This is a genomic window from Halobacteriovorax sp. RZ-2, from assembly GCF_043196685.1.
Taxonomy (GTDB): domain Bacteria; phylum Bdellovibrionota; class Bacteriovoracia; order Bacteriovoracales; family Bacteriovoracaceae; genus Halobacteriovorax_A.
Map to the genome: position 1 here is coordinate 575,356 of NZ_JBEBMR010000001.1, position 230,686 is coordinate 806,041.

Consider the following 230,686-nt stretch of genomic DNA (forward strand, 5'->3'; position numbering starts at 1 on the left):
TAGAGCAAGAGTCGATTTAAGAACTCCACCCTTTGTCGTGAAAACACAAACCGAAGTAGGCTTTTCAAATTTCTTGAAATAACCAACTTGTTCGCCTATTTTTGGAAGTAAATTTACTGGCCAACCTTTTCTAAAGATTGCACCACTTCTGTACTTACGAGAGGCCGGAATTTGCCCGGCAGATTCTAGATCTTGTATCTCAAATTTTAAATTTGGGTCACCATATATATCGGCCACTTTTTTAAGTGGGTAGAAATTATCCATTATTAAGTCTCCTCCATAAGTACTTTACTTATAATTTTACGCATTTAGTGGAGGCTGTGTCAAAAAAATCATACTCTCAAATGAAGCTGTGATACTATTTCGATGTGGAAGCTTTAGCTCTAGACCATATTTACGATTTTGCAGGCCATAAAGCACAGATTCGTGAAATCGGCCCTCTTGATAAGAAGATGCTTCTTGAAGGTATCCATGAAATGGAACCTAAGTCCATCTATCACCGCTTCTTTGGTGCAAAGAAAGGTTTAACTGCTAAAGAGCTAATCAATCTCACCGAATACGATAAGAGATTTCACTATGCTATCGGTGTCGCAACAATCACAAGTCCCTCTCATCCAATGGGAGTTGCAAGATTTGATATTCAACGAGACAATCCAGCTATTGCAGAGTTTGCCATTACTATCATTGATAAATACCAAGGCATTGGTATTGGTAAGGAATTGCTAAGTTTATTAATTCTTGAGGCGAGGTCTCGAGGAGTAAAAATCCTAAAGGGAGAGATGCTTAGTACAAATACGCAAATGATAGGCTTGGCCCAATCCATGACAAAGACGCATGGATGTGAGCTCAAGTTATCACGAAGTGAGCAGGGAGTTCAGACCATAAGCCTGATCCTTCCCTCTTAATCACCTACTGGCGATTACGTCCTTTAAGAACTTCTTTTCCACCCATATATGCTCTTAATTTCTCAGGAACATAAATTGAACCATCTTCTTGTTGATGATTTTCAATGAAAGGAACAAGAATTCTTGGCGTTGCAACCATCGTGTTATTTAAAGTGAAAACGTGCTTAACATTTCCATCTGCATCTCTGTAGCGAGTATTTGTTCTTCTTGCTTGCCAGTCGTGAAGTGCAGAACATGAGTGTGTCTCACGGTACTTTTCTTCACTTGGTACCCAGCACTCAATATCGTACATTCTAAATTTTCCAGCACCCATATCACCTGTACATACTTCTAGGATTTGATATGGAAGCTCAAGTGCCTTACAGAATTCTTCTGCAGCTTCAAGAAGTGACTTATGCCATTTTTCAGATTCCGCTTCATCACCTTTACAGATAACGAATTGTTCTGTTTTTTGGAATTGGTGGACACGGATAAGACCTTTTACATCCTTACCGTAACTTCCCGCTTCCCCTCTAAAACATGGAGAGAAACCAGCGTATAGAATTGGCAGATCTGATTCATTGATAATCTCACCACCGTGAAGACTATTTAATTGAACTTCTGCTGTTCCTGAAAGATAGATATCATGCTCTGGAATATAGTAAGCGTCTTCTCTTCCAGTTGGAAAGTGACCTGTACCATAAAGAGCGTCTTCTCTTGCCATCGATGGTGATGAAACAAGTGTGAAGCCTTTTTCCGTTAGCATATCAAGAGCGAGGCGGTGCATGGCCATTTCTAGAAGAACCATATCATTTCTAAGAGAGTAAGAACGTGAACCACAAACTTTTGCGATATTCTTAAACTCTGCCCATTCGTTCATTTCTAAAATTTCAACGTGATGTCTTGGAGCAAATGAGAAGTTTGGCTTCTCACCTTCAACACGGCTTACAACGTTTTCACTATCGTCTTTTCCAACTGGTGCATCTTTAGATGGAACCATTGGAACAACGTACATAAGCGCCTTAAACTTTTCTTCAAGTTCACTAATTTCTGGATTCATTTCCTTAAGCTCGTTGGCAATTTCTTTACCTTCAGCAATAAGTTTTGGTCTTTCTTCGTTAGATGCTTTTGGGATTAATTTCGAGTGAGCATTTCTCTTCTCTTGTAAATCCTGTTGTTTCGTCTTTAATTCAGAGAGTTTAGAGTCAATTGAAAGAAGTTCATCTAGATCAAGCCCAATTCGCTTGTTCGCAATTACATCCTTCATTAAATCAACATTTTCTCTGATAAATTTGATATCTAACACTATGCACTCCAGTTTATTTTTATAGTTGTTAGAATAACCCAAAACCACTAAAATTGACACTCTAAATTGCTTTAAAATCAGGGAGTTACTCATGGCATCATGTCGTTATTGTGGAAAAGAAATTACTTGGATGAAAGATGGGCGTAAAAACGTTCCAGTAGAAGGTGACGGTGCCGTCCATAAGTGTGAAAATATGATTAATGCTCGCAAGAGTTTCCGTAAAATTACACCAACAGAAGTTGATCCAGAATTACTTAAGCAGTACGAGAATGCGATAAACGAGAAGGCCAAAAAATAATTGCCACTCCAATGAGTATCATCGCAAAACAGTAGAATTGCCCCACTGAAAAGAGGTTAAAGAAGAGCCCAATTTGTGGATCAGGAGTTCGAAAGAACTCAACAATAAAACGACCAATTCCATAGATGATAAGAAAAAGGCCAGAGTTTAAAGCTGGTCTTTTTAAATTCTTTTTCAAAATAAATAAAATAAGAAATAAGACTAACCCTTCCAAAAAGGCTTCGTAGAGCTGTGAAGGATGACGAGGATTAGAATCATATAATTTTGGAAAAATGACGGCCCAAGGAACGTCTGAAACTCTTCCCGCAAGCTCTCCATTAATAAAGTTAGCGATACGGCCAAACATAATACCTGGCCCAACAGTTGTTAGAACGATATCTGTTAGGGCAAAGAATTTTAGCCCATGCTTTCTAGCGTAGTAGTAAGTCCAAAGGCCCCCCCCAATCAGGGCACCGTGAAAGCTCATTCCTCCCTGCCAGAAGTAAAGAACGCGCTTTAAGTCCGCAGCATAATAACTAAAATTATAGAAGAAGATATAAAAGAGTTTCCCACCGGCCAGCATGACAAAGAAGCCAGAGAAGAGATAATTTAAATAATGATGAAAAGAGACACTTAGCTCTTCTCTTTTAATGAGATACTTTCCTAAATAGAGTGTCCAGAAATAACCGAAGAAGTAGGCCAGCCAATACCACGCAATCTTAACACCCAAAAAGTCGATAGCAATTGGATTAAGATTGTGGACATAGTATTGCATTAATTAACCATAAGATTTGTTATTAGCTTATTACATTCAATAGTTAAATTATCCATGTGTTTGTCTTCAATGGCAAATCGCTCCTTATCTTGTGAGAAGCGCTCTTGTTTTGATAGGTCCTTGCGGGCCTGATGAGTTGGAAAGTGCTTAATTTCCTCATACATCGAAAAGATAATTGGGTATTCTTCATTCTCAACAAAGTCCACGCGGTCAATAAGCATTCTTAAGCGAATACAGGCCTCACTTGCTTCACACTGTTTTTGGACAAAGGCACGTGCAATTGTAATTAGGCTGTCACGAACAAAGGCCTGTCTCTCTTTCTCTTTTGCTTCCATCTTGTCATGTTCGGCGATACGCTTTTTCGTCTCTTGCTTAAGCTTGATATAGAAGAAGCCTACTCCCATTGAAAGGATGAATACTAAAACTGATAAAATGATAAATGCGATATTATACTGTTGTTGAGTCATGGCCAATTTATACTGCGAAATCCTACATATGTGAAGGTTTTGGTGGATATGTTCCTTCTGGCGCTTCCTCATACCACTGCTTAACCTGTTGAATTATCGTGGCCTGATCTTGAGGAAGACTCCCTCCAATTGGATACATATTTGAGACGTGATTGATCCTAAGTAAAATTTCTCGAGAGGCCTCAATGCCAGATAAGATATCGTGCATCTCCCCTAGAATTTCCTTAGTTGTCAGCATTTCAAGGCCACGCTGTACCATTCGGTAATATGGGGTTCCTTCAACTGCCATTGTCGTAAGAAATGACAGATAATCTGGAGAGATTTTAGATAGAACACGTGATGTCTCTTTTACATGGGTCTCAGTATGCTTCTTGCCACCAAGTCCAAGCATGGCAATAACAGACAATTTCATCCCCGCATCCATAACTTTTTTGGAACCATCAATCATATCTTGGGCGCTATTTCCCTTAACTGTCATATGGAGGACTTTGTCACAACCAGATTCCATTCCAAGGTAAGCAATACCAAGGCCTGCTTCCTTTAAGTAGCAAAGTTCTTCTTGCGTCTTATCCAGCATATTTTGGGCCGTCGCATAGACTCCCACGCGAATATCTCCAAATTCCTCACGAATTGCCAAAAGGCTCTTATAAAGATCCTCAGTAGGGGCCCCAAGAGCATCCCCATCACATAAAAATACTTTAGAGGGGCGCATTTTAAAGCGTCGGTAATAGGCCGCCGCCTTCTTGATATCCTCAATTACCTCATCGGTGTTTCTCTCTTTATAAGTCTTAGAACGGTACATATTGCAATATGTACATTTATTATTGGAGCAACCAATGGTTTGTTGTATAAGGAGAGAACGCCCTTCAGAAGGAGGACGGAAAACAGGTTCGTGATATTTTATCGGAAAGTCATAAAACATGGCGCTACCTTAATTGATTTGGATTATATATGAAAGAATATATCATTGAATCATATGCAGAGAAATACCTAGTGACTCTAAATAATGAGACACAATTCAATATTCTTTGTGATTCTCACTCGATAGCTCACCATCTGGCCCTATCTCTAAACTTAGGAACAATGGAGACACCAATTGAAAGCCCTGAACTTTTCACATTAGTCGGAAATGTTCGCGGCGTAAAAACTTATACCCTATCTCTTGTTTCACCAAACCTAAGAGTTGATGAAGAAGCCGATATTAATGACTGTTGCCAGAGTGGATGCAGCGGTTGTCCTTATTTTAATGGATAATAATTTATGAAGAAATTTAGTGTAACGGCAAAGGCCTATTCAGATACAACGGCAGCAGACCTACTTGCAGAAAAATGTGCAAAAGCAGGAATTGAGCTATCAAAGATAAAAATTAAAAACCTTATGAAGCAAGGTGCTTGTTGGACAAAGTCTGCTAAGCCTGAGCGAATTCGTAAGGCCAAGTATGAAATCAAACGCGGTCAAACGATCAAGCTTTACGTTGATCCAAATATTGCAGAATTTGATATGAGCACTGTTGAGTGCATGCATGAGACTCACCACTATGGAGTTTACTTCAAGCCAGCAGGGCTTCTGTGCCAAGGGACAAAGTATGGTGATGAGTACACGATCATAAGAGAGATTCACAAACGCACTGGACGTGAACCATTTCTTATCCACCGCCTTGATAAAGAGACGGCCGGTCTAATGATGATTGCTTATACTAAGAAAGCTGCCCGTGCTTTTTCAGAACAGATTAAGAATCATAAAATTCAAAAAACATATCAGGCCGAGATTAAAGGAAAGCCGGAAAAGGCCAAGCGTCTTGAAAGTGTTATCGATGGTAAAAAGGCCATTTTAGAGTACGAAGTTAAGAAGTATCTTGAAAAGACGGCCCTTGTTGAAGTTAATCTCATCACAGGACGTAAGCACCAAATTAGAATTCAATTCACAGAACTAGGTTTTCCAGTAATGGGTGATCCTCGTTACGGGAAAGGAAATGTGAACGATACAGGCCTTGCCCTTATCGCATCTAAACTTGTTTTTGATGATCCATGGAGAAGTGGGAATCTTGTTACTATCGAATTACCTCAAGACAAGAGGCTATTCTAGTTAGGTTTCTTATAATCTTTTAGGTCGATATTTTTAACCTTAAGATTTAATTCTTTTGCAATTGATTTCTTAATCAGTTCATTCTTGTAGTCAACAATAGGATTCTTGCTACGACGATTAATTGGGAATAGGTATCTGTCTTTTTCAAAGAATGCGATTTCGATTTTTCCGGCTTTCATACGCCAAAACTTAACATAGAATAAACTTACGTGCATCTATTACTTAGTCTTGCGCTACGTGTTCAAATTCACTATGTAATTTCAGCTTATTGAACGTTGAATTCTAAATCAACTTTGTCGTGAATAACCTTATCTGCCACAGTGCCCAATAAAGTTGATCGATACTTAATGCCAAATTTTGTACGGTCGAAGCTAACTTTTCCCGTGGCATTCTTGCCGTCATAATTCATATTAAAAGTTAGAGGACGTGTTACCTTTTTGATCTTAAAGTCTGCCACAACCTTATATTTATTCTTTGCAATTTTTGTAATTGATTTCGTTACCATAGTCGCGATTGGGTATTTTTCAATTTCAAAGAAGTCACTTTGGCGAAGGTGATTTTGTAACTTATCCTTCCACTCACCTTCAAGATCACGAACATCAATTGTATTCATCTGAACAGTGAATGATCCTTTCACTGGCTCGCCCTTATCGTCGTGTTCGATTGTTCCTTTTAAGAATTTAACATGTCCCCAGTGCTGGCCACCAACTTTGCTTGCATGCCATTTTAGAAAACTCTTATCGGTATCAATATCCTTAGCGAATGCAAGAATTGAAAGTAAAATACAAAAACCGATAATTAATAATTTCATCTTCTTTCCTCCAACGATACCACAACGACAATAGTTGTAAGTATTCTAAGAGAAAACACGATGTGCCAATAATTAAGATTTGGTAAAGATTAGTTAAACCGGCAATAGAAAGGCATTCTCAAGATCAATAGCGAGCTTTACTTGTGAGCCAACACTCACCTTAGATGAGTCGGCCATTTGAAATCTTAGAACCTTGGCATTCATGGTTGCAACTTCAATGAAGTCATATTCGCCATGTCTAATAATTGCCTTCACTCGCCCTTTTAAGTGTCCACCTTCCTCAACTAATTTTAAAAATTTCGGACGAAAGGCCAAGTAGACAAATTGGTTATTTGTTTTGAGATTATCCATAACTTCAAATTGTCCAAAGTCATTTTTTACGACAACCTTGTCACCATTTCTCTCAACAATAGGTCCTGCAACGAGATTGATCATCCCACCAAAGCGAGCAGCATCAATTGACAGAGGCCTATCATAGAAGTCTTGTGGTTTTTGATAAGTCTGAAGTTTAGCGCCACTAAGATAAATAATACGATCACTTAATGAATACGCTTCTTTTAAATTATGAGTGACAAAAACTAATGAGATTTCATTCTCTTTAAAAATTTCAAAAATTTCATGGCATAGAGTTGCTTTAAGAAATTCATCGATATTTGAAAATGGCTCATCTAGTAAGAGTACATCTGGTGCAATGACCATTGAGCGAGCAAAGAGAAGTCTTTGTAATTGTCCGGCCGAGAGTTGATCGAGCTTTTTGTGATCCTTGTATTCTAGGCCAAAAATTTCAATCATATCACGAACGCGATTCGTATCAGTACTTGGATCGTGATCAAGTAAATGACTTTCAATATTTTCAAAAACCGTTAAGTCCCAGTTTAGGTTATCAACACCAGAGACCATTTCAATTTTAAGTCCCTCTGATTTTTCAACCTCACCACTTAATGGTGTTAACTTTCCAGTAAGGATATTGAATAAAGTCGTCTTCCCTGTTCCAGAAGGCCCAAGAAGAGTTAAGACCTCACCCTTTCTAAGATCGAAAGAGATCTTATCAAACTGACAAATTGATTTTTGATCAAAATTATAAGTTAAATTATTTACTGCTAAAACTTTCATTAACCCTAGACTCTCCTAAGTAGGACAATCTGTAAATACAGGGTTTGGAGAGAATTTAAGAAATCTTAATTCAAAAGAAATTATGTTGCCAACGATGAGTAAGCTGTAGCGCCCAGGAGACTTTATGAGCTTTGATAAGGAACTAATTACTGAATCATTTAGGAGAATTGAGCCTAATCTTAAAAACTTTACAAATGCCTTCTTTGACAATGTCATTATTCTCGAGCCAGGCATGCAAAAAGTTTTCGCTCACATGGACCGCGAACAATTGAAAGCGTCTTTTATCAGGGCCCTTAGTATCACGATCAATAACTTAAAAAATCCAGAGTATTTAAAATACTACCTCCAAGGACTGGGAGGAAATCAAATTAAGTACGAAGTATCTGAGACTTATTTTCCCATTTTTGAAGAAGCATTTATTCAAACCCTTATGCTCTTTCATATGAACACCTGGAATCCCAAATTAGAAAAAGCTTGGCGTGAGTGCTTCTACTATGTGGCCGAATATATTTCAGACGGAATGGTTGATGCAACCCTACGCAGGGAGTTTGAAGATTTTTTAGAGAACAAGGAACGAGTGGACTCCTTTAAAAAGGCCGCCTAATTACTTTCTCAATAGTTTCGACGTAATAATTAAGTAATCACTACCCTCTTTCCAAGACTCAGTGACCTCAACTTCATCTTCAGCGACAAAGTAAAAGCGTAGAGAAAAGCCATCTTCTTTAGAATAGATCGTTAACTCGTCATTATTGATCAGTCCAGAAACCTCTCCTTTATAGTAAAGAAGTGGGCCATTAACATCAAAGACAGAGTATGGATATTCAGCACTAAGGCCATTACAGTTGTAACCACCCTCTTGAATTTTAAATTTCTTCCCATCGTAGAATAAACGAAAATAAACTTCAGAGCATTCTTGAGTTGCCTTAGGAGTTTTTACAGCTCCAGTGCCTAGCCACTTACCGCCAATACTAGCGAAAGATAATTGAGTAAATAATAAGAGTGAGATTAATTTCATGGATTAATTATCTCTGGCGCTTGCCCTATAGTCAAAAACCAACAAGTTAAATATAATGGTTTCTATGAATAAACTTCTCATTGCTTCTTTTGCTATATTATTAAGTTCTTGTGGGGGCCCAAAGAAATTTCTAGGGCAGGAACAAGGAAGCCTCTATACTTCAGAGAACTTAAAGAGAAATCCAAGTGATGGCAAAGAAGTTACCCTTAAGGCCCGAATTCATAAGAAGCTAAAAAATAATTTCTACCTTGTTAAGGATGAGCACGGACTCATTCTCGTAAAGATTCGCTCAAGCCTACTTGGACTTGATACTGACTATAACTATCAAACCCTTTTTCTTATGAAGGGTGAAACTGATAATGAGTCAAAGCACTTCTATGTTGAGATAGAAGAGCTTGAGGTCTTTAGGCCTTAGTCGACATTTAGTCCTCTGAGCGACAAATATCGTCTCCGTAGCGACGACACACTCCACTAGAAGAACGAGTTTCGCAATAAGGAATGCAGACGGCGTTGATACCGCAGAAGTCCTCCCTATACCTACGACACTCACCATCCGATGACCTTGAGTCACAATGAGCAACACATTGCCACTGGCGATCTTGCGGAGGTCTGCCATCTTCACTACAGAAATAACGAGTCCCATCGATGACAACTGTTACCTCTGCATTAACACTGAGTCCTAGAAAGAATAGAAATGTAAAAAGAATGAGATTTTTCATATCACTATTAACTCACACCATCTTCATTTTGTTTAGACTGGCCGCACACAAAGTTATGAATGACACTTTAGCTCAGGCATTTTATATTGAGCGAAACAAAAGGAGATCACATGGTTTCAGATATTTTTGACCCAAGTGCTTGGAAAGAAGTCGAAGGCTTCGATTTCAAGGACATTACATACCACCGCGCCGTAGACCAAGGGACAGTTAGAATTGCATTTAACCGCCCTGAGTGTCGCAACGCATTTAGACCTCAAACTGTTGATGAGCTTTACCGCGCCCTAGACCACGCAAGAATGTGGAGTGATGTTGGTGTTGTTCTTATCACAGGTAACGGGCCATCACCAAAAGATGGTGGATGGGCATTCTGTTCAGGTGGAGACCAAAGAATTCGTGGAAAAGATGGATATAAGTATGTTGATGGTGATGGAACTCCTGATCCAGCAAAGCTTGGAAGACTACACATCCTTGAAGTGCAACGCTTAATTCGCTTTATGCCTAAAGTTGTTGTTGCTGTCGTTCCTGGTTGGGCAGTTGGTGGAGGACACTCTCTTCACGTTGTTTGTGATATGACAATTGCTTCAAAAGAGCATGCTATCTTTAAACAGACAGACCCAGATGTTGCTTCTTTTGACTCAGGTTACGGTTCAGCATATCTTGCACGCCAATGTGGCCAAAAACGTGCTCGTGAAATTTTCTTCTGTGGCTTCAACTACAGTGCCGAAGAAGCCTTCCAAATGGGCATGGTAAATAAAGTTGTTCCTCATGCAGACCTTGAAAAGGTGGCACTTGAGTGGGCAAAAGAGATGAACTCTAAATCTCCAACTGCAATGCGTATGCTTAAGTTTGGATTCAACCTTCTTGATGATGGCCTAGTTGGTCAGCAACTTTTTGCAGGTGAAGCAACGAGACTTGCTTATGGAACTCCTGAAGCACAAGAAGGCCGTGATGCTTTTGTTGAAAAGCGTGAAAAAGACTTCTCTCAATTTCCTTGGCATTACTAAAGATATAACGGGGGCCTCCATGCCCCCTCGTTCTCTCTACTTCCATGAGAAAATAATTGAGAAATATTCTTTCGTTGCATTTTGTCCGCGATCAAAAACTGTCACCCCTACTTGAAAATTTCCTTCAAGGTCGTACTTTCTATTAAACAAGCTCTCTTTAAGAACATTAGAAATAGTGAACTCATCAATGGTTACTCGGTCAATGATTTCTTCTTCATTTTCTTTGGAAAAGACAACCTGATAGAGAGTGTATTTATAAAATAACTTATCATCACTTACACAATTATCATCGGCATCTTTAAACTTGAATTTGGGTAATTGTTTTCTAAATAATGGTGAATAGTCGATCTGCTCGACCTCGACTTCATCAGGAGGGGTGAAGTCAAAGCGAATGGGACTTGTTTCGATAATAATTGATTTCCTATTTTTCTTATCAACAGACTGAAAATAGACCTGTACTTCTTCACATTCCTTATAACCCAACCTAAGCAACTCATGGCCATCAAGAAGTAATTGGTTGGTATTTTGTGGCAGCTTCTTCCACTCCACCTGAATATAGCTATTCTTTGAGTAGTAGCCATAATAAATATCATTAACTTCAGACTTATAAGGATACTTCCAATAGAAACGAAGTGGAGATACTTTAGAGCCCCATCCTGGAACAGGTGACTCTTGTAGAAAGTGATAAGGAAAAGCAACGGCATAACTATAGTTAACATCAATTAACTGCTTGGCCCCTTGATAACTTTCAAATAAATTAACTTCAAAGATTTCATATTGATTTTTTCCCGCCATCTGTGAAGATGTTATCTCGATTGAGTACTTCCCATTTATACACTTGGCCTGTTCAATATTTTCATTACTAAGATCAAGTAAACGCACAGAGTTTCCTTGAGAGCATCCTCCTTCAATTATATGATTCATACTATGCACATCAACACCCTTTGGTGCTAGTCGTATTTCATTAGAAGGTATATAGTCGAAAGAGGTTGAGAAATTATTCGTTTTATAGTCGATATAAAAATCATTACATTCTGCAAAGATTGTCGTCTCTCCCCCGAGATCATACTCATCAGGGAAAATAATAAAGACACCATCATCTTGTCTTAGTGGAATATTGTGAGCATCACGAAGTATATTTTCTGACTTTTTTGTATAGAGTCTCACATTGCCATTGGTATAAGTTCTTCCACAAGTTCCACTAATAACATGTCTTCCTCTAGCACTTTCATCATACTTGCCCCGAGGAGAGAAGAAGTGCGGAGAGGTCTCAACCGACTTATAATAATAAAAGAGCATTCGAAGATTTGAACGAAAATTCCCATTCAGGCCCTCGACAGGAACTTGATAGAGGAGACGTCCCGTTTTTTTTCGAGGTAATAAATCAAGTTTGTAACTAAAGTTACCACTACGACAATTAACAATATTTCCATCGATACTAACTCGTTCAAAGCCTTTACAACTTCCTGTTACCTCAAGGGAATCACCAGAGGCTCCAACAATTGACTCAGTTAAGAAGATCGAATGATCGTCATTTCTAAATTTGATCTTCTTAATAGTCATTTCAGAGCTATTTCCATACGCATCCACCTGATTGATAAATAGATGGGTCTCCATTGCTTCAGCGTTAATTTTTGAAAAGTAGATAGGAGTAAGAAATAGTCCATTTGAGCATGCCGCGGTTTTGACAAAGTCTTCAATATAACTTCCTCGTATAAAAACTGTTCCCTTAAGCTGACAACGGCCAGAAACATAAATGGTGCGACCATAGAAGTAGCCTTCCATTGGTGTATCAACAATAACTTTGCCAGGGCGGCGGGTGACGACACTTGGAATTGTCACGACAGCAGAGTATCCATCTTGAGTGACGAAGATATCCTGATGGCCCACAACATCGGCTTGAAAGAATAAAACTTTTCGATACTTCTCATTTTGACATTGTGTGGATAAATGTTGGTCGTTAATAAGATGATTTGAAAAGAAGCTAACGGGAATATCGTCTGTACACTCCCCTTCAATCACAACCCTTTGTCCATTTAGTCTTCTTGAGACAAGGTGTGCTGTTAAGTCCCCTTTGGCAACTTGAAGATTTGTTCCTACAGAGCTGATAGTACGACTGTGCTTTTGACAACCTTCGAGGACAAAGATGAAGATAAGAATGGTGTAAATATATTTATATTCCACACCATTCTTATCGAGATTAAGATATTTTTTCGCAGTTAAAATTGATTAAAAATTGCTGTTAAAACTAAAACGATAATTAAGTTAGCAAAAAAGATAATATCTCTAAGTCCAACAGATAGATTTAACGCTTTTACAATCTCACTCTTTGAAGGAGACTTGCCACTCCTCATTTGAAGTTGCTTAAAGAGTTTTGACTCCACCTTTCTTTTAAAATAGTCGTCTTTAAAGAATGCAACCCTTAGCCCAATAATAAGACAAACAAAGTATAGCCAAAGATTTGAAATCCCTAAATCCTTAGCAAAGAGATATGTGATGATCATTGGAATTTGAACAACAACTAAATAGACAAAGAGAGTTGAAATATTATTTTGTAAACCAATCGCTAGCATTACATAAGCCTCTTAATAACTTCTAAGAATAGAAGCCACGTCTTTTCAACTGATGAAATTGAAACTTGTTCATCTGGGGAGTGTGCTCCTGTAATCGTCGGTCCAAAGCTTATGATATCAACATCAGGCATGGCCTTTGAAAGAATTCCACATTCAAGACCAGCGTGAATTGAAGAAATTTTTGGGGCCTGACCTCTTAAGTCTTTAAAAGCTTCACCAGTAACTGAAAGAATTTTAGATTCTGGATTTGGCTTCCAACCAGGATACGCACCTTCAAGAATGGCATTAGAGTTAAGTGCATTTTGAGCAGAGATCATTTCTTGAGCAAAGCTATCTCTCGCATCTTCACTAGCACTACGAATAAGATTTGCCATGCTAAACTTACCAGCTTCAAGAGTGATCACACCTAAGTTAGTCGATGTTTCAACAACACCTTCAAAGTGCTCATCCCATGCTTTTACGCCGTGGTGACAATTAATAATTGCCGACAGCACAAGTTTTGAGTCTTCCAGCGAAAGGGCCCTTGCCTCTTCACTAATTGATGATAACTCAAACTTTAGCCCTGCTTCGGCTTCTTGGTTCTTTTCCCATAGAGATTCAAAATTTCCGCGAATCTTAAGAAGACTTTCTTCACTTGTATAAAAATCAACAAAGGCTTCACGAGCAATTGCATTTCTTAGAGATCCACCTTTAATCGAAACAAGTTGAATATCATCAACTCCAGCAAAGACTTCTGGAATCAGTTTATTTGCATTTAAGCGTCCACGATGAATATCAATTCCCGAGTGTCCACCCTTTAAACCTTTAATGGCAACTCTTTGATGGACACCATTTGCTTGCCCTTCACTGAATTCTTTTTCAAAGATCAGATCAACTCCACCGGCACATCCAATGATCAGTTCATCTTCCTCTTCAGTGTCGAGGTTTAGCATAATCTTTCCATCAAAGTGGTCACCCTTAAGACCAATTGCTCCGTGCATTCCAGCTTCTTCACAGGCCGTAAAAACACATTCTAATGGAGGGTGCGGTATATCCTTGCTTTCGAGAAGCCCCATTGCAAACGCACAACCGATACCGTTGTCGGCACCAAGAGTTGTTCCATTAGCACGGACCCAATCTCCATCGATAAATGTTGTGATAGGATCTTTTTTAAAGTCATGAGGGTTGCCTTCGTTCTTTTGTGCAACCATATCAAGGTGACCCTGAAGGATAACTGGCGCTGAATTTTCACCACCTAGTTGCCCTGGCTTCTTTATAATGACATTATTTACTTCATCACGATAAGTTTCTAAGCCTAAGCTCTTTCCAAATAAGAGAAGTAGAGTTTGTACAGCTTCTTCGTGATAACTAGGCCTTGGAGTATCTAGTAGTTTTTGAAAGTTAGACCAAACATATTTTGGACTTAATTGTTCGACACGTGATTGATTCATAAAATAACCTACTTGTTATGTTTTTAAACAATCTACTATGAAGATCAATTTTAGAAAAGCCCAAATGCTATGCGGCTTCTTCACCACCATCGTCCTCAGAATCAGGGAAATGAGGAAACTTAGGATGATTCTGCGCTTCTTCAATTAGATACTTATCGACAATATGAGGCCGCCAACTTAGGTAAACGCCATCAAATTTATCGAGGGTAAGGTTTTCGTCATAATGGGGGCTGCGCTTAATATCCATATGATAGATATCGATGCTGCCCTCTTTCTCAAAGTAATTTCTAAGATTTGCACCGCGAGAAAGATAGAGCTTTCGAACTGTTGACTCTTCTGCAGAGGATTCAATATTTAAAATGATATTATAGTGGCGGTAATCAACGGCAAGGTTAATCGAGTTACACTTTAGATCTGGTTTATAATCATATCTCTTACAATCACTTGTTCCTAAATTATGAATGAGCAGAACATTCTCAAAGATCGCCCCTCCATGCTTTTGAGCGGCACGAGCTCGTGACTTAGAAATCGTAATGGAAGCGGCCCCTTTATATCGCAAAAAGTCAAAATCAATCCCGGCCACAAAGCCAGGGCGAAGGACGTCATTTAACAATAGTGTAAAATCGCTTTCATCTGACATGGCCACCATATGTGAGAGCTTAGAAGTACTCACAGACAAGTAACGCTTTTGGCCGTAGATATTCTTAAGCTCAACAATGGCCTTTGTGCCAGCATAGACCTCAATCCAATTAACCTGCTTTCTCGTTTGCAGCGGGATATCACCAAAAATGCCAGAATCAGGCCCTCCCATTAGGACGTTACAACCTAATTCCTTCATGAGGCTTTTTGAAAAGTGCTGAACATAAGATTTATGGACATTGATATACTTCAAGAGTTCTTCTTTAAAGAAGATTTGTTCACACAACTTTTCTAATTCCAATTCGAATTCTTGCTTTTTCATAGTCAGCCTATCGACTGTCGAACGATATGCAGTGAGTTAAAAAAAGTTAATTTAGTCAGGCCTTCTAAAAGCTCATAACGACTAGTAAAACGGCCGAAAAGGTGGTAAAAATGCATGTATAAATCAAATACAAAAAACTGAATTTAACTCAAAAAGTCGAGGATCTATGTCTAATTTTCTAGAAGATTATCACGCACATGTTGAGGAAAGGGCCAAAGAAGGTATTCCTCCATTAGCACTAACAAAAGAACAAGCTACTGAAGTTGTTAAACTTCTTGAAGCTGCGCCAACTCAAGAGCTACTTGATCTACTAAAAGATCGTATCAACCCAGGTGTTGATCCAGCTGCTCAAGTAAAAGCAAGCTTCCTAGTTGGGATCACGAAAGGTGCACAAACTTGTTCACTTATTTCAAAAGAATATGCAGTTGAATTACTAGGAACAATGGTTGGTGGTTTCAACCTTCAAGGTCTAGTTGATATTGTTGCAGGAAATGATGAAGCTCTTGCAAAACTAGCTGCTAAAGAACTTAAGAATCTTCCTCTTGCAGTTAACGTTTTCGACGACGTTAAGAAACTTGCAGATGGTGGAAACGCAATTGCAAAAGAAATTATCGAGTCTTGGGCAAATGCTGAGTGGTTTACAAATAAGCCACAAATTGATGAATCAATCAAAACTGTCGTTTACAAAGTAGACGGTGAAATCAATACAGATGACTTCTCACCTGCTCCATTTGCATTCACAAGAGCGGATATCCCTCTTCACGCAAATGTTATGGGTGGAGCACTTTTCCCAGAAGGTCCAAAACAAATTTCAGACCTTAAAGAAAAGTTCAGTCTTCCTGTTACTTTCGTAGGTGACGTTGTAGGAACTGGTTCTTCAAGAAAGTCAGCTTGTAACTCTCTTCTATGGCACATTGGTGAAGATATTCCATTCGTACCTAACAAGAGACGTGGTGGTGTTATCATCGGTTCAACAATCGCTCCGATCTTCTTTAACACTGCAGAGGATTCAGGTGCTCTACCAATTCAAGGAATTGATGTAACAGCACTGACAACAGGAACTGTAATTGAAGTTCGTCCACTTGAAGGAAGAATCCTTGATGAAAAAGGTAGCGAGCTTGCAAAATACGACATCGCTCCAGAAACGATCCTAGATGAGTTTAGAGCTGGTGGTCGTGTTCCTCTAATCATCGGAAAAATGCTTACAGATAAAGCAAGAGCTGAACTTGGACAAGGAACTGCGAATGACTCAGGAATCTTTGCTAAGCCTCACACAACTCTTGCACACGAAGGTCAAGGTTACACTCTTGCACAAAAAATGGTTGGGAAAGCTTGTGGCGTAACTGGTATTCTTCCAGGAACTTCATGTCTTCCAAAAATGACGACTGTTGGTTCTCAAGATACGACAGGGCCAATGACAAGAGATGAGATGACTGAACTTGCATGTCTTAAGTTCAACGCTGATCTTGTTATGCAATCATTCTGTCACACAGCTGCTTATCCAAAGCCAAGTGATGTTATCACTCACGCGACTCTTCCAGACTATATCAGAAACAGAGAAGGTGTTGCTCTTAGACCAGGTGATGGTATTATCCACTCTTGGCTAAACCGTCTTCTAATCCCAGATACTGTTGGTACTGGTGGTGACTCTCACACTCGTTTCCCACTTGGAATCTCATTCCCAGCTGGTTCAGGGCTTGTTGCATTTGCTGCTGCTCTTGGTGTTATGCCACTTGATATGCCAGAGTCTGTTCTTGTTAAGTTTAAAGGAAAGTTACAACCAGGAATCACTCTACGTGACGTTGTTAACATGATCCCTTACCAAGCAATTCAAGATGGTCTACTAACTGTAGAAAAGAAAAATAAGAAGAATATCTTCGCAGGTCGTATCCTTGAAATGGAAGGTTTACCAGACCTTAAGCTTGAGCAAGCATTCGAACTTACAGATGCTACAGCTGAAAGAAGTGCTGCTGGTTCAACAATTAAACTAAGCCGCGAAACAGTTGTTGAGTACTTAAGCTCAAACGTTGCTCTTATGAAGTCAATGATCGCAAACGGTTTTGGTCACGTTGGAACACTTGAAAGACGTATTGCTGAAGTTCAAGACTGGATTGAAAATGGTGAGCTAATGGAAGCGGATACAAACGCTGAGTACGCTGCTGTTATCGAAATCGATCTAGATGAAATGAAAGAGCCAATCGTTGCTTGTCCAAACGATCCAGATGACGTTAAGAAAATGAGTGACGTTCAAGGTGATAAGATTGATGAAGTATTCATCGGTTCATGTATGACAAATATTGGTCACTTCAGAGCTGCTGCAACAGTTCTAGATGGTCAAGGTCAAGCTGATGCAAGACTATGGGTATGTCCTCCAACAAAGATGGATAAAGACCAACTGACAAAAGAAGGTTACTACTCGAAATTTGCTGCTGCTGGTGCAAGACTTGAAATGCCAGGTTGTTCACTATGTATGGGTAACCAAGCACGTGTTAAAGACGGTGTAACAGTATTCTCAACTTCGACTCGTAACTTCAATAATAGACTTGGTAAAGGTGCTCAGGTTTATCTAGGTTCAGCAGAACTTGCTGCAATCTGTGCGAAACTTGGATACATTCCAAAAGTTGATGAGTACCTATCAATGATGAAGCCACTAGAAGGTAAAGATGATTCAATCTATCGTTACCTAAACTTCGATCAGATGGAAAATTTCAGTATTGATGACAACGCGTGATCAAAATAGTCCAGTGGACTATTTTGGCGCGTAGTTGTATGTGATAAAAGGGAATCAAGCGTAGCGCGGATTTCCGATAAGTACAGGTAAAACAAAATACTGTGCTAAAACTACAAAAAAGAAAGGGAGCTTAATAGCTCCCTTTTTTTATTCGCAAAATTCTTTAATTACTTTCTTAACTCTCTTGATCTCAACTTTTCTTCCCGTGTACGGAGCAAACTCTCCATACCAACGATTATAGTGAAAGAACTTATCTCCATAATTGTAGCGAACCTTTTGCAGTTCTCCAGGGAAATTACTATCGACTGCATAAAGAGTATAACCTGTTCTTGTCTTCTTCATATCGACAACAAGCCAAGCGTGAGCATCGATTCCCTTAATCTGAAGTTTTTGATAAGTCACATCACCTTGATTAACAACGCGATCATAAAGCCCATCCATCATCTTTCTCATACCCTTTGCGCTTCGCTTAGGTGTTCCAAGTAAACCAATCACCCACTGCTGATTGATAAACCCATCAGTTTTTTGCCAGGCCTCAAGCTCATTTTGAATTAAGTGATCATTATCAATTGAGAACTCTCTTAAATTTCGATAACCAGGAATCTCAACGACACTACGACCTCGACGAATTGCTTTAATGATATTCTTCGCTTCATCTTCTGATGGTTTCGAATACTCTGGCCTAAAGATTCCAAGATAAAGAGCATTACGATGAAAGCGCGAGTGCCACCAACAAACACCACCATTAAGGAGGCCTCCGTAATTTTTAAAGCCCATGTGAGCACTTATCTTTGTCATCATCTGATTTCTAACAAAGTGCTTATTCTCTCTTTCTTTACAAAATTTCTGCTTAGTCGTTTGGGCCATGGCAGAATGTGCGCTAAATGTTGTTAATGCTATCAAAAGTGATAGATAAATAGATCTCATAGAATCGTCCCGTGTTTTTGTTCTAGATGAACTTGTATAACGCATTGCCACCAAGCTCAAGGGAGCCTATAAAATCTTCTGTAAAACCATGGGAGTTTTTCGTAATTACAACTACTTAGATTGATTGATCTGACAAATCTTCGCTTTCGGATTCATTTCGCAAAGAGCTTCCTTAAGCATCTGATTCTCTTCTTCAAGTTGTTTTGTGCGGGCCTCAAGGGAAGCAATACTTCTTCCTTGATCCTTTGAAATCGTAAATAGGCCCTTAACTGCTTCAATAAGTGGCGCTACTAATTTGGCATAAGCAACACTTAGATAGCCGCTTTCGTCTTTTGAGATGGCCTCAGGGAAAACCTTTTCGACATTTTGAGCAATGACACCAATATCTCTACCCTCTTTAAAATTCTTTTGTGGAAACTCATCCTTTCTCCACTCAAAATAAACACCATCAAGAAGAGAGATTTTATCGAGGATTGACATCTCACTTGAGATTGTTACGACCTTCTTTTTTAAACGCTCATCTGATGTTGAATCAAACGCAGCAGTACCACGAACAGAACCATTTACATCTAATGCAAAAGTTCCATCTGGAGTTGTTGTGAGAATCCCTACATTTCCTTCAGTTCCGTTAACATTAAGAACATCAGTAAGTGAAGCATCTCCAACAGAGAAATTAATATCACCAGCAAAGGCATGCATACGCATTCCATTAGCAGTCTCAGGTGCAGAGTGAAATAACATCACATCTGACCAAGAAGCATCTGGAAAGTCTGCGGCCCAGTCATAATTTGAATTTAAAAGAGCAAAGCCAGCTTCAGAACCATCTGCAAGGAATGTGAAGTTTACCTCTGATGAAATACCTGTATTGCTATCTTGAATTTTGGCCTCTGCATGAGAGTCGACAATATGAAGATCGGCCGCAGGTAAATTAGTTCCAATACCAACATTACCGCCAAGGTTTACATAGAGACCTTCATCAAGTCCTGAGTATGAAATATAGTTGGCACCAATTTGAAAGTTTTGAGTAGCAGTATGGTTTCCAAGATCATCACCTGGAGCAACTAAGTCCCCTGGCTCCCACTCTGAATAAGAGCTATTCCAAGTTAAAACCTGGCCGTTTGTAGGAGCAAGTGTCGAAACAGCACGAGATTGTAGTGTTGTATCACTTGCTGGTAGGTTATAAAGATTTGTCGCATCCAGAGATGGCAAGCTTCCATCAGACTCAAGACGAAGAAGTCCATCAGCAACATTTGTATTTGCAAGAGAAATATCTAAGTATGTCCCAACATCCATCACCGAAAAATCAGAACTAAAAGTTAGCCCCTTAAATTGAAGATCGTCTCCAACCTTTTGAGAGTATAGGCCAAAGTTTCCACCAGCATTACTTGCCGTATTAGATTCACCACCTGCAGAGATCCCAGTAAGCTGAGAACCATCAATGGCCGGTAGACGGCCAGAGCCATCAAGGCGAAGAAGTTCGTTAGCACCATTAGAAGTATTCACTCCAACTTGTACATCATTTACATTTTCAGTTATCGCAAGGTCACTTGTCACAGTTAGACCTTTTAACTCAAGGTCGCTTCCTGTTTTCTGTTTGAATAAAGTTGCGCCACCAGCGCTTGAAATTGTGTTAACTTCCCCACTACCACCAGCACTAATTGTTTGTGGTTCCCACTGTGAAGCTGTGTTATTCCACACAAGGGCCTGGCCATCAGTTGGTGCAGTCGAAGCAACTGCTCGTGATTGAATTGTGTTATCAGAAGTAATAATTCCTGTTAGCTGAGATCCATCAACTGCAGGAAGACGCCCAAAAGCATCAAGTCTTAAAAGTTGATTAGCTGTATTGGTCGTTGTTACATCAATTTGAACATCATTAGTATTACCAGTCAGTGTGATATCCGCGCCACCTGTTAGGCCTTTAAAAACAAGGTTAGTTCCAACCTTTGCTTGAAATAAACCTTCTCCACCGGCACTAGAAGCTGTATTGGCCTCTCCACCTGCTCCACCTGTCACAATTGTTGTCGGCTCCCACTGAGAACTTGTACTATTCCATAAAAGAGCTTGTCCATTTGCAGGAGCAACTGCAGATACTGTACGTGATTGAATGGCCGTTGCATCAGAGCTTCCACCAGCAATTCCTGTTAGAAGAGAACCATCGATAGCAGGAAGACGTCCTGAGGCATCAAGTCTTAGAAGTTGGTTTGCACCATTTGATGTATTAATTTGAAGATCAACAGTATTAGTACTACCTGAGATCGCAAAATCAGTTGAGCCTTGAAGACCTTTTAAGATTAAATCAACGCCTGACTTCTGTTTAAAAAGAGAAACTCCACCAGCACTTGAAATAGTATTATTTTCACCTGAGCCACCACCTGAAACGATTGTTTGAGGCTCCCATTGAGTAGTTGCATTATTCCAAACGAGTGCCTGTCCATCTGCTGGAGCAGTCGTTGAAATAGTTCTCGTTTGAAGAGTTGTTGCATCAGAACTAGCAGCTGCAAGAGTTTGCGGCTCCCACTCTGACACAGAGTTATTCCAAGTTAAGACCTGTCCATCTGTTGGCGCTGTTGATGAGATATCTCTCGTTTGTAAGCTTACAGCATCTCCTGAAGCAGAGGCCGCAATCCCTGTTAAAAGAGATCCATCCAATGCCGGAAGTCTTCCAAAAGAATCAAGACGTAGAATTTGTCCTGCTCCATTTGAAGTGTTAATTCCAATTTGAATATCATTAGCATTTCCAGTTAAGGAAATATCTGATGTATTTGTTAGTCCCTTAAAGACTAAATTTGATCCAACTTTATTTTGATAAATTGCTTCGCCACCAGCGCTTGAGGCCGTGTTGATTTCTCCACCGGCTCCACCAGCAGTGATTGTCGCTGGTTCCCACTGTTGACTAACATCATTCCAAAGAAGGGCCTGACCATTAGTTGGTGCAGCGGCCGATACGTCACGTGATTGTAAAGTTGAGTCTCCCCCACCGGCCGCAATTCCAGTAAGCAGAGAACCATCAATAGCAGGCAGGCGCCCACTTGCATCTAGCCTTAAAAGTTGATTTGCACCATTGGCCGTGTTGATTTGTAGATCAACTGTATTCGTACTTTCATTAACAACGAAGTCCGATGAACCTAAAATACCTCGCATCACAAAGTCCACACCAGACTTCTGTTTAAAAATCGAAGCACCAGCGGCCGTTGACATTGTGTTGGTCTCACCACTTCCACCACCTCCGCCAGAGATGCCTGTTAGTTGTGAACCATCGATAGCAGGAAGTCTTCCAAGAGAATCAAGTCTTAGAAGTTGGTTTGCACCATTACCTGTATTTATTTGAAGTCCAAGTGAATTTGAACCTTCAGTAATATTAATATCAGAAGATGGAGAAAGGCCTTTAAACTGAAGTTGGCTACCAACCTTTTGTTTAAAAATAGACGTTCCACCTGTTGAGTAAACTGTATTCGCTTCACCAGAGCCGCCTCCACCGCCGCTTGCGATAGTAGAAGGAACCCAAGAGGAGTTACTACTACTCCAAACAAGGGCCTGCCCATCTGTTGGTGAAATATTTGAAACTAAGCGGTTGTGAATAGAAGTTGCATTTGTTGATGAACCACCTTCGTCTGTTCCAATAACCCAATTTGTTCCATTGAATTTTAAGATTGAACCTGAGATGGCACCACTTGTGTCTGTATCGTATAGATCTTCAACCGTAAGGTTAACCGCACCTAGTTTACCATTTACAGAAGTTACACTTGAAGTTGGTTGATTGGCCGGGGCCCACTTTCTTGTGATGGCATTGTATTGAAGAATCTGTCCGTGAGATGCTCCAAGATCCGGAAGATCAACATTAATTGAAAATGTACTTGCACCACTTGCGCTCTCTAAAGTCATGGTAAGAATTTGATTAAGAGGTAGAAGTGTGTTGGAAAGAGCATCTGCAATGATCTCCCCTTCATTTTGTGAACCAATTGAAAAGTTAGAAGTCGCTCCACTCTTATCTGTGATGCGAATATTTTCAACCTTATGAAGACTCGAACCTACGATTCTAAGCTTATCACCTTGCACACTAATATTCTCAACCTGAACTTCACCGCGGCTATTATCGCGACGTTGAATTTCAGGCACACAACTAGAAATTAATAGCTGTAGGCATAAAATATGAATATAAGACTTTTTAAATATCTTCATCATTTCGCTTCTTTATCGACGATCTCAATTAAATTCGTATGAGAATTTTAATACAATTTAAAAATCGGCAAATAACGTACTGAAATGATAAGAGGTGGAGTAAAAAGATGGGGCATTGCTGCCCCAAAAAGACGGCATTCTAATAACTTATAATTTTATGATTTAGTACAAAGTCGTTCTTCAACGATAAGGTGAGAAATATCGTACTTCGCTAGTATCTTTTCACGGTAGTACTCACTCCCCTTTAGTTTGCAATTATAAATCATCACTTCACATGCATGAGCATTGGGAGCAATTCTCCATAAGTGAAGATCTGCGATCTCAATATCTTCATCATGTGAAAACAGCTTTCTGATTTCGTCTTCATCAAATAATTTTGAATTTCCATCAAGAAGTTCCCAAACTGTATCCTTAGCAAGCCCCCATGCCCACTTTAAAATGACGATGGCACCGAGAATACCAATAATTGGATCGGCCCAATTCCAACCAAAGTACTTTCCTGCAAAGAGAGCAGCAATGGCCATCACTGAAGTTAGAGCATCTGCGATGACGTGCAAAAGTGCCGAGCGGTGGTTGTGGTCATGAACATGGTTATGGCCATGACTGTGATCGTGACTGTGACCGTGATCATGTCCATGATGATGATCGTGAGAGTCCCACAAAAGAACCGCACTAAGTACGTTTACGATAAGACCAATAATGGCCACAAGAATGGCCGTTTCAAATTTAATCGCCATTGGGTTTAGAAAACGTCCAATCGACTCAACACCCATCACAATGGCAACAATTCCCAACATAAGAGCACTAGTGTAGCCTCCTAAAGGAATCATCTTTCCGGCACCAAAGCTTAGCTTTTCATTTATTTTTTCAGATCGTGCCAGACGATAAACGATAACAGTAATTCCAAGAGCTCCTACGTGAGAGCCCATATGCCAACCATCAGCGAGTAAGGCCATTGATCCGGTAAAGTATCCATAACCAATTTCGACAACCATGGTTACAAAAGTAAGAAGAATGACGAGCATCGTCTTCTTCTCATTTGATCCTAGTCGATCATCTTCTAGGACATAATTATGTGGTTCGATATGTTCTTTATGTTTCATCTCTATTTCCAATAAGTCTTAATTAAGTTTACTAATTCAATTGCAGCTTCATCTTGTGGTGTTTTTGGATCGAGTGGAGAAACCATAACGTGATTTTTCACATGCTCTTCTATTAGCTCACCTGTAAGTCCATTAAGTCCACCACGACAAGCGGCCAGTGTTTGTAGAATGCTATAGCAATCCTTATCTTCTTCAAGCGCGCGCTCAACCGCCTCAAGCTGTCCCTTGATACGTCTAATTCGCGTGATAATTTTCTTCTTATTTTGATGTATATGGGCCATCTTTAACCTCCGCTACCATACTATACCCCAGTATAGTTACTAAAGATAGTGTAAAGAAATCCACAGTAAAATCAAGTACTTAAAAAAGCATGTTAATCAAAGCTCTGTCTGAAATATGAACGAGGGAATTTTAGAAGCTCAAGCTTTGGGATATTAAAATCCCCTATTTTCGTATCATTAAGAGTTACGGCATAGAACTCATTCTTACCTTCTTTTCCAATAACGAAGACATTAATTTCTTGGCCATCCATGAAGAGCTTATGTTCACCAAATTTTCGATACTCTCCAAAAGAAGTTTTCTGGTCTTCTAAGGGAAGTGTTTCTGGCCCAAGAGGTAGACGAAAGCGGTAACAACTAACGAGGTTTCCTGCAACAATCATGGCATTGCCACGATTTAGTTTTGTTGTGGCCTTGTTAATGAAGTAATCCATAATATAAGCAATGAGATCAACATCTTTTAAATTAAGATCATAAATCTTTTGTTCATTACCTTCTAAACGAGACTGACGATTTAATACAACTTGCGAAATAAAGACGTTCCCGGATGGATGTAGAATACGAACAGTATTGCCATGGTCTTTTGAGATATCCCAGGCCCATTCAGTTGTTGGAAAAAGTGGTGTTAGCGTTACAGTTTTTGAATTCATATTTGGATCCTAATCACATTGTTCCAAGTAGTAAAGATCTTGGTAAGTTTCTCGCTTTCTTATTAAACGAGCGTTAGTGCCATCAACGAGCAACTCACATGCTCTAGGCCTTGAATTATAATTACTCGACATGGTAAAGCCGTACGCCCCGCAAGAGCGAATTGCGAGAAGCTCCCCTTCACAAAGCTCAAGTTCCCTTTCCTTTGCAAGGTAATCCCCTGTTTCACATACGGGACCAACAATATCAAAATTTTCTTTTGTTCCTTTGAGCGACTGATCTACCTTAATGACTTCTTGCCACGCCTGATAGAGCGCAGGCCTCATTAAGTCATTCATGGCCGCATCAACAATGGCAAAGTACTTACCTTCATTCTCTTTAATATACTCAAGCTTTGTTACAAGAATACCTGCATTTGCGGCAATGGCCCTACCTGGCTCAAAAATAAGTTCTAACTCAGGATAGTCTTCAAGACTCTTAATCACTTGGGCCAGATATTCACTTGGGTGTGGTGGAACTTCATCTCGATACTTGACCCCGAGTCCCCCACCTAAATCGATATGCTTAAGGGGTGTGCCATTCTTTCTTAAGGTATCAACTAATTGTTTTAGCCTTTCTAGTGCTTCTAAGAAAGGGCCGACATTCGTAAGCTGAGAACCGATATGACAATCAATTCCTTCAACATTGATATGTTCCAACGAGTGAGCAATCTCATAAACCTCTTGTGCCTTTTGAAATGAGATACCAAACTTATTTTCTTTTAGGCCAGTTGCAATATAAGGATGTGTCTTGGCATCCACATCAGGGTTAACTCTAATGGAAACAGGAGCCTTCTTATTTAACCTCTTTGCAACTTCATTAATTCTTCTAAGCTCAGCTACTGATTCAACATTTAAGCACTTAATACCTTTTTCAAGTGCAAACTCTATTTCATCATGAGATTTTCCAACCCCTGAAAATACGGTCTTTGATGCAAGTCCTCCAGCGGCCAAAACTCTTTCAAGCTCTCCCCGAGAAACGATATCAAAACCACTCCCCATGGCCGTGAGTTCTTTTAAAATATTAATATTGGAATTTGCTTTAACGGCGTAACAAATTAAATGACGATGCTCTTTTAATGGTTCTTGAAAGGCGAGAAAGTGTCTTTTAAATGTTTTTAAAGAATAAATATAAAGTGGTGTTCCATACTTTTTAACGAGATCAGAAACTTTATTTTCTTCTGCAAATAACTCATTGTCTCTATAGTTGAAAAAGTCCATTTTAATCCTTATTAACTTCCCTATTGATTAAGCTGCATTCATATAGCATTCCTAGCCCGCCATTGAATTTTATTTTTAAAAAGCCCGGCCCTTCTTCTCTTAACTTAAAACCATATTTTTCATGCATTTTAATCGAAGTCTTATTATTTGCATTAACAACATAGAAGGCCTTCGTTGAGATCTGGCCAATATGTCTTAGTCGCTCTCGAGTTAAAAGATCACCAATTCCAGAGCCCCGATATTCAGGCAGGACAGTAACCCCCATGAGATACCACCCAATAGGTGCTTTGTACTTGTAACGATTCACCATTTCCTGCGTGTATAAGATAGACCTACCATAGCCAACGATTTCTTCATCAACAATGGCGACGATTAAGTGAAAGCCTTTTAAATTTCCACCGCGGGCCAACTCCTTCTTTGTTCTTTCAAGGAAGAAAGAATAGTCGAGATTTGGATCAATATTATTTTCACTAATAATACGAGCGATTGCCTGGGCATCGTCGTACCTAGCATAACGTGTCTTTATCCCCTCAGGTACGGGCCTTGACTTGTGATCTGTAACAAAAGGACAGTAGGAATTATACTCTTTACTAGTCTTAGACAGAGTCTGCAATGTTTGAGGAATTAGCTTTTTAAACATAATTTAATCTATTATAGCGCATTCATAAAAGCGGTGAATAAATTAATTCAATTAATAAAGTTTTTATTTTAGATACTCTGCTTATGTGCTTTAATTGTGACAAATACATAATATTGACCAATGACCGATCGTTTTACTCATGAAAAAAATATTTCTAGGCATAGTGCTCATATTCATTACTACCCTAATCGTTCTTATCTTGAATTATAAGTGGGTCATTAAGAAGTCTCTGGCCATGGCCGGAGTGAGAATTGAACGTGTTGAAAAAATCAGTATCGGCCAATGGACTCTCCATAATCTAAAGTATCAGTTGGATGAGAAAAATGAACTGAAAGTTAACTCCGTTAATATAAGCTTCTTAGAAATTGATGTTAATGCTAAAAAACTTGATCGCTACATCCAGGCCCTTAATTCTAAAATAAAAGTAAAAGCAGTTGGTATTGAACTTCAGAAATTCAAACTTAAGAGTATGAGTTGTTTTGTTCATAAGAAAGAAGGAACAACAGTAGAGATAAGTCAGATACATATTCCAGATTTTGGTAGCAAGAATCGTGGTGTCCTAACACTAAATCTCGCCACACTTAAAGATGTCCACTTAAATTATAACAACCTTGATATTAACCACATCATTAAATACTTTGATGCTGGCCTAGGATTATCAGGCCTTATTGATCTTGAAGCAAAAGTGAATGGTGATATTACAACAAATGTATCAGGCAAGAACTTAGTCCTAACAGGCTTTAGGGTCGATGATGTTATAACGAACTTTCTCGATACTCGAAGTATTGGCCTTATCGATGCCGCGGCCGTTGTGGCCCTTGGCCCTATTGGACTTCTCTATACGAGTGCTGCAAGCCTAGGGCAAACAGTTGGTGGCTTTCGTGGTGGGGACACAAACCTGAAACAGATTAATGCAGCAGTGACACTTGCTGGAGACCTGGTTGTCTTTGATGATGTTGCTGTTGCAACACAAGAGCATTTAATTATTGCCCAAGGTGGGGCCAATATTGAAAAGCAAACCTTTAAGAACTTTATTGTTTCTGTTGTTGATGAGAAATATTGTCCTGAATTACAGCAAGTGATTAAGGGAACATTTACGAAACCAGAGATTTCAAAAACCAAGGCCTTCCTTGATACCGCTACGGCGCCTGTCTCAAGTGTGAAGAGTTCAACTTTTCAATTTGTTGGCGTTGAGAAATGTAAACCAATCTACAAAGGCGTGGTCAAGCATCCAGAGCTTGACTGAACCATTTCAGAAAAGACCTATTTTCAAAATGACACATTACACATAATGAGAAAAATCATGGAGGAAAGCAGACGCTTGATGTATATTTGATCCTAATTGTTAAAACTTAAACGAGGATAAGACTATTAGCGTTATATCTGTACTCATTTTTCTCTTTCTTTTTGGTATTGCCTCAATGGGCTATGTCTACGCTTACCGTGGAACTGAAAGATATGAGAGCTTAAACTTCTATCTACGTAAGGGTTGGCCAATTTTTGCACCTTTAAATTGTCTCCTCTATATGTTCACAAAGAAGAGAGCGGCAAAGCCAATTATGAATCTAGCGGACTTTCCAGAATTAAAACTTGTTCAAGAGAACTGGGAAACAATCCGCGATGAGGCCGTAAGCCTTAGAGAGAACGGCTACTTTGATAAGGTAAAGGACCCAACTTCAAGCGCATACTACGATATTGGTTTTAGAACTTTCTATAAGTATGGTTGGTCGAAATTCTACCTAACTTGGTATGGAACAACTCTTAAGTCAGCGAAAGAGTTATGCCCGAAAACAGTTGAACTTGTTTCAAAGGTTCCTGGGGTTAACGGTGCCATGTACTCAATTCTGCCAGTGGGATCAAAACTTACGAAGCACTTAGATCCTGTTGCCACTTCACTTCGTTACCACCTAGGTCTTAAAACGCCTAACGACGATCGTTGTTATATCAATATTGATGGTACCGATTATTCTTGGCGTGATGGAGAGGCCCTACTTTTTGATGAAACATACCTTCACTTTGCATTTAATAATTCTGAAAATGAAAGAATTATTCTTATGTTAGAAGTGGATCGCCCAACGAATATCGTAGGAAAAATTATCAATTTCATCTTTAAACAAATTATGAGAATCACTCTGGTTCCTAACGTTCCAGGTGATCAAAGAGGACTAGTAAATGCAATCTTTGGTGCAGTTACTCCAACTCTTCTTAAAGTAAGAACGCTTAAGCAAACGAATATTGTTCTTTATAAGATCATTAAGCACACTGTAAACTTAACACTACTTGCTCTCGCATTTGGTTTAATTTACTTAGTACTTACTTTTATTCAATCTCTATTTTGAAAAACTAGAAGCAACATATGCGGCGACGTACTCTTCAAAGTCTACGTCGTCGAATTTCTCAAAGTCCACCTGCCGCTGAATTGATGCATTCTTCTCTAGTGCCAACTCTTCTTGAAAAATATGATTTACATCTTTAGAAGCTAACTCCTTACGATGCTCAAGAGCAAGCTCTTTCATTGCTTGTATATGTCCCTTTTGTGAGACAAGATCAAATACCTTCTGAGATAAAGTATTTGCAGGATCAATTAACTTACGTTGCTCTTCAATGGCAGAGAGTAATTCTACCTTACGCTCACCATCTGAAATAGCATGAATGACTTCAGTCATTTGATTAAAGAATTTTGTTAGATATTCTTGGTAATTAATTTTTGAACCGTTAAGGCCAATTTCTAATCCAGCACTTCTTCCCTGTTTAACAATAAGCTGGTTATTATCTTCTATCTCATTATAGATTTCTCGATTGCACTTGTCGGCCTGCATGAATAGGCATGTCAAAAGAAATGCATCAAGGAAGTCTGCCTGAGTTTTAGTAATCCCATTTTTTGCAAATGGATTTAAATCGAGAAGCCTTACTTCAATATACTCAATTCCTTTGCTTCTTAAGCTAGCAAGAGCACTTTTCCCAGGAGGGGCAATTCTTTTTGGCCTAATAATTGAGTAGAACTCATTTTCGATTTGAAGAATATGAGTGCTGATTTGCTGTAGCTCACCTTTCTCATTTCTTAAACCAATCTTATCAAAGTCTGCAAAGTTCATCTGCAGCGCTTCTTCTAAACTATCACAATAGCTATCAAGACTATTATAACAAATGCGAATTCCACTTTGAGAAGCACCTGTATAACCTAGTCCTCCCATTCTTAAGCAAGTTCCCTCTTTTGAACCATAAGTCTTGCCATGAACTTCATCCTCATGAAGAACTTCGAGGTTATGCTTCTTACCATTAAGAAAAGACTCATGAACAGAAACAGAATTTCCAAATAAATAAAGCAGAACATTTGAGTAACTTCTAAAGTTACGACAAAGGTTGAGATATTCTTCATTGATAAATAGTTGCAAGGAAAGATCGCTACCACTTAATTCATGCCAATTCTGCCAAAACTCATCAGTCATGGAGAAGTTATAATGGAGGCCAGCAATGGCCTGCATCGATCTACCGTAGCGAAGCCCAAGCCCTGAACGATAAAGAGTCTTAAGTCGGCCAGAGTTACTCTCACCGTAGTATGCAAGTTTGATATCTTTATCTTCTGGTAAGATACAAGGCATTGATGATGGCCAAATGACTTCATTTGAATCTTGCTCTAATACATAGTGCTGAAGATTAGCAAGTGTGTTTAATGTTTCACGGTTAGACTTTGAAACAGGAGTGATAAACTCAAGAAGGCTCTCAGCAAAGTCAGTTGTAATCCATTTATGAAGAAGCTTTGAACCAAATTTTGGATCATGATCGGAGCTTGCAAGTTTGCCACTATCAACTTGTACACGAAGCCCTTCTTTTTCAATTCCCTTATTAACATTTAGAATTGAATCACTTCCGTATTTTGTTTGATAATTTTCAATTGCTTGCTTATTAATCTTAATCATAAATCGTCCTATATTTCGCATCTATAGTACGCTTTCAGTAATATGCAAGCAAGCTAATCTTAACCTAGTTAACATTCCCAATACTTATAGGAAGCTCATAATTTATCCCAAAGGCAAAGTCTTCATTCTTCGTTTGGCCAAGCATAAGCGCAAAATTAGAAGCGCTATCAGCATAGAAGTGAAATAGTGCAGGATAAAGGTTGAGACGGACTCTAAAGTCCTCTGAACTGTTCATGAGTAGTGACGCAGCCTGTCTGCCCATGGTTTCTAAAAAGTAGCCATAAACAAAGCGGCCCTTCTGCTCGAGAGGGTTTGTAAATGCCATTCCGGCCGTAATTGAATGAGAGAGGTCACCGTTATCATAAGTTAATCCCACCATATTCATCATCCCCATATAAAGAAGGGGCCTAAACTTATCAAAGTGAAGAAATTTCGGACGCATTATATAATTTAATCCAACGTTGAAAAAGTCTTCGTGTTCAACATCATAGACAGGCATGAAATGCCAAGTCGTCATCCCCATCTCATCGACCATAAAATTCATAAAGGGATCATTTAAACCTAAGAAGAATGCGGCCACATCAAAGAAGTAAAGATCTGCAATATGGTCAAGAGCCGATACTTCAGGCTGAGTTGTTTCATTGGCCTCATTTCCAAAGTGCATGGCAAAGGTTACAAAGAATGAGAAGGTCTTGGCCCATTTAATATCGTAGTAGTCAGAGTACTCCATGAGCTTCTTCGTCTCATAGGCGCCACCAAATGTATGAAGGAAAATATTTGGCAATACGCGATTACTTAAGAATTCTTCTTTTAGTAGTTTATCAAATCCACCATTCTTCTTAATCGAATGAATGGGATCTTTTACTTTATCCCAAACAATCTTATGCTTTTCAAAATAGTCCTTCTGATTAAACCAATAAGGGTTTTGAATAACGTCAAATGAACCATTGATATACAGCTGAATTGGAAACCATGGCCCGTCTTCTCTCTCATCAAAAACAAGATAATTAGAACTCTGAGCAAAGATTTGTGATGAGGTAAATAAAATTAATAAAAAAGAGATTAATTTTTTCATATTTTTTGTGAACTGGCTTAATTATCGCAATGTATTATTGGCCAGAACGTGGCCAAATTTATATAAGATCACATCGTGAAAAGTTTTATAATTACCCTATCTTTTACAATACTTACTCTGTGCATGCAAAGCACTTCTTTTGCACAAAAAAGGTATTTCTACCAAGACCGTGATCACACAAAAGAAGAGATCTATAAAGACGTTGGATTTGTTTTTGGAATCTCTCTCATTGCCTATCCCCTAACCCAGTGGGATACCGTAAGAAATGAAGGATCATGGGATACCTACCGTAAAAACTTCGGGAAAATCGTTTTTGATCGCGATGAACCATTTTGGAACTATATGGTCCACCCTTATACAGGTTCACAAATGTTTCTCTACTATCGTGCTCGAAATTATCGATATGCAGATGCCCTCGCACTAACTTTTGTCTCCAGTACTATTTTTGAATTTCTCATCGAAGTCTATACTGAACCTGCTTCAGTACAAGACCTCTATCAAACACCTGTGCTTGGAGCTGTTATGGGCTACGGCTTTGAGAAGCTATCAATGTCTCTACTAAATGGAGATAGCAAGGTTGGGCACTTCTTTGGCCACCTAATTAACCCAATGACTCTCTTTCCTTCAATTTTTGAAGGAACAGCATATGCAGTCATTGCACCAGACATAGACAAGAAATCAATTGGATATTACTTTCATGCAGAATTTTAAACTGATTCTCATATTTATGATCTCCCTTGCTTCTTTAAATGCAAGAAGTGCTTCTGGGCCATATGAATTCTACCTAAGAGCTGGCTTCACTCTACAGAACACTATTTTCAACGAATTAGATGACGACCAATTTGAGAACAAATACGATATCGAAGACCGAGAAGAATCAAAAGCTTTTGGTATTTATACGCAATTTTCATTTCGCCTAGAGAGAGTTGAAATTGGCCTTGAGTCCCATACAACTTTTGGACGTGCACGAGATCTTCGCTTTGCCTATGACAGTACTGTTTTAGAGGGGCGAGGTAATTTCAGATCTTTCAATATTACCCCGACAATTCGTATTAATAGCGATATCTATGAAGTTGATTTTTTACATCATATTGGTTTTAGAAGATTTAAGCTCTACGTGAAGTTTGGCCCTAGCTGGCTTCTAAACTCTCTTGATCTTGATGACTTTAATATCGATACAAATGGCAAAGAGCTTAAGCTAAACTATGACTCTTTTGGTGGCTCGCTTTCTATTGGTATCGAACAGGTTAAAGAAATATATCGCTTCCCATTCTTTGCAGAAGTTTCAGTAGCAGCCTATCGCTCTTACAAGACCACTTTAGTCGACCGAACGGATCGAACGAAAGTAGAAATCCTTAAAGAGCAGAGCGCGCGAGAAGATATTAATTCGTTTTCAATTTTTTACACAATAGGAGCATCTCTATTTTGAGCACGCAAGTAACAGATAAAGATATTGAACAAATCGAAGCCTTTTTAAAAAGAGAGGCCAGAGGTATTGTTGAGGTTTCAGCAAGAACAACTGATGGTAGACCTGCTTCGATCAAAGTGACTCCCGTTGTTGATAAAGTTCCTTTTCCAACGATCTATTGGTTAGTTGACCCTGTTGTTTATAAGGCCATTAGCCAAATCGAGGGACAAGGCTTTACCAAAGAGCTTCAGGCCATGATTGATGCTGATGAAGAACTAAAAGAAAAAGTGAAAGCAATTCATGAATCATATCGCGATGAAAGAGTGAACCTATTTAAAGAAATGAATCTTGAGTTACCAGATAATATGATGCCGATGATTACAGATACTGGAATCGGAGGCCTTAGAGACTTCTATCACTTAAGATGTCTTCATATGTTCTATGCTTTTCACCTAGTGCGCCCTCATGTCATTGGTGAGCTAGTTGATAAGAAATTACAACAAGCTTAGCGATTGGCCGTCACATGATGGTAAGTGAAGCCTAGACTCCACACAAGAGACACTCCAAGGTGGATATAGGCAGACCACTGTCTTAAAAGATCATTATCACTAACCTGAATTAAGTATCCAGATAAGCTCATCACTACAAAGAGTCCAATTAGGAAAATTCCCGAGGTGCGTGACTTCTTGTAGCCACTTAGAACTCTCTTATAAATATGATTTGAGAAGATTGTCCCAACAAAGAAAAGAAGAAAAGGTACAGATAAGATGTGAAGCTTTTGCATCCAAATTGAAAGAGGATGTGTTTCGATTCCCCAGTCACCTTCAATGGCCATAAAATACTTGGCCACAAAGTAAATTGTTCCTGTCACAACAATGAAGTAATTCGAGATAAATAGATTATTCTTTTCTGAAGGTGTCATAGCTTAGACTAGAGTATATCTTTTTGTAGATATAGCGACAACCACACTAAAAATTTTGTACTATTTGAAGAAAGAGTCGCTCCGGAAACAATATCAATTGAATCTGGCCTCTGTGATTTAAAGCGAGAAAGCCAGCTTGCCTTAACCTTGTACTCAGAAGGCTCTTCAAACTTAACAATGGCCAAGCTCTCAATATTATTCTTTACCACGTGAACGTGGAGAACCTGATTCTTTGTACGAACAGTATCAGTAAAGACAAAGTCATATGATGTCTTATTCTTACACTCTCTCTTATAGAAAGAATAAAAGCGACGAATATTTCGAGTTGGGTACTTTGACTTAATTGTTTCAAATTCTTTGTCAGTTAAGAACTTAGACTTCTCAACAAACGAGCAATCAGGATACTTCTTAGACAGAGTCTCCTTAATTCCTGCATGAACTTGAGTTTGTGCCAAAAACAAGAAAACAGTAAAGAGGAAAATCCCCTTTACTGCTTTAATATTGAATAGATTTGAAAATCTTAGTATTCCCATCCGATCCCGAAGTTTACTTCTTCTGATTCACCAGCATTAGATGCATTATTTAATTTTGTGAAATCAGCTTTGAAAGAAACCTTATCAAGTGGCTTATACATAATACCAGCAGTGATATGCTCTTTATCATTTGCTTTGTCAGCTACACCAACAGATGAATCAACATCATCTTGAGTGTTATAACTTTCGTATCTTACATATGGCATAATTGAATAAGTTTTACCATGAGTAAGATTGTAAGCTAGATCAACATAGTAACCTTGCATTACGTCAGCTACAACCGTAGAAGTCGCTGCTGAGAATTCTTTACCATCAAGTGTTGAGTAAACATATAATGCCTTCACCGATAGGCCTTTGTAATTATATGCTAAGTGAACATCGTAGATATTGTGCTCACCTTGAGCTACACCGTTAGTTGTCCCAACGTAGATTGATGTTCCTAGGTCTAGACCAAAGTCAAATCCGTAATCAACTCTAGCAACGTGTGACCAGTGACCAGCGTCAGCTTTAGCACCTTTTTGACGTCCACCACGTACACCACCTTCAGTGAAACCATCTGATTTAAGTGAGTTCATGATGTAGTACTTATACTCAAGGTTATTCCAAGTACCATAAACTCCTACACCGTTTTCACGCATAGTCGTTGGAATAATTGCATTTTCAAGTCTTGGACGCTTAACACCAATAAAACGAGTTGGCTCGTGCTCAGTGTTCACAATTCCAATTGGAGTAAGTAAAAGACCAGCTTTAAAGTTTAGTAGGTCTGAGTGTGCATAACGAATTTCAGCAAATTCAGTATAGATCTCATCAGCGTGCTCAATTTCGATTTCAGTCATGAATGACCACTTGTCACTAAACTGATAACCAACGTAAAGAACGTTTCTTAATGTATCCCACTGAGATTTACCTTCACTATTGTCAGTATAGATAATCTCACCGTAACCACCAAGGCTTACCTTAGACGATAGACCTTTTGATTGCATGCTTTGTACTTCTTTAGAAAGGATATCAATTCTTCTTTCTAGCTCTTGTGTTGTAGCAGCACTAACTGTCGTTGCTGCAATTAAAGCGATAAACAACTTTTTCATTTATTCTCCTATTGAACATTTTGTTTGAATTGCCAAACGGATGTTAATGAGAATTAAATAAAAGGTCAAGTCACTAAACTAGACAATATTTTTAGTTGTTTCTGTTAGCACTACGCTCTAAAAAGAAGACAAAGAAGAAGCCGATGACAACAAGCACAACAGCTAGAATATCTTCCTGTGACAGAGACGTTGGAAAGTAGAGACTCTCTGAAAGAACTTTTGTTTTTCCACGGATAACCACTGACTTTGTCACTTCTCTCCAAGGCCACACCTTAGATAAGGTACCAAGAAGAATCCCTACAAGAAAGGCCATCGTGCGCTCACGAAAGTTCTTCATAAAGAAGTTTAAAACTTTTGAGAAGCTTACAAGCCCCGTTAAACAACCAAGAGCAAAGACACCAATGATAACCAGTGCACCCTCTTGAAATGGATTCTTTAAAGCTCCCGTTACATATTCGTACTTCCCTAAAATAAGGAGAATGAAAGAGCCTGAGATTCCAGGAAGAATCATGGCCGTAATTCCAATAAGCCCACAGATATAGATAAACCATAGATCAGTTGGAGTTGTTACTGGCACAAGCTGAGTAATAGCAAAACCGATTGCAGCACCTAAGGCCACCATAACAAGTGCCAAAGGATTCTTACGATCCTTTAAGTCCCTAGCAATGACAATGATAGAAGCTGAAATCAACCCTAGAAATAGGCCCCATGTCGGTACCGGGTGATAATTAATCAGATAATGCATAAGCCTTGCAAGAGAAAGCATGGCCCCGAGAATTCCAATCCCTAGCGGAATGATGAATTTTAAATCAATCTTCTCTGAAACACTCTTTATATTAAAAGTTAGTGCATCCTTAATAAGAGCTTTATCAATGGCAGCAACTGTGGCCAGAAGCTTGTCATAGATTCCAGTGATAAATGCAATAGTTCCCCCAGAAACACCAGGGATTAAGTCGGCAATGCCCATAAGAAAGCCCTTGCAAAAAACAAGGGCCATATTTTTATTGATCATAATTGATTACTCTTTATTCTCTTGTGCTTCTTCTTTAGCAAATGGAGTATCTTCCCAGTCTACAGAGTGCTTACACTCAGGACATTGAAGCTGTTTCCCCCATCTCTTTGTTTCCTTAACGCCCATCACGCCAAATCCACATGCAGGACAATCCATAACTTTTGGCTCATTCCAAAGGGCCGTTTCACACTCTGGGTAATTCGTACAACCATAGAAGATTTTCCCGTAACGAGACTTCTTCTCTGCAAACTTTCCAACCTTACACTTTGGACAAGTTACATCAATTGTATATGGAAGAGTTGTTTCACACTTTGGATATTCTTCACAACGAACAAAGCGTCCATACTTACCTTTCTTAACCTCAAGACGCTTTCCACACTCAGGGCATGGGTCTCTAAACCAGTCTTTTGGAAGTATTTCAATTGTTCCATCAAGGTGCTTTTTAAAGTCATGAGTCGATGTACAATCTGGGTAGTTACGACAAGCAAGGAACTGACCATTACGTCCCCATTTAATAAGGTACTCACCGTCTTCACACTTATGGCAGTGAATTCCTGTTGGGATCTCCTGCTTCTTAAGGTTCTTCATTTCCTCTTTTGCTTTTTCAAGAGTCTTTTCAAAACCTTGCCAGAATTCCTTAAGGACTTTCTTCCATTTAATTTCACCGTCTTCAATTTTATCCAGAAGTTTTTCAACATTGGCCGTAAAGGCAACGTCCATCACATCTGGGAAAGATTCAATAAGCATCTTACAAACAACGGTACCAAGTTCAGTAGACATGAAACGGTTCTCGACCTTTTCGACATAACCACGATCTTGGATATTTGAAATAATTGAAGCATATGTCGATGGACGACCAATTCCCTTCTCTTCAAGAGTCTTTACAAGTGAAGCTTCATTGTAGCGTGGTGGTGGCGAAGTCCAGTGTTCCTGCTCAGCAGGTCCATTCTTTGCAGGCATTTGCTCACCAACTTCAATTACTGGTAACTCACCTGTTGCCTTTGGTGTGTCATTTTCATCCTCATCATCGTTTCCGCCACGACGTGAAGCTTTCTCTGCAGCAGCTTCCATGTAGACAGTTCTAAAACCAGGGAATTTAATGATCGATCCATTTGCCTTAAAGAAGTGACCTTCGCACTCGAAAGTTACCGCAGTTTGATCGATAATCGCCTGACTCATTTGAGAAGAAATAAACTTATTCCAAATAAGCTCGTATAGCTTCTGCTCATCTGGTTCTAAATCTCCTCTTAGTTGACTTGGAGTATATTCAAGAGATGTAGGTCTGATGGCCTCGTGGGCATCTTGAACCTTACTACTTCCCTTCTTCTTATATTCAATTGGTTCTGGTGATAAGAACTTCTCACCATATTGGCCCTTAACATATTCACGAAGAGCATTTAATGATTCTGGCTCAGTTCTAACAGAGTCCGTTCTCATATATGTGATTAGACCGACAGTTCCAAAGTCAGTTGTTGCAATCCCTTCATAAAGTTTTTGCGCAACCATCATTGTTCTCTTGGCCGTAAAACCTAGCTTATTAGCTGCTTCCTGTTGAAGCTTTGAAGTTGTAAAAGGAGGCGTTGGGTTTTGTTTTCTTTCACGTTTTTTAACGTCAATAACTTCAAACTCTTTCCCATTAACATCTTTTACAATTTGTTTTGTGAATTCTTCGTCTGTTAACTCAGTTTTCTTCTTGGCCTCTTCACCGTAGTACTTGAACTCAAAAAGAGTTCCATCTTTTTCCATTTCACCATGGATTGAAAACCACTGTTCAGGAACGAAGGCCTTAATTTCATCTTCTCTTTCAACAATGATTCTGAGGGCAACTGATTGTACACGTCCGGCAGAGATACCACGCTGAACCTTATCCCAAAGAATTGGTGAAATCTTATAACCCACAAGGCGGTCAAGTACACGACGTGTCTTTTGGGCATCATACATATTAACGTTTAGATCAACTGGATTTTCAACGGCATTCGTTACAGCATTCTTTGTAACGGCATTGAAGATAACTCGTCTGATCTTCTTGCGCTTGCCAATTTCTTCAGCAAGGTGAAATGCAATGGCCTCTCCTTCACGGTCCAAGTCGGGTGCGAGGAAGATTTCATTTGCATCTTTTGCTAATTCTTGAATTCTTTCGATCTTTGCTGCTTTACCAGCTATTGGAACGAGGTCAATTTCAAAGTTCTCTTTGATATCAACACCTAGTTTTGATTTTGGTAGGTCTTTAATGTGTCCATTTGAGGCAACAACTTGAAAACCACGGCCAAGATACTTTTTGATGGTTTTGGCCTTGGAAGGTGACTCCACAATTACTAGCTTGTAGTCTTTGTCTTTTACCGAAGAGGCTTTCTTCTTCGTCGTTTTTTTGGTCGTCTTTTTGGCCGCCTTCTTAGCTACTTTTTTCTTTGCAGTTTTTTTGGCAGCTTTTTTGGCAGTTTTCTTCTTTGTTGTTTTTTTTGCTGCTTTTTTCGAGGCCTTTTTAGAGGCAGCATTTGTTGCAGCTTCACTCACAACTTCTGATTGTGTCATGATGTTCACTATCTCCTATTATAAAAAACAAGGTGCGTTACAAGAACGCACCAAGGTTATCTTAACATATTTTTCGCTAGCATAGATTAATTTGAGTCACTATTCAATAGTTCTTCAATTTCTTCGATGTCATATGGAGTCAATCCGTAAGGGTTCTCCTTACTGTTCAGATCTTCATCCATATACTTAAGACCTTCTTGTGATTCGATTTCATTCATTGAAGGTAGTGCGTTAGGATCTTTGGCCTTCACACCTTTCTCAATTAAATTCAGGTCTTGACGCTCTAAGTAAGTATCTTCGTCAATCTTCTGCTCATTTAATTTTGTTTCAGCATCAATCAATTCTTTCTCAAGCTTCTCAAGTTCTTTAAGATCACGAGCTTGTTCTTTAATGATCGATTTCTCTCTTTCTTGGCGTTCAAGTTCTTCAAGTTCATCTTCTTCAAGGCGAATTTCATCAACCTGCTTTAAAAGATCCTCACCAAGATTATCTAAGTTCAGCTCAACATCAAGTTCCTCAAGAGCAAGGTTCTCTTGCTTTCCAAGATTCTTAGCGCGAGTGTTATTACGTAACTGCTCGGCCATCTTTGCTGTTGCCTCAGATTTAGTCAGGGCAATATCACCAAGCTCCATTCCTGAATTACTATAAGAAATAACGGCCGTAGCGAAATTATCTGTAACAGTAATGACTGTTGCCTCACCTTTTACATAAGTCGGTTGAGAACTAATTTGCTTTCCTGTTCCTCTATCCATAAATGAGTAAACTTCAAAAACATTTCCTAGCTCGACACCATCAACTCGACCACGATCGAGGTAAACAACACTTCCAAGTGCTAGTCCACGCTTTTGTTGTTTATATGAACCAATAATGGCCGCTTCAATACGACGAGGATTATAAGTTTTAAAGATCTTGGCAATCTTAGGTGTATAAACTGTAACTCTAGCACCGCGCTCAATCGTTTCCACAATTTCGTCAACCGATACTTCCCACTTATTATCTTCTAACTCTCTTATCGCCTTTACTTGTCCTAAGATTGTATAGCGTAGACCTTCTCGATCAGAAATACGATGAGAAACCTTTCCATCTGGTTGATAGATTGAGAATTTATCACCAGGCCTTACTTGCACACTCTTATCAAACTTAACGTAGACATTCTGATCGCGAAGAATAAGAACAGACTCGTCTTGCTTATCAGAGATATACCCTAAGTCTTGAAGATGATTAGTCGATAGAAATGTATTTAAATAGAAACCATGAGAAACCGTGATCTCTTGTCTTTCAATAGAAGAGATTCCATTCTTATCATATTGATTATCTGGCTCCTCAATAATGATACGAGAAATAGGCGGAGCATACTTCTTATAATCAGTATTAAGTTCGATCTCTGTCATTGATAGAACATCATCATATGAAGACTCAGTTAACGATTGAAAGAATGCACCCTTATTTACAAGAGTTCTTCTCTCTTTTAACCAGTCTGACTTAATATCATCACCGTATGCTGAAAAAGCACCAGAAGATGCTACTTTTACATTTTCAGAACGACGAACTTGACTCCCATCATCCTCAAAACTACCAAAGGCAACTTTTGGAAAAGAAGTTTCACTTCCTGTTGAGAAAACAAGAACTTGTCCCGGCTCAATTTCGTGAGGGTTTGTAATTTGTGGGTTCATTGACCAAATCTTAGAATAGTAGAATCCTGATCCAAAAAGATTTTGTGAAATCTTCCATAACCAATCACCTTCTTGAACAACATACTTATCGACTTTTGCCGATGTTGCGAGCTCATTCCACTCTTCTTCAGGTATTTTCTTTTCAACAAATTTTGCAAGATCAAGAAGCTCTTTCTCTTCTCTTCCCACATTGAAAAGGTTTTTATTGATCGTTACTTTTTGATCACTAGCACTCGACTGCTTGGCCTTCTCTGGCTCAACAATCTCTACATTAGTTGCTTGTGATTTTGTATCAACATCTTTTGCAAGAATATCAATCTCTTCAAGATTGTCGGCATTCTCTAAATTATTAGCATTAATCTTTTGGAGATTTTCATCAGTAAGGACCTCTTCACCAGGAAGGGTCTTCTTTTGATCGCTCTTGATAGAATTTAATTCATCAGCAAGAACTTCGTCTGATACATCCGTTTGTTGTGGCTGATCAGTCTCTTCCTCTAAAAGCATAAGAAGGTCTTTATCATCTAAGAGCTCTAGATCCTTAAGATCATCTTGCGCACGCACCTGTCCCATGCTCATGAGAAGAGATACGATACAAAATAATAAGCTTAGATTTTTCTTCTTCAAACTACGCCCTATGCTTCACCGAAGAAATCGTGAAGGATTGAATAATACTTCTCTTTCTTCTTTGCTAATTTTAATTTATCAGTACAAACAATAAGTCTTCCTAAACTTTTAATAACAAGACCTGAAAAAGCATGTTGTCTAAGAATCTCTTCATACAACTGCATTGCTAGATCAAATTCTTGTTGAGAAAAAAGCATTTCTGCTAAATAGAATTTTGCTCTTACTTTAATTTGATTATGTCTTGAACCTTCAAGATCTTTTAGAATTGTTAGAGATTGGTCTAAGCGGTTTTGTGCCATTAGGCCTTCGGCCTGCTTTAAAAGATTTAATTCTTTTTGTAGAAGAACATCGTCTGATTGCTCTTGCTTCTTTTGTGCAACCACTTCATTAGCAAAAACATCGACTGTTTCAGCAACACTACTACTCTTTGCACCTTGAAGATCATCAATCATACTAAGCTGTACTTGCTCAGCTGATGCCTTCCCGTCCTTGGCCTTGTATTGATCGGCCAGACTTGGGGCCTTAGTATCTTTTAAAAGCTTGTCGTACTTCTCAAGAAGTTGATCGTACTGGGCCTTAGGAACCATTTGTTGTTTAGCTTCGGCCTGCTGCGCTTCTTCGATTGGGTATCCTTCTTCATCAAAAAGAGTTTTTCTTTTCGACCACGAACAAGAAGTCGTTGCCAATGCTAAAATTAATACTGAAGTGAGTGGAAATCTCTTCCTGAAATCTTTCACTTGTAGTCCTCCATGACTTGATAAAAGAGTGGCCTTTAATAATATTTTAGGTTACAAAGCGTTTAAGTCAATGAAATTTCGTGGATAGGCAAAGACTGCCAAGCCAAATAACTAAATAAAAAACAAACTTGTCGAGTATTTTATGAGTGAGATATTTAAAACAATTGTAAGAGTACCAAAGAAAGAATCAGCATATTTCTACTTTCAACTTGAAGCAAATGAAGGCCTATGTTTCTACTCAACAATCGAAGGAGACAAGCACGAAGGTCATCGCGACATTATCGTTCAGGCACACCCTAGCCTAGAGCCAGAGGTTAAGTACTTACTTAATAAATTAGCTCAAGAAATCGAGCTACAATTTATTGACTAAATTTTGTACACCTAAGAGAAGATTTCAAATCCGACTAACTCAATCAAATTAAATGATATAACTCGCAAAATACCGTAAACCTAAAACGGAGAGAGATTATGTCACCAGCAATTAAAAAAGTTGCTAATACAACCTTGTGTGTATTGGCCTGCCTTCAAATGGCCTCTTGTAAAGTTGTTACAAACAAAGGTATCAACAATCACTTTAATGACTTCAAGCTAAGTCTTGAAAGCTCTGAAAAGTCGAATTTATCAGACTCAAAACTGATGATGGCCAACGAGCTACAAATTAAATCAGAACAAATTGCCAAGCTAATCAATAGTGCTCCAAAATTTGAAACTTGGACAGACTCAAAACAAACATACGGATCAAACGATCGTAGAAGAAGAGTGCGTACTGTTGAAAAATATAATGAAAGCAAAGAGAAAATTCGCAACTGGATGAAGCAAGTAAAAGATTTAACTCTTGATATTCACGCCATTACATTTGATGCTGGAAAAGATTCTTATCGTAAAGATGAAACAAAACGTCTCATCAACACACCAGAACAAATGGCACAAAACGAAGTCCTTGCACTCTACTCTCTTACTTATATGAGAAACTTAAGTGAAGGATACACAAAGCGTTCGATTGGATATATTGAAGAGATCTCTTCAGATAAGATGCAGCGTTTTACTGAAACTGATGAGGCATTTAAGCTTGAAGTTCTACAACAGCATATGGCCTATATCGGAATGATGAAGATCATCGATCAAGATGCTAAGAAAACTCTGACAAAGCTTAAGGCCATGAGAGATGCAAATATTCTGTCACCAGAGTTAAGTGAGAATATCAACAACCTTCTTAATACTGGAAAGAAAGAGAATGCTGAAAAGATAGAGAAATTCAAAGAATATAAGCAAGAAGCTCTCACTCAAGAACAAAGAGCTGAATTTGATAAGGCCCTAACAACTTACGAAAGTGTATTTGGTAAGAAGTCTCTTCTTTTTGATCCAGCTAACCCTGACCACCCTCTAATGCACTTATTTGTTATTGCTTCTAACCTATCGTGGGGATTAATCAATACAATGGTAGGAGCAGCTTTTATTGGGACAAAGGTAATCCTTGCACCAGTTAGTCGTGGAGTAAACCTTTTCATCAACTTTCTTGAGGCCGTAACTCCATACCGTTATATGAGAATGATTGAATTTGATCTACCACGCATCAGAATTGCAGCTTCAAAGATGCAAATCTATGCAGATGTATGTGGACTTGGAATTGTTCCAGGAAAGATGTCTGCAGGTCTTTTTGAACTAGACTTCTGCTCAGGTTACCGTTTTGCTTCAGGACACGAAGCAGGCCATGCTAAGCAATCAGCACTTCTTGGGCCTCTATACTTCCCAGCGGCGATTCTTTCATACGCTCTTGTTGGTGGACACGGTGGATTCATTGAAGCATGGGCAGATATTTGGTCAGCTCACTACCACTAAGAATTGGATAAACTAACTTAATGATTTTCAACATGAAAAACATATTTAAAAACTCTCTACTGGGCCACTCTAGGTCCATAGGGAGTTTTGCCCTTTCACTCGTGATTGCCCAAAGTATTTTGGCAATTCCATACCATCTGCCACGCTTAGATGAAAAGCTTCGCTATACAATAAATGAAACCTTTATTGAAAAAGATGTTATTCGAAATGATAACTACTTCATCTTCCTCGACCAAGACTTCGATGGAATTCCAGATGCTATGGATAATGATATTGATGGTGATGGTTTCGATAATATCACAGATGAATTCCCTGAAGATAAAACAAGATTTGGCTCTGATCTAAATAATAATGGCATTGTCGACTTCGTTGATTTTGAGTTCAGTGAGAATATTACTGAGAAAGAAAGAGCTAAGGCAAGTTCCCTACAGACGCAAATTTATGAAGATTATAATATCCTTATTATTCCTGCTGCAGAAATAAACCTAAAGCAAATCCGTCTTGTAAAAGAGCTACTCGACATAGGTTTTACAGAGACAACGAATCACTTAAAATTTGTTATTTTTGAAACAACACATCCAACGAGTTGGCTAACAAAAGGAAAGTATGATGAGGAATGGAAACAAATCGTCATCTACAAAAATCAATTAAAAAATGATGAAGAAATCAATTTGACTCTGACTCACGAGTTCTTTCACTTTGTTCAAAAAGAGAACCCAGAGCTATACCAAGACTTCATTAACTCTGTTGGTTGGTCTATAAATGACAGGTATTTCACATACCAGCATAATAATGATCACCATCATCCAGAAATTAACTTATCTGAAGCAAAACTTAGATTAACAAGTACAAATGAGTTAATGGCCTATGACAATTTCCCTTCGGAATACTCAACAGTATCTCCAGAAGAGATGTTTGCGGAAGTAGCGACAGCATACCTTTACCAAAGCAAATCGAGGGAAAGAGACTTCGCCAATAGGTTTACAAATTTTGAAGCATTTGCGAAAAGCCAGGCCTTTAAGATATTCAATGACCTATTCTCTATTTTTTAAAATCACTATTTAAAACAAAGCGCTCCCACTTATTCTTAATGAACCACTCAGTAACACTCTTAAACGGAGGAAGGTTTTCTCTCTTTCTAGCAGCATTAAGCTTTCTTAAATCTGGTCGATAATAAGTACCAATAACCTTTCCAGAACGTTCAATTACTTGAAACTCATTTGAAACCGGATTATAGCGATAAATATCATTCTTACTTCTAAAGGAAATAATATTATCATCACTTGAGCGTGCAAATTTCTCAGCATTTCTTAAATACTGTTTATCACTAACAAAGTTAAATTCATCACCGTGTTTTTTCGCGTGCCCAACAAGTAGGCCCTTATCTTTAAAACCGGTTGTTTTGAATCCCTTACGATGAATCATATGCTGAAAGAACATTGGATCAATCTCGACACCACGATCAAGAAGACTTGTCATCTCTTGTCTAATTTCACCTTTGATTCCTCTTTGGCTCATAATCTTTTGCGACTCGATTGCTCTTGTCACCTTAGCATCAAGGTCTTTACACTTCTTTCCAGCTGCAAAAACCTTCCAAGAAAAGCTAGAAGTTATAAGGAGTGAAAATATTAAAGCGCGCATGCTGCATACTCCACTGTAAGGTTCACGTAATTAGCAGATGAAAGAGAATTAACCTTCTCAAGGCCATCTTTATTCTTTGTTGTAAGAATTTTATTGATTAACTCACCCACTTTTTCTTTTCCTAGCTTCCCCGCACTCTTTAATTGGTCGAGAAGTTGTAAGAATTTTGCTGATGAAGTCACCCTCTTTGAAAGATCCGCTAGAGAAGTCATGGCATTACCTAGGCCGAGAGGGCCTCTCATAATGACATTGACGAGGACATTTGACCCGAGACTTCCCACAAGAGAGCAAACCAATTGAATTTGAGATTCAAGAGATAAGGCCCCTAAGGCCTCCCCAAGACTTGCTAATTTTTGATCGATTTGAGTAATGAATTCTTTTGTTGTCTCATATGTATCAACTGCACTATTCCAAAATTTCTTGGCCGACTTAACAGGAGACTTTATAAAATTCCAAATTCCACTTCCCACATCTTGAACAAGGCCACCAGTTTTTGCCCAAGCAGCACTTAAGGCCTTTTGCACACAACCGCTTGCTTGTGCCATAAGGTAATCCTTATTGAAGCGATCAACAGGTGCTTGTAGATCATCGATATTAACGATTTCTTCTAATTGATTATTACATTCAACAGCATGGGCCTTTGGGATAAAGAGGTCGATAAGGGTGTACTTTTTAAAACTTCCCTTTCTCATTTGATTTGCCACAAAGCCTTTCACGCTTTTAACAATCTTATACTTTTCAACCTTTGCGATATTTTCAAAATAGATAGACACAGGAGTCTTTCCAACTTTGAAATTTACGACCTCACCGGCCGCCAGTGGAATGAATTTGTTAAGCTTGCCTGCATCGGTCTCAAGGCCAAGCTTCACAAAGAATCTCTCAGAGCCTTTTACAAAAACTTGATTTGCTAAGAAGTGCTCAGAATAATTTTGATAGAAGCCATCAAAGTCTTGGTATTGGTATTCAGCAATTAGAGCTTTTGCTAACCCTTGAAAATCATTCGAACGATCTTGGTATTTGAAGTCAGTTGATGAATATGCACACAGGCCGTAAATAGTTAAAATTAGAAATAAAATTCCCCTCATTCAATTATTCTAACTTAAATTCATCTTTAAAAATTGAGGAAATATATTACCGCTACCTAACTGTCTAAAATTTATGACCCCCGTGTAAATACAACAAATTCACCCTAGTAAATTGCCTATCAAGATATAATGGCACAAACATAATTTTATTTAGGGAGATATTATGAGAGGAAGTAGATTTCTAAGAATATTAGCATGCCTAGTATTCGTCATTAATGCACAGGCGGAATGTCTAGTCGAAGACTTCTTAAGAGATGGGTTCTGCCCTGGTATGGGTGAAGACAGTGTCTTCCAGCCTCGTTACGAAGAAGATGGTATTATTAACCGTTATGGAGAATATACATTTGCTCCTTCTTATCAAACACTTCCTGTAGGCCTTACCAATAATGAGCTTGCATTAATTGGAGCAACTGCAGGTACGGCAATTCTTCTCTTTAATAACGATGAAGAACTTATGCAATTTGCCCAAGACAATCGCACAGAAGTTTCTGAAGAGATTGCTTTTTGGGGAGAGAAAGCCGGAAGTTACCCTATTCAACTTTCTGCTGCCGGTTACGCTCTAGGTGTTGTTATTCAAAATGACGAAATTAAAAGAATCTCTAAAGTCGCTCTTAAGGCAACAGTTCTTTCAGGACTAATTACAAGAGCAGCTAAGATGACTTTTAGTCGTGTAAGACCAAATAAAACAGAAGACAAGAATGATTTTACAGGCTTCAATTGGGATAACGAAAATGTTTCCTTTCCATCTGGGCACACAACGACGGCCTTTACATTTGCAACAGTTATTGCAGAACACTACAAAGATAAATCTAAATTTATTCCAGTACTTGCTTACACTGCCGCAGCTGTTGGTGGTTGGTCTCGTGTTCACGATCGTGCACACTGGGCAAGTGACGTAGTCGTCGGCGCTCTCGTTGGTCACTTAACTGGAAAGCTTATTTATGCAAGTGAATACAACCCAAATAGAAATGAGAAATGGGATATGTCGATTCACCCAGTAGTTGCACCAGACTACGTTGGTTTTCACTTTGAATTCCGTGGAAAGAAGAAAAAGGACACTTACGCGAAAGACTTTATGGCAAAGTGTAAGAAGTTCTATCAAGAAAATCCAGCAGGTGTTGATCCCGTTAGAGAGTGTACTCGTTTATATTTTAATAGCGTATTTGATAAGTAATAAAAAAGGCCCTTTAAAAGGGCCTTTATTTTTTTAGTAATTTAATTCAAAAACAAGTGGAAAGTGATCTGAGTATCCGGCCTTAGCTTTCTTAGTTGCTAAGTGATCATAACGATTCGGAGCTGTTTGCACTTTCTTCGTTTCAACCTTAAAGCCACGATCTCTCATCTCTTCGATATCTTCATCAAAAACACTTTGTGGTTGTGGTTGACGAATAAAGTCTGGAGCATAGATCTGATATGATTTTAGATCAAATCTAATAGGATGCTTCTCACCTAGCATTACTCTTGGAACGAAAACACGGTCTAAGTGATTCCATTGAGAGTTTCGTGCATAGTAGTAAGTCCCTGGAGGCATCGCTTTCACTTTCTTTGAATTAGACTTCTCAGAACGAAATACTTTTTCAACATCTACAATTGATCCATCTTTTAAGAGAACATCTCTCATCGGGTGCTTATTACCAGCTTTCTTTAGCTCAGGAATTGTATTGAAGTCACCTACAGCAAGTACAGATGCCTTCGCATTCTTTTTCATAATTTCGTCAATTCTGGACTTTAGAGTCGTCGCTGCCGTCACTCTTGCCTCGTCAGGGTTTCCTAGACTTGGCCAGTGATTAGCAAAAACATAAAGGTCATTCTTCCCTAGTTTAAATTGCACTTCAAAGATATTACGAGAAGGTCTCTTTTTTAGATAATCACTTTTAAGAACATGCTCTTTCTTTGAAACATATTTAAAATCTTTTGTTTCATTAAAAAGAACTGCTAGGTCAACTCCACGGTAGTCTGGTGAATTTGAAGTATAGAATTTCTTATAACCCAGAACTTTTGCAAGTTGTCCGATAACATTCTCATTTTCAATTTCAGAAACAACTAATAAATCAGGAAGCTTCTTTCTTTCTTTTAAAACGACATCTTTAATTTGTGCTAGTTTTAAATTTAACTTCTCTTGAGTCCAGTCGGCCGAGTAACACTCGTCACGACGATACTTTGAAGATACTTTCTTACAAGCTTCTTTCTTTCCCTTAGTGTTCTTTGGAAGGTAAGCCCAGTCGTTCTTTCCTTCATCTTTTTGTGTGTCGAATAGGTTTTCAACGTTATAAGACATCACTTCAAGTGTTGCTGCATAAGTCGTTGAAAATAATAAAAATAAAATTAGGGCCTTCATAAACTTCCTCAGCTAATTAATTAAAGAAAGGACTATAGATTTTCTTTAATCCAGTTCAGTACGTCATCATGGTGTGACTTAGTTTTCACCTTATCCATTACATATTTCAGACGACCGTCTTTGCCAATAATAAAAGTCGTTCTGATAACACCCATGTATTCTTTACCCATGAATTTCTTAAGTCCCCAAACTCCGTACTTATCCATAATCTTATGCTCAGGATCTGAGAGAAGGTCAAAATTTAGCTTTTGTTTATCGATGAATTTAACAAGACGTGCTGGTTCATCAGGAGATACCCCTAAAACCACTGTATCGGCCTTAGCAAACTCCTTCTTATAGTCACGAATACCACAGGCTTGAGTCGTACACCCAGGTGTCATGGCCTTAGGATAGAAGTAAAGAACAACGTTCTTCTCACCTTTGAAATCCTTTAGGCTAACTTTTTGTTCGTCTTGGTTAAGCATTGTAAATGCTGGCGCCATATTTCCTACTTTTGGAAAACTCATATCAACTCCTTTAAGCTTTTTTTATTTACCAGTTATCTCGTTTATGTCTTAAGTCTTTAATTCTTTCTTTATCATTCGTCATCAAGAAGAGGTTAACTCTCCTTTCTATTTCAAAATTGGTTTGAAATCCGATGCTTCCTTCTGATTGCACACGCTCGAGCAATTCTTTGGCCGCTTCATTATCTGGATCATTGGCCAAGGTAAAATTTAAATTATTAATTATATAATCATGGCCCGGCCAGAGAATAACCTGATCCTCGACTCTTTCATTAAGTGCCAGAATCGTATCAACAAATACTTCAAGGTTTCCGCCGTTCTTACAATTACCAATCCCTGCATTAAAGATCGTATCCATCGTGATAATTTCAACCTGCTTGCCCGATTCAAAAAGCAAAAAGCATAAGTGATCCATCGTATGCCCAGGAGTCTCAATCACTTCCAACTCTCCTAAAGAAGTTGGAATCTTTTCTCCATCAACAAGGATACGATCAACATTTTTGAAACTGTCTTTATGTCCCCAGACTTGAGCAGCGTGTTCTTTAACCAAGGCCTCAACTCCGGCCACGTGATCATAGTGGCCATGTGATAGCAGGACCACCGCCAATTGGCGTTCATTAGTGGCCAACCACTCATTGATTAATTCAGGATAGATAGGATCAACCACAGCAACTTCAGCATTGCCCATTTCGACAAAATAGTTATAGTTGCGTAAAGGTGAATCGGTATAAATTTGATGAACATTCATAGGCAAATACCTTTTTTTTTGACATGATATAAAGGTCATAACAAATATAGAAGTTAAAAAAAAGGAAGCACATGGTCAATCTTACGATGGCATCAAAAGTATTTATTTCTGTCCTTTGTATCAAGGGACTTGTTGAAGCATATCTAGATAAGAGAAATATTAAGCATATTGGAAAGAACTTTAATAAAGTTCCAGAAGAGTTCGCAGATAAAATCACTCTTGAGGACCACCAAAAAGCTGCTCGCTACACGATGGAGAAGCTTAATAAGGGCCAACTTTTCAACTTTATTGGCTATATCATTCTTGTGGTTTGGACACTTGGTGGAGGGCTAGATGCCTTAAATAAGTCAATCCTAGCTCTGGAGCTATCGCCACTGTTTACAGGAACAATATTTATTCTGGCCTTTAGTTTTATTAACTCAATCCTAAGCCTGCCAGAATCTCTTTATACAACTTTTGTTATTGAAGAAAAATACGGCTTTAACAAAACAACTTTCAAAACTTTCGTAACGGATATGATCAAGGGCTCACTTCTAGGGCTTATTATTGGAACTCCACTTATTTACGGAATCCTTTGGATCATGGAATCTCTGGGACAATATTGGTGGGCCTATGCTTGGGCATTCCTAAGCGCATTCCAACTACTTCTAATGTGGATCTACCCTACTTTTATTGCTCCAATCTTCAACAAGTTTACTGAGCTTGAGGAAGGCGAAGTTAAGGATCGTATTCTCGATCTTCTAAAGCGTGTGGACTTTGAAAGTAAGGGGCTATTCGTGATGGATGCTTCACGTAGAAGTGGTCACGGAAATGCTTACTTCACAGGCTTTGGAAAGAATAAGCGCATTGTCTTCTTTGACACTCTAATTAACACACTAAGCGCATCAGAAGTCGAGGCCGTTCTTGCTCACGAGCTTGGACACTTTAAGCGCAAGCATATTCTTAAGATGATGATCAAGGCCTTTGTTTTTAGCTTCATTGGACTATTTATCTTAGGACAGCTAATGCAAACATCTTGGTTCTTTGAGATGCATGGAGTCCATACAACGCAAACTTATATGGCACTAACACTTTTCCTATTAGTTAGTGGAATTTACACTTTCTTTATTACACCTATCTCATCATGGGCATCGAGAAAGTACGAATTTGAGGCAGATGAGTTTGCTTCGATTCACTCGGACCCACAAGAACTAATCAATGCTCTTGTGAAGATGTACAAGGATAATGCGAGTACCCTGACTCCAGATCCAATTTATAGCTCTTTCTATCACTCTCACCCACCAGCACTAACGAGAGTGAAGTTCTTAGAAACATTTATTAAGAAATAACAAATATTCAGGGTAAGTTTGGCACCGCCCAATCTTACCCTGCTTCTCCAGAAGCTAATCTCCTGTAAGAATCTCGTCTCAATCTTACATGTTTAAAAAAATTACAATCCCCGACCGATTCTCTTTGTCTAAGGCCCAAATCCTTTCTATTCTAAGCATAATTATATACGTGAGGGAATTTATGAAACTTGTACTAGCAATGGCCGTTATCGCATGTCTTGGATTTAGCATGAATGTATCTGCAACAGAGATCCTTAAAAGTATCCCAGTTGAAGACCAAGGTCCTGAAAAAGACGAAAAAGAGTCAAAAAAAGATAAAGACTCTAAGAAAACTAAAGAAGATAAGCTACTTCAAATAGCTAGTCGCTAATTCTCGACTTATTTTACAGATCTGGCCTTCTCAAGAATCTTTTCAATATTAGAGAAGTCTTTTACCACTTTCCTCATTTGAAGAAGATACTTCTTTGATTGTGGGCTTTGTTTGTGAATAGCGTGAATATATTTATTCAGCTCGCCCTCAAGTAATCTGGCCTCAGATACAAAAAGGGCGATAAGCTTCACCTGTGCTTCAAGCACATCCACTTCAGTCGAACTCTTTGCAAGATTTAAAATTTGAGTATGTGTAATATCACCAACTGGCTTTGCAGCAAGATCAAGATTATTCAAACTACCAGTACTTTCCTCAGAACTCTCTCCTAACTTTGATAAATCAACATCCTTAATCTGTTTAGTAATTGAGAACTCTAAAATATTAGATGGATTTTCATCATTAGAACTAGAAACCTTTGGCGCTTCAACAGAAGCTTTTGGCTTTTCAATATTGTCTTGATCTAATTTCTTGGCAGTTGACAAGATATCCCCCCGAATTAATCTTAATTTATTTATCGGTAAATTCTTGCCTTAACTTTAACCTGTTTTTAGTTAGATTTTATATAAAATTAGTCTTTTAACCTAGATCAACAAAGAGTTTTTCTTTTAGATTCTTTATAAAATTGAAAGGTATTGAATTCACATTTGGTGCTGACGAACTCTTAGCGACTTAGAAGTTTTCAAGAATTTTCTCTAATTTTGGTCCTTTAAACTTGGAAAATACTGATTCTTAAAATACTTAATTAAAAAGTGCCAACTTTGCGTGGAAGTTTGACACTGTCAAAACTCACTAAATACTATTTCTTTTTACGACAAAGTTCTTTTAGCTTTTTAACAATTTTGTTAGATTAGGCTCTCTCAAATTGACACTATTTCGGCCACATTTTAAGGAACCTCATGAATAAGCCTATTGCAATTATCGACTGCGCAATTTCAAAACCATCATATAACTGCATGAATCAAATGATTCAAAACTTTAATATCCCTACGACATATCACTGGGTATCTCAGTTTGGATGTAGTTCGCTTGATAAGATTGAAGAGGCCAGCGGCTATATTATCTTCGGCTCTGACTCAAATGTTTATCAAAGACTTGAGTGGCAGGTTGATCTCGCAAAACGCATGAAAGAAAAATTAGAAAAGAATATTCCTGTCATGGGGATCTGCTTTGGCCATCAGCTTATTGCCGATATTTTTGGCTCAAAGGTTGATATGGTAAAGCCTGATAATCAACTTTTTGAAGGAACGAGAAAGACGAAAGTTCTTGCTGACAAATTTGGTTTCAAAAAAGACGAAGAGTTTAGTCTCTTCATCACTCACCACTATGAGGTCAAGGAACTTCCAAAAGGCTTTATTCATCTTGCAACATCAAACGATTGTTTTCTTGATGGAATTGCTCACGAGACACTTCCCTTCTTTAGCTTCCAAGGTCACCCCGAAGCATCTCAGGACTTTGTCGATGGCCATATTGAAATGACTCTATCGGAGCAAGAACTAAAGGCCGGTTATGAAGGTGGCCGTAAAGTTATAAAGAACTTTATCGACTATGTTAACGGTCACTAAAAAATTAACTTCTTAACGAGATCTCTAAGATAATTAAAATAAGGAGTACGATACTTTTCAATCTCTTGATATTGCTCGTGTCGTGCACCTTCAATTTTAGTCACTGTAAAACTTGTATCCACTTCTGCCAAATACTTCTCAAGCTCAGGAACACTAATTAGCTTGTCCGCTGTTCCGTAAGAAATATACTTTTCAACCTTATCGTTGATAGGCTTTGAAAATACTTTCTTACTACAAGCAACCATTTCTAATAGAAGTTTTGTGTGAAGCTTTTGAAGATTAAAAGGATCATTTTTAAATTCCTCAATCACTTTATTTCGATGTGAAAGAGTATTTAAATCAACGAGTCCACCAAGTGGTATCGACATCTTAACAGAAGCTAATTTGTTAAAGATACTTCCCTTAATCTTATTAACGGCAACAGCAAATGGACCACCAACACCGACTGGTGGAGCATTGACGATTATTGCTCTTGGATAAGAGTCTTCTTTTAAATTATTTTGTGTAAAGCCACATGTTATAAGGGCCCCCATTGAGTGCCCATAGAGAATATAATCTTCCATTTTATAATTCTCTTTTAAATGCTTAAGGCAATCTTCAAGGTCTAGCATATATTGCTCAAATGGGTCGATATAAGCTTTCTCACCACCACTTCGCCCATGGCCACGTAGATCATATTGAAAGACATTAACATCAAAGCCAAAAATTTCTTGGAGGTATTTATGTCGACCTAAATGCTCCCCTATTCCATGAGTCGCTATTAGCCAGTACTTTGCCCCGTGCTCAACCACTTCAGTGTATAGCTTTACACCATCGCGCATAGGAATCGCTCTCTTAATTGGCTCCATATTTTACCCTTTGATTAATTTTTATTTAGCTTTTATAATTATACTTAAATTTAAGGAAAAGTAATGTTTTGTCCAAAATGTTTAAGTAATAGTCTACATCTAAAAGAAAAAGGCGTCATTCATATATTAGTAAATGGACGCCAAAAAGATACAGGTCGCTTCCTATTCAATTTAGAAAGACGTCCTGAGATCACTCAAAATATTTCCAATAAGATTCTTGAACATTTTAAGTGGATCGCAAGTTTCCAAAATACGAAACCAGTTGAGCACGTGAATATCATCACTGCTGATGCAAAATGCGATAATGGTTGTGCACTTCCTTTAGCTCAAAAATTCTCACTACTCGACCATCTTGTTTCAACGAGAGAAGTGAAGAATATGGTTCAAATACATGCAAAAGAATGTGGACTAGACGTCGAACTCGACATTTAAAAAGTAACCACCATGCTTTCTCATATTCACGCATCCCGTATCTAAAATTAAATACTGACCTTTAATCCCCATTAAAGACCCCTCAATAACAGGGCTCTTATCAAAACCAATTGACTTAACTTTTGTTGGGTATTCGATCACCGGATATTCAATATGAGTAACTTCCTCTTCAATATCATCGAGGCCAAAGCTATCGATAATGTCCGCAAAGTCATCATAAATTTGATCACGAAGCATTTCGAGATCTTCATCTGCGACTTCATTCATGAGCATTTTGCGCCAATTAGTTTTGTCAGAAAATGCCTTAGCAATCTCAACTTCAATCTCACCAGAAGTCTTACGATCGGGAACTTCTAAAATTGGTAGCGCATATGATGCGCCCTGATCGATCCAACGAGTAGGAATTTGAGTGTGTCTTGTAATTCCCACTTTCACATGACTAGAAACCGCAAGGTACACATAGTGAGGAATCATACAATTCTCTTCTCCCCACTTCGGTTCGCGACAAGTTCCTTTGTGATAGTGGCAAAGCTCTGGCTTAACAATACAAGTATCACATTGAGCAAGAGTGATCATTTCCTTATAAGAGTAGCCTTGAGAATAAGACTTCTTAATTAACTCTCCAGAATAAACTGAGTTAATCTGACCATCAAAGCTTAGCTTGATTTTCTTTCCTAAAAGATCATTCATATAAAGTAGCTCATCACCTAAAGGTAAGTGATAATGAGCTAAACCATCTTCAAGAGATGTTTTCATTTTGCGTATATTTCCGCTTAACATAATTCTATTTCTCCAAGAATGTTTTTAATTTTTGAATCACAGGCATTGGAATCTCATGCCCACCTTGAAATGGATGAAACTCATATTCATCAACTTTTTCAAGATAAGTCTTAAGCTTCTCACTCAAGAAAAACGGAAGAATTGGATCTGCACTTCCATGGGATTGAAAAATAGGAATATGCCTAAGATGCTTCGTGTTCTCCGCGATATGCCCTTCATCAAATAGAGTTGATGATAATAGGAATAAGCGCTTAATCAATTCTGGTTCTTTATAAGCAATCGCAAGACTCATCATAGACCCTTGAGAAAATCCTCCAAGATACACTTCATCACTATTCTTTTTAATTTCCTTAATGAGGTGAATAAGTCGATCACGCATATCTTCAATGCCATCAGGAACACTTTGTGAGAAGAAATCTTCAATTCGACCTTCCATCGATGCCTGCTGGAGCCCTACCATATCAATCGGAAACCATGCACTCCCCTTCATTCCCATACCAATATCAACTTTCATTGGGCCATCAACAAAGTACCAATTAAATTCATCCTTAGGATCTAAATACTGATATAGAGGAGCTAAATCTTGAAAGCTCGCTCCATAGCCATGAAGAACAATAATCGATTTCTTAGTGCTCCCCTCTTGAAATAAAATATCGAAGTCATTAATTCGTGTTACTCTCATTTCTTTGTCTCAACTTTTGATTTACGGTTTGGATAAACATGGCGACAAATTGGACACTCAAGCCCAAAACATGATCTCGCCTTACAATACTCGCGCCCATAGAAGATGATTTGCAAATGAAGTTTATTCCAAAGATCTCTTGGAAATAACTTCTTACAATCAGCTTCAGTCTGGTCAACATTCTTACCTTTAGTTAGGCCCCAACGCTGGGCAAGTCTGTGAATATGAGTATCGACTGGAAAGGCTGGAACATCAAAGGCCTGGGCCATAACAACTGAAGCTGTTTTGTGACCAACCCCAGGAAGCTTCTCAAGCTCCTCAAAGCTTGCGGGAACTTCCCCCTCATGTTCATTAACTAGAATGCGAGAAAGGTCATAAATGGCCTTCGACTTTCTAGGAGAAAGCCCACAAGGCTTAATAATCTCCTTGATCTCTTCTTGTGTTAATTTCATCATGTCACGTGCATTGTCGGCCTTTGTAAAAAGGGCCGGAGTTACTTGGTTAACTCGTTCATCAGTACACTGTGCTGACAAAAGAACTGCAATTAGTAATGTGAACTCATTCGTATGATCTAGCGGCGTAGGAGTTTCTGGATAAAGCTCCTCAAGCGCCTCAACAATATAGTCTGCTCTTTCTTGTTTTAACATCTTCTTTCCTTTATGGGTTCCAGCAGACTTTTACGTAAGCGTTGCGTTGTAAAATAATGCTATGTTTACGTAAAAGTCTGCTGGAACCTAAAAAATAGCAAATTATCCATGAAAATGCTAAAATAACGCGTAATGAGATACGTTTTCATCAAATTAATCCGCTTTTACCAACTGGCAATCTCTCCCTTTCTTGGGTCTAATTGTCGCTATACGCCAACATGCTCGCAATATGGTATCGAGGCCTTTAGCAAATTGCCTTTTCATATCGCCTTTTGGAAAACGACAAAGCGCGTTCTAAGCTGTCACCCATGGGCCAAGGGCGGATATGATCCCGTAACTCCAGACTGTTGTCATAAGGATGGACATAAATGAAGTACTTGGTTTTATTTTTATTTTCACTAGCAACTCTTGCTACAACTTCAATTGATAAATTAAAGAAAGAATTTTTAGATAAAGGTGACGAATTAAGCTATTTTTTAGAATGGGATAGCGGCAAATCAAGATCACTTGATACAAAGAATACATTCATTCCCGCTTCTATTTTCAAGATTTTTTCGGCCTACTATATCCTCGATAAACTAGGAACGGACTACCGATTTAAAACGACCATTGCCTCACGTGGACATATTTCAAATGGCATTCTCAAAGGAGATCTAATCCTAAGTACTTCAGGTGATCCATACTTTCTTACGGCCCAAGCATTTGATCTTGTGGATGCCGTAAAAGCCGCCGGAATAAAAAAGATTGAAGGGAAACTCGTTATTATCAACAACTTTGTCAACTTAAGCCGCATTGGTAACGTGGGCCTTGATGACCAGCCTTATAATCAAAGTATCTCGGGCCTTAATATTAACTTTAACCGCTTCAAGTCTATTGGCCGCGAGAATAAAGAAATTTTTCCTATTCACGATGGTTTCAAAGTAAACAAAGCAACTAAGAAACTAGGGCCAGGAGAAGGCTTTCGTCATCAGAGTAATAGTAAAAAAGAAGAATGGATCTATTCAAAAACAGATAACTACTTCCTAGAGGTTCCTTTAAGAAACTCACTACTTTTTAATGCCCACTACTTTAACAACCACCTAAAAACGGCAGGAATTGAAACTAGCGGTATTGCTTTTGAAAAGAAATTTACCAAGTCAAAAATTTTAAATTCAATTTACTCTGTTTCATCACTAGACATGGTGAAGTTATCTCTTGAGTACTCAAATAACCTCTTTATCGAAACCTTAGTTTTAAAGGCAACAAAGAAAGATAACCTGAAAGATGCTGCCCAGAAAATGGTTAAGGATTTAAAACTACCTGTGAAAGGTAACGTCACAAATAGCTCTGGCCTAAGCGTTGACATCGAAATGCTAGCACAGGACATCGTAAATTTTATCAACAAAAATGCTTATAAGAAATTTGGCAATCACTACTTTGTAAACCTACTTTCAATCACTGGTCACAGTGGCTCTCTTCACCGTAAGTACTTAACGAAAGCAGGGTTTGAGAAGTATCGTTACAAAACGGGGAGTCTTGATTACGTCTACAATATTTGCGGAAGAAGCTTTGAAGCAGACCCTGTAACATTTTGTATTATGATCAATAACCCTAAAAAACGTCAATTGCTGATGAGAGAGAATTCCCTAAAGAATGAGAAACTTCGTCAAGATGCTAAAGCATGGAGACGCTCTAAGGAGCGCTTTAGTGAGTTATTAATGTATGAGTTAAATTAAAACTTGAATACTTTACGACAACAAGGCATATCTTTTATTTTTATTAAAAGACTCATCATCATATCTTTTGAAATATGTGAGGTCTTCGTCATAATTACCCGGTGATCGTATTCTTGGTCATAATGTTCTGAAATAATAAGCTTATCTTTAAATTGGCTATTATTATCAAAGAAGAGATTTAAATAGGACTCAGTAACAATGGCAATATCACCCCTACCTTTAAGAATGCTGAGAATATTTCCCTCGTGCGAATTGGTATAAGTCAACTTTGCATTAAAGTCCTTTTTTATTTCATAATCGAGAAAGCCATAGTGATAGCCATCAAATAATAGTATCGTTTTCTTCTCTAGTTGCTTTAGGTAGCTTTGATTTCTATCTCTCTTTAATGCGATAAACTTTTCACCACCTAGTGAAAAAGGAGGTGTCATCACATAATTAATCTTACGCTCACTCCAACCCCACTTAGGACTTTCAAAGAAAATCATATCAAAACGATTTGATGTAAAGTCACGGTAGCGACGTCTTGCTGATGTTTCAACAATTTTAAAACGATACTTGTCTTGAACTTTATTAAGCTCTTGAATCATTTCCAGTAGAATACCACTTTTTGCACCATTCTTCTTCATGTAAAAGGGAGGAAAGTGATAGGCACCCACAAGGATATCCGTTGTCGCAAAGATTGAAATTGAAAATGTGAAGGCAATAAGAGTCTTAATGAAGATGTTCACTCATAGCTCCACTATATTTTGGTAGTGAAATAATGAATTTTGTATTCTCTGACTTAGGGTCATACTTTAAATAACCGTCGTTATTTAACATCATTTCATACGATAAGCTTAATCCCAGACCAGTTCCCTTATTAACATCTTTTGTCGTATAAAAAGGTTCCATAATTCGACTTTCAATACGAGGATCGATTCCGTTTCCACTATCGATAACTTCAATAAAAAGATTTTCAAAATCTTGCTTGATAACAACATTTATATGACGTTCTTCAAGGTCTTCAATTGCGTCAATTGAATTATTAATTAAGTTAACAAGAACCTGACTGATCTGCGTCTTATTTGCATAAATAAGGTTTCCTTGAGGACTCTTATCATAATGAAAACTTAGGCCAATTTCTTTTTCGGCCAAGCGACCTTTACAAATCGCTAAGACAATTGACTCAAGCTCCTCACATCGAATTACTGTTTTCAAGTCTTTTTGCCCATCACGAGACATGGTCGACATACTTTTTACAATTTCAGTGATTCGATCTGCCGCGACTTCAACTTTCTCAAGAATATACTCGCATTTTTCGCCGCTTACACATTTCTTTAGACGATTAAGATTACCTAAGATTACAAATAGAGGATTATTAATTTCATGAGCAATTCCAGCTGCCATTTGCCCCAAGGCCGCAAGTCTTTCAGACTCATGACTTCTTTCTCTTTGCTCATATAACTCTTGTGTGCGTTTACTAACAGTAGCTTCAAGTTCCACATTGTATTGCTTTAACTTCTCATCTCTTAGAATAATTTCTTTTAGAGTTTTATTTAAAGTTTTTGCAAAGAAAGATAGTTCATTTAATGCAAATTTTTCACGGATTGGTCGGAAGTCTCCACTAGCAATAAGACTTGTTCGATTAACAAAGTGCTTAAGAGGACTAAAAAATAAGTAATAATAGGCAAACGAAGTAACAATTAAAGATAAGATGAGACCAGAAGCAAACCACATTCCAATCATTTTCATGATATTGTGGACATAAACAGCATTTAAACGATTGGAAAATATAATCTCAACATTTCCAATATTCTTGCCCTCATATGAAACATCAAAGTTTTCGATAATAATTTCAGGATGAACATATTTAGGAGCTGGAGCTTCAACAAGAGAGATATGACTTAATAGATTACCATTCTCATCTTTTACAGTAATGGATGTTACAGTTTGATCACTAGAGTTTACAAATACATTTGAAATTTTTTGAATATACTCTCTGTTTAAGTTCCAAATAGGAAGCTTAAGAGAGTCTACGATTTGTCTAGAAATGATTTCTCGATCATTTTCAAAACGCACCTTTTCTTGATTACTATGAATGTGATAAGCAGCAATCCCTAAGACAAAAAAGCTTAAAGTAAGTACTACCCCCATAACAATCGGAATAATAAATGAAAAGCGAGCTGGTGTTTTGTCCATGCCCTATATCTACTTGCGTTATTTAGATTTAGCAAGCAGTTTGTAAATAGAAATAGTTTTTAAAGAATGAGTCTATACTAATACCTAAAGTAATATCAATAACTTAGAAAGAAGTCGAGATCATCCACAGTCCTACTGCAACGAGTAAAAAACTAAAGAAGTACTGGGCCTTCTTTCCACCAAGGACATGGGCCAAGCGATTACCCATAAAGAACCACAGTAAATGAGCGCTGGCTCCGCCAAAAAATATGACCGCACTAAAAAGTGTAAGAAAGAGTTTACCTTCATTTAAAAATGGTGAGTAAACACTGATTGTGAAAACTAAGAACTTCGGATTGAGGGCCTGAAAAATTGCTCCCTCCAAAAACGAAGGACCTTTCGAATTTTCTTCTTCGTTATTAACCTTTACTTCCTTCACATTCGTAAGACTTTTGTAGGCCATATAGAAAAGGTATAAAGCGCCAAAGATTGGTAAGTATGTCATGATCTTCTCATGCTTCATGATGAAATCAGTCGCACCATAGAGACAGATCAGAAGACCTGAGATTGTCGAAAGCCAAAGCCCAAGAATAAAAGGTAGTGTTTTCTTAAAACTATAAGTTCCACCAAGTCCGGCCAAGGTAACATTTGCAGGCCCAGGAGAATAACAAAGAGGTGCAACGATAAAGAAGAAACTAGTTAATATTTTTGTAATCATAAATTAAGTATCCATTGGGTCGACATCGATCTTTACGGAGAAAGAATAGTCGATCTTATTTTGGGCGCGAAAAATCTGCAAGACCTGATTGAGCTCTCCCCCATTCTTACACATCAAAGACATACTCCACGTGAACATATTCGCACGTCTTTCAATCATGGCAGGAGTTGGGCCCCAGACCTGGCCATCGATGCCAAGTTGATCCATAAGGCCACGTAGCTTGTGGATTTCGCTAGAGAGATTCGCAATGATCTTGTCACGATCTCTACCTGAAACATGAATATTGGCCATCTTCGTATAAGGAGGAAAAAGTCCAAACTCACGTGTTGTTAACTCAAAATCATAAAAGCCAGAAAAGCTATGTGATTTGATAAAGTCAAACATTGTATTATCAGGAAGCATCGTTTGAATCGCAACCTTAGCGTGATTTGAATAGCGTCCCGCTCGTCCTAGAATCTGGACAATCATCTGATAAGCTTTTTCCATGGCCCTAAAGTCAGGAAAATTTAACATTGAATCTGTTCCCAAGATCAGAACTAGGTTTACCTTCTTAAAGTTATGGCCCTTTGAAAGCATTTGAGTCCCTACAAAGACATCAATCTCACCTTTGTGAAAGCGGCCAAGCTTATCTTCTAGCTTCTCAAGATTTGTAATCTCATCGCGATCAAATCTTTCAATTTTCTTAGTCGGAAAAAAGTCTTGTAAGACTTCTTGTAATCTTTCTGTTCCAAAACCTTTTTGCAGAAGATTCATATTGCCACACTCAGGACAAATCTCAGGTCGTGGGATTTGATAATCAGAATGTGAACTTGAAAGAATATTTTTATTCTTAAAATATCTTAGAGGAACACCTGTATTTGGATCTTCAAATTTATAACCACAACCACGGCATTGGAGATAGTTAGAAAAACCAAGACGGTTTACAAAAACCAGTACTTGCTCTTTTCGATCTAAGGCTTCACTAATCATATCAATTGACTTCTTTTCAAAAGGCCAAATTGATAATGCATCCATATCTTTCTTAGCACCGTGTGAGCGTGAGTCTAATAACTCAATATCTGGAAAACCACCGGCAACCCTTTTTTCAAGCGAGAAGTAATTCTCTGGCTTAAGCTTTGAAAAAGTATAGTAGTTTTCAAGCGAAGGTGTTGCACTTCCAAGAACAACTGGAGCATTAAAAAGCTGTGCTTTCTTAATGGCAACATCACGCCCATTATAAGGACAGCGATCTGTTTGCTTAAATGAGCTATCGTGCTCTTCATCAACTATAACAAGACCTAGATTTTCAACAGGTAGGAAAACACTTGAACGCACTCCCATTAAAAGAACTGGTCGATCTGATTTTTTTAAGAACTTCCAAATAGCATTCTTGTGAGAAGGTGTTACTCCAGAGTGGTAAGGAAGAATTGGGCAGTCTAAATATTTTTTAAACGTCTCCATAAACTGAGGCGTTAAGTTAATTTCAGGAAGTAGGAAGAGAACACTCTTTCCTTTCTTTAAGACATTCTTAATCAAGTGAAGATAGATTAAAGTTTTACCGGAGCCAGTAACACCATGAACGAGAAAGCGATCAAAACCAAGATCTAGTTTTGCATTGATACTTTCATAAACCGGTTTTTGTAATGGCGATAGCTCGTGTTCAAAGTCTTGGTTATCACCAAACTGAGTTTCAACTTCTCGTGGGCGTTTTAAAATTTTCGGTAAACAATCCCAAGCAAGACGTCCTAAATTATAGTGGTAGTAGCGAGACATCCAATCGTAGAGCTTCATTTCACTCTCTGATAAAGCAAACTCAGGAGCTAGGACTTCATTGATTGGTTTTAACTTGTACTTAGTTATTGTCTCTTCTAATTCCTTTTGCGAGATCGTAAACGGCACAACAACACCCTTGGCCTTTCTTCGACCGAGAGGGACTTCCACGAGGGTACCAACAGGAATTTCCTCTCCTAAGGTCTTATATGTAAGAACACTTGGAAGTTTTGGATAATCAACCGCGACTTGGCAATAATGTTGAGCGTTTAGTGTATTAACGTCTTGCATAAGAATTTAAAATAAAAAGTAAGTGTAAAACCTACACTATCATCATACAATAAGTATATGATTACATGGAATGTTGATCCAGAAATTTTTAGAATCGGACCGATCGCTGTTCGTTATTATTCACTAATGTTTATCGTTGGTTTCTTTATTGGTGAGCGCTATTGTCGCCGCTATCTTATTAAAGAAAAAAACTTTACGACAGACGAAGTTAGCTCACTTTTAAATTATATGATCGTAGGCTGTGTTGTAGGCGCACGTTTAGGTCACTGTCTCTTTTATGAGCCAGGCTATTACTTAAGTAATCCACTTGAGATTCTCTATGTATGGAAAGGTGGACTAGCAAGCCACGGAGGCTTTCTTGGTGTAATTGTTTCTATTTATGCCTTCAAGAAAAGAGTTAAAGATGTTCCTCTGATGTGGCTTCTTGATCTCGTTGCGGCCCCGGCCCTTATGACTGGTGGATTTATTAGACTTGGAAATCTCATGAACTCTGAGATCTTTGGACACCCAACAAATCTTCCATGGGCGTTTAAATTTGTTCGCGCAGATAATATTGCTCGCCACCCTACTCAGCTCTATGAAGCACTCGGCTTCTTTGCCATTTCTGGACTTGTGTACTACCTCTATTCGAAGTTTCACAATAAATGGCAATCTGGACGCTTCCTAGGAATTATCTTTATTGGAGGATTCTCTTGGCGCTTCTTTGTGGAATTCTTTAAAGAAAACCAAGTGGCATTTGAACAAGGTATGGCCCTTAATATGGGACAAATCCTAAGTATCCCACTTATTATTGTTGGGATTATCTTAGTTCTTTATAAGCCTGTGACTAAAGGTTAAGTCCAAGCTCTAGACCTGTTCCAAATTCTTTATTCTCATTTGCGTGAATATAGTGCACGAATGGCTTAATTCGTACTTTTTCATATATTGTAAAAAGTGGATAGAATTGGCCATAGACTCCAGAGCAGGCCTTAAAATTTGCACGTGTTGTCTCACAATTAGTTGAGCCATACTTATCGGCACTTGAAAACATATAACCACCACGTAGCCCTAATGAAACCTGTAAAACTTCATCAGACCAGCTAAGCATCGTTTTCTCGATTCCAATATTGGGAATAAAGACATTGTCATCATCCTTAGATTCTTGGAAGTCCATAACAGAATTTAACATAAACCCTACACTCCAACGCCAACTCTTTATTCCACGAGAATAGTCATCAATTGCATGAGAATATGAGATTTCAGCAAGTGTCCCCAAGTCAATAGAGAAGTATGAATCATAAGGAATATAATAGATCGAATCGAGGTATGCTTTTGATCCAAGTTTCGCGACAAATTTCTCCGTAGCATTTAACTTGTCAGTATAGGACTCGATTGAAGTATGAAGTTTGTTTATCACTAAATAAGGCGCATCACTTCGATTAATCCTCTTCTCTGTCTTATGTAGTTCGTTAAAAAGAAAACTTTCATCCTTAAGCTTTCTTAAAGTATATTGAGTAACATTCTCATTTTCTTTGAATTTAAAATCTTCATAGCGACTTTCAAATAAGCGACTCTTTTTTAACGACTCTTTTCTATGACATAGTTTTAGCTCTAGTCCTTGCTCACAATTTTCAATAACCTTTGCAACAGAGACCCTAAGAATTGTCTTTAAATTCTTATTCAATTTATCAAGACAAATATGATCAAAATCCTTTGATTCAACAACATCCACAATACAGGCTTCATCTTGATCAAATTGTATTCGAGTTGGCATCTTAAAATTTTGTCCAGAGTGATTCTTTGCTATATAGTCACTTGTAAACTTTTTGGAATCAGCATAACCGACTAAGAAATCATAACGTCTAAAATCTTCTTCAAAGAAACCAAAGAAAGCGTACATAGGAGAAGAGGCCAATGGCAGAGAGACCGTTGAACTCATGGAATTAGAGAAGCTTGGTGATTCATAAAATGCGATCGTTTCACGAGAACGGGCCGTACCAATAAAGCTGTCAAAAATATCGAGGACGTATTTTGCAACTTCTTTACCATTACCTTGAAATTCTCGTGTTTCATAAAGTAAGTGTTCATCACTTGGATCAATAATAAGAAGTAAATTATCCTTAGCGACTCTGTGCCTAGATACTTTATTAACGATTGTTAATGGAATATTATTAAACATTCCACCATCAATAAAAGTCCTCTTCGTTATCGATTTCTTTGGACAAGACTTTTTTCTTTTAAAGTCTTCATACTTACAATACTCAATATCAACAGGTTTAAAGGCCAATGGGAAGGCCCCAGATGCTTCAATAACTTGTAGTAGTTTCGTTAAATTATCATTTTGATTCTTAGTAAACGGTAAGTAAATTTGTCTCGTGGAATTAGTGGCAATCGGATAATTTTCAATAATAGGAGGCTTCCCTTCACCACGTCCACGAATGCGAAAGATGGCCTCATTTAGCATTTGAGGAAACTTTCTACCACCCTTATAAACCTCAATAATCTCAGGTTTCTTTTGAGTTAGAGTGATCCCAAAAACAATGTCGATATCATCTCGTAATCCTTCATTCCAAATTTGACGTGCATCTTGGTACATTGCCTGAATTGGTTTTTTTGATAAGAAATTCGTCATCGACATTTGCTTATCATCAGCTAAGCGATCGATTCCCAAAGGGACCCACAGTCGCCAAAAGAGAGAATCTTTGACAATATGCTCTCCCCCGTGAACTCTCCCGGCCTCAAGAAAAGTAATCAGAGCATTCATACTACCGGCCGATGCTCCTGCATAAATTTGCGGAGTACGCTGAGCTTGGTAGTTTAATTTTTCAAATTCAGTTAGGTAACTTAAAAATCCGCCCTCATAAGAGCCAAGGGAGACACCACCACTTACGACAAGGGCAGTACTGACTTGTTTTGCGAAAGGTTGAAAACAAAAGAGGAAGCTCAATAGTAGGATAAAACGATTCATTCTAGTATTGTATTTGCTTCCTCTATTTGTGCCAAGTAAAGCTTAAGCTTACTTGCAATATGATAGGTCTAAATCATTCAAATTTTTGTAAATGCTTGGACTAAATGCTTTGTCCCAAAGATCTTGGCCGGCCATTTTATCAAGGGCCATATCAGTTAGCTTTAAATTCTTATTATAAGCAAATGAATTCGCAAGAGCACCAATTAGAGAACCACCCTGCCCTTCGACAGCGTCTCCATAACAGCTCATATCATCTTTGATATAGTCGTAAATATCGATCATACGCTCTTTACCCATACTATCTGCTGAGTAGTACTTAAGTTCTCCACCTTCAATTACTGTGAATTTTTCGATTAGGCGATCAACCATCTCTTGTGAAAGCTCTTTGCAAAGCCTCTTCTTCTTACTCTTAGATCCATTTACGTGAAGGTCAGCAATCACTTCATTTGTGGCCTTAACAAAGCAGTCCACAAATTGCTTAGAATTAATTTGGGCCATCGAGCTTGATGACAAAAGTACTAAAGCTGTTGAAATTACTAGATTTTTCATGAAAATCTCTCCTCGTGTTAATTGCGTATATAAATAAAATTACCACAAGGAGAGAATATAAAGGTCTTTTAAGAAACAATTACAATTGGTGTTCGGCCATTAGACACGAACTGACCACGTCACTTCGTCACCGCTTTCTTGGAAGTCAATTCCTAGAGCGTTTAATTCGTCACGTGCCGCATCCGCTGCATCCCAATCTTTAGAAGCACGTGCATCGGCACGCTTTGCTAGAAGTTCATTAACTTTTTCAAGAGCAATGCCCTTTCTTCTGACTTGAACTTCTTTGATCTCAGATAAGAATTGTTCTGGGTCCATGGCAAAAAGAGCACTCATCTTTCCATACTTAGCAATCCATTCAGTGAATGCAATTGCCGTTGGAGCTGAGTTTACATCTTTTGCTTTCTTCTCAAGATTTAATGTATTGAATGTTTTTACTGCTTCATAAATGGCAGACATCATCTCACTTGTATTGAAATCATCATTACATGCTTTCTCAATTTTAGCGTCAAGGCGCTTAAAATCTTCAGCAAGCTTCTTGTTAACTTTCGCACTCTCATTTGTTTCAAAAGTAGCTGCATGTTTTGCAACTTGAAGGGCGCGGTAAACACGAATCGCTCCACCAAAGGCCTGATCAATTTTTTCATCAGTCACATCAAGCATTGAACGGTAGTGAGTTGAAAGCATGATATATTTTAAAATCTCTGGGTGATACTCATCCATGAAGGCACGAGCAGTGATGATATTCCCAAGGGACTTACTCATCTTCTCTCCACTCATATTGATGAAGTTATTATGCATCCAGTAGTTTACGTATTTACAAGAATTACATCCTACACCTTGAGCAATTTCGTTTTCATGGTGTGGGAAAATTAAATCAATTCCACCACCGTGAATATCAATTGATTTTCCAAGAATCGACTTAATCATAGCAGAACACTCAATGTGCCAACCTGGACGACCTTTGCCCCATGGAGAATCCCAAGACGGCTCACCTGCTTTGGCAGGCTTCCAAAGAACAAAGTCCTTTGGGTCTTTTTTGCGCTCGTCAACTTCGACTCGCTCTCCCGAATTAAGTTCGTCTAGATTTACTCCCGACAACTCTCCGTAAGAATCAAGCTTCGTTGTTTCATAGAAAACTTCACCATCAACAACATAGGCCATACCATTATCAATAATACCTTGAACGTATTCAATAATCTCTGGAATAAAGTCTGTTACTTTTGGATTATGCGTATGTGGACGAAGCCCTAAGCGGCCAAAATCTTCTTGGAAATATTTAATATAGCGCTCAGAAATTTCAAGTGAATCAACACCCTCTTCATTGGCCTTATTAATGATCTTGTCATCAACATCAGTGTAATTATATACGAAGTTTACATCGTAACCGATATGCTCCATCCAATTTCTTGCGAAGTTAAAAAAGATAGGTCCACGGAAATTTCCAATATGAAGCGGTCCATAAACTGTTGGGCCACAAAGATAAAGCTTAACTTTGCCTTCTTCTAATGGCGTAAAAGTTTCTTTCTTCTTTGTTAAAGTATTGTAAACTACTAGTGACACTATCAACTCCTCTATTTTTTTATGCAGATAGAATAACCGAAAAAGGGAAAACTGTCATGACTTTCGACCTAATCATCAAAAACGGCACTCTACACTCTTCACAAAAAAGCTGGCAAGAAGATATCGGAATAAAGGACGCTAAGATAGTAAAATTAGCTAAATTTAATGATGATGAGTTAAATAATGCAGGGAAAGTCATTGACGCACAGGGACTCGATATTCTGCCAGGACTTATCGACTCACAGGTCCACTTTCGCGAACCTGGGTTAACTCACAAAGAAGACATTGCCCACGGCTCTAAAGCAGCAGTGCTTGGCGGAATCTGCACCTTCTTTGAAATGCCAAATACAAAGCCAGCAACAACAAGTGTTGAGGCAACCCAAGTTAAAGTTGATATTGCCCGTGAGACTTCGTATGCAAATTTTGGCTTCTTTATTGGAGCAAGTGGAAAGAATTTAGATGAGCTTGTGAAGTCACAAGATATGGTTGGATGCTCTGGAGTTAAGATCTTTCTTGGAAGTTCTACTGGCGATCTACTCTTATACGATACTGACAAATTAGTTGAGATCTTCAAGACCTTAGACTGCCATATTTCAGTGCATAGCGAGAGTGAGGAAAGGCTTCATGCCAATGTTGCCATTAGAGATAATGCCAATGGAGATGTACACGCACATTATAAATGGCGTGATGCTCAGACGGCCCTTGAGTCGACAAAGATGATTATCGAGGTGGCAAAAAAAGCAGGGCGCAAGGTTCACATCCTTCACCTGACAACAAAAGATGAAATCGAATTTTTAAAGGATCAAAAAGAGCATTGTACAATCGAGGTCACTCCTCAGCACCTGACTCTCTTTGCTCCAGATATCTATGACAAGATCGGAACACTTGCGCAAATGAATCCACCAATCCGCACAAAGGATCACACAAATGGACTTTGGGAAGGTTTAAAAGCTGGTGTGATTGATGTCTTTGGAAGTGATCACGCCCCTCACACTCTTGAAGAAAAGGATCAACCATATCCAGCATCTCCTTCGGGAATGCCAGGAGTGCAAACGATGCTGCCAGTAATGCTAACTCACGTTGAAGCAGGTCGATTGACACTAGAAGATATTGTTAAATATCTAGCAGAAAACCCGGCCAAGCTTTTCAAGCTTAATAAAGGATTTATTCAAGAAGGAATTGATGCCGACTTAACAATCCTTGATATGAACAAGCGCTTTACTATTAAAAACGCAGACCAAGCATCCAAAGTTGGCTGGACTCCATTTGATGGAATGGAAGTTCAAGGAACACCGACTTATACAATTGTCAGCGGACAAGTTGCCATGGATCACGGTAAGGCCATTAAGGTTCAGGCCAAACCGATTGTGCGAGGAAAGTAGAATGCGCTATCGAAGTAAGCTCGATACTCTAACGTCACTTATTTTACTCTTACCAGTGATGAGTTCAATCTTTCGTCTTACTTCAGTATTCCTTGCTTCCTACACTATTAATTGGAGCGAGATTTACTTTCTCTTGTTTTATATGTGCATACTTATCTTTCTCTATATCAGTATTTACTATGAAATAACGAAAGACACATTAATCGTTTCAAACCTCTTTCTAAAAACTCATCTACCAATTAGCACCATAAAGAAAGTTTCGAAAACGAGAACCTTTCTTTCTGCACCAGCACTATCTCTTGATCGAATAAAAATCGAATGCCATAAGAAATCGATAGTCATCTCTCCGGAGCGACGCGAACAATTTCTTTCAAAACTCAGTGAGATTAATCCTCAAATAAAAATCACTTTAAATAAGTGAAATATTCACTTTCTCGTACGCTTTAAGAATTTTAATTAGTATTTAAATCGACTAAAAAGATGAAGTCCTACTATATCTCTTTGTCTCCAAAGAAGGAGACCCTTACCTAAGGAGAGGTCATGGAGGACTTCATAAGGGTGATAACTTTGATCATACTTATATTAGAATTTGTTGTTCTAATTTTAAGTTGGTCAAAGTAATCTTTGGGGGCGAAGTGACAGCTTCGTCCCACCTTATGAATTTTAGCATAAATCCTATTAATAATTCACTTAATTTCTAATCGGTACGTCGATACTTTTGGCACTTTCAGTTACTTAGAAAATTAAATCTGTCTTTTTTTATATTTTTATTTGAATTCTTTTCCAATTCGATATTATTTTTAAGTTTCCAAGATGAATATAGACATTTCTTTGGAATTTGGGTGAATATTATTATTTTTATTGTCTAAGTTCTTGATAGTGCCAAAAGTATCGTCGTACCAGACTTTCAACCAAATCTTAACAATTTATCACTACCTCCTTGACTCCGTACCATGGTACAGAGTGTATATTATGAGCATGAATGAAAAACTAACGATTGGAAAATTGGCCGATACCTCTGGGGTTAATCTTGAAACGATTCGATTTTATGAACGAAAAGGGATTCTCGTCCAACCTAAAAAGCAAGGAGCCTTTAGGCACTACCCTAATGAGTACATCACTAGAATCAAGTTTATTAAAAGATCACAAGAGTTAGGATTCACACTTAGTGAAACAAAAGAACTTTTAGACCTTAAGATAAAAAATCACGCTAAATGCAGTGACGTCCTATCAAGAACAGAAGCCAAAATTAATGAAATTAACGAAAAAATAAAAGACCTAAAAAAAATGAAGAAGTCTCTTGAGGGTCTCGCCACTTGCTGTGTTGATGAAAGTCAGCCTCTAAGTGACTGCCCTATTCTAGATAGCTTCTTCACTAAGAAGGAAAGAAAATGAAAAAGAATATCCTCTTTCTATGCACTGGTAATTCTTGTCGTTCCCAAATGGCCGAAGGCTGGGGCAAGGCCTTAAAAGGCGACAAGTATAACTTCTATTCGGCCGGGACAAAGAAGCATGGCCTCAATCCTTATGCCATCAAAGTGATGAAAGAAGCCGGTGTCGATATTTCAAATCATGAATCAAATACGACGGACGAAATTGATGCCCAAATAGATATTGTCATCACAGTTTGTTCTGATGCCAATGAGAATTGTCCCTACTTTCCAGATGGCAAGATCATTCACATCGGATTTGATGACCCTCCTCGCATCACAAAAGACCTTAATGACGAAGAAGAAATTCTTCAAGTCTATCGCCGTGTGAGAGATGAAATAAAAGAGATGATTATTAATTTAGAAGAGAGATTATAAGATGGGATTTTTTGAGCGCTATTTAAGTATTTGGGTCACAATCTGTATTGTAGCTGGAATCGTTTTAGGCAAGGTTCTTGGAACATCAATCACTGTTATAAGTGAGATGAATATAGCAACGGTCAATATCCCTGTTGCAATTCTTGTGTGGCTTATGATTTTTCCGATGATGGTACAAATCGACTTTAATTCCATCGCAGATGTTGGAAAGAACCCAAAAGGCCTAAGCCTTACTGTTATCATCAATTGGCTTATTAAGCCTTTTACCATGGCCTTCTTTGCTTGGTTATTCTTCTCAAAGATTTACGCTGCCTACTTAAGTCCAGAGCTCGCACAAGAATATATCGCAGGCGCCATTCTTTTGGGAGCCGCACCTTGTACGGCGATGGTCTTTGTTTGGTCATATCTTACAAAGGGTGATCCGGAGTACACACTTGTTCAAGTCGCCATCAATGACTTAATTCTCCTTGTGGCCTTCATCCCTATTGTTCAGTTCTTACTAGGCGTAACAAGTATTTCGATCCCATACGACACTCTTATAAGCTCCGTTGTCATCTTTGTGGTGATCCCACTTATTGCAGGCTATATCGCAAATAAAGTCTTAATTAAAAAATTTGGAATGAAATGGTTTAGTGAAGTCTTTATGGCAAGACTAAAGCCAATTTCAATCGTGGCCCTTCTTACAACTCTTGTTCTTCTCTTTGCCTTCCAAGGGGAGAAGATTTTAGCTAATCCACTACATATCCTACTAATAGCAATTCCTCTAACAATACAAACTTACTTCATCTTCTTTGTTAGCTGGGGAATTGGTCGCAAGATGTGCTTACCACATAATATTTTATCACCTGGTTCAATGATTGGCGCCAGTAACTTCTTTGAGCTTGCCGTGGCCGTTGCCATTGCTCTTTTTGGTCTTAACTCAGGTGCGGCCCTAACAACGGTGGTGGGTGTCCTTATCGAAGTGCCTGTCATGCTAAGTTTAGTTAAGATTGCAAATAAATGGAGATACTAATGAAATATTTAGAAAGCGAAAAATTCAACTTAAAAACGCAAAAGATAAAGTCATTAGAGCATAAACCAAGAATCCTTATGCTCTATGGATCATTAAGAGAGCGCTCATACTCAAGACTTCTTGCTGAAGAAGCTGGCCGTATTCTTGAGCATATGGGAGCAGAAGTTAAGTTCTTCAATCCCGATGGCCTACCGACATATGACTACGATCGTTCTGTAGAGCATCCAAAAGTAAAGGAGCTAAGAGAGCTAAGCCTATGGTCAGAAGGGCAAGTTTGGACATCCCCTGAGCTTCACGGAAATATGTCTGGGCTACTTAAAACTCAAATTGATTGGATTCCTCTTTCAATCGGTGCTGTTCGCCCAACTCAAGGAAGAACACTTGCAGTTATGCAAGTCAGCGGAGGCTCTCAAAGTTTTAATGCAGCTAATAGCATGCGAGTCCTTGGACGCTGGATGCGCATGATAACAATTCCAAATCAATCTTCAGTGGCCAAGGCCTATCAAGAATTTGAAGAAGACGGTTCAATGAAGGAATCAAGTTTTCGCGACCGTGTCGTCGATGTGATGGAAGAGCTTATGCGCTTTACCTACCTAACACGTGATCATGCAGACTTCTTGGTTGATCGCTATAGTGAACGTAAGTAATAGTCTTACGTTCATTTCATTCAAGAAATAAAACATCAATTTTTTCGTCATTTAATTACATAGAAAAATTACTTTAATTATAAAGATGAAGTCCACCTATTTCTCTGCTTCCAACGAAGGAAGCTCTCTTGTAGAAAAGGAGAAGTTATGGAGGACTTCATAAGGGTGATTACTTTAATCATACTCGTTTTAGAATTTGTGATTCTAATTTTGAGCTGGTCAAAGTGATCTTTGGGGGCGAAGCTGCAACTTCGTCCCACCTTATGAATATTATCATAAATCCTGTTCGTAATTCACTTATTTTCTGATGGCCACATCAACACTTCGCAATTTCAACAACTTAAAAAAGTACCCCTTTGATAATCACCTTCACTTCTTGTAGATCAAGGTTATCAAAATTTGTCGTATTCACGATAACGCTCTTACAATTTAGATCTAACTTTTCAATTTTGCCTTTTGAGAGTGAGACCTTAAACTCATCAAAATTCAAATGGTCCTGATGCCCTGGGTGTCTTTTCCCAGACAAGGCCCTTGTCCTAAAACGTTCAAATAAGACGTTGCCATCACACTCACAATAGATAGTAAGCACTTTTGCATTATATTTGGAAATAAAGTCTCTTAATATTGGAGAATCAAATTTATTCGAGAAGTTACTCTCCACGAGCAAGCTTTTAGAGGCCTTAAGTTGTGCTTCAATAAAAGAATATAGAATTGGATAACTTGCTTTTCCAAGCTCTCTTGACCATGCTCTATCCTTAACACCTAAGCTATCAAATAGGCTTTCTTTGATTGTATCTTTTCCTATCAATGGCAATGAGAACTCCTTTGCGAGTTCAATTGAAATAGTCGTCTTACCTGATGCAGGAAGGCCAGATATGATAATTAGAAGAGGACTACTCATTTTAATTCTCAAAAAGCTTAGCACTTCCTACAAGCTTTCCATCGTCATAGTAATTAGCATTCTTCATTCCATACTTTGTCACAAAGTGAAGAAAAGAATTATCGACAATTTTCACAACGAATGACCCATCTTCACCTTGCAGGAAGTTTCGATTTCCACCAGTTCCACGTGAGTGAGAGTAATTCTTTCCGTTCTCGTCATATAAGAGAATTTCCGACTGCCCATCAGTCCCCTTCCCATCATCAGAGGCAAAGTAATCGACATTTAATACCAAGCGATGCTTTTGACCTTTATACTTACCGTCAAAGAAGTGGATGACACCTGAATATGATCCATTAAGTTTATTAAACTCTTTTGCATCATTAATGACTTTTGATTTTGCCAAGAAAACAGTAGGCTCCTTTATAGGAGGGAAACTTAAGAATCGCTTATTCTCATTAATCTTTCGCTTTTCTTCTCTATTCTGAGTTTGTCTCTCTTGTCGCTTCTTCCAACGAGATTCGGCATCCTCATCACTTTGTACTTTTTTCGCAAGCTTCTCTTTTATCGAATTACGAGCAATGAAGTCAGACGGATCTTTCATAATCTCATTTACTTCGTCTTTATCTACTTTTATTTTTTCAAGTCCTAGTGCCGCAAGAAATAAAGTAAAGGCCTGCGCTAAGGCTTCATCCCCTGCTTTATCAATAACAGGAATTTCTTTGACCACTTCAACTTTTTTTTCTTTAATTACTTCGACTTCTTTAATTTGAATTTCAGGATTTGGTGTTTGAGATTTTCCAATAAAAAAACCAACCGTAAGGCTGGCGATGACAGCAATAATTAATGTGTACTTCACTTAATCTTCCTTAATTGAATTAGTTCAGTATGTGGAGTGTTTCCTCTGTTCCATAGGTGCAGTTCTCACAAGTCACCTCTTCATGGATATAGAGGTTGTCGTGATCGGCCAAATGAGTCACAGTGAACTTGGCCCCACATTTAGGGCAACACTCAATCTGTTTTTTGACGTCCTCAATCTCACCAAAGTATCTGATGAAATTTTCGACTCTTAGGGATCTTTCCTTCATATCAAGCTCCTCGTCACATTCCATTTTACCTTATTTAAAAAAAATAAGCTTATTAAATGAGGTTATTTCCCAGAAATCAATAACTTACGTTCATAAAGAACCTATACAAGTAGTGTATAGCCTTATAATTACTACGGAGTTCGTTTGCCAAAAGTGCTTGAACACGTTAAAACGTGCTATTATTAATGAAACCAAGGGTTGGACCACACCTACCTCTGTATAAGGAACAAAAGGACTCACATGAAAAATATTGAAGCACTTAGAAATAGCCGCGAAGATATCCTTAATTGCCAAATCAAAGATGAAACAGGTTTAAATGACTTTCAAAAGACAGCTAATGAAGTTCATATCGCCATTCCAAAAGTTGGTATTGAGAGATTTCGCATCCCTTTAAATTTTGAACACAGAGACGGAACTGTTAGATCAACAGATGCACAAGCTTCTATGTTCGTATTTTTAGAAGCACACAAGACAGGTGCAAATATGTCTCGCTTCTGTAATATCCTTCAGGCCGAAGGACTAGAAAAGAATGTTAACAATCAATTCTTTGCAACAGTATTAAGAAGATACCGTACGGATCTTCGTGATTACGATACTGAGCCACTAATTCCACAGGCCCACCTAACTCTAGACTTTAACTACCCTGTTAAACAACAGTCACTAAAGTCAGGAAACTGGGGATGGCAATACTATAAAGTATCAATGGAAGGTGTTGAAGGACGCGATGGTATTCCTCTAATCAACCTAACAATGGAATACGAATACTCATCAACTTGTCCATGTTCTCTTTCAATGTCGAAGCAGTACGAAGAGCAGTATAGAAATGGAGAGACAACTGAAGGAAGTGGTATTGCTTCTGCTCACTCTCAAAGATCTGTTGCAACAATCACTGCAACTTATAAGGCAGAGTCTAATTTCCATCTTGAAGATCTAGTTGATCTTATGAGAATTGCTCTTCCAACAGAAACTCAATCTCTAGTTAAGAGACTTGATGAGCAGGCATTCGCTATTCTTAATGGTGATAACCCAATGTTCGTTGAGCACTCAACAAGACGTATCTCAGAGGTTTTAAACTCTGCTGAAGAGATTCTAGACTGGCAAGCTAAGGTTGAACACTTAGAAAGTCTTCACAGCCACAATGCTGTTGGATACATCAGAAAAGAAAATCCAAAAATTTAATCAAGTATAAAGGCCTCTTATTTAGAGGCCTTGTTGTTTAAAAAAAATTAAACTTTTTTTAAAAATAGTATTGACAAGTGAGAGTGAAATCCTTATTCTAACTCCACTTCAAATCGGAGGGCGATTAGCTCAGCTGGGAGAGCGCTACCCTTACAAGGTAGATGTCGGCAGTTCGATCCTGTCATCGCCCACCACTTTTTTTGTGGTACACATTCAAAAGAAAAAAAATCGGAACTCTAAAGAGTTCTTTTTTTTTGTCTAAAATCTACCTTCTTTAAAATCAACTTCGTTAAAATTAATTCTTCAATATTACTCTGTATTAATAATACTTTTATTAATTAAGACTCTCAATACAATCCATTTGTCTCGTTTCAAACCAATTTGTCCTGAAGAACTTGTCACAATTGGACAATGTCGAACGAATTAGCACTCAAACAGAGAAAAAATTTACGGCCTATTTCAACTAGATTAATTTTTCCTCATCAAAACAACTAAAAAATATAGAAATTGATAAATCAATTTTTGATAACAAAACAAACCGGAGGAATTTATGAAAAAAATTATCGCACTTGCTGCTGCACTACTAAGCGTTTCATCTTTTGCACTATCTGCAAATGATTCATGGGATACAATCAGAGCTGAAGTTAAAGCTAATCACAAGCTTCAAATCACTTCTGGTTACTCTGTATTCGTTGGACGTATCGTTTCAGCATTTGATGTATGTGTTGAAGGTGAAAACTTTGTAACTCTTAGCCAATACCCAATTTACGAAAGAAAGTGGATCGGTGGAAGCCGTGATGGTGACAGATACGAAGATATCGTTGTTGGTTACGAAACACTAACTTTCCCAATCTCAAGAGAAGTAACAAGAAAAGTTTGTCACGGTAAAGAAGACAGAAACTGTAAAACAGTAACAGAAATGGAAACTCAACCAGTTGTTAGAGATATCACAGTTTCAGAAGTTACTCGTCGTGGTGGACGTGATCACGATGACAAAGTTGAAGTACTTTTCGCTAAGTCATTCGAAATCCCAGCTTGTAACTAATATCAAGTACATATAAAAGTTGAGGCCGAGTTTATGCTCGGCCTTTTCTTTTTCTACTGTCATCTTTACCTCGATGACAGCTAAAATCCTCCACTTTACTGCCGTTGTCACAGAAAAAATAAATATCCTTTGTGTTTTTTAGACATCTTCTTTCGTCAAAAATATAACCTCTACATCAAAACAACTTAATTAAATAAAGGCTTCAAACTAAAACTGAATGTCTAATAAACCGGAGGAATTTATGAAAAAAATTATCGCACTTGCTGCTGCACTACTAAGCGTTTCATCTTTTGCACTATCTGCAAACGACTCATGGGACACAATCAAAGCTGAAGTTGCTGCTGATTACGATCTATCACTTTCTGGAACAACTGTATTTGTTGGTCGTCCAGTAAGCTCATTTGACGTATGTCTAGATGGTGACCAATTTGTTACTACTAGAGAATTCCCAATCTACGAAATCGTTAAAGTTGGAAAGACTCACCCAGAAGCTGACGAAGATGGATATGCATCAGTAATCGTTGGTTACGAAATCCTTTCTTTCCCAACTACTTATACTTCATACAAGCAAGTATGTAACAGCCAAGACAAAAACTGTAAAAGAGTTGCTTATACAGTTAACCAAGACCTTACTAAGAACGTATCTGTAAAAGAAGTTGTTAGAAGAAACGTTGGTAAGAACGATCGTACAATTGAAAAGACTCTTTTCAAGAAAGAATACGTAATCCCAGCTTGTAACTAATAAATTCAATAGCTTAAGTATTTCCCTAAGGTACTTAAGCTATACTTTTTATAGTATGAGTAGATAACGGCATCTACTCATGCTATTCAAGCCATCTATGGATAAAATGAACACTCCCCAACTATCTCAAACACCCCTCGGGCCGATTGAGCAAGTAAGCTTAGACCTAGCAAAAAAGCTAGATGAGTATAAGAGCGTAAAAATTGGGGTAAGACTTTTATCTGAGAAAACAGGAGTTAGTGAAAGAACACTTTATCGAATCCTGGCCAAAGAGAATAAGCCTACATATCAAACACTTTATAAAATCTATCGAGTCATTTTTAATACAAGTAACGAGTCTCTACTCCTAGAACTTGTCCCAGAAGTCATTCGAAATGAAATAAAGAAGTGCAATCCAAATAAGATCTCAGAAAAGATACAATATCATCAAGATATCGAAACTCAGATGAGCTACGATCGTACCTTTGCAGAGATTTACATCCTAGCGGCCTGTGCACCTATAACTAACGAATTAATCCAATATCGTTACGGAATGAGTGGCATGCTAACGGTGGAAAAGATGATTGAAATGAAGGCCCTTAGAGTCACGAAAAGTGGTCACTATACCCTTGGAGAGAACCAAGCTAATTTTAGTGCTAAGACCTTAAAACGTCTGGGCCTATCACTTGTTGAAAAATATAGTAAGGTACAAAATGCTGAGTCATATGGTGAAAATATCATCGCCTTTTTTGCTGAAGGTCTAAGTGAAGAAGCCTATGACCGCTGGCTACAAGTAGATGCAAAAGCATTTGAAGAAAAAATTGCAATAGCAAATGAAGACAAATCAAAAGGAACAAAGAGGGCCTTTACCTTTATGGTAACGGACACTTTGAATGAGAAATAAAATGAAGAATAAGATAAAGAAATTAATCGCTATAGTTTCGACTCTTTCAATTTATGCGGGAGTTGGAGGCGTTTCAGGTGGCCCTAAGCCAACTAAAGACGACTTCTCGAAGCTTGGGCCTCAAACCTCTTGGCAAAAAATTCTCGATGTAGCTAAGAGAAATAACGACGTTAAACTTGAGGGTCGTACAGTTTTTGTTTCAAGACCAGTAAGCGTTTTTGATACTTGTATTGATGGCGACACATTAAGAACAACAAGAAAGTTTCCTAAGTATAAACGAATGTACGTTGGAAAAACACATTTCGGAACTGATGAAGACGGATATAAAGATGTTTTAATCGGAAATGAATACTTAAGCTATCCGATTAACTACACAACTCGCGACAAGGTATGTAATAACCATGGGAAGCGCTGCCGTGAAGTTAAGAAAGATGTATCAACAGAGACAATTAAAAACGTAAAAGTTAAGAAAGTCGTTGTTTATAAGCCAAATAGCGATCGACCAAGAGAGGTCGAACAAGACTATTTCAGAAAGGAATATATCATTCCATACTGCCAATAAAATTCAGATTAAATAAATAAGAGGGCCGCATTAGCGGCCCTTCTTGTTTTATGAGAGATTGATAAACCTCAATGTATTTGTCCATTTGTCATGACAAATCCCATTAAAATGGACAATGTCGAACAAAAAAACCTATCTACTTGCAAAAATTTGTCACCTCATATCAATCAAATTAATTTCATTTCATCAAAACAACTTAAAAAATATTGAAATTGATAAATCAATTTTTTGATAACAAACAATTTGGAGGAAATTATGAAAAAAATTATCGCACTTGCTGCTGCACTACTAAGCGTTTCATCTTTTGCACTATCTGCAAACGATTCATGGGATACAATCAGAGCTGAAGTTAAAGCTAACCCAAGCCTAGAAATCTCTTCAGGATACTCAGTATTTGTTGGTCGTATCGTTACTGCATTTGACGTATGTGTTGATGGTGACAACTTCAATACTCTAGGTCAATACCCAATCTACGAAAGAAAGTGGATCGGTGGAAGCAAAGAAGGTGACAGATACGAAGATATCGTAGTTGGTTATGAGTACCTAACATTCCCTATCTCAAGAGAAGTAACAAGAAAAATCTGTTTTGGTAAAGAAGACAGAAACTGTAGAACAGTAACAAAAATGGAAACTCAACCAGTTGTTAGAGATATCACTGTTTCAAAGATCACTCGTGTTGCTGGTCGTGACAAAGATGACAAAAAAGTTGAACTTTTCGCAAAAACTTTCGAAATCCCAGCTTGTAACTAATTATAAGCTAGGGCCTAGGTAAGCGCCTTTCCCTAAGGGGCGCTTGCTTTAATAAACGAATGGCCGAGGCACTGCTTCGGCCTTTGTAATTTTTACTGCTTAAATGAATAAAATTATGAAAAGTGGTAAGATCGCCAAAACTACTGAGGCACAATGAGAGAAGAAAACTCCAATATAATCAATGAGTTGCAAGAGAAGGCCATTCCTTCACTAGGACTCAAGGAGCAAGTTGCTCTAGATTTAAGATCACATCTAAAGCAATTTAGAAGTGAATCTATTGGTCTTCGTAAGCTTTCAGAAAAGTCCGGTATTCACCAAAGAACGCTAAAGCGTCTATTAGCTCAAGAAAATAGGCCAGGTTATCAAACTCTTGTAAGACTATATACTTGCTTAATTGATAGCCCAAATGGTGGCCTCCTTTTAAAGAACCTTCCTGAAAAAGTAGCAAGTGAAATTCAAAAGAAATCTCCTGTTTCAACAGCTGGAAATCTTGAATATTGCGAAGAAGCTAATAAGGAAATGTTCTACGATAAGGTTTTTGCAGAGATTTACTGTCTTGCTTCAATGTCCCCTATTACGAATGAATATATTCAATATCGTTATGGAATGAGTGGAGCAGAAACTGCTGATCGCATGCTAGATCTTGGCGTACTTAAGCTAACTAAGACAAATATGTACACAACTGGTGACAAACAAATTGAGTTTTCTCCAAAACTTGTCAAAAGACTTGGACTTAACTTAGTTGAAAAATATGTAAAAACTCAAGATGTTGATCTGGCCGAAAAAAACCTAATTGCATTCTATGCAGAAGGACTAAGTCCAGAAGGCTATCGAGCATGGCTTAAAATTGACCAAGAAGCATTTTACAAAAAGATTGAAGTAACTAAAAAAGAAGGCATGTTAGGTGATATTAAAACATTCACATTCATGGCCACTGACACAATGAGAAAGGAATAAGGTTTTATAATGAAATCAATAATTGCAATTTTATTTCTTGGATTTGCATTAAACACGATCGCAGGAACAGGTGGGATTAGTGCATTAACGAGAAATAATGGTGGCGTTGATGCCGGTACTGGTGGAATTGTCGGTGGTGTCGATGATCTCACAGAATTAAAGCAGTACGACTGGAAGACGATTAGAAAGTATGTGAAGAAGAACTACGATCTTAATCTATATGGCGATATTGCCTTTGTTGGAAGAAATATTTCTGTATTTGATGTCTGTATTAATAATGACAAGATCCAATCAATTTCTGAATATCCAGTATATAAAAGAGTTTGGCTTGGGGGAAGTAAAGAGAGTGAACGCTACAAGGATATTATCGTTGGTTCAGAAATTCTTTCTTATCCTCTTGAAGTAGAAAAAGAAGAAAAGGTTTGCTACGGAAGAAAGGATAGAAATTGTCGAATGGTGAAAACAGTATATCGACAAAATCCAACTCCGGAGATCGCACTTAAAAAAGAAGTTAGCCGCAACGGAAGACGTGGTGGCAGAGAATACAAAGAGATATTCACAAAAAAATATGATATCCCTTATTGTCGATAGTGTGTGTTAAGCCTAGGCCCTTGCGCCTAGGCTTTTTTCTTTCGTTAAAATTTCGACCTTAATCTGGCCATTAGAAATTTTAAATCGAAGCCCTTTTTTAAACTTCCCTTTTACATTGTCTCTTAATAGTTCTTTCGTTAACTCAGTATCACAACGTAATTCACCACGAGCAGCAATAGCGATGGCCTCTTCAGATGTTAAATTGATATTAACCTCGTCTATCTTTGAAAAAACAAATGGTAGAGATTCGAGATAGTTCGAAACATTAAATAGGATATTCTCATCGCGAATAAGAATGAGAGCATCATCTTCAGCATGAAGATTTGCATCAAACTCAACACGAGATAGAGCAACTTCTAATTTATTTAAAAGAGTCCCCGCTTCGACCTGTCTTTCCACATAGGCCAATTCATCAACAGCAGGTTGAACATTATGCTTTAATGTATCTAATTGCTTTTGCTCATTAATTTGCTTCGTTTTTAGATCTCTTGCTTGATTTCTTAGTATATCAATAGAGCTAACGATTGACTTAGACTTCTCTAACTCTTCATTATAACTAATTTCAAGCTGGCTACACTCATTTTTTAAGCTAGAGATTTCAAGAGATAGGCCAGAAAGGATATGGCGACTTTCTCTATTTGCATCTTTCATACTAGAGATCTCTTGCGCTAATTCATCCTTTCTAAGAAGTAGCTCACCTTTTAATTTCGTCGAATTATTAATTCCTGTCTTAAGAAGTTCTTTTTCTGAAAGAACTCCGTTTAATTCAGTTTCAACAGAGCTTAATAGATTCTTTGCTTCAGAAAGTTTATTCTGGCGAGTTAGATGCTCTTTAGAAACGAGCTCCTTTTCAGCAAGTTCAACTTGTAAGAGTTCTAGCTTCTCTTTATGAGTTTCTTCAACTGCCTTTAACTCACTAACACTTTGCTCGATTTCATTATTTAACTTAACAATATCGGCCTTAGCAATTCTAGTATCGTTTTCTAATTTCTTTGCTTCTTCATTGAGTTGAACTTTACGAAGAATATTGGCCTCTAAATTTGCTTCAATTTCATTGATTTCTTTTTCAAGGTCAGCAAGTGAGACTCTAAGAGAATAACAATCATTCTCAACCTTAGTAAGCTCTTCGTTACTAACGATTTGTTGATTATTTAGATCCTTATGTTGTTCTAGTAGGCTTAAACGAGAGCTTTCTAATCTCTCAAGGACCTCTCCCTGATTAATAATTGAATCTTCTAACTGTAGAATTGTCTTTTCATCACTTTCTATCATCGCTTCAATAGAAGAAATTTCAGATTGAAGCTTATTAGACTTTTCTTGTCTTTGTGATACCTCAAGATTTAAAGAAGTTAGCTCGTCGTCAAGTTCCCTCTTTCTAGAAAGAGTTGTTGTATAAAGTTTTGATTCAGATTCAATCCCCTCATTCAATTCACTCAGCTCAACCTTCATGCTTTCAACAGAAGAAATCTTTTTATTAGCAAGTCTTTCAAATCTCTTACGAAGAGAAGTTATGCTCTTAAGCTCATCCGACTTACGTAGAACTTTATCCTTGAGATTAAGGGTTTTTGAGTCCATTTCCTTAATTTTAACGAGGGCCTCATCATAAGAAACCTGGTTGGTATTGATTTCAAAATCGAGTGCCTTAATTTGACTTTCAAATGTTGAAATCTTTGCATCTAAAGATTCGATCATACGAACAGTCTTATTCAATTTATCACATAGACTCTCTGAAATATTGTTAAGACGTTGATTCTCTTTAGCAAGTTCTTCAATCTCAAGACCTTTGACTTCAATACGATTGTCACCAATTTGGATGCGTCCCTTTAGACTTCCAATCTTCACAAGTAACTCATTATTAGTATCACTTAAAGCATTTTCATCGTCTGCTAATTGCTTGATTAAGTTATTTTGAGACTCACAATCAGAATTTAATAATTCATATGCAGCTTGCGACTTTTCAATTTTATTATTTAGTAATTCAATACTCTTTCTTAGGTTTTCAGCTTGATCTTGAAGGGCCTGCTTTTGGTACTCAACATTCTTTTGCTCTAATCCTAGATCAATTAGAGTTTGCCTTGCTTCGACATCACGGCCTTTTAAATCTTGTATTTCAAGTCGAATTTCACTAATGCGACTACTTCCCTCTTCAATTTGATTTTGTAGAGAAGATATTTTTGTCTCACGATTTTCGTTATTTAAAATCGCCTTATGCTTCTTTGTTAGAAGTTCTTCAACACTTGAATCGAGTCTATCAACTTCACTTTGATAGTCTTGTACACTTTTTTCGAGTGTAAGAGATTGAGCTAAGACAATATCATGCTCTCTCTTAGTTTTCTTATATTCTCTATCGAGACGATCAATCTCAATAAGTGAAATACTCTCTGTTTCTTTAAGTTCACTGATTTGTTTTTCTAATTGCTCAGACTTAATAGTGTTTTCTTCAATCTTATCTTTAAAATTTTGAGACTCTACTTTCAGAAGTTGAATATCTTGTAATAGCTCCTGCTTTTTCTTCTCTCTTGAAGAGATTTCAGATTCAAGTCCAGATACAATTTCAAGCTCACTCATCTCTTGTGAACGTAGTGATTCTGACTCTCTTTCTAGCTTCTTAATTGATGTTTCAACTGCAATAATATCTTGATTTAGCTTGGCCTGTTTTGAAGCAACAACCTTTAAATCTAAAAGTTGTAACTCGAGGTCCTTTTCTAAATTCAGCTTTTCACTTCTTACATCTTGAACTTTTAACGTTAGCTTTTCTAACTTTTTATTTTCACTATGCTTTTTTTCGACAACTTCTTGTGTTTTTTCAATAAGCTTAGAAATTTCAGCATCTAACTTAAGTCTTTCATTTTCAAGTTCGACGATATTTGCATCACATTTTCTAATCGTATTATTATCTTCTTCAATTACTAATCTTAACTTAGAGATTCTCTTTTTAGTTTCTTCTATTTCTACTTTTAAGTGAGAGCGTGTATCTAAATCAAATGCCTTATCCCCATTTAAAACAGAAGCCTTATTCTTAAGTGAGAGTTCTTCACCTTTTAAATTACCTAGCTCAACTCTGATGCGACCTAATTCATCTAAGTTTGAACGATGTGAATTGTTAATCTCTTCAACTTGTTTTTTCAGCTGGACAATAGAGCTTATAACTAATTGCTTTTCTTCTAACAATTCCTTTAGGTGTCCCTCTTGTTCACTATTTAGCTGCTGAATCTTTTCGATTCTTTTTTCAAGAATTTCCTTATCTGCATGCTCATCAGTTAGAGTGCTTTGTAGTCTCTTCAACTCAACTTCTGTTTTTTGAAGCTTAATCTTTTGTAGCTCAACTTCTTTTCTTAGAGATTTATTTATCTCTTCGTACTCTCCAATTAGTTTTCTTTCATCACTAATTTTCAGATCTAGGTTGGCCTGAGTCGCTTCAATGTCGACGATAGAGTTTGTTTCAGATAGGTTCTTTTTTGTTTTACTTTTAAATAGATTCATAAGGTCCTCACTAACCTCTATTTTCTCATTAAAAGCCTTTAAAATAAGCATGTGGCAACTTTTGCGTTGACGCAGACCTAAGTAAAAATATCCCTCGAATAATCAATAATTTTGGAGCGATTTCTGACAATAATGAACAAGTATACTTCTTGTCTTAGCTCATTTATGGGTGCATATTGGTAGCATGATTTTCTTACTATACTTACTTGTTGGTGCATTCGTTGGGACACTCTCTGGCCTTTTTGGTATCGGAGGAGGAGTTGTCATTGTTCCAACTCTATTATTCTTATTTCAAAAACAAGGATTCTCACCAGATATTAGAATGTATATGGCCCTAGGGACTTCCCTTGCAACAATTGTTATTACCGCAAGCGCTTCAACTCTAAGGCATTACAACATGGGAAATCTTCTCTTTGACATAACAAAGAGATTCTTAATCCCAATGATTATTGGAATAAGTGCTGGTGCCTACCTCGTTAATATTGTTGAGGCACAAACTCTCGAGTTTATCTTTATTTGTTATCTCTATCTCGTTTCTTTAAAGATGATTTTTTACAAATCTAAGGTCGAAGAGCCAAAAGATACTTCTAGCCTATTATTTAATTTCACAGGTTTTATCATTGGCCTAAAGTCATCAATTCTTGGGATTGGTGGGGGAACTATTAGTGTTCCGTTTCTTACATGGCGTGGTTATCAGATGAAGAATGCTGTGGCCATTTCTGCTTCTCTCGGAATACCTATCGCACTTTTTAGTAGTTCATTCTATGTTTATAATGGCCTAGGTAAGGTCACGCCAGAGTATTCGCTTGGATATATCTACCTACCGGCCTTCTTTGGAATTTCTATCGCAAGCTTCTTTTTTACAAAACTTGGTGCAAGAATTTCAAGCGTTGCCAATCAAGCTATACTTAAGAAGCTTTTTGCTCTGCTATTAATTGGGATAGCAGTAAAGAAGACCCTTACATACTTAGGGCATTAAACGTTTAAACTCTTATTTATGACTTGTTTTAGGCTGATAAAAGATTCCGTCGACTGAATCTCTTTAATCATTTGAATTTTTCCAATTAGAAACTCGTGAAAATGATTAATATCCTTAACGATGATTTTCACAATAAGAGCGTAGTCACCAGTTGTATAATAAGCTTCAACGATCTCATCCATCTTCTCGAGTTTATCGATAACTTTGTGAATATCACGAGCATTTACAAGGTGAAGTCCCAAGAGAACCACAACATTATGGCCAAGCTTTGTGTAGTCTACCTTAATAGTACTTCCAACAATAACTCCGGCCTCTCTTAGTTTTTCAACTCGCTGATGGATTGTTCCACCGGAAACCCCTATTTTTCTGGCCATCTCAAGAAATGGCATACGGGCATCCCTTTCCATAAGCTTGATGATCTTCTTATCAATACTATCAATTTCGTAGTTATCGGCCACAACACACCCCTTAAATTATTAATCTGTCACCATTTTATGCTATTTATTAAATAACTCATAGTTTTACGTGTTCAATATTGAGAAATTATCAAAAAAAGCCGAATATTACTAAAAATATGGAGGTTTTATGTGTGGATTTAGTGTTTTTACCGGAAAAGTTGAAGAAAAAGAGTTTGAAGAGAAGTTTGATCTTATCTCTCATCGCGGGCCAGATCAAAGGGCCATCCATCAATTAGTGCAAGGAACGATGGGCTTTCACCGCCTGGCCATCATGGATCTAAGTGAAGCCGGCTCTCAACCTTTTATCTCAAAGTCTCAAACTCACCTAGTCTGCAACGGCGAAATCTACAACCACCGTATTTTAAAAACTGATTATATTGATCGCTATGAGTTTAAATCAGATTCAGATTGTGAAGTTATGATTCCAATCTTTGAAGATTATGGTATCGAAAAACTTCTCATGTCTCTTGATGGGGAATTTGCTTTTGTTATTGAACACCAAGGCAAATACTACGCCGGACGAGATCCAATTGGTATTCGTCCCCTCTTCTATGGATATGGACTTGAAGATGGAAAGATTGCCTTTGCCAGTGAAGTAAAGGCCCTACAAGGTCTGTGTAAAGATATCGAACCATTTCCACCAGGGCACTACTATGCCGATGGCGAATTTACTCCATACTTCGATGTTCGAAAAATTAAGTCTCGTGTAAAAGAAGATTTAGATGCCGTTTACCAAGGTATCCACGATCACCTAGTTGAAGGTGTAAGAAAGCGTCTTGATGCTGATGCACCAGTAGGCTTTCTTCTTTCAGGTGGACTTGATTCATCACTTGTCTGTGCCATCGCGGCCAAGCTCAGTGATCGTCCTATCAAAACATTTGCCGTTGGAATTGACACAAATCCAATTGACTTAAAATATGCACGAATTGTTGCTGACTACCTCGGTAGTGAACACCATGAAGTCATCTTTACGAAAGAAGAAGCATTTGAACACCTTGGAGAACTTGTTCACAAGCTTGAAACATGGGATATCACAACGATTAGGGCATCAATGGGAATGTCTCTTGTGTGTAAGTATATTCGTGAGAAAACGGATGTAAAAGTAGTACTAACTGGTGAAGTTAGTGATGAGCTCTTTGGCTATAAGTACACTGACTTTGCCCCTAGTCCTCTTGAGTTTCAAAAGGAAGCACAAAAACGTGTTCACGAATTATATCTCTATGATGTTCTAAGAGCGGATCGCTCAATTAGCTCCCACTCACTTGAAGCGCGTGTGCCTTTTAGTGATAAGGCCTTTATCGAGTATGTCATGGGAATTGCTCCAGAGCTTAAAATGAATTGGTCAGGAGAAGGAAAATACCTTCTTAGAAAAGCTTTTGATCATAGTGGTTATCTTCCCGATGAAATTCTATGGCGTGAAAAAGCGGCCTTCTCAGACGCTGTTGGGCACGATATGGTTGATTGGCTTAAGGCACTTGCAGAAGAGAAATATAGCGAAGAAGAGCTATCTAAAGCGAGTGAAAAATATCCGTATGCGACTCCATTTACGAAAGAGTCTCTTATGTATCGTGATCTTTTTGAAGGACACTTTCCAGGGCTCAGCGGCCTTATTTCTGATTTTTGGATGCCTAATAAGGAATGGGAGAACTGTCAGGTGGATGATCCATCGGCGCGAGTACTACCTAACTACGGCGCATCTGGAAAATAAAAAAACACCTCGAAAGAGGTGTTTTTATTTATTAAGTTTGTCTAAATTAACGCAAATGAGCCTCTTACCTTTTTTTGCCTCACGGCACTCACCACTTACAGACTCACCCTTTACTTGATAGGCGCAAGTAGAGTTTACGGCCTTGTCGATGCAGGCCTTTAGCCTTGAACGATACCCAAAATTCTTAGGTAAGCTGAATGCATTACTTGTCATTAGTATTAAAGGAATAATTAGAAACTTCTTGGACATATCAACTCCTATTTCCATCTATTATACGCCATAATTTGATAATTTTATAACCTCTTGAAATAAAAAAGGCCCCGCATATGCAGGGCCAGATTTAACAAGTATTAATTTTTTAATAGGAGGCAAGCAGCTTAGTTAGCTACTTCCATCCCTTTCCCAGAGTCAATAACCTTCAGCCCTACATGCTGCATGAACTTTTCTGGCTCTGTTAAATTTAGAGCTAGTTTCAGTACATCTTCAACATGTGAAACAGGGTGAATTGATAGTCCTTGCTTGATTTCCGGTGGGATCTCAAGAAGGTCTTTTCTATTCTTTTCAGGAATAACTACAGTTTTTACTCCCGCTTGCTTAGCAGCTAGCATTTTCTCTTTTAGGCCACCGATTGGAAGAACACGTCCTCTAATTGTCACCTCACCTGTCATCGCAACATCTTGCCTTACAGGGATTCCAGAGATTGCTGAAGTAATCGCTGTAACCATTGTGATCCCTGCTGATGGGCCATCTTTTGGAGTTGCCCCTTCAGGTGCATGAATATGGATATCATGCTTCTCAAACCACTCTTGATCAATTCCAAGACGGCCAGCGATTGAGCGAACATAGCTCATTGCTGCTTTAGCAGATTCAGTCATTACCTCACCTAGCTTACCAGTGATTTGGATACCACCCTTACCAGGAACTGCGATAACTTCGATATGTAGAAGACAACCACCAACTGAAGTATATGCTAGACCATTTACTAATCCTACTTCTGGTTGTTCCTCAATTACATTATCATCAAACTTCACTGGACCAAGATACTTCTGAACTTGTTTTGAAGAGATTGAGAACTTCTTACCTTTCTCAACATTCTTAGTCACAACATCAGTAGCAATCTTTCTAGCGATCGTATTAAACTGTCTTTCAAGTCCACGAACACCAGCTTCTTTCGTATAACCACGAACAACTTCCATGATTGTATTATCAGAGATTGAGTATTCGTAATCGTTTAGTCCATTGTCTTTCCACGCACGTGGTGCAAGGTACTTCTTAGCAATCTGAGTTTTTTCGATTGGAGTGTAACCTGCAAGGTTAATGATCTCCATTCTATCTCTAAGTGGCCCAGGAATTTGTCCTAGGTCGTTTGCAGTCATAACAAACATTACTTTTGATAGATCGTACTCAACTTCAATATAGTGATCACCGAAGTTTTTATTTTGAGCTGGGTCTAGTACCTCTAGCATTGCTGCTGCAGGATCCCCTCTCATATCAGATGTCATCTTATCGATTTCATCTAAAAGGATAACTGGATTTGATGTCCCTGCTTTCTTAAGTGCAGTGATGATCTTCCCTGGCATTGCACCTACGTATGTACGACGGTGACCACGGATTTCAGATTCATCTCTTACACCACCAAGAGAAACTCTTTCAAACTTTCTTCCTAGTGATTCAGCAAGCGACTGACAAATTGATGTTTTACCAACACCTGGAGGACCTGCTAGACAAAGGATCGTTCCCTTTCCTTCTGAACCAACAAGACTTCTTACTGCAAGATACTCAAGAATTCTTTCTTTAACATCTTTCATTCCAAAGTGATGATCATCAAGAACTGTTCTTGCATGAGTTACATCATTGTTGTCTTCTGTATACTCTCCCCATGGTAGAGAAAGCATCCAATCAATATAGTTTCTCACAACCGCAGACTCAGCTGACATTGGAGACATTGACTTAAGTTTCTTAATCTCTTTTTGTACTTTAGTAACAGCTTCTTCAGGCATTACTTTCTTAGCTAGACGCTCTTCCATTTCTTGTACTTCAGACTTCTCGTCTTTTTGTCCAAGCTCTTTTTGAATAGCGTTCATTTGCTCATTTAAGTAGTACTCTTTTTGAGATTTTTCCATTTGAGACTTAACGCGAGTTCTGATTCTTCTCTCAACGTTAATGATCTCGATCTCTCCTTGCATTTTTTCAAGAAGAAGTTGAAGACGTGCTTCAATATCTACCGCTTCAAGAATTTCCTGCTTCTCAGGAATCTTCATTGAAAGGTGTGCAACGATAATATCAGCTAATCTTGATGGATCAGTGATTGATGAAATGCTCATAAGTAATTCAGGTGGAATTCTCTTATTAAGCTTAACGTATTGTTCGAATACATTTTTAATCGATCTTACCGTAGCTTCAATTTTTACTTGTTCAGGAACAGCTGGAACACACTTAGTTACTTCTGCCCAGTAACCTTCTGTTCTTGCTTCAAATTCCTCGATTGTAGCTCTGTACTTCCCTTCGATAAGTACTTTTACTGTATTATCTGGAAGACGTAGCATTTGAATAATATTTACAACAGTTCCTACATTGTAAACATCTTCACGATCTGGGTTTAGGATACTCGCATCCTTTTGTGTAACTAGAAAAAGCTCGTTACCATTTTTTGATGCTTCCTCAAGGGCGTTGATTGACTTCTCTCTTCCTACAAATAGTGGAACAACCATGTGTGGAAAAATAATCATGTCTCTTAGCGGAAGTAACGGTAGGCTCTTCGACTCAGTTGACTTCTTGTCTGACATAGCACCTCCTGCACTATTAATACTTGTCAAAAAAATTCTGGGAAAAGGTAAAGATGGGAAGACTTCATGTCTAATCTCTAACCCTTTTATAAATTGTATCAAGAACCTATAAATATTTTGAAACTTTTTTTGGTCGGAATCTTATGCCCCTCAATAAATTCACAGTGCATAGGCCTATATTTACAAGCACTTAAGTTATCCGACTGGAGAAGACTGTTTAGCTAAAAAAATCTGACATTTGAGAAGTAGTGTAATTTCTACACCGCCTAAACGAACAAGGGCCAAGCAAAATGCCTGGCCCTGTTAACCTATTTATTAATTTTTAAATAATTAACTCTTAAGCTGATTCGATATCTTTCTTAGCTTCTAAAGTTGAGCTTGCTGAAGACTTAGTTTCTTTTCTTGGACCTTCTTCAACACGAGGTGATTCCTTACCTGCAATTGAAGCAGCAGTGATCACAACTTTGTTTGCCTTATCATTTGCTGGAACATCATACATTACTTCAAGCATTGTTTGCTCGATAATGGCACGAAGTCCACGTGCACCAGTCTTTCTAGTAAGAGCTGTTTGAGCAATTGCTTTAAGAGCTTCTTCTTCGAATTCTAGTTCGATACCATCAAATTCAAATAGTTTTTGATATTGTTTCGTAATCGCATTCTTTGGTTCCGTTAGAATTGAAACAAGTGCGTCCTCATCTAACTCTTCAAGTAGTGCGTTTACTGGAAGACGTCCGATAAATTCAGGAATTAATCCAAATTTTGTTAAGTCTTCTGCTTCAATACCACCAAGCTTTTGAATAACAGACTCTTCAGCATCAACAGTTTGTTTTGCAACAAGTCCCATTGGTCTCTTCGTCATACGTTTTTCAATAATTTTATCAAGCCCTACGAATGCACCAGCAACAACGAAAAGAATATTCTTTGTGTTAACTTGGATGAACTCTTGTTGAGGGTGCTTACGTCCACCTTTTGGAGGAACAGAAGCAACAGTACCTTCAACTAGTTTTAGAAGTGCTTGCTGTACACCTTCACCAGAAACGTCTCTCGTAATCGATGGGTTTTCTGACTTACGTGCAATCTTATCGATCTCATCAATATAAACGATACCTCGCTCAGCTCTTTCAACGTCGTAGTCACATGCTTGAAGAAGATTAAGAATAATATTCTCAACGTCTTCCCCTACGTAACCAGCTTCAGTAAGTGAAGTCGCATCAGCAATTGCAAATGGTACGTTTAGAAACTTCGCTAGTGATTGAGCGATAAGAGTCTTACCAGAACCAGTTGGCCCAGCTAGTAGAATATTTGACTTAGCAAGTTCTACTGAATCATCTTTTCTCTTCGTATCACCGTGAGCAATTCTCTTATAGTGATTATGAACGGCTACAGAGATAATCTTCTTCGCACGATCTTGTCCAATTACATATTGGTCAAGGTGTAGCTTAATCTCATGTGGCTTTGGAACATTATCAAGAGCGGCCTTAGAAACAGACTTAACCGTATCTTCATAAATGATTTCATTACACAATTCAATACACTCATCACAGATATAAACACCAGGTCCTGCAATTAGCTTTTTAACTTCTTTTTGAGACTTCCCACAGAAGTTACAAGAAAGTGAACTATTGTATGATCCATCTTTTTTAGTCATTCATTGTCCTTTAGTTTTAATTCTAAAATAGAATTATATCTTACTTCTTATTAGATTCAATAACACCATCAATAATACCTAGCTCAATTGCATCTTGTGGAGATAGGTAATTGTCGCGGTCAGTTGCTGCAACAATTTTTTCCATCGTCATATCAACTGACGAGTGCTTAATATAGATACCATTTAGTTGGTCTTTTAATGTTTGAATTTCATTTGCCTGAATCTGAATATCAGAACACTGACCTTGAGCTCCACCAAGCGGTTGGTGAATCATGATTCTTGAGTGCGGAAGTGAGTAACGGTGCCCCTTCTCTCCAGCAGTCAGAAGTAGTGATCCCATTGATGCCGCAAGACCTACACAGTATGTATAAACTGGGCAAGATACGTGTTGCATAATATCGTAGATACCAAGTCCTGCATAAACGCTTCCACCTGGTGAATTGATATAGAAATGGATTGGATCTTCTGGATTACTCTGCTCTAGAAACATCATCTGAGCAATAAGTAGGTTGGCAACTGTATCATTAACTTGTGTACCTAAGAATACAATTCGATCAAGAAGTAGTCTTGAATAAATGTCGTATTGTCTCTCACCTCTTGCCGTTTGCTCAATAACAATTGGGTTAGGTATATGTGCCTTTGGATCCATCATTTTTTCTCCCTAGATATATATTTGGACTCTTTTCCAATTAATTTGTCTATTACATTCAGCATTTCGGTGGGTTGGGACTATATCTTTAGATAAATATTTGCGATTTTCTGATTAAATTCCAGCTTAAGCAACTGAAATTATTTACTCTACTTTTTCCCTATTTTACAAAAAGATGAACGAATTTTAACATTGCAGGTCTTGAATTTCCCCTACCCCTGCGGTTTAATTTAGCGCAAGAATTTATAAACTATTCAATAGTTATACGCGCAGAAAACAGGAGAATATTATGACTGAAACAGTTTACCCAACATCATTAGTTTCAAAAGCGGCACCAGAATTCAAAGGTAACGCAGTAGTAAATGGTGAAATCAAAGAAATTTCACTTTCAGACTTCAAAGGAAAGTGGAAAGTTCTTTTCTTTTACCCACTAGACTTTACATTTGTATGTCCAACAGAAATCACAGCATTTTCTGATAAAGTTCAACTTTTCAAAGACCTTAACTGTGAAGTTATCGCTTGTTCTGTTGATTCAGCTTTCTCTCACCTAGCGTGGACTAAGCAGTCAAGAAATGAAGGTGGACTTGGTGATATCAACTTCCCAATCCTAGAAGACCTTACAAAAGAAGTTTCTAAGTCATACGGTGCTCTTATGCCATCAGGTGACGTTGCATTTAGAGCAACTTATATCATCGATGACAACAACATCGTTCAACACGTTTCAATCAACAACCTATCAGTTGGTAGAAATGTTGAAGAAGTTGCAAGACTTGTAGATGGTTACCAATTTACAGCTAAGCACGGAGAAGTTTGTCCTGCTGGTTGGACAAAAGGTGCTGATACAATGAAGCCAGATCCAAAAGGATCACAAGAATATTTCAACAAGCTATAATTAGCGAGAAATATGAAGGCCCTCTAATGAGGGCCTTTTTTTAATAATAAAATCCTACTCCGATTCCCAAGCGAGTGATACTTAGTTGTCGATAATCATTTTTTAATTCATGTCGCTTAGTAAAAATGTGATACCACATATTCTCGCTATATTTTTGACTATAGTTGATTTGATAGCGTTGGCCACTTAGCCCTCTTTGCGAATTTACAGACTGAGAAAAACTCAAATTAAAGACAAACGGTGTAATCAACTTTTGCGCAAAAGTTAAACCTACAGTTCCATAGTAAATACGCTTTGTTTCGACATCGAGAGTCCCTCCATTTAAAAGCTCTCCTGATTTATAGACATTGAATAACTCATAATCCACTCCACCGAAGAATCCTGTTGAATTGCGATGAGTATATGACTTATGTGCGTAAAGGCTTGCCCCAAGCTCTGGCTTTAGCTTTAAGTTATTTGAAAACGTGCTCCCACTATCACTTTCAACTTCTGAACCAACAAGGTAGGAAATGCTACCAAGGGCAACAATTGAAAGTTTTTCTATTGTCGTTGGAAAATAAGAAAGTCCAGCGGTTAATGTCATTGGCGAATTTTTTTGAGTTTTTAAAACTTGGCTAGACGTCTTCTCTTTAAACATTCCAAGGGAGGCAGAAGTTTGAATAAAGTAATTATGGTTATCCCCTTTAGACTTTAAAAAGAAGTCTAAGTCTTTTCCATATACTTGATTCGTATTTAAACCAATATAAAAAATAATGAGTGATCTCAAGATTCTCTTTTTCACGGGACTCATAATACCAGAGAATTAGTTGTATTTTGAGGGAGGAAAAATGCGCTGATAACTAATGCATATTGAATCAAATTAGGATATTCTTAATCTGATTTTTTTACAGTTACGCTAGGAGATAAAATGGAATTCATTGATCAGATCATGCTCTATATCAACACTCACGTCCACATGGCACCATTCATAATTTTTGGTTTGCTACTCTTAGCAGGTTTTAATATTCCTATTTCGGAAGACCTTATGTTATTTACTTCGGCCATTCTTGCGGCCAAGAATCCGGAATACCTCTACCCACTTTTTATCGGTGTATTTCTTGGGGCCTACCTTTCAGATTTAATCTGTTACGGATTTATTGGACGCTACTTAGGGCCAAAGATTTTTGGTATAAAATTCTTCGCTTCAATGGTTACACCAGAGCGTCTTGATACGGTGAACGCTTTCTTTAAGAAGTATGGTGTTTTCACTCTAATCTTCGGTCGCTTTGTTCCATTTGGCTTTAGAAATGCCCTCTTCTTATCAGCGGGCCTAGGACGTATGAATGCTTGGAAATTTGCTCTTTCAGACCTCTTGGCTGCTTCAATTTCATGTGTGGTCTACTTCACGGTTTATTATAAGTTTGGTGAGACGGCCATTGAGTATATCAAGAAGAGTAATTACGTCATTGGTGCAGTAGCACTTGCAGTAATTCTTGGTATCGTCGTCTCAAAATGGAAGAAAAAAGACGTAAACGCCTAAAATCATTATAGTCAGAAAAAATTACAAGGCCCGTCAATTTGAGTTTACAGCACGGGCCACTTCCTCCATAATCCCGCTTGTTCACAAAAGTTGTGAAAAAAAATGAACAGTAATTGATTATTGGAGTACCGCTAAATGTTAAATTCAATCACGCAGAATAAAGTTATCAGTTTCAACGCATTTAAAAGCGAAAAAGCTAACCGTTGTGAAAGTACTGTTCAAAGAGATTATTTCTCTAAGCTAGACTTCTCTGCCCTAATCAATGAGACAAATTCTCTTGTTGCAGAAATCAACAATGATGACGTTATTAATAATGACCTACTTATTAAAGTTGACCAGTTAACAGCTGAGTTTAAAAGCCGCATCCTTGATAATGAATCGCCTATCGATAAGTATCTTCTAGCGACGATCAAGGATCTTAAGTATTCGATAAAAGCAAAACTATAGTTTTGTTCTTTATATTCTTCTCTTTTTATTTTTGTTTTTTTGTTTTAAGGCCCGTCAAGTGATGGGCCTTTTTATTAGGTTCCAGCAGACTTTTACGTAAGCATCGCATTAGCCTATTTTCAACTCTCGACCTGTATTTCGACACTTTCTCCATGAAAATTGTGATCGACTAAGTCCGTAGCGGATATTCTCGTTTTCTTTTTGATCAAAGAAGTCTTTAATCCATTTTACTTCTTCAACTAAAGATAGGCCTAAAGGGTTTTGGGCGAACTTTAAATGTTTAAGCTTCTTGTTTCTCACCTTATATTTTAAGGTACTAAATGGGTAATCAATAGGACACTTAACAATACTTGCGCGAACAGGATTTAGATAAACATATTTATAGGCATTAAAAAAATAACTTCTGTCTAATAAGATACAGCCTTTATAACGTCCACCGTATACTTTATTTATCCTTCCAGAACTTTTTTGAATTTTTAACGTAGTATGCTTTATAAATTCGTACATAATTTTGTCGATATCAACTTTGGGTGTTTTCAAGATTAAGTGAAAATGATTATTCATTAATACAAAATTTGCGATTTCGACCTTATAAGCGAGTTGTAGCTGATTTAGTTCATCACACATAATGTCCCAAACCTCTGCTATTGATAGATACCAAAAGTCTTTATTATTAGATCGACCAGTCAAATGATAAAAGTGCTCTGAAGAACGAATTATTGGTTTACGTGGCATAAAACTCTCCTAAAAAGAAAGTTTTTAATAAATATCAATAAAAGTTAAAACTAAACTTTTCAAAGACTAAGAACTATTTCAATATTGATTCAAATTTACAACACACTGCTTACGTAAAAGTCTGCTGGAACCTTTAGAGGGATTCTAGCGATTGGTAATCGTGAAGAACTTTCGCCCTAAGAAGTGGTAGCTTCATATCAGAGTCGTAGCCCAGTAATGATGCCGTTTTTCTGAGATGTACGATATTTCCATTCTTCTTTGATGAATTCTCAAACTGAGTTAGAAGATAAATCATATTCTTTGAAAAGGTTGTTACATATGAGCGAATCAAGGCCATATTTCCTGAAGTGACGTGAGAAAATTTAGCACCAATTGATGGTAATAAGATTTTTTCAACTTCAGATAATCCGTCAAATGAACGAACGACATCGACTTCGCAGCGAATAACTTCAATATCAAATGCACTATGATCAATACTGATTAATTTTTGAGAGCTTAACTTTGAAAACTCTGGATATTGGATAAGGGATACCATGGTATGAAAGCGCGTACTTGATGGTACGCGCCCCATATCGGTAATTAACATTCCACCTTCGGAAATATTAGAACAGCGGCCTTTTAAAACATAGTCATCACAAAGATAGAGCATCTCTTGATTTACAGGTGCTCTTAAATGTTGACGATTAGCTCTCGACACTCGCTATTCCTCTATTAAAGTAATTTTGAAGCTGTCTCAGAAAGCGCTGAACGCTCACCAACAGTTAACTTCGTATGAGAGATGATCTCTTCTGTTTTTAATCTTTCAACAACATAACTTAGTCCGTTGTTGATTTCATCAAGGTAAGGACTATCGATCTGCTGAGGGTCACCTGTTAGGATGATTTTAGTTCCCTCACCGGCACGAGTTACAATTGTCTTAACTTCGTGTGGAGAAAGGTTTTGTGCCTCATCAACGATTAGGTACTGACCAGGAATTGAACGGCCACGAATATACGTTAGTGGTTCAATGTGAAGTAGTCCGTGATCCATTAGATCAACATATGAAGAACTTGTTCCCGCTCTTCTTTGATCAAATAGAAAGTCCATATTATCAAAGATTGGTTGCATCCAAGGACCTAGCTTATCGTTAACATCACCTGGAAGATAACCAAGATCTTTCCCCATTGGTTGAATCGGACGAGAAACAAGAAGTCTTGAATACTTTTCTTGATTAATTGTCATTTCAAGACCTGCAGCAATCGCAAGAAGAGTCTTACCTGTACCGGCCTTACCAACAAGAGACACTAACTTGATATCATCATTTAGAAGAGCATCTAGTGCAAATTGTTGTTCCATATTCTTTGGGTAAATCCCCCAAACCCCTTCTCTCATTGGGATTAGAGGAACGATTCCTAATTTACTTTTTGAAAAGCGTCCAAGAAGTCTTCTTCTGTCATTTCCTTCCTCGTGAACAACTAAGTATTCATTTGGAAAAATTTCAAGCTCTTCCCAATTTTCAAGTTGTAGGAAACGATTCTTTTCATATTCTTCAAGCTTATCTTTTGGCAGTGGAAGAAAACGATAACCTGAGTAGATTTCCTCAAGCTTAATATCTTTCATTCCGTAGTCTTCAGCATTAATGCCTAAGATATCAGATTTAATTCTTAAGTTAATGTCCTTAGTAATCAGAACAACATCTTCACCCTGCTCTTTTAAAAAGATTGCTGAAGCAAGAATTAAATTATCATTAATTGTTAAATCAATTGTATCGTGCTGATTTTCAATCGTCTTATCAACAGAGATAATTAAGGTTCCACCATTGTCTAGCTCAACACCATCCATTAGTGATCCCTTCTTGCGAAGATCGTCGATAATTCTTGAGAAGTAACGAGCGTTACGACCATTCTCATTCTGATCTTTCTTAAAACGGTCTACCTCTTCCACAACAACTAGTGGAATAAAGACGTCGTTAGGACCAAATTTGTTAATAGCATTAGGATCAAATAGTAATACGTTAGTATCGAGAACAAAGGTTTTACGTGTCAAAATGCCCTCCATGACATTAAGATTATGGGAGGAATCCTCTCTTAATTAAATTTTAAGTTATGGTAAAAAGGGATGTCAAAGAAAAAGGGCCGTTCACCTTTATGCGTCATGAAACTCAATCAAAAGCCTAAAAAATATCCATGGATGTATCAAATAAAGAAATAAAGATGAAAAGGCGATCACCTTTTGTCTCTTGATAGCTAGAACCAATTTCAACATTATTAAATCCAGCAGTGATTGTAACAGGCCATAGGCGAATCTCGGCACCATAATTGAGATAACCTTCTCCAAGGCCTGCAAAGAAGCCAAAGAATGGAATATTTAATTGGGCCCCAAAGTGAATCATACGGCCAAATTCAAGGCCTTGATTAATCGGTTTTATATCTAGTGCGAGAGAGTAGTCAAAAACCTTCCAGTCTTGCTTTACTGCTAGACCTGTATTAACGGCCATTGCGATACGAGGGACTTCTCCATCACCCTCAGTCTTTTTAAAATAAGTATCACCAATATCTAAGATGGCCATCGATGCAACAAACTCAGTATTTCCCCAACCATTGGCGTACTCAATTCCAATATCGTGTCCAGAGCCAGAGCCTTTAGAGAAACCAAATGTATCTTTGATTTCATCAATCGAGCCTAGGCCATTTTCAATCTTTGTGATGATATTCGTTGAGAAAATATCAAACTTATCACGTGTCCCTTCTCTCGTTAGGTACTTGAATGAGTACCCAACAGACAGACGCTGACCTGTCATAATCTTCTTTTTCTGCTTATTTCGAGCTCCACCAATTAGGTTAAAAGCGAAACCAGTAATGAAGCCTCGATCATACGAGTAGTCGACATTGAAGGCAGGATTAACGCGATTTTTTAAAACAATATTGGCGCGATTCTTTGTGAAATAAGAAAATGAAAAGTGATGGGCCTTAATTGTTGAAAAATTTGATGCCTCTAAGTAAAGAGGATAACCCATAAGTTGATTTGCAATTCCAGCTGCATCACTTGGCAGATCCGTGAAGCGATCCATGTCATCAATAGCATTAGGCCCTGCAAATGTGAAATTGACTGGCGATATGTCGATATCGTAATTGGCCCCAAGACTTGCTGGATTATAGAAAATGGTAAATGAATCCTGATTGGCAAGTCCCATCCATGCATTTCCCATAAGCATTGCACGAGGACTTTGTCCTAAAAAGAATTTCTCAAAGGCCATTGTATGAATGGTCAAAAGAGTAATGAATAGAAGCTTAAGCGAGATCTTCATTACCTACCTTGAGTGAAGTGTTTCAAATAAAGCTGCCATATAATAAGCAATTTGAAGTTCACTTCCTGTAAAATCAGTTACACATTGAGTTTGATTCTTTACTGTCACAAGACTATTAGAAAAACCTTTTGGTGTGATCACATTGTCGACAAAGTCTTGTCTTACAGCACTGATATCAGCTAAGAATGTCGAAAGATCAACATCAGTAATATCCCCTAAAGAGATATTTTCTAGCACATCTAATAGATTATTAAAGTCTGTTACCATTGCGCAGGCTCGCTCTAAATGAAGGCTAGAGTCTCCATTAGTTAAATCAACGCTTCCAGTATCAGCTCCATCATCACATGCACCAGTAACGCCACCAGCTTGAATATAAGCATCGAGATCAACGTCACCATAGAAAGAGTAAGCAAAGAGACATTCGTTAGTTCCAATCGTTCCCGCTCCCTTTGAACCTAGAGCATCTGAATTACCAAAGAAGGCCATACTCATACCATTTCGAACAAAGAGCATATACATGAGAAACGAATTTATATCAGCTGCCCCATAACTTCCAAACGTCGCTTCACGAAGAGCGGCCGATGGATCCTTAGTTGCAGGCCCCATTCCTCCAGAGTACGTTAGAACTTCAATGGCCTCACCAAGGTAGTAGTAAGAAAGATCATCAATATCAGTCATGGCCTGGGCCATTGTAAAAGTTGACATTGAACTTAGAAGGTCAGCACCTGTTGTGATTTTTGTAATTTCATTTAGGAAGAATTCTGTAACAGAAAAGCCTGCTTTACATGCGTAAGATGAAGCAAGAAGCTTATAATAAGTGGGATCTCCACTTTGCTCTTTCATCGAAAGCATCTTCGATAAGGCCTTATCACAATCCCCTGATGACAAATGATCTTCGACAGAAAGATAACTTCTTTCTAACTCGATTTCTTCGTCAGCACCACATGAAGTGAAGATCGTGAGAGATGTTAAGAGATAAATACTGAAAACAATTAGCTTATTCACAGCTTAATTATCTCTTAACTTAGTCTTTAATTAATAGTGGGAATGAGATACCAATCTTTGTGTTCTATTCCTGAGTTAAAAACTCAGCTACACTCACAATAGCGTCTCTAAAGTCCTCTTTTGGAAGAACAAGAGAGATTCTTGCACAATTTGGAAGGCCAAAGTCACCACTAGGAACCATTGCCACACCTTTTTGTTCAAGAACTTGTTCACAAATCTCAACTGAATAATCAGCTTGGTCAGTGTCAGACTTTTTGAACTTATTAATGATTGGTGCACTTGAGAAGTCGAAGAGAAAGTAGAACGCCGATGTTACCTGATACCAGCATTTTTCTAATTTATATTCTCTAAGAACCTCTCTTAAAATCAGAGCGTTTTCACGTAAGTGTTTTTTTACAGGAATCAAATACTCATCGACATGACTCATATTATAACGAAGAAGTGCGCGTTGAATTAATGAACATGACCCGGAAGCTGTATGCCCTTGAATCTTTTTAACCGCATCAATAACATCTTCATGAGCAATACAGTAACCAAGTCTTAAACCTGTTGCTGCTAAGCTTTTCGAAATTCCATCAACAATGATCGTACGTGATAAAAGCTCGCGATCATATTGATAGAAGTATGTTGGCTTTGGATCGTAATAATTTAATTCGTAGTAAATTTCATCTGAGATAATAAAAGTATTTTCAAAAGGCTTCACAATCTCAGCAAATTGTTTCATCCACTTTTCATTATAGAAAATTCCAGAAGGATTATTAGGGCTATTTAAAACAATGGCCTTAGTCTTATCACTAATTAATTCTTTTAACTCTTCAAGGTCAGGTTCAAAGGCATTAAAGACAGATGCCTTAACTTCCTTTAGAACTCCCCCATTAAGAGAAATCATTTGTGGATAAGAAATCCAATATGGTGCAAAGACAATTACTTCATCACCTGGATCAACGATACTTGCAAAGATATTAGCAAGTACGTGCTTTCCACCATTACCAACGACTGCTTTAAAGCTATGATCAAACTCATCAAAACTAATTCCACGAGAAGTTTCTACGTAATCAATGATCTTTTCTAGTAGCTCGCTATCACCTGCGACTGGGCTATACTGAAAGCTTTTAAGGAAGTCTAACTCTCCCCTAATTGACTCCACTAGCTCTCTTGGCGGACGATAAGGAAGCTGACCTGCTGTTAGGTTGTAAACTTTCTTCCCCTCTTGTGCCATCGCAACGGCCTTGGCATTAAGTTTCAAAGTAATACTTTCATTAATTTCTTGAGAACGTTTAGAAACATTCATTAGATCTTCCCTTTTTTAGCAATCCAGTTATAAATTGTGTCTGGAACGAATTCCTTGATAACTTTTCCGTGTTTGTGAATCTCTTTTACTAGTGAGCTTGAAACATAGTAATTGTCTCTTTCTGTAATAAAGAAAACAGTTTCGATTTCTGGGTATAGTCTCTTATTCATCGAGGCCATTTGAAACTCGGCCTCAAAGTCACCAGTTGGTCTCAAGCCTCTAATGATCGAGCCAATATCATTTGCCTTGGCATAATCGACAATTAGACCTTCCCACTTATCTGCTTTAATACGAGGCTCGTCTTTAAATGTTTCATTCAACATTTCAACACGTTCCTCAGCAGTGAAAAGAGGTTTCTTATTGCGATTGTGGGCAACAAGAATAATGACTTCATCAAAGACAGTTAATGACCTCATTAAGATATCTTTGTGACCATTTGTGAAAGGATCAAACGTTCCTGGATAAATTGCTCTTTTCATTGAGTACCTAATTCCTCTTATAAATTTAAATCAATTTTATACGACACCGGATTACAATGCAATTCTTGCAATATAACTCGTGCCTTGCTTGTAGACTTTTGAGAATGTAAGAGAATGTTTTTTTAAATCAGCTTCAAGAATTCCCTTTTGGCGATCAGACTCGATCCAAACCTCTCCAGAAAATGAAGATTCTTTAAGTAATTTGAGACATTCTAAGTAGACATCTTTTAATTCGTATGGCGGATCGATAAAAATATAACTTTCATCGAATTCATCTGAAGCTGACTCTAAATAAGACAAACTTGTTTTTAAGTATGCTTGTGCCTTTTGCTTAATTATCGACAACTCAACGGTATCTACTTTCTTTGAAATTTGTGCCTTATTCTTTTTTAAGACATTGAGAACTTTTGGATGGTCATCAACTAAGACGACTTTCTTTGCACCTCTTGATAAGGCCTCAAACCCCATTGCTCCACTACCCGCAAAAAGATCCACAAAGAGACAATTTGTTAAGTCTTGATGAGCATCAAAGAATTTGCGACGAAGCATTACACTCGTTGGACGAGTAATCGATTCAGGGGGAACAAAAAGGGCATGCCCTCTAGCATGCCCACCAAGTATATTTATGGCCATTTAAAACCTTTTAATTTTTATAACAATGTTAAGCGACTTTCTTCGCTTCATCGGCCGACGGAAGTGGAATATTAAAATTCGCTCCACCTTCGATACAAGCCTTAAAGCCTTCTTCAGTGATTGAAACGTCTACACCATTCATTGTTAGTGTAAAGCGGCCATCAACCACACTTAATGTTGCTTGTGATCCAGCGATCGTCAAGTTTACATTAAAATTCATATTACCAGCTGCACTAAAAGCAACTTCCCCACTGTCAGCACTTGTTGGTGCAACATGAGTAAAAGTTGGCGCAGGAGTTTCTTTAGGCGCTTGATTTATCACAAGTACGTTTTCATTGTCTTCATCTTTTATCATTGTTGTTTCTGGAGTTTCCTCCATCTCAAGAGTCGTCTCAGGCGATGCTGCGTCAATTTCTTCAAGATCCTTCATAATGGCATCCATTTCCTCTTCATCAAAGCCTTCCGAGAAAGCTTCTTCAAGAGTTGGAGTTGAATCCCCAGCAACAACTTCTTCGATATCTTCTTGAGCAACGATTTGCGCTGGCCCTTCATCTTCAACAACAGGCCCTTCTTCGATCTCAGCAACAGGCTCAGCCTCTGCAACCATCTCATCTAAAGGATTAACCTCTGCAACCATCTCGTCTAACGGATTTGCCTCGGCCACCATCTCATCTAAGGGATTTGTTTCAGCTACCATAGCATCAAGAGGGTTTACTTCTGCAGCAATTTCTTCAACTGGTGCCGCTTCTTCGACAGCTTCCATCACAGGTGTTTCCGCTACCGGTGCTTCTTCTTCAGTTTCAGCAACTGGCGCTTGGCCAAGCTCTCCCGATAATTCCTTATCGAGGCTTGCGAATTCTGCCATGATGTCATCTAATTCATTTTCAGAAAATCCAGTTTCTACACTTTTTGCTGCCGCATCTTGTGGTTTATTTCCAACCATATAAACTCCGTCTATTGATCCAATATCACTTGTGCTTTTCGACACAGATGACAGAAACTTTAAGAAATAAACAACTTATAAAAATCAAGCACTTAGACAGCCTAAGTCGAGAATTTCTATTTTTAAGCATGACAATATGAATGCCCATCGTTATATTTTACTACCAATTTAAAGACGCAACACACGACTTTCCTTACATAGTTTAGATTGTTAACCATCTTAAAGTTTTGAGGATTGTCTGATTATTATATGGAACAACAGGCGAAGTGAAAGATTCATCGTTTTCAGCTAAGAACTGGCTGATTAACAATATTCCTGAACCTAGTGCCGAGGCAGAAAGCCTTGAGGTACAAGCGCGTGCAGCATCTGCAGGCGGACCTACTCCTGTTCCATCAATCCAAAGCGGAGAATTCCTTGTTAGTGATCACATCATTCCTAAATGGCGTGGTGAAAGTTTATTAACTAAGGGGAGTATGAAGTTCAAAAAGATCGTATTTGAACTTTTTACTGAAGCAAAGACACAGGTTAAGTCTTTCAAGAACCGCAACCGCAGTCTTAAGCAATCACTTTTTCAAGAATTTATTGAATATACGACTCACAACGGGATTCACCCTGAGGGAGTTAGCGACTTTAATCAATTTTGGGCACAACTTGATGACAAGAACGGCCCAAGTTACGAGTGCATCCAGGACTTTTTAAAAGTTTACTGCCTTCGTTCTATCAGCGTCTATATCTTAAAGGTTCGCTTTCTAACTCAGTTGAGCTCTTTCTATTCAAAGACTCTTACTAAGAATGAGATTTTAAATCCAAACTCAACACTAAGTAAGATCTTTAAAGTATCAAGCTCTCGTGAATTATCGAGCCGTGCTCTTGGAACTAATGAATACAGCTGGTTTAGGCCAAATGAGAATTTTGGTGACAGTATTCTAGAGCTTAGCTCTATCCTTAAAGACCTTAACCCAATTGAGTTCTTTAAAGTTTTAAATCATGAAATTCCAAACGAGCTATCAGTTGTTCTATTTCACAATGAAACTGATAAGTACTCTCATGCTTTCAGTAATCGTAACTCTGGTTTAATGATTAATAATCTCTTAATTAATTTTCCAAAGTGGATTGAAAATCATGGTGGATACTTCAACTTTAATGCACAACCACAGTGTTTAAGTACTCTGTTTACAGGAAACTTCCTTAATTCTCTGACAATCTCTCACTGGATTGCTCAGGAGAATAACTCGACGGAAGCCTGGCAAGAAATTATCTGTCCAGAGTTTAGAGGCGATAACTATGTTAACGGGCAATACTTAAAGATATTCCAAGAAATTCAGTTCATGACTTTCTTAGTTTACCTTGCTCCAAGACAGAATAAAGATCCAATTTCTTTAATCGTTTCGCTTTTTAAACAGAAGTCGAATAAGTCGAGAATCACAGCAAGTGGACAATTTGCGCTACTAGATGCAACAGAGGTTCAACAAAGTATCTACGATAGAATACTTGTTAACTTAGTTAATATCCCTAAGAAGAACCCACACCACTACCTCATTACAAATATTATGCAAAATGGGGAGCATCTTTCTAATAGTGGTTATATGTACGTCTTCTCTAACCAGAAGCTCTTCGTTCCTTCTCATGCAGCAAAGAACGAAGCACTATTTAAGCAGTACAAGCTACTAATGCGTTTTAACCTAGAAGGTCTTAAAGGTAAGGGTGAAATCCCTCGCTACTTCTATATCTTCTCAAAGCGCGTTGTTGAAAATAAATTAGATATCTTTGGTAATCCGGATGTAAACTCGACTCTTCTTAAAGAGTCATGCCTATCTGTGAATATGAATGGTGACCTAACTCACTTCTCTAAATTTGATTTCTTCGTTGAAGAAATTGATAAATTATTTGCAAATAAGAAGGCCATTGACGCTCCACTTTTCTCAAATGAGACAAAGTGTGGACTATCATTTGAATTCCACCAGGATGCTATCCTAAACGGAAAGCTTCTAAGTAATAATAGCGAAAGTGATAAGATCACTCACCCACAATACTTTAAGAACCTAACAAAGAGCTGTATTCCTTTTGATCAGTTTTTCAGTGTAGAGTCCCTTTCAAATTATCGTGAAGATGAGAATTATGATCTCTTAGGTTTCAACTTAAACCCACAAGAGCGCTACCCATATCTTCTAATCGTAGATTTTACGAATGAGAATGATATTAAACTTGAGCTAACGACAATTGATTCACTGAAGGCGAAGATTGAGGAGTATGGTAATGCTTACTTCCAGTACTTTGGACTTCTTCCTAAGATCTCGAACCTAAATATCAATCTATTTAGAGAGTTCTTTAAGACAACAATTGGTAAACAAATTACTCAACTTACTTTTAATGGTGGACTGAAGAAAACTAAGGCAAAACTAAATGCCATGTTGATTCCAAAATTCCTAGAGAAGACGGAATTCTTACCAAATCACCATATTGAGTCACTTCAAGATATCACTCTTTCAAAAGAAGATATTCTAAAGACAGACTTCTCAGTATATACTCAGAGGCTTGCATCTAAGGTCGATACAATCAACCTACTTGCTAAGCGCTGGCCATGGCACACAAGCTGTATCCTTTCTCACCTGAAAATCCTTATTGGTAATTACCGTGACCAGGTAAATAGTGGAAAGGTTCAGATGAAGTACGATTACTCTTCGAGTGCCCTTATTGGAAAGATTGTCGCTCTACCTAAGACACCTATCTATCCAAATAATCAGGATATTTATCTTGAGACTCTAATTAGTGAAAGAAGTGATATTCACCTTCCACTAACAAGTGCAATTTTTGAAAAGTCTGAACACACAACAAAGCTTAGACTAATCTCTAATGATACTGAAGTTCTGAACCTACACGGTGAACTTCAACTTCTGCAATTTATCCAGTTTATTCTTTCAAGTGCTGTTGGAACTCCAATCTCAACAATTATTCAATCACTTGAAGTACCTGCTGCGATAGAATTAAACTCGCTTCTTGCTGAGCAAGATCAAGTTGCTCAAAACGTAAATGAGACTTTTGCTCTTATTAATAACACCCTAAACAATATCATTATTGGTCAAATAAATAATTAGTGATATCATAGACTTATGCAATTGAAAGTCGATGAGACTCACAGGAGTATCTACCGCTATTTTAAAAATAAGGCCAACTCTCTTGAAGGAGAGCCCACCCCTCTACTAAAGAAATACCGACAAGATCAACAGCGCTATGCTCGCCGCGAGTTTCAAAAATCAAGCGTGAGTCAATTATATGATTCAATTGATACCTCAGATATCATCTATCTTGGAGACTTTCACACTTTTGATCAAAGCACGAGAAACCTCGAGCGCATCATTCGCATCCTAGCAAAGAGTGATTATCAATTTGCCATTGGTGTGGAGTTCATTCATATCAATCATCAATTCTATATTGATTCTTACCTAAAAGGGGCCATCACCGAGCTTGAGTTCCTAGAGTCTATTAACTACAAAAACTCTTGGCGCTTTCCTTGGACCTTCTACAAGATTTTCTTTGACCTTGCTAAGGAACACAATATTTCAATTCTTGCTCTTAACACTAAAGGCAATCTTGAAACCAGAGATAAGAAAGCCGCAAAGAAAATTGCAACTTATCACAAGGAAAACCCTGAACATAAGCTGCTCATTCTCTTTGGAGAGCTTCACATCGTTCCCAATAAGCTGCCGCAAAAGGTTTTTGACCTGGCCAATAAAAATGTCGTTCAAACGATAATTCATCAAAACACAGATGAAGTTTATTGGAAGCTTGTTGAAACTAATAAGCTTAGATCAGACCAAATTGTTAAGTATAATATGCGAGAATTCGTTCTTGTAAACTCGCCTCCGTGGCTTAAGTATGAATCCCAAATTTATTGGTATGAGCACTTGGCCGATGATCCAGAATTTGATATTCACGAGTATATTATTGAAACTGGAACACTTAAGTTCTCAGATAATATCTTTGATAACTTTGCTTACTTTTGCCACGAGATCAATAACACCCTTAATCTTGATATTCCAATTGGCGAGATTGAAGACTTTAGAATCTTTGATCAACAAAGCATAAAGCGAGTTAAGAACACAATTGGTAAGCTTAAGTCAAAGAAGGCCATTGGTTTTTATAATAAGCTACTTGAACATGGTAAGACGTTTAAGCTTCCATGTAAGAAGGCCTACTACTGCTCAAGTTATTCCATAAATCGAATCTCTTACTTAGCAGGAATTCATATTCACCAATCAAAGCTAAAAATTCCAGAAAAGGAAATTGTGGGCTTCTTTAACAAAAGAGATCGAACAAATTTATTCGTCTACCTTGTCCATAATTATATTAGTGCGTATTTTTGCTCAAAACTCTTTAACCCGTATCGAAAGTGCAATATGTATAAAGACTTTCAATACATGGCCCGCCACAATAAACAAGTAAAGAAGACTGACAAGATGGTCTTTAAGGCATGTTTAAAACTTTGTAATAAAAGGGTCAATGTGAATGAAGAGCTTAAGGGACTTAACCTCTACCAGCTTCACAAGGCCTCCCGAAAAGTATCCCACATGCTGGCCGACATTATCTTCGACTATTATTTTGCGGCCAATAGAATTGAGTATAAAGATGTATACAGGCTTGTAGCATCAGATGATTACTCAAATGAAAACTATCAAAGCCTGTTAAATGAAATTGGAAATTTAGTAGAAATTAAAAAACTAAAAAAACGCGAATTCTAATTACATTAGTCTTTGCATAATCTCGCGTTTAGTACCCTTTTCAATACGAGTAACTTTCTTAGAAGTATCTTCCTTGGCTTCTTCGGTCACCTTTTCAACACTTTCTACTTCAACTGCAGGAGCGGCAACAACAACATCTTTTGTCTTAAAGATTAACTTGTACTTACGCCCAACTGGTTGTAGATCGTCATTATAAAGATTTGCAAGCTCTAGACGTCCTGAAATATCTTTAAGAAGTTCTCTTACAATTTGTACCGAAGTTTCAAGCTCAGTTGAGTTTTTACTCTCTCCATATGATGAGATACTTAGATAGTAAATTGCTCCAAGAGTCTTACCTTGAACTTCAATTGTTCTCTTATCTTCATCAGCATTGATTGAGTTCTTAGCTGCATCTAAAAGAATATTATATTGAATCTGCTCAATTGTTTCTCTCTCACCAATGATTTCTTTTTCATTAGTATCAATTTTAAATTCGATTCCCTGCTCTTTGTACTGATCTTGTACTTTACAAGCGATGAAACGATTTACCGATGAGATTTCACAACTTTGCACCATTGGTACATTTGTTTCATTCTCACCACTTTCATTTGATTCACTCATTGACCAAATTTGATCTGCAACTTGCTTTGCATCTTGATCATCGTCAGAAAGAACCATCCCAAAAGTTTTATTTTCGTTAGAAGAGATCGTTGCCTTTCTCTTCTCTCTTTTGAAATTTTGTTTTTGTGCAGAATAAAGCTTCGAGCAATGCTTCATCTCATTAAGTTCTAGTGCATTAATAATAACACTTTCAATCTCGTCAAAATTATCTTCTTGATTAAGCATAAGTAAACTTAAAGCTTCATCTTCAAGTTCCTTTCTTCTTTGCATAACAATTTTCTTAAAGATTAATTCCCATGCAAAAGTAAATAGGAAAACTCCTGCTACAAGAGCAAGTGAGATTTTAATATTTGAAAGTGAATTAGAAATTGTTTCAAAGTGATTCTCAATAAGAATTGAGCCCGCATCAGCCGCATCTTCAAATTGAGAGAATTTTTCATCAACATTACTAGAGAAATTCTTATCAGTAACAGAGAACCCCTTCCCTGTACTTCTTAAGCTCTCATGAAACCAGTGTACGTTTGAGCTAACTGTATTAAATTTTTTAACGATAGCTGATGAGAATTTTCCATACTCAGTCATTAGGTCTGAAACTTGTGCGAAACACTCTCCAGTTTGCGCCGTAAAGTTGCTATCAAGATATGTTGAATTCATATCCCCTGCTACTGCGGCCGTGTAGGTCTGCTGAACTCTCGTGCTACAAATTTGAATTCCATTTTGAATTGTTGAAACCAGTTTATAACTATTTGATACACCACTTAGCATATAAGCAATGACTAAAATTGAGACAGAAGATAGACCTAATATTCCTAATCTCACCTTTGAAAATTTGTATTGAACTGGTTTACTCATCCATAAGTCCTTAAAATTACGTAATTCATTTACTATTGCGCCACCTAGCACACTTTAATTCTACCTATTCATTGCGCTAGAATAAAGAGTAGACAAATTTTACCAGTTTAAAGGAGATTCCTTTGTCCCTAACCAAGTAAAATGGTACAATTTTTATAGGATAATCCGGCCGGAGAAAAATGATCAACTATATAACAATCCTATTTTCCCTCGTTTTGCATGCTTTAGTACTAAGTCTAGTATTCGATGCTGGCGAGTCTAAAAAGCTGGCCCAAGAAGAAGCAATAAAACTAAAATTTAAACAAGTTGAAGTTAGAAAGATTGGGCTTGATAAGGCCCAGGATAATCAAAACCTATTTGGTCAACTGGCCTATGGTAAACCAACATATAGTGAAAAAGAAATTAAGCGCGTTGATCAAGAAGTTAAAAGTCGCTCTTCTGCCCTATCAAAGAAAGAAGAACAAAGAATTATCAAAGTGGCCAAGAAGGAATCGGTACAAAAGAATCAGATTCTTCAAAAGAGAATTTCCAAGGAAAGCTTTAAGGACGCAAATTGGACTAACGAGTTATCTCATGTTCAAGAGGCCACTGTTAGCTTCCTTCCTCCTAAGGGGATTAGCCCCGATAAGCTAAATGAATTTGAAAAAGTATTCTATGCTTTCTATAAGCGTGTGGCCGTTCAATATATCAACTCCGTTCAAATCTCAGTGAGAAACCGAGTAACTGAAAGGCCATATGTACAAGAAAGTCTGCGTTCTGCTTCAGCTCAAGAGTTAAAGGCCGTTGTTCGCTACGACGAAGAAGGAAATGCGGAAATTGTTAAGATTCTAAAATCGTCTGAAGATGATGATATTCATAAGATCTTTGAAACAGCTCTCGGCAAGATGAATAAGATCCCTAATATTGTCAAAGACCTAAAAGACGAAGATGGTAAGTACTATGCGATCTTCACTCTCTCAGTAAATACACGCCGCTAAGAATAGCGCGGCCACAATGATCAATTGTAATTTTCGTGGAATTCCAAAAGCAATAAAGACAAAGAAATCCTTTAAGGCCAGGTTGTACTGACGCTTTCTTATAATAGGACTCCCCTTTATCTGATCTTCTTCTTGCTCTGGGATTAACTCATCAAGCTCACGTAAAAGAATCTCTTCGACTTCGGTGTTGGCCTGATACGAATTAAAGTCATTTATGAGCTGCTGCTTTTTAAGCTCATATTCCAGTAGTTTTTGGCGACAATCTAGGCATTGAGAAATATGTTGTTCATTTTTAACAAAGTCACGACTTTCTAAATAGGTCATCTGCTTTGAAAAAAAACATTTATTCAGATTACTATTAATTAATTGTTCTTCCATCGAAGCTCTCATTTAGATTAATGCTCTTATGCGGTAGTTGATCAATATATGATAGGACTTGCTGCTGTGAAATCTTTAAACTCTCTGAGATATGATCAACTGACTCCCCCTTAAATTCAAAAAGGTAAATACACGCCCTTTGCTCAACAGTATTTATGCTACCACTTCTATTACTTAGGATTTGTTCACTTCTTTGCTTGGCCAGCGATACTAATTTTAATAAGAATTGGCGCTCAAAGTATTCATTATCAATCTTATAGAGAGTCTGACTATCTTGGGCAACGAAGCCTGTTGCCACATCAATAATAAGTTGCATTGCCTGCAACTGATCTTGAATCAAGTAATTGGCAACTTGATAAAATTCATCCACTAATTTTCGAATAAGTTCTTTTTTAACTATCACAAGATAATTCTAGCAAGCTTTGGAAAAAATGCTACTGAGATTTTAAACACTTAAGTGAAGATTAAAGTATATTCAATAGATTACCGATAAAATAGTGAGGAAATGTAAGAACGAGGATTACATGAGAAAATTTTTATTATTGGGAACTTTAGTACTCATGACATTAACGAGTTGTACTCAGCCGACTAATTCTAGAGCGAATTATAATAGCTCTAATGGGAATGGTTGGGACAACAACGGTAACACAGGAACAGGCAATGGTGGCTGGGACTGGGGTGACGGAAGTGGTGACAGCGGTGATGATAGCGATAATGAGCAAACTGATCCAGGTGATGGCTACGGTGATGGTAACGAAGAGGGTGATGCCGATGGTGGCCAAACTCAAAACTTCTATACTGTCGGAAGTATTATCCTACACGGAAATTCACGTGCTTCTTCAGGCTCCAATGTAAGATGGTCCTCAACATCTCTAGGAACAGGTCAGGCAATGCTCTATACTGACTCTCGTTTTAATATTCGCGTTCGTCCAAGAACAGCTCCTTCTCAAGGAACTTATGACGACAACGGCGTTAAATGTCATTACAATCCACAACAGTATAAGAAACTACAAATTAAGCTTTGTATTCGAGCGGAAGGACAAGCTTGTAACTTAACAAGAACTGTAACTTTTGGTGATATTGCAAACGGAGAAGTTTCAAAAGTTAAGGAATTTTCTGGCTCAACACTACCGTCAACATATGGGCCAATGATCGTTGATATTCTTGATGTTCAATGGGATTGGTCATGCCAATACTACCTTAATCAAGGCTATAGCCAAAGTGATGCCGTGACAAATGGCTACTGTCCTATGGCCACAGTTTGGCCTAACGACTGTGTTGCCTTTGACATTCAGTTTTCAACTGACTCGACAAAGGACTTCCCTGCTTCGGCCCCAAGAATGTAATTACTTAAATAATTCGAGTGCGAGGTTTCTTTTCATAGCAGAAGAAACCTCCACCATGAGTCCTGGACACGTCACATTTACTTCAGAAATTCTTCCACCCAAAATATCAAAAGCAATTAAATCAACCCCATCCGCCATTAGCTTTTCGCAGATATGCTGACATTCTGCTTTTACCTGAGCATCTAATTCTACTGCCGAATACTTTGCACCTTGAGCAATATTGGCAAGGAACTCTCCTTCTTTAGGAACCTTAAGAATTGTTCCCAACTCCTTGGCGCGGTAGAAGATCGTACGAATTTCACCTTCAACAACTGAGTTATCAAATTCCTGTACAACAACAGGTCCTTTAAACTCATCGCATTTGGCCTTAAAATGCCCCTCAAATTCGTTCAAGCTCACTTTTTGAACACCAATGCCCTGATAAAGATCTAAAGGCTTTAAAATCAATTCTTGAACGCCACGGGCCTCAAGGATAGAAATAAATTTCTTTGCACCGGATAAAGAAGTTCCAACATAACTGTCGAGACTTAACTCTCTTGTGTAGGCCGCAAGCTTTTCATTGTGCTTCATAATCCCCAGTGGATTATTTAAAACTTGAACACCATACATATCAGTAAGGAAGTTAAGCATCCAAAGATAGCGCTGGTAGCGCGAGTCATATGGCGGGTCGATTCGCATGTGAATCGCCGTATTTGAATCAATCGAAACAACTTCTGGAGAATCCTCTACTTTGAAGTCCTCAACATAGAAGCTTTCATTAATCTTTCCACTAATTCGGTAACAGTCAAACTGAATACCCTTAGCATTTTGAACAAAGAAGTCCTTTTCAAAAAGAACGTAAACATCCTCACCTCTTTCTTGCATTGTTAAGGCAATTAAGATTGTCGAATCTTTCTTTGTGACAAGTTTTTCAATTGGATCGATAAAGAATAAGTGTTTCTTGTTTTTCATAACAAGAAAGATATCACTAATTTAGCGATTTGGAATTAAAAAGATAGTCCTCAAAACTCCCTTCGATATCTTCGTTGAGGTACTTTTCATAACGCTGTTCTATATTGGCAAAAAGAGCTTTAAGATCACCACGAAATTGCTTTGCGTACTCAGAGATATGCGATTGGCTTTTCTCGTAAGTCATAAACGCAGCTAAAGATGCCGTGTTCCACTCCATTTTTGAAGGCCAACAATTTGTCACCTCAAGTTTAGAACAAAGATTGGCAAGCTCTTCGGGCATCGTCTTAGAGAGATACTCTTTCTTGGCACTCACCCAATCATCTTGCTTAAGAATATCCTTAAGCTTTTGAGCATGATTTGTGACGGCCTTTTTAAGCTTAGAATTTAGCTCTAGATTTTTGAAGTAGCCATCCAACTCTTTATCATCCTTGTAATATTCGATGAGCATTTGTTCGCCAAAGTAGTTGGCAAGATTTTCATTGAGGTCAACCTCACTCTTAGCAAAGAAGATAGTGTGAAATAGTTCATGAAAGACAGTTTCAGTTAAACTGTATTTTCCGTATTCAAAGAAAGAAGAAAGAATGGGGTCATCAAAATTTCCCAGCGTCGAGTAAGCGAGAACATCTCTTGTATAGGTCTCATACCCTTCTCTTTCAAGCTCCTTAGCAAATTCTGTTGCAGACTCTTCTTTAAAAAAACCAAGGTAAGGAAAACAGCCATAGAATGTGAAACACTCTTTACGGGCCTTAATTTCATTTGGTCTTGAAGCAATAACGAGATAAGTAACGGCACGAGACTTCAAGAGAGTCGTCTTTGAATAAATATCTGTCGATGGCCTTTGCCAATAATTATAGAAGTAAGTCTTATAAGTTTCGATTTGTTTAATTTTCGTCTTATACTCTTCACTGACTTTTGGGTCCTCTAAAACTTCATGATTCTTTCTAGCACTCCAAAGAATATCCACTTGGCCAATACCTTGTTCTGTTAGATAGCTAATCTTGGCACATGATAGACAACTTAATAAAAGAGAGAATTGAAAGATTCTTTTTAGAATAACCATGAGATCCCAGCGCTGTAACTTAGCTGATCCCTCGCCTCTTCAAATTTGAATGCGCGAAAGACCGTTCTTACTGAGCCCTTAATTGAGAAAGTTCTCGTTAGCATCATTTTCAGTGCAAAGGCACCAAACATGGCATCGTAACTCGACTTCTCTTTTCCGGACTTAATGAGATATTCGGTTGAAGTATCCAAGTCCTTAACTAAAGTTGTTGAATAAAGAGTATATTGTTGTCTACTCCATCCCAATGAGATGAGCGGTTGAAGAAATGATTTACGGCCAGAAAGCGCCTGTCTAATACCAATCCCAAAGCTTTGGGTTTTAATATTAGTATATTCATTTTCAATTACTAGGCCTGTCGAAAGATCAGAGTTGTCATACTTTCCAATAATTTCATTTTCAGATTGAGAAATATTAAACTCGATACCTGTTTTGGAAAGAAAGTAGAATGTAACTGATCCAGCATATGTTCTCTTTGTTTCATACGACTGGCGATCAAGCCCAAAGATATTCTTATTGTAATTAAAATCCAGATCCAGTTCTGTAAGGGCCATTGAATTCAACGATAAAAAGCCTAAGAACATAATTTTACAAAGTAAGGGTAAGCGTAATTTCATAATATCCTCAAAATATACTCAAGGATATTTTACAACTTACGAACTCATCAATGCCTATTTAGGCAAAGAACTCCATTTTACTTTGTCATTACAACTACTTATTTAAGCGGCGTCCATGATCTTGAAGTAGTTCACCCTGACAAGAAAGAGCAGTTGTCGAAATACACTTAACGTCAACCCAATGCCATTTAAGATTAAGGTCTTCGTTTTCTGCTGGTCCCTTAAAGTGAATAAGGCGATTACAATTTGTTCTCCCCTTCCACTTCGTTTCACCTTTCATTGTGTTCGAACCTTCGACTAGCACGCGGTATTCATTGCCAACCATCTTAGCGCGAATCTTTTCTTGGATTGCAAGTTGAAAGGCCTGTACTTCATGAAGACGTGACTTTCTAATTTCCTGAGTTAGGAAATCTTCCATTTTTGCGGCACGAGTTTTACTTCTTTGTGAGTAAACATATGAATAAATGAAATCAAATTGAGCTTTTTCAAGTAGATCAAGTGTTTCTTTGTGTTCTTCGTCAGTCTCATTAACGAAACCACAGATAATATCAGTTGAAAGAACGATATCAGGTCTGGCAGCACGAAGTTTTTCTAGGAGTCCTAGATAGTGTTCTTTCGTGTACTCACGATTCATTCTTTGAAGAACTGTATTTGAACCAGATTGAACTGGTAGGTGTAAGTGTTTTGATAATTTTTTCGCTGCTCCGTGAGCTGCAATTAGGTCGTCCGACACATCATACGGATGTGAAGTTGTATATCTTAGAATTTCTAGGCCGTTAATTTGGTCAAGATCCATGATTAGATCACTTAATCTTTCTCCATTTTCTTTCCCAAATGAGTTTACGTTTTGGCCAAGTAGCATAACTTCTTGAACACCTTGGTATTCAACTAGTCTTCTTACATCCTCAACAATCTCGGCCTGTTTTCTTGAACGTTCACGGCCACGAGTGTAAGGAACGATACAGTAAGTACAATATTTATCACAACCTTTGATAATATTAACGAATGCCTGAGGTGTTCCGTGATTGATTTTTGTTTCAATCGAAAAATTACTTGAGCGGTCCCAAGTATTAACAGAGAATTTATCATCCCCTGCATATGTGCGGTAAACCATATCGTTTATTGTATCAATTGTATCTGGTCCGAAGGCAAAGTTTAGATGCTTGAATTTTTTAACAAGATCCTTTCCTTCTGTTTGGGCCACACATCCGCCGACACCGATGACAAGATCATCACCTTTTTCTTGCTTTAAGTGCTTTAACTCACCTAATTGTGAATAAAATTTATTATTGGCAAGTTCCCTAACAGCACATGTATTGAAAAGAACAAGACTGGCCTCTTCCAAATCTTCAGTATGAGAGAAATTCAAATTCTTTAGGTGTGAAAGAATTCGTTCAGTATCATGATAATTCATCTGACAACCGTAAGTTTTCATCCAAACTTTTCTTGGTGGAAATGTCACATCACCTAGTTGAACGATGCGATCACCAGACTTTTCATCAATAAATGATGAAGCTACGTGATTTTGCTTACTTACACCTAGACCTGTTGGAGAAATATCTGTTGTCATGAACTTTTCCTTCTAACGCCTTTCTTTTCATTTCCCCTGACCAACCTACGGGCAGAATTAAGAGATGAAAATCTTATAAGTAACTGAAATAACGAGAAAACCAAGGAGATAACTACAGTTTAAAGCACTGTAACGTGTTGAAATCATTGAATTATTCTTATCGTATCAGCTATAAAATCTGGCGATAATATGGTCTTTTTTTAGATGTTTTTGGGTGGAATGTAAATAGATTTGAAAATAAGAAGGCCCGCTAATAGCGGGCCGACTCATTATTGAATTAAGAATTGTGCTTCTTATTTCTTTTTAGCAACTTTTTTCGTAGCTTTTTTAGCTGTTTTCTTAGCTGCTACTTTTTTTGTAGCTTTTTTTGCTACTTTCTTAGTTGCTTTCTTTGCAGTTGCTTTCTTAGCTACTTTTTTAGTAGCTTTCTTTGCAACTTTTTTCTTAGTAGCTTTCTTAGCTACTTTTTTTGTAGCTTTTTTAGCAACTTTTTTCTTTGTTGCTTTCTTTGCTACTTTCTTAGTTGCTTTTTTTGCTACTTTTTTCTTTGTAGCTTTCTTTGCAACTTTTTTCTTTGTTGCTTTCTTTGCTACTTTTTTCTTAGTTGCCTTCTTTGCAACTTTCTTAGTTGCTTTCTTTGCTACTTTTTTCTTTGTAGCTTTCTTTGCAACTTTCTTAGTAGCTTTTTTAGCTACTTTTTTCTTTGTAGCTTTTTTTGCAGTTTTCTTTGCTGCTTTCTTAGCTACTTTTTTTGTAGCTTTTTTAGCTACTTTTTTCTTAGTTGTCTTTTTAGTAGTTTTCTTAACTGCCATTGACATCCTCCTGGTTTTTTCAATACTTATGTTTATGGTAAACATAATTTTATTTGTGTGCAAATAAAAAATTACTTTTTGATAAGCATAAGCATCTTTTTTATTTCCCTATGTTCCTTTTTAACTTCGGATTAATTTTGAAATTACTTTACATTATTTTTAAAGAAAACCTCGAAACGAGCCGACAGCAAGGCTTCTCCATAAAACATAAAACTTTCTAATCTTCCTGATAGACGTTAGTTTCGGACTTACTCTTATAAAAAAATTAAGCGAAATTTTTTTTCATTTTTTTTCAAAAGAATAAGCAAAAACTGCCCTTTCAGGGCAGTTTCAGCATTTAAAAAATGTAAGTTTGATTGTAATTTGTCTTAGAAAAATTTTAAAAATTCAATTTTAGATCATCGTTTTCAACGACAACTTCTATTTTTCCACCGTGAGTTAAACTTCCAAATAGAACTTCAGTAGAAATTGGCTTCTTAAGCTTCTGATCGATGATTCGAGCGATTGGTCTTGCTCCCATTTTTTCATCAAATCCATTTTCGGCAAGCCAAATTTTAGCTTCTTCACTTAAAACGATCTCAATATTTTTAGCAGCTAACTTAATTTCAAGTTGTGAAACGAATTTTTCAACAATTTTAACAATGTACTCAGTAGAAAGTTTCTCAAAGTGTACAATTCCATCTAAACGGTTACGGAATTCAGGGCTAAAAAAGTTCTTAATGGTCTGATCTCTCTTACCAGTATTCTTTGAAGATGACTTTGCAAGGCCAATAGATCCACTATCCATTTCCTTAGCTCCAGCGTTCGTCGTCATGATTATCACTGTGTTTGTGAAGTCTGTTGTTCTTCCTTGAGAGTCTGTTAGAGACCCATGATCCATCACCTGGAGAAGAATATTATAGATATCCACATGTGCTTTCTCGATTTCATCAAGAAGTAGAACAGAATGTGGGTTTTTCTTAACAGCATCTGTTAATAAACCACCTTGGTCATGGCCAACATAACCAGGAGGCGAACCAATTAGCTTACTGACTGAATGTTTTTCCATGTATTCAGACATATCAAAGCGCTCAAGGTGACAACCTAGTTGGATGGAAAGTTGTTTAGCTAATTCTGTCTTCCCTACTCCGGTTGGGCCTGCAAATAGGAAGCTTGCAATAGGTTTTCCTTCATCGCCAAGGCCAGATTTTGACATATAAATGGCCTGAGACACTTCATCTACAGCGTGGTCTTGTCCAAAAATGAGCATTTTAAGATTTTTATTTAGATCCTTAAGCTTATCTTTTTCAGTCGTCTCAACTGTAATCTTTGGAATATTGGCCATTTTGGCCACAACATCTTCAATATCTTTCTTTGTAATCGAAGATTTCTTCTTACTTTCAGGTCGAATTTGATTTAAAGCACCTGCTTCATCAATGGCATCAATTGATTTGTCTGGATTTTTACGATCCATTAGGTAGCGAGATGTTAGAGCAACGGCTTCCTTGATGACATTGTCAGAGATCTTAACACCATGGTAAGACTCAAACTTAGGTCGAAGTCCTTTTAAGATGGCAATTGTATCTTCATTTGAAGGTTCATCCACATCAATTTTTTGGAATCGACGGTTAAATGCCGGATCTTTTTCAATAAACTTTCTATGTTCAGCATATGTTGTTGAACCAATGATACGAACAACTCCACGGCTTAGCGCAGGCTTTAATAAGTTAGAGGCATCCATACTTCCACCAGAAGTTGCCCCCGCCCCCATTACGGTATGCATTTCATCGATAAATAGAATGGCCTTCTTACCATCTTTATCGAGCTTTTCCAGATCTTTAATGACTCCCTTAACTCTTTGCTCGAAGTCACCTCTAAACTTTGCTCCTGCAACAAGAGCGGCCATATCAAGATTGAAAATCGTCGTACCTTTTAAGATGTCAGGTACTTTTTCTTCAACAATACGCTGTGCTAGTCCTTCGACGATCGCAGTCTTTCCAACTCCGGCTTCTCCAACAAGGAGAGGGTTATTCTTACGACGACGACAAAGAATTTGAACAATACGTAGCGCCTCTTCTTCTCGGCCAACAAGAGGATCAATACGATTCTCTCTTGCTAGTTCATTTAAGTTCACAGTGAACTTAGCTAAGAATGAATCTCCCTTCTTTGAACGAGACTGAGGTTCTTCACCTTCCACATATTCAATGCGAGGAACTTCCTCTTCATCTTCGGGGCCAAGTCCATGAGAGATGGCCTTAACAATATCGAATCTTTCGATCCCTTGCTTTTGCAGAGAATAAAGAGCAAAGCTTTCTTTCTCTTGAAATAGAGAAACGAGTAGGTTGATCCCTAGAATCTGACTTTTTCCACTTGATTGCACATGAATTGCGGCCCTTTGAATGACTCTTTGTAGAGACATCGAAATTTCAGGCTGGTAAACAATTCCATTTTCTCGTGCCAACTCCCTTAACTCATCGTTAACGAATTGTTGTTTAGAAAGAGATTCGATTTGGTCATCTGATAGAATGCTAAAGTTAGATTCATCGTGGATAAACTCGTTAAGCTCACTTTCAATTTCTTCAAGATCACCACCACAATATTCAATTATCTCTCTTACATTTTCATCTGCAAGTAGAGACAAAAGGACATTTTCAAGAGTCAGATATTCATGCTTCAAAGTATTTGCTCTTTGAATTGACTCATTAATGATGGTTTCTAATTTTTTTGACATCATTTTATAATTCTCCTGTGCCTATTCAGGCTCAACAGTACAAAGTAGTGGGTGCCCTTCTTTCTTTGCTTCAGACATAACCTTATTCATCTTTGTTTCTGCAACTTCATATGAATAAGTTCCACATACCCCTCGTCCATTATTGTGGACATCGAGCATAATCTTCATGGCCTCTTCTTGACCTCTATTAAAGATATGCATCAACACCCAAATGACAAACTCCATTGTCGTATAGTCATCATTGTGTAGGATGACATGATATTTAGAAGGCTTCTTAACCCTTACTTTATCTTCTAGTGCTACATCACCATCCTCTTCTGTACTAAAGATGGTATTCATTTTTCTAATGTCAATATCGCCAACTTCAAACTTATCCAATTTACTTCCTCGACTTTGCTAAATTTTTTTTCTTTTTTTCCATTATCGCCCATCTGTGTTACTCTTTTCAAGGTATATACGACTGAAAATCTCTAAAAAAGGTCCATAATGAACTTCTTCGAATTTTTCAAATCACTGAAGGCCGATCATCAATCAAATTCTATAAATCAGATACACGCATACTTAAATAAGAAATTTCCAAATATGAACGATGAAAGAAAGGTAATCATCTCATGTATCTGTGGACTCCTTGCCCGTATCGCCTACTCGGACTTTCACGTCAGTCAAAATGAAAAATCAAAGATGCAAAAGATTATCACAGGTATGACACAATTAAATGCCGAGGAAGCCGAGTTAATAACTGAATACTCTATCGAGAAAATGAAAGAGCTTTCTGGACTTGATACCAGAAGTTACTGCAAGCCACTTGTTGAGATCATGTCACAACACGAGCGCTATCAAGTTTTAAAGGCACTCTTTGCAATTGCCGCTGCCGACGGCGAGGTCGACAATGTTGAATCCAATGAGATTAGCTACATTGCCAATGCTCTTGTACTTGAGAAGAAGTACTTCCTGAGTGCACAAGCAGATGTGAAAGAGTATTTAAAAACTTTTCAAGTCTAAAACTATTTTTTACACTCTTTAAGTAATTAAAATTTATGACAAGGAAGTTTAATGAAAGAGAGTGTTGATTCTAACAAAAATCTAGAGAACTCATTAAAGAAAGCCGCGCAATTTATGAATGACGATTTTCAAGGTAATTTTAACTTTTCAAACCTACTTGAAAAGAATGAGAAAAAGATCTCAAAAAGCCCTATATCAAATCTCCTTCAATCAACAACTCAAACAGTAGTCCCTTCAGAAGATGTTGAGACACATGTGGCCAATATAGAACGAGAAGAGAAGAAAGATAATCTCTATAAGAAGATCGAAGATCTTGAAAGAAGATTTGAAACTAAAGAAGTAAATGAGAAATTTGAAAGACTCGAATCACTTCTACAATCAATAATCATTAATCAAAAGAATGTTCGTGAGCAGATCGAACTTAAGTCTGCCCCGGAATCTTCTCCATCACCTATAGAGTCAAAAGACCCAAAGGCACTTTATATTGCAGCCTCTATTATTGCACTTTCACTTATAGCAAGTGCGATGATTTTCAAGTCTGAACCAAAGACTCAAGTTGTAGAGAGAGAAATCGTTAAGCCTGCTGTCGTTTCAGTCCAAAAATCATTTCACACTCCAGTTAAGTACCTTAACTTAAGAGCGATCCCAAGTACAAAGGGTGAAAAACTTGAAGTTGTCGCACCAAATACTCGTGTTGAAATCTTAAAAACAGATGGTGACTGGGTTCAAATTAAGTATAAGAATTATCTAAAAGGATCAACTCACGAAGGTTGGGTTTACGATTCTAAGAACTTAAAATCTATTTAATATCAATAACATACAATGGGAATTTCGACTCTTCGAAATTCCCGACCTTGACATCACTAAATCTCATCCCATCTTATAGGTACACAAAAATAAATGAGGTACCATGTTTCCAATATTAGTTATGTTATTCACAGTTATTCCTGCAATTGAGATCTACCTACTCTTTTCAATTGGTGGCCAAATCGGTGGAGGAAATACTTTTCTACTCGTTCTAATTACTGGTGTAATCGGAGCGGCCCTAGCAAAATCGCAAGGAGCAGCACTACTGGCCAAGATTCAAGGAGAACTTGCCCAAGGACGTGTTCCTGCCAATAGCTTTATCCATGGTCTTCTTGTCTTTGGTGGAGGTCTTCTCCTCTTAACTCCAGGCTTTCTGACAGATGTCCTGGGTCTATCAATGGTTCTTCCACTAACTCGTCACATCTGGCTTATTTACATGAAGAAGTTCTTTATGAGCTCAATTGAAAGTGGCAATATGCAATTTTATTCATTTAAAAATGGTGGTGGATTTTCTTCTTATTCAGGAAATGCCTATAATTCTCAGGCCCGTCACGAAGGCACTCAAAATGGCCCGATCCAAGTGGATGAGAACACATTTGAAGTTGATTACGAAAAGAAGTAAGATCTCATTATGACAACAACGAACGTAACGCTAAGTGATATTCAAGATGCAAGGCTTGCTATTGAAAATCGTATTATTAAAACACCATTAACTTACTCGACAACATTGAGTGAGAAGTTTGACTGCCAAGTTTACTTAAAACTTGAAAATTTACAGTTAACGGGAGCCTATAAAATAAGAGGGGCCCTTAATCGTCTTTCTAAACTAACAAAAGAAGAAAAAGATAAGGGTGTTATTGCATCCTCAGCAGGAAATCATGCTCAAGGTGTTGCTCTTGCAGCAAAACAACTTGGAATTCAGGCAACAATTGTTATGCCTGAATCAACTCCCCTAGCAAAAATTCAAGGAACAAAGAAATTTGGTGCAGAAGTTATCCTTCACGGAAACTTCTATGATGATGCCTACCAAAAGGCCCTTGAGATTCAAAGAGAGTCGGGACAAGTTTTTATTCATCCTTTTAACGATAAAGATATTATTGCTGGCCAAGGAACAATTGGTTTAGAAATTATTGATGAGCTACCTGATGTTGATCTCGTTGCTATTCCTATTGGTGGAGGTGGCCTCATCTCAGGTATTTCAACGGCCATCAAAGAAAGTGGAAGTAGAGCGAAGATCGTTGGAGTCGAAGCAGTCGAAATGCCTGCAATGAAGACATCCATCGAGCAAGATAGAATTGTTACCGTGGATAAGAAAAAGACAATTGCTGACGGTATTGCTGTCACAACTGTTCTTGATAATACATTTAATACTGTAAAAAAATATGTGGATGAGATTGTAACAGTTAAAGAAACTGAAATCTCACACGCTATAGTGACTCTTCTTGAGTATGAGAAGGTCCTTTGTGAAGGTGCTGGAGCAACTTCTGTTGCGGCCCTCTTATATGACCAGTTCAAGGATATAAAAGGAAAGACTGTTGTCCTAGTTGTCAGCGGTGGAAATATTGACTTAAATATCCTCGACCGCATTATCGAAAGAGGTCTCATTACTTCTGGGCGCTCTTGCTCAATTATTGTTAATGTACCTGATACACCTGGAACAATTGCAAGAATTTCAAATATCATCGGTTCTAAGCAGGCCAATATTTTAGAGATTCACCACAACAGGGCCTTCACAACAAGTGTCCTAGGTGAAACAGAAGTTGAATTCTCTCTTGAAACAAGAGGCCATCTTCATATTAAAGAAATTGTTGATGAGCTCAATTCAATGGGCCTTAGTGCCAAAAGAGTCTAGGATATTCTAATGAGTGAATTAAACTTCCTAAAGACAACAAGAAATAACGAAGATACCCTAGCGCCAAGCACTTTTGACGGTGAGAATTGTCACTTTCAAATTCATGATACAGGTATTATTGAAGTCACGCCAAAATCCGTGACAACAGATGATATCTACATAATCTCTTGTGGTATACACGGCAATGAAACTGCACCTATAGAATTTACAAATGAGACACTCGAGAAGATTTATCGTGATGAACTTAGCATCAACTCTCCGACTCTCTTTATCTTTGGTAATCCAAAGGCCATGAATATTGGTAAACGCTTTAGTGAATACAATTTAAATCGTTGCTTTAATGGAGCCTATAAAGATTTAGCTGAGAACTATGAAGTTAAAAGAGCAAGTGTACTTGAAAAACAATGCTATGACTTTGTTGCTAAGTACGATGGTAAACAACTCTTCCACTTTGACCTTCATTGTGCCTTAAAGAAAAGTGAAATGGAGCGATTTGCACTTGTACCAAAGTCAGCTGATCGACAACGAGATCATCACTTTAACTTGGCACTCGCAAATATGGGCGTTCAAGCTTCTTTATTTTCTCATAAAGAATCAACAGTATTTAGTTCGTTTAGCTTTGAAAAGCTAAATGCCTATAGTGCCACCGTTGAACTTGGCAAGGTCTATCCCTTTGGGCAAAACCCTGAAGGTAAATTTAGAGCAGCACAAGAGACAATAGAATCCCTTTTAAGCTCTAAACAATTAAAGAAAGAGGACCTTCCAAAAGCATTTACAATCTATGCTTCAATCAATAAAGAATATGATGACTTTAGTTTTACTTTTGAAGAGGAAGAAAGCGCAAACTTTACTCTCTTTAAAAAAGGTGATCATATTTTTACGCAAAATAACGAAAAGTACCTCGCTGCGGAAGATAACTTACGTATGATTTTTCCAAACTCTAAAGTTATTTTAGGGCAAAGAGCATTACTACTTATTAAAGAATTAGAATAACAAATCAGGAGAGAAAATGAGTGATTTTTTAATCGTTACTTCAAGTGACGGAATGAATCTAAAGATGGCAGACAAGATTCTTGAACTAGCACAAGAAACAGGAAAGTCTTTTGAAATCGTAAAACTTAGTGATTATAAGCTTCCACTATATACAGCTGAAGAAGAAAAGAATGGAATTCCAGAAGATGGAGTTAAACTAACTGAGAAGTTTATCGCGGCCAAAGGTTTTGTTTTCTTAACACCAGAATACAATGGCTCTGTTACACCATCATTTATCAATGCTATTGCATGGGTATCTCGTTCAGGTGGAGAATCTTGGCGTGAAGCATTTGTTGATAAGCCAGCTGTTCTAGGAACACACTCTGGTGGTGGCGGACAATACGTAATCCAAGCAATGCAAAATCAACTTTCTTTCATTGGACTTCATATTGTTGGCCGTAAACTTCTAACGAATTACAGTAAGCAATTAAATGAAGATGGTGCAAGAGGTGCGCTAGCTAGTTTAGTAAAACTTGCATAAGTTTCAGATAAAGAAAAAGCTCCGAAAGGAGCTTTTTTATTTCTTACATGATTTTAATAAGACTAATTTCTTTGGCGGCTCAATAACAGAAGCACAGCCATCCCCTTGCTGGGCCCTTTTTGAGACATTGATATAGAAGCGAAGGCTATCTTTTACAACACTCTTCTTTCCTTTTAAGTCTTCTACATTTACTGTGTACTTTGCTTCGTATGTATGAACATCTTTATCAATAAGCTTCACTTCTGAAATCTTAATTGATTTCTCTGAAACTGCAAGATATTGCAACGACTTTGGAGCATCATAATCAGGATCTTTATTGAAACGATAATACTTTTGATATTTTTCTTTTAAGCATTCATCCTTTGCACCGCTAATGAGTCTAATGCCACTCATTTCAATTTCGGCCAATTGAGCAGCTACTTTTTTAACATCTTTATTGAAAGGACAAATCTCTTTAGCATAGATAAATTGAGAAAATATAATAGTAGCAATTAATAGTTTATACATTCCTTGCTCCTCTTACTTCTTCTTGAAGACATTGATTGATACAACTCTCGCCCTTAAGCTTTGCTGGCTCTTCATACCAACACTTAGAGTTTGAAGAATCATGTCTTAAAATACTGAATCGTCCCGACATCATTTCACTTGAATGCTCTTGCTTAGCAATGATTGCTTTACATGAAGCAACTGCTTTTGCTCTTAAAGTAGAAAACATCGTTGAACGATTCTTTGCGTGAGTTTTTGCATCAACTCTGGCAGGGCCATAATTCTTAAGAGCACCACTATGGATATAAGTAAAATTAAAGTCACTAATTGTAATATCATCACAACGGCCTAGTTCAGAAAATCTTCTAATAGCCAGAGGATCTTCTCCAATAGTATCTACCATCACAACATGGCTTCCCTTCACATTAATAATATCACCTGAATGAAGTGAATAAGGTAAATTAAACTTAACCGGCTTAATACATGAGTTCTTACTTTTAACAGTATCGTGAAGTGATGTTGTCGTTAGTGAACGATAGTCTCGATCATTAGTTGTAAATTTTAATCCCTCTGCTGCATAAGCTGCAGAAATAAACTCAGAACAATCAATACCTGATGCTTTTGCACCTTCTTTTGAAACACCTTGCCCACGAGTAAATAGATTAATCTCCTTACTACGAAGTCCTTTACGTGAGCCATAACCATAAACAGGTGGAACCTTAGTTGCATCCATACATCCTTCACCAGGATAATCAGGATCTTGATCAAGCTTTCGTAAAACCTCATGAGATCTCACCATTGCAACACGATCATGGACAACTCTTTGTTTAAAGTCTGTTCCATTACTGAATGTCGCTTCTTGAGTTGAAACTCCACTTAAACTTGGAGTATCTGAATTAATGATTGTATTAATTGGCCGACACGACTGATAAATCGTGGCCAAAACCTTACGAGCACCAAAAGAGCCAGTACCTACATTTTTAACAAATGACCATTCACGCTCTTGATCAGTCATCGCACACTGTGTCCCCATCGCCGCGACCTTACCATTTATATAATCTGAAATATCGTATGATGTTGGGAAGTTTGAAAAGTTGTCTGTTAGGTCACGCAGGTCTTCATTAACACCTTGGCCCTCTTCTTCACGCACAACATCATCAACCACATCGAGAATATCACTTTCACGTGAAACCCTCTTTGCTTGACTCTGGGCCTTTCCACTTAAAAAGTCACCACTGGTTAGCTGACAAGACGTATTTAACGCGGCCAAGAATATAAAAGTTAAAATTGTATTTTTCTTCATAAGTCTCTCATCTTAAGGACTTATCGGATTTGGCCACAGATAACTTTAGATGTGATAATCAACACTTATAACTCAACGTAAATAATTTACATAGAATGTAAGGATTTGTAATTTTTTATTGAAGGCCCTTTTCTGTACTTTTCAACGCCTCATTGTTTAAATGCGCCACTCACAAAATAAGGATAAATAAATGAACTTTTCTCTTGCCCTGCTAGCTGTTGTTTTTACTGTTAACCTTTCATCGATGGCCATTGATAAAGTTGTTTATGGTGAAGATAATCGTCTGGACCAATTCGAAGTAACTGATCAAAATAAACTAGATCTTCAAAGATCAACGGTTGCTATGATTCCTAAGTCGAAACTTAAGCAGATTGGAAATTCTTCAAATTTTCTTGCACAAGATTCTAAAATCGAATTATGTGAAGGAGAGAGATTTAATAAGCAAGTTGATGTTGCTGACTGTTCAGGATTTCTAGTTGAAAAATATGGTAAGCAATTTATCGTAACAGCTGGTCACTGTATCCAGTCGAAGTCAGTCTGTAACGATAATTACTGGGTATTTGATTATGCAAAAACATCTCCTAACGATGATGCAAGAACAATCAAAGAAGAAAATATTTATAGTTGTCGTAGAGTTGTTGCTCAAAGACTTGGACGCATGTCAGGCGAAGACTTTGCAGTGATTGAATTAGATAGAAAAGTTGAAGGTCGTAAACCACTCGACTACAGACAAAGTGATGACATTAGAAAAGGTGAAGAAGTATTTGTAATTGGCCATCCATCAGGACTACCTTCGAAAGTTTCAGGTGATGCTTTTGTTAGAGATGCTGAGAACTTTTATCAGTTTGAAACAAACCTTGATACATTTTCTGGAAACTCAGGATCTGCTGTATTTAACGAGAAAACGGGACTTGTCGAAGGAATCCTTGTCAATGGAGACGAAGACTACCGCTACAATGCTAAGAAGCATTGTTACGAAGTTAACCGTTGTAACATGGGTAGTTGCGGTGGAGAAGGCGTATTTAGAATTACGCGAATCTTAATGCTAAGACCAAGTAACGACTAAAAACTAAACTTACCATCCAAGCAAGAGTTCACACGTTCTTTTGCTTGGTTGATATCTTCATTAAAGACTGCACCAACTTCCACAGATAAATTTTCTAATAGCATTTCTAAGTACTTTGACTCGGCCGAACCTTTGTCCGTAATTTGAAGTAACTGCTGAATATTATCAACGAACGTATCGATATCTTGTTTTTGAATATTTGATTTAAAGAAATTAATACGATCTTTTTTAGAATCGAATTGCCTAATCTCACTATTTTGAGAAAGTTTATCAAGAGTTTCTTCTAATTCTGTAGGACTACTTAAAGGTCTAAACGCGTCTTCCTTCACTGTTGGAATCATCGTTGTTGAGCGTCCTTGGGAAGATTCAATAATGTAGAACTCCGCTCCACTCATATCTTTTATTTCAGTAATTACGCCAACTCCAAAGTTAATCGATACTACCTCTTGTCCTATTTCTAATTTTGGCATAAATCCCCTTTCGTTAGATAAGTATTATAACACAAGTGAATTAGAATTTCTCGAAGGCAATCTATTCGTTAATAGGTAGCGTCAATTGACGCTCAATCCTTTTTACTTCATCCCAAAAGTGATATATGTCTTCTAATATACTTTATTTTAAGGGGATTTAAGAATGAGTACGGATAGTTTTAAAGAAGCTATATTAGAGGGTATTCCTAAGACTTTACCAAATTATAAGAAATATGAAGAGGATATTAACCACGCTCCAAAACGTAAACAAATTCTATCTCAAGAAGAAGAAAAGCTAGCACTAAGAAATGCACTTCGCTACTTCCCAAGTGAACAGCATGCTGAATTACTTGCAGAATTTAAAGAGGAGTTAGAAAAGTACGGACGCATCTATATGTACCGCTACCGCCCTGATTATAAAATTCATGCTCGCTCAATTGAAGAGTATCCACATAAGTCCAAGCAAGCTGCTGCAATCATGCTAATGCTTTCAAATAACCTAGACTACGCTGTTGCACAGCACCCTCATGAGTTAATTACTTATGGTGGAAATGGTGCCGTTTTTCAAAACTGGGCACAATATCTTTTAACAATGCAATACCTTGCGACGATGACTGATGAGCAAACACTAGTTCTCTACTCTGGTCACCCTGCGGGATTATTTCCATCTCATAAAGATGCCCCAAGAGTTGTTGTCACAAATGGAATGATGATTCCAAATTATTCAAAGCCAGATGACTGGGAAAAATTCAATGCTCTTGGAGTGACTCAATACGGACAAATGACTGCTGGTTCATTTATGTATATTGGGCCACAAGGAATTGTTCACGGAACAACAATTACAGTTCTAAATGCTCTAAGAAAAATTTCAACAGAAGCGGTTACGGAAACTGCTGGAAAAGTTTTTGTGACAGCTGGACTTGGTGGAATGTCTGGAGCACAACCAAAGGCCGCAGTTATTGCAGGTTGTATTGGTATTGTTGCGGAAGTAAATCCAAAAGCTGTTAAGACAAGACATGAGCAAGGATGGGTTGATGAAGTTTTCACTGACCTTGATGAGCTGATGGCAAGAATTAAGAAAGCACAAGATAATAAAGAAGCTGTTTCACTTGCCTACCAAGGAAATATAATTAACCTTTGGGAAAAGATCGCTGAAAGCGATATTTATATTGATATTGGTTCTGACCAAACATCTCTTCACAACCCATGGGCCGGAGGCTACTACCCTGCGGGCCTAACATTTGAAGAATCAAATGAGATGATGGCAAATAACCCAGAACAATTTAAAGTTGAAGTTCAAAAGAGTTTAGTAAGACACGTGAACGCGGTTAATAAACTTGCCGACAAAGGGATGTACTTCTTTGATTATGGAAATGCATTCTTATTAGAAGCATCTCGCGCTGGTGCCGATATCATGAAAGAAGGATCGACTGAAGATTTCAAGTATCCTTCATATGTTCAAGACATTATGGGCCCAATGTGCTTTGATTATGGATTTGGACCTTTTAGATGGGTTTGTACTTCAAGCACACAAGAGGATCTTGATCTAACTGACAAACTAGCAACTGAAGTTTTAGAGAAGCTAATGCAAGAGTCACCAAGTGAGATCACGCAGCAAATGCAAGATAATATCACTTGGATTAAGGGTGCAAAAGAAAATGATCTCGTCGTCGGATCAAAGGCCCGCATCCTTTATGCAGATAGTGATGGAAGAATTGAAATCGCTCTCGCATTTAACAAGGCCCTTCGCGAAGGAAAGCTTAAAGCGCCAGTTGTTCTAGGACGTGACCACCACGATGTATCAGGAACAGACTCTCCATTTAGAGAGACTTCAAATATTTATGACGGCTCACGCTTTACTGCAGATATGGCCGTCCAAAACTTTGTTGGCGACTCATTTAGAGGAGCAACTTGGATTTCACTTCACAACGGCGGTGGTGTCGGATGGGGTGAAGTTATGAACGGTGGTTTCGGAATGGTTCTCGATGGAAGTGAAGACTGTGATCGTCGTATCAAGTCGATGCTTTTTTGGGATGTAAATAATGGAATTAATCGTCGAAGTTGGGCCCGTAATGAAGGAGCAACTTTTGCAATTAAGAGAGCGATGGAAAAAGAGCCTCTTTTAAAAGTAACGCTTCCAAATTTAGTTGATGACTCTTTACTATAAGAAAAAAAAAGCTCCCACTATGGGAGCTTTATTTTATGCCGCAGCTTTGTAATTTAAACTAAAGGGGTAGTAAATTTCCTGGGCATCTTTATTAATAATATCCTCGACCAAGGATATAAATTCAAATTCGTCTAGGCCATTTAATGAAGCCGCTGTCCAAATTGGCGTTAGTTTTTCAGAAAAAAGGTCTGAATTAAAATCTCCGTCAGTTGTTGTTTCTAAGTAAATTCCCTGAACCTCATTTCTTGTTTCATTTAAAAAAGTTTGTTTAAAATTATCTTTTTGCATTCGAACGTCCCCCGTAAAATAAGTACATGTACTTTATTTCTACTCATTCATTTTGCAGCAATTTTGAAATTTTAAGAATTAATTCATGCAATTCAATAAATTCAATGACTTATTTTTATTCATCTGAATAAAAATACATGAGCATATGGTTATTTTTTGTCAGCTTTCCTTGGCAATAAATAAAAACTAATGAACTTGTCCATTTGTCTAAACTCTTCGTTGTTTTCTTTTTAAAAGCGAATTATATTGTCGCCATGAAAGGTATCATCTTATTAAGTATTGCTTGTGCAATCTGGGGGCTCGGCTTTGCCGGAACTCGATTTACACTTACAGACTATTCTCCAGTGTGGTCAAACTCGCTACGCTATATCTTCGCTGGTTCATTCGCTTTTCTAATTCTTTTTTTTAGAAATGACTTTAAGAAACTTGCCGGAAAAAAGAATGAAGTTCTAGGTGGGCTAATTTGCTCAGCACTTCTAATGATGGCCCTGCAACTTCAAACTGTTGGTATCGCCATGACAACAATGGCCAAGGCCGGCTTCTTCACTGTCTTCTACGCTATTATTACTCCTATAATCTCTGTGATATTTCTAGGACAAAGAGTTCGCAAAACATTCTGGTTTCTGCTTTCAACATCAATGCTTGGAATCATGATGATGAATGGGATGGATTTTAGTAATTTTAATATGGGAGATATCTTTGTTATTGCTTCAGCAGTCTTCTTCTCTCTCCATATCATTGCAACTGATCGTTATGCCAATGATGTCGAAGCCGTTCGCTTTAACTTTCTCCAATGTATTTTTATGGGAATCATGGGACTAGTTTTTGCACTACTTTATGAAGGGCCAACGAGCTTAGCTGTTCTCTATACGAACTCACCCCTAAACTTCCCTTCTCCACTGTGGGGATTTTTAATACTATCAATTTTCTCATCACTAATTGCCTTCTCTCTTCAGATTACGGCACAAAGAAGTATTCCGGCCCATATTGTAGGACTAGTCTTCTTAAGTGAATCAATCTTTGCTGCATTATTCGGCTATATCTTATTTGGAGAGACGCTAGATCCGACAGCAATTGCTGGTTCGATCGTCATTGTTATATCAGTAGCTCTTGTTCCAAGATTTACAAATATCAAAAAAGATGAAAGCGAAGATGGTGAGTTAATAGAAAATACCGGGGTATCGTCTGTTGTCAACGATACCCGAGCATAATTTATAAACAGCGCTAGGCTGCTAGTGGTATATCGTTTGTGAATGGAAAGATAACATTATCGATTTGAGTTGGGATAACTTCTTCAACAATAGTTGCGAACTCATCTTCGGTAAGGCCATTGATTTGTGCTTCTGACCAAATGATTGTTAATTTCTCATTAAAGACACTGCAATCAAACTCACCTTTAATTTTCGATTGAGAAACGATTGATTTAATCTCATCTCTTGCATGGGCAATAAAAGTCTCTCTAAAGTTCTCAATATTCATTTGTGTTCTCCTCGTCATTTAACCAACTGGCAACCCTCTGGAACCGCTTTGGCTATTTAGCTATTATGCAAAGGTTTTGGTTAATTCTGATGAGAAAATTAATTTAATCTAATTACAGATACTTAAATTATGAGCAATGAGATAAGTCGTAGCTATTTTATTGATTAGAGTAATTTCAAAGTGCCATCTTCCTATGTCACACTCAATAAAAACATAGACTTATAAATTCACCTAAATTTATAGCGAGCAACTCGTAAGTCCCTTCTTTTTCAAGTACTTCTGATGATACTCTTCGGCCTTGATGTAATTATTCAACAATTCAAGTTTAGTCACGATAGGATTTTTAAAGCAACCACTTTCTTCAAGCTCTTTTATGGCCTTTGCTCCAGCTTCCTTTTGCACTTCGTTACTATAGAAGATCACACTTCTGTATTGAGAACCGACATCAACTCCCTGACGATTAAGGGTAGTTGGATTGTGGTTATTAAAGAAGATATCCAATAGGTTTTCAAATTTAATTATTGATGGGTCGTAAGTAATTTTAACTACTTCAGCGTGACCAGTCGTATCAGTACAGACCTCTTCGTAAGTCGTATGATCACTATTTCCACCAGCGTAGCCAACTTCGGTTTCAACAATTCCCGCAAGCTTTCTAAAGGTTTCTTCAACACCCCAAAAACACCCTGCTCCAAATACTGCGACTTCAATATTGTTCATTGCAAACCTCCGATTTATTTCGTAATTTAACCGACATATGAGCAAGAAAACAAGAAAATTCTTAGAAAAGAAATTTGAAAAAGAGCTAGAAATAGCTAAAGAAAAAGCCGTTCATGGGCAACATGAAATCATCATTATTTTAGATCATCTTAAGGGTGGCTTTAATATTGGGAAGATCTTGAGGTCATGTGAAATCTACAGTGTTCACGAAGTCCATATTGTTGGGACGAAGTTCTTTGATGTCACAATTGCAAAAGGAGCTCTTAAAAGAGTTAAGACTTTCTTCTACGAAAATATCGAAGAGTCGATTGAGCGCATAAGTGAACTTGGCTACACTCCCCTAACTCTGGACTCTAATGCACAAACGTATCTGAATAAGAGTGAACTTCCTAAGAAGTCGGCCTTTATTTTTGGCCATGAAGAATTTGGTCCTCTAAAAGAAATGCCAGGGATCGAAAGGCTTAAGATTAAGCAATACGGAATGACAGAATCGTTAAACGTTTCTATTGCTGCAAGCATTGTCATGTACGAGTACACTAACCAACACGCTAGCGAGTAAGATTAAAATGATTGAAACAATTAACCTCACAAAGAAATTTACAAGTTATAAGAAAGAAGAAGGATTTAAAGGAAGTATCAAGTCTTTCTTTAATCGAAATCCCATTACGAAGTATGCCGTAAACGACTTTAGCTTCAAGGTCGAAAAAGGTGAAATCAAAGGTTTACTAGGTCCAAACGGAGCAGGAAAAACGACACTCATGAAGATGCTGACAGGAATTATTGTTCCTTCAAGTGGAGAGGTCACAATTGCAGGATACAAGCCTTGGCAACGTGACAAGGAGTTTAGAAAGAAGATCGCTCTTGTTATGGGACAAAAGTCACAGCTGTGGTGGGACATCCCAGCAATGGACTCATTTCAACTACTCCAAAAATATTATGAAATTCCAGATGACCAATTCAAGAAGAAACTTGGTTATATGGGAGAGCTTCTCGATGTCACAGAGCTATTTCATATCCATGTAAGAAAACTTTCTCTTGGTGAAAGAATGAAGCTAGAACTTATGGCCTCACTCTTACACGAACCAGAAGTTCTCTTCTTAGATGAGCCTACAATTGGACTTGATCTAGTGGCACAAGAGAATATGAGAAACTTCCTAAAAGAATATCATGCCAGGAATGACCTCTCGATTATCCTTACATCTCACTATATGGCCGACGTACAGGCTCTTTGTAAGGACCTTGTTCTAATTTCAAAAGGACAAAAAGCATATGATGGGCCACTTCAAAATCTCGAAAAAATCCTTGGAGATAAGAAGTCAGTCTACTTCAGTTTTGATAAAGCAATTGATTCCAAAGAAGATTTTTGGTCAAAACTTGATTGTGATTTTCTAGATAATGGATCAAGTGTTGAGCTAAGAGTTGATAAAGAAGAACTCTCTGAAATCTCTGCGGCCATCTTATCAAAGTATCCAGTTATTGATTTTCATACAGAAAAGCTTCCAATAGAGAAAGTAATGAAGAAGATTATGGAGAACCCGGAGATTCTAAGTAATGTCTAATCTTATCAAATGGTGGCAAACCATTAAGATCTCCATTGTAAAGTACACGGCCTATCGTTTAAACTTCTTCCTTCAAATTATTGGACCAGCGCTAGTCTTTCTTTTTATTAAGTACAACTTGTGGACGGCCATTTTTGAGAGTACAGGAAGTGGTACAATTAAAGGCTATACACTGAAGGCGATGCTTACATACCATGTTTGGGCCTTTGTCGTGTCACAACTTGCCCAAGGTCACACAGCTCTTAACTTGGCCCTTGATATTAGGATGGGAAGAATTTCAACTTATCTCATCTATCCGTTTAACTTTTGGGAATTTCACACGGCCTCATTTATTGGCTTTCAAGTTATTCAACTCTTTGTTACAGGGTTTGCAATATTCTTTTTTTCAGTAATTGGTATTTTACCAAGTGTCGACTTCCCTACACTACTAAACGGTGTTGGCGTTTGTCTCTTTGTTAGCCTCTTTTGGTTCTCGCTACAATACTTAACGGGTGTTATGGCCTTTTGGTTAGAAGAGACTTGGATCTTACGAGTAATGCTTCAGATGATTACAGTATTTCTTTCGGGTGCAATTATTCCACTTGAACTATATCCGGACTTCTTTAGGGAAATCCTAATGTATACACCATTTCCTTATTTAACTTACTATCCAATTAAAGTCTTTATGGGAGAGGCCGTAAGTTATGCAACATTCTTTAGTGTCTTATCTCCATGGCTAATTCTTGTTAGTCTCATTAGCGCACTAACGTGGAAACGTGGAATTAAACTTTATACAGCGGCGGGGATGTAATGAGACTTGGTTCTTTTAGTTCAGAAGTTAAACACTATCTATCAGTATATAAGAAATTTATTTCAACAAGTACGGCCGTGGCCATGAGCTTTCGCACAAGCTTTGTCCTCATGGTTATGATGGATCTAATGTTCTTTGGTTCAGCTTACTTTACTGTTGATTTTATCTTTGATCACGTGGATATGGTTATGGGCTGGAATCGAAACCAATTCATGCTATTTCTATCTTATGTCTTACTTGTTGATGGTTTTCACATGATCATCTTAAGTCAAAATTTTTGGCGCTTCAGTGATGATCTCAAGTCAGGGCAATTAGACTACACAATTCTTAGGCCTCTTAGCTCAATCTTTAGCGTCTTCTTTCGCAATATTAGACCTTCATCAATTCCAACACTAATTCCAGCAATAGCGGTATTTAGTTACTATGCAAATCTTAATGGATTTAACATATTACAATGGGCCCTCATTCCTCTGCTTCTAACACTTTCACTAGCATTACTTGCTGTCGTGGAGTTTGTTATTAGCTGTGCTATGTTTTGGTTAGTTGAAGGTGTCGGGATTAACTTCTTTAGAATGCAGATGCAGCAACTTTCGCGCTGGCCTGATCTTATTTATGGGGCAGCGACAAAGAGAGTGTTTTCGACGCTCGTTCCGATACTACTAGTAGGTTCGGCACCGATTCATTTCTTATTAGATATGAACAAGTGGCACTACCTTCTTATCATGGTAGTTGCCACTGGTGTATTCTGGTTTATTTTATTAAAACTTTGGGAGAGAGGACTACAAGTCTATGACTCGGCGTCTTCGTAGCCTCTTCGTACCCTCAACTTAAGCTGCTTGTTTTCTTTCTTCTTCACCTAAGAAAACAAGCTCGATCTCACCAATTGAGCGATTGACGAAGCTAACTTCATTCAATAATTGATCTGCAATATTTGATGCTCCCTTGGCAATTCCTGTATTGGATTTTGAGGATACATCAATGCTTGAAATTGAGCCTTGAAGTTCGGTAATCCCCTTTGATTGCTCAAAAGTTGCAGATGAAATTTCGGTAATTGAGTTAGTCACATTCTCCACACTAACAACGATCTCTTCAAGTATTTGCCCACATTCATTTGCCACTTCAGATCCAGATGTCACACTATCTCTAACCTTTTGAACGAGGTCTGATAGCTTCATATTTGACTCTTCTACAATTGAGTTAACCTCATTAACACTTGTACTAACCATATCTGAAATTTCGACAGAAGCATTACCACTCATCTGCGCTAGTTTTCCAACTTCTTCGGCCACAACAGCAAAGCCCTTACCTGCTTCACCGGCCCTTGCTGCCTCAACTGATGCATTAAATGAAAGCAGCTTTGTTTGGAAAACAATATCGTTAATAACTTGAGTCCTCTCCTCAATACGATTGATTAGCTCTACGATGTGAAGCATCTTCTTGTTATTATCAGAGAACTCCTCCACCATAACATCAATATCGCTGTCGATTCCATTCATTGAATGAATCATTTTCTTTACAATCTTCTTCCCAACGGCGGCCTTACCTAAACTCTCTTGCGCAAGGTTATTAGATTTTTGTGCATTATCAGCTGTCATTCTTACCATTGAACTAATTTCTTCAAGTGAACTTGATGACTCTTGCAGTGATGAATCTTGTCTCTCACTTGAAAGAGAGAGTTCGTTAGAAGTCGAAGCAATACTTTTTGCACTCTTCGTTAGTGAACGAGATGTATCAGTAAGAGCAGAAATTGTAGCTTTAATTTTTTGTGAAATATTTGATGCGTACGCTACTCCAATAGAGAAGCCAAGGATAATTCCTATAAATGAAACAACCACGAGAGTAATTTGTAAACTACGTGCTGTTGCACTAACGACTGATGCCGAAGAAATAACTTCTTTTGATAAGCGAGTATTGTATTTATCTAGAACTCTTTGGTAATTTTCAGCGGCCTCTGGACAATGAACTAAGAAAATTTCTAGGAGTTCAGCTCTAGCTGTAGGATTATTAATTTTTGCAAGTTCAAGTGCTCTAGCACCAACTTTCTTAAAGTCACTCCACTGTACTTGAAGCTCATTAAATATTTTTTGTTCTTCAGCATCAGTGATAATATTACGTAACTTATTTGCAGCTAACTCATAATTATCAATCATCTTTATCGTATTAGAAATCGCATTATTCCGATTCTTACTATCTAAGTCCTCAAGCCCTAGGGTTCTCACTTGAATTCGCGTTTTCTGATAGCTAACATCCATCTCGCTAAGTAGAGAACTACGTGGAATAATATTTTCGCTAAAGAAATTTGATTGCTCGCTTAAGTCACTTACACCAAAGTAAGAAACAGTACTGATAACAATACTGACGACCGACAAAAAGAAACATAATAAAATCAATTTAACTTTAAAATTCTTATTTTTCATTAATCCTCCAGAACACACTGAAGTATCGTACAAAGACATTTTCAATTAAAGTTCAGTCTTTAAACTAAACCTATACAAAGTGAAAATAAATAGAATTGGACCTGTTGAAAATTCACGGCTTACATTGAAAAAAAAGTTGAAAAAAAATTAAAAAACTAAAAAGTAAAATTAGTGTGTTTCAATCTTCTCGCATGCACCCTGGTGCTTTATTTGCACTTTTTCACAGTTTGCATTACAAGCGCTACCATAGGTCTTCCCATCTACTCCACACACAGGCATCCAAATCATGGGACAAATACACGGAGCTTTTACCTGCGGACGATGAGGCTTCATCGGAGAAGTTCCCTGTGGCCTTAAGTGTTTTTTATTTGCAGACGTATTCTTATCATTAGAACAAGGGCCATCCTTAATGTCAGTGGCATCTACCACTTGGGCCATGCAACGATTTGAATAGGTTTTTCCGTTAGCACAAACTGGACGATATTCTTTTGTACATTTAAATGCATAACTATTTATAGTTAGAATTAAAGCCAAAAGAAATTTCATACCGACCTACTTTTTTCGAAGTTTACACATATAGAGAGGACCAATTGATCCCTCTTTATCAGGTAGAAATATTGTACCATATTCAGTTTTTTCCCCAAAACCGAAAGTATCGAGGTCATGAACAAGCTCAACTTGATCGCCTTTCTTTTTCAGGACCTTAGCGATCACTTCATCATTTTCAAGACTAGAAATAGAACATGTTGAGTAGAGAACTTCGCCACCACTTTTCAGTGTTAGAAGTGCCGAACAAAGTAGAGAGTATTGAAGGCCAGCAAGATTTCGCGTTCTCTTCTTTGACCACATATTAAGATATTTTTGATCGTTTAGCGTATGGCGCTCTCCAGAACAAGGAGCATCGAGAAGAACGAAGTCAAACTCATCTTTTAAGTTAAGCCCGTATTTATTCCCATCAAAACCGCGGATATCAATGATATCCCTCATCTCTTGTGGGACATACTCTGATACCACTCGACGTAGACGCTCTTTACGATTACGTGAAAGCTCATTCAGGACAAGGTGCCCCTTGCCCTCCATTTCCTCAAACAGCACTAAACTCTTACCGCCGGGTGCCGCACACATGTCGAGAACTTTGGCTCCAGGGGTTGGTTTGAGATTGCGAGCAACGATAACACTGGCAGCATCCATCACATAATGAGACTTTAGATCTTTAGATTCCGTTACCTCTCCCTTGGCATACACCCCAGGAATTAGCTCACCTGAATCAATAAATTCTCCTGAAAACCACTTATTTCGACGATAGGCCTTCTCTTCTTTTTTAGTAAAAGAATCTTTTAAGGAACTCCATCGAGAACCCCACATTTTTGAGTAAAAATATTCAAAGCCCTCAGGGCCTTTCGTTGCTGCAGCTTGGTTTTTCATGCGCATCATGTTACTAAATATGACCTAATCGAGCAAAGAAAAGGATGTTGAAATGGAAAAATTTATTGATCAAATTATCAAGAATTTAAGTGCCAATGGCTTCCCAGAAAAGAAAGTATCTCTTCCTACTGAAAAGATGTATGAAGTTGCAGATAATAAAGGTCTAAGCCTTAATAAAGTTCTCGAAGAACTAAGAGAAAAGAAAATGATCGACAGTGAAATTGGTCCAGAAAAGATCGTTTTTACAATGCAAAAATTTGAAAACCAGCAAGATATGTATGCTAAGGCACAAGAGATGATGTCTCAAATGTCTCCAGAGGAGCTACAGAAGATGCAAGAGATGGTACAGAATATGTCTCCAGAGCAGCGTGACCAAATGATGGAGCAAGCAAAGAAAATGGGGATGATCTAATAGAATCATTCTTTTCTACCCCACTTTCAAGTCTTGAAGACTTTATCACTGGGCATGGATATACAAGAGTCCATGCTCAGACAATCTATACCCAAGTTTATAAGCATGGGGCAGTATCCTTTAAGGAAATTACTGGCCTACCTCAAAAGCTCTACTCTCTCTTAGAAGAAAAGTACTGTTTTGATTTTCTTGAAATTGCCAAGATCCAAGAATCAGTTGATGACAAGACTGTTAAGCTTTTATTCAAACTAAGCGATGGACGAACAGTGGAAACAGTATGTGTTCCCTTTCAAAAGAAATATACCCTATGCCTATCCTCTCAAGTTGGATGTGCCATGAAGTGTTCATTCTGTTTTACAGGAACACAGGGGTTAACACGTTCGCTAGAGAAGAAAGAAATTATTCTGCAATATATGCAAGCCTATGCCTATATCAAAGAAAAGTTTGAAGGCCATCAGGCGGCTCCTAATATTGTCTTTATGGGACAAGGTGAGCCTCTACATAATATCGATAATGTAGCGGATGCCATTGAAATCCTAAAGACAAAAGAAGGCATGGGATTAGGCCCAAGACAGATCACACTATCAACGGCCGGATATTTACCAGGTATCAAGAGATTCAGTGAACTAGGGAATGTAAACTTTGCCCTCAGCTTTCACTCTCCATTTAATGAAGAAAGAAATGAGCTCATTCCACTCAACAAAGCCTACCCTATTGCAGAGTTAATTGATGAGCTTAAGACGATCAAATTAATGAAGCGCCAGTTTCTAACTTTTGAATACTTAATTATTCGCGACTTAAATCATACAAGAAAACATGTGGAAGAGATTGGTCGACTATTAAAAGGAATGCCCGTTATTTTTAATCTCATTCCTTTTAATGAATTTCCAGGCGCTCCTTATAAGAGACCAGAGATGGCGGCCGTCGAAGAGTTTAAGAAGGGCCTCATCGAACTTGGCTTTCACGCCATGATTCGCACAACTAAGGGCGATGACATACTAGCGGCCTGTGGCCAGTTAACATCACAAGATTCATAGAAAGCGACTTGCTAAATCCTTATCAGGAATCGGACAAGTCTCTAACTTCTTACCAAGTCGGTAACGATTTTCTGCAACGACTTCATAGAGCCAATTTCTTAGTGGCCTAGGTATTATTTTAAAGACTTTAAAATAGCAATGACCTAACTCCACCATTACCGCAATGGCCGCATCTGACTTCGTTGAAATCTCACCATTTTGATAGAAAACCACTGTTGAGAGATTCTTAACAAAATCTTGTTGAAGATAATCCAGCGCTTTTGGGTCCTGTAGATGACAGAATTTAACCTTCTTCTTGCGATCGATTCGATAAATAATCTTGACGAGGCCATTACATATTAAGCACTTACCGTCGATAAAGATAATATTCATACTCTCCATTCTACACCATCTGGGAAATTGTAAAAATTATATTTGCTGAGTTAGAACTACATTGTTCATATTTATTATGCTAGATTTTGCCAACTTTTACCCTATTATCGAGAGAGCAATCTATGAAGAAAATTCTACTTCTTGGTGTTAGTGCCATTACCCTTTTAAACCTAACTTCATGTGGGAACCGTTCAAGTATTTATGAGGACAAGGGACCAACTATTAATAGCCAAGGGCTAAAGGGTGACGCTGTTGCATCAGAAGTTGCAGGAGCTAATTTCGTATGTGACCGCTTCTCAAAAAATGGTTGTATCGACCAAGTGTTAATGATGGGTAAACTGAATCGTGGAAAGCTTCAAACATGTGCGGCCTTCTTTGTTGGCGATAACCTAATTGCAACAGCTAAGAAATGTCTTCCAAGTAGACAAAAAGATCAATCATACTCAGACTGGCTAGATTCAGCTTGTTCAGAAGTTGCTTTCAAAGACCTTAAAGGCTTTACATATACTTGTTCTTCAATTGAAAACCAAAAATATTCAGAAATAGTTCTTGTTTCAACAAAGCAGAAATCAAAAGTTGGATTTCTTGAAACAACTAACCAAGGTATCAACTTCGGTGGAGAAAATAAGATTTTTGAACTTACAAGTTTCAAAAGAGGATTTGAAGTTAACTACGCTGTTTCTGAAGGGAAATACACAAGAGCAAAGAAGAAGTGTAACGGTCTAACAGATTCACTACTAACAACAATTAACGGATCAAAAGATTCAAAGAACTTTGTTCTTTCAAACTGTGCTATCGACTGGAACTCAACAGGTTCTCCTGTCCTAGTTGATGGAAAAGTAGCAGGTATGCTTCACGGTAAAATTGAAGGTGATGCAGACTTTGGAACAAAAGTAAGTGACAGAGATGGAGTTGCACTTGCAGAAAATTTTGCATGTCAGACTAAGTTCTATGCAGAAACTCCAGCGGCATGTGATCTACATAAACTTGGGGATAAAATTAGCAGCTTAAAAAATACTCTAAAAAGTACCCTTGTTAATAATGGGACTGCTTTTGATACTGTTACTCAAGATATTACAATCTTTAGAAAAGATTCAAATCTAATGGTTCTAGCAACTGAAAAAGCAACGACTTGTGCTACAGAAGGAGAAAAAGGAAGTTTCCAAGCTTGTAAGGTAAACTTACCACTTAAGAACAAATTTCTTTCAACTCTTGATCTTGCAAATGTCGCTCTTGATTGTGACAACGCTGTGACAACAAATTGGAAAACAATCAAAGTTGATGAGAAGCTTACAAGACAGTTTAGCTTTGAAGATTATACGCTAGATGGATACCATGCAGATAGATTTTGGGTAGAAGTTCCAGCTTGTGAATAAGTAGTAAAAAGAAAAAAATATAAAGGCCGCTCAATGAGTGGCCTTTTTTATTTAAAGTGTATTCTGTAGAAACTCTCTCATTAAATCCCAAGACTCTTTATCTGCCTTTTCATTATAGGCCAAAGGAAGATTAAATTTCTTTCCATTCTCAGTCGCCTTTGGATTTGTGAAGGCATGAGTTGCACCAGGTAGATTCACAAACCTCATTGGTAGTTGTGATCTTCTAATAACCTTCTTAAAATTGGTAATATCATCTTTTGTTACAAGTGGATCGTCGGCACCATTAATGACTAAAAGCTTTGCTTTTGAGTTCTTCGTCACTTGTTTTATACCTGATAAAGACCCGTGGAATGAAACCACTCCTTTTAGGTCAGCTCCTTGAGTCGCATTAAAAAGAACAACGGCCCCTCCAAAGCAGTATCCAATAGCACCAATGCGTTCAGCATCGACACTTGGCTGTTCTTTTAAAAGATCCACGGCCTTATTGAATTTTGCTTTAAGAAGTGTTGGGTTCTTAAAGGCCTCAGATGAAAACTTCATAGCATCTTTTGGGTGGTTTGCCGTCTTTCCATCTCCATACATATCAAGGGCAATAGCATTGTAGCCAAGAGCTGCAAGCTGGTCTGCACGCTTTCTCGCATAATCATTATGTCCCCACCATTCGTGAACAACGACAACGCCTGGCTTCTTATTATCCTCGTCGCCAGTAAGGGCCATATAGCCTCGATAACTCTTATCCCCTACTTTGTAGTCAACATCCTTCGTTGTCACAGATGAACAGCTTGCAAAGCCCATCACCATCAAAATTGGCAGTAAAATTCTCATTTTTCCTCCTAAAATATTGACTGCCACAACGCAATCAGATAATTATGCATTATGACAAAAACAAGCCTATATAATTTAACTTTAGAAAGTTTCCCATATGATGAAGCAAAAATCATGGGAAAGTGGGTCTATAAAAAGTTAAATTTTAATCCTGACACTTGGGAGAATGCCCCACGTGTTGTCAGAGAAAAGGCAAAGGAATATGACTTATCGCTACTTAAGATTCTTTGGCAGGGCCTTTCCAAAGATGGTACGCGAAAATTTCTCCTTGGTTTAGATGATAAGAACTCAATAGAGGCCGTACTTATTGAAAGCGAGAATGATAAGCGCCTAAGATCGACTCTGTGTATTTCCTCACAAGTCGGCTGTGCCATTGGTTGTACTTTTTGTCATACGGCCACACAGGGACTAACAAGACACCTAGAAACATCAGAAATCGTCGGACAGTACCTAACTGTCTCTAAGTGGATGCAAGAGAATGTCGATCCGAAGTATCAGATTTCAAATATCGTCTTTATGGGTCAAGGTGAACCCCTTCATAACTTTGAAAATGTTAAGAAGGCCTGCTACCTTTTAACAGACCCACTTGGAATCGCTCTTAGTAAGCACAAGGTTACGATTTCCACTTCAGGACTTGTCCCAAAGATCAAGCAATGGGAAGAGTTACCTGACGTCAATGTGGCCATCTCTCTTCATGCTATTAGAAATAATCTACGCTCGGAGCTGATGCCAATTAATAAGCGCTACCAAGTTGATGACCTTCTTGAGGCCCTAAGATCAATTCCAGTTAAGAATTCTCGACGAATTATGTATGAGTATCTCTTAATAAAAGACCTTAATGATACTCAAGAAGATATTGATGGGCTTATTGAAAACCTTCCTAAGAAGGAATCAAAGATTAATATTATTCCTTTTAATGAATACCCAGAAAGTAAGTTTAAGCGCCCAAGCGATGAACATATTGAATGGTTTCAAAGATCTCTACAAGCAGCAGGACTTACTTGTACCGTTAGAGAGACAAAAGGTGATGATATCTTAGCAGCTTGTGGCCAATTAAAAACACAATACGAAAAACTTAATTTGCCTTCTCAGAAGTAGTTTCTTCTTTAAGCTCCCAGCCTCCTCCGAGTGCCTTATAGAGATTTACATAAGCGATGAGATTATCTTGCTTTATACTTATATAATTAAGTTCACTTTCAAAAAGCGCTCTTTCACTGTCAAGTACCTCAAGGAAACTAGTCACACCATTATTATAACGATTTAAAGAAATCTTCTTAGCTTCCCTAAGGGCCAATACCTGCTCTCTGAAGTTAATGGATTCACGATTAATCGTATTAACTGCAACAAGAGAATCTTCGACATCTCGAAATGCCCCTAGAACTATTTGTTTATAAGAGTAGAGTAATTGTTTGTACTGTGCTTTTTCCACATCAATCAAATCAAGATTTCGTCCCCACTGAAACAGAGGCCCAACTAAATTCGCTCCTAGGTTCCATATAAATTCGCCGCTAAAAGGATTAAAGCTACTATCTGAATTTCCAGCAACACCTGTTAAGCTAATGGTTGGAAAGAGATTGGCCTCGGCCACTCCTATTTCTGCATTTTGGGCCCTAAGACTTGCTTCGGCCTGGGCAACGTCTGGCCTTCTTCTAAGTACATCAGAGGGGATTCCGATAGGAATATCAGGCACCATCATGGCCTGTGTTATGTCTTGGGTTACTTTTATCTTAAGCTTACCTGGATTATGGCCAAGTAGAATACGAATAAGATTTTCACTGGCAATAATCGCCCTTTCAAATCGAGGGACTGATGCTTTTGCAAAAGATAATTGTGCCTGGGCCTGATTTAAGTCAAACTTAGAAACAGTTCCATTGTAGAATCGTGCCTTAACAATTCGATAGGACTCTTCCCTTGTATCGACTGTTGCCTTAGCTATTTTTAAAGAAACCTTATTCTTTAATAATTGAAAATATGCTGTAGCAATAGCAGCACTTACTTGTAGTCGAACTGAATCATAAGCATACGTAGTGGAAAGTAGCTGGCCACGGGCCGCTTCGTTAGCATTTCTAAGCTTTCCCCAAAAATCGATTTCCCACTGAACGGAAGCAGCAAGAAATGATGACTCAACAGAGTCTGGGAATACTGCTCCTTGAGAATAATTGCCCTTTTGGAAATTACCTTGATAATTGAATAAAGGATATAAATCCTTCTTTTTAAATCCATAAAAAGCTGCCGCTTCTTCTATTCTGGCCAATGCAATCTTAATATCAAAATTTTGCTTTAATCCAATAGCGACTAATTTTGACAATTGTTTATCATTAAAGACCTCCCACCACTGTTCATTCATTTGAATATCTTTCTTATTATTATCGTAGCGATACTTAGAGGGAGCTGGCATATCAGGACGTTTATACTCAGGGCCAACAGCGCAACCAAATAAAACCAGTAAGAATAAAGAAAGAGATACTCTATTCACTATCCTTCTCCTTCTTCTCATAACCAAATAACTTGCCAATAAAGACGAAGAGCATAGGATAGAGGAAGATTCCAATAACAGTAGCAATGGTCATACCTCCTAACAGAGACATTCCCATTACTTTTCGAGATTCCGAACCTGTCCCGGTAGCAAAGACCAGAGGTAGAACCCCTAAGATGAAAGAGACGGCCGTCATAAGAATTGGCCTTAAGCGCTGCTTGGCCGAATCCATTGCTGAATCAAATAAGTTCATCCCTTCTTCTCTAAAATTTATATTAGCAAATTCAACAATGAGAATTGCATTCTTTGCGGCCATTGCTATAAGCATAACGAGGGATACTTGCATAAAGACATTATTTTCATAGGTATTGCTAAAAAGACGGGCCAGATAAACAAAGAGCATTGCTCCAAAGATCGCAAAAGGTGTGCCTAGTAGAATACTTAGAGGTAGAGACCAGCTTTCATATTGAGCAGACAAAATGAGGTAGACAAAAATCAGAGCAAAAACAAATACAATTGCACCTGAGCCTTCTGATCTCTTTTCTTGAAAGGACATATTTGACCACTCATAGCCCATCCCTTCATCTAATGTTTGGCGTGCAACTTCCTCCATAACCTTAAGGGCTTGGGCCGAAGAGTAACCAGCAGCAGGACTGCCAGTGATTTCGATCGAGCGGTATAGATTGTAGCGAGTGATATAATCTGGCCCACTGCTTTCTTTAACTGTCACGATTGAAGAGAGAGGGATTTTGTCTCCACTCCTATTGACGACATAGAAAGTTGAAAGTTTTGATCCATCGAGACGATATTGTGGCTCGGCCTGGATATAGGCCTTATACAATTTACCAAATCGATTGAAGTCATTAACATAAGAGCCACCTAGAAAGGCCGAAAGAGTCACATAGATATCATTTAAGCGAATCCCCATTTTCAGTGCCTTTTCACGATTAATTTCAATTAATTTCTGTGGAACAGATGCCTTAAATGTCGTAAAGACCTGTGATAATTCTGGTCTCTTATTAGCAGCGGCAATAAGCTTTTGGGCATTTGAATATAACTTTTCAACAGATGTCCCTAAGCGGTCTTGAAGCATGAAGGTGAAACCCGAACCGTTACCAAGGCCAGGAATAGCAGGAGGACTAAGGGCAAAGATTTGAGCTTGTGGAAACTTTGTAAAGAAGACTCCATTTGCTTTTCTAACGGCCATATTCAGATCCACGCTTCGCTCACTCCAGTCTTTTAGTTGGGCAATAACAAAAGCTGAATTAGTTGACTTTGCACCGGATAAAATAGAGAAGCCCACAACAGAGGTCACAAATTGGATTTCTTCAAATTTCATCAAAGTGTCTTCAACTTTTGAAACCACTGCATCGGTTCTTTGCAGTGAGGACGCCTCTGGAAGTTGAACATTGATAAAGTAATAGCCCATATCTTCAACTGGAATAAAGCCCGCCGGTAGGTACTTCCCAATAACTGCGATACAGCCAGTAAGAATCAAGATAAATAAGAATCCCCTCTTTGTTCTTCGTGCAAAGACTTCAGTTAAGTTCATATAACTTTTTGATGAGCGATCAAATGCCTTATTAAAAAGATGAAAAAAACCGCCCAGAATACCTGAGTACTCCTTTTTCTCTTTTAACAAAAGAACACAAAGAGCAGGTGACAAAGTCAAGGCATTAACAGAGGAAATACAAACAGAGACAGCGATTGTGATTGCAAATTGCTGATATAATAATCCAGTAATACCGGCCATTCCAGCAACAGGAACAAAGACGGCCACAAGAACAAGGGTTGTGGCAATAACCGCACCAGTTACTTTTCTTATGGCCTCAGTCGTTGCTGTCTTCACGTCCATTCCATTTTCAATATTTACTTGTACAGCTTCAACCACAACAATGGCGTCATCGACAACAATTCCAATGGCCAAAACCAGGCCCAATAGTGACAAAGTATTTATTGAAAACCCTAAAAAAGGAAAGAAGATAAAAGCCCCAATAAGAGATATCGGTATCGCAATCGTCGGGATCAAGGATGCACGCCAGTCTTGAATAAAAATAAAGACGACAAAGATAACAAGAAGAAGAGCGACAACTAAAGTAATGACAATTTCTTTAATACCCGCCGTAATCGGTAGAGTTGAATCATATGAAACTTGATAGGACATCCCAGGAGGAAACTTCTTGCTTAATTCATGAATCGTCTTTTTCACGTCGTTAGCTAATTCAACACCATTGGCGCCAGGGGCCTGATAAATCGCCACAAGAGCAGATGGGTCAGCATTGACACGAGCGAATGCTTCATAATTTTCGACCCCCAATTCAATACGGGCCACATCACTTAAAAAAACCTGTGATCCATTCTCATTTGTGCGAACAACAATTTCTCCAAACTCTTCTGGGGTCTGCAATCGATCTTGCATCTTTACACTATAGGTAAAGTCGGTTCCTTTCGGAGCTGGCTCAGCACCAAATTTTCCTCCGGGGACAATCACATTTTGCTCTCTAACAGCATTTAAAATCTCTGGAACAGTGAGGCCGTACTTTGCAAGTAACTCAGGTCTTATCCAAAATCGCATTGAATAATCACTAGAGCCGAGCATATCAACCCTACCGATTCCCTTAAGCCTTGCTAAGACATCTTTGATGTTGAGAATTCCATAATTTGAAAGAAACTCTCGAGAATAACGATTATTCTCACTTGTAAGCGTGATAAACATGAGCATTGTTGGAAGAGACTTTCTAGTATTCACCCCTAGCCTCTTTACTTCTTCGGGAAGTTTGGCGGTAGCAGAAGCAACGCGATTTTGGGTAAAAACTGTATTCATATCTGGATCAGATCCAACTTCAAATGATGTTGAAATATTAATCGTTCCATCATTTGCATTAGTGGATTTCATATATAGCATATTATCAACACCGTTAATTTCCTGTTCTAATGGCGAAGCAACAGAACTTTCCATATTCATTGCATTTGCACCAGTGTAGGCCGTCGTAACAGAGACCACTGGAGGTGTGATATTGGGATATTGTTCAGTGGCCAAGTCAAGAATAGAGATTCCACCAAGAATGAGGGTAAAGAGAGAGATGACAAATGCAAAAATTGGTCGCCTAACAAAGAAGATATGCTTTTTATCATCATTATGATTCATAAGGTCTGTCCTAATTTTGCTTAAATTTAACGGAGGCCTGCATAGGAGCAACAAGCATTCCGTCTCTTACCTTTTGGAGTCCTTCATAAACAATGGTATCCCCCTCATCGAGCCCATTTACGATGATCCAAAAACCATTTATTTTTCGTCCAACAGTTACATTTTTAATTTGAACTTTATTTTTCTTATCCACGACAGCAACTTGATAGATTCCCTGCAACTCCGTTACACACCTTTGTGGAACAAGAATTGCTTCATCTGACGTTGCTACTTTTGCACGTACGGTAGCAAATAGACCGGGCCTTAAGATTCCCTCAGGGTTTGGAAATGTTGATTGAATAAGAATTGTTCCAGTTGAAGGGTCCACATTACGATCAAGAAAATCGATTTTACCTTTATGAGGATACTCGACACCATTTGCTAGGATAAGCGTTAATTCAATATTTCTTGTACTCTGTGCACTGGCCTTATCTCGTCTAAGATGAATTACATCTAGATAAGTATTTTCAGAAATAAAAAATTCAACCCGTACATTTTCAAGTGATGAAACAGTATTTAGATCACTATTATTTGGGTTACTTCCAACCAGATCTCCGACCTTAAAACGGGTTTTACCAATAACACCCTTAATTGGAGAATAAACTTTTGTGTAACCAAGACGAACCTTAACTGATTCAAGATTTGCTTCTTCGGCCTTTAGTGCTGATTTCGCAGCATTATAACTTGCGATGGCAGCATCGAGATCGGATCTTGCAACGGCATTCTGCTGGGCAAGTGGACGAATTCTCCTAAGGTCATTTCTTGTTTTAACAACCTGGCTCTGTGCCTTTGCAACTCGTCCCATCTGCTCCTGAACAGCGGCCTGATAGCTATCGGACTCAATTTCATAAAGAAGCTGATCCTTTTCCACAAACATACCTTCACGAAACCTTAAGGATCTTATATAGCCCTCAATACGTGCACGAATAATAATATCCTTCTCACCATAAACTTGTCCGACAAAACTATTATAGAGAGATACAGTTTCAGGCTTAACAAGATAAACTTCAATCGTTGGAGGAGAAAAGCTCACCCTATCATTCTGACATGAAGTCAGAATACTCAAATTGAAAAGAATTAATAATAATTTAAATGAGTTGCTCACTTGATACCTCTTTTGGTTTCAAGTGAGCCTATCGATTATCTATGACTATTTTTAAAGAGAGATTCGTATAAGAAATTCTTAATTAGATTAAAGAGTCTTTTACAATCTCTAAGATATCCTTAACCAATAAAGAATTCTTTTTCTCGACACGGTAAACCAATGAGATTTGATCTTTAACAATTGGAGAATCATTTATAGGAACAAGGTTCTTATAATTAGAGGCCACTCGGCTTGGAAGAAGACCTATGCCTACTCCTTCGTGTGTAAGTTTTGCGATAACTTCCAAGTTATCACTTTCAATATGTCCATCAATAAAGATTGAGTCATCTTTTAACTTTCTAAGTAAGTCCTGACTTTGCGCCAATTGAGGATTGTATATCAATTTATTATTCTTTCTCTTTGGACGAGCTGATTCAAATAACTTAACTTCATCAACTCCCATTTCATTAATAATTAAATCAGGATGTTTAATTGGATTAACGACAATACCAAAATCAACTTCAAAATTGATTACTTTACCAGCAATGACACGAGAAGAGTCATGAATGAGATTGAAATTTAAGCGTGGAAATTTCTCATAAATTAAAGGTAGTACATTTGGGAGAGAGTAAATTGCAACAGAAGGGTGAATTCCTACTTTAAATTCACCAACAATATCTCCCCCCTCTTGATTAAAGATATTCTTAGCATCTTGCCAGTCTTGTAAAAGCTTATTGGCACGATGATGAAACTCTTCTCCAAACTTTGTATGTTCAATACCACTTTTTAGACGAATAAAAACAGGGGCCCCTAATTCTTCCTCTAGTCGCTTTATTGAATAACTTAGGGCCGGCTGAGTTAAGCCTAGCTGCTCAGAAGCTCGCGTTACATTCTTTAACTCTGAAACCACAATAAAATTTCTCAAATCATCTAATTTTAATGACATCTCACACCTACTTTATAATTTCATTAATGAGTTTCTGATAATCCATTCCAGCTAGCTTTGCGGCCATAGCAAACTCGTCTTTACTGGCCACATTAGGATTCGGATTGGCCTCAATAATATAAGGCTCTCCCTCCGGACAAACTCTTAAGTCAAGACGAGCATATCCCGTCAGTTCCAAAACTTTATAAGTTCTCTTACATATTTTTATAATTTTATCTTCTAACTCTTTCGTAATTTTCGCCAGGCCAGTTTCGATCCCTTTTTCTTGACGATATTTCATGCTCCACTTTGCTTTTTCTGAGTAGAGCTGGGCCAGTGGATTTTCTATATTATTAAAAGAGAGTTCCAAAACCGGCAGGACTTTCAACCTCTTTGTTCCCATAACTCCAACAAAGAATTCACGTCCTTCAATAAATTCCTCAACGATCACATCTTCATCGTACTTGTCCATGAGATAAATAATTCTTTCAATTGCCTTCTCCGGTGTTTTAACGATTGAAGCAGAACTAATTCCCAGTGAAGCATCTTGATAAAGACATTTTACAATAAGTGGAAATTTTAATTTCTTTGATATCTTCGTCACCTTGGCCTTAGATCGACTTGTAAAAACCTGAAAGCCTGGAGTTTTAATTCGGTGATAAGAGAGAAGTTTCTTTGCAAGGGCCTTATCTCTAGCAATCATCAATCCTCGTGGATTTGCCCCTGTGTATTTAACTTTTAGTAATTCTAAATATGAAACAACATTTTGATCTAATAGGACCTTGCCATCAAATTCTTCTAAAAGATTGAAAACAATATGTGGCCTGAATTCATCAATGGCCACTCTTAATGGCAGAAGGTCTGAATAGACACCGACAACTTTAACCTCATGACCAAGCTCATTAAGTGTTGATATAACATTGTATTCCGTTATCCACGGCTTAAATTCAAACTCTTCTTTTTGCTTATCTTCTTTAGAAATATTCTCAGGCGGGATGAGGTCCGAATGAACAAGAACTAAGACCTTTTTCTTTCTTTTATTGCTTCTTACTTTTTGGCTCACATGACTATCCTGTCACGCCCCTCTTTAAAATATTTATCAGCATGTGATAGAACAATTTCCTGTACAGTTTGAGGGCCGTACTTTTCTGGAATCATAAGCTTCTTCTTATTTGAAATATCTTCCAGATCATTTACAACAGATTCTATTTTATATTGATATTCTTTTGTCAGCAAGGAGATATCCCTAACCAGATCCCTTCTTAAGCTACCTATGAGCTTGTCGAGTTCAACACCGCTAGTCTCATTCTGGCTAAGATATTGTTGAATATGCTGGACACTTCGTCGTGCCTGCGAACTCTTACGAAGTTTTCTTCTTTTTTGGAGTAGATACTCTCTTACAGTTAATTCGCTTTCATCGATACTCTCGATTTCTTTATAGCAAATAACATTAGGTTTCTTATTGCTTAATGATTTCATCAACTGATCAACATATTTTAATTTTCTAAGTGCTGGCCAATTTTCATAAACACGCTTCCAATTTGAACGCGGTGTAAGCCATACTGAGAATGTCTCAGCAAAGTCTTCTTCAGGGTGCGCTTGCGCGTAATTGTCCTCTAGATGATAGACATACTTTTTAGAGAACTTCTTTGGCCCATATGAAGAAGGATAAGATTTATCGTGATCACCAAATATGGTTTTACGATTATTTTCGTCTTTTAGAAAATAGGCATTATCCATAACGTGGCCACACTCATGTCTCATGAGTTTCATAAACCAGTCATGACCTTCACCTTCGCAAACTCCAGTGAATTCTTTTTCTAACTCGATTAGTTTTGGATGCATTAATGAGAAAGGAATAGCAATTCCAGAAATTGCTTCAGGACAGAACCACTCATCACTTAGCCAAACCTTTGGTCTTACAAGTAGCTTCTTAGCGTCTAATTCACGTACTAGCTGATCAAGGCAAGGAGCAAACTTGCTTTTTTCAAAGCAAATATCCAGCTCCCACAATTGAGCATTGAGAATGTCTTCACGACACGCATGTTCCAAATCTAATTTAATCATATCAATCTCTTCAAGGTAGAGGCGATTATAGCTCTAACTGAAAGAAATTAAAGAGATAATGAGGACCTATGAATTATTTATCGACTCATAAGTCGTTAATGCAAACCTGGCCATTGCGATTGATCTTGATCTTGAAATCAACACCTTTAATTTTTGCACGGATATGGGATAAGTGAGTATTGATTGTCTTATTTGTAACGACAACTGGGCCCCACGTCCCTAGTACTAACTCCTCAAGAGTGTAGATACGTCTTTGGCTAGAAATTAAAAAGTTTAGAACTTTAAATTCCGTCTTTGTTAATGAGATTTCCTCTTCATTGACAAAAACCGCCTGCGTGTTGGTGTTGATTCGCAAATTACGAAATCCAATCCACTCATTTTGAAAAATAAATGACATTTTTTTCTCTCCTCCCCCCTTAATTAACTAGATTAAGTGGAAGTAAGATATTTCTCAAGTCGTAAAATCAATAAGTTACGAATCTTATCGCCGCTAACAAAAATAAGTTTATTTAGGCTAACAATTACGGTTATTTGACGCTTTTTTCTTTAGAGGTCGTGCAAACATATCTGATTATTGCGATTAATACGTATTCTAAAGTCAACGCCTTTTGTTTTATGTCTTAAGTGAGTCAGGTGAGTATTGACAGTTTTATTTGCCACTTCTACATCACCCCAAATATATTCAACTAGTTGCTCGCGTGGGTAGATCCTTTTTCCACCATTTAGCAGAAAGTAGAGAATTTTATACTCTGTCTTAGTTAATTCGACCTTGCGCTCATCAACAAATGCGACTCGCTTTTCTGGATCGAGAGATAAGTTTCGAAAGCTTAGCTGCTTTTCTACTTGGGCCTTGTCATTATCAAAAGCGTGCATAATTATTCTCCTCTAAAGCTATACTTGAGAGAAGTTTATTCCATTGAACAAGTCCATGTTTTTGAGGTAAAAAAAGACACGTAAAGAATATTCAGTTATTAATTATTATTAATCAAAAGATAAGAGTTATTCATGAAAAATAAGAAGGCACTCTTTTGGAGTGGAGGCTTAAGCTCTCTAAATTGCTTAAAACATTTAATAAAAGATGGTTGTCCAAAGAGTGAAATCGTTCTCATTACTCTACTTTCAAAAGAGGGGAACGAAGTTGGTTATACCGGAATCCCTGAGGAGATCATTTCCCTTCAGGCCAGATATATGGGAATGAAGCTCGTTAGATTGTATAACGATGAAATGAGTAACAAGGTCATAAAGAAACTAAGTGAACAAGGTTATGAGTTCTATAGTGGCCAAAGAAATGAAGAATTCACAAAACAATCAGTTTTAGCAGATATCAATATTAATACTCCTTTTATGGGCCTTGCTTATACAAAATTCCTCGAAGACCAAAACAATCGTACCATACTTACAAGTGTCGATTGTGAAGACCATCAACGCTTCCTAGGAAAAGAGCTTAAGGATATTGATATAGACTTTAATGAGATGGATATTGATACATTTGTTATCTTTGATCCCCTTATGCGAATTCGAATTCCATTTTCAAAAAATATCATTGTGGAAAGGGATAATCATTTTATCTGTAAAATAAGAAATGTCTGATGCCATAGCATCAACGTGAACTTTGAGGTTTCTTTAACATTAACTCCATACTTGCTTGCCCCTTCGACAATATAATCATTAGTGATCATATTTGGAGGTTGTATGAAGAATAAAAAGAAATTCTTATTTGTAGGTGCGCGAATTCTCATGGGTGCGACCTTACTCTTGGCCGGTGTCACCCCAGGACTTGGCCTACTCACGGAATCTCAATTTACACCAGAAGCTTTGGCCTTTATCAATTCCCTTCAGGATACAGGTTATCTTTACTACATGATTAAAGCTCTTGAAATTGTCCTCGGAACGATGTTCTTACTTAATCTCTTCGTTCCACTGACGGCCGTAATAACCGCTCCCCTAGTTATTAATATTTTGTTCTTTGAGCTCTTTCTTTGTAACTCGTATCTGATTGCACCAATTATCCTTATTGTGTGTGAGTTTATGGTTTACCGCGAGCACCGTAAGTTATTTAATTGGCTCTTTAAGTATCAAGTCCACACTCATACAAATGATCTCGATGCACCTGATATGATCATTCTCTCAGACCTAAAGGAGAAAGACCCTAAAATGTACAAGAGTGTCGTCGATTCGCAGTACTACCACAATATTTAAGACTTAATTCCATTGGGCCTATTATCTGTTTATTGACAGATAATGGGCTTCTTGTAACTATCTTTGCTAGTAAATACAGCACAAAAGGTGAACTCTGTGAAATTCAGAGACTGTCCCGCAACGGTTAGAGTCCGAGCCCTTCAATATTTCTATGTCTCGGAGGAAGATCATAAAAACACTATTTTATTACGCCACTGCATTTTTACCATTAACATCAATTGCACAAATTACCATTAAGGCCACAAAGCTTGAAACGAGTTCAGAACGAGTAACGAGTGCCGTCACTGTTATCACTCGTGAAGAAATTGAAAATACTGATGCCACAACATTACAACAGCTACTACAAAGTAAAGCGAGCATCTTTATTGGACAGACTGGCCAAATCGGAGCGGCTTCAAGTTTACGACTTCGCGGTTTACCGACAGGTTTTTCAAAGGTTCTCATTGATAATATCGAGCTTACAGATCCAACTGATATCAATAACTCGTATCAAATTAACCACATCAACTTGGATAATATTGAAAGTATAGAGATCCTAAAAGGTAGTCAGTCAATTCTATACGGCTCTAATGCAATTGGTGGTGTTTTAAAAATCAATACAAAAAAAGGTATTAAGAGCTCAAGAGTTAGTGCAGAGTATGGGAGTTATAACACAGCAAAGGTTGCGGCCCAGACGAGCGGACACATGGAAAGGTTAAGTTACGGATTTAACTTTTCTTACTTACATTCTGATGGATACTCTTCAGTTAATGAAGATAGGCTAACTAATGCAGAGGCTGATTCTTATAAGAACCTTAGCTTCTCTTTGAATACAAGCTACCTCATTAATAACCAACTTGAATTAAACTACCAAGCACAATTTATCGACTCAGAAATTGAAATTGATGGATTCAATTTTGCACCTCCATTTAATCCAATCGATGTCGCCGACAATGATTTAAATAAGTACAATCAATACAATAACTTCCTTAGTCTTAACTATAATAGTGCAGATGAAAGGTTTACTCTTACTCCTAGTATTAGGTACTCAACAATTAGAAGAGAAGACCCTCAGGGCTTCACTCCTCTATTTCGTGGGGAAGAAACAGATTTAAAGCTTGATGCTACTTATGAGTTTTCAAAGAATTTAAATTCTTTCTATGGTGTTCAATACCTTAAGCAAGATGACCTGACTCTTGGTAACTATAGTGAATTATTCTCACTCTATACAACATTCAATTATGCATATAAAGATTGGTTTTCAGATATAGGACTGCGTTTCGACAAATTCTCAACATTTAATTTAAATACCATTGCAAGCTTTGGTCTTGGTTATAACTTCACAAGAGAACTCTCCCTTAAAGGTCATTTATCAAGTGGATATAAACTTCCAACGCTTTATCAAATCGCTAATCAACTTGAAATGCTTGACCCGACTGATAGTATTAATAGTGAACTAACTCTTTCGTATAAGAAGATTACTTATCAAGCAGAACTTACGATATTCAACTACGACCTAAAAAATCAAATCGATTACGATACGATTAATATGGGCTACCTAAATATTGCAAAGTCACAAATTCAAGGAATCGAGTTTAACTTCAACAAAGAATTTCAAAACTCATTTAGCATTGCAACCTCAGTAACAATTCAGAAGGCCACAAATAAAATAACCGACTCAGACCTTGCAAGAACACCAGAAGCACTGGCAAGCCTAGAGCTTGGCTATCAAATTAATGATAACCAGAGTATTTCAAATTGGTGGCAATACGTAGGAAAACGAGAGGACTTTGGAAGCATGCCTTCTTATGTAATTGGTAATATCAACTACGAATATCAAAACTTAAATTTCAAAATAATAAATATTCTCGATAAGGATTATGAGAATATTCGCTACTACGGGACAATGGCCCGTAGTTACTTCCTAGGCTACAAGCTCGACTTCTGATGATACTTCTTTACCATTGCAATTGCGATGGTAAAGAAAATTATTGATCCAATATTTAAGAAATAAAAGAAGTTAATCGCATTCTTTGCACCGTAGTTGTCTGCGATGGCACCAAATATAAAGTGCATAATCGCGATACTGACACCGATATAGCTCATCGTTTGAGCAAGAACGACATGATTCTTCTTTGGAAAACTATTTGAAACCCAATCAACGATGACAGGAAAACAAAAGGACATAAATAAAGCGGTCATCGGATAAAATATATGATGAAATTGTCCTAAGCTAAAACAAATGAGGCTTGTTACCAGTGAAATATAAATCAAGCGATTCGACGATAACTTAATATTTAAGAAAGCAAACCCTAATCTCCCCAACATTAAGAATAGAAAGAAATAAGATAAGTAATTATTAGCGACAATATCTGAATACTCATGGGCCTCCACCAAATAGAATTTTAATCGCGACGAAAGCATAATTTCAGAAGCAACATAGAACCCCGCAAATAGGCCAATCATAAGATTCATAAAGAAAGCATTAGGCATTGATCCATGATTTTCTTTTATTTCTTCATGGTGTGTATCATCCACAAAGAAAGAATAGATAAAAACTAAAGCACATGGAATGAGTAAGAACTTAAAGAAGTGAATCCAATCTGAATTTAAAAAGTAAAATAGAGAAAGAATTTGAGGGGCCATTAATGAGGCCACTCCGTAGACACCATGAAGTCCTGATAAGTAGCGCCTCTTATGCTCGGCCGGCGCTCCATTATCAACCATGAAATTCATTGTAATTCCAGTAATCCCAAAGCCAAATCCGGCCCAGGCTCCGAAGAATAAACTCAAGTCAAAGTTGAGAAAGTCTCCACCAAGTCCAATTCCAAACGTCCCTATTCCCATCATGACCATGGCCATGCGAGTTGCCTTAACCGGGCCAAAACTTGGTAGCCAAAAAGACGTTGTCAGGTAAGCAATGAAAGAAGTGATCGACATCAAGGAAAAGATTAACGATCCCTTATCTGGTCTGATTTGAAAATATTGTAAAAGCTCAGGATAGACACTTCCGCGTCCATTATCAATAAGACTTAACGCCACAAGTGACAGATACCCTAGCGAGACATAACCAAAATTTTTCAAATCAACTTCCTTCTAATTCAAATTAAGCAATAAGTGTCTTATCTTTGAATAGAATCCAAAGTTGGTGAATTGCTCTTGTCGCAGCAAGGTGAAGCCTCTTTCTTGCTGTATTATTTGCAGGATAAAGGTCCTTATCACAGTCTGGAATAATAACGTAATCAAATTCAAGACCTCTAATTTGCTCAACAGTTGTCACATCAACACCTGGCCTTAGAGAAAAATTCTCATCAAGAACAAGTCGAATACTTCCAACTTCTTCAATTTCAGAATATAGCTCTCTTGCAATGCTCTCTTTTGAACAAATGATTGCAATTGATGCTTTCGGCTCACGATTCATTAGCTCAACTAGCGCACTACTAATTAGCATCGAAGCATGCTCAAGATGTTGAACTGATGATTCAATAATTGGTCCACCATCTCTCTTCGACTCTGGAAGCTCCTTAGGTGCTAGAGGTCCAAGAACCTTATGCGCAAAAGAAACAATTTCTTTTGGAGAGCGGTATGAAACATTAAGTTCTTCAACTTGCATATCATCCACATCAAGCTCAAGCGTATGACAAACGTCGTGCCATGAAGTGAACTCAAATGTGCTATCAATTTGTTGAACACTGTCCCCTGCAATTGTGAAGTTTCCATCTTGATGTTTAATTTGACCAAGCATAACAAGCTCAGACTTAGATAGCTCTTGTGCCTCATCTAAGAAAATATGACGATAAGACTTAAACTCACGGCCAAAGTATTTAAGGTGTCCAAATTGTTTTACAATTAAATAGTTAAATAATGGCAGGTCGTATTTATCAACAAATCCTGAAAGGTCTTGTCCCTGATTGGCATAATCAGAGTCTTTATCTAGGCCTTGAATTTGTTTTGCCGTATAGAATTTTAAGTCATTTAACATGTGAGTCGTTACCATACGATTTGTCATCTCAGGTAGCTTCTCCATAAGCTTCGCATCAGAGAAAACATTTAAAAGCTCTTCTCTTACATTCTTGAAGCCATTTAAGATCTTCTTCACTTCAACTTTTAAAAGAGGATCACGTGTATTCTCATAAAGATTCTTAACACGTACATATAATGGACGAGTGCGATTCTTTGTAAAAAACTCAAGGTCTGTTCCCTTAAGTTTCTTTTCAATATTCAATTCTTTTACTGCCAGGTACTCATCAATCAATTCAAGAAGCTTAGGGTTTCTCTTAATTGTGGCAATTGAATCAAGTGGGTTATCCTCAATCTTCTTAGGAACTGAGCGCATATTTTGGAAGACGATCTTTTTAATTAGGTCATCAAGTGTTGAAACTCGAACTTTCTCAAGTTGTGACTCAACTAAGAGCTTCTTAGATAATTTCACTAGACCATTATTTGGTACGATAACCATAACCTCTTCTTGGCGAATTCCGTCTTCACGACAAAGCTTTGCAATACGATAAAGAGCAACTGTCGTCTTACCAGAACCGGCCCCACCAGTGATAAGAAGTGGCTTCTTTGCACTTTGGTTAACAAGATCATACTGAGTCTTATCAAGAAGAGAAATAACCTCAGGGCCATCAAATCCAGTACGGCCACTACCAAGACTTTGGTTAGCGCTTCCTTCTCCACCAGCAAGCTTTTGTGCTGATTCATTTAGAGAGATCCACTCACTTTCTCTTAAGACGTTAGTATTACCTTCTCGGTCAATTCTTACCAGTTGTTTCTCTCTAACTGTTAGAATTGATTTCTCTAGAATATGACCTTCAATAATTCGGTCATCTAAGTCGAAATCAAAGTCATCACCTTCGCCGTACTGGTAAAAGATACGTGCCATAGGAGATTTCTTCCAGTCGATGATTTTAAACTTTAATTCCTTATGTGAAAAAGGAGTGTGGCCAATGAGAAAATCCTTAAGCTTTCCATTTTGTTTAATTTTAAAATGGCCAAAGAATGGAGATTCAATATTAGGTAAACTTTGGTGTTGTTCATAGCGATCAGCGAGTTGATTTAGAAGGTTCATCTGCTGAATAATTCCAGGCAGATCATCTTCTTTACAGTTAAGAGATTCGTCTCTTAAGGCCCTAATATTGGCCGCAATATCGGCCAATGCCGCAGCATTTAAATCTGGAACTCTATCAATTAAATCAACGGTTTGCGCAAGAAAATCATTAATTTTTTGGATATATTTTTGATTTACTAATTCACTCATTCTTTATTTGCCTTTAATCATCTAGCTTGTTAGTGTTGAACTTTATTTACTATATTAATAATCAACAATTAGAGGGCCCTATTATGCCAAAAGTTATCGGATTTCACTACACATTAACGAACTCAAAGAACGAAGTTTTAGACAATTCTGCTGAACATGGTCCACTAGTTTTCTTAGAAGGTGTTGGTCAAATCATTCCAGGTCTAGAAAAAGAGATCGTCGCAATGAATATTGGTGATAAGAAAGTTATCAATGTACCAGCTGCTGACGCATACGGTAACAAAAATGATGAATTAGTAATCACTGTTCAACGCTCACAATTTCCAGAAGATGCACAATTAAATATTGGTGACGTATTTCAAGTTAACCAAGATCAAGGTCTTCCTCCATTTGCAGTTATTGCAATTGAAGGCGATGAAGTTACTTTAGATGGTAACCACCCTCTTGCAGGTGAAGATCTAAACTTTGATATCGAAATCACTGAAGTAAGAGAAGCGACTGAAACAGAAGTTGCCCATGGTCACGCTCATGGACAAGGTGGATGTGGTCACTAATCAATCTTTACCTTTCTTAAGTTAAAAGATCGCATAGATCCTTACTAAAATTAATTTATCGATTATTGATTTGAGTGAGGATTCTATGTGGGTTTTAAATTTAAGAAAGTCTCTCGCGTTTTCTCTATGTGCGAGTTCATTTCTTTATTCTAATTCAATTTCAGCAAAGAACCTCGGTGACAATTTTGAGCTATACGGAAAAATTTCAATGGCGGCCATTGGCCAAGCCGGAGCTCAATCATTAAATAATAACTCTTCTCGATTTGGGTTTAAATATAAGAGAGATGACCTACTCGAGAAGTTCACCACTGGTCTTCGTGCTGAGTTTGGAATCAATACCAGCAATACGAGCCAAAATATACAGAGTATCCCGAACACAACGGGACGATTTCAAGTAGACAATACTAGCGACCGGCCCTTCTCAACGAGGCTTGCTTATCTTTAGATAGAGAGAGGAGATTTTAATGCAACTCTTGGGAAGAGCTGGTCTATCTGGTATCAAATCTAGCTCTTTTACTTGAAGGTGATTTACCTATTTAGACAACCTTAAGGCGAATGAAACCTAATAAGATATAGCTTTGATTATAGCACCAAGACAGTAAAGATGTATCAATCAAGCTCAATAAACAGTTTACTTAATTTTTTACTTTCTTACTCATCGTTATTCTCCCCTAGGATTATTGTAATAGGCTACTTCTTAATTAAGTAGCCCTTTTATTACACTAAAGTTTTTAAAAATTTAGATTAAACACCAGAAAATTTTAAAGCTTCTGTAAATTATCAAATAAAGTATAGAAGAAACCAATTGTTTTTGCGTATTCATCTACTTTGATTCGTTCATTTACACCATGAAACCCTTCAAACTCTTTTGTATTCTCTAATTGAATTCCTGTGATTGTATAAACATCAGGAGCAAATTTTCGTGCTTGGAAGTGTTTAGAATCTGATCCACCAATGACAAAAAATGGTGAAACAATTAATTCATTCCCCCATGTTTGACGGATTGTTTTTTCTAGTAATTTGTAGCCTTGTCCCTCAGGGTTTGCAACGTTAGTAGCAGGAGTTGAAGCAGAAATATCACGAATTGTAATTCTATCATCTTTAATAACATTCTTTACATAATCAATGATGACATCAGGAGTATCTCCAGGCATCGGTCTGAAGTTAACGACAGCTGTCGCTGATGGAGGAAGAACATTATCTTTAATTCCTGCATTAAACATTGTTACTGCAATCGTTGTATGAAGCATGGCACGTGTAACTTGATTCGTTGCCATCTCATCAATAAACTTCTTTTCTAATCTCGTAGGACTGCCGTCTTTTCCATATGCGACAGCGGCATACATATCTTGCTTACTCTTATCGAGTTCTGGCCCCATATAGCGATACTGATGTCGGACAGCTTCATGAATCTTGTATGGAAACTGTGCTTTTTGCAATTTACTTACAGCGTCTGCCAGAATAACAATATTTGCCTCCTTAGGAGGTTGAGAAGAGTGTCCTCCTACATTGTCAATCTTCATCTCAAGGCTAACATATCCCTTCTGTGCAATACCAATAAGAGCTGTATTGTCTTTAATGCCAGGAAAAATACCAGGTGTAATCGGTGCAGACTCATCAAGCACAAAAGCAACTTTTTTAATTCCTCGCTTTTCTAACAAATCAGCTGCATGCTTTGCCCCTTCTGGCCCTCCTACTTCTTCATCATGACCAAATACAAAGTATGTTGTTCTCTTGGGGCGAAAGCCTTTTTTCAATTTCATTTCAGCCGCTTCTAGGATTCCGTGAATTTGGTTTTTATCATCGAGTACTCCACGTCCCCATATATAACCATCTTTAATTGCTCCCGAAAAAGGAGGTACCTTCCACTGATCTTTTGAGTCTGGTGCAATAGGTACAACATCCATGTGTGCCATAAGGACGACTGGAGGTAATTTTGGATCCGTTCCTTTCCAAGTATAAAGTAAACTATATGGACGAGGACTACCAATCCTCTCTCTCTTTAAACGTTTATGAACAAGTGGATATGTCTTTTTTAAATAATTATGATATCCACGAAATGCTTTTTTATCAAAGTCACTTCGATCTTGATTTGAAATTGTTTTGTACTGCACGCCTTTTGCTAACCTCTTTGCCGCAGCCATCTTATCAACCTTAACAGTGACCTTTTCAACACCTTTCATCTGCAATGATGTAAATTCTTTTGTACTTGTTTCACTATTAGCACAAGAAATTAAACTAGTTGCAACCATAGCAGTACTCAAAAAGTTGTATAACTTTTTATAAATATCCATATGAAACTCTCCTTAACAACAAACAATAAACTATATAAGTACAGATAATAAAAATCTTACTTCATGAAAGAAAATAAAAATAAGTAAAGTTTAAGAACAAAAAACTTAACAGTTCTTTTAGGATCAAGACAACTCTCGACATAATAGCCCAATCTTCAAACAAATATATGAATATCTGTACTTTAACAAAAGGCTGTTTTAAGTACTTTTTTACCATGTCATACTTTCTGTAAAGTTCACATAGTAAACAAGTATTTCTGCTTTAATTCCGCTGTAGCCAACCTATATAAAACAATAGATAAAGGTTTACCATATACAAGATCCAAATACTTTAATTGGTAAAGAATTAGCTTAGTGCCCTTATTTAGATGATCTAACGAAATATAAAATTTTTAGAAAAATATAAGTTTACCCATTTTGAATACAATTTTTAATATAACTTATCGTCGTAAAGTAAATAAGAGGTAAAATGAAAAAAAATCTACAAATTTTCATTCTAATAATTGTAGCTTCATTCAATATGAAGGTTTTTTCTAAGGATGAAGTATCTGATTTCGTTGTTCAGCCTGGTGAAATAAGAGATTATCATCGCGTTGACACAGGTACAATGCTTGAGAACAAAGACTTCCCAGGGTCTTGGCCGATGTTTGGAACAGATATGCGTATGAAGATTGGCGGTTATTTTAAGGCTGATATAATCGGAGATTTTGACGGATCGGGAGACAAGGATCAGTTTTTAATCAGTAAAATCCCAGTTGATGGAACACCTGAAGCGAATAACGATGGATATTTCAATGCTTTAATCAGAGAAACACGTTTTAATTTTGATATTCGAAAAAACACGGCCGGAGAACCTCCACAACAATTCTTCTTAGAAATGGATTATTTTGATACCGATAAAACCTATGCAAGGGTAAGACATGCTTACTTCGTCTACGGTAAGATTGTAGTAGGTCAAACCTGGACAAACCTATCCGAACTTCGCTCACTTCCTTTTATGATCGACTTTGCTTATGGTGATGCACTTTATGGTGGACGAACTGTACAACTTAGATGGCAAGACCAAGTATCGTCAAGTACGAGATGGGCTATCGCACTAGAGAAAATAACGGAGGCTGCAATAGATAATCCAGCGAACTTCAACGGAGAGGCAGTTATTCAGCTCCCTTCTTTATCTGCTCGAATTGATTTAGAACGTGAAGACGGTTTCATCATGCTTGGAACACAAATTGCGCAACTTAAATGGGATGGACAAAATATCGGAAAGGATGCAACGGCGACACAATGGTCAGCAGTATTTGCAGGTCGACAATACTTTGGGCAAAAAAGAAGTTATTTCACCTGGAATATCTCGTACGGTGATGGTGCGGGAGCCACTATTCTCGCACTAGCAGGAAGTAATGCAAATGCAACACTAGTTGCCGATGGCATTTTAAAAACGAACAAAGGCTATAGTGCAACATTTGGGTATGCTTTCAAGCTTACAGACACGCTTTCCACAAACTTTGCGATTGCTTGGACTGAGCTTGAAAAGTCTAGCCAACGGCCTGATGATGCAATCGCAGGAGGTGGAGTTCTTCACGTTAATTTAATAAAAGAACTGGCCAGTAAAGTTTCAACAGGAGTTGAATACATGTACGGAGTTCGTGTTAACAACAATGATGATGATGGCGATGCGAGTCGTATTCAGGCAATGATAAAATTCGACTTTTAAAATATAACAGATCAGCGATACAACCTATAATAAACTCTATGAATAAGAATTCAAGAATAAACTAAAGAGGAAAAGTGAAGTGAAAAAATACCTTGGAATAATAATTCTTTTAATAAGCTTTAGTATATCAGCACAAGACAAAGGATTTAAAGATATGTCTGATCCTCTCGCTGTCTTCACTTCAGTAGGGTTTGGCGCCACAAACAGAGGACTTAATGCTAAATTCACATTAGCATACCCAAGTGGCGAACCAGGAATTGCATCACTAAACGCATTAGAAATTAAAGGCTTCCTTGGCGAAGAACTTGGATGGGATAGAACATCGAGAAAGTCTAATGACATTGATACTGTACGCTTAAGAAGATTTTCGGTAAATGGAGCAAAGCAGACGGCAACTCAGATTGATGCGACTTATAATTTTAAAGGCAACAATCTCGCGGAACAAAATATAAGTGCTGCTTATTCATACGTGCATGGTATACCTGAGTTCTGGAATATCAATCTCTATCCTCTGGGTGGAGTTGGACTCGAAATTGGAAAGAATGCCATTGAGGATGATGATACAATTGACAGTGGATATTCCATAATGGGTATTAACGCAGTTATTGGTATGTTTGCAAAACTTGCTATTACGAAGAAAATTTGGTTGAACTATAATCCTCTCTGGATTGTTGCAATATCTGGTTCAGACCGCTTTGAAAATCATGCTTATGGTAATAAAGATAATTTACTTACTCATGAGTTCGCAATTGGCTACCAAATCAATCCTCAGTTAAATCTTCGCTATTTCGCGAATTGGAATAACTTAATCGATTACACTGATGGCGATCATCGTTTGGAATTTAATTATCAATTCTAAAGAGTAAATGCTTCTTAAGAAGTTGCAACTCTACTCTCTTTGTAAACTACTGTAATCACTTTAGACTTAGCTTAAAAATCAAGCCAAAGACCTGATTGAGCAATTGAACGTGGAGTTTTTCGATAGCTCAACATAATTAAGTATTCATCAAACTAATATATACGCAAAAGAATCAAATATATAAGACACTTGGCCAGAACAAAATATCTAAAATACTAAAGATAGAAGCAAATAAAGTAGTCAAAAAAATTCAAAACTTTTGGAATATTTATTTTAGCAGATGACTTTCACTTAATTTTCCTACCAAAACAAACAGATTAATTTTAAAGTAATACTAATCCATATTTACTCATTCCCCTTAAGTACCAATTAATATTTTTAGCTTTCTTTACTTAAATAACAACATAAAACCTTATTAAAATTAATTAATTTTTTAATGAGGGTACTATGCAATTAAATAAAGTAAGACTTGAAATCATCCTTTGTTCATTTCTTCTATCAAATACGATTTTCGCAATAGAACTCGCTGATGGCTTCGATCTTTATGGAAAGATCTCAATGGCTTTTGTCGGTAAAGACGGAACACAATCATTAAATAATAACTCATCTCGGTTTGGATTTAAATATAAGAGAGATGACTTAATTGAGGGGTTCACCACTGGTTTTCGTGCTGAGTTTGGAATCAATACCAGTAATACGAGCCAAAATGTTCAGGGTTCAAGCGACCCCCTAAATACAGGGCGCTTTGTAGTCGACAACACAAGTGACAAACCCTTCTCTTCACGTCTTGCCTATCTTTGGTTAAGTAAAGGTGACTTTGAAGCCACAATTGGTAAGAACTGGTCCATCTGGTATGATGTCACAGGCTTTACCGATATTTTTATGATCACTGGAGCCTACACATCTTCAACATATACGGCCAATAGTGAAATCATTGGTACTTCACGTGCTGTTGACGTATTAGACCTTCGCTATAAACTTGGATATTTCCACTTCGGTGCTCAATATAAGCTGACAGGTGATGTCTCAACTGACTACGATTCGGATGGAGATGGAATTGACGATGCGAATCTCACTCTTGAAAATTCAACGGCTGCTTCAATTCGCTACCTAAGAGAGAATATGATTATCGGTATCGCGGCTATTCACCTTGAAAGCAATAATAATGGCAATAAAGTTGATAAGGTATCGGTCTCAATTGGAACAAAGTTTATCTACAAGGACTTCTTCTTAGCAGCCGTTTATGGCGATGCAAAAGATCTAGAACTAATTGAAGGACAATTTATTGAAACGGATAATCTCGAAGCTTTAGTCGGTTGGAGGCTTAATAAAGAGAATCAATTTATGGTTGGTTACAATTGGCAAATATCTAGTGAAATAGGTTATGAAAATTATGAAATTGGTAAATACTTAGCCTCTTATATTTATGCTTATAAGACGATGGAGTTTGGAGTTGAATTTGTATATGATGACTCGACAGCCGTTGACGGCGGTTCCCTTGAAGACCATGAGGTCTTCGTGGGAGCGACGCTATATTTTTAAATTCTAATAATTTTCAGGTGGTACTTTTTTAAACATAAAGGCCGGTATTACACTTGAAACAAGAGTGTAGATAACAAGACCTGAAATAATCTCTAAAGGAACTTCAAAGCGCTCCCTAGCAATCTGGGCCATAACTAAACCAAAGATTAGAGTTGGTAGTAAAGAAACTGTAATCTCTTTGCGGTCTGGCCAAAAATCCTGCATAAAGAATTTCATATTTGAGTATGTGTTAAAAATTCTTAAAGGAATGAAAATTCCTAAGAAAGCTAGTCCAATATAAAGTCCGTCTAGTGTAAATAGATCTTGCGTAAAGCCAATACCGGCCTTAAAGAAATAAAATGGAATGAAGAAAGAGAAGAACATTTGTAAATTCTTTAAAATTTCTTCTGACTTTTCTGACTTACCAAAGTGCTTAAATTCTGAAGCAATAAATCCAACAAGGAAAGCCCCAACAAGATAGTAAGTTCCGATTTTCTTTGTGATCACTCCGCAGATAAGGGCCGTAAGAATTAAGAAACCAACTTCTGAATCCTTGGCATATGGAGCGATATATTTGAAAAATAATTTATAAGATAGAGGTAAGAAAATACTGAGGGCAACTAAAATAAGGGTAGAACTACCAAGGTTTACTAAACTCTCCGACTGAAGAGTAATAAATAGCAGTAAGATGGCAGAGATCTCCTTAGAAATTGCTTTTGAACGAATCCAATACTCTTGCCCTTCACTAAATCCATAATTCTTTAGAGAGTTTAAAATAAAACCAGTTGAAGGAGTCATAATCCCTAGAGCAATTAAAGTTGCTGCACGAAAGCCAATTGAGAAGAATAAGTGAATGATGAATGCCACAACGAGTGTTATCGACATTGTCTGCGCCACTCCTCCTAAAAGCTCCTTCCAATTTTGCTTAAGTTCTTCGAACTCAACTTCAAAACCTGCGAATAAGAATAAAGAAGTGATCCCTAGACGAGAAAGCATAAGAAGAAGGTCATCACCTTGAAACCAGCCAAGACCAAGCCCTGCTCCAATTCCTAAAAAGATTGATGAAATACCAATCGGAATTTGAAAGCGAAGTAAAAGTTTTGGAAGAATGAGAAGAATTGTGAACAGTAGTAAGTACTGCACTTCCGTATTCTGCAAGTTAATCATTATTGTCTCTCCATGTATTCAACGTATGAACCCGGGAAGATGCGAACTTCCCCCTTATCCACTTCATAAACATTTTCTGCTAACTCGCTCAGAAAGTGTCTATCGTGGGATACAAACATCACTGTTCCCTCATAACGTTTTAGTGCATCCAGTAGAACCTCTCTTGATTTAATATCAAGGTGGTTTGTCGGCTCATCTAGAACTAAGAAATTATTATTTTGTGAAAGGAGTACGGCCATCACAAGGCGAGACTTCTCCCCTCCAGATAGGTACTTAACCTTCTTATCAACGTCTTGGCCTCTGAATAAGAAGGCCGCAAGTAGGTTTCTAATATAGCCATTACTTGCTGTAGGAAGATCCTTTCTCACTTCATCAAAAACACTTGCTTCAGGGTTTAAAACCTCAAGTGAATACTGAGAGAAGTAACCGATCTTAATACTTGGGCCAATAGCAACGCTACCAGCAGTTGGCTCCGTATGAGCAGTAATACATTTTAAAAGTGTCGACTTACCGGCACCGTTAACTCCAACAACTGCAATTTTATTTGTTCTTTTAACTGTTGTTGATAGGCCATGAAAGACTTCATGTGCACTACCGTCAGATAGTGGCCATGATTTTGAAAGGTCTTTGATAATAACAACATCATCCCCACCTCTTGGAGGCGTTGGGAATTGAAAATTAATTGTTTCTTCTTCGGCCGGAACTTCAATACGATCAATCTTTTCTAGCTTCTTAACACGAGATTGAACTTGGGCCGCGTGAGAAGCACGTGCCTTAAATTTTGCAATAAACTCTTCTTCTTTTGCTAGCATATCAGCTTGGCGAGAAGCTTGAGCAATTAATTGTTCACGACGTAGGTCCCTCTCCTTCTCATAGAAGTCATAGTTTCCTGTATAAGTCGTGATCCTTTTATGAGCGATTTCAACAATCTTATTACAAACATTATTCATGAAATCACGATCGTGGGTTGTCATAAAGATCCCACCTTTGAAATTCTTTAACCACTCCTCAAGCCATAGGATAGATTCCATATCAAGATAGTTGGTAGGCTCATCCATTAAGATTAGTTCTGGATTGATAACGAGAACACGGGCAAGAGCAATACGCATCTTCCATCCACCAGAGAAGTCTTCGATCATCTTATTGTGATCAACTGGCATAATCCCTAGACCTGTTAGCACTTCTTCTGCGCGTGTTTCTAGATCGTATCCACCACGCTTTTCAAACTCCGATTGAACATCACCCATTTTCATTAGGACATCATTCATTTCATCGTCGCTCATATTAGCGCAGTCTACTAGCTTTTCTTCATACTCTTTAAGCTTAACACCAAGTTCAGAAATCTTTACGTCACCAGACATAACAACTTCTTTGGCCGTCTGACCTGCCATTTCCCCTACTTTTTGAGAGAAGTAGGCCCAGCGAAGCTTATCAGGAAAAGAGACTTGTCCTTCATCAGGCTTCTCTTCACCAATAATCATACGAAATAGAGTTGTTTTTCCTGCACCGTTTGGACCAACAAGCCCAACTTTTTCACCAGGATTTATCTGAAAGGTTCCACCACTATATAGGGTTTCACTACTTTGAATTTTAGAAATATTGGAAACATTTAACATATGTGATAAATCCCACTCAACGTTTTGTATTTATTTAGCTATTTAATCTGAATATACGAATTAGTTCAGTCTAGCATGGCACTCCTAAATCTGTCTTTAATATTCGACACTTTTAACGCATTTAATCGTTTGGAAATTAGCTATTTGGCCTTATAATTTCGCTATGACTTTAGATAATATATTCGTCGACACACAGGGTGATATTAAGAAATCAGTACATGTAATACTTGTGCTGATTTTGTTTTATTTAACAAATCATATTTTCTCTTTCATCTTAAAGAAAACAAGCTCAATTAATATTGAAACCAAAAGACGATATGTTGTTAATACGAATATTTCTTTAACGATTATCTTCGTTTTTATAACGCTCTATATCTATTCAACTGAGCTAAAGAACCTCGCCTTCTCTCTTGCGGCCCTAATGGTAGCCATCGTCCTTATAACAAAGGAATTATCTCTAAATATCATGGGTGGTATTTATAAGACTTTCTCTGGTGGCTTTATTATCGGTGACACAATTGAAATCGAAGGAAAGCGTGGAAGTGTTATTGATCGCGACCTCTTTACAACAACGCTCTTAGAAGTTGGGCCAAATAAGACGTCTCACAATTATACGGGACGCTCAATAATTGTTCCCAATTCTATTTTTTTAACGAATCGAGTAACAAACGAGTCATTCCTAAAAAGTTTCGTTCTCCATACTTTTAAAGTGATCCTCTCTCCTGATTGTGACTGGGAAAAGGCGGAGAAAATTCTTCTTGAGAGATCCGAGTTCTACTGTTCCGAGTACTTTGAGCAGGCCCAAGTTGTGCTAAATAAGCTATTTACAAAGTCTCACTTAGAAACGCCAATCTTAAAGCCTCGTGTTCAAATCAACTTCACAACTAAGGATGAAATTGAGCTAAATGTGCGAATTACGGCACCGGCAAGGACGAAAGGATCTGTTGAGCAGAAAATCCTTAAAGATTTCTTACGTGAGTTTTATAAGTAAGAACCTGGTGCCAAACTGTCTCTAGACGGCCTATTTCAATATAAGATATTTATCTTCTACAATTTCAGTAGGGAGAAATTATGACGAAGAATATCTTAAGATTGTTACTATTTGTGACTATTTCAATTACATGTATCCAGGCCAGTGGAGCTCCAACAGAGTTGGCCCCATTTGATCAAGCGGGCTCATACTTTGATGAAGACCAAGGTCTTATTATCGGAAGTGATGGACTAAGATATTGGCACCAAACTAACAATACAATGAAGAATGAAAATGGTGTTATTTTCAAGTTCAGACTCTTCTCAATTAAGGCATCTGATGGAAAAAGATATAAGAAGGCCTCAAGATCTCATATCAAAGAGAACTGGGAACTCAAGCGCTATCCAGTAAAACTTAGTCAACGCATGCTTACAATCAGAGAAGATGCTGGAGTTGATTTTAAAGAGCTATCTAATGCTATTGAAAATGGTGATAGCATTTACCTTTCAAAGCAAGAAAGAGATTCTCTATCGGCTTACTTAAGGGTTAGACAACATGAGCAAGACAGCTGGGATGGAAGCTTTAGAACAAATCGTACAGGTCGAACAACTTGTACAACTGTTGGTATGAATACTGTTTGTACGACGACTTCATATTAAAAAAAAAGCCTTCGTAAGAAGGCCTTTTTTTATTTTTAATTTAGATCTTTATTTAACTTTTTGAATTCTTCACCAATTCGTATCTCAAGCTTCTTATCTGATTCGTTGAACTCTTTTACGATTGCATCAGTCGTTGTTAAACGAAATGCAAAAACTGGAAGCTTATTGGCCTTATTATTCTTATACTCTTTATCCATTGTCTTCATATGCTTTAGACGATCATCAAGGAAGAATACTGCTTTATACTTCTTTTCAAGTCCTGGGCGGTTAATTAAGTGAGTCAGCATTTGTCCTTTATTAAGGCCAGAAGTCATAAAAACGCCATCAGCATAGCGTACTTCTCTTCCGTAGAGCTTCGTAATAAATGGAAGCCTTGGAGCATTGGCCTTCTTTAGATCAATTCCACTCTTATTAAGTTCGCGGATTGTTGCAGGATAATTAACAGGTCCTCTTGAAGTAATTGAAGCGACGCCGTAGCCAGACTCTTGTAGTTTTTCAATTAGACTTGGAATTTCTTTTTCAACAAGAATCATGTCAGAAATAAAAGTTGCCTTATAAGAATAATCCAAAAGTCCACGAACAGACTTAGCAATACAATGAACAGGACAGCCCTTCTTTATTTGATCATTTTGCCAACCATACCATTGGTCACTTCCAAAACTCGTTTTAAATCTTAGAAGAGTGTTATCAATATCGTAAACAACAAGGACATCACTTGTTTTAAGTTTATTCTTCTTCGTATACTCTACAATCTTCTTGTAGAAATTCGTATGGGAAGAGATCTCTTGATATGAAAGTGCGCTGAATGTGATCAGAATTGAAATAATTAACTTCATCTTGTCTCCTTTTCTTGACCAGCAAGCATACCAGTATCGGAGGCAAAATAAAAGCCTTCCATTACGGAAGGCTTTACGTGACTTTATATACAGAAAGTATGTTTATATTAAGTGATTAAGACGCCATATCGTCGTAGTCCATCCACGCATCATTTGGATCGAGGATTTCCATATCTTTATGTGGCATTTTCTTCTTATTAAGCATCTTCTCTTTCTTCTTCTGTACCTGCTTTTCAATCTTAGCAACAACAAGATCAATGGTCTTATATAGGCTATCAGAGTGAGCTTTTGCATGATAGTCAAACTTAGGTCCAATTACTTCGACCTCAGCGTAATGCTCGCGACCATCCCTTACTTCGCAACTCCATTTCAGATGAAGATTTCCATCAAGGTACTTGGCAATTTTAGCTGATTTCTCTTGGATTCTCTCATCAAGTGCTGGCGTATGCTCAAGGTGTCTAAAACTTACTGTTACTTTCATAAAATACGTTCTCCTCTATGTGTATAGTATCTTGGGTAAACCTATCGGCAGTTTCTCCAAAATATCGAGCTATTTTACTTTTCTTTTTGATGACGACAAAATCCCAAGCATTTCTCTATACTTAGCGACCGTACGCCTCGCAACCTTCACATCTTCTTGGCTCAAAAGGTCGGCAATCTTCTGATCCGATAAAGGCTTCTTCTCATTTTCGTTATCGATAAGTTCCTTAATTTTTAGTTTAAGAACTTCACCTGCAACGTCGATTCCACCCTTGTCTCCACCAATTCCTGCATTGAAAAAATACTTTAATTCAAATAGGCCAATTGGTGTGTGCATATACTTATTTGAAGTAGCACGAGAAACTGTCGACTCGTGAACTCCCAGCTCATTAGCAACATCTTTAAGAACCATTGGTTTTAAAAGCTTCGGTCCCTTTTTAAAAAACTGCTGCTGCTTTTTCACAATTGACTTTGCCACAAGATCAATTGTTCGCTGTCTCTTATTTATAGACTTTATTAGCCATAAAGCCGACTTAAGTTTTTCTTCTACAAATTCTTTAGCTTCTTTATTTTTCAGGGATTCTGCTTGATTAAGCATATCCTGATACATTTTAGAAATTCTTAATCTTGGTACACCATCGTCGTTAACCTGAACAACGAACTCTCCACCAACTTCAACAACAAAAACATCAGGAGTTACATAGTGAGTATCTCCACCACCAACAAGGCGACCTGGCTTTGGGTGAAAATTATGAAGCAGTTTAGCTGTTTCAATAATCTGCTCTTCCGACACTCCAGTGTCTGCAGTAATTTTTTTATAATCTCTATTTTTTAGGTTCGTTAAATGGAAACGAATAATCTTTTCAAGTAGTGGTGAACGCTCTTCTGCAATTCTTGCTTGCGCAAGAAGACAGTCAACTAAGTCTTGGGCACCACAACCAACTGGATCGAGACGTTGAACAACTTCTAAAATATGAAGAGAGTGTTCACGATCAAGATTCCCTTTTTCAATAAGCTCATCAAATGCACATGAAAGGTAGCCATCATCATTGATATTTCCAATGATCTCAATAGCAAAATCAATCTCTTGATCATCAAGATTTTCCATACGAAGTTGCCACTCGAGGTGTTCTGCAAGAGATTCACTCTTAGAAACCATATTCTCGTAATTAGGCATATCATCAGGACTTAGAGAAGGTGCGGCCATATTTGGTTCATAAGTTGTCGAGTTATAGCTATCGACATACTTTTGCCAATCCATATCGTCGCCACTACTCATCATGGCCTCTTCTTTAAAGTCGTCGGCCTTGGCTTCTTTTGTTTGATTTTCTAATTTATCAAGTTTGTAATCACTTTCACCAGGTGAGAACTCTTCCAGCATTGGGTTTTCCACCATCTCCTTAGCGATAACATCTGTCATTTCTAAATGGCTTAATGTCAGTAATTTAATCGCCTGCTGAAGCTGTGGCGTCATCACGAGCTGTTGAGTTTGACTGAGATTCTGCGAAAGTTTTGTGGCCATATTGGTTCCTTATTTCTTAGTAACCAGACCAGCTTATTTGCTTAGGTCTAGCTACATTCTAAATTCTTCACCAAGATAGAACTTCCTTGCTCTTTCGTTGTTTACAATTTCATCCGGTGTCCCACTTACAAGTAATTCTCCACTACTCATAATAAACGCTCGATCAACTACTCCTAATGTTTCCCTTACGTTGTGGTCGGTGATCAAGACACCGATATTCCTTCTCTTTAGACTGTTAATAACACTTTGAATGTCATTAACTGCTAATGGGTCAACTCCAGCAAAAGGCTCATCGAGAAGAACAAACTTAGGCTCAAGTGCCAGAGTTCGTGCAATCTCAACTCTTCTTCTTTCACCACCGGAAAGAGCTGAACCAAGAGATTTTCTAATATGTCCAAGTCCAAAATCTGCTATCAAGTTATCAAGAAGTGTCTTCTTCTTGGCCCTTGGTAAGTCTCGGTTTTCTAGAACCGAAAAGATATTGGCCTCAACCGTTAAATCTCTAAAGATGCTGGCCTCTTGGGGAAGATAGCCGACACCCTTTAATGCCCTAATATGAATTGGTTGCTCAGTTAAGTCTTCACCAGATAAATCAATTTTTCCTTCATCTGCCTTAACCAGCCCTACCATCATATAAAACGATGTTGTCTTACCTGCACCGTTTGGGCCGAGTAGTCCTACAACTTCCCCTTGCTTAACATCGATGCTTACGCCTTTAACGACTTCTCTGCCGCCGTAGACTTTCTTTAAACCATGAGCTGATAATTGTGCGATTTCTTCAACCATGCTGCTATTACCTTATTTTAAAGTTCGTATTAGCATCATCAACTTCTATGGTCTCGATGTCACGCCTAAGAACAATTGTGTTTCCTTTTAAAACGTCTTTCTTTTGATAAACCCTTGGAAGGCCAAGCAGAACGATTTTATCCTCTGCCATATACCCTTCAAGCCTCTCACTGAAAGCCTTTCTTTTAAAAGGAATTTGTCCCTTAGGAGAAACAGTTTCCTCAATGACCACATCGTCATAAAGTGCATAATACTTGAGTTTTTTATTGTAGTTATCTAGATAGATTTCGCCATTTCGGGCACTTGCAAGTAGTTGAGATTTTTGAAATTTTACATTTCCACTCATGTTGGCATTGCGATTGCTTTTATCAACAACAATTGAGTCAGCAAAAAACTTAACTGAGTCCTCATAGGCCCTCACTCTCTGCACTCTTCCCTCAACATTTCCATCGTAGGTTCCAACCTCAGAAACAAGGTTGTAGCTTAGCTCATCTGCATTAACCGCAACCTCATAAGCAGAGTCAAAGTCTTTTGAAATTGACTGGGCCTTACCACGAAAATTTACGATTTGAGAATTGTCAGAGTAATTCATGCTTTCAGACTTGATGCTCATATTGCGATTTCTAAGAACCACCTTCCCTCTTAGCGAAAGGTATTTTTCTTTTGCATTTAAAACACCAGTGTAAGCATCGTAGTACATTGGATCAGCTTGGTGGTCATTAATAAGGACACCATTCGGCTCTGTAAGGATGAGCACGTCTGTTGTTAAGTTTTGTGAAACCTCTGCGGCCTCTAAATGGTAGCGCGCATCTTTGTCTGTCATCTTAAAATACTTCACATTCTTAAAATACGAGTAGATATCTTGGTTCAAAAGATCCGTCATCGACTGGTCGAATTCATTTTCTTCGTAACGACTAAAGAGACCAAAAAATGTAGATGAGACGATGCCAATGAGAAATAACCAAATTGACAGATGTTGTCCAACGCTTAGCAAAAAGAGCTTCCTTCAGTTTATGTAAATAATCAGCTATTTACGTCCTTCTATTTTACGACAAATAAGTGCGTCATGCCAATTGTAAGTATTGAAGTCTTTTCCATCGGTGGCGCATTTGGTAGAGTTAATCGCTCAAGAATACACAACACTTAAGGGAATCAACAATATGACTTTAGAGATTGAAAAAATCGTTGCCGAAGGCGTTAAGCTTACACCAATGATGACCCAATATCACGAGATAAAAGTTCAATATCGTCACCACATGCTGATGTTTCGCATGGGCGACTTTTACGAAGTTTTCTTTGAAGATGCCATTAATGCTTCAAAGATTTTAAATATTGCCCTCACTCACAGAGGAAAGCTTGGTGATCACAAAATCCCTATGGCCGGAATTCCACACCATGCTGCTGCAACTTATATCGATCGCTTCTCAAGTGAAGGCCTCAAAGTTGCTATCTGTGAACAAGTTGAAAATCCTAAAGAAGCAAAAGGAATCGTAAAGAGAGCGGTAACTCAAGTTGTCTCTCCAGGAATGCCATACGATCTTGATAAGACCGATTCAAAAGAAGACCAATTCATTATCGCGTGTAATGAAGTAAACGGCCGTTTTGAAATCGTTGCCATTGATTTCACAACAGGGTTTTTCAAAGGCTTCATTCTTGATAGCTTTGAAGACTTCATTGAAAAGATTCGTGTTCTTCACCCTAAGGAATTTATCACTTACTTAGGTCAGTGGGATAAGTACGAAAGTGTTGCAACTCTTAATGAGCACAATGGAACACTTGTTACTCATCTTTCTGAAGAGTATTTTGATGAGAAGTATTCAAGTGTTTATCTTGAAAAGCTAATTCCAACTTATAAGCGTGATCAACTCTTAAAAGAGAATGAAACAGTTCTTAGTCCAATTGGCGCGCTTTCATATTATATTTGTTCAACTCAAAACCATGAAGAGTTCACTCACCTTCATGCTTTCAGTCTCTCTGACCGCACGGGTGCGATGAAAGTCACAATCCCAACTCTTACAGGACTTGAAATTCTTCCAAAGTCACGTGAGACATATAAAGATTCACTTCTTGGCTTCATGGACAAGACAAAGACTTCAATGGGTTCTCGAAAACTTAAAACAGTTTTTACGAGTCCACTAACAGATAAGAAAGAGATCACAAATCGTCTTGATACAATTGAATTCTTTTTAAAGAATGATGATCTTTTACAAGACACTCGTGAAGCACTTAATAATGTTCGTGACCTTGAAAGAATTCTAGCAAAGGCCGCAACAAATCGTGCTAATGCAGGAGACCTTCTTAATATTGCAAGTGCCGTTGATGTTTTTGAAGAGTTAGTAAACTCTCTTCATAAGCTTCCAACAAATGTATTCACAGACCTAGAAGAAAACGCAAAGAAAGAGCTCTTCTCTCTACGTGATGAAATTAAGAAAACAATTAATGACGAAATCGGTGCCAACCTTGATAAAGGAAACTTAATCAAAGAAGGTGCAAATGAAACTCGTGACCATCTTGCTAAGATGTCACAAAATACAGCACAGGCCCTAGTTGAACTTGAAAATCGCTACCGCGAAGAAACAGGGATTCAAAAGCTTCGTATTAAATCAAATAACGTAGCTGGCTACTTTATTGAAGTTTCAAAAACTCATACTGATAAGGTTCCTGAAAACTTTATCCGCAGGCAAACTCTTGTAAACTCTGAAAGATACGCGACAGAAGAGTTAACTCAATTTGAAAAAGAAGTTGTTGTTGCTCGTGAAAAGCTTGAAAAACTGGAAAGAGAAATCTTTAAAAGTCTTATCAAGCAAATCACAAATCTTAGCCTGGCCATTCAAACACTGGCCAATATCTTATCGGCAACAGATACTCTACAGTCTCTAGCTTGGATTGCTCGTAACGAAGAGTTCTCAAGACCTACAATTTCAGATAAGTCTCGTGACATGGATATTCGAGGTGCATGGCACCCGCTAATTAAAGCGGCCATTAAGGATCAATTTATTCCACACGACTTAAAACTTAATGATGAAACATACTTTGGTCTTATCACAGGTCCCAACATGGCCGGTAAGACAACTGTTATGCGCGAGATTGCCATTATTCAACTTTTAACTCAGATTGGTTCATACGTTCCTGCTGATAATGCTAAAGTTAGCATTTGCGACTTCCTCTTTAGTCGTCTTGGTGCAAGTGATGATATCTTAAAAGGTCAATCGACTTTCATGGTTGAGATGGCCGAGACAGCAGAGATCTTAAGACACGCGACTGATAAGTCTCTTATCATTCTTGATGAGGTTGGACGTGGGACATCAACTTATGATGGCCTTTCAATCGCATGGGCACTCGTTGAGCACTTCATTGAAAATACAAAAGCACTTTGTCTCTTTGCAACTCACTACCATGAGTTAATTGATTTAGCGGATCGCTACCCTCAAGCAAAGAACCTGACGGTAGAAACACAGAACCATAGAGGTAATGTTAAATTCCTATACCGTCTTGTTGAGCAAGCGGCATCACAATCATTTGGTATCTACGTTGCCAAATTAGCAGGGCTTCCTCCAACAGTTCTTAAGCGTTCACAATCAATTCTTAAGAGCATGGAAAAGGAATCAAGTGTGTCTCAAGCGTTACTTGATAGTGACCATAGTGAACAATTAGATTTCTTCAGTGTACAAACACCAGCAGAAATACCTGAGTACTTAAAACAAGTTGAAGATCACTTATCAAAAGTTGATATCAACAACTTAACTCCGATTCAGGCGCTAAATAAGCTCAATGAATTAGTTGACCAAATTACTTTAAACTAGAAATAATTTCCAAGGGCGCTTTCTTAAGCGCCTTTTTTTTACTCTCCTGCGTTCATACCGATAAATACTGTATGAGCACGAATAATAAGCTATCTGAAATTTACGATTACTATAAAAAGAGCAAAGCAGCTAAGAAGGTTCGACAAGACCGTCTTAGAAAGAGATTCTATGCTTTCATCCTAGATATCTACATCGTCGTTTTCGCAAATAAGGCCCTAACTTTTATTTGGCTATCATTTGTAAATAATTTCATTTCAAATATTTCAACTTCACCAAAAGTTTCATCGATGGCCTTCCAAAGCCAAACGACGCAGCTATCACTTGCAATCATGTTCTTTAGCTACTTCTTCTTTTCTTACTATCTAGGAAATGGACAGACCCTAGGGAAAGCATTTTTCAAGTTAAAGGTTGTGAAGTCACACGATGTAACAGAGCCTCTAAGTGCTCTTGATTGCTTTGGCCGCTCTATTGGTTATGTTTTCGCTAACCTACTTTTCTTTCTACCACTTGTGATTAATTTCTTAAGACACGATCAGAAGGGTGTTCAAGACTTCATTTCACAAACTCATGTGATCAGCACAGAAGAGTTCGCTTATGCACTTGCTGAAATCCAAGCTGAAAGTGAGCCTGTCGAAGAAGTCGAGCAAATCAGCCTATTCGGTTAGGGGGAGCCCCTAAAGACCTAAAGATCAAGGTTGGCGAAGATTTCGCTAGCACGGCCCACAACTCGTGACTTTAGCTTTTCGTCACAGCTCACTGACTTACTTGGGCGACTCCCCTCATTCTCTTTTTGATATGGCTTCATGACCGTTTTATTTGCGACCTTAGACTTGTTATAACCTTCACTACTTCCATTAAAGAGATCTCGCTGAGAACTATCATTTGAGTCCCACGGTCTTTTCACACAGGCCTTATGCTCACCTTTTTGGGTACGACGAGAACGCTCCTCTTTATGATCGAGAATTATCTCAAGTAAAGATTCATCAGAGTTTTCAATACGATTTTTAATCTTATTCTTTGTCGTTTTAATAAAAGTTTTTTCTAAACTAAGGGCCATAATATTCTATTTTATCTGCCCCTATGATTTCGTGCAACAAAGAACTTACTGGTCTCCGTAAAGGCTATTAATACTGGCCTTTAGCTTCTCCATACTCTTGGTTCTTAAAATTACTTCATCACTATTTAAGAGAACTTCAACTTCACGATCAACAGTCTTCCCACCTTTTCTCACAATATTATCAAGAACAGAAATACTACAACCATTTCTCCCCTCATTATAATTGTGTTTAACATTTGAGTTTTCTGTACGCTCAGACATTTGAAGATTTCGATTGGTCTGTCTTTCAAGAATATATGCAATGGAAGCAGCATCACATAACTTCGCTAAATCAAGGCGAGAAACATCTTTGTAGCAATCATCCTGTACAAGCCCAAGAGAGATAAGCTCCTCTTTAGCAAAATTAGCAAGAAGCCCTTCTCTATGGGCAACTTCGAGATAATCCCTTGGATACATACCGTCTGCACAAACCGTATCAATACTTCCGCCTAGGGCCTGGTAATGAAGAAGGCTATTCATATTATTAAAAATGGTAGAACTTTTGAGCTCTTCCATCATCGCCTGCTGCTCATAAGAGCCAAACATATTACCTGAACTGGCGATTGCTGGATATGTCGAACTTATCGTTTCTTTCATATGATCAGTATTAAGATAAACCCCTTTAGCAAATTCACATGCCAAATTATCTCCTACCCCATTTCGATAAGACTCTGCCACATCAATATGCTTTGATATTAAATCAGAAATTGGTGAGGGCTTCCCTCCAAGTGATCTTGATAGGATCTCTTGTCTAATTAATTGCATGACCTTTGTATCATCAAGTCCCCCAGATTCGAGAGAAAGCTTTAATAATTTATAATAGTCGTCTGAAAGGTTCCCATTGGCATCCATACCGACATAACGAGGATATTGATTTGCTGCCTTTGCTAGCTTGGCCCCTTTGTAATTTTCTTTAAGATAACTAATTAGCCCATCCACATCACCTTCATAAGTAATGTAGGCCTTTGCTAACTCTAGGTCTTTATATGACTCATCATCAACAATATAGCCAGAAGCTTGGGCCGAACGAATTAGACGCTCGATAGCGGGATTAACTTTATAGAAACCAGTATTTGTTTCTACATTATATTCATAATATGGAGCTGTGGAGTTACTTATAATTTCAGTGACTAATTTTTCACGCTCACTACGACTTAACTCATTCTTTGGATCAACACTTGCGAAATAACTTTCTAAGTCCACTGTATCATTAGCTGGCCGAGATATATGATGCTGTAATTGATTTTTTGCAAATGCTGATGCAATCGCTTTTTCATCTGGCATCTCCAGATTAACACCATATTTAGTGAAGCTGCCCCCCATGCCTATTCCCATACCAGGATAGCTCCCCCCAGAAGAGTTCATATTTTGATTCTGTTCTTGAACCATGACACATTCGATACATGCATCCATCTCGGCAATGTCTTCGAACTTGTTATCAGAGGCAAAAGTAAAAAGAGAACAAAGTGATAATGTGGCGATTTTTAGTGCTTTCATGCTCTCCTATTCGGAAAGAGCAATTAGTACGCTTAAATAATTAATGAACTAAATAAAATTAGGAAGAAAGTGTCAGAGCTAAGATAGCATCACAATTAAGGCCAAGCTAATAAAGGCCACAATATTGAGAATAACGCCAAAGCTAATCATACGGTTCATCGGAACGAGACCTGTTCCATAGACAATCGCATTTGGTGGTGTGGCAACTGGTAACATAAAGGCCATATTACAACTAAAGGCCACCACAAAGGCGGCAGTAATACTTGAGAAATTTGCTTGAGTTGCTGCTGCAATCAGAATTGGGACCAGAACATTGGCCGCGGCCGTATTGCTCACAAGCTCAGTAAGTAATATTGAAATTCCAACAACAAGAACAAGAAGAGCTGCAAAGCTCCAGTTGCTAAAAATATTGATCAGGTTATTTGCCACAAAATCAGCAATTCCTGTTTTAAAAAGTGTCGTTCCTAGAGAGAGACCAGAAGCGAAGAGTAAAAGTGTTCCCCAATCAATCGTCTTAATATCGTCTTGATCCAATAATTTTGTACGACTATAAATTGGTGCCATAAAGAGCGTACAAGCAGCAATGATTGCAACCATCCCCGCTGTTAAATACTTTTGTACATAAATTGAAACGATATGCCCCTTACCTAATATGAGGGAGCATAAACTTGGAGCAAACCAAAAGAAAATCGTAATCGCAAAAATAACCATTAAGCGAATTTCGTTATTTGTAATTTTATTATTCTTTCCTAAGCTCATCATGAGATCATTCTTATCAACTTTCTTAATATCTTCAGTAATTTTTCTCTTTGCATAAAAGAATAAAATAATTGAAAAGAAGATTGTCAGGGGAAACCCAAACTTACACCAATCCCAAAAAGTTAAAACTTGATCTGTATGCTGCTCAAGTAGTCCCATTGTAATAAGGTTTGGAGGTGAACCAATTGGAGTGGCCATTCCACCAACCGATGCGGCATAAGCAACAATTAATAGAAAATACTGCTTTGTTGTTTCTTCTTTCACTTTAAAAGACTTAAGTAGCCCAAAACCGATTGGTAACATCATTGCAGTTGTAGCGGAGTTTGAAACCCACATCGAAAATAGACAAGTGACACCAATAACGACGGCCAGAGTGCGATTGAAGTCCCCATCGATGAAGCGAGAGTTTAGAATCGTCACTGATAACTTTCGATCAAGGCCAAGCTTCTCCATGGCACGCGCTAAAAGAAAGCCTCCCATGAAGAGAAAAATGATCTGTGAACTGAAGCTACTAAAAGCTTCTTCAAAAGTAACCACACCAAAGAGAACAGTAAGTGCTACTCCCATCATGCCAGAGATAAAAAGTGGAGTACTTGAAAGGAGCCACTGAATAACCACGTAAGAGAATATCGCTAAAAACGTTTTAGCATTACTGTCGAGATTTAAATTAGAAGTATAGACAAAAAAGAAAGCGATGATGCCAAGAAATTGAAAGATTACTGACATTGTCGAGCTATGTTTCCACTCATGTAAGAATTCACGGTATAAGCTTTTAAACATAGATCAATATTCCAAAAAAAAGGCCCTCCTAACAAGAGGGCCTTCTGCAATTATTTTAAGAAACCAAAGTGTAATTCGTCAGTCTGCTCTTTTGCAGGTACTGATGGTGCATTCGACATCATATCACTTGCTGTCGTTGTTTTTGGGAAAGCGATAACGTCACGGATATTATCAGTTCCAGCCTTAACCATAGTGATACGGTCTAGACCTAGAGCAATCCCTCCGTGTGGAGGAGTTCCGTACTTAAGTGCATTTACGAAGAACCCAAATTGACTAGAAACTTCTTCTTCACTCATTCCAAGAACTTCAAACATTCTCTCTTGAACTGCACCGTTGTGAATTCTAATTGATCCACCACCTAGCTCGTATCCATTACAAACAAGGTCGTAAGCTTGAGCAGGTAGGTCACGAAGAGTTTTATTATTTACATTAACTTCTTCATTCATGAATTTATCCATTTCACTAATCTTAGGAGAAGTGAATGGGTGGTGTTTTGCATAGAATCTTTCTTCATCTGTTTCAAAACATGGGAAATCATTTACCCATAGGAATGCATAACCATCTTTAATAAGACCAAGTTCGCGTCCTAGGTGACGACGAAGAGCATCTGCACTATCGTGTACAATTCCCTCTTGGTCAGCGAAGAATAGCCATGTTCCGTTTGCAGCATCACCATCTAAGTCTGAAAGATTAGAAAGTGAAGCAAGAACATCATCAGTGATGAATTTTGAAATACCACCAGATGCTTTCCCCTCTTCAACTTTAAAGAAGGCCACACCTTTTCCACCATGTGGCTTAACTACATCAACAAATCCATCAAGGATCTTACGTGAGAAAGTTCCCATTGAAGCTGGTACGAACATCGTCTTAACCATGCCACCACTTTCAATAGCTGATTTGAAAACACCAAATTCAGTATCTTTGAAAAGCTCTGAAACAATATGTTGTTTTAGGCCAAAGCGAACATCTGGCTTATCTGAACCATAATCTCTCATGGCATCGTTATAGTGCATAACTGGAATTTCAAAGTCAGCACCAAGCTCAAAAATATTTCTCATAAGATCTGTTGCAAGGTTTTTCATATACTCTTCAGTAGCGAATGAAACCTCAATATCGATTTGAGTAAATTCAGGCTGACGATCAGCTCTTAAGTCCTCGTCACGGAAACACTTACAGATTTGAAAGTACTTATCAGTTCCACCAATCATGAGAAGTTGTTTAAGAGTTTGTGGTGATTGTGGAAGTGCATAAACGTGACCTGGATGAACACGAGATGGAACAACATAGTCACGAGCACCTTCTGGTGTCGACTTATAAAGAATTGGCGTCTCAACTTCGATGAAGTCATTTGCGCTCATTGTATTTCTTACGTCTAGAGTGATTTTAGAACGAAGCTTTAGAATATCTTGAAGCTTCTTTGTTCTAAGGTCTAGGTAGCGATACTTAAGTTTATTATCTTCAGTTGCTTCAGTAGCACCGTATGGAAGAAATGGAATATTATTAATATCACACTCAGATAGAACTTGAAGGTCTGTTACATGAACTTCAACTTCACCTGTTGGCATATTCTTATTTAGTGCTTCTTCAGGACGGCCTGCAACTGTCCCAACAACTTTAATAACTGATTCAAGGTGGCATTTTTTAAGAAGATCAGCGTCGCCCTTGAAATTTGTGAAGTTAAGTTGAGTTACACCAAACTTATCTCGTAAATCGATAAAAGTTAGACCACCAAGGTCACGGTTCTTATTTACCCAACCGCATAGTGTTACTTCATTTCCGATGTGCTCGGCCCTTAATTCTCCTAAATTGTGAGTTCTCATCAAACCCTTAATCTGTGACATGCTAATCCTCTTGATATATAGTTTTTTGGTATGAAATTTATAACAAATTCTTCACATATTCTCAGTACATTTTTTGTATTTCTACTCTTAACGCTAGGCACACACGCCCATGCCCAATTCATTAACAAGAAGTGGAATGAGAAAATCCTAATCACACCAAAGAATAGTGAGATAAATGTCTCGTGGGCAGTGTCAGAAGAAGAGAAGCAGCAGGGCCTAAGTGGACTCAAGGCCAATAAAATGAAAAAGAACGAAGGGCTCGTCTTTGTCTATTCGAAAGAGATGCCCCTAAAGTTTTGGATGCCTGATACTCACTTTGATCTCGATATTATTTTTTTAGATAAAAACTTTAAAGTAGTAGCGATTGAAACACTTCCCCACTATCCGAGTCGCAATGAACCGCAAAAGATTCCAACGACAAAGGTTTATCAGGGTCAATTTGTCTTAGAACTGCATGCCGGAATGGCAAAGAAGTATGGAATTACCAAGGGCTCCCAACTTAAATGGAAGAAAGCCCTCGATCAGAAGTTTCAGAAGTCTCTGGGAATAAAATAAGGTATTCATCACGAGCAATATACCCAAGGTGATCACGCACAAGCTTCTTCTTGTAGCGATGATTATTTCTGATTAGATCCAGCTCTTTCATTAGGCCATCATTCTCTGCTTTAAGTAAAGTTACTTCATGGTAGGCCTGATCAAGTGTCGACTTCTTATCAAAGTACTCAATGACTCCACCCTGAGAAAAAACTAAACGCCCAAGTAGAAATAAGCAAAATCCCCAGCAAAGCTTCACACCCCAGTGTGTAAGCTCACCTTTCTTTTTAGACTTTGACTTTACTTTTCTCTTTGCGCTAACAGCTGTCTTTGCTTTAGCAATTGCTTTTGCAGGTGTTTGATCTGCATAATTAACAGTTGCCGGTGCAGTCGCCTTCTTTCTTAGAGGCGAAGACATTTCAATATTATCAGCTTGAGTAATTGGTTTTCTTGTTGGAGTCCCACTTGCAGAAGGAGTCGGAGTTGGTCTTGGCGCAGCTACCGGCTTTGGAGCGGCACTTGCCTCTCGTTGAGCGCGTTGAGCACGAAGTTTTGCTAAAACAGAAGAGCCCGATTCACTAGATTCTCCCTCATCACGTGATGGAGCAGACATCGGTCTTGGTCTTGGACGAGCAGTTGCTGATGCACCAGGAGTTGGAGGTGGAGTTCCCATCGGTCTAGAAGTACCTCTAGAGGCCATCTTTGCACGATTTCTCTCAATCGCCTTTTGCATTGCTGCACTTCTTGAATTTTGCTCTGAACTACTATTAGTCTTCGATGCAGACCCTGACGCAGAAGGTCCACGATTTCTTCCTAGTGAAAACTGCAAACTTACATCCTGTTTTTTGCGAAGCATTCCTCATGAATACTTTTTTTCCCAATATCAATATTTTAATGCGTTTCAAAATTTCGCACAAGTAGTTTTCTCACGGAAAACTTATCGTGACAAAGCGCACAAAGGCATTTCGGCCGTTTTAATGACGACTAAGACAGAAGATTCTGAGTTGTTGAATAATCGAAATTTGTATTTAAAGCTTCGATATGAAGCCAAAACTTTCTGATTGTTGCCAACTCAATTAGGTATAATTTTAAAGTATCGTCTAGTCCCTTAAGAATTTGAGCATCGTTATCAAGCTCTCCTTCTTCAAAAACAAGTGACAATTCTTCAAAAACTCGGTGAAAGCGATCTTTTGGTTTTATTATAAAATGCTTTTCGGAGATGCTGAACTCTAAAAGATTCATCTTCTCTTCAATGGCCTTTTCCAGACGTGTAAATAGGATACTTGCAATACAAACATCACCAATTGGTCCTAATTTCAGTCTTTCTCCACTGCCCTCAAGCTTATGGCTTTTGAAGTTAATTCTAATCGCATCATCACTTCTTTGATACCACCAGCTAAAACCAGGGTCAGAGATATTGCAAATTAGGTCTTCCTCCAAAGGAAAGCGCTTATTAAAAATTTGATCGTAAATAACTTGAGCAAGATCTAGGTTTGATATTTCATAGTAAAGAGTTGCGGCCACTTCACTCTCATCGATTCTTAGTGACTTTAGTGTTGTCAGATCACCTGAGTTTGCCAGCTCGAATGTTTCGCTAATATTGTCCGAGATTACGCCGCGAATAGAGAATGTTGAGCTACTCTTAACGATATTGTAAACGAAGCCAGAAGTTTGTGGATATTCTGCACTCGACTCTGATTCAGACTCTAAACTATCTGAGCCAAAAAGAAATTCATTTCGAAAATCTTCATCGGCCAAAAAAGTATCTTGTGTATTTAGGTTAAAAGTCTCTTGTGTAAGAAAATCAAACTCGTTGTGCACTAACCCCTCCATAGGCAATACATATGATTATAGTTTAATAACTTTTGATACGTATTGGCAAGAATTTGAAATTACAAAGAAACTAAAAAACTGCGACAAAAATCTTTAAAAATAAAATGACAATCATTGGAGAGATATCAAATGGAATATCCATTTCAGGTAACATGCGACGAACTGGCCCGCATGTGTAGTCTGAGAGTTGCTTAATTCTGATACAAATTGGATGTGACTTATATTGAGGAATATAAGAAATAATCACATCAATGATGAGAATAAAAATATAAATATCAATTAATGTTCGAATCAAAATAGAACCCCTTTGAACTGCTCAATAGGATATATAAGAAGCAAAAAAAGTTCAAGCGATGGTAAGGAAATAAAAGTGATACTATTTCACGATAGTGGCCGGAAGTACCTTCCCTAGCTTATTACAAGCGATTTCATATTTATTCTGACAAGAAAGCTCAAGATACTTTTGCGCCTTTGCATGCTCCCCGTCATCCTGATAAATATCAGATAATAAGAAACAGGCCGGGGCATTATTCTCTTGTTCACAGACATATAAATAGAGGTCGCGTTTAAAGAAAACGTAGATGATGGCCATAACAAAGAACACAGAACCCATAAAGGCCCAATTCTTTTTGTAGCTTTTTCTAGAATGTATTACTTCTTGTTGCTCGCTCATTCAAATAAACTCATTTGTGAACCCATGACAATATCGTCAAAGGAGATACCCATAAATTTTAGCACATCAGTTGCCACTGGAGACAGTTGTTTGTCAATATAGTGCTGATAATCGATATCTTTTGGCGCAAAGTCCAGTGGAACAGGCCCATGCATTGTTATTAAGTAGTCGATTTTCCTGATATTCTTATCAGGCTCCTTTTCTTGTAATAACCTTGCGGCCTTCACATGAGGAGGGTTAGACTTTGTGTACTCACTAATATCTTTAGATAACCTCTTTGAATAAATCAATTCTTTATCAAATAGGCCATTTTTAAGATCATTTACATAATTCTTAATATATTCGTTTAAAGATTCTGCATTAAAAAAGCGCTTGTAGATTTCGTATTGAAAGCTCTTTGCGGCCTTAGTCCAATCAGAACGAACAAACTCCATGCCAGAAAAATATAATTCACCATTATCAAAAATTCCGGCATAGCGTTTCTTTGCCCCCATTTCAGAACTTCGTGATTCAGGAATAAAAAGCTTCTTAAAACACTTTTCATATTCCATCTCAAGATGTGACTCAAGATCATAATCTCTTTCAATTAATTCTGTTAAATGAGTTGTTATTTTGCGTGCTAGATCTGTACCCGCCTTATCCTTTTGAGAAGTCTCTAAGAATTTTAGCTTGATAAAGACAGAGTCAGTGTCACCATAAACAACTTCATAACCAAGTGAGCGGGCATAATTCATGGACTCACTTAAAAGCCACTGGCCTGTTGAAGTTATCGAGGTTGCAAGGTCCGCATGATAGAAGCGACAGCCACCTGAGCCCATCACCCCGTAAAATGAATTCATTAGAATCTTTACGGCCTGTGATAAGTTCTTATCTTGTCTCGTTTTTGCAATTTCACGTTGCTTTAAAAGAAAGTCGATTTGTTCAGGAAGAATATGCTCCGTCTTAGAAAAGGCAACACCGTTTTTAAGAATTGTTGAATTCACATCACCTTTTAAACGAGAAAGAGGATCTATTTTAAAAGTTTTAATAATCGTTGGGTAGAGAGACTTAAAATCTAGAACCACAACGTTTTCATGTAACCCTTTAGTTCCCTCAATAACGAGTCCACCAAGAGATGCACTTTCTTTATCAATATCTAAGGTATTTCCTGCAATAAACCCTTTACGGTGAAGACGCGGTAAATAGATATGATCAAAGGCACGTGTTGAGCCAGAGAGGCGATCAATTAACATCCCACTAAGTTGTACGCGGCGATAAAGGTGATCAATAATTTCTAGCTTCTTATAAATATCAAGAACGAGGGTACAGTCGAGAATATTATATTTTGCAAGAGCATGCTTCTCTTCTAAAAAGCGCCTTGTGATCTCTTCAACCTTATCCATCCCTGTTTCAGTAATATCTTTATTCGCACCAAGCACAGCAGTAGCGACAGTATCGAGTTTAAAATTTTCAAATTGATAAAAAGCCGCTCTTAAAGTTGGTGGCCCATCAATGACTTGGCGACCAGCAATTGTTGAAAACCAACCGGCCCCCTTTCTTTCTCTCAAACGAACTTGAGAGCCATCGCGCCCAAGATTAAATTTAATACCAAATTGTTGGCACTTTCGTTCTAAGAACTTTAAGTCAAAACCAATAACGTGCCAGCCGACGATAAAGTCTGGATCGTAATTAGGAAAATCGTTAATGAATGAAATCATTAATTCTTTTTCACTACGATAGAAAGTTGTTAACTCATCATTTGAGTACTGGCCACTTTCATCAACCATATAAACTTTTTTGATATCACGATCACCTATTTGATGGATTGCAATTGAGTAGAGATCATTTCCCATACTCGTTTCAATATCTAAGGACATAATATTAAAATTAGGCGTTGGTTTTTGGGCGGACTCATGAATTCCCAAGGCCTTCATTTGTGGGTTATGAAAAACACGCATCTTGCCCATCACTTGAGCTTGCCCTTGAATAAGAACTTCACCATTAATGAATCTCTCCATCAAGAATCGCTCATTTGGTCTCACATCACTTTCATAGGTACGGATTCCATTTTTATGAAAGTGCTCTCTTGTATCCATGAGATCTTTATGACGATTAAAATAAATACCATCTAAGCTTCTGCCATTGAAAGCTTTTAGGTTTAACTTCTTTCTCTCACCTTGAAAGCTAAGATTTAAGTTGGCATCACTTTCAATAAAAAAGAGAGGACGCTCGTTTGAAATAATCACTTTAACAACATCTTCTGGCGTTTTAATCCAAAAGATAAGTTCCATATGATTGGCCTGATCAAAAACTTGATCGTGAATGATAAAACCCTGTGTGCTTATGATATTCGTCATGGACAGAGCGTAGCTTATTTAGAGCAATTTGTTAAAGAGGATTTAGCCTTTTTTAGTATTTTCTTAAGTTTAGACATTGGCAAAAGCCCCGATATGCAGGGCATGACAATAACAATCGTATTCACAGTATTCAATTTAGTTTTTTTAGTGGATTTCTTTTCGGAAAAGGATGACAAGGGCAAGAAGTATCGCTTACTGAGCTATATGTTCTTTGGTGTCTTGGCACTCTTATCCATTCAAGTTTTCCAAAACCCTGTAATGACCGTGGTATTTACAGCACTTTCACTACTGTCCTTAGGATTCGCTCTATTAAATGAGTTCTTAAATCCCCCTAAGAATTCAAAAGAAAGAGTCTACAATGGCCTAGTGAATATGCTCTTACCAGTTGCGATTTACTTTATTGCCCTAAGATGGTTTCCCTCAGCTGGAAACTTCGTGGCAGCAGAAGGAGGACAGGATATTAATCGCAATATCTTCATTATCCAAACTCTTCTGGTTCTGGGTGTAGCTTTCAAGTATTCCCCTACCCTCATCTTTACCAAAAAAGCTACCAAAGAACTTAATGAAGATATCAAAACTATCAAGTTATAGTCCCTTCTGGGACTAGATCATGTGGCCATGATTACCCGATCTATGCTAGTGTGTAGGTACTTAAACGGAGATAATTATGGCCACTTTTAAATCAACAAAACACTTCTATGGTTTCCCATGTACACATCGTCAATGGAAAGCAGATTCACACTGTCGCTTCGTTCACGGATACTCTCGCTCATTTCATTTTGAATTTGAATGTTCTGAATTAACAAAGGAAATGTGGGTTATGGACTTCGGTGATCTTAAAGATGTAAAGGCCTGGCTTGATGATATGTTCGACCACACTTTTCTTGCATCACAAGATGATCCATTTATGGATGAATTTAAAAAACTTGATGAAGCAGGTGTCGTTCAACTTCGTGTTCTGCCAAATGCAGGAATGGAAGGAACGGCAGAATTCGTTTACGAAAAAATGTCTGAACTTATTAAGAAGAAAACTGACGGCCGTGTATGGATTTCTCGTCTTGAAGTAAAAGAGAACGAAAAGAACTCGGCAATTTATATTCCATAATTCTTATAGTGGGTTCATTATATTTTGAATATCTTGGACCCATAACTTTCCCTAAGCAAATAATTCCATTTACATCAAATAAACACTGAATAAATTAAGAAAATTTAAGTCAATTTCGATGAGTTAAAGACTTGAATAGTATTGTATTGAGTAATATAAATTTATCTTAATACTTGACCAAAAAGGATGTCACATGAAAATAGCGCCACTAAACTCTTGGATTAAAATAGATGAAAAGCCTCTTGTTATCGCTGGACCATGTTCAGCAGAAAGTGAAGAGCAAGTTTATCAGATTGCAAAAGAGCTAGTTGAAAATGGCAAAGTGGACGCCTTTCGTGCTGGTATCTGGAAGCCAAGAACTCGCCCAAATACATTTGAAGGTGTAGGACTAGTTGGCCTTCCTTGGATGGAACAAGTTAGAAAAGATTTTAATATTCCTATTACAACAGAAGTTGCTAATGCTTCTCACGTTGAATTAGCTCTTAAGCACAATGTTGATATTCTTTGGATTGGAGCACGTACGACGGTTTCACCTTTTGCTGTTCAAGAAATCGCTGAGGCCCTTAAAGGTGTCGACATTCCAGTTATGGTAAAGAATCCAATCAACCTTGACCTTGCGCTTTGGATGGGTGCTATTGAAAGATTTTCAAATGTTGGCCTAGATAAACTTGCTGCAATTCACAGAGGTTTTTCAAGTGCAGAAAAGACAAAGTACAGAAATAAACCATACTGGGCCATTCCAATCGAACTTAAAAGATTAATGCCAGATCTTCCAATTATCTGTGACCCTTCACACATTGCCGGTAACAGAAATCTTATTGGAGAGGTTTGTCAGAAGGCCATGGATATGAATATGGACGGTGTGATGGTTGAAACTCATATCACTCCAGATAAAGCTTTAAGTGATGCCGCTCAACAGGTAACACCTAAGATGCTTCATGAAATTATCACTCACCTACAAGTTAGAGATGCCGTTGGACACAATGACGGATTTGAAGATGAGTTAAATAAACTTAGAAATAAAATCGATCAAATTGATAATGATATCCTTGAATTTATGCATATGCGTATGAATATCGTTAAACAAATTGGAGCACTAAAGAGTGCAAATAACGTCACTCCGCTTCAAGTAGGAAGAATGGATGCTCTAATGAATGATCGTATTGCTAAGGGAGAAAAGCTTTCACTAGATCGTCGATTTGTGGAAGAGCTTTACCATGCAATTCACACTGAGTCAGTTAGAGAACAAACTCGTATGATGAATGATTTTAAGAAAGAATCATAAAAAGTGATATAATAAAGTTATGAAAGTATCTGAAAGAGTGGAAGGAATTGCTCCGTCTGGTAGTATCCAGATTTCGGCACAAATTACAAACCTTAGAAGTCAAGGAAAGGATATCATCGGCCTAAATGTCGGTGAACCAGATTTCCTGCCCAAAGAAAGTATTCTAGAGGCCATCTATGAGGCCCTTAAGAAAGGGAAAACTAAATACTCTTCTGTAAGTGGTGAGCCAGAACTAAGGCAGGCCATTGCAAGCTACTTTAATCATCGTTGTAAAACTCAAATTGAACCTCAAAATATCCTCGTTGGAAATGGTTCAAAACAAATTATCTTCAACTCATTTCAATCAATTCTAGATGAAGGTGATGAAGTTATCGTCCCTATTCCATACTGGGTCACAATTCCAGAAAGTATCAAGCTTGCTGGAGGAAAGTCTGTCTTTGTTAACTCACAAGAAGATTTTCACCTCGATCTTGATGCCATTAAGAATGCAATTACATCAAAGACAAAAGCAATCTATATCAACACACCAAATAATCCGTCTGGTGCAGTTTATACAAGAGAAGAACTAACAAAACTTGGTGAAATGGCCATTGCACACGATTTAATTATCGTTAGTGATGAAGCCTATGAATCTCTTACTTATGATTGTGAATTCGTCTCACCTCTTATGCTTGGTAAAGAAATTGCAGATCGATCAATTTCGATTCAAAGTTTCTCAAAATCATTTTGTATGACAGGCTTTCGCGTCGGTTACATGATTGCCAAGGAGGAGTTCATTAAGAAAGTAGACAGCTTCCAAGGCCATCTATGTGGAAATATTCCACCATTTACACAATATGGTGCCATCAATGCCATTGAGCATAGTGATGAAATCATTGGCGATATGTTAGAGACAATGACTGAGCGTAAAAAACGTGCTTATGAGTTATTCTCACAAATCTTCAAAGTAACTCAACCTCAAGGGGCCTTCTACCTCTTTCTTGATATCAAGCCATTTATTGAAAGAGGAATTGTGAATGACTCGGTTGAGATGGTGCAAAAGCTAATTGAAGAAGCTGGCGTTGCCCTTGTTCCTGGAAAGTTCTTTGGACAAGATGATTATATCCGCCTGGCATTTACAGATTCAGTAGAACGAATTGAACAAGCTTACGAAAATATAAAAAAGGTTCTTTGTTAATGAAAGTTGGAATTATTGGATTCGGACGTTTAGGAAAATTAATTTCAAAATACCTAGAAGAAGATTTTACAGTTGAAATTTATGATATAAACGAAAGTGTAAAAGTAGAAGTTGAGGCCATGGGGTGTCACTTCAAACCTCTTAAAGAAGTTTGTAAAAATCCAATCGTCATTCCTTTTGTTCCAATGAATAAATTTGAATCTGTTATTGAAGAGATCGCTCCACTACTATCTAAAGATGCTCTCGTTGTTGACGTCTGTTCCGTTAAGGAGATGCCAGTTGCTGCAATGAAGAAGCATCTGCCAGAAACAGTCAGCATTCTTGCCACTCACCCAATGTTTGGGCCAGACTCAGCAGGAGAAACTTTATTTGGAACTAAAATAGCTGTTTGCCCTGTTCGCATCGAAGATAAATACTATCAAAAGATTTGTGCCTTTATGCGCTTTCATGGAATCAAGGTAATAGAGACAACAGCGGCCGAGCACGATAAACAGATCTCCCACTCTCTTCTACTCACTCACATGATTGGAAGAACGCTAATGGATATGGATGCGAAAAAACTTCCGATCGACACAAAAGGTTACCGTAGACTTTTAAAAATTTTAAAGACTGTCGAAAATGACTCATGGGAATTATTCGCAGATATGAATGAGCATAATCAATATGCTAAACAAACTCGTGAAGACTTCCTCGAATCGTTTAATAAAGTTATCAAAAGGCTTGAAGATTGAATAAAGGAATGAAGGTAGCATTTCAAGGCACCAAAGGATCTTACTCAGAAGAAGCACTCTATAAATATTTTGGCAAGGAAGTTGAGGCCGTGGGCATTGCCCTAAGTGAAGACGTATGTAGCGCCCTTGAAAATGAGGAAGTCGCTTGTGCCATCTTACCTATCGAAAATAGCATCGTCGGAAACGTCGATATCAATATGGATTTAATTTTTAAACATGACTTCTTTGCCATTGGCGAACTCTACCTAGAAATTAACCATTGCCTTATGGCCAATCAGGGTGTTGATGTAGCGGATATCAAGGCCGTCTACTCACACCCGATTGCCTTGGCCCAATGTCATGGCTTCTTTAAGAAAGAAAGCCTAAAACCAGTTGCCGAGTTTGATACTGCGGGCTCTGCCAAAATCATCTCTGAATCAAAATCTGAAAATGAAGCCTGCGTTGGTTCACGCCTTTGCGCTGACTACTACGGCCTCAATATCATTCAGGAAAAGATTCAAGATGAAGCAGACAACTTCACTCGCTTCCTTATTTTCGTTAAAGAAAAGAATATCCCAACGGGAATTGGAAAAGAGAAAACAAGTATCGCCTTCACAACAAAGCACCATCCTGGAGCACTTCTAGGCTGCCTACAAGTTTTCGCTGACTACAGCATCAACTTAACGAAGCTTGAGTCACGCCCAATCCCTCATCAACCATTTAAGTATATCTTCTACGTTGATTTCATGGGTGCCCTTCACAATGACAAGGTTCAAGAATGCCTTAAAGAGTTAAAGCGCGACGCCAATGACATTAAGATCCTTGGAAGTTATCCTGCTGGACAATTCTAAGTTCTAAGTGCCATGCACCGACTAGGCCTTAACCTTTCGAATCGCGATAAAAGAAATGTCATCGTATTTAAGCCAGGCCTCTTCGTTTTGAATCTTGCAAAACTCAGCGAGGTTTTCAAATGACTTATCAAAGATCCCCTGTCCAATAAGTTCAGTAAGGGAGTCGTGAGGAATATTATCAAAAAGCCCATCACTTCCAATAAGGATCGTGTGACCTTTTTTGATACTGGCCCCAGAGGTTGATTCAATTTTTATAACGTCGTCACCCATGAGGTTATTGACATAATTTCTTTCAGGGTGAGCAAGAGATTCTTCCTGACCTAGGACTCCTGCCTTAACCATATGGCCAACTCCAGAGTGTGGAGTAGAAGTATAGATTTCATTCCCATGGGCATTCCAGTAGAGAATTTCAGAATCACCAACATGGTAGAAGCGAACCATATCATCTTTAATCTGGGCAAAGGCAAGAGTTGATCTTGCACCGGCCTTAAGATCTGATACGTTCTGATTTGCGGTTTCAATGAGTTCCAAACAATTGCTACCGTCTTTATAATTTGCAATGGCCTCAACGATTGCAACAGCAGCATCGCGCCCGCGCGGATGACCACCGGCCCCGTCAGAAACTCCAACAACAAAAGACTTCTCCTCTCCGCTAATAAAGAGAGCATCTTCGTTATTATCGCCTGATTCTTTTAACTTATGTTTGGCAATGAAGTAGCCAATGCGATAATCACCAAAGTCAAAAATATCGTGTTCAAATTCCGCTACGTCGGAAACAATTTTTTTAAACGGCATCTGACCAATCCATGGTTTCTAGGTGGTAACGAAGCATACTGATATTTTTAAATCGTTTAAGAATGATCCCACGCTTAAGTCCACAAATGATGTACTTAATGGAAGGAGATAATTTCTTATAATGCTTCTGTCCTCCTAGGATATCATAGAAAATTCTGATGATTTTAATAATATCTTCGTCGCGATTATCTTTTTTCGAGTCACCCCAGTGGTGAAGGTCAATAATCTTCAAATCAAACTCTAATCCAAAGCGGCGAATGATAATATTTTCGGTATGAAGGTCTCCGTGATACTCACCTTCAAGGTGAATAGACTCGACCCCTACGACTATTGAATAAAGTAGATGAATAGCAGAGAAGATTTCAAGGCGCTTACCTTTTTGCTTTTGGATAAACTCTCCAAGCATCTCCCCTTCAATAAACTCAGAAGTTAGACATGCTACTTTTTGACCTTTTAAAGTTACCAATTCATGAGAGATACAATCCATCACAATTGGACTATGACTGAGCTTTTCAAGTTTAAGAGCATATCTTGTGCTCACTTTAAATTTCTTATTTCTTTGTGGGAAATAAATCTTAATGGCCCTTTCAATATTGGTGTGTTTCTCCCTTACGCGGTAAACCTCACCCTCATAGCCAGAACCTAGTTTTTCAAGAACCACATAGCGATTTGCAATTGTTCTTCCTGGAGAAATATCAAACTCTTCAATCTCAACAATATCGCTTGCCTTAGTCAATGTGGCCTCCGTGGTGTGTTTGAATCATATCGGCTTGGGCCTGCATTTGCTCAAGCATAATCTTCTTTACTTCACGTCTTATTAAAATAATTTCTAGAACCAAAAAGACCGCAAAAACAATATAGAATCCAATGGACTTAAAAAAGGCCCAACGAGAAGTTGTTTCATAGATGGCCAAGTAACCCATAAAAATACCATTGAATAGTAGGAAGTAGGCCAAGTGGTACTCAATCTTTGTCATTATCTCTTCTGGCACATTGGCCTTCTTTTCCATATCTTCCATCATCGTAAGCATAAGACTTTTGCCTTGCTTGAGATTGAAGATAAGAAATCCACTTAAGAAGAGCCCCGTAAAGAATGGCTGTAACTTAAACCAAACTCCATCATGGCCGATCAAGGAGATTGGTCCAAGAATTAGAATAATGATAAAATTTAATTTAGAGATTGAATGAATGTGCTTAAAGAATACCTTCTCAAAAATGATTTCTAAAATCGCCAGCGAAAGACCGCCAATGATGGCAATCTCCACTGTCTGTGTTTCTTCAAGATACCAGTACAGGAGTGCTGGAAGAAACGATATTAGAAATAAGTTATTCTTTTTCATCTCATGTCGGATTATGCAGCATTTCTTCTTTTCTGGCAAAACTCCTCGAATTCTTCTTTAATACAACTCGGTTCAAGAATTTCAATTTGGTCGCGCATTGAATATAGCCAGTCAAATAAATAAAGAGACTTTTCGACAGATGCAGCCCAAATGATTTCACCATATTGATTCGTTGTTGAGTATGGATGACCTAGAAAGATTAAATTACTAATTGGCGTTAATTCAAAACCATAGTTTAACTTTAAAACTAAACGCTGATCGCTGCCATCAATATGCCTTAGCGCATTGATATACTCTTCAATTTCAAATCTTGAATACATTGAAGCGTAGTCAAAATCTTGAAATTCAATATCATCGACTTCGTTCATATCAATTGTGATTAGCTTCTTTGTTACCACGTCTTCACTAATGACTTTATAAAGATTTTGAGAAAGTACCACTCGCCAAGGGCGAACCTTCTTCTTAGAGTGATCTAAGAATGTAAACTCACAGACTCGTCCATCTTTACAGGCGGCCTGAATATCCTTAATAAGTTCTCGGTGTGATGTATTCTCAAGTAAGATATCACCGTAGTCCCTACGCCATGATAGTGGCATTAATAAGAACTCATCATCTTTGGGACGAAGGTCAATCGATAGTCCGTAGAAGTGAGACTTCTCATAGAACATATAGAATTCATCGCGATTAATATGATTTTTTCTTAGGAATGAAACCAAACTTATTGGCTTTCTAATTTCTTCTAAATTAAATAAAATATTCCAAAAATTTTGATCTTCCATAGACGAAAATGACGTCATTACAGCTCCTTAAATAACCTACTATATTTATCGGATATGGCCATCATTTCCTTTAGTGATTTTTATATAATTTAGTGCGATAATATTGCTATGGTATTGAAATCACTACTTAGGAATCCAGTACTAGGGTTCGGAATATTAATATTTATTATCTTTATCTTTCAATTAAGAGAGAATGGCGCCTTCCAAAAGCGTGCAGATCGCATGTTAGCGACATCATGTCGTTCAGTAAAAGTGCGTCTTGATAAGTATATGCACCCTTCTTGGAAGATTGAGTGTAATAAAAATAACCTAGAAGTGACAATTCCTGTGGATGAAAAGATCGTACCAGAGGGAACGGACAAAGAGATTCTTCGTCGTGAGATGTATAAGGCACTGGCCAATTCTTATATCTCAATTTCTCGTTATGCTATGGAAGAAAGTCTTGAGCGAACGATGATGGTTGTTGTGAAACTTGTTCACCCAAAGATGATTCTCTCATCTCTTTCTGAAGGAAAGTATGTAGTGAAGCTAAAGACACTTAAGAATAAGAATAACCTAGCTCGCCACATCCATCAGACTATCCAAGTCCAAGAGGTCGCAGAATAAATCTGCCGTCTCGGCCTTAAAGCAAGTCGTGTGTCCATTTACATCTAAGCAGTATTGAAAGGCGTGAAGATAAAGTCGCTGGTCTTCTTTCTCGTTATAGTCTTCGTTATAAAGAGGGTCTCCTATAATTGGAAAACCTGCGTGTGAAAGTTGAACACGTATTTGATGGCGATGGCCTTCATTTAAAGTAACCTTAACTAAAGAAAGATTCTTCTTGTCCTGATAGAAAACAGGCTCAACTCTTAAAGTCGCTTCAACTCCAATCTCATTGACGATCATCTTCTCACCTTTGATGCCACTTGAGACAAGGCGATCAGTTAAATCCATCCCCTCTTCAACCTTTCCTTTAACAATAGCAAGATAGGTTTTCTCCTTAGCGATTTGAGAAAAAGAATTTCTAAGATTTTCGTGAATAAGCTCATCTTTGATATAGATAAGAACACCACTCGTTAATTGATCGAGGCGATAAAGAAGGCCTTTCTCATAATCAGAGCGAGAGTTTCCAAGGCTTGGGAGATTAAAGTGGGAGCGCATGAAATTTAGAACAGTATCAGTTTCACTATACTCCATTGGGTGGCCGTGAATCCCCTGAGGCTTATTTAAGACGATAAAAATATCGTCCTCATGAATTACTTCAATGGCCTGGCCAGTATAGATAGGATTAACGTGAAAGCGATTTAAAAGATCTCGAGGTAGGTATAACTCACTCTTTGGAGCGAGATGAGACTGCAGTGCAACCTTTGAAATATAAGAGGTCTTAATTGCTTTATTAGAAAAATGGAGCTCCCCTTTAAGGAACTCCTTCAAACTATCTTTTTCAGTGAGATTACAAAAATTCTTATTGTGCTTCAACTTTGTGGCCATTATCTTCAAGATCACGTTTTCTAATCATAAATTCAACTTTACGATTTTCGTTATCAATCTCCATTTGAGATCGTCCCGGAAGGTCAGTTAAACGAGTATCACCATAGAATACCGTTGAAATTCTTTCTGGATTAATCCCTCTTCTAATAAGAGATTTAGTGGCCGCAGTGGCACGGGCGGATGATAACTCAAGAGCATCACTCTTTCCATCATTAGATACCTCACCGCGAGCGGCATAACCCATAACAAAGACTTTCCAATTACGTTTTTTAAGAAGGTCAATCATTCGCTGGTATGATGAAACAGCTATCTTTGTTGATTCAATTTCAACTGAACCACGCTTAAAGTAAATCTTGTCTTTAACACGAACGACAATCCCCTCGGCCTGTTCATAAACTGTTACGTTCTCACTTAAGTTAAACTCTTTTAAGTCATGACGCATATTTTTAAGAACTTCTTCTGAACCACGATTGATTTCATGCTTATCAAGAATTCCTTCCATTGTTAAAAACTCAATTGGAAAAGGTTTGATTGGTGTTTGAGATTCCATCATCGTTGGAAAGTTATCAGGAGACTTCCCCTTTTGAATAACTTCACCCTGTTGAAGAACGTTACCACCAAAGGCATTGCGAATTGAACCAAGGGCCGCTTCATATTTGGCCGTCTCAGTCTTTGCAAAAGAAAGAAGTAGTACGAAGAATGTAAGTAGAAGCGTTACAAGGTCAGAGAACGTCGCCATCCAACCGGGAAGGCCCGGGACACACTCAGGACACTTCGCGTTTCCACCGTCATCAACTACTGCAGCACTATCATCTGCCATTTCTTACTCCTTGATTACCCTTAGTATTTATTCCTCAAATACTCTTTTTAAATTTGTTTAAAACTTATTCTTATTCCTCACCTTCATCCGAAGCAGATCTTTCACTTGGTGGAAGGAATGAATTAAGTTTTTCAATAATCATACGTGGGTTCTCACCTGCTACAATTCCAAGTGTTCCCGCAACAACGATACTCATAGACATAAGCTCCATTTGAGATCGATATGAAATTTTATTCTTAACAGGCCCTGCAAAAACGTTGGCAATAATCGCACCATAGAACGTTGTTAGAAGGGCAACGGCCATGGCAGGACCAATCGCTGAAGGATCTGAAAGGTTCTGAAGCATCTGTACCAGACCAATCAGGGTCCCGATCATTCCCATCGCTGGGCCATCGGCTGCAACACCATCAAAAACATCAGCACCAGTTTTATGGCGTGACTCCATTGAATCAATATCCATTTGTAGAATTGAAGCAATAACTTCAGGAGGTCTGTTATCTGCTGCAAGAGTCATTGCCTTCTTCATAAACGGGTCATCAATTTCTGCTTTCTCTAATGCAAAAACTGACTCTCGTCTGGCAAGTTCTGCTAGCTCTTTAATCTTGTTAATTTTGTCTTTTGGATCAACTGGTGTGAAGAAGATTGATTTCATTGCAATTGCAACAAGACCTTTTACGACTTCCATTGGCCAACGATAAAGTGTTACTCCGACTAGACCTAGACCAACAACGAGTACTGAAGGCACATCAATGAAAATTGAGATCGCCCCACCTGACATAATGGAACCCATGATTCCACCTACTGCTAATACTAATCCTATGACTGATGCTATATCCATACAACATTCCTATGAAAATTTTCCTATTTCATTCTAAGTATCGGAAATGAGACGGACTACCTTAACAAAAATTTAGTAAGCACTTTAAATTGCATAGTTGTGGAAATTTCTACCGATTGAAGATGTTCAGCAAGGGGAAAATAAAAATGCCCCTCTTACTAAACCTAAGCTTAATAAGAAGGGCATTAAGGAGATTATTGAGAAACAAGTCCTATGTTTCCAAAAGATTAACTGACTATTTTACTTTAGAAGTATCGACACCATGCTCTTGAAAAGTAGTGTCGAGAAATTTAAGCATTTTTGATCTCAATTCATCCATTGAAACAGTATCATCAAGCATTAACTCTTTCTTAATGAAATCAGTTGGTACACCTGAGATTTCAACTAAATCATTTAATTGCACCATAACGTCCTTGTTGTGAGTATCTTTGTTCTGTGTTGTCTGTGTTGTGTTGTTTGTCATATCCATTGACTTCCCTCTCCTGCGACAAATTTTCAACGATCCATGTTGGAGCAATCCTTTGCTTCACTTTGTCACAAAAAAATCATATCTAGCGAGAGATTTGAATGTCAAAACTATCAAATAACATGTAAGAATTTATTAGATTTTTACATCCTTAAAGAAAACCTTAAGAAAGCTATTAGCTTTGGCTTTTAGTTCTTGAAATTCACTCTGAGCGTCACTCAGTAGTGTGATTCCTCCTCCGGCCCCATATAGTGCGCGGTTAGAAGATGATGCGACATCTAAAGTACGGATGTTTATAGATGCTTTAGAAATTGTGTCGAAATTTAAAATGGTAGAACCTGTGTAAATTCCTCGGTCTTTATTTTCGATCTCTTTGATCAATTCAACGACTCTTTTCTTGGGTGCACCAGTAATGCTTCCACCTGGAAAAAGAGATGCGACAAGCGCCAATGTATTACACTCCTCTAGTTCAACGCTAATTTTGGAGTATTGATGAATAAGGCCTGGAACGCGGAAAAATTCACGTAGAGACTCTACTTTGGAGAAGTTCTTACCAATGGCCGATAGGTCATGCCTTAAAAGATCGGTAATGATATTGAGCTCGCTTGTATTCTTAATATCATTAATGAGAAAGTCCTCACCTAGCTCTTGGGCAACTGTTCCTTTGATAGGCCTAGTTATTAATTTCTTCGTAGCTTGGTCGTATTCATAGAGACACTCTGGTGAGTTACTAATGACAAGGCGATCTTCAAAAGGAAAATTTAGAATATGAGCAAACTCGCTAAGCTTAGAGAAAAGCTCCTTACTTAGAAATGTATTAACGAGATCGTCTGAATTTGAAATCTTCACTTCGATAAGCGAAGTTAGATTTAGTTGGTAACAATTTCCCGCCAGTAGGTTCTCAAAAGTCGTCTTAAAAAGTTTCTCATACTCTTCTTCACTTATAATCTTTTCAATTATCGCTGTTGGTTTTTTACATCCCTCTGAGGGGCCTATAAATTGATTCAATTCAAAGTTAATAAGAGTTGCAAGGCCAACCTCACCTTCAAAACGAGGGGCCTCTAATAAGAAATAGTGGCCTAATTCATAGTGAAGAGATTGCACATGCCAATTGTGCCCTAATAACTCTTTTAAAGCAGCAACAGAGAAGTCCTGTTCAGTCTCATTTAAACGATCGTAAATTTTCTTATTTGTTATATGAAGGTATTTTGAAGGCCTCTCAAGTTTTAAGAAGCCTTCTTTATGCTTAAAGATTGCGTAAGCAGATTGCTTAACTTCTTCCATCGTCTTGTGCATAAGCGATATTTTCGAAACTAGTGTGAGCACCAACGAATGTTAGCTTTGCAGTTCCTACTTCACCACCACGGTTTTTACCAACGATTACTTCAGCAATCCCTTGATCTTTTGTATCTGGGTTATAGTACTCGTCTCTATATACGAACATGATAATATCCGCATCCTGCTCAATCGATCCAGATTCACGAAGGTCAGATGTCATTGGACGTTTGTTAGGACGAGACTCAACCCCACGGTTAAGCTGTGAAAGTGCAATAACCGGGCACTCAAGTTCTTTGGCCATATTCTTTAGGCCCCTTGAGATTTCAGCAATCTGCTGTTCACGAGGAAGCATCTTATTGTGAGAACTCATTAGCTGAAGGTAGTCGATAACAACTAAACCTAGCCCTTCAGAAGCTTTAATCTTACGACAAGCAGACTGAATATCAAGAAGGTTTGTCCCGGCGTTATCATTGATGTAAATTGGCATATCAGCAAGCTGCTGAATCCCCTGTCCAATTTTTCTTAAATCTGTTTCAAGGAACTCTTTCGTACGGATTCTTTTTGAATCGATCTTCGCACGTTGAGTTAGAAGTCTCATTGAAAGTTCCTTTGCCATCATCTCCAGAGAGAAGAGAGCAACTGGAAGTTTTGAGAACTCACATGCGTTTTGTGCAACGTTAAGAGCAAGAGCAGTCTTACCCATGGCAGGACGGGCAGCAAGAATAATGAGCTGACCAGGTTGCATTCCAAGTAATAATTTATCAAGAGCACCATAACCAGTTGGTACACCATGAATCTCACCAGCAATGCGAGATGTATCTTCAATTTCTTTAATATTTTCTTTAAGACACTCATTAAGTTTAATCATACTTCCTTGCTTGGCTTCGTTTGTAAGACCAAAGAAAATTGATTCTACTTCCTGAATGAAGTCTTGTGCATTTCCTGAGAAAGTTGCACCTTTGTCCGCTACTTTTCGAGCTTGGCGAACGAGGTCTCTAAGAGACGCCTTGTCCTTTACAGTCTTTGCGTAATGGCGAAGGTTGGCACTCGATACCTGATCTTCAGTAATATCGAGAATAAAGTTTTGACCACCGATTTCTTCCAGGCGATTGTGATCTGAAAGGTATGAGCAAATTGTTACGTAATCAACTGGGTTATTCGAGTGAACCATATCTTTAATGGCATCGAATACAATTCCATACTTCGGATTATAAAAGTCCTTCCCTTCTAACTTTAAGTCAGAAATTTCATCAAAAGACATACTATCTAGAATTAAACATGAAAGTAGAGATTTCTCAGAAAGAGTATCGTTTGGAAGTGTTCTTGCGTTGTTCGAGTTGTTTTGCTCAACCATATTCTGCCCCATAATATGATTAGAAATAAAAAGGGAGGCTCAAGGCCCCCCCTCTTTAATATAAGAAAAAAATTAGCTTCTTAGAATTCTATTAGCTTCCATTTTTAACTTTTCTTCTTCAGTCATTTCACCAGAAGTGTCACCTGAAGCAGCAGCTTCTGCTTGCTCTTTAGCAAGTAGTTCTTGAGCAGCTTTCATTGCAGCTAGCTCTTCTGCTTTTTTCTTGTTTTCTTCTTCTTGTGCAGGGTCCATTTTTACAGTTACTGTAAAAGCAGCTTCAACACCATTGAAGATCTTAGCTTTAACATCGTAGCTACCAACCGCACGGATTGGGTTTTCAAGAAGAAGGTGTCTTCTTTCTACGTTGTGACCTAGTTTACCTAGTTCAAGAGAAAGCTCGTGAGTAGTAACAGAACCAAATAGTTTACCGTTAGTACCAACTCTTTTGATTAGTTCAATGTTTAAACCATTGATTGTACCAGCAACTTTTGTCGCTTCTGCTTTATCAGCAGCAACTTGCTTAGCAAGTAGTTTTTCAAAGTGCTTAACCTGAGCTGTGTTTGATTCATCAGCTAGAACTGCAGCACCATTTGGTATTAGGAAGTTTCTTGCATAACCAGCTGAAACGTTAACGATCTCACCAACGTTACCAAGAGACTTTACAGTTTCTTTAAGAATAACTTTCATTTTATATCTCCTTATTATTTTTAAAAAATCTTCTAAAGTTGACCCAATAGTCTAATAGGCCAACAATCGCAATAAAACGATGAGCAAAGAAAATAGTCATAATCGCAAGAATCGAGCGAACAAACCCAGTCACCTTAATATATTTTAAGAAGTCTAGGTAAACACCCATTCCTTGAAAGAAATAGAATATTCCTAAGCAAAGTAAGATATTAAGGCCAATAACCTCAACAATCTCACCACCGATATACTCTCCACCTAAGAAGAGAGCTAGCCCAACAACTACTATAAGGGCAAAGTACTCAGGCACTTGAAAGCGCACAAAGTGCTTTAGACCATATTTGTAGCCATGAAGCATTTTCCATAACTTTGCATTTCTTAAAAGCATGAAAACCGTTAGCCATAAAATAAAGAATGTACTTACAAAGATAACAGCGAATCCCCACTGATAGATTCTCTTAATGATATCATCAGGGTTCTCGAAAACACTTTGATAAGTTGCTGCGACTTCTCCACCGCGAGCAATCAGTTCTTTATAATCTGGCGAATTCTTTAATTGTGACAAACCTTCATTTACTGAAGTTGTAATCGTCGTTGAGATTGTTGAAGGAAAAATCACTTCAATAGTCCCCATAATACCGAAGATTACGAGTAGTAAGATAAATCCTCTTTTTAATAATCCTTTTACAGGATCTTCATTGCGCAAAATAGTCGCGGCACTTAGGTAACCAATGATAACAGCGTAGAATAAAACATACGCCGAGTTAGCAAGGATTAAGAAAGAGTCGCTAGATTGAGCAGCAATAAAACAGAGAACAATCGTTACACCGAAAGTCACAAGCGTCTTTAAGTTTCCATAGATCAAGAAAGCGAATGCCACTGGAAGCGGTGAAAATACACCTAGTGGATAAGCAACGCTTAAGATCAAACTCACAACACATAAGAAAAGTAACTTCCCAATTGTGAAGTTATCTTTTGAGATAAGTGTAAATGTGTTTGGTTTCTTATCGTTCATTATCTTTTTCTAATTCCCTTAAGACTAAGTTCTCAACACTCTTAGTGAGCGAAGTCACCTCTAACGTGAGAAACTAGACCAATATTTCTTGCTCTCTTAATTGCAGATTGTGCCCATCTGTGGTGCTTAGTTGAAACACCAGTAACTCTTGATGGTTGGATCTTACCAAACTCGTTGATTAGCCAGTTATAAGTCTTTGGATCTTTCCAGTCTGCAGTGATGCTGTTTGCTTTGAACCAACAGTTCTTTCTCTTAGCAAATCTTCTCTTATCTTTTTCTGCACCTTTTTCTAGTTCATCAGTTTGTGAACCTGGGTGAGCTTTTGAGAATGGAGTTTTGTAACCTTTAACAACTGCTTCAGCAGCTTCGTTGTTATCAGCTAATTTAATGATAAGGTACTTGTGAACGTCTTCGTTGATTTTGAAACGTCTTTGAAGTTCTGTGTTTAGGTCTTTGTTACCTGAAACGATGAAATAGATGTAGTTACCTGTTTTAGAACCGTTTTTGGCAGTTTGAGCAAATGTTCTCATTCCCCAATCATCAGTTAAAAGGACTTCACCTTCGTAATTTTTTGCAACTTCAGCTACTAGGTTCTTAAGAGCTGTTTGCTGATCTTCTGTTGCGCCCGCGTGAGCTACTAATGCTAACTCATAAATCATACTTTATCTCCTGGACAATAGTTATTATTGGCCTCCCCACCACAGGGAAGCGAGTAAATTAACGGTCAAATGTGGTGCTAATCTATCAGTAACTGCGCTTTGTGTAAAGCAAGTTCGGGTACGCGCCACCTTTACGTGATTACAGATAGTTGGCTAAGAACTGCTGAATGAATAAAACATAATTTCAATAGGTTACGTAGTGACTCTGGGAATAATATCCCCCAACTCAAGGCAAAATAGCCTAAATACGCGAATATTTTTCAATTTTTTGTCGTGCTGGATCTCTAAGTTACTGAATTCTTGAAAAGGTGGCGCGTACCACTAGTCGAGCCATTCGAGAAGGACATCGATTTTGGCGTTAATGTCGTCGATTTCGAGAATCCCCTGCTTGAGGTCGGGGGAAGTCACGACAAATTCAGTGATGGCGCCAACTAAAACCACGGGATCTTGTGTTGCCTCCATCAGGGCATCGTACTCCACCTGGTTCTTAAAAAATGACTTTGCCCAGTGGCGAAAGAGCAGCCCAAGTCTTTGCAGTGAAATCATATGCTCCGGCATCACTGTTAAGAATTCAGTAATGGGGTCAACTTCGATGGTGTTATACGGAAGCTCTTCATTATAGACATCCATAATGAGTCCCTTAAACATCGGCTCAAGGATAACAAGCATGGTGCCGTCTTTTGATTTTTGTAAAATTTGAACGCGGCCAAGTCCCACCATGCGCTTTACTGCATGGTACTTTTCGTGATCAATAGCAATAGTGTCAGCTTCTTCATCAGCGTCTTGCAAGGTCGCATAGGCCAAAGCAACAGGAGTGTTGGTCTGTTCGGCTTCGTGAATCATGTGAATATAGCGTGGTTCAAAAATATTGAGGGGCTTCTTTAAGATCGCCTGATATGAAACTTTATGTAATGGGAATAGAAGTGCTCTCATATCAGTTAAACCCTAAAAGCAAGCATGGGTGCCTTAAGCACCCAAGCGGCTAAAAAATTTCGTATTGTTCAACGTGGTAAGAGTTCTCCGAGCGAATCTGAAGATTGACACTAAAGACTTCTTCCATCGTTTCGATGATATCAAGTTCTTCACCACATAATGATGCCGTCACCTCAGGGTGAGCATAAATTGATATCTTCTTCGATTCTGGATTGTTGCGAATCTTCTTTCCAAGTTCACGTACAATCTCATAGCAAATCGTATTAACTGTTTTTACAATTCCATTTCCTTCACAATACGGACAAGGCTCGCACATGATACGTGTTAGCGTGTCACGAGTTCTCTTACGAGTCATCTCAACAAGCCCAAGCTCAGAGATTGGAAGTACTTTTGTTTTCGAACGGTCTTTCTTAAGAGCGTCTACTAGTGAGTTATAAACAGCTTCGCGGTTTTCAACTTTTTCCATATCGATAAAATCGATAATGATAATCCCACCACAGTTTCTAAGTCTTAGCTGATAAGCGATCTCTTTAACTGCTTCAAGGTTTGTGCGAAGGATTGTTTCTTCTAATGTTTTTCGGCCAACAAATTTTCCCGTGTTAACGTCAATTGAAACGAGGGCCTCTGTTTGATCGATATTTAGAGAACCACCTGAACGAAGATAAACTTTGTTACTTAGTCCCCTTTCAATTTCGATATCAACATTAAATTTTTCAAAGATCGGATTTGTTTCATCAAAGAATTTTGCCTTCCCCTTAATTTGAGGAAGATACTTCGTTGCAAATTTCTCGACTTCTTTTACGCCGTCTTTATCGTCGATAATAATATTATCAACGTCTTCATCTGTAATATCTCTTAAAACTCGTTGAATAAAAGTTAAGTCTTCATAACAAAGGGCCGGTGCTTTTTCTTTTTCAGATTTCTTTTGCACCTCTTTCCAAATTTTTGTCAGCATATCGTAGTCAGACTTAAGAGTTTTGTATGAGCTTCCTTCTGCAACAGTACGAGCAATAACACCCTTACCTTCAGGACGAATTGTCTCAAGCATCTCTTTTAGACGATCACGTTCTTCTTCATTTTCGATACGACGAGAAACACCTGTATGCTCAATAAACGGCATGTATACAACATAGCGGCCAGGGATTGTTACATGACGAGTAACACGTGGCCCTTTTGTTGAGATTGGCTCTTTGGCAACTTGAACAATGATCTCATCCCCTTCTTTTAGAAATGATTCAATTGTTGCAGACTCTGGACGCATCTTCATATCCATTGACTCAGATAGAGTTGCTAATTCGTCTGGAATTACTAGGCCATTTTCTTTCTTTTCTTTCTTAATAACCTCGGCCTTTTTGGCCATCTCTCTTTGCTCATCAAGAGTTGGAAGATAAGCGTCATCAACGTATAGGAAAGCTGCTTTTGAGTAACCAATATCAACGAATGCAGACTGCATTCCTGGTAGTACTCTTAAAACTTTTCCGCGGTAGATATTTCCAAGGCGTGGGTGTGGCGTTGTTGTTGGTTTCGTTCTCTCCATAAGGAAATCGAGAATTTCACCATTCTCCATCAAAACAGCACGCCACTCGTTAACTGTTTTGTTAATAATCAAATCTTTAGACATATATATTCCTTTTAAACTTAAATCGAAATACGAAATAAAAGTGCGAGGCAAGTCGGCGAGCATTGCTCAAGCCAAAGACTTTAACCTACTAATAATTGTACGTCTGAGCAAGGTTTTGCGCTAGAAGATATAATATTCCGCGTTACCCTACTCAATTAATTTAGAATTAGACGAAGACGGTATTAAATAAATATACCCGCAATACAGGCTGTCATGAAACAAGCAAGTGTCCCGGCAATTAGAGAGCGAATCCCAAGCCTTGCAAGGTCATGTTTACGATTCTCAGCGATCCCACCGATTCCACCAATCTGAATCCCAATTGATGAGAAGTTAGCAAAACCACAAAGGGCATAAGTAGAGATAATGGCCGAGCGTTCTGATATATTACCCATATTTGCTCTTAGATCTAAGTAAGCAACGAACTCATTTAGTACTAACTTCTTACCAAGAAGTGTTCCTACGATTTGAGCATCTTTCCACTCAACACCTAATAACCAAGCAAAAGGAGCAAATAATTTCCCCATGATTAGCTCAAGAGTAATTCCCTCAAAACCAAACCAACCTGTAACTAAGGCAAGGCCACCATTAATCATGGCAACAAGTGCGATAATCGCGACAAGCATTGCACCAACATTAATAGCAAGTTTTACACCTTCACTAGCACCGTTGGCAGCGGCATCAATAAAGTTAACACTAGTATCATTTAATTCTAATTTTAAATCACCTTTAGTCAGAGACTCTTGTGTCTCTGGGATCATAAGCTTGGCACATACAAGTGCCGCCGGAGCTGACATAACCGATGCTGAAAGTAAGTGAGCAGCATCAATTCCGAAGCCAACATATGAAGCAAGGACTCCACCTGCAACTGTTGCCATCCCACCAGTCATCAGGGCCATAAGCTCTGACTCAGTCATTTTTGAAATAAGAGGCTTAACAACAAGAGGAGCTTCTGTTTGGCCTGCAAAGATATTGGCAGCGGCCGCAAGAGATTCAGCACCAGATGTTCCCATCACAACAGACATTACTTTCGCGAACGCTTTAATAACTAATTGCATAATACCGAGGTGGTATAGAACACTCATTAAAGAAGACATGAAAATAATTGTTGGAAGAACCATAACGAAGAAGATGAATCCAGTTTTTGGAACATTTGTCAGTGGACCAAATAGGAATTCAGAACCTTCATTTGTGAAATTTAGGATTGCAGTAAAGAAGCCACGAGCACCTTCGAAGAAGTTTTGTCCGGCATCTGTTTTAAGAATGATGAGACCAAAGAAGATCTGAAGAGTTAGACCAGATAGAATTAAGCGCCAATTAATTTTCTTACGGTTATTAGATAATGCAAAAGCAACACCAACCATAACGATTAAACCAAATGCCGAAATAACTCTTTCCATGGAATACCCTATAACTAAATTAAATTAATTCTAAAAACAGCCTTAGAGTATAGGTTTGAGCATAAATGGACAATAAAAAAGAATAATTAGAAGTTAAACGACCAACCAACTTTAGGATTTACAGCATTGAACTCTTTGATATCTTGTGCCGTATTTGACGCATGCCAATTTAAACGACTAGTCGTATCAAAGTCGCGGAATCCAGTTTGGCGAATTGTTGCCTGAGACTTTGCCGCTTGATTATAGGCCACAACACCAACACCAATAACGATCCCTACAGCTGCTCCCACAAGAATATTTTTAAGGTGGTCTTTAGGTTCCTCAACAAATGAAAGTGTTGAAAGTCCAAGAATAGCTCCACCTAGGCCAAGGCCTGCAACTGTTGTTAAGTCACGTAATCCCTCTTCTTTAAAATTTGTTTGTGCTACTGAAGAGAATGAAAATGTAAGAGCTAAACATATAATGATAATTTTTTTGAACATTTCTAAAACCTTAAAATCCCTGCGCTACGCATTAAGTTTCATCATTGCCACCTCTAATGGCCGTGTCTATAATGACCCTTTTACTATTCTATACGCATAAGTAATTTGATGCAATAAATGCACAGGAATTATTAGGGAATTAAATTTTTAAAAGGAATACTATGTCGGAAAATTTTAGCGCATATCAGATCATCTCAAAAAAAAGAGATGGTAAAAAATTAACAGATGAAGAGATTAAGTGGTTCATTAATGGAATTACAAATGGTGATGTTGCCGATTATCAAATGTCTGCACTACTTATGGCCATCTACTTAAATGGGATGAGCGTAAAAGAGACGGCAGCTCTAACAGATGCCATGCTCTACTCTGGAAAGACGCTAAAATTCAAAGGCGTGAACGTGATCGATAAGCACTCAACTGGTGGTGTTGGAGATAAGGCATCGTTCATTCTTGGACCAATTGCTACGGCATGTGGAGTAAAGGTTCCAATGATGGCCGGACGTGGTCTTGGTCACACAGGTGGAACAGTTGATAAAGTTGAATCGATTAAAGGGTTCAAAACTGAACTAACTCTCGAACAATTTAAGAAACAACTTAATAAAGAGAAGATCGTTCTTATAGGTCAAACAAAGGACATCGCTCCTGCTGACAAGATCATCTACGGTCTAAGAGATGTAACGGGAACAGTTGAATCAATCCCATTAATTACAGCTTCAATCATGAGTAAGAAATTAGCAGAGGGTGCTAATGGAATCGTTATGGATATTAAAGTTGGTGACGGTGCATTCATGGATAATATCAAGGATGCAAAAGCACTAGCGAAGAGTCTTCGTGATACTTCAAAGCGCTTTGATAAGCGTATGATCACAATGATTACAGATATGAACCAACCACTTGGTCAGTATATTGGTAACTCACTTGAGATTATTGAATCAATTGAAACACTAAAAGGTAATGGCCCAAAAGACCTAACTGATATCAGTGTTAAGCTTGCTGGTGCCATGATCTATATTGCAGGAAAAGCAGACTCACTTAAAGAAGGTGAAAAGAAAGCTCAAGCAGTAATTGATAATGGAAAAGCACTTAAAGTTTTCAAAAACCTTATTAAGGTTCAAGGCGGAGATGAGAAAGTTTGTGACGACTACTCTCGCCTACCACTAGCAAAAGAGAAGACTGTATTTAGCGCAACTAAGAATGGTTATGTTTCAGCTATCGCTTGTAAGAATATGGGCCTTCACTGTGTAAGCCTTGGTGGTGGACGTGCAAAGGCAACTGATAAAATCGATTTTGGTGTTGGATTTGTTCTTAATAAGAAAGTTGGTGACAAGGTTTCTAAAGGTGAAGCACTTGTTGAGATCTATCACAATAAAAACCAGAAGAAACAAGTTGAAGCTATCCTTGCTGACTTAAAGAAAGATATTAAAGTTACAACTGCTAAGCCTAAGGTAAGCAAGTTAATCTTTGAAGTGAAAGAAATCTAGAGGTACGTATGCACGCAATTTTTAAAAGATTAGAAGAATCAAAGAGCTATATTCAAAGCAAATATGACAAAGCACCTGATATTGGAGTGATCCTAGGTTCAGGACTTGGTGAATTTGCTAACCTTTTAGAAAACAAAGTTGAAATTCCATACGAAGAAATTCCAGGTTTTAAGAAGACAAAAGTTATTGGCCACAAAGGTCAGCTTGTTATGGGTGAACTTGGAGGAAAAGTTGTTGCAGTTATGCAAGGACGTATCCACCGCTATGAAGGCCACTCTCTTGATGAAGTTGTTTTCCCTGTTCGCGTTTTAAAAACTCTTGGAATCAAAAATCTAATCATCACAAATGCTGCTGGTGGGATTAATTTAGACTACAGCTCTGGCTCACTTGTTCTAATTAAGGATCACCTAAACCTAACAGGCGAAAATTGTCTTGTTGGTGAAAATATTGAAGAACTAGGAACTCGTTTTCCAGATATGACATATGCATGGTCACCTGCTCTTCAAGAGATCGCTTATGCTTCGGCAAAGAATATTTCATATGATCTTAAAGAAGGTGTTTACGTTGGTGTTATGGGGCCAACTTATGAAACACCTGCTGAAATTCGCATGTATCGTAACTTTGGTGGAGACCTTGTTGGAATGTCGACAGTACAAGAGTGTATTGCTGCAAACCACATGGGACTTGATGTTCTTGGTATCTCTTGCGTGACAAATATGGCCGCAGGAATTGAGAATACTAAACTAAATCACGATGATATTAAGCACGAGGCCGCACGTGTTATGAAGAAGTTCCTAGAGCTTCTTGAAGAAGTTATCTCAAATATCAAATAAAAAAATCATATTTTCTCCCTACCTCGGTGGGGAGAACTTTGCTATAATCTATTCAATACCTAACCACGAGTGAATACTCGGCTTTCATGGATTGTTGATGGAAACACATTCTTCAAAGAAAATGCTAGCAGACATGAGCTTCTGCGTCTTCGATTTAGAGACAACTGGTGGAAACCAGAAAAAAGATAAAATCATTGAAATTGGACTCGTCCAAATTGATAACCTGGAAGTAGGAGCGAAAAAAAGCTTTCTCATCAATCCAGAAAGAAAAATCCCAGACTTTATTCAAAAGCTAACTTCTATCACACAAGATGAAGTTGAAGGCGCACCAACAATTGATGCCGTTATTGATGAAGTTCTAGAGTTTATTGGTGACCGAGTTCTTATCGCTCACAACTCTTCATTTGATATTCCATTTTTAAATTCAGTATTAGAAAGGCTTGGAAGAAAGCAACTTGAGAATAAGGGCCTATGTACAAACCTTATGACAAAGTATCTTATTCCAACTCTAATGAACTCGAATCTAAACTATATGTCGCGTATTTTTAATATCTCTCACCAAAAGGCACACCGTGCCCTTGATGATGCTATCGCGACAGCGCAACTCTTCTTAAACTATCTCAATATCTTTATTGAAAAAGACATTAAGAAGATCAATCATCTTTACTACCCTAAGAATCGCTACGAGCTTGATCTTTGTAACTTTAAAAAAGATACAAGTGAGCACGATGAGATTGTGGCAAAGATGAAAAAGATTTTTGCTCCTTTTGTTATTACAGTAAAAGGACAAAACGGAATCATCCTATTCTCTTTCCCGTGCACGAATAAAGAAAATGAAATTCAATTCATTAGCGAGCGTATTAAAGATCTCGAATGGCAAACTATTTCCATTAAACTTAGTGGACCAATTCTTGAGGCCCTTATTCGCTTTAATCATTCATTTAATAAAATGGATGAAGCCGATCAAGAAGAGGCCATCACAATGCTTCGTCAAAATTTGATTGGAGACGGTACGAAAGAAGAACTAAAGGCCGAGTACAAAGAAGAGCTTCAAAAAATCAAGCAAGCTGACTTCGTTCTTATGAATCACCTTGTGCCAGAACAATTTACAATCTACCCTCTTGGCGCCCTAGGAATTAGACAAGGACTGATCTTTCGCTACCCTGGTCACGACAAGAAGCTGATTCAATATATCAATTCAAAGTCTAATCGCAAGAAAGCGCAGAAGCTTAAAGAGATTCACTTCCCTGAAATGCTGCAAGACCTTGTTAATCTTTATATGGCAAAGAATCTACGCCAAGAGCGCGAGCTTATGATCTTTAAGGATTCATTTGCCCTTAAGAATAAGGACTTCTTCTTTACTCAACTTGATAAGTTCATTGAGACGAATCCGAATAAGTATAATTATCCGGAAGCGTTTATTTAATCAGACCAAATTATAAACAACAATATCCTGCCCATGAATTTCAACCCGTGAATTTTCAAGAGCAAGTAAGTGGATGATTAAGCGGTTTAAAATCTTACTCTTTTGTCCTTCAATATTGAGATTCTTTACCGTAAGAATGATGTCGTGTTCATTACGATAGAAGTTACAGTCAATAGAGTTAGAGCTAGCATCAATTAAGAGTTCGTGATTTTTAAGCGTCATCATCTCACTTAGGATTAAGTAGAGAATGATTGGAAGACTCGCACCACTAATCGCATGTTCTTTGAGATCATTTGAAATATTTGTTTGAATTGATATTCCCGATTCGATTTTTCGATTGCTCAGTAACGAGATTGCCTGTTGGAGAATACTCTCAAACGTACTTTGACGACTTAGTTGATCATTGACCTTGGCAAAACCAAGGAAAGTATTGATTAGGCTCTTGCAACGATTTGCTGACGCCTTCATTTCATTTAGGATTGTTAAATCGTCTTCTTCCCACTCTTCAAGCTCAAGCATATTAATGGCCGCAAGAATTCCCGCAAGAGGATTATTGAGTTCGTGAGCAATGGAGCTTGTAATAATACCAAGTTCAGAGTGAGACTTTGTATAATTGAACTCCTGCTTCACAAGACAGATCGTTCTTAGATTTGAAGTCGTACTTGAGAGGATCTTATATTTTTGATCATCAATATCAATCCAACCGGACTCAAGATTTTTGATGAGATTATTTGGTGTGATTCCAAGCTTTAGAAAGTGGTCATTGTGATAATGAACGATACCATCATCACTAATGATAACAACTGGATAAGTTAGCTTGTTAATCAAGTCAGTCACTCCAAGTTGCTCACTTGAGAGTTCTTCTTCATTTGCATTAATTAAATGGATCACATTAGCAATGGCCAGGGCGGCCTTTTGAGCTTCTTCCCACTCCCCCTTTACAGTAAGTAGATAATAAGAAGCTGTATCTTCAAAGCAGTAATCTTCTTTAACAGGGTAAAGATGTGAATCGGCCTTATCGATTACCTTGATATTGAATTCATTTTTTACTTCTGAAATTTTAAAAAGTTCTGGAATAAAATTGTCGTCGTTGTCTTGGTATACCTTCTCAAGATAAAGGCCCGCAACTTCCATCTCATCGAGATTAGCACTGGCCATACTAGAGTTTAATTTAAGAACTCTCGCAAGCTCTCTTTTAAAGTGCAGAAGCTCTTTAAGATTCTCGATGGTTTCAATCTCGATAATGTGGTCATCTAGTTTAACAATCAGAGGGATACTTGATTCAATTGAGAAGTCGAATTCATAATCACTAGAGCTAAATCCAGAATAATTTAAATTGCGCTCTAACTCTTCATCAATTTCGATATTTGAGTGATAGTAAAAATTTTGCTTAGGTGAATTTACTTCATTATCTTGAAACCCAAGAGATGCACTCACAAGTTAGCTCCCTTGTGAAGAGTCACCTTACCGTCAGCGTAGTGAATATCCACATCGACATTTTCAAGCTTTGCCATGTCTTTGGCAGAGCTAATGACCTTGTCACCAATCTGCGTGTAGGCATAGCCTCGAGTCAGAACATTTTTTGGATTTAAGGCCCCTAGGATCTTCTCAAATTCCATATTCTTATTTTTATAATTCACAATTTTATTTTGAATAGCTTTCACAAGATCACGGCTTAGGCGATCTAGCTCAAAAGTATATTCATAAAGAGAAAGAATCTGTTCTTTTCTCTTAATTAGATTTAGCTTTTCAAGCTCATGCTTATAATCTGAAATTTTCGATTTAAGAGCAATGAGAAAACTCTTCGGTGACGTTTCAGAAAGGACATCATAGCGACGACGAAGTTCCATATTCATGGCACCTTTTAAATCCTTACGAATGCGATTCATGTCAGAATCTAACGCCATAAATTTTTGAGTTAGAACCTCAGCTGCTGCCGAAGGTGTTTCCATTCTAAGATCGGCCACATAATCAGAAATCGTGAAGTCCACTTGGTGTCCAACGGCACTAATGGTTGGAATTGGACAATTGTAGATATCCCAGGCCAGGGCCTCATCATTGAATGCCCAAAGATCTTCCATCGAACCACCACCACGAGTGAGAACGATAACATCTAGCATATCTTTGATACGCCCCTCTTCTTTTGCCTTTAAATGATAAGCAATAAGTTTCTCAAGGGCCTTACGAATTGAAGCTGGAGCATTGACTCCTTGAACTAGCGCCGGAGAAAGAAGTACCTGATGATACTCAGATCGTCTTTGAGATACATTTAAAAAGTCTTGCAAGGCCGCGGCTCCCTTTGCCGTAATAACACCAATGCGTTTTGGCATCGTCGGTATCGGTTGCTTTGAACTCATATCAAAAAGACCTTCGGCCTGTAGCTTCTTCTTTAGTAATTCAAATTGTTCCTGAAGATCACCCTTACCTGCTGGAACGATTCGTTTCACAATTAATTGAAACGTTCCTCGAGTTGGGTAAACAGAAACGGAGCCAGAGACAATGACTTTGTCTCCTGCGCGAATATTTTTAATAATCGGATTTCTCATGGCATCCATTTTAAAGAGCGCCATTTGCATAAGTGCATTACCATCACCAAGTGAGAAATACCAATGTCCTGCACCAGAGGAGCTAAGGTTTGAAACCTCTCCTGTTACACTAATATTTTGGTAATTAGACTCGAGATTTTTCTTTATGTGATTTACGAGTTGTGAGACTGATGGGACTTTATTATTCATCCCTTTATGATGCAAAATATTAAAGAAAGTGAGAAGACGCAGAGCACCTATTTAGAAGATTATCCAGCTAATTCAAATTTTACTTTAAAAGCTTCTGCAATTTTAAGAAGTGTCATTGCTGTTGGGTTTGACTTTCTAATATATTCTAGCTTTTGATATGTCTGAAGCTTCATATCAAGAAGATCCGCGGCATGCTGTTGAGTGAGCTTTCGTGATTTGCGAGCTTCACGAATCATCAAAGGAATCGATATCTCTGGACTTGGAGTAATCCAATTAAAATTCTCGCCTCTATGATTCTTAGCTTTTGGAAGAGGCCACTTTGGATCGTTAGCTTCTTCAAGATATAAGTCTAACGCTTCAACAGCATTGGCCATTGCTATTTCCTTATTTTCACCGTAGGAAAAGCACCCTGGTAAGTCTGGGAATATAACATTGATACCATTTGAATCATTTGTGAATTTAGCTTTGTATTTAATCATGAAATCACCTTCCCTCTAAATCAATTTTACGCCGGTTTGTTTTTCAATTGCCTTTATAAGACCGAAACCAAGATCTTTTCCTCCATGATCAGGGATAATTACAGTAACCAATCCCTTTTTAAATTTCTTGTGAGAACCACGCTGACTAACTTGAACAAAACCATTATTCTTGAGTATTCTTATAATATCTTTGGCCCGTCTATTTCCCACAACTCACTCACTTATTATACAATAATTTCCAGCTCAACTCCACAGCAAATGAGCTGTGTAACCATTCAGAATTAATCAGTTTTGTTTAATAAGTTTTTGAAAATAAAAAGGCCACCCTATTAGGTGGCCTTATTAAAGTAATTCAATATTTGAATAAAAATTTAATATTTTAAAATTTATTGACTGCGTTTAGGAATTTAATCGCTTGCAGAACTTGGTAGTCCTTGTCTGCTGCATACTTTCTGTGAACAGGTGATTCTTCTTTCTTTTTATTGATTTCCTTAGCTCTTTCAATTCTCTTTAAACGAGCTGCCTTTTCACGCTTAAGACGGGCCTGCTTTTCTTCTTCTGTTTCAACTGTTGCTGTTAAGTGGTTTCTAAGATCAACTTCTCTTACCCCACCATCATCATACATATGCTCTTCAACAAACTCCCCTTCAACCTGAGAAACTTGCACATCTGGCTTAATTCCAAGGGCCTGAATTTTTCGACCTTTTGGTGTCATATACTGAGCAATCGTAAGTTTGATCCCCTGTTCTTCTGAAATTTGAGAAACAGTTTGTACACTACCCTTTCCAAATGAGTTTGTTCCCACAATAAGGGCACGCTTATGGTCTTGTAGGGCACCCGCCACAATTTCTGAAGCAGAAGCACTTGAGCCATTAATAAGAACAGCAAGCGGAATATCTAATTCTTTATGGCCACTCTTTTTTACGTAACGAATTTCTTTATTCTTTGGATCGCGCCCTTCTGTTGACACCACGACACCATCATTTAGAAAGATTGAAGAAAGGTTTACGGCCTCATTTAAAAGACCACCTGGATTTGAGCGAAGGTCAAGAACAACACCTCTAAAATTCTTTCCAAGCTTCTTCTTTTCTTTCTTAAGAGCTTTAACAACGTAAGCTGCTGCATCCTTTTGGAATTGACTTAAACGAATAACAGCGTAGTTATTTACCGCAAACGACTTAACTGGTTTTGTTTTAATTTTTTGGCGCTTTACCTTGAAGTTGCGAATATCTTTTTCGCCAGCTCTTAGAATTCCTAGGTTAATAACTGTCCCGAGCTCCCCTTTCATACGATCAACAGCTTCATCAAGAGTAATACCAATTGTTGATTCATTATTGATCTCAACAATTTTATCCCCAGGAAGAAGTCCTGCTTTCTCTGCTGGTGAGTCTTCAATTGGAGTTGTGATCACAAGAACACCATCTTTTTGTGTTACTTCGATTCCAAGGCCACCGTACTCTCCACTTGTATCTTCTTGCATCTTCTTAAAGACTTCTTCATCTAAGAATGCAGAGTGAGGATCAAGTGTTTGAAACATCCCTTTCAAAGCTCCATCAATGAGCTTATCAATATCAACCTTACGGTAGTAATTTGTTTCAATGATATGAATAACTTTATTGAAGAGTTCGAGTTTTTCAAAACGCGACTTCGTCGTTTCTTTTGCTTGTACAGGTGCTACAAATGCCGTCAGCATTAGAGCAACAAATAGCTTTTTCATTATTATTCCTAATTTTAAATATTAATTTTAGTATTAATTAATTGAGCTGTATTTTGTGCTGTATTTTTCTTTCTAATTTCAAAGTAAACCTTACTTAGATTCCCCTTCTTAATTGAGAACCTCGTTTTAGCAACAGAAGATCCAAGATCGACGGCCTGTCCCTTCTTTACACTTGAAGCAAAATCTCCAAGATAAATACTACGGATATCATTTCCATGATCAACCATAATAACATTACCAACGTTTGCTAAAGAGCCTACGTATTCGACCTTTCCGGCCTTTGTAGCAAAGATCTCTTGTCCACTCTTAACAGTATAAGTTATCCCCTTCTTACCATTTTCAGTAGAGATATACTTCTTAACTGGAACAGCGAAGTTTGCCACAAGCTTTGAAGAAGAAGAGTTCTTACTCTTTGCTTTTCTTGCTTTTAGTTTGGCCTGGGCCTTCTGCTTCGCTAAGCGCTGAGATTTTCTTAGCTTACTATATTCTGATTTTAGTTTTTCGTGATTTTCTTTTTCAGTTAAAAACTCTTGAACAGTTGAGCTCTTACGAGTCTCAAGTTCTTGTAGTAGAGTATAAAGTTCTCTTTCAATTTTAACTGTTTCAGTTAAACGAGTTCTAAGCTCAAAAGTCTTTTTCTTTAAATTTGTACAGTAATCGATCTTTGATTGAATTTCTTTCTTCTCATTCTTAAGTGATCTTAAGAGAAGCTGACTTTTGATAAGATCTTCATGAGTTGAGTTTTCCATATAGCTTAGAGCAACATGGCGAATTGTCTTCTTTACTCTCACCTTATCTGCTTCTAGATCAAAAAGTGATTGGTTAAGATTTTTTTCTAGTTCAAATATTTGGTAATCAAGGTCTTGCCTAGATTTCATGGCCTGAAGGTAGTCTTCATTCTTAGTTTGAAGCTTTGTTTCAATAGACTGGATTGATTTCTTATAATTATCAATCTTAGTACGTGAGTCTGTAACCTTCCCCTTAATCGCCTTAAGACTTGGAGCGGCCTGTGTCCTCATTGAAACAGAAGAGATTAAAAGTACTGTGAAAAGAACTAAGCTTTTTGCCATTCAAGTTTCCCGATCGTGTACCACGCTGAAGTTGTTAATAATGCTCCACTTACAATTAATGCAAATACTTCATTTGGTGAGAAGAATGCAAATGAGAGAGCGCAACCAACAAGAGTTGAAGCAACGATATTTACTGTATACATTTTGAAAGCAACATTCTTCTTTCTTTGAAACTTTTCAATAAGGTAAGAAACTTGCTTTAGGTTGCGTCTAATTGTCATAAATGCAACAACCCAAAACAGAGAAAGAACTGTGATAAGAACCTGAAGTGGTCTCCTCTTTAGTTCTGTCATCACATTTTTCCACGATTGAGTATTTGAAATCTTCTTTCTAATGCTTCCAAGAACAACATTATCCTTACCAGTAAGACGTACTAAGTACTCTCTAATAAGATTTGTCGAACTCTCCGAAACTTTTTCATCTAAGATGATTTTTAGTCCCTTCATTGAAATAATTGATGTGATTTCATCTTTACCAAGTTCAAGAACATCTTTAAGCTCGTTTGTCACGGCCATGCTCTTTGTCGCACTAATGGCCTCAACACCCTTTACACCAGGTAATCCCTTAATCTTTCTTGAAATACTATTTGTATTTAAGTCCCCATCAACAAGAGCATTAAAGTAGTACTCATTTTGAATGGCAGGAAGAGCATTTGAAATCTTCTTCTTAAAACTGTCATAATTAGAAACAGAAATAACAAGAGAGATTGTTAAAAGAGAGAAAAGCGCTTGCCCAAAAAGATTATTTTTTGTGAAACGAGCTAATTCTTTTAAATAAAACATGCATGCCCCGAGTGGATTAGACGAGAGTTATCTAAGTGGATAATACGTCCCGTGAAACGTTGTACTAATTCGCGATTGTGAGAGGCCCAAATAATTGTTGTTCCTCTTTTCGCATTATAGATATTTAATAAATCAAAAAGTCTTTTTGTATTATCAAAATCTAGAGAGCTTGATGGCTCATCAGCAATAAATACATCTGGCTTAGCAAGCAGGGCGCGAATGATGGCAACCTTTTGTCTTAGTCCCCCATTAGCATCCTTGGCCTTAAGATTTACGCGATTTTTAATTCCTAGAATTTTAATTAGTTCGCTTAGATCGCTCTCAAATTCTTTACGAGAGCGGTAAACACTTGGATCAAATGCAAATTGTAAATTATCAATAAGACTCATATTTTCAATAAGCCTTAGGTCTTGAAAAACTTGTGTTGTAAAAATGCGATCTTCAATTTTGATCGTTCCACCAGTAGGTGAAACATTACCAGCGAGAACATTTAAAAGCGTTGTCTTCCCTGCTCCAGAAGCTCCTGTAACAAAGACAATTTCACCTTTTCTGATTTGCAAATTGATATTGGAGATGGCCTTGATACCGTTGTAATCAACAGTGACATTTTCCAGGGTAAAATACATATTTGTATTCAAATTCTGGTTTCCAAATAAATTACTTGCTTGATTCGCGTAACTGCTTGAGATCATTGATATGAGTCCTTCATTTCTATATTCAAATCTTCCTAACTTGAATTGGGCAAAAATCCTCTTTGCCACTCTCTAATTTTATAACAAAATCAGATTTTAAGCAAAGGTAGATAAAAAGACCGACCACATGCGTCAAATAAGTAAATCTTAATATTTCAGCTGTTGCTGGAAGCAAATTTTCTACGTAGAATCAGCTGCAAATCTGTAAAAGAGAGGTCAAAGTGCTTGAAAAAATTAATGGAAAGCAAATCGATGCTCACCTACTATCTTCCCTCTTACAAGATAGTAGTGTTGATGGAGATAGGGAAAGTAGAAATCTTTCATTTTATGACATCATCTATGTCATCGATACACCTGTCGATATTGGCCCTCGTTTTAAAACAAATAAAATTGATGAGGCCGGAGTCTATGTCACCCTGGCCTTTACAGACAAAGTTCTTTGCAATGAATATCTTGAGCAAAATAGTCGTATACGTGCAATCACTGTTGGTATGTTGTGTGGTGAGGTCGAGTCTAATTTCATTGAGGTCATTGGGTTAAATCGAAATTCGTCAGGCCGCTTTGAAGAGTTCATTTTTGTGCCTCCCTATGACAAGCTAACTTGTCAGTATATTCTCTCACCTCGTGACGAAACGATATCTCTCTTATCAATTGATAATGAGTCTCATCGCTTTATGGGAGTTGAGGCAACCTTCTTTTCTATTACGAATAAGACCATGGTTACTTTTGGGCAAGAACAAAGAGATGAGTATCTCAATAATCTCATTGAGAATTTAAGCTTTATCATTCCTCGTATTCCTCAAAGAAGAGGAAGTGCAAATATCATCTGCTTACTTTTAAATCTTGAAAATTCGATTGAAGAAAAGGCATTTGTGAGAGACTACCCTACATTTGAGGGCTATACAGAAGTGCTCTTTGTAAACTCTAACCTCGAGCTACTCACAGGAAACCTGACTAGAATCGAATACGATGGGGCAAGTTTAGAAGGTATCTACTTACCCCTAATCGAAAAGGCCAAAAAACTTAAATCACACCTTGCTCTTTAAGCAATTTATATGCCCCGTCAGAGCAGAAGCAATTTGGCGTGTAGCTCATTGTATTTGAAAGTTTTGAAATGATTGAATTTTCAACATCAGCCAATAGTTTAACTTGCCCATCATCTAAACGAATCTTAACTGGATCTCTTTCTAAGAGAAGATTAGCAAGTGTTGTCTTCTTAGCAAGCTCTCTTGGACTCTTAACAAAGATAATTTTCTTCTTAGGAATATCTGGAATAACCCAATCAGCGTCACTCCCCTTCTCTTTCACAAGGTTAACAATGTCATTGGCCTTATTACTTGTCTTCTTAAAAAGCTTATCATTAAAGCCAATATTATCTTGTTCAAGAAGAGACTGTGAGAAGTCGCTTGTGTCAATATTCTTAGCACCATGGCGTAGAAGAAGGATACGTGCCATATCTTTGATATCTGCATATTTATCGAATTGGCCATCGACAAGTAGCTTGTGAATTGTATTCATAAAGTACGAGTCATTAAAACCATAAAAGCGCATTGGATCATTGCTGATAATATCAAGTAGATCACTGTAGCGATAAATATGACCTTTCTCCAGCATGTGGTAACAAAGAGCATCTGCAATGGCATCATACTTTGATCCACGTGGTGATCGAATAACTTGTGAGTACCAAGCAAAGCGCGCGCTTAAAAAGTCTTCAACACAGTGAAGAGCATTTTCTTTAATTGCTAGAATATCGTGACCTGCAACTTTCTCTGTCGTGAAATGGTGTAGAAGATATTCTCTATCGTAAGTTCCATACTTAAGACCTGTATAGTGAGCATCTCTTAAAAGATAGTCCATGCGGTCACAGTCAATTTCTGAGTGAAGAATTTGATTGGCCAGAATTGACGAGTGCGTACCTTTAACAAGGTCTGAAACTTCTTGTGGGTCAATTCCATGATCTTTTAAAATTCGAGTAAGTCCACCTTCGTAGTCAGTATTCTTAATAATGAAAGAGCCAAGGTTTTCGTGATCGTCTTGTAATCCCTTTCCACCTTTCTTATTTGTTGTCTCCCCTATCTTGATATAGGCCATCTCTGTTGTGTGAGAAAAACAGAATGTTCCAATATCGTGAAGAAGAGCTGAGACGCGAATGGCCTGATGATATTTGGCCTCTTTTGTCTTTTGAACTTTTTGAAATAATTCACCATCTTCCACACCGCGGCCAACTGACCTTAGAATATGGTGAGCATTATTAAGTACACCAATTGAGTGGCCGTAGCGAGAGTGTTCAGCACCGTGAAAAACGTAGAATGAAAACCCTAGTTGTTTAATCCAGCGTAGCCTTTGAAAGAATGGGCTGTGGATGATCTCCATCTCAAGTGGAGTTAAGTCGATGAATCCATATAATGGATCATAAACTTTTAGACCTAATTTAGCGTTTGAGACAACTTCCATGTTGATCCTTTGGTATATATAAGAAGGCCCGTTATTTAACGGGCATCTTATATTTTATAATGAATTTGTTGATAGATACAAGGATTAAGACTTTTTCTTTCTTCCTCTTTTCTTTACAGGAGTTGTAGCGACTTTTAACGCTTCAAAAATTTTCTTCGCTTCACTTCTTAAGTTATTTTCATAAATAAAGCGGTAGAAGTTCTCTAAATCTGGTGAACTTCTGAAGTTCTTTGGTAGTCTATTGTCTTCTGACATGGGCTCTCCTTTTAGACTGTCATAATAACTTCAAAATTACGCTTTATCAATTTTCTTTAAGCTTCTTTAAGAGTTGATTATGCTTCTTTTGCTTCAATCATACCGTAGCTGTGCAGCTTGTTATAAAGAGTCTTAACTGTAATCCCAAGAACTTTAGCTGTCTTAGTCTTATTACCACCTAAGTGATCTAGAGTTTGGCAGATGTGTTCTCTTTCGATTTCACCTAGCGTCATTTCTCTAAATACTCTGATTTCTTCTTTTTCTTCAGAGATTTCAGCTTGCTCAACTTTGATGCTATCAGCAAGGTGATCTCTTTCAACAATCATTCCTGGAGATAGAACATATGCTCTTTCCATGATTGAGTGAAGTTCTCTTACGTTTCCTGGCCAGTTGTAATCTTCAAGAAGCTTAACAACACCTGGAGACATTGACTTTTGAGCTTCTGGTAACTTTCCTAGGTTAAGGAAGTGGTTAGCTAGAATTTCAATATCTGACTTTCTTTCTCTTAGTGAAGGAATTCTTAAACCAATTGTTGATAGGTTGTAGAATAGATCTTCTCTAAAAGTACCTTGAGCAACACTTTCTTTCATATTGATTGAAGAAGCTGCAATAATTCTTACGTTTGATCTTAGTTTTTCATGAGTTCCAACTCTTGAGTAAGCAAGGTCGTTGATGAAGCTCATTAGTCTCGCCTGTACTTTAACTGGCATTTTATCAATATTGTTGATGAAGATTGTTCCACCGTTAGCTGCTTCTAGAGCACCTTTCTTAATTCTGAAACCTCTTACAGCATCAACTTCTTCTTTCCCGAAGATTTCTGACTCTAGGTACTCATCGTTACCCATTGAACAGTCTACTACGATGAAAGCGTGATTCTTTCTTTCTGAACGACAGTGGATTCTTCTAGCGATCATTTCTTTACCAACACCAGTCTCACCTGCCATATAAGAGTTAACATCTGATGCAGCTACACGATCAACTGCAACTAGAAGCTCTTGCATAATTTCTGACTTACCGATGATTTCTTTCTCTTGAGTTGTTGAACGAGATAGAGTTACACCAGGTACAGAATTCTTTAGTTCATTTTCTTTTTCTTCGATCTTCTGCTTAAGTGACTCATTTAGGAACTTAGCAGATAGATACATTTTCATATTCTTAAGTGGCTTCTGGATAGAGTTTAGGCTATCGATAACCATATTAATGTCTTCTTTCTTAAAGTTAACTTCTTCGCTATTTCCTTTGAAAGAAATAGTACCGATAATTACACCGTCGATAATCATTGGAACACACAGTTCAGAGTGAGAAATCTCTGTTTTTGTTGAAGCAAATAGAGGATCTCTTTGTACGTTGTTTGAGAAGTAAGCACGCTTAGTTTTGATTACGTGTCCTACAGCACCAAGACCTTTTGAAATTCTTTGTGCGTTCTTTACAGCGCGAGCATTCTTAGCAACCATGCGACAGCTTCCGTCTTCATGTGCAATGTTTACGATAATTTCATCACAAACGATTTCTGATTTAAAGAATTTTGATAGTTCAGAAAAGAAAACCTGCTCATCTAAAGTCGTAAGAAGTGTAGACAGTAGATTTTCAATTTTTGTTGATTCTTTTTTCATTTCGATTGTCATGTAAAAACTCCCGTGTATTTTTTAGTGTGTGTTCTGCGAAGCGTTAAACTAAATTCATGATACAGCGCGTCTGAATTTTTTACAAGACTAAAATACTCGGTTGTTCAAAAAAAATATACTTTTACTGTGATTATAGTGACTTAAGCCATCTACCACTTGTACACTTTCCGAAATTTGAGGTCAGTGGCCCTAGGATTTTGCCCCAAGTGTCCATAATATAGACACTTTGAGTGGCCCTCGACTGTGAAAGAACCCTCAAACTTGTAAAAATAATGAACTGTCCATCTTTTGAGTACTCTGGATCCTCATTTGAACCGAAATCCTTCGTTAAACGATGAAGGTTTTGGCCATCTGATCCTACTTTAAAGAGGTCAAAGCGATTATCTAACCAGCTTGAGAAAACAATTTCTGAAGCACTTGGGTGAAAACGTGGAGTGGCGTTGTACTTACCAACATAACTAATACGCTTAACATCTTTTTCTAGGCCATTTGGATCCATTGTATAGATCATCGGCTTTCCTGGGCGTCCAGATAGAAATGTTAGGATTGAGCCATCAGCACTAAGTGATGGGTCAACATCAGGTGCGTAGCTTTTCGTTAGGCGTGTAATTGCACGAGTCTTTAAGTTCATGCGATATAATTCGGCATTACCTTGATGTGAAAGAGTTAAAATGATTTCATCACCATTATTAGTAAAGATAGCACCAGAGTTTAGGCCCTTTCTTTTCGATAATATAGTCGACTTCTTAGTGGCCACATCATAGAGCATAAGGTTTACGTTTTTCTTTGCTCCCTTAATAGACTCATCAATAAGGCTGTAAACAATCTTTGAGCCGTCATGTGATACAGCAGGAGAAAGAACAACACCATTATGCCATGTTAGCCTCTTTGGATTAGCACCATCAAAGTCCATGATGAATAGCTCTTTCTTTCCATCAGGCATTTTATAATCAGAAACAAAAACGATCTTATCCTTAAAGATAGAAGGCTTACCAACAATGGCGCGGTAGATTTCATCAGATACTGCGTGAATGGCCTCTCGGTTATTAGCATCATATGGAATTGATTTCGAAATAAGTTCTTGCTCGGCTGCAATATTCCAAAGCTTATATGAAAGAGATGTTTGATTTGCAG

The 230,686-nt window shown here is 37.8% G+C and carries 231 protein-coding genes, 1 tRNA gene and 1 riboswitch (2 of these 233 running past the window's edge); of the genes, 89 read left to right on the top strand and 143 right to left on the bottom strand.

The window, feature by feature from the left end; translation table 11 throughout:
- Window positions 1-264, bottom strand: partial view of a ParA family protein gene (locus ABMA78_RS02690; RefSeq protein ID WP_392856799.1) — the 5' portion only. It extends 846 nt beyond the left edge of the window; 264 of the gene's 1,110 nt are visible here — the first part of the coding sequence; its start codon is at window positions 262-264; its stop codon lies beyond the left edge, outside the window.
- A 104-nt stretch (window positions 265-368) separates the two neighbouring features.
- Between ABMA78_RS02690 and ABMA78_RS02695 the strand changes: the two genes are divergently transcribed.
- Complete coding sequence (locus tag ABMA78_RS02695; protein WP_392856802.1) at window positions 369-905, top strand: GNAT family N-acetyltransferase; 537 nt, start codon at window positions 369-371, stop codon at window positions 903-905.
- Window positions 906-909: 4 nt separating this feature from the next.
- Here the strand turns inward: ABMA78_RS02695 and serS are convergent, their stop codons facing one another.
- Window positions 910-2,190: a serine--tRNA ligase gene (gene serS / locus ABMA78_RS02700; protein WP_392856803.1), complete on the bottom strand. Its 1,281-nt coding sequence runs from the start codon at window positions 2,188-2,190 to the stop codon at window positions 910-912.
- A gap of 91 nt (window positions 2,191-2,281) precedes the next feature.
- Here serS and ABMA78_RS02705 point away from each other — a divergent pair, with 91 nt between their 5' ends.
- The gene (locus ABMA78_RS02705; RefSeq protein ID WP_021266340.1) at window positions 2,282-2,488 is read left to right on the top strand and encodes a hypothetical protein; all 207 of its coding nucleotides are present in this window, start codon (window positions 2,282-2,284) and stop codon (window positions 2,486-2,488) included.
- Here ABMA78_RS02705 and lgt (ABMA78_RS02710) read toward each other — a convergent pair.
- The 3 genes from lgt (ABMA78_RS02710) to ABMA78_RS02720 are packed head-to-tail and all read right to left on the bottom strand — an operon-like array spanning window position 2,445 to window position 4,631.
- On the bottom strand, window positions 2,445-3,242 hold the full coding sequence (gene lgt, locus ABMA78_RS02710) for a prolipoprotein diacylglyceryl transferase (protein ID WP_392856804.1): 798 nt from the start codon (window positions 3,240-3,242) through the stop codon (window positions 2,445-2,447). The two genes, ABMA78_RS02705 and lgt (ABMA78_RS02710), sit on opposite strands and share 44 nt — an antisense overlap.
- A complete protein-coding gene (locus tag ABMA78_RS02715) occupies window positions 3,242-3,709 on the bottom strand; it encodes a DUF2489 domain-containing protein (protein ID WP_392856806.1) in 468 nt (155 codons plus the stop codon). The genes lgt (ABMA78_RS02710) and ABMA78_RS02715 overlap by 1 nt, the downstream gene beginning before the upstream one ends.
- A gap of 22 nt (window positions 3,710-3,731) precedes the next feature.
- Window positions 3,732-4,631, bottom strand: coding sequence for a radical SAM protein (locus ABMA78_RS02720; RefSeq protein WP_392856809.1), 900 nt, complete (start codon window positions 4,629-4,631; stop codon window positions 3,732-3,734).
- A gap of 29 nt (window positions 4,632-4,660) precedes the next feature.
- Here ABMA78_RS02720 and ABMA78_RS02725 point away from each other — a divergent pair, with 29 nt between their 5' ends.
- Window positions 4,661-4,963, top strand: coding sequence for a hypothetical protein (locus ABMA78_RS02725; protein WP_392856810.1), 303 nt, complete (start codon window positions 4,661-4,663; stop codon window positions 4,961-4,963).
- A gap of 6 nt (window positions 4,964-4,969) precedes the next feature.
- Window positions 4,970-5,794, top strand: coding sequence for an RluA family pseudouridine synthase (locus tag ABMA78_RS02730; protein ID WP_392856811.1), 825 nt, complete (start codon window positions 4,970-4,972; stop codon window positions 5,792-5,794).
- Here the strand turns inward: ABMA78_RS02730 and ABMA78_RS02735 are convergent.
- The 3 genes from ABMA78_RS02735 to ABMA78_RS02745 all read right to left on the bottom strand — a co-directional run bounded on the left by ABMA78_RS02735 (window position 5,791) and on the right by ABMA78_RS02745 (window position 7,718).
- Window positions 5,791-5,973, bottom strand: coding sequence for a hypothetical protein (locus ABMA78_RS02735; protein WP_392856814.1), 183 nt, complete (start codon window positions 5,971-5,973; stop codon window positions 5,791-5,793). The two genes, ABMA78_RS02730 and ABMA78_RS02735, sit on opposite strands and share 4 nt — an antisense overlap.
- An 86-nt stretch (window positions 5,974-6,059) precedes the next feature.
- Window positions 6,060-6,605 carry a YceI family protein gene (locus ABMA78_RS02740; protein ID WP_392856815.1) on the bottom strand — a complete coding sequence of 182 codons (546 nt, stop codon included), beginning with the start codon at window positions 6,603-6,605 and terminating at the stop codon, window positions 6,060-6,062.
- Between the two features lie 93 nt (window positions 6,606-6,698).
- Window positions 6,699-7,718, bottom strand: a complete 1,020-nt coding sequence (locus ABMA78_RS02745) for an ABC transporter ATP-binding protein (RefSeq protein ID WP_392856817.1) — start codon at window positions 7,716-7,718, stop codon at window positions 6,699-6,701.
- Window positions 7,719-7,842: 124 nt separating this feature from the next.
- Between ABMA78_RS02745 and ABMA78_RS02750 the strand changes: the two genes are divergently transcribed.
- Complete coding sequence (locus ABMA78_RS02750; protein ID WP_392856820.1) at window positions 7,843-8,322, top strand: globin domain-containing protein; 480 nt, start codon at window positions 7,843-7,845, stop codon at window positions 8,320-8,322.
- On the opposite strand, the gene ABMA78_RS02755 is transcribed toward ABMA78_RS02750, so the two are convergent.
- A complete protein-coding gene (locus tag ABMA78_RS02755) occupies window positions 8,323-8,733 on the bottom strand; it encodes a hypothetical protein (RefSeq protein WP_392856821.1) in 411 nt (136 codons plus the stop codon). It lies immediately after the preceding gene.
- Between the two features lie 64 nt (window positions 8,734-8,797).
- Between ABMA78_RS02755 and ABMA78_RS02760 the strand changes: the two genes are divergently transcribed.
- On the top strand, window positions 8,798-9,148 hold the full coding sequence (locus ABMA78_RS02760; RefSeq protein ID WP_392856824.1) for a NirD/YgiW/YdeI family stress tolerance protein: 351 nt from the start codon (window positions 8,798-8,800) through the stop codon (window positions 9,146-9,148).
- Window positions 9,149-9,155: 7 nt separating this feature from the next.
- Here ABMA78_RS02760 and ABMA78_RS02765 read toward each other — a convergent pair whose 3' ends face one another.
- The gene (locus tag ABMA78_RS02765) at window positions 9,156-9,452 is read right to left on the bottom strand and encodes a hypothetical protein (RefSeq protein WP_392856826.1); all 297 of its coding nucleotides are present in this window, start codon (window positions 9,450-9,452) and stop codon (window positions 9,156-9,158) included.
- Window positions 9,453-9,562: 110 nt separating this feature from the next.
- Between ABMA78_RS02765 and ABMA78_RS02770 the strand changes: the two genes are divergently transcribed.
- Entirely contained in the window at window positions 9,563-10,456 is an 894-nt protein-coding gene (locus tag ABMA78_RS02770) for a 1,4-dihydroxy-2-naphthoyl-CoA synthase (protein WP_021266380.1), read from the top strand.
- 36 nt (window positions 10,457-10,492) lie between these two features.
- On the opposite strand, the gene ABMA78_RS02775 is transcribed toward ABMA78_RS02770, so the two are convergent.
- From ABMA78_RS02775 to ABMA78_RS02790, 4 genes are all read right to left on the bottom strand, one after another.
- A complete protein-coding gene (locus ABMA78_RS02775; protein ID WP_392856829.1) occupies window positions 10,493-12,640 on the bottom strand; it encodes a hypothetical protein in 2,148 nt (715 codons plus the stop codon).
- Between the two features lie 35 nt (window positions 12,641-12,675).
- Window positions 12,676-13,029: a hypothetical protein gene (locus tag ABMA78_RS02780; RefSeq protein WP_392856831.1), complete on the bottom strand. Its 354-nt coding sequence runs from the start codon at window positions 13,027-13,029 to the stop codon at window positions 12,676-12,678.
- Window positions 13,029-14,459: a beta-Ala-His dipeptidase gene (gene pepD / locus ABMA78_RS02785; protein WP_392856833.1), complete on the bottom strand. Its 1,431-nt coding sequence runs from the start codon at window positions 14,457-14,459 to the stop codon at window positions 13,029-13,031. Before pepD ends, ABMA78_RS02780 begins: the two co-directional genes overlap by 1 nt.
- A gap of 67 nt (window positions 14,460-14,526) precedes the next feature.
- On the bottom strand, window positions 14,527-15,420 hold the full coding sequence (locus ABMA78_RS02790; RefSeq protein ID WP_392856835.1) for a hypothetical protein: 894 nt from the start codon (window positions 15,418-15,420) through the stop codon (window positions 14,527-14,529).
- 166 nt (window positions 15,421-15,586) lie between these two features.
- On the opposite strand from ABMA78_RS02790, the gene acnB reads away from it, so the two are divergent.
- Window positions 15,587-18,151 carry a bifunctional aconitate hydratase 2/2-methylisocitrate dehydratase gene (acnB, locus tag ABMA78_RS02795; protein WP_392856837.1) on the top strand — a complete coding sequence of 855 codons (2,565 nt, stop codon included), beginning with the start codon at window positions 15,587-15,589 and terminating at the stop codon, window positions 18,149-18,151.
- A gap of 147 nt (window positions 18,152-18,298) precedes the next feature.
- Here the strand turns inward: acnB and ABMA78_RS02800 are convergent, their stop codons facing one another.
- The 7 genes from ABMA78_RS02800 to ABMA78_RS02830 all read right to left on the bottom strand — a co-directional run bounded on the left by ABMA78_RS02800 (window position 18,299) and on the right by ABMA78_RS02830 (window position 27,185).
- Entirely contained in the window at window positions 18,299-19,078 is a 780-nt protein-coding gene (locus ABMA78_RS02800) for a hypothetical protein (RefSeq protein ID WP_392856838.1), read from the bottom strand.
- Between the two features lie 111 nt (window positions 19,079-19,189).
- Window positions 19,190-23,260 carry a tail fiber domain-containing protein gene (locus ABMA78_RS02805; protein ID WP_392856840.1) on the bottom strand — a complete coding sequence of 1,357 codons (4,071 nt, stop codon included), beginning with the start codon at window positions 23,258-23,260 and terminating at the stop codon, window positions 19,190-19,192.
- A 152-nt stretch (window positions 23,261-23,412) separates the two neighbouring features.
- A complete protein-coding gene (gene dmeF / locus ABMA78_RS02810) occupies window positions 23,413-24,360 on the bottom strand; it encodes a CDF family Co(II)/Ni(II) efflux transporter DmeF (RefSeq protein WP_392856842.1) in 948 nt (315 codons plus the stop codon).
- Window positions 24,361-24,362: 2 nt separating this feature from the next.
- Window positions 24,363-24,641 (bottom strand): metal/formaldehyde-sensitive transcriptional repressor, encoded by a 279-nt coding sequence (locus ABMA78_RS02815; protein ID WP_103216553.1) that lies wholly within the window; start codon window positions 24,639-24,641, stop codon window positions 24,363-24,365.
- A gap of 92 nt (window positions 24,642-24,733) precedes the next feature.
- On the bottom strand, window positions 24,734-25,288 hold the full coding sequence (locus tag ABMA78_RS02820; RefSeq protein ID WP_392856845.1) for a hypothetical protein: 555 nt from the start codon (window positions 25,286-25,288) through the stop codon (window positions 24,734-24,736).
- A gap of 9 nt (window positions 25,289-25,297) precedes the next feature.
- Window positions 25,298-26,545 (bottom strand): diaminopimelate decarboxylase, encoded by a 1,248-nt coding sequence (gene lysA, locus ABMA78_RS02825; RefSeq protein ID WP_392856847.1) that lies wholly within the window; start codon window positions 26,543-26,545, stop codon window positions 25,298-25,300.
- A gap of 1 nt (window position 26,546) precedes the next feature.
- A complete protein-coding gene (locus ABMA78_RS02830; RefSeq protein WP_392856849.1) occupies window positions 26,547-27,185 on the bottom strand; it encodes a GNAT family N-acetyltransferase in 639 nt (212 codons plus the stop codon).
- 139 nt (window positions 27,186-27,324) lie between these two features.
- Between ABMA78_RS02830 and ABMA78_RS02835 the strand changes: the two genes are divergently transcribed.
- Both ABMA78_RS02835 and ABMA78_RS02840 read left to right on the top strand, forming a co-directional pair.
- Window positions 27,325-28,431 carry a hypothetical protein gene (locus ABMA78_RS02835; RefSeq protein WP_392856851.1) on the top strand — a complete coding sequence of 369 codons (1,107 nt, stop codon included), beginning with the start codon at window positions 27,325-27,327 and terminating at the stop codon, window positions 28,429-28,431.
- A 175-nt stretch (window positions 28,432-28,606) separates the two neighbouring features.
- Window positions 28,607-29,524: an aspartyl/asparaginyl beta-hydroxylase domain-containing protein gene (locus ABMA78_RS02840; protein ID WP_392856852.1), complete on the top strand. Its 918-nt coding sequence runs from the start codon at window positions 28,607-28,609 to the stop codon at window positions 29,522-29,524.
- Here the strand turns inward: ABMA78_RS02840 and gshA are convergent.
- Together gshA and ABMA78_RS02850 are read right to left on the bottom strand one after the other, a co-directional pair.
- Window positions 29,516-31,105: a glutamate--cysteine ligase gene (gene gshA / locus ABMA78_RS02845; protein ID WP_392856854.1), complete on the bottom strand. Its 1,590-nt coding sequence runs from the start codon at window positions 31,103-31,105 to the stop codon at window positions 29,516-29,518. The genes ABMA78_RS02840 and gshA overlap by 9 nt on opposite strands.
- A gap of 64 nt (window positions 31,106-31,169) precedes the next feature.
- Window positions 31,170-32,180, bottom strand: coding sequence for a hypothetical protein (locus tag ABMA78_RS02850; protein WP_392856856.1), 1,011 nt, complete (start codon window positions 32,178-32,180; stop codon window positions 31,170-31,172).
- Window positions 32,181-32,303: 123 nt separating this feature from the next.
- Here ABMA78_RS02850 and ABMA78_RS02855 point away from each other — a divergent pair, with 123 nt between their 5' ends.
- From ABMA78_RS02855 to ABMA78_RS02865, 3 genes are read left to right on the top strand one after another with little or no spacing between them, the layout of a single operon-like run.
- The gene (locus tag ABMA78_RS02855; RefSeq protein WP_392856857.1) at window positions 32,304-32,891 is read left to right on the top strand and encodes a DUF3943 domain-containing protein; all 588 of its coding nucleotides are present in this window, start codon (window positions 32,304-32,306) and stop codon (window positions 32,889-32,891) included.
- Complete coding sequence (locus tag ABMA78_RS02860; protein WP_392856859.1) at window positions 32,878-33,609, top strand: hypothetical protein; 732 nt, start codon at window positions 32,878-32,880, stop codon at window positions 33,607-33,609. Before ABMA78_RS02855 ends, ABMA78_RS02860 begins: the two co-directional genes overlap by 14 nt.
- Window positions 33,606-34,097, top strand: a complete 492-nt coding sequence (locus ABMA78_RS02865) for a DUF501 domain-containing protein (protein WP_392856860.1) — start codon at window positions 33,606-33,608, stop codon at window positions 34,095-34,097. Before ABMA78_RS02860 ends, ABMA78_RS02865 begins: the two co-directional genes overlap by 4 nt.
- Here the strand turns inward: ABMA78_RS02865 and ABMA78_RS02870 are convergent.
- From ABMA78_RS02870 to ABMA78_RS02900, 7 genes are all read right to left on the bottom strand, one after another.
- Window positions 34,094-34,510 carry a hypothetical protein gene (locus ABMA78_RS02870; protein ID WP_392856861.1) on the bottom strand — a complete coding sequence of 139 codons (417 nt, stop codon included), beginning with the start codon at window positions 34,508-34,510 and terminating at the stop codon, window positions 34,094-34,096. The two genes, ABMA78_RS02865 and ABMA78_RS02870, sit on opposite strands and share 4 nt — an antisense overlap.
- A gap of 8 nt (window positions 34,511-34,518) precedes the next feature.
- Entirely contained in the window at window positions 34,519-35,043 is a 525-nt protein-coding gene (locus tag ABMA78_RS02875) for an FMN-binding protein (protein WP_392856864.1), read from the bottom strand.
- A complete protein-coding gene (locus ABMA78_RS02880) occupies window positions 35,031-36,131 on the bottom strand; it encodes a hypothetical protein (protein WP_392856865.1) in 1,101 nt (366 codons plus the stop codon). Before ABMA78_RS02880 ends, ABMA78_RS02875 begins: the two co-directional genes overlap by 13 nt.
- Window positions 36,132-36,222: 91 nt before the next feature.
- Window positions 36,223-37,143: a DUF368 domain-containing protein gene (locus tag ABMA78_RS02885; protein ID WP_392856867.1), complete on the bottom strand. Its 921-nt coding sequence runs from the start codon at window positions 37,141-37,143 to the stop codon at window positions 36,223-36,225.
- A gap of 6 nt (window positions 37,144-37,149) precedes the next feature.
- A complete protein-coding gene (gene topA, locus ABMA78_RS02890; protein WP_392856869.1) occupies window positions 37,150-39,675 on the bottom strand; it encodes a type I DNA topoisomerase in 2,526 nt (841 codons plus the stop codon).
- Between the two features lie 86 nt (window positions 39,676-39,761).
- Complete coding sequence (locus tag ABMA78_RS02895) at window positions 39,762-41,972, bottom strand: LysM peptidoglycan-binding domain-containing protein (RefSeq protein WP_392856871.1); 2,211 nt, start codon at window positions 41,970-41,972, stop codon at window positions 39,762-39,764.
- 8 nt (window positions 41,973-41,980) lie between these two features.
- Window positions 41,981-42,709 carry a hypothetical protein gene (locus ABMA78_RS02900; RefSeq protein ID WP_392856873.1) on the bottom strand — a complete coding sequence of 243 codons (729 nt, stop codon included), beginning with the start codon at window positions 42,707-42,709 and terminating at the stop codon, window positions 41,981-41,983.
- Between the two features lie 142 nt (window positions 42,710-42,851).
- On the opposite strand from ABMA78_RS02900, the gene ABMA78_RS02905 reads away from it, so the two are divergent.
- The 3 genes from ABMA78_RS02905 (at window position 42,852) to ABMA78_RS02915 (ending at window position 45,600) form a co-directional block, all read left to right on the top strand.
- Window positions 42,852-43,079, top strand: a complete 228-nt coding sequence (locus tag ABMA78_RS02905; protein WP_392856875.1) for a DUF4911 domain-containing protein — start codon at window positions 42,852-42,854, stop codon at window positions 43,077-43,079.
- Window positions 43,080-43,177: 98 nt separating this feature from the next.
- Window positions 43,178-44,548, top strand: coding sequence for a hypothetical protein (locus ABMA78_RS02910; protein ID WP_392856878.1), 1,371 nt, complete (start codon window positions 43,178-43,180; stop codon window positions 44,546-44,548).
- A 32-nt stretch (window positions 44,549-44,580) separates the two neighbouring features.
- Entirely contained in the window at window positions 44,581-45,600 is a 1,020-nt protein-coding gene (locus ABMA78_RS02915; RefSeq protein WP_392856880.1) for a thrombospondin type 3 repeat-containing protein, read from the top strand.
- Here the strand turns inward: ABMA78_RS02915 and ABMA78_RS02920 are convergent.
- Both ABMA78_RS02920 and ABMA78_RS02925 read right to left on the bottom strand, forming a co-directional pair.
- Window positions 45,590-46,189, bottom strand: coding sequence for a hypothetical protein (locus ABMA78_RS02920; protein ID WP_392856882.1), 600 nt, complete (start codon window positions 46,187-46,189; stop codon window positions 45,590-45,592). The genes ABMA78_RS02915 and ABMA78_RS02920 overlap by 11 nt on opposite strands.
- Window positions 46,177-47,274 (bottom strand): hypothetical protein, encoded by a 1,098-nt coding sequence (locus ABMA78_RS02925; protein WP_392856883.1) that lies wholly within the window; start codon window positions 47,272-47,274, stop codon window positions 46,177-46,179. Before ABMA78_RS02925 ends, ABMA78_RS02920 begins: the two co-directional genes overlap by 13 nt.
- A 163-nt stretch (window positions 47,275-47,437) precedes the next feature.
- Between ABMA78_RS02925 and ABMA78_RS02930 the strand changes: the two genes are divergently transcribed.
- Window positions 47,438-48,448 (top strand): phosphatase PAP2 family protein, encoded by a 1,011-nt coding sequence (locus ABMA78_RS02930; RefSeq protein WP_392856885.1) that lies wholly within the window; start codon window positions 47,438-47,440, stop codon window positions 48,446-48,448.
- Window positions 48,449-48,481: 33 nt separating this feature from the next.
- On the opposite strand, the gene ABMA78_RS02935 is transcribed toward ABMA78_RS02930, so the two are convergent.
- Genes ABMA78_RS02935 through ABMA78_RS02945 form a run of 3 tightly spaced genes read right to left on the bottom strand, consistent with a single transcriptional unit; the run spans window position 48,482 to window position 50,863 of the window.
- The gene (locus ABMA78_RS02935) at window positions 48,482-49,612 is read right to left on the bottom strand and encodes a hypothetical protein (RefSeq protein ID WP_392856888.1); all 1,131 of its coding nucleotides are present in this window, start codon (window positions 49,610-49,612) and stop codon (window positions 48,482-48,484) included.
- Between the two features lie 32 nt (window positions 49,613-49,644).
- On the bottom strand, window positions 49,645-50,118 hold the full coding sequence (gene bcp / locus ABMA78_RS02940; RefSeq protein ID WP_021266377.1) for a thioredoxin-dependent thiol peroxidase: 474 nt from the start codon (window positions 50,116-50,118) through the stop codon (window positions 49,645-49,647).
- A gap of 25 nt (window positions 50,119-50,143) precedes the next feature.
- Window positions 50,144-50,863, bottom strand: a complete 720-nt coding sequence (locus ABMA78_RS02945; RefSeq protein WP_392856890.1) for an MBL fold metallo-hydrolase — start codon at window positions 50,861-50,863, stop codon at window positions 50,144-50,146.
- A gap of 71 nt (window positions 50,864-50,934) precedes the next feature.
- Here ABMA78_RS02945 and ABMA78_RS02950 point away from each other — a divergent pair, with 71 nt between their 5' ends.
- Window positions 50,935-52,191, top strand: coding sequence for a M48 family metallopeptidase (locus ABMA78_RS02950; RefSeq protein ID WP_392856891.1), 1,257 nt, complete (start codon window positions 50,935-50,937; stop codon window positions 52,189-52,191).
- Window positions 52,192-52,372: 181 nt separating this feature from the next.
- Window positions 52,373-52,561: a hypothetical protein gene (locus ABMA78_RS02955; RefSeq protein WP_392856894.1), complete on the top strand. Its 189-nt coding sequence runs from the start codon at window positions 52,373-52,375 to the stop codon at window positions 52,559-52,561.
- An 8-nt stretch (window positions 52,562-52,569) separates the two neighbouring features.
- Here the strand turns inward: ABMA78_RS02955 and ABMA78_RS02960 are convergent, their stop codons facing one another.
- Complete coding sequence (locus ABMA78_RS02960; RefSeq protein ID WP_392856895.1) at window positions 52,570-53,043, bottom strand: hypothetical protein; 474 nt, start codon at window positions 53,041-53,043, stop codon at window positions 52,570-52,572.
- A gap of 414 nt (window positions 53,044-53,457) precedes the next feature.
- Between ABMA78_RS02960 and ABMA78_RS02965 the strand changes: the two genes are divergently transcribed.
- Window positions 53,458-54,123 carry a type 1 glutamine amidotransferase gene (locus ABMA78_RS02965; protein WP_392856898.1) on the top strand — a complete coding sequence of 222 codons (666 nt, stop codon included), beginning with the start codon at window positions 53,458-53,460 and terminating at the stop codon, window positions 54,121-54,123.
- Here ABMA78_RS02965 and ABMA78_RS02970 read toward each other — a convergent pair.
- Window positions 54,120-54,971, bottom strand: coding sequence for an alpha/beta fold hydrolase (locus ABMA78_RS02970; RefSeq protein WP_392856900.1), 852 nt, complete (start codon window positions 54,969-54,971; stop codon window positions 54,120-54,122). The two genes, ABMA78_RS02965 and ABMA78_RS02970, sit on opposite strands and share 4 nt — an antisense overlap.
- A 63-nt stretch (window positions 54,972-55,034) precedes the next feature.
- On the opposite strand from ABMA78_RS02970, the gene ABMA78_RS02975 reads away from it, so the two are divergent.
- Entirely contained in the window at window positions 55,035-55,403 is a 369-nt protein-coding gene (locus tag ABMA78_RS02975; protein ID WP_392856903.1) for a hypothetical protein, read from the top strand.
- Here the strand turns inward: ABMA78_RS02975 and ABMA78_RS02980 are convergent.
- Genes ABMA78_RS02980 through nth form a run of 3 tightly spaced genes read right to left on the bottom strand, consistent with a single transcriptional unit; the run spans window position 55,380 to window position 57,512 of the window.
- Window positions 55,380-56,159, bottom strand: coding sequence for a DUF2797 domain-containing protein (locus tag ABMA78_RS02980; protein WP_392856905.1), 780 nt, complete (start codon window positions 56,157-56,159; stop codon window positions 55,380-55,382). The two genes, ABMA78_RS02975 and ABMA78_RS02980, sit on opposite strands and share 24 nt — an antisense overlap.
- Window positions 56,160-56,187: 28 nt before the next feature.
- Complete coding sequence (locus tag ABMA78_RS02985) at window positions 56,188-56,865, bottom strand: alpha/beta hydrolase (protein WP_392856906.1); 678 nt, start codon at window positions 56,863-56,865, stop codon at window positions 56,188-56,190.
- Entirely contained in the window at window positions 56,862-57,512 is a 651-nt protein-coding gene (gene nth / locus ABMA78_RS02990) for an endonuclease III (RefSeq protein ID WP_392856909.1), read from the bottom strand. Before nth ends, ABMA78_RS02985 begins: the two co-directional genes overlap by 4 nt.
- A 132-nt stretch (window positions 57,513-57,644) precedes the next feature.
- Here nth and yidD point away from each other — a divergent pair, with 132 nt between their 5' ends.
- Together yidD and ABMA78_RS03000 are read left to right on the top strand one after the other, a co-directional pair.
- On the top strand, window positions 57,645-57,884 hold the full coding sequence (gene yidD / locus ABMA78_RS02995; protein WP_392856910.1) for a membrane protein insertion efficiency factor YidD: 240 nt from the start codon (window positions 57,645-57,647) through the stop codon (window positions 57,882-57,884).
- Window positions 57,881-59,227, top strand: a complete 1,347-nt coding sequence (locus tag ABMA78_RS03000) for a D-alanyl-D-alanine carboxypeptidase (RefSeq protein ID WP_392856912.1) — start codon at window positions 57,881-57,883, stop codon at window positions 59,225-59,227. Before yidD ends, ABMA78_RS03000 begins: the two co-directional genes overlap by 4 nt.
- Here ABMA78_RS03000 and ABMA78_RS03005 read toward each other — a convergent pair.
- From ABMA78_RS03005 to priA, 4 genes are all read right to left on the bottom strand, one after another.
- On the bottom strand, window positions 59,224-59,955 hold the full coding sequence (locus ABMA78_RS03005) for a substrate-binding periplasmic protein (RefSeq protein ID WP_392856914.1): 732 nt from the start codon (window positions 59,953-59,955) through the stop codon (window positions 59,224-59,226). The two genes, ABMA78_RS03000 and ABMA78_RS03005, sit on opposite strands and share 4 nt — an antisense overlap.
- Window positions 59,939-61,405: a sensor histidine kinase gene (locus ABMA78_RS03010; protein WP_392856916.1), complete on the bottom strand. Its 1,467-nt coding sequence runs from the start codon at window positions 61,403-61,405 to the stop codon at window positions 59,939-59,941. Before ABMA78_RS03010 ends, ABMA78_RS03005 begins: the two co-directional genes overlap by 17 nt.
- Window positions 61,406-61,508: 103 nt before the next feature.
- Window positions 61,509-62,102: a LysE family translocator gene (locus tag ABMA78_RS03015; protein ID WP_392856917.1), complete on the bottom strand. Its 594-nt coding sequence runs from the start codon at window positions 62,100-62,102 to the stop codon at window positions 61,509-61,511.
- 3 nt (window positions 62,103-62,105) lie between these two features.
- Complete coding sequence (gene priA, locus ABMA78_RS03020) at window positions 62,106-64,142, bottom strand: primosomal protein N' (RefSeq protein WP_392856919.1); 2,037 nt, start codon at window positions 64,140-64,142, stop codon at window positions 62,106-62,108.
- A 57-nt stretch (window positions 64,143-64,199) separates the two neighbouring features.
- Between priA and lgt (ABMA78_RS03025) the strand changes: the two genes are divergently transcribed.
- Window positions 64,200-64,979: a prolipoprotein diacylglyceryl transferase gene (gene lgt, locus ABMA78_RS03025; RefSeq protein ID WP_392856921.1), complete on the top strand. Its 780-nt coding sequence runs from the start codon at window positions 64,200-64,202 to the stop codon at window positions 64,977-64,979.
- Here lgt (ABMA78_RS03025) and ABMA78_RS03030 read toward each other — a convergent pair.
- From ABMA78_RS03030 to cysS, 3 genes are all read right to left on the bottom strand, one after another.
- Window positions 64,969-67,089 carry a patatin-like phospholipase family protein gene (locus ABMA78_RS03030; protein ID WP_392856922.1) on the bottom strand — a complete coding sequence of 707 codons (2,121 nt, stop codon included), beginning with the start codon at window positions 67,087-67,089 and terminating at the stop codon, window positions 64,969-64,971. The two genes, lgt (ABMA78_RS03025) and ABMA78_RS03030, sit on opposite strands and share 11 nt — an antisense overlap.
- A 48-nt stretch (window positions 67,090-67,137) precedes the next feature.
- A complete protein-coding gene (locus tag ABMA78_RS03035; protein WP_392856925.1) occupies window positions 67,138-67,638 on the bottom strand; it encodes a hypothetical protein in 501 nt (166 codons plus the stop codon).
- A 99-nt stretch (window positions 67,639-67,737) separates the two neighbouring features.
- On the bottom strand, window positions 67,738-69,198 hold the full coding sequence (gene cysS, locus ABMA78_RS03040; RefSeq protein WP_392856927.1) for a cysteine--tRNA ligase: 1,461 nt from the start codon (window positions 69,196-69,198) through the stop codon (window positions 67,738-67,740).
- Window positions 69,199-69,254: 56 nt separating this feature from the next.
- Here cysS and ABMA78_RS03045 point away from each other — a divergent pair, with 56 nt between their 5' ends.
- From ABMA78_RS03045 to arsH, 6 genes are all read left to right on the top strand, one after another.
- Window positions 69,255-70,580 carry a dihydroorotase gene (locus ABMA78_RS03045; RefSeq protein ID WP_392856929.1) on the top strand — a complete coding sequence of 442 codons (1,326 nt, stop codon included), beginning with the start codon at window positions 69,255-69,257 and terminating at the stop codon, window positions 70,578-70,580.
- 1 nt (window position 70,581) lies between these two features.
- Window positions 70,582-71,001 carry a PH domain-containing protein gene (locus ABMA78_RS03050; RefSeq protein WP_392856930.1) on the top strand — a complete coding sequence of 140 codons (420 nt, stop codon included), beginning with the start codon at window positions 70,582-70,584 and terminating at the stop codon, window positions 70,999-71,001.
- Window positions 71,002-71,558: 557 nt separating this feature from the next.
- Window positions 71,559-71,975, top strand: a complete 417-nt coding sequence (locus ABMA78_RS03055) for a MerR family DNA-binding protein (RefSeq protein WP_392856933.1) — start codon at window positions 71,559-71,561, stop codon at window positions 71,973-71,975.
- Window positions 71,972-72,388, top strand: a complete 417-nt coding sequence (locus ABMA78_RS03060; protein WP_392856935.1) for an arsenate reductase ArsC — start codon at window positions 71,972-71,974, stop codon at window positions 72,386-72,388. Before ABMA78_RS03055 ends, ABMA78_RS03060 begins: the two co-directional genes overlap by 4 nt.
- Before the next feature lies 1 nt (window position 72,389).
- Window positions 72,390-73,400: an ACR3 family arsenite efflux transporter gene (arsB, locus tag ABMA78_RS03065; protein WP_392856937.1), complete on the top strand. Its 1,011-nt coding sequence runs from the start codon at window positions 72,390-72,392 to the stop codon at window positions 73,398-73,400.
- Window positions 73,400-74,047 (top strand): arsenical resistance protein ArsH, encoded by a 648-nt coding sequence (gene arsH / locus ABMA78_RS03070; protein WP_392856940.1) that lies wholly within the window; start codon window positions 73,400-73,402, stop codon window positions 74,045-74,047. Before arsB ends, arsH begins: the two co-directional genes overlap by 1 nt.
- Before the next feature lie 340 nt (window positions 74,048-74,387).
- On the opposite strand, the gene ABMA78_RS03075 is transcribed toward arsH, so the two are convergent.
- Genes ABMA78_RS03075 through ABMA78_RS03085 form a run of 3 tightly spaced genes read right to left on the bottom strand, consistent with a single transcriptional unit; the run spans window position 74,388 to window position 76,015 of the window.
- Window positions 74,388-74,948, bottom strand: coding sequence for an AAA family ATPase (locus ABMA78_RS03075; protein WP_392856943.1), 561 nt, complete (start codon window positions 74,946-74,948; stop codon window positions 74,388-74,390).
- A 1-nt stretch (window position 74,949) separates the two neighbouring features.
- Complete coding sequence (locus tag ABMA78_RS03080; protein ID WP_392856945.1) at window positions 74,950-75,786, bottom strand: hypothetical protein; 837 nt, start codon at window positions 75,784-75,786, stop codon at window positions 74,950-74,952.
- Window positions 75,787-75,805: 19 nt separating this feature from the next.
- On the bottom strand, window positions 75,806-76,015 hold the full coding sequence (locus ABMA78_RS03085; RefSeq protein ID WP_021266029.1) for a hypothetical protein: 210 nt from the start codon (window positions 76,013-76,015) through the stop codon (window positions 75,806-75,808).
- A 240-nt stretch (window positions 76,016-76,255) separates the two neighbouring features.
- Between ABMA78_RS03085 and folE2 the strand changes: the two genes are divergently transcribed.
- The 9 genes from folE2 (at window position 76,256) to ABMA78_RS03130 (ending at window position 82,724) form a co-directional block, all read left to right on the top strand.
- Window positions 76,256-77,194, top strand: coding sequence for a GTP cyclohydrolase FolE2 (folE2, locus tag ABMA78_RS03090; RefSeq protein WP_021265930.1), 939 nt, complete (start codon window positions 76,256-76,258; stop codon window positions 77,192-77,194).
- A gap of 118 nt (window positions 77,195-77,312) precedes the next feature.
- Window positions 77,313-77,388, top strand: a tRNA-Val gene (locus tag ABMA78_RS03095).
- A 356-nt stretch (window positions 77,389-77,744) separates the two neighbouring features.
- Entirely contained in the window at window positions 77,745-78,239 is a 495-nt protein-coding gene (locus tag ABMA78_RS03100) for a hypothetical protein (protein ID WP_392856949.1), read from the top strand.
- Between the two features lie 241 nt (window positions 78,240-78,480).
- Complete coding sequence (locus ABMA78_RS03105) at window positions 78,481-78,981, top strand: hypothetical protein (protein ID WP_392856951.1); 501 nt, start codon at window positions 78,481-78,483, stop codon at window positions 78,979-78,981.
- Between the two features lie 97 nt (window positions 78,982-79,078).
- The gene (locus ABMA78_RS03110) at window positions 79,079-79,864 is read left to right on the top strand and encodes a helix-turn-helix domain-containing protein (RefSeq protein WP_392856953.1); all 786 of its coding nucleotides are present in this window, start codon (window positions 79,079-79,081) and stop codon (window positions 79,862-79,864) included.
- 1 nt (window position 79,865) lies between these two features.
- The gene (locus ABMA78_RS03115) at window positions 79,866-80,426 is read left to right on the top strand and encodes a hypothetical protein (protein WP_392856955.1); all 561 of its coding nucleotides are present in this window, start codon (window positions 79,866-79,868) and stop codon (window positions 80,424-80,426) included.
- 255 nt (window positions 80,427-80,681) lie between these two features.
- A complete protein-coding gene (locus ABMA78_RS03120) occupies window positions 80,682-81,176 on the top strand; it encodes a hypothetical protein (protein WP_392856956.1) in 495 nt (164 codons plus the stop codon).
- A 153-nt stretch (window positions 81,177-81,329) separates the two neighbouring features.
- On the top strand, window positions 81,330-82,133 hold the full coding sequence (locus tag ABMA78_RS03125) for a hypothetical protein (RefSeq protein ID WP_392856958.1): 804 nt from the start codon (window positions 81,330-81,332) through the stop codon (window positions 82,131-82,133).
- Window positions 82,134-82,142: 9 nt separating this feature from the next.
- The gene (locus ABMA78_RS03130) at window positions 82,143-82,724 is read left to right on the top strand and encodes a hypothetical protein (RefSeq protein ID WP_392856960.1); all 582 of its coding nucleotides are present in this window, start codon (window positions 82,143-82,145) and stop codon (window positions 82,722-82,724) included.
- A 12-nt stretch (window positions 82,725-82,736) separates the two neighbouring features.
- Here ABMA78_RS03130 and ABMA78_RS03135 read toward each other — a convergent pair whose 3' ends face one another.
- On the bottom strand, window positions 82,737-86,207 hold the full coding sequence (locus ABMA78_RS03135) for a hypothetical protein (RefSeq protein WP_392856962.1): 3,471 nt from the start codon (window positions 86,205-86,207) through the stop codon (window positions 82,737-82,739).
- 184 nt (window positions 86,208-86,391) lie between these two features.
- On the opposite strand from ABMA78_RS03135, the gene ABMA78_RS03140 reads away from it, so the two are divergent.
- Entirely contained in the window at window positions 86,392-87,186 is a 795-nt protein-coding gene (locus ABMA78_RS03140; protein WP_392856964.1) for a sulfite exporter TauE/SafE family protein, read from the top strand.
- Here the strand turns inward: ABMA78_RS03140 and ABMA78_RS03145 are convergent.
- Complete coding sequence (locus ABMA78_RS03145) at window positions 87,183-87,644, bottom strand: Lrp/AsnC ligand binding domain-containing protein (RefSeq protein ID WP_392856966.1); 462 nt, start codon at window positions 87,642-87,644, stop codon at window positions 87,183-87,185. The genes ABMA78_RS03140 and ABMA78_RS03145 overlap by 4 nt on opposite strands.
- A gap of 127 nt (window positions 87,645-87,771) precedes the next feature.
- On the opposite strand from ABMA78_RS03145, the gene asnB reads away from it, so the two are divergent.
- Entirely contained in the window at window positions 87,772-89,352 is a 1,581-nt protein-coding gene (gene asnB / locus ABMA78_RS03150; protein ID WP_392856968.1) for an asparagine synthase B, read from the top strand.
- Between the two features lie 24 nt (window positions 89,353-89,376).
- On the opposite strand, the gene ABMA78_RS03155 is transcribed toward asnB, so the two are convergent.
- From ABMA78_RS03155 to ABMA78_RS03170, 4 genes are all read right to left on the bottom strand, one after another.
- The gene (locus ABMA78_RS03155; RefSeq protein ID WP_392856970.1) at window positions 89,377-89,601 is read right to left on the bottom strand and encodes a hypothetical protein; all 225 of its coding nucleotides are present in this window, start codon (window positions 89,599-89,601) and stop codon (window positions 89,377-89,379) included.
- A gap of 128 nt (window positions 89,602-89,729) precedes the next feature.
- Window positions 89,730-92,138, bottom strand: coding sequence for an endopeptidase La (gene lon / locus ABMA78_RS03160; RefSeq protein ID WP_392856972.1), 2,409 nt, complete (start codon window positions 92,136-92,138; stop codon window positions 89,730-89,732).
- Window positions 92,139-92,475: 337 nt separating this feature from the next.
- The gene (gene clpX / locus ABMA78_RS03165) at window positions 92,476-93,786 is read right to left on the bottom strand and encodes an ATP-dependent Clp protease ATP-binding subunit ClpX (protein WP_392856974.1); all 1,311 of its coding nucleotides are present in this window, start codon (window positions 93,784-93,786) and stop codon (window positions 92,476-92,478) included.
- Window positions 93,787-93,826: 40 nt separating this feature from the next.
- Window positions 93,827-94,438 carry an ATP-dependent Clp protease proteolytic subunit gene (locus tag ABMA78_RS03170; protein ID WP_021266245.1) on the bottom strand — a complete coding sequence of 204 codons (612 nt, stop codon included), beginning with the start codon at window positions 94,436-94,438 and terminating at the stop codon, window positions 93,827-93,829.
- Between the two features lie 286 nt (window positions 94,439-94,724).
- On the opposite strand from ABMA78_RS03170, the gene ABMA78_RS03175 reads away from it, so the two are divergent.
- Window positions 94,725-95,327 (top strand): peroxiredoxin, encoded by a 603-nt coding sequence (locus ABMA78_RS03175; protein ID WP_021266305.1) that lies wholly within the window; start codon window positions 94,725-94,727, stop codon window positions 95,325-95,327.
- A 40-nt stretch (window positions 95,328-95,367) separates the two neighbouring features.
- Here the strand turns inward: ABMA78_RS03175 and ABMA78_RS03180 are convergent, their stop codons facing one another.
- Complete coding sequence (locus ABMA78_RS03180; protein ID WP_392856978.1) at window positions 95,368-96,108, bottom strand: hypothetical protein; 741 nt, start codon at window positions 96,106-96,108, stop codon at window positions 95,368-95,370.
- 126 nt (window positions 96,109-96,234) lie between these two features.
- Here ABMA78_RS03180 and ABMA78_RS03185 point away from each other — a divergent pair, with 126 nt between their 5' ends.
- Window positions 96,235-96,846, top strand: a complete 612-nt coding sequence (locus ABMA78_RS03185; protein ID WP_392856980.1) for a DedA family protein — start codon at window positions 96,235-96,237, stop codon at window positions 96,844-96,846.
- A 135-nt stretch (window positions 96,847-96,981) separates the two neighbouring features.
- On the top strand, window positions 96,982-97,293 hold the full coding sequence (locus tag ABMA78_RS03190; RefSeq protein WP_392856983.1) for a hypothetical protein: 312 nt from the start codon (window positions 96,982-96,984) through the stop codon (window positions 97,291-97,293).
- Window positions 97,294-97,401: 108 nt separating this feature from the next.
- Here the strand turns inward: ABMA78_RS03190 and ABMA78_RS03195 are convergent, their stop codons facing one another.
- From ABMA78_RS03195 to ABMA78_RS03235, 9 genes are all read right to left on the bottom strand, one after another.
- Complete coding sequence (locus tag ABMA78_RS03195) at window positions 97,402-98,028, bottom strand: transposase (RefSeq protein ID WP_392856985.1); 627 nt, start codon at window positions 98,026-98,028, stop codon at window positions 97,402-97,404.
- Window positions 98,029-98,161: 133 nt separating this feature from the next.
- Window positions 98,162-98,725, bottom strand: a complete 564-nt coding sequence (locus ABMA78_RS03200) for a PilZ domain-containing protein (RefSeq protein WP_392856988.1) — start codon at window positions 98,723-98,725, stop codon at window positions 98,162-98,164.
- Window positions 98,726-98,739: 14 nt separating this feature from the next.
- Window positions 98,740-100,065, bottom strand: coding sequence for a PhoH family protein (locus ABMA78_RS03205; protein ID WP_392856989.1), 1,326 nt, complete (start codon window positions 100,063-100,065; stop codon window positions 98,740-98,742).
- 115 nt (window positions 100,066-100,180) lie between these two features.
- Complete coding sequence (locus ABMA78_RS03210; RefSeq protein WP_392856991.1) at window positions 100,181-101,314, bottom strand: hypothetical protein; 1,134 nt, start codon at window positions 101,312-101,314, stop codon at window positions 100,181-100,183.
- A gap of 3 nt (window positions 101,315-101,317) precedes the next feature.
- Complete coding sequence (locus tag ABMA78_RS03215) at window positions 101,318-102,319, bottom strand: hypothetical protein (protein WP_392856993.1); 1,002 nt, start codon at window positions 102,317-102,319, stop codon at window positions 101,318-101,320.
- Window positions 102,320-102,383: 64 nt separating this feature from the next.
- Window positions 102,384-103,610, bottom strand: coding sequence for a pyridoxal phosphate-dependent aminotransferase (locus ABMA78_RS03220; RefSeq protein ID WP_392856994.1), 1,227 nt, complete (start codon window positions 103,608-103,610; stop codon window positions 102,384-102,386).
- Window positions 103,610-104,089, bottom strand: a complete 480-nt coding sequence (gene coaD / locus ABMA78_RS03225; protein ID WP_103216480.1) for a pantetheine-phosphate adenylyltransferase — start codon at window positions 104,087-104,089, stop codon at window positions 103,610-103,612. Before coaD ends, ABMA78_RS03220 begins: the two co-directional genes overlap by 1 nt.
- Window positions 104,090-104,140: 51 nt before the next feature.
- Window positions 104,141-104,722 (bottom strand): RsmD family RNA methyltransferase, encoded by a 582-nt coding sequence (locus ABMA78_RS03230; protein WP_392856996.1) that lies wholly within the window; start codon window positions 104,720-104,722, stop codon window positions 104,141-104,143.
- A gap of 28 nt (window positions 104,723-104,750) precedes the next feature.
- Window positions 104,751-105,710: a hypothetical protein gene (locus ABMA78_RS03235; RefSeq protein WP_392856999.1), complete on the bottom strand. Its 960-nt coding sequence runs from the start codon at window positions 105,708-105,710 to the stop codon at window positions 104,751-104,753.
- A gap of 221 nt (window positions 105,711-105,931) precedes the next feature.
- Between ABMA78_RS03235 and ABMA78_RS03240 the strand changes: the two genes are divergently transcribed.
- Together ABMA78_RS03240 and ABMA78_RS03245 are read left to right on the top strand one after the other, a co-directional pair.
- Window positions 105,932-108,760 (top strand): hypothetical protein, encoded by a 2,829-nt coding sequence (locus tag ABMA78_RS03240; RefSeq protein ID WP_392857002.1) that lies wholly within the window; start codon window positions 105,932-105,934, stop codon window positions 108,758-108,760.
- Window positions 108,761-108,775: 15 nt separating this feature from the next.
- Window positions 108,776-110,404 (top strand): ChaN family lipoprotein, encoded by a 1,629-nt coding sequence (locus tag ABMA78_RS03245; RefSeq protein ID WP_392857003.1) that lies wholly within the window; start codon window positions 108,776-108,778, stop codon window positions 110,402-110,404.
- Here ABMA78_RS03245 and ABMA78_RS03250 read toward each other — a convergent pair whose 3' ends face one another.
- Window positions 110,405-111,856 (bottom strand): hypothetical protein, encoded by a 1,452-nt coding sequence (locus ABMA78_RS03250; protein ID WP_392857006.1) that lies wholly within the window; start codon window positions 111,854-111,856, stop codon window positions 110,405-110,407. It abuts the gene before it with no gap.
- A 179-nt stretch (window positions 111,857-112,035) separates the two neighbouring features.
- Between ABMA78_RS03250 and ABMA78_RS03255 the strand changes: the two genes are divergently transcribed.
- Window positions 112,036-112,833, top strand: coding sequence for a hypothetical protein (locus tag ABMA78_RS03255; RefSeq protein ID WP_392857007.1), 798 nt, complete (start codon window positions 112,036-112,038; stop codon window positions 112,831-112,833).
- Here the strand turns inward: ABMA78_RS03255 and ABMA78_RS03260 are convergent.
- Together ABMA78_RS03260 and ABMA78_RS03265 are read right to left on the bottom strand one after the other, a co-directional pair.
- Window positions 112,813-113,211, bottom strand: coding sequence for a hypothetical protein (locus ABMA78_RS03260; RefSeq protein WP_392857008.1), 399 nt, complete (start codon window positions 113,209-113,211; stop codon window positions 112,813-112,815). The two genes, ABMA78_RS03255 and ABMA78_RS03260, sit on opposite strands and share 21 nt — an antisense overlap.
- Window positions 113,192-113,614 carry a hypothetical protein gene (locus ABMA78_RS03265; protein WP_392857009.1) on the bottom strand — a complete coding sequence of 141 codons (423 nt, stop codon included), beginning with the start codon at window positions 113,612-113,614 and terminating at the stop codon, window positions 113,192-113,194. The genes ABMA78_RS03260 and ABMA78_RS03265 overlap by 20 nt, the downstream gene beginning before the upstream one ends.
- A 121-nt stretch (window positions 113,615-113,735) precedes the next feature.
- On the opposite strand from ABMA78_RS03265, the gene ABMA78_RS03270 reads away from it, so the two are divergent.
- Window positions 113,736-114,557: a hypothetical protein gene (locus tag ABMA78_RS03270; protein ID WP_392857012.1), complete on the top strand. Its 822-nt coding sequence runs from the start codon at window positions 113,736-113,738 to the stop codon at window positions 114,555-114,557.
- On the opposite strand, the gene ABMA78_RS03275 is transcribed toward ABMA78_RS03270, so the two are convergent.
- From ABMA78_RS03275 to clpS, 7 genes are all read right to left on the bottom strand, one after another.
- On the bottom strand, window positions 114,558-115,508 hold the full coding sequence (locus ABMA78_RS03275; RefSeq protein ID WP_392857014.1) for a hypothetical protein: 951 nt from the start codon (window positions 115,506-115,508) through the stop codon (window positions 114,558-114,560). It abuts the gene before it with no gap.
- Between the two features lie 16 nt (window positions 115,509-115,524).
- Entirely contained in the window at window positions 115,525-116,568 is a 1,044-nt protein-coding gene (locus ABMA78_RS03280; protein ID WP_392857016.1) for an aminopeptidase, read from the bottom strand.
- Window positions 116,556-117,182, bottom strand: a complete 627-nt coding sequence (locus ABMA78_RS03285; protein ID WP_392857018.1) for a hypothetical protein — start codon at window positions 117,180-117,182, stop codon at window positions 116,556-116,558. The genes ABMA78_RS03280 and ABMA78_RS03285 overlap by 13 nt, the downstream gene beginning before the upstream one ends.
- A 94-nt stretch (window positions 117,183-117,276) precedes the next feature.
- Window positions 117,277-118,752, bottom strand: a complete 1,476-nt coding sequence (gene miaB, locus ABMA78_RS03290) for a tRNA (N6-isopentenyl adenosine(37)-C2)-methylthiotransferase MiaB (RefSeq protein ID WP_392857021.1) — start codon at window positions 118,750-118,752, stop codon at window positions 117,277-117,279.
- A gap of 293 nt (window positions 118,753-119,045) precedes the next feature.
- Window positions 119,046-119,627: a hypothetical protein gene (locus tag ABMA78_RS03295; protein WP_392858021.1), complete on the bottom strand. Its 582-nt coding sequence runs from the start codon at window positions 119,625-119,627 to the stop codon at window positions 119,046-119,048.
- A 316-nt stretch (window positions 119,628-119,943) separates the two neighbouring features.
- The gene (gene clpA / locus ABMA78_RS03300; RefSeq protein WP_392857022.1) at window positions 119,944-122,277 is read right to left on the bottom strand and encodes an ATP-dependent Clp protease ATP-binding subunit ClpA; all 2,334 of its coding nucleotides are present in this window, start codon (window positions 122,275-122,277) and stop codon (window positions 119,944-119,946) included.
- Window positions 122,278-122,295: 18 nt separating this feature from the next.
- The gene (clpS, locus tag ABMA78_RS03305) at window positions 122,296-122,652 is read right to left on the bottom strand and encodes an ATP-dependent Clp protease adapter ClpS (protein WP_392857024.1); all 357 of its coding nucleotides are present in this window, start codon (window positions 122,650-122,652) and stop codon (window positions 122,296-122,298) included.
- Between the two features lie 108 nt (window positions 122,653-122,760).
- Between clpS and ABMA78_RS03310 the strand changes: the two genes are divergently transcribed.
- The 6 genes from ABMA78_RS03310 to ABMA78_RS03335 all read left to right on the top strand — a co-directional run bounded on the left by ABMA78_RS03310 (window position 122,761) and on the right by ABMA78_RS03335 (window position 127,448).
- Window positions 122,761-123,276, top strand: a complete 516-nt coding sequence (locus tag ABMA78_RS03310; RefSeq protein ID WP_392857026.1) for a TerB family tellurite resistance protein — start codon at window positions 122,761-122,763, stop codon at window positions 123,274-123,276.
- A 51-nt stretch (window positions 123,277-123,327) separates the two neighbouring features.
- Window positions 123,328-124,083 carry an SH3 domain-containing protein gene (locus ABMA78_RS03315; protein ID WP_392857027.1) on the top strand — a complete coding sequence of 252 codons (756 nt, stop codon included), beginning with the start codon at window positions 123,328-123,330 and terminating at the stop codon, window positions 124,081-124,083.
- A gap of 103 nt (window positions 124,084-124,186) precedes the next feature.
- Window positions 124,187-124,705, top strand: a complete 519-nt coding sequence (locus ABMA78_RS03320) for an FxsA family protein (RefSeq protein ID WP_392857028.1) — start codon at window positions 124,187-124,189, stop codon at window positions 124,703-124,705.
- 9 nt (window positions 124,706-124,714) lie between these two features.
- On the top strand, window positions 124,715-125,935 hold the full coding sequence (gene ilvA, locus ABMA78_RS03325; protein ID WP_392857030.1) for a threonine ammonia-lyase: 1,221 nt from the start codon (window positions 124,715-124,717) through the stop codon (window positions 125,933-125,935).
- Window positions 125,936-125,944: 9 nt separating this feature from the next.
- Entirely contained in the window at window positions 125,945-126,928 is a 984-nt protein-coding gene (locus ABMA78_RS03330) for a succinylglutamate desuccinylase (protein ID WP_392857032.1), read from the top strand.
- Window positions 126,929-126,944: 16 nt separating this feature from the next.
- Window positions 126,945-127,448: an NADPH-dependent FMN reductase gene (locus tag ABMA78_RS03335; RefSeq protein ID WP_392857035.1), complete on the top strand. Its 504-nt coding sequence runs from the start codon at window positions 126,945-126,947 to the stop codon at window positions 127,446-127,448.
- Window positions 127,449-127,484: 36 nt separating this feature from the next.
- Here the strand turns inward: ABMA78_RS03335 and ABMA78_RS03340 are convergent, their stop codons facing one another.
- Together ABMA78_RS03340 and ABMA78_RS03345 are read right to left on the bottom strand one after the other, a co-directional pair.
- The gene (locus ABMA78_RS03340) at window positions 127,485-127,955 is read right to left on the bottom strand and encodes a hypothetical protein (protein ID WP_392857036.1); all 471 of its coding nucleotides are present in this window, start codon (window positions 127,953-127,955) and stop codon (window positions 127,485-127,487) included.
- Complete coding sequence (locus ABMA78_RS03345; protein WP_392857038.1) at window positions 127,948-129,237, bottom strand: hypothetical protein; 1,290 nt, start codon at window positions 129,235-129,237, stop codon at window positions 127,948-127,950. Before ABMA78_RS03345 ends, ABMA78_RS03340 begins: the two co-directional genes overlap by 8 nt.
- Window positions 129,238-129,427: 190 nt before the next feature.
- On the opposite strand from ABMA78_RS03345, the gene ABMA78_RS03350 reads away from it, so the two are divergent.
- Complete coding sequence (locus ABMA78_RS03350; RefSeq protein WP_392857041.1) at window positions 129,428-130,303, top strand: trypsin-like serine peptidase; 876 nt, start codon at window positions 129,428-129,430, stop codon at window positions 130,301-130,303.
- Here ABMA78_RS03350 and ABMA78_RS03355 read toward each other — a convergent pair.
- Window positions 130,300-130,773 carry a CarD family transcriptional regulator gene (locus ABMA78_RS03355; protein WP_392857043.1) on the bottom strand — a complete coding sequence of 158 codons (474 nt, stop codon included), beginning with the start codon at window positions 130,771-130,773 and terminating at the stop codon, window positions 130,300-130,302. The two genes, ABMA78_RS03350 and ABMA78_RS03355, sit on opposite strands and share 4 nt — an antisense overlap.
- A 163-nt stretch (window positions 130,774-130,936) precedes the next feature.
- Here ABMA78_RS03355 and ABMA78_RS03360 point away from each other — a divergent pair, with 163 nt between their 5' ends.
- Window positions 130,937-132,940 (top strand): urocanate hydratase, encoded by a 2,004-nt coding sequence (locus ABMA78_RS03360; RefSeq protein ID WP_392857044.1) that lies wholly within the window; start codon window positions 130,937-130,939, stop codon window positions 132,938-132,940.
- A 33-nt stretch (window positions 132,941-132,973) separates the two neighbouring features.
- On the opposite strand, the gene ABMA78_RS03365 is transcribed toward ABMA78_RS03360, so the two are convergent.
- The gene (locus ABMA78_RS03365) at window positions 132,974-133,228 is read right to left on the bottom strand and encodes a hypothetical protein (RefSeq protein WP_392857047.1); all 255 of its coding nucleotides are present in this window, start codon (window positions 133,226-133,228) and stop codon (window positions 132,974-132,976) included.
- Window positions 133,229-133,482: 254 nt separating this feature from the next.
- On the opposite strand from ABMA78_RS03365, the gene ABMA78_RS03370 reads away from it, so the two are divergent.
- Complete coding sequence (locus tag ABMA78_RS03370) at window positions 133,483-134,439, top strand: DMT family transporter (RefSeq protein WP_392857050.1); 957 nt, start codon at window positions 133,483-133,485, stop codon at window positions 134,437-134,439.
- Between the two features lie 13 nt (window positions 134,440-134,452).
- On the opposite strand, the gene ABMA78_RS03375 is transcribed toward ABMA78_RS03370, so the two are convergent.
- Together ABMA78_RS03375 and msrA are read right to left on the bottom strand one after the other, a co-directional pair.
- Window positions 134,453-134,707, bottom strand: coding sequence for a hypothetical protein (locus ABMA78_RS03375; protein ID WP_392857052.1), 255 nt, complete (start codon window positions 134,705-134,707; stop codon window positions 134,453-134,455).
- Window positions 134,708-134,944: 237 nt separating this feature from the next.
- Window positions 134,945-135,424 carry a peptide-methionine (S)-S-oxide reductase MsrA gene (gene msrA, locus ABMA78_RS03380; protein WP_392857054.1) on the bottom strand — a complete coding sequence of 160 codons (480 nt, stop codon included), beginning with the start codon at window positions 135,422-135,424 and terminating at the stop codon, window positions 134,945-134,947.
- Window positions 135,425-135,461: 37 nt separating this feature from the next.
- Between msrA and ABMA78_RS03385 the strand changes: the two genes are divergently transcribed.
- Genes ABMA78_RS03385 through ABMA78_RS03400 form a run of 4 tightly spaced genes read left to right on the top strand, consistent with a single transcriptional unit; the run spans window position 135,462 to window position 138,582 of the window.
- Window positions 135,462-135,983: a TrmH family RNA methyltransferase gene (locus tag ABMA78_RS03385; protein ID WP_392857057.1), complete on the top strand. Its 522-nt coding sequence runs from the start codon at window positions 135,462-135,464 to the stop codon at window positions 135,981-135,983.
- Between the two features lie 7 nt (window positions 135,984-135,990).
- Complete coding sequence (locus ABMA78_RS03390) at window positions 135,991-136,983, top strand: ATP-binding cassette domain-containing protein (RefSeq protein WP_392857060.1); 993 nt, start codon at window positions 135,991-135,993, stop codon at window positions 136,981-136,983.
- Window positions 136,976-137,773, top strand: coding sequence for an ABC transporter permease (locus ABMA78_RS03395; protein ID WP_392857063.1), 798 nt, complete (start codon window positions 136,976-136,978; stop codon window positions 137,771-137,773). Before ABMA78_RS03390 ends, ABMA78_RS03395 begins: the two co-directional genes overlap by 8 nt.
- Window positions 137,773-138,582 carry an ABC transporter permease gene (locus ABMA78_RS03400; RefSeq protein ID WP_392857064.1) on the top strand — a complete coding sequence of 270 codons (810 nt, stop codon included), beginning with the start codon at window positions 137,773-137,775 and terminating at the stop codon, window positions 138,580-138,582. The genes ABMA78_RS03395 and ABMA78_RS03400 overlap by 1 nt, the downstream gene beginning before the upstream one ends.
- 18 nt (window positions 138,583-138,600) lie before the next feature.
- Here ABMA78_RS03400 and ABMA78_RS03405 read toward each other — a convergent pair whose 3' ends face one another.
- The 3 genes from ABMA78_RS03405 to ABMA78_RS03415 all read right to left on the bottom strand — a co-directional run bounded on the left by ABMA78_RS03405 (window position 138,601) and on the right by ABMA78_RS03415 (window position 141,615).
- Window positions 138,601-140,190, bottom strand: a complete 1,590-nt coding sequence (locus ABMA78_RS03405) for a methyl-accepting chemotaxis protein (protein WP_392857066.1) — start codon at window positions 140,188-140,190, stop codon at window positions 138,601-138,603.
- Window positions 140,191-140,358: 168 nt separating this feature from the next.
- The gene (locus ABMA78_RS03410; protein ID WP_392857068.1) at window positions 140,359-140,736 is read right to left on the bottom strand and encodes a Kazal-type serine protease inhibitor; all 378 of its coding nucleotides are present in this window, start codon (window positions 140,734-140,736) and stop codon (window positions 140,359-140,361) included.
- 6 nt (window positions 140,737-140,742) lie between these two features.
- Complete coding sequence (locus tag ABMA78_RS03415; protein WP_392857070.1) at window positions 140,743-141,615, bottom strand: RsmB/NOP family class I SAM-dependent RNA methyltransferase; 873 nt, start codon at window positions 141,613-141,615, stop codon at window positions 140,743-140,745.
- Window positions 141,616-141,667: 52 nt separating this feature from the next.
- Between ABMA78_RS03415 and ABMA78_RS03420 the strand changes: the two genes are divergently transcribed.
- Window positions 141,668-142,027, top strand: a complete 360-nt coding sequence (locus tag ABMA78_RS03420) for a hypothetical protein (RefSeq protein WP_392857072.1) — start codon at window positions 141,668-141,670, stop codon at window positions 142,025-142,027.
- Window positions 142,027-143,064, top strand: coding sequence for a 23S rRNA (adenine(2503)-C(2))-methyltransferase RlmN (rlmN, locus tag ABMA78_RS03425; protein WP_392858009.1), 1,038 nt, complete (start codon window positions 142,027-142,029; stop codon window positions 143,062-143,064). Before ABMA78_RS03420 ends, rlmN (ABMA78_RS03425) begins: the two co-directional genes overlap by 1 nt.
- Here rlmN (ABMA78_RS03425) and ABMA78_RS03430 read toward each other — a convergent pair.
- Entirely contained in the window at window positions 143,059-143,436 is a 378-nt protein-coding gene (locus ABMA78_RS03430) for a thiol-disulfide oxidoreductase DCC family protein (RefSeq protein WP_392857074.1), read from the bottom strand. The two genes, rlmN (ABMA78_RS03425) and ABMA78_RS03430, sit on opposite strands and share 6 nt — an antisense overlap.
- Before the next feature lie 122 nt (window positions 143,437-143,558).
- Here ABMA78_RS03430 and ABMA78_RS03435 point away from each other — a divergent pair, with 122 nt between their 5' ends.
- Window positions 143,559-144,812 carry a hypothetical protein gene (locus tag ABMA78_RS03435; protein WP_392857076.1) on the top strand — a complete coding sequence of 418 codons (1,254 nt, stop codon included), beginning with the start codon at window positions 143,559-143,561 and terminating at the stop codon, window positions 144,810-144,812.
- Window positions 144,813-144,863: 51 nt separating this feature from the next.
- On the opposite strand, the gene ABMA78_RS03440 is transcribed toward ABMA78_RS03435, so the two are convergent.
- Complete coding sequence (locus ABMA78_RS03440; protein WP_392857079.1) at window positions 144,864-145,637, bottom strand: dienelactone hydrolase family protein; 774 nt, start codon at window positions 145,635-145,637, stop codon at window positions 144,864-144,866.
- Between the two features lie 51 nt (window positions 145,638-145,688).
- Between ABMA78_RS03440 and rlmN (ABMA78_RS03445) the strand changes: the two genes are divergently transcribed.
- The gene (gene rlmN / locus ABMA78_RS03445; protein WP_392857081.1) at window positions 145,689-146,735 is read left to right on the top strand and encodes a 23S rRNA (adenine(2503)-C(2))-methyltransferase RlmN; all 1,047 of its coding nucleotides are present in this window, start codon (window positions 145,689-145,691) and stop codon (window positions 146,733-146,735) included.
- Here rlmN (ABMA78_RS03445) and ABMA78_RS03450 read toward each other — a convergent pair.
- From ABMA78_RS03450 to ABMA78_RS03485, 8 genes are all read right to left on the bottom strand, one after another.
- On the bottom strand, window positions 146,713-148,113 hold the full coding sequence (locus tag ABMA78_RS03450; RefSeq protein WP_392857083.1) for an efflux transporter outer membrane subunit: 1,401 nt from the start codon (window positions 148,111-148,113) through the stop codon (window positions 146,713-146,715). The genes rlmN (ABMA78_RS03445) and ABMA78_RS03450 overlap by 23 nt on opposite strands.
- Window positions 148,106-151,261 carry an efflux RND transporter permease subunit gene (locus ABMA78_RS03455; RefSeq protein ID WP_392857084.1) on the bottom strand — a complete coding sequence of 1,052 codons (3,156 nt, stop codon included), beginning with the start codon at window positions 151,259-151,261 and terminating at the stop codon, window positions 148,106-148,108. Before ABMA78_RS03455 ends, ABMA78_RS03450 begins: the two co-directional genes overlap by 8 nt.
- A gap of 10 nt (window positions 151,262-151,271) precedes the next feature.
- Window positions 151,272-152,405, bottom strand: a complete 1,134-nt coding sequence (locus tag ABMA78_RS03460; RefSeq protein WP_392857086.1) for an efflux RND transporter periplasmic adaptor subunit — start codon at window positions 152,403-152,405, stop codon at window positions 151,272-151,274.
- 82 nt (window positions 152,406-152,487) lie between these two features.
- Window positions 152,488-153,330 (bottom strand): LysR family transcriptional regulator, encoded by an 843-nt coding sequence (locus ABMA78_RS03465; RefSeq protein ID WP_392857088.1) that lies wholly within the window; start codon window positions 153,328-153,330, stop codon window positions 152,488-152,490.
- 7 nt (window positions 153,331-153,337) lie between these two features.
- Window positions 153,338-154,372, bottom strand: a complete 1,035-nt coding sequence (locus ABMA78_RS03470; RefSeq protein ID WP_392857091.1) for an ATP-grasp domain-containing protein — start codon at window positions 154,370-154,372, stop codon at window positions 153,338-153,340.
- Complete coding sequence (locus ABMA78_RS03475) at window positions 154,369-155,376, bottom strand: putative zinc-binding metallopeptidase (protein WP_392857093.1); 1,008 nt, start codon at window positions 155,374-155,376, stop codon at window positions 154,369-154,371. Before ABMA78_RS03475 ends, ABMA78_RS03470 begins: the two co-directional genes overlap by 4 nt.
- 85 nt (window positions 155,377-155,461) lie before the next feature.
- On the bottom strand, window positions 155,462-155,773 hold the full coding sequence (locus ABMA78_RS03480; protein WP_392857095.1) for a winged helix-turn-helix domain-containing protein: 312 nt from the start codon (window positions 155,771-155,773) through the stop codon (window positions 155,462-155,464).
- Window positions 155,774-155,922: 149 nt separating this feature from the next.
- The gene (locus tag ABMA78_RS03485; RefSeq protein ID WP_392857097.1) at window positions 155,923-156,249 is read right to left on the bottom strand and encodes a winged helix-turn-helix domain-containing protein; all 327 of its coding nucleotides are present in this window, start codon (window positions 156,247-156,249) and stop codon (window positions 155,923-155,925) included.
- Between the two features lie 132 nt (window positions 156,250-156,381).
- On the opposite strand from ABMA78_RS03485, the gene ABMA78_RS03490 reads away from it, so the two are divergent.
- The 3 genes from ABMA78_RS03490 to ABMA78_RS03500 all read left to right on the top strand — a co-directional run bounded on the left by ABMA78_RS03490 (window position 156,382) and on the right by ABMA78_RS03500 (window position 159,502).
- Window positions 156,382-156,966, top strand: coding sequence for a hypothetical protein (locus ABMA78_RS03490; protein ID WP_392857098.1), 585 nt, complete (start codon window positions 156,382-156,384; stop codon window positions 156,964-156,966).
- A 102-nt stretch (window positions 156,967-157,068) separates the two neighbouring features.
- A complete protein-coding gene (locus tag ABMA78_RS03495) occupies window positions 157,069-157,575 on the top strand; it encodes a hypothetical protein (protein WP_392857099.1) in 507 nt (168 codons plus the stop codon).
- 25 nt (window positions 157,576-157,600) lie between these two features.
- Window positions 157,601-157,736: riboswitch (cobalamin riboswitch) on the top strand.
- On the top strand, window positions 157,727-159,502 hold the full coding sequence (locus tag ABMA78_RS03500; protein WP_392857101.1) for a TonB-dependent receptor plug domain-containing protein: 1,776 nt from the start codon (window positions 157,727-157,729) through the stop codon (window positions 159,500-159,502). Its footprint overlaps the riboswitch before it by 10 nt.
- Here the strand turns inward: ABMA78_RS03500 and ABMA78_RS03505 are convergent.
- Window positions 159,484-160,638: an MFS transporter gene (locus ABMA78_RS03505; RefSeq protein ID WP_392857103.1), complete on the bottom strand. Its 1,155-nt coding sequence runs from the start codon at window positions 160,636-160,638 to the stop codon at window positions 159,484-159,486. The two genes, ABMA78_RS03500 and ABMA78_RS03505, sit on opposite strands and share 19 nt — an antisense overlap.
- A gap of 22 nt (window positions 160,639-160,660) precedes the next feature.
- Entirely contained in the window at window positions 160,661-162,814 is a 2,154-nt protein-coding gene (locus ABMA78_RS03510; protein WP_392857105.1) for a UvrD-helicase domain-containing protein, read from the bottom strand.
- Between the two features lie 83 nt (window positions 162,815-162,897).
- Between ABMA78_RS03510 and ABMA78_RS03515 the strand changes: the two genes are divergently transcribed.
- Window positions 162,898-163,368 carry a peptidylprolyl isomerase gene (locus ABMA78_RS03515; protein WP_392857108.1) on the top strand — a complete coding sequence of 157 codons (471 nt, stop codon included), beginning with the start codon at window positions 162,898-162,900 and terminating at the stop codon, window positions 163,366-163,368.
- Between the two features lie 85 nt (window positions 163,369-163,453).
- Entirely contained in the window at window positions 163,454-163,813 is a 360-nt protein-coding gene (locus ABMA78_RS03520; protein ID WP_392857110.1) for a hypothetical protein, read from the top strand.
- Window positions 163,814-164,129: 316 nt separating this feature from the next.
- On the opposite strand, the gene ABMA78_RS03525 is transcribed toward ABMA78_RS03520, so the two are convergent.
- Complete coding sequence (locus tag ABMA78_RS03525) at window positions 164,130-165,620, bottom strand: M20 family peptidase (RefSeq protein WP_392858011.1); 1,491 nt, start codon at window positions 165,618-165,620, stop codon at window positions 164,130-164,132.
- A gap of 511 nt (window positions 165,621-166,131) precedes the next feature.
- Between ABMA78_RS03525 and ABMA78_RS03530 the strand changes: the two genes are divergently transcribed.
- The 3 genes from ABMA78_RS03530 (at window position 166,132) to ABMA78_RS03540 (ending at window position 169,777) form a co-directional block, all read left to right on the top strand.
- Window positions 166,132-167,376 (top strand): DcaP family trimeric outer membrane transporter, encoded by a 1,245-nt coding sequence (locus ABMA78_RS03530; protein ID WP_392857113.1) that lies wholly within the window; start codon window positions 166,132-166,134, stop codon window positions 167,374-167,376.
- 154 nt (window positions 167,377-167,530) lie between these two features.
- Window positions 167,531-168,235 (top strand): hypothetical protein, encoded by a 705-nt coding sequence (locus tag ABMA78_RS03535; protein WP_392857115.1) that lies wholly within the window; start codon window positions 167,531-167,533, stop codon window positions 168,233-168,235.
- A gap of 447 nt (window positions 168,236-168,682) precedes the next feature.
- Entirely contained in the window at window positions 168,683-169,777 is a 1,095-nt protein-coding gene (locus ABMA78_RS03540) for a porin (RefSeq protein ID WP_392857118.1), read from the top strand.
- Between the two features lie 3 nt (window positions 169,778-169,780).
- Here ABMA78_RS03540 and ABMA78_RS03545 read toward each other — a convergent pair whose 3' ends face one another.
- Together ABMA78_RS03545 and ABMA78_RS03550 are read right to left on the bottom strand one after the other, a co-directional pair.
- Window positions 169,781-170,923, bottom strand: coding sequence for a cation:proton antiporter (locus ABMA78_RS03545; RefSeq protein ID WP_392857120.1), 1,143 nt, complete (start codon window positions 170,921-170,923; stop codon window positions 169,781-169,783).
- Complete coding sequence (locus ABMA78_RS03550) at window positions 170,923-172,539, bottom strand: ABC-F family ATP-binding cassette domain-containing protein (RefSeq protein WP_392857121.1); 1,617 nt, start codon at window positions 172,537-172,539, stop codon at window positions 170,923-170,925. Before ABMA78_RS03550 ends, ABMA78_RS03545 begins: the two co-directional genes overlap by 1 nt.
- A 163-nt stretch (window positions 172,540-172,702) precedes the next feature.
- Here ABMA78_RS03550 and ABMA78_RS03555 point away from each other — a divergent pair, with 163 nt between their 5' ends.
- Together ABMA78_RS03555 and ABMA78_RS03560 are read left to right on the top strand one after the other, a co-directional pair.
- Window positions 172,703-173,530, top strand: a complete 828-nt coding sequence (locus ABMA78_RS03555; RefSeq protein WP_392857122.1) for a mechanosensitive ion channel domain-containing protein — start codon at window positions 172,703-172,705, stop codon at window positions 173,528-173,530.
- A gap of 80 nt (window positions 173,531-173,610) precedes the next feature.
- The gene (locus ABMA78_RS03560; protein WP_392857124.1) at window positions 173,611-174,168 is read left to right on the top strand and encodes a hypothetical protein; all 558 of its coding nucleotides are present in this window, start codon (window positions 173,611-173,613) and stop codon (window positions 174,166-174,168) included.
- Between the two features lie 35 nt (window positions 174,169-174,203).
- Here the strand turns inward: ABMA78_RS03560 and ABMA78_RS03565 are convergent, their stop codons facing one another.
- From ABMA78_RS03565 to ABMA78_RS03585, 5 genes are all read right to left on the bottom strand, one after another.
- The gene (locus ABMA78_RS03565) at window positions 174,204-175,004 is read right to left on the bottom strand and encodes a DUF2608 domain-containing protein (protein ID WP_392857126.1); all 801 of its coding nucleotides are present in this window, start codon (window positions 175,002-175,004) and stop codon (window positions 174,204-174,206) included.
- Window positions 175,005-175,119: 115 nt separating this feature from the next.
- On the bottom strand, window positions 175,120-175,485 hold the full coding sequence (gene hpf / locus ABMA78_RS03570; RefSeq protein ID WP_021266419.1) for a ribosome hibernation-promoting factor, HPF/YfiA family: 366 nt from the start codon (window positions 175,483-175,485) through the stop codon (window positions 175,120-175,122).
- Window positions 175,486-175,554: 69 nt separating this feature from the next.
- Complete coding sequence (gene rpoN / locus ABMA78_RS03575) at window positions 175,555-177,006, bottom strand: RNA polymerase factor sigma-54 (protein WP_392857127.1); 1,452 nt, start codon at window positions 177,004-177,006, stop codon at window positions 175,555-175,557.
- A 51-nt stretch (window positions 177,007-177,057) separates the two neighbouring features.
- Window positions 177,058-177,792 (bottom strand): LPS export ABC transporter ATP-binding protein, encoded by a 735-nt coding sequence (lptB, locus tag ABMA78_RS03580; RefSeq protein WP_392857130.1) that lies wholly within the window; start codon window positions 177,790-177,792, stop codon window positions 177,058-177,060.
- Between the two features lie 7 nt (window positions 177,793-177,799).
- On the bottom strand, window positions 177,800-178,786 hold the full coding sequence (locus ABMA78_RS03585; RefSeq protein WP_392857132.1) for an LptA/OstA family protein: 987 nt from the start codon (window positions 178,784-178,786) through the stop codon (window positions 177,800-177,802).
- A 115-nt stretch (window positions 178,787-178,901) separates the two neighbouring features.
- Between ABMA78_RS03585 and mutS the strand changes: the two genes are divergently transcribed.
- Together mutS and ABMA78_RS03595 are read left to right on the top strand one after the other, a co-directional pair.
- A complete protein-coding gene (gene mutS / locus ABMA78_RS03590) occupies window positions 178,902-181,595 on the top strand; it encodes a DNA mismatch repair protein MutS (protein WP_392857134.1) in 2,694 nt (897 codons plus the stop codon).
- Between the two features lie 71 nt (window positions 181,596-181,666).
- A complete protein-coding gene (locus ABMA78_RS03595; protein ID WP_392857135.1) occupies window positions 181,667-182,260 on the top strand; it encodes an RDD family protein in 594 nt (197 codons plus the stop codon).
- 17 nt (window positions 182,261-182,277) lie between these two features.
- On the opposite strand, the gene ABMA78_RS03600 is transcribed toward ABMA78_RS03595, so the two are convergent.
- From ABMA78_RS03600 to aspS, 4 genes are all read right to left on the bottom strand, one after another.
- Window positions 182,278-182,652: a hypothetical protein gene (locus tag ABMA78_RS03600; protein ID WP_392857136.1), complete on the bottom strand. Its 375-nt coding sequence runs from the start codon at window positions 182,650-182,652 to the stop codon at window positions 182,278-182,280.
- A gap of 45 nt (window positions 182,653-182,697) precedes the next feature.
- Window positions 182,698-184,188, bottom strand: coding sequence for a hypothetical protein (locus ABMA78_RS03605; protein ID WP_392857138.1), 1,491 nt, complete (start codon window positions 184,186-184,188; stop codon window positions 182,698-182,700).
- 78 nt (window positions 184,189-184,266) lie between these two features.
- On the bottom strand, window positions 184,267-185,727 hold the full coding sequence (locus ABMA78_RS03610; protein ID WP_392857139.1) for an SLC13 family permease: 1,461 nt from the start codon (window positions 185,725-185,727) through the stop codon (window positions 184,267-184,269).
- Window positions 185,728-185,777: 50 nt separating this feature from the next.
- Window positions 185,778-187,568, bottom strand: a complete 1,791-nt coding sequence (gene aspS / locus ABMA78_RS03615) for an aspartate--tRNA ligase (RefSeq protein WP_392857141.1) — start codon at window positions 187,566-187,568, stop codon at window positions 185,778-185,780.
- Between the two features lie 30 nt (window positions 187,569-187,598).
- Here aspS and ABMA78_RS03620 point away from each other — a divergent pair, with 30 nt between their 5' ends.
- Window positions 187,599-188,123, top strand: a complete 525-nt coding sequence (locus ABMA78_RS03620) for a DUF192 domain-containing protein (protein ID WP_392857143.1) — start codon at window positions 187,599-187,601, stop codon at window positions 188,121-188,123.
- On the opposite strand, the gene ABMA78_RS03625 is transcribed toward ABMA78_RS03620, so the two are convergent.
- From ABMA78_RS03625 to ABMA78_RS03645, 5 genes are all read right to left on the bottom strand, one after another.
- Window positions 188,068-188,931 carry a septum formation initiator family protein gene (locus tag ABMA78_RS03625; RefSeq protein ID WP_392857144.1) on the bottom strand — a complete coding sequence of 288 codons (864 nt, stop codon included), beginning with the start codon at window positions 188,929-188,931 and terminating at the stop codon, window positions 188,068-188,070. The genes ABMA78_RS03620 and ABMA78_RS03625 overlap by 56 nt on opposite strands.
- A 155-nt stretch (window positions 188,932-189,086) precedes the next feature.
- Window positions 189,087-189,923 (bottom strand): hypothetical protein, encoded by an 837-nt coding sequence (locus ABMA78_RS03630; RefSeq protein WP_392857146.1) that lies wholly within the window; start codon window positions 189,921-189,923, stop codon window positions 189,087-189,089.
- Between the two features lie 82 nt (window positions 189,924-190,005).
- On the bottom strand, window positions 190,006-190,230 hold the full coding sequence (locus tag ABMA78_RS03635; RefSeq protein WP_392857147.1) for a YggT family protein: 225 nt from the start codon (window positions 190,228-190,230) through the stop codon (window positions 190,006-190,008).
- 81 nt (window positions 190,231-190,311) lie between these two features.
- Entirely contained in the window at window positions 190,312-190,608 is a 297-nt protein-coding gene (locus ABMA78_RS03640; RefSeq protein WP_392857149.1) for a hypothetical protein, read from the bottom strand.
- On the bottom strand, window positions 190,605-192,944 hold the full coding sequence (locus ABMA78_RS03645) for a DNA polymerase II (RefSeq protein ID WP_392857151.1): 2,340 nt from the start codon (window positions 192,942-192,944) through the stop codon (window positions 190,605-190,607). The genes ABMA78_RS03640 and ABMA78_RS03645 overlap by 4 nt, the downstream gene beginning before the upstream one ends.
- A gap of 102 nt (window positions 192,945-193,046) precedes the next feature.
- Between ABMA78_RS03645 and ABMA78_RS03650 the strand changes: the two genes are divergently transcribed.
- From ABMA78_RS03650 to pheA, 6 genes are all read left to right on the top strand, one after another.
- Window positions 193,047-193,535, top strand: a complete 489-nt coding sequence (locus ABMA78_RS03650; RefSeq protein WP_392857152.1) for a hypothetical protein — start codon at window positions 193,047-193,049, stop codon at window positions 193,533-193,535.
- A 76-nt stretch (window positions 193,536-193,611) separates the two neighbouring features.
- Window positions 193,612-194,049 (top strand): 6-carboxytetrahydropterin synthase, encoded by a 438-nt coding sequence (locus ABMA78_RS03655; RefSeq protein ID WP_392857154.1) that lies wholly within the window; start codon window positions 193,612-193,614, stop codon window positions 194,047-194,049.
- 193 nt (window positions 194,050-194,242) lie between these two features.
- Window positions 194,243-195,334, top strand: a complete 1,092-nt coding sequence (locus ABMA78_RS03660; protein ID WP_392857156.1) for a chorismate mutase — start codon at window positions 194,243-194,245, stop codon at window positions 195,332-195,334.
- A 19-nt stretch (window positions 195,335-195,353) separates the two neighbouring features.
- Window positions 195,354-196,511 carry a pyridoxal phosphate-dependent aminotransferase gene (locus ABMA78_RS03665; protein WP_392857158.1) on the top strand — a complete coding sequence of 386 codons (1,158 nt, stop codon included), beginning with the start codon at window positions 195,354-195,356 and terminating at the stop codon, window positions 196,509-196,511.
- Window positions 196,511-197,242 (top strand): prephenate dehydrogenase/arogenate dehydrogenase family protein, encoded by a 732-nt coding sequence (locus ABMA78_RS03670; RefSeq protein WP_392857160.1) that lies wholly within the window; start codon window positions 196,511-196,513, stop codon window positions 197,240-197,242. Before ABMA78_RS03665 ends, ABMA78_RS03670 begins: the two co-directional genes overlap by 1 nt.
- 8 nt (window positions 197,243-197,250) lie before the next feature.
- Window positions 197,251-198,072, top strand: a complete 822-nt coding sequence (gene pheA, locus ABMA78_RS03675) for a prephenate dehydratase (protein ID WP_392857161.1) — start codon at window positions 197,251-197,253, stop codon at window positions 198,070-198,072.
- A gap of 21 nt (window positions 198,073-198,093) precedes the next feature.
- Here the strand turns inward: pheA and ABMA78_RS03680 are convergent, their stop codons facing one another.
- Genes ABMA78_RS03680 through ABMA78_RS03695 form a run of 4 tightly spaced genes read right to left on the bottom strand, consistent with a single transcriptional unit; the run spans window position 198,094 to window position 201,004 of the window.
- On the bottom strand, window positions 198,094-198,867 hold the full coding sequence (locus ABMA78_RS03680; protein ID WP_392857163.1) for a PP2C family protein-serine/threonine phosphatase: 774 nt from the start codon (window positions 198,865-198,867) through the stop codon (window positions 198,094-198,096).
- Window positions 198,857-199,603, bottom strand: coding sequence for a protein kinase (locus ABMA78_RS03685; protein WP_021266293.1), 747 nt, complete (start codon window positions 199,601-199,603; stop codon window positions 198,857-198,859). Before ABMA78_RS03685 ends, ABMA78_RS03680 begins: the two co-directional genes overlap by 11 nt.
- On the bottom strand, window positions 199,596-200,207 hold the full coding sequence (locus tag ABMA78_RS03690; protein ID WP_392857166.1) for a septation protein IspZ: 612 nt from the start codon (window positions 200,205-200,207) through the stop codon (window positions 199,596-199,598). The genes ABMA78_RS03685 and ABMA78_RS03690 overlap by 8 nt, the downstream gene beginning before the upstream one ends.
- Window positions 200,208-200,218: 11 nt before the next feature.
- Entirely contained in the window at window positions 200,219-201,004 is a 786-nt protein-coding gene (locus ABMA78_RS03695) for a WYL domain-containing protein (protein ID WP_392857169.1), read from the bottom strand.
- 90 nt (window positions 201,005-201,094) lie between these two features.
- On the opposite strand from ABMA78_RS03695, the gene ABMA78_RS03700 reads away from it, so the two are divergent.
- The gene (locus ABMA78_RS03700; RefSeq protein WP_392857171.1) at window positions 201,095-201,592 is read left to right on the top strand and encodes a hypothetical protein; all 498 of its coding nucleotides are present in this window, start codon (window positions 201,095-201,097) and stop codon (window positions 201,590-201,592) included.
- On the opposite strand, the gene ABMA78_RS03705 is transcribed toward ABMA78_RS03700, so the two are convergent.
- The 13 genes from ABMA78_RS03705 to ABMA78_RS03765 form a co-directional block, all read right to left on the bottom strand.
- Complete coding sequence (locus tag ABMA78_RS03705) at window positions 201,542-202,456, bottom strand: pseudouridine synthase family protein (RefSeq protein WP_392857172.1); 915 nt, start codon at window positions 202,454-202,456, stop codon at window positions 201,542-201,544. The two genes, ABMA78_RS03700 and ABMA78_RS03705, sit on opposite strands and share 51 nt — an antisense overlap.
- Window positions 202,431-203,276 (bottom strand): flagellar motor protein MotB, encoded by an 846-nt coding sequence (locus ABMA78_RS03710; RefSeq protein ID WP_392857174.1) that lies wholly within the window; start codon window positions 203,274-203,276, stop codon window positions 202,431-202,433. The genes ABMA78_RS03705 and ABMA78_RS03710 overlap by 26 nt, the downstream gene beginning before the upstream one ends.
- Before the next feature lie 70 nt (window positions 203,277-203,346).
- Window positions 203,347-204,114: a motility protein A gene (locus tag ABMA78_RS03715; protein WP_392857175.1), complete on the bottom strand. Its 768-nt coding sequence runs from the start codon at window positions 204,112-204,114 to the stop codon at window positions 203,347-203,349.
- A gap of 235 nt (window positions 204,115-204,349) precedes the next feature.
- Window positions 204,350-204,583 carry a hypothetical protein gene (locus ABMA78_RS03720; RefSeq protein WP_392857177.1) on the bottom strand — a complete coding sequence of 78 codons (234 nt, stop codon included), beginning with the start codon at window positions 204,581-204,583 and terminating at the stop codon, window positions 204,350-204,352.
- A gap of 132 nt (window positions 204,584-204,715) precedes the next feature.
- Entirely contained in the window at window positions 204,716-205,876 is a 1,161-nt protein-coding gene (locus ABMA78_RS03725; protein ID WP_392857179.1) for a chorismate-binding protein, read from the bottom strand.
- Window positions 205,851-207,212, bottom strand: coding sequence for a replicative DNA helicase (dnaB, locus tag ABMA78_RS03730; protein WP_392857180.1), 1,362 nt, complete (start codon window positions 207,210-207,212; stop codon window positions 205,851-205,853). The genes ABMA78_RS03725 and dnaB overlap by 26 nt, the downstream gene beginning before the upstream one ends.
- 72 nt (window positions 207,213-207,284) lie before the next feature.
- Window positions 207,285-207,899: a 50S ribosomal protein L9 gene (gene rplI, locus ABMA78_RS03735; RefSeq protein ID WP_021265893.1), complete on the bottom strand. Its 615-nt coding sequence runs from the start codon at window positions 207,897-207,899 to the stop codon at window positions 207,285-207,287.
- A gap of 1 nt (window position 207,900) precedes the next feature.
- Window positions 207,901-208,911 (bottom strand): DUF2232 domain-containing protein, encoded by a 1,011-nt coding sequence (locus ABMA78_RS03740; protein ID WP_392857182.1) that lies wholly within the window; start codon window positions 208,909-208,911, stop codon window positions 207,901-207,903.
- A gap of 41 nt (window positions 208,912-208,952) precedes the next feature.
- A complete protein-coding gene (gene rpsR / locus ABMA78_RS03745) occupies window positions 208,953-209,570 on the bottom strand; it encodes a 30S ribosomal protein S18 (RefSeq protein ID WP_021265803.1) in 618 nt (205 codons plus the stop codon).
- Between the two features lie 321 nt (window positions 209,571-209,891).
- Window positions 209,892-210,503, bottom strand: coding sequence for an LON peptidase substrate-binding domain-containing protein (locus tag ABMA78_RS03750; RefSeq protein WP_392857184.1), 612 nt, complete (start codon window positions 210,501-210,503; stop codon window positions 209,892-209,894).
- 49 nt (window positions 210,504-210,552) lie between these two features.
- Complete coding sequence (locus tag ABMA78_RS03755; protein ID WP_392857187.1) at window positions 210,553-212,124, bottom strand: ribonuclease E/G; 1,572 nt, start codon at window positions 212,122-212,124, stop codon at window positions 210,553-210,555.
- A 182-nt stretch (window positions 212,125-212,306) separates the two neighbouring features.
- Window positions 212,307-213,521, bottom strand: a complete 1,215-nt coding sequence (locus ABMA78_RS03760) for a NupC/NupG family nucleoside CNT transporter (protein WP_392857188.1) — start codon at window positions 213,519-213,521, stop codon at window positions 212,307-212,309.
- 86 nt (window positions 213,522-213,607) lie between these two features.
- Window positions 213,608-214,003 carry a hypothetical protein gene (locus ABMA78_RS03765; protein WP_392857190.1) on the bottom strand — a complete coding sequence of 132 codons (396 nt, stop codon included), beginning with the start codon at window positions 214,001-214,003 and terminating at the stop codon, window positions 213,608-213,610.
- A gap of 161 nt (window positions 214,004-214,164) precedes the next feature.
- Here ABMA78_RS03765 and ABMA78_RS03770 point away from each other — a divergent pair, with 161 nt between their 5' ends.
- The 3 genes from ABMA78_RS03770 to ABMA78_RS03780 all read left to right on the top strand — a co-directional run bounded on the left by ABMA78_RS03770 (window position 214,165) and on the right by ABMA78_RS03780 (window position 217,743).
- Window positions 214,165-215,484, top strand: a complete 1,320-nt coding sequence (locus tag ABMA78_RS03770; RefSeq protein WP_392857192.1) for a thymidine phosphorylase — start codon at window positions 214,165-214,167, stop codon at window positions 215,482-215,484.
- An 8-nt stretch (window positions 215,485-215,492) separates the two neighbouring features.
- Window positions 215,493-216,317: a purine-nucleoside phosphorylase gene (locus tag ABMA78_RS03775; protein WP_392857194.1), complete on the top strand. Its 825-nt coding sequence runs from the start codon at window positions 215,493-215,495 to the stop codon at window positions 216,315-216,317.
- 97 nt (window positions 216,318-216,414) lie between these two features.
- Window positions 216,415-217,743, top strand: a complete 1,329-nt coding sequence (locus tag ABMA78_RS03780) for a PolC-type DNA polymerase III (RefSeq protein WP_392857196.1) — start codon at window positions 216,415-216,417, stop codon at window positions 217,741-217,743.
- Here the strand turns inward: ABMA78_RS03780 and ABMA78_RS03785 are convergent, their stop codons facing one another.
- The 8 genes from ABMA78_RS03785 to ABMA78_RS03820 all read right to left on the bottom strand — a co-directional run bounded on the left by ABMA78_RS03785 (window position 217,744) and on the right by ABMA78_RS03820 (window position 225,287).
- Entirely contained in the window at window positions 217,744-219,180 is a 1,437-nt protein-coding gene (locus ABMA78_RS03785; protein WP_392857199.1) for a histidine kinase dimerization/phospho-acceptor domain-containing protein, read from the bottom strand. It abuts the gene before it with no gap.
- Window positions 219,177-220,478 carry an exodeoxyribonuclease VII large subunit gene (xseA, locus tag ABMA78_RS03790; RefSeq protein ID WP_392857201.1) on the bottom strand — a complete coding sequence of 434 codons (1,302 nt, stop codon included), beginning with the start codon at window positions 220,476-220,478 and terminating at the stop codon, window positions 219,177-219,179. The genes ABMA78_RS03785 and xseA overlap by 4 nt, the downstream gene beginning before the upstream one ends.
- 59 nt (window positions 220,479-220,537) lie before the next feature.
- The gene (locus ABMA78_RS03795) at window positions 220,538-220,957 is read right to left on the bottom strand and encodes a helix-turn-helix domain-containing protein (RefSeq protein WP_392857202.1); all 420 of its coding nucleotides are present in this window, start codon (window positions 220,955-220,957) and stop codon (window positions 220,538-220,540) included.
- Between the two features lie 15 nt (window positions 220,958-220,972).
- Window positions 220,973-221,167 (bottom strand): type II toxin-antitoxin system HicA family toxin, encoded by a 195-nt coding sequence (locus ABMA78_RS03800; RefSeq protein ID WP_392857205.1) that lies wholly within the window; start codon window positions 221,165-221,167, stop codon window positions 220,973-220,975.
- 169 nt (window positions 221,168-221,336) lie between these two features.
- Window positions 221,337-222,674, bottom strand: a complete 1,338-nt coding sequence (locus tag ABMA78_RS03805; protein ID WP_392857207.1) for a S41 family peptidase — start codon at window positions 222,672-222,674, stop codon at window positions 221,337-221,339.
- 14 nt (window positions 222,675-222,688) lie between these two features.
- Window positions 222,689-223,744 (bottom strand): murein hydrolase activator EnvC family protein, encoded by a 1,056-nt coding sequence (locus tag ABMA78_RS03810; protein WP_392857208.1) that lies wholly within the window; start codon window positions 223,742-223,744, stop codon window positions 222,689-222,691.
- Window positions 223,729-224,526, bottom strand: coding sequence for a hypothetical protein (locus ABMA78_RS03815; protein WP_392857210.1), 798 nt, complete (start codon window positions 224,524-224,526; stop codon window positions 223,729-223,731). Before ABMA78_RS03815 ends, ABMA78_RS03810 begins: the two co-directional genes overlap by 16 nt.
- Entirely contained in the window at window positions 224,514-225,287 is a 774-nt protein-coding gene (locus ABMA78_RS03820) for a cell division ATP-binding protein FtsE (protein WP_392857211.1), read from the bottom strand. Before ABMA78_RS03820 ends, ABMA78_RS03815 begins: the two co-directional genes overlap by 13 nt.
- Before the next feature lie 152 nt (window positions 225,288-225,439).
- On the opposite strand from ABMA78_RS03820, the gene ABMA78_RS03825 reads away from it, so the two are divergent.
- A complete protein-coding gene (locus tag ABMA78_RS03825; RefSeq protein ID WP_392857212.1) occupies window positions 225,440-226,264 on the top strand; it encodes a hypothetical protein in 825 nt (274 codons plus the stop codon).
- Here ABMA78_RS03825 and ABMA78_RS03830 read toward each other — a convergent pair.
- The 4 genes from ABMA78_RS03830 to ABMA78_RS03845 form a co-directional block, all read right to left on the bottom strand.
- A complete protein-coding gene (locus ABMA78_RS03830) occupies window positions 226,242-227,672 on the bottom strand; it encodes an HD domain-containing protein (RefSeq protein ID WP_392857214.1) in 1,431 nt (476 codons plus the stop codon). The two genes, ABMA78_RS03825 and ABMA78_RS03830, sit on opposite strands and share 23 nt — an antisense overlap.
- Window positions 227,673-227,756: 84 nt before the next feature.
- Window positions 227,757-227,927, bottom strand: coding sequence for a hypothetical protein (locus tag ABMA78_RS03835; RefSeq protein WP_021266323.1), 171 nt, complete (start codon window positions 227,925-227,927; stop codon window positions 227,757-227,759).
- A gap of 77 nt (window positions 227,928-228,004) precedes the next feature.
- Complete coding sequence (locus ABMA78_RS03840; protein WP_392857216.1) at window positions 228,005-229,552, bottom strand: sigma 54-interacting transcriptional regulator; 1,548 nt, start codon at window positions 229,550-229,552, stop codon at window positions 228,005-228,007.
- A 130-nt stretch (window positions 229,553-229,682) separates the two neighbouring features.
- Window positions 229,683-230,686, bottom strand: the 3' portion of a protein-coding gene (locus ABMA78_RS03845; protein ID WP_392857218.1) for a TolB family protein. It continues 319 nt past the right edge of the window; only the last 1,004 of its 1,323 coding nucleotides appear in the window; its start codon lies off the right edge, out of view — the gene reads right to left on this strand; its stop codon occupies window positions 229,683-229,685.

What these genes read in the sequence shown, in the direction of transcription:
- ABMA78_RS03045 (WP_392856929.1), top strand. Translation starts at nt 69,255, where the DNA reads ATGACTTTCGACCTAATCATCAAAAACGGCACTCTACACTCTTCACAA.
- ABMA78_RS03705 (WP_392857172.1), bottom strand. Translation starts at nt 202,456, where the DNA reads ATGGCCACAAAGTTGAAGCACAATAAGAATTTTTGTAATCTCACTGAA.
- rplI (WP_021265893.1), bottom strand. Translation starts at nt 207,899, where the DNA reads ATGAAAGTTATTCTTAAAGAAACTGTAAAGTCTCTTGGTAACGTTGGT.
- ABMA78_RS03010 (WP_392856916.1), bottom strand. Translation starts at nt 61,405, where the DNA reads ATGGACAAAACACCAGCTCGCTTTTCATTTATTATTCCGATTGTTATG.
- ABMA78_RS03135 (WP_392856962.1), bottom strand. Translation starts at nt 86,207, where the DNA reads ATGAATCTATTTAAAAGTAAAACAAAAAAGAACCTATCTGAAACAAAC.
- arsH (WP_392856940.1), top strand. Translation starts at nt 73,400, where the DNA reads ATGAAATATTTAGAAAGCGAAAAATTCAACTTAAAAACGCAAAAGATA.
- ABMA78_RS02880 (WP_392856865.1), bottom strand. Translation starts at nt 36,131, where the DNA reads ATGAAAAAGTTGTTTATCGCTTTAATTGCAGCAACGACAGTTAGTGCT.
- ABMA78_RS03355 (WP_392857043.1), bottom strand. Translation starts at nt 130,773, where the DNA reads ATGCCAAAATTAGAAATAGGACAAGAGGTAGTATCGATTAACTTTGGA.
- ABMA78_RS03320 (WP_392857028.1), top strand. Translation starts at nt 124,187, where the DNA reads ATGTTTCCAATATTAGTTATGTTATTCACAGTTATTCCTGCAATTGAG.
- ABMA78_RS03480 (WP_392857095.1), bottom strand. Translation starts at nt 155,773, where the DNA reads ATGTCATTTATTTTTCAAAATGAGTGGATTGGATTTCGTAATTTGCGA.
- ABMA78_RS03720 (WP_392857177.1), bottom strand. Translation starts at nt 204,583, where the DNA reads ATGGATATGACAAACAACACAACACAGACAACACAGAACAAAGATACT.
- ABMA78_RS02915 (WP_392856880.1), top strand. Translation starts at nt 44,581, where the DNA reads ATGAAAAACATATTTAAAAACTCTCTACTGGGCCACTCTAGGTCCATA.
- ABMA78_RS03530 (WP_392857113.1), top strand. Translation starts at nt 166,132, where the DNA reads ATGAAAAAAAATCTACAAATTTTCATTCTAATAATTGTAGCTTCATTC.
- ABMA78_RS03405 (WP_392857066.1), bottom strand. Translation starts at nt 140,190, where the DNA reads ATGAAAAATAAGAATTTTAAAGTTAAATTGATTTTATTATGTTTCTTT.
- ABMA78_RS03485 (WP_392857097.1), bottom strand. Translation starts at nt 156,249, where the DNA reads ATGCACGCTTTTGATAATGACAAGGCCCAAGTAGAAAAGCAGCTAAGC.
- pheA (WP_392857161.1), top strand. Translation starts at nt 197,251, where the DNA reads ATGAAGGTAGCATTTCAAGGCACCAAAGGATCTTACTCAGAAGAAGCA.
- ABMA78_RS02705 (WP_021266340.1), top strand. Translation starts at nt 2,282, where the DNA reads ATGGCATCATGTCGTTATTGTGGAAAAGAAATTACTTGGATGAAAGAT.
- folE2 (WP_021265930.1), top strand. Translation starts at nt 76,256, where the DNA reads ATGAAAAATATTGAAGCACTTAGAAATAGCCGCGAAGATATCCTTAAT.
- ABMA78_RS03140 (WP_392856964.1), top strand. Translation starts at nt 86,392, where the DNA reads ATGATTTTCTTACTATACTTACTTGTTGGTGCATTCGTTGGGACACTC.
- ABMA78_RS03415 (WP_392857070.1), bottom strand. Translation starts at nt 141,615, where the DNA reads ATGAAAAACCAAGCTGCAGCAACGAAAGGCCCTGAGGGCTTTGAATAT.
- ABMA78_RS03560 (WP_392857124.1), top strand. Translation starts at nt 173,611, where the DNA reads ATGACGAAGAATATCTTAAGATTGTTACTATTTGTGACTATTTCAATT.
- ABMA78_RS03835 (WP_021266323.1), bottom strand. Translation starts at nt 227,927, where the DNA reads ATGTCAGAAGACAATAGACTACCAAAGAACTTCAGAAGTTCACCAGAT.
- dnaB (WP_392857180.1), bottom strand. Translation starts at nt 207,212, where the DNA reads ATGGTTGAGCAAAACAACTCGAACAACGCAAGAACACTTCCAAACGAT.
- ABMA78_RS03490 (WP_392857098.1), top strand. Translation starts at nt 156,382, where the DNA reads ATGAAAAATAAGAAGGCACTCTTTTGGAGTGGAGGCTTAAGCTCTCTA.
- ABMA78_RS03115 (WP_392856955.1), top strand. Translation starts at nt 79,866, where the DNA reads ATGAAGAATAAGATAAAGAAATTAATCGCTATAGTTTCGACTCTTTCA.
- ABMA78_RS02850 (WP_392856856.1), bottom strand. Translation starts at nt 32,180, where the DNA reads ATGAAAAAATTAATCTCTTTTTTATTAATTTTATTTACCTCATCACAA.
- ABMA78_RS03565 (WP_392857126.1), bottom strand. Translation starts at nt 175,004, where the DNA reads ATGAAGTTAATTATTTCAATTCTGATCACATTCAGCGCACTTTCATAT.
- ABMA78_RS02950 (WP_392856891.1), top strand. Translation starts at nt 50,935, where the DNA reads ATGGTCAATCTTACGATGGCATCAAAAGTATTTATTTCTGTCCTTTGT.
- ABMA78_RS02730 (WP_392856811.1), top strand. Translation starts at nt 4,970, where the DNA reads ATGAAGAAATTTAGTGTAACGGCAAAGGCCTATTCAGATACAACGGCA.
- rlmN (WP_392857081.1), top strand. Translation starts at nt 145,689, where the DNA reads ATGACAAAAACAAGCCTATATAATTTAACTTTAGAAAGTTTCCCATAT.
- ABMA78_RS03230 (WP_392856996.1), bottom strand. Translation starts at nt 104,722, where the DNA reads ATGGCCATAAATATACTTGGTGGGCATGCTAGAGGGCATGCCCTTTTT.
- ABMA78_RS03440 (WP_392857079.1), bottom strand. Translation starts at nt 145,637, where the DNA reads ATGAGAATTTTACTGCCAATTTTGATGGTGATGGGCTTTGCAAGCTGT.
- ABMA78_RS02735 (WP_392856814.1), bottom strand. Translation starts at nt 5,973, where the DNA reads ATGAAAGCCGGAAAAATCGAAATCGCATTCTTTGAAAAAGACAGATAC.
- ABMA78_RS02910 (WP_392856878.1), top strand. Translation starts at nt 43,178, where the DNA reads ATGTCACCAGCAATTAAAAAAGTTGCTAATACAACCTTGTGTGTATTG.
- pepD (WP_392856833.1), bottom strand. Translation starts at nt 14,459, where the DNA reads ATGAATCAATCACGTGTCGAACAATTAAGTCCAAAATATGTTTGGTCT.
- ABMA78_RS02745 (WP_392856817.1), bottom strand. Translation starts at nt 7,718, where the DNA reads ATGAAAGTTTTAGCAGTAAATAATTTAACTTATAATTTTGATCAAAAA.
- ABMA78_RS03155 (WP_392856970.1), bottom strand. Translation starts at nt 89,601, where the DNA reads ATGTCCAAGAAGTTTCTAATTATTCCTTTAATACTAATGACAAGTAAT.
- ABMA78_RS03550 (WP_392857121.1), bottom strand. Translation starts at nt 172,539, where the DNA reads ATGTTAAATGTTTCCAATATTTCTAAAATTCAAAGTAGTGAAACCCTA.
- ABMA78_RS03420 (WP_392857072.1), top strand. Translation starts at nt 141,668, where the DNA reads ATGGAAAAATTTATTGATCAAATTATCAAGAATTTAAGTGCCAATGGC.
- ABMA78_RS03500 (WP_392857101.1), top strand. Translation starts at nt 157,727, where the DNA reads ATGTCTCGGAGGAAGATCATAAAAACACTATTTTATTACGCCACTGCA.
- ABMA78_RS03000 (WP_392856912.1), top strand. Translation starts at nt 57,881, where the DNA reads ATGAAGTACTTGGTTTTATTTTTATTTTCACTAGCAACTCTTGCTACA.
- ABMA78_RS03205 (WP_392856989.1), bottom strand. Translation starts at nt 100,065, where the DNA reads ATGGAGGGCATTTTGACACGTAAAACCTTTGTTCTCGATACTAACGTA.
- ABMA78_RS02870 (WP_392856861.1), bottom strand. Translation starts at nt 34,510, where the DNA reads ATGACACCTTCAGAAAAGAATAATCTATTTATCTCGAATTACTTCATT.
- yidD (WP_392856910.1), top strand. Translation starts at nt 57,645, where the DNA reads ATGAGATACGTTTTCATCAAATTAATCCGCTTTTACCAACTGGCAATC.
- ABMA78_RS03260 (WP_392857008.1), bottom strand. Translation starts at nt 113,211, where the DNA reads ATGGAAGAACAATTAATTAATAGTAATCTGAATAAATGTTTTTTTTCA.
- ABMA78_RS02840 (WP_392856852.1), top strand. Translation starts at nt 28,607, where the DNA reads ATGGGCTATGTCTACGCTTACCGTGGAACTGAAAGATATGAGAGCTTA.
- ABMA78_RS03840 (WP_392857216.1), bottom strand. Translation starts at nt 229,552, where the DNA reads ATGACAATCGAAATGAAAAAAGAATCAACAAAAATTGAAAATCTACTG.
- ABMA78_RS03740 (WP_392857182.1), bottom strand. Translation starts at nt 208,911, where the DNA reads ATGAACGATAAGAAACCAAACACATTTACACTTATCTCAAAAGATAAC.
- priA (WP_392856919.1), bottom strand. Translation starts at nt 64,142, where the DNA reads ATGCAAGACGTTAATACACTAAACGCTCAACATTATTGCCAAGTCGCG.
- ABMA78_RS03085 (WP_021266029.1), bottom strand. Translation starts at nt 76,015, where the DNA reads ATGAAGGAAAGATCCCTAAGAGTCGAAAATTTCATCAGATACTTTGGT.
- ABMA78_RS02935 (WP_392856888.1), bottom strand. Translation starts at nt 49,612, where the DNA reads ATGAAGGCCCTAATTTTATTTTTATTATTTTCAACGACTTATGCAGCA.
- ABMA78_RS03410 (WP_392857068.1), bottom strand. Translation starts at nt 140,736, where the DNA reads ATGAAATTTCTTTTGGCTTTAATTCTAACTATAAATAGTTATGCATTT.
- lysA (WP_392856847.1), bottom strand. Translation starts at nt 26,545, where the DNA reads ATGGACTTTTTCAACTATAGAGACAATGAGTTATTTGCAGAAGAAAAT.
- ABMA78_RS02715 (WP_392856806.1), bottom strand. Translation starts at nt 3,709, where the DNA reads ATGACTCAACAACAGTATAATATCGCATTTATCATTTTATCAGTTTTA.
- ABMA78_RS03465 (WP_392857088.1), bottom strand. Translation starts at nt 153,330, where the DNA reads ATGTCATTAAAATTAGATGATTTGAGAAATTTTATTGTGGTTTCAGAG.
- coaD (WP_103216480.1), bottom strand. Translation starts at nt 104,089, where the DNA reads ATGAAAAGAGCAATTTATCCAGGAACGTTTGATCCTTTCACAAATGGT.
- ABMA78_RS02740 (WP_392856815.1), bottom strand. Translation starts at nt 6,605, where the DNA reads ATGAAATTATTAATTATCGGTTTTTGTATTTTACTTTCAATTCTTGCA.
- ABMA78_RS03255 (WP_392857007.1), top strand. Translation starts at nt 112,036, where the DNA reads ATGATCAACTATATAACAATCCTATTTTCCCTCGTTTTGCATGCTTTA.
- ABMA78_RS02980 (WP_392856905.1), bottom strand. Translation starts at nt 56,159, where the DNA reads ATGAAAACATCTCTTGAAGATGGTTTAGCTCATTATCACTTACCTTTA.
- ABMA78_RS03360 (WP_392857044.1), top strand. Translation starts at nt 130,937, where the DNA reads ATGAGTACGGATAGTTTTAAAGAAGCTATATTAGAGGGTATTCCTAAG.
- ABMA78_RS03385 (WP_392857057.1), top strand. Translation starts at nt 135,462, where the DNA reads ATGAGCAAGAAAACAAGAAAATTCTTAGAAAAGAAATTTGAAAAAGAG.
- bcp (WP_021266377.1), bottom strand. Translation starts at nt 50,118, where the DNA reads ATGAGTTTTCCAAAAGTAGGAAATATGGCGCCAGCATTTACAATGCTT.
- ABMA78_RS03520 (WP_392857110.1), top strand. Translation starts at nt 163,454, where the DNA reads ATGTGGGTTTTAAATTTAAGAAAGTCTCTCGCGTTTTCTCTATGTGCG.
- ilvA (WP_392857030.1), top strand. Translation starts at nt 124,715, where the DNA reads ATGACAACAACGAACGTAACGCTAAGTGATATTCAAGATGCAAGGCTT.
- ABMA78_RS03195 (WP_392856985.1), bottom strand. Translation starts at nt 98,028, where the DNA reads ATGCCACGTAAACCAATAATTCGTTCTTCAGAGCACTTTTATCATTTG.
- ABMA78_RS03210 (WP_392856991.1), bottom strand. Translation starts at nt 101,314, where the DNA reads ATGAAGATCTCGCTTAAGCTTCTATTCATTACTCTTTTGACCATTCAT.
- lptB (WP_392857130.1), bottom strand. Translation starts at nt 177,792, where the DNA reads ATGGTTGAAGAAATCGCACAATTATCAGCTCATGGTTTAAAGAAAGTC.
- ABMA78_RS03185 (WP_392856980.1), top strand. Translation starts at nt 96,235, where the DNA reads ATGGAATTCATTGATCAGATCATGCTCTATATCAACACTCACGTCCAC.
- ABMA78_RS03335 (WP_392857035.1), top strand. Translation starts at nt 126,945, where the DNA reads ATGAGTGATTTTTTAATCGTTACTTCAAGTGACGGAATGAATCTAAAG.
- ABMA78_RS02800 (WP_392856838.1), bottom strand. Translation starts at nt 19,078, where the DNA reads ATGAGATCTATTTATCTATCACTTTTGATAGCATTAACAACATTTAGC.
- ABMA78_RS03805 (WP_392857207.1), bottom strand. Translation starts at nt 222,674, where the DNA reads ATGAAAAAGCTATTTGTTGCTCTAATGCTGACGGCATTTGTAGCACCT.
- clpA (WP_392857022.1), bottom strand. Translation starts at nt 122,277, where the DNA reads ATGATGTCAAAAAAATTAGAAACCATCATTAATGAGTCAATTCAAAGA.
- ABMA78_RS03670 (WP_392857160.1), top strand. Translation starts at nt 196,511, where the DNA reads ATGAAAGTTGGAATTATTGGATTCGGACGTTTAGGAAAATTAATTTCA.
- ABMA78_RS03750 (WP_392857184.1), bottom strand. Translation starts at nt 210,503, where the DNA reads ATGAGAGCACTTCTATTCCCATTACATAAAGTTTCATATCAGGCGATC.
- ABMA78_RS03555 (WP_392857122.1), top strand. Translation starts at nt 172,703, where the DNA reads ATGACTTTAGATAATATATTCGTCGACACACAGGGTGATATTAAGAAA.
- ABMA78_RS03055 (WP_392856933.1), top strand. Translation starts at nt 71,559, where the DNA reads ATGAATGAAAAACTAACGATTGGAAAATTGGCCGATACCTCTGGGGTT.
- xseA (WP_392857201.1), bottom strand. Translation starts at nt 220,478, where the DNA reads ATGAATAATAAAGTCCCATCAGTCTCACAACTCGTAAATCACATAAAG.
- ABMA78_RS03455 (WP_392857084.1), bottom strand. Translation starts at nt 151,261, where the DNA reads ATGAATCATAATGATGATAAAAAGCATATCTTCTTTGTTAGGCGACCA.
- ABMA78_RS03345 (WP_392857038.1), bottom strand. Translation starts at nt 129,237, where the DNA reads ATGAAGAAAAATACAATTTTAACTTTTATATTCTTGGCCGCGTTAAAT.
- ABMA78_RS02905 (WP_392856875.1), top strand. Translation starts at nt 42,852, where the DNA reads ATGAGTGAGATATTTAAAACAATTGTAAGAGTACCAAAGAAAGAATCA.
- ABMA78_RS03605 (WP_392857138.1), bottom strand. Translation starts at nt 184,188, where the DNA reads ATGAAAGCACTAAAAATCGCCACATTATCACTTTGTTCTCTTTTTACT.
- ABMA78_RS02755 (WP_392856821.1), bottom strand. Translation starts at nt 8,733, where the DNA reads ATGAAATTAATCTCACTCTTATTATTTACTCAATTATCTTTCGCTAGT.
- ABMA78_RS03540 (WP_392857118.1), top strand. Translation starts at nt 168,683, where the DNA reads ATGCAATTAAATAAAGTAAGACTTGAAATCATCCTTTGTTCATTTCTT.
- ABMA78_RS03815 (WP_392857210.1), bottom strand. Translation starts at nt 224,526, where the DNA reads ATGTTTTATTTAAAAGAATTAGCTCGTTTCACAAAAAATAATCTTTTT.
- ABMA78_RS02820 (WP_392856845.1), bottom strand. Translation starts at nt 25,288, where the DNA reads ATGAATTCAAAAACTGTAACGCTAACACCACTTTTTCCAACAACTGAA.
- ABMA78_RS03545 (WP_392857120.1), bottom strand. Translation starts at nt 170,923, where the DNA reads ATGATTAACTTGCAGAATACGGAAGTGCAGTACTTACTACTGTTCACA.
- ABMA78_RS03110 (WP_392856953.1), top strand. Translation starts at nt 79,079, where the DNA reads ATGGATAAAATGAACACTCCCCAACTATCTCAAACACCCCTCGGGCCG.
- ABMA78_RS02885 (WP_392856867.1), bottom strand. Translation starts at nt 37,143, where the DNA reads ATGATCAATAAAAATATGGCCCTTGTTTTTTGCAAGGGCTTTCTTATG.
- ABMA78_RS03130 (WP_392856960.1), top strand. Translation starts at nt 82,143, where the DNA reads ATGAAATCAATAATTGCAATTTTATTTCTTGGATTTGCATTAAACACG.
- aspS (WP_392857141.1), bottom strand. Translation starts at nt 187,568, where the DNA reads ATGTCACAGATTAAGGGTTTGATGAGAACTCACAATTTAGGAGAATTA.
- ABMA78_RS03370 (WP_392857050.1), top strand. Translation starts at nt 133,483, where the DNA reads ATGAAAGGTATCATCTTATTAAGTATTGCTTGTGCAATCTGGGGGCTC.
- ABMA78_RS02965 (WP_392856898.1), top strand. Translation starts at nt 53,458, where the DNA reads ATGAATAAGCCTATTGCAATTATCGACTGCGCAATTTCAAAACCATCA.
- ABMA78_RS02970 (WP_392856900.1), bottom strand. Translation starts at nt 54,971, where the DNA reads ATGGAGCCAATTAAGAGAGCGATTCCTATGCGCGATGGTGTAAAGCTA.
- ABMA78_RS03725 (WP_392857179.1), bottom strand. Translation starts at nt 205,876, where the DNA reads ATGCACAAGACGATGGAAGAAGTTAAGCAATCTGCTTACGCAATCTTT.
- ABMA78_RS03340 (WP_392857036.1), bottom strand. Translation starts at nt 127,955, where the DNA reads ATGTATAAACTATTAATTGCTACTATTATATTTTCTCAATTTATCTAT.
- ABMA78_RS03765 (WP_392857190.1), bottom strand. Translation starts at nt 214,003, where the DNA reads ATGTTCAAAAAAATTATCATTATATGTTTAGCTCTTACATTTTCATTC.
- ABMA78_RS03700 (WP_392857171.1), top strand. Translation starts at nt 201,095, where the DNA reads ATGGTATTGAAATCACTACTTAGGAATCCAGTACTAGGGTTCGGAATA.
- lgt (WP_392856804.1), bottom strand. Translation starts at nt 3,242, where the DNA reads ATGCAATACTATGTCCACAATCTTAATCCAATTGCTATCGACTTTTTG.
- ABMA78_RS03600 (WP_392857136.1), bottom strand. Translation starts at nt 182,652, where the DNA reads ATGGCCCTTAGTTTAGAAAAAACTTTTATTAAAACGACAAAGAATAAG.
- ABMA78_RS03400 (WP_392857064.1), top strand. Translation starts at nt 137,773, where the DNA reads ATGAGACTTGGTTCTTTTAGTTCAGAAGTTAAACACTATCTATCAGTA.
- ABMA78_RS03365 (WP_392857047.1), bottom strand. Translation starts at nt 133,228, where the DNA reads ATGCAAAAAGATAATTTTAAACAAACTTTTTTAAATGAAACAAGAAAT.
- ABMA78_RS03220 (WP_392856994.1), bottom strand. Translation starts at nt 103,610, where the DNA reads ATGAATGTTTCTAAACGTTCTCAAGAAATTAATGAAAGTATTACTTTG.
- ABMA78_RS03125 (WP_392856958.1), top strand. Translation starts at nt 81,330, where the DNA reads ATGAGAGAAGAAAACTCCAATATAATCAATGAGTTGCAAGAGAAGGCC.
- ABMA78_RS02720 (WP_392856809.1), bottom strand. Translation starts at nt 4,631, where the DNA reads ATGTTTTATGACTTTCCGATAAAATATCACGAACCTGTTTTCCGTCCT.
- ABMA78_RS03035 (WP_392856925.1), bottom strand. Translation starts at nt 67,638, where the DNA reads ATGAAAAATCTAGTAATTTCAACAGCTTTAGTACTTTTGTCATCAAGC.
- ABMA78_RS02805 (WP_392856840.1), bottom strand. Translation starts at nt 23,260, where the DNA reads ATGATGAAGATATTTAAAAAGTCTTATATTCATATTTTATGCCTACAG.
- ABMA78_RS02955 (WP_392856894.1), top strand. Translation starts at nt 52,373, where the DNA reads ATGAAACTTGTACTAGCAATGGCCGTTATCGCATGTCTTGGATTTAGC.
- ABMA78_RS02830 (WP_392856849.1), bottom strand. Translation starts at nt 27,185, where the DNA reads ATGTTTAAAAAGCTAATTCCTCAAACATTGCAGACTCTGTCTAAGACT.
- ABMA78_RS02780 (WP_392856831.1), bottom strand. Translation starts at nt 13,029, where the DNA reads ATGCTAGCGATTGGTTTACAAAATAATATTTCAACTCTCTTTGTCTAT.
- ABMA78_RS02985 (WP_392856906.1), bottom strand. Translation starts at nt 56,865, where the DNA reads ATGAGAGTAACACGAATTAATGACTTCGATATTTTATTTCAAGAGGGG.
- ABMA78_RS03595 (WP_392857135.1), top strand. Translation starts at nt 181,667, where the DNA reads ATGAGCACGAATAATAAGCTATCTGAAATTTACGATTACTATAAAAAG.
- ABMA78_RS02835 (WP_392856851.1), top strand. Translation starts at nt 27,325, where the DNA reads ATGAAAAAAATATTTCTAGGCATAGTGCTCATATTCATTACTACCCTA.
- ABMA78_RS03690 (WP_392857166.1), bottom strand. Translation starts at nt 200,207, where the DNA reads ATGAAAAAGAATAACTTATTTCTAATATCGTTTCTTCCAGCACTCCTG.
- ABMA78_RS03760 (WP_392857188.1), bottom strand. Translation starts at nt 213,521, where the DNA reads ATGGAAAGAGTTATTTCGGCATTTGGTTTAATCGTTATGGTTGGTGTT.
- ABMA78_RS03275 (WP_392857014.1), bottom strand. Translation starts at nt 115,508, where the DNA reads ATGAAAAACAAGAAACACTTATTCTTTATCGATCCAATTGAAAAACTT.
- ABMA78_RS03430 (WP_392857074.1), bottom strand. Translation starts at nt 143,436, where the DNA reads ATGAATATTATCTTTATCGACGGTAAGTGCTTAATATGTAATGGCCTC.
- rpoN (WP_392857127.1), bottom strand. Translation starts at nt 177,006, where the DNA reads ATGGCCACAAAACTTTCGCAGAATCTCAGTCAAACTCAACAGCTCGTG.
- ABMA78_RS02765 (WP_392856826.1), bottom strand. Translation starts at nt 9,452, where the DNA reads ATGAAAAATCTCATTCTTTTTACATTTCTATTCTTTCTAGGACTCAGT.
- ABMA78_RS03795 (WP_392857202.1), bottom strand. Translation starts at nt 220,957, where the DNA reads ATGATTAAATACAAAGCTAAATTCACAAATGATTCAAATGGTATCAAT.
- asnB (WP_392856968.1), top strand. Translation starts at nt 87,772, where the DNA reads ATGTGTGGATTTAGTGTTTTTACCGGAAAAGTTGAAGAAAAAGAGTTT.
- ABMA78_RS03285 (WP_392857018.1), bottom strand. Translation starts at nt 117,182, where the DNA reads ATGAAATTACGCTTACCCTTACTTTGTAAAATTATGTTCTTAGGCTTT.
- ABMA78_RS02860 (WP_392856859.1), top strand. Translation starts at nt 32,878, where the DNA reads ATGCAGAATTTTAAACTGATTCTCATATTTATGATCTCCCTTGCTTCT.
- ABMA78_RS03830 (WP_392857214.1), bottom strand. Translation starts at nt 227,672, where the DNA reads ATGGAAGTTGTCTCAAACGCTAAATTAGGTCTAAAAGTTTATGATCCA.
- ABMA78_RS03395 (WP_392857063.1), top strand. Translation starts at nt 136,976, where the DNA reads ATGTCTAATCTTATCAAATGGTGGCAAACCATTAAGATCTCCATTGTA.
- ABMA78_RS03030 (WP_392856922.1), bottom strand. Translation starts at nt 67,089, where the DNA reads ATGAATCGTTTTATCCTACTATTGAGCTTCCTCTTTTGTTTTCAACCT.
- ABMA78_RS03610 (WP_392857139.1), bottom strand. Translation starts at nt 185,727, where the DNA reads ATGTTTAAAAGCTTATACCGTGAATTCTTACATGAGTGGAAACATAGC.
- hpf (WP_021266419.1), bottom strand. Translation starts at nt 175,485, where the DNA reads ATGAAAGTAACAGTAAGTTTTAGACACCTTGAGCATACGCCAGCACTT.
- ABMA78_RS02945 (WP_392856890.1), bottom strand. Translation starts at nt 50,863, where the DNA reads ATGAATGTTCATCAAATTTATACCGATTCACCTTTACGCAACTATAAC.
- lgt (WP_392856921.1), top strand. Translation starts at nt 64,200, where the DNA reads ATGATTACATGGAATGTTGATCCAGAAATTTTTAGAATCGGACCGATC.
- ABMA78_RS03120 (WP_392856956.1), top strand. Translation starts at nt 80,682, where the DNA reads ATGAAAAAAATTATCGCACTTGCTGCTGCACTACTAAGCGTTTCATCT.
- ABMA78_RS03245 (WP_392857003.1), top strand. Translation starts at nt 108,776, where the DNA reads ATGCAATTGAAAGTCGATGAGACTCACAGGAGTATCTACCGCTATTTT.
- clpX (WP_392856974.1), bottom strand. Translation starts at nt 93,786, where the DNA reads ATGACTAAAAAAGATGGATCATACAATAGTTCACTTTCTTGTAACTTC.
- ABMA78_RS03665 (WP_392857158.1), top strand. Translation starts at nt 195,354, where the DNA reads ATGAAAGTATCTGAAAGAGTGGAAGGAATTGCTCCGTCTGGTAGTATC.
- ABMA78_RS03620 (WP_392857143.1), top strand. Translation starts at nt 187,599, where the DNA reads ATGAAATTTATAACAAATTCTTCACATATTCTCAGTACATTTTTTGTA.
- acnB (WP_392856837.1), top strand. Translation starts at nt 15,587, where the DNA reads ATGTCTAATTTTCTAGAAGATTATCACGCACATGTTGAGGAAAGGGCC.
- ABMA78_RS03105 (WP_392856951.1), top strand. Translation starts at nt 78,481, where the DNA reads ATGAAAAAAATTATCGCACTTGCTGCTGCACTACTAAGCGTTTCATCT.
- ABMA78_RS03435 (WP_392857076.1), top strand. Translation starts at nt 143,559, where the DNA reads ATGAAGAAAATTCTACTTCTTGGTGTTAGTGCCATTACCCTTTTAAAC.
- ABMA78_RS03350 (WP_392857041.1), top strand. Translation starts at nt 129,428, where the DNA reads ATGAACTTTTCTCTTGCCCTGCTAGCTGTTGTTTTTACTGTTAACCTT.
- ABMA78_RS03170 (WP_021266245.1), bottom strand. Translation starts at nt 94,438, where the DNA reads ATGATGGATCCAAAGGCACATATACCTAACCCAATTGTTATTGAGCAA.
- ABMA78_RS03375 (WP_392857052.1), bottom strand. Translation starts at nt 134,707, where the DNA reads ATGAATATTGAGAACTTTAGAGAGACTTTTATTGCCCATGCAAGAGAT.
- miaB (WP_392857021.1), bottom strand. Translation starts at nt 118,752, where the DNA reads ATGACAACAGATATTTCTCCAACAGGTCTAGGTGTAAGTAAGCAAAAT.
- ABMA78_RS03660 (WP_392857156.1), top strand. Translation starts at nt 194,243, where the DNA reads ATGAAAATAGCGCCACTAAACTCTTGGATTAAAATAGATGAAAAGCCT.
- ABMA78_RS03075 (WP_392856943.1), bottom strand. Translation starts at nt 74,948, where the DNA reads ATGAGTAGTCCTCTTCTAATTATCATATCTGGCCTTCCTGCATCAGGT.
- ABMA78_RS02725 (WP_392856810.1), top strand. Translation starts at nt 4,661, where the DNA reads ATGAAAGAATATATCATTGAATCATATGCAGAGAAATACCTAGTGACT.
- ABMA78_RS02760 (WP_392856824.1), top strand. Translation starts at nt 8,798, where the DNA reads ATGAATAAACTTCTCATTGCTTCTTTTGCTATATTATTAAGTTCTTGT.
- ABMA78_RS03810 (WP_392857208.1), bottom strand. Translation starts at nt 223,744, where the DNA reads ATGGCAAAAAGCTTAGTTCTTTTCACAGTACTTTTAATCTCTTCTGTT.
- ABMA78_RS03510 (WP_392857105.1), bottom strand. Translation starts at nt 162,814, where the DNA reads ATGAGTGAATTAGTAAATCAAAAATATATCCAAAAAATTAATGATTTT.
- lon (WP_392856972.1), bottom strand. Translation starts at nt 92,138, where the DNA reads ATGTCAGACAAGAAGTCAACTGAGTCGAAGAGCCTACCGTTACTTCCG.
- ABMA78_RS02975 (WP_392856903.1), top strand. Translation starts at nt 55,035, where the DNA reads ATGTTTTGTCCAAAATGTTTAAGTAATAGTCTACATCTAAAAGAAAAA.
- ABMA78_RS03655 (WP_392857154.1), top strand. Translation starts at nt 193,612, where the DNA reads ATGGCCACTTTTAAATCAACAAAACACTTCTATGGTTTCCCATGTACA.
- ABMA78_RS03495 (WP_392857099.1), top strand. Translation starts at nt 157,069, where the DNA reads ATGAAGAATAAAAAGAAATTCTTATTTGTAGGTGCGCGAATTCTCATG.
- ABMA78_RS03330 (WP_392857032.1), top strand. Translation starts at nt 125,945, where the DNA reads ATGAGTGAATTAAACTTCCTAAAGACAACAAGAAATAACGAAGATACC.
- ABMA78_RS03190 (WP_392856983.1), top strand. Translation starts at nt 96,982, where the DNA reads ATGTTAAATTCAATCACGCAGAATAAAGTTATCAGTTTCAACGCATTT.
- ABMA78_RS03755 (WP_392857187.1), bottom strand. Translation starts at nt 212,124, where the DNA reads ATGTCTAAAGATTTGATTATTAACAAAACAGTTAACGAGTGGCGTGCT.
- nth (WP_392856909.1), bottom strand. Translation starts at nt 57,512, where the DNA reads ATGTTAAAACAAGAAAGAGCAGACTATATTGTTGAGGCGCTTGAGGAG.
- ABMA78_RS02925 (WP_392856883.1), bottom strand. Translation starts at nt 47,274, where the DNA reads ATGAGGGGAATTTTATTTCTAATTTTAACTATTTACGGCCTGTGTGCA.
- ABMA78_RS03270 (WP_392857012.1), top strand. Translation starts at nt 113,736, where the DNA reads ATGAGAAAATTTTTATTATTGGGAACTTTAGTACTCATGACATTAACG.
- ABMA78_RS03645 (WP_392857151.1), bottom strand. Translation starts at nt 192,944, where the DNA reads ATGACGAATATCATAAGCACACAGGGTTTTATCATTCACGATCAAGTT.
- ABMA78_RS03250 (WP_392857006.1), bottom strand. Translation starts at nt 111,856, where the DNA reads ATGAGTAAACCAGTTCAATACAAATTTTCAAAGGTGAGATTAGGAATA.
- ABMA78_RS03310 (WP_392857026.1), top strand. Translation starts at nt 122,761, where the DNA reads ATGAACTTCTTCGAATTTTTCAAATCACTGAAGGCCGATCATCAATCA.
- ABMA78_RS02750 (WP_392856820.1), top strand. Translation starts at nt 7,843, where the DNA reads ATGAGCTTTGATAAGGAACTAATTACTGAATCATTTAGGAGAATTGAG.
- ABMA78_RS03475 (WP_392857093.1), bottom strand. Translation starts at nt 155,376, where the DNA reads ATGATTAAATTAGATTTGGAACATGCGTGTCGTGAAGACATTCTCAAT.
- ABMA78_RS03015 (WP_392856917.1), bottom strand. Translation starts at nt 62,102, where the DNA reads ATGATTACAAAAATATTAACTAGTTTCTTCTTTATCGTTGCACCTCTT.
- ABMA78_RS03710 (WP_392857174.1), bottom strand. Translation starts at nt 203,276, where the DNA reads ATGGCAGATGATAGTGCTGCAGTAGTTGATGACGGTGGAAACGCGAAG.
- ABMA78_RS03770 (WP_392857192.1), top strand. Translation starts at nt 214,165, where the DNA reads ATGTCGGAAAATTTTAGCGCATATCAGATCATCTCAAAAAAAAGAGAT.
- ABMA78_RS03525 (WP_392858011.1), bottom strand. Translation starts at nt 165,620, where the DNA reads ATGGTTGCAACTAGTTTAATTTCTTGTGCTAATAGTGAAACAAGTACA.
- dmeF (WP_392856842.1), bottom strand. Translation starts at nt 24,360, where the DNA reads ATGAAACATAAAGAACATATCGAACCACATAATTATGTCCTAGAAGAT.
- msrA (WP_392857054.1), bottom strand. Translation starts at nt 135,424, where the DNA reads ATGAACAATATTGAAGTCGCAGTATTTGGAGCAGGGTGTTTTTGGGGT.
- ABMA78_RS03050 (WP_392856930.1), top strand. Translation starts at nt 70,582, where the DNA reads ATGCGCTATCGAAGTAAGCTCGATACTCTAACGTCACTTATTTTACTC.
- ABMA78_RS02875 (WP_392856864.1), bottom strand. Translation starts at nt 35,043, where the DNA reads ATGGGAATACTAAGATTTTCAAATCTATTCAATATTAAAGCAGTAAAG.
- ABMA78_RS03175 (WP_021266305.1), top strand. Translation starts at nt 94,725, where the DNA reads ATGACTGAAACAGTTTACCCAACATCATTAGTTTCAAAAGCGGCACCA.
- gshA (WP_392856854.1), bottom strand. Translation starts at nt 31,105, where the DNA reads ATGATTAAGATTAATAAGCAAGCAATTGAAAATTATCAAACAAAATAC.
- ABMA78_RS03280 (WP_392857016.1), bottom strand. Translation starts at nt 116,568, where the DNA reads ATGGTTATTCTAAAAAGAATCTTTCAATTCTCTCTTTTATTAAGTTGT.
- ABMA78_RS03775 (WP_392857194.1), top strand. Translation starts at nt 215,493, where the DNA reads ATGCACGCAATTTTTAAAAGATTAGAAGAATCAAAGAGCTATATTCAA.
- ABMA78_RS03315 (WP_392857027.1), top strand. Translation starts at nt 123,328, where the DNA reads ATGAAAGAGAGTGTTGATTCTAACAAAAATCTAGAGAACTCATTAAAG.
- ABMA78_RS02770 (WP_021266380.1), top strand. Translation starts at nt 9,563, where the DNA reads ATGGTTTCAGATATTTTTGACCCAAGTGCTTGGAAAGAAGTCGAAGGC.
- ABMA78_RS02790 (WP_392856835.1), bottom strand. Translation starts at nt 15,420, where the DNA reads ATGAAAAAGCAAGAATTCGAATTGGAATTAGAAAAGTTGTGTGAACAA.
- ABMA78_RS03695 (WP_392857169.1), bottom strand. Translation starts at nt 201,004, where the DNA reads ATGACGTCATTTTCGTCTATGGAAGATCAAAATTTTTGGAATATTTTA.
- rpsR (WP_021265803.1), bottom strand. Translation starts at nt 209,570, where the DNA reads ATGATTTATGAGTTAGCATTAGTAGCTCACGCGGGCGCAACAGAAGAT.
- ABMA78_RS03640 (WP_392857149.1), bottom strand. Translation starts at nt 190,608, where the DNA reads ATGAGCGAGCAACAAGAAGTAATACATTCTAGAAAAAGCTACAAAAAG.
- ABMA78_RS02815 (WP_103216553.1), bottom strand. Translation starts at nt 24,641, where the DNA reads ATGGCCCATATACATCAAAATAAGAAGAAAATTATCACGCGAATTAGA.
- ABMA78_RS03650 (WP_392857152.1), top strand. Translation starts at nt 193,047, where the DNA reads ATGACAATAACAATCGTATTCACAGTATTCAATTTAGTTTTTTTAGTG.
- ABMA78_RS02920 (WP_392856882.1), bottom strand. Translation starts at nt 46,189, where the DNA reads ATGCGCGCTTTAATATTTTCACTCCTTATAACTTCTAGCTTTTCTTGG.
- ABMA78_RS03390 (WP_392857060.1), top strand. Translation starts at nt 135,991, where the DNA reads ATGATTGAAACAATTAACCTCACAAAGAAATTTACAAGTTATAAGAAA.
- arsB (WP_392856937.1), top strand. Translation starts at nt 72,390, where the DNA reads ATGGGATTTTTTGAGCGCTATTTAAGTATTTGGGTCACAATCTGTATT.
- ABMA78_RS03100 (WP_392856949.1), top strand. Translation starts at nt 77,745, where the DNA reads ATGAAAAAAATTATCGCACTTGCTGCTGCACTACTAAGCGTTTCATCT.
- ABMA78_RS03515 (WP_392857108.1), top strand. Translation starts at nt 162,898, where the DNA reads ATGCCAAAAGTTATCGGATTTCACTACACATTAACGAACTCAAAGAAC.
- ABMA78_RS03715 (WP_392857175.1), bottom strand. Translation starts at nt 204,114, where the DNA reads ATGGATATAGCATCAGTCATAGGATTAGTATTAGCAGTAGGTGGAATC.
- ABMA78_RS02855 (WP_392856857.1), top strand. Translation starts at nt 32,304, where the DNA reads ATGCAAAGCACTTCTTTTGCACAAAAAAGGTATTTCTACCAAGACCGT.
- ABMA78_RS03535 (WP_392857115.1), top strand. Translation starts at nt 167,531, where the DNA reads ATGTCTGATCCTCTCGCTGTCTTCACTTCAGTAGGGTTTGGCGCCACA.
- ABMA78_RS03060 (WP_392856935.1), top strand. Translation starts at nt 71,972, where the DNA reads ATGAAAAAGAATATCCTCTTTCTATGCACTGGTAATTCTTGTCGTTCC.
- ABMA78_RS02930 (WP_392856885.1), top strand. Translation starts at nt 47,438, where the DNA reads ATGAGAGGAAGTAGATTTCTAAGAATATTAGCATGCCTAGTATTCGTC.
- ABMA78_RS03780 (WP_392857196.1), top strand. Translation starts at nt 216,415, where the DNA reads ATGGAAACACATTCTTCAAAGAAAATGCTAGCAGACATGAGCTTCTGC.
- ABMA78_RS03680 (WP_392857163.1), bottom strand. Translation starts at nt 198,867, where the DNA reads ATGCCGTTTAAAAAAATTGTTTCCGACGTAGCGGAATTTGAACACGAT.
- topA (WP_392856869.1), bottom strand. Translation starts at nt 39,675, where the DNA reads ATGACACAATCAGAAGTTGTGAGTGAAGCTGCAACAAATGCTGCCTCT.